Origin of the sequence: Mesorhizobium sp. B2-6-2 (assembly GCF_006440615.1) — a bacterium.
Lineage (GTDB): Bacteria > Pseudomonadota > Alphaproteobacteria > Rhizobiales > Rhizobiaceae > Mesorhizobium.
Map to the genome: position 1 here is coordinate 167,565 of NZ_VFUG01000003.1, position 228,581 is coordinate 396,145.

The 228,581-nt window shown below is 63.0% G+C and carries 208 protein-coding genes, 3 tRNA genes and 3 pseudogenes (2 of these 214 cut by a window edge); 114 read left to right on the plus strand and 100 right to left on the minus strand.

From position 1 onward, the window contains the following. Positions 1-599, plus strand: the 3' portion of a protein-coding gene (cobO, locus tag FJ419_RS08880; protein ID WP_140689795.1) for a cob(I)yrinic acid a,c-diamide adenosyltransferase. It extends 31 nt beyond the left edge of the window; the window shows 599 of its 630 coding nt (coding positions 32-630); the start codon falls outside the window, past its left edge; its stop codon occupies positions 597-599. Here cobO and cbiB read toward each other — a convergent pair. Then, positions 596-1,585 (minus strand): adenosylcobinamide-phosphate synthase CbiB, encoded by a 990-nt coding sequence (cbiB, locus tag FJ419_RS08885; RefSeq protein ID WP_140689797.1) that lies wholly within the window; start codon positions 1,583-1,585, stop codon positions 596-598. The genes cobO and cbiB overlap by 4 nt on opposite strands. Here cbiB and cobD point away from each other — a divergent pair. Both cobD and FJ419_RS08895 read left to right on the plus strand, forming a co-directional pair. After that, entirely contained in the window at positions 1,584-2,639 is a 1,056-nt protein-coding gene (gene cobD, locus FJ419_RS08890) for a threonine-phosphate decarboxylase CobD (RefSeq protein WP_140689799.1), read from the plus strand. The genes cbiB and cobD overlap by 2 nt on opposite strands. Then, a complete protein-coding gene (locus FJ419_RS08895; protein ID WP_140541987.1) occupies positions 2,636-3,145 on the plus strand; it encodes a tyrosine phosphatase family protein in 510 nt (169 codons plus the stop codon). The genes cobD and FJ419_RS08895 overlap by 4 nt, the downstream gene beginning before the upstream one ends. 18 nt (positions 3,146-3,163) lie before the next feature. On the opposite strand, the gene FJ419_RS08900 is transcribed toward FJ419_RS08895, so the two are convergent. Further along, the gene (locus FJ419_RS08900) at positions 3,164-3,961 is read right to left on the minus strand and encodes a creatininase family protein (RefSeq protein ID WP_140689801.1); all 798 of its coding nucleotides are present in this window, start codon (positions 3,959-3,961) and stop codon (positions 3,164-3,166) included. Positions 3,962-4,022: 61 nt separating this feature from the next. Then, positions 4,023-4,406, minus strand: coding sequence for a RidA family protein (locus tag FJ419_RS08905; protein ID WP_140689803.1), 384 nt, complete (start codon positions 4,404-4,406; stop codon positions 4,023-4,025). Between the two features lie 253 nt (positions 4,407-4,659). Here FJ419_RS08905 and FJ419_RS08910 point away from each other — a divergent pair, with 253 nt between their 5' ends. The 9 genes from FJ419_RS08910 (at position 4,660) to FJ419_RS08950 (ending at position 11,793) form a co-directional block, all read left to right on the plus strand. Then, complete coding sequence (locus tag FJ419_RS08910) at positions 4,660-5,664, plus strand: ABC transporter substrate-binding protein (protein ID WP_140689805.1); 1,005 nt, start codon at positions 4,660-4,662, stop codon at positions 5,662-5,664. 15 nt (positions 5,665-5,679) lie between these two features. Further along, positions 5,680-6,501, plus strand: coding sequence for an ABC transporter ATP-binding protein (locus FJ419_RS08915; RefSeq protein WP_140689807.1), 822 nt, complete (start codon positions 5,680-5,682; stop codon positions 6,499-6,501). Continuing rightward, positions 6,488-7,339: an ABC transporter permease gene (locus FJ419_RS08920; RefSeq protein WP_140689809.1), complete on the plus strand. Its 852-nt coding sequence runs from the start codon at positions 6,488-6,490 to the stop codon at positions 7,337-7,339. Before FJ419_RS08915 ends, FJ419_RS08920 begins: the two co-directional genes overlap by 14 nt. 75 nt (positions 7,340-7,414) lie before the next feature. Then, positions 7,415-8,713 carry a cytosine deaminase gene (locus FJ419_RS08925; protein ID WP_140689811.1) on the plus strand — a complete coding sequence of 433 codons (1,299 nt, stop codon included), beginning with the start codon at positions 7,415-7,417 and terminating at the stop codon, positions 8,711-8,713. 2 nt (positions 8,714-8,715) lie between these two features. Beyond that, entirely contained in the window at positions 8,716-10,119 is a 1,404-nt protein-coding gene (locus tag FJ419_RS08930) for an FAD-binding oxidoreductase (protein WP_140689813.1), read from the plus strand. After that, on the plus strand, positions 10,119-10,700 hold the full coding sequence (locus FJ419_RS08935) for an NAD(P)H-dependent oxidoreductase (RefSeq protein ID WP_181170648.1): 582 nt from the start codon (positions 10,119-10,121) through the stop codon (positions 10,698-10,700). The genes FJ419_RS08930 and FJ419_RS08935 overlap by 1 nt, the downstream gene beginning before the upstream one ends. Further along, the gene (locus tag FJ419_RS08940; RefSeq protein WP_140689818.1) at positions 10,700-11,287 is read left to right on the plus strand and encodes an NAD(P)H-dependent oxidoreductase; all 588 of its coding nucleotides are present in this window, start codon (positions 10,700-10,702) and stop codon (positions 11,285-11,287) included. Before FJ419_RS08935 ends, FJ419_RS08940 begins: the two co-directional genes overlap by 1 nt. 72 nt (positions 11,288-11,359) lie before the next feature. Next, a complete protein-coding gene (locus tag FJ419_RS08945) occupies positions 11,360-11,593 on the plus strand; it encodes a hypothetical protein (protein ID WP_140541977.1) in 234 nt (77 codons plus the stop codon). Next, a complete protein-coding gene (locus FJ419_RS08950) occupies positions 11,590-11,793 on the plus strand; it encodes a type II toxin-antitoxin system RelE/ParE family toxin (RefSeq protein ID WP_246679154.1) in 204 nt (67 codons plus the stop codon). The genes FJ419_RS08945 and FJ419_RS08950 overlap by 4 nt, the downstream gene beginning before the upstream one ends. A 142-nt stretch (positions 11,794-11,935) precedes the next feature. On the opposite strand, the gene FJ419_RS08955 is transcribed toward FJ419_RS08950, so the two are convergent. From FJ419_RS08955 to FJ419_RS08975, 5 genes are all read right to left on the minus strand, one after another. Continuing rightward, the gene (locus FJ419_RS08955) at positions 11,936-14,383 is read right to left on the minus strand and encodes an FAD-dependent oxidoreductase (protein WP_140689820.1); all 2,448 of its coding nucleotides are present in this window, start codon (positions 14,381-14,383) and stop codon (positions 11,936-11,938) included. Further along, the gene (locus FJ419_RS08960) at positions 14,380-15,561 is read right to left on the minus strand and encodes a pyridoxal phosphate-dependent aminotransferase (protein ID WP_140689822.1); all 1,182 of its coding nucleotides are present in this window, start codon (positions 15,559-15,561) and stop codon (positions 14,380-14,382) included. Before FJ419_RS08960 ends, FJ419_RS08955 begins: the two co-directional genes overlap by 4 nt. After that, positions 15,561-16,460 (minus strand): homocysteine S-methyltransferase family protein, encoded by a 900-nt coding sequence (locus FJ419_RS08965; RefSeq protein WP_140689824.1) that lies wholly within the window; start codon positions 16,458-16,460, stop codon positions 15,561-15,563. Before FJ419_RS08965 ends, FJ419_RS08960 begins: the two co-directional genes overlap by 1 nt. Beyond that, on the minus strand, positions 16,457-18,910 hold the full coding sequence (locus tag FJ419_RS08970; protein ID WP_140689826.1) for an FAD-dependent oxidoreductase: 2,454 nt from the start codon (positions 18,908-18,910) through the stop codon (positions 16,457-16,459). The genes FJ419_RS08965 and FJ419_RS08970 overlap by 4 nt, the downstream gene beginning before the upstream one ends. Positions 18,911-19,008: 98 nt before the next feature. Then, positions 19,009-19,596, minus strand: coding sequence for an XRE family transcriptional regulator (locus FJ419_RS08975; protein WP_140689828.1), 588 nt, complete (start codon positions 19,594-19,596; stop codon positions 19,009-19,011). Between the two features lie 233 nt (positions 19,597-19,829). On the opposite strand from FJ419_RS08975, the gene FJ419_RS08980 reads away from it, so the two are divergent. Then, positions 19,830-20,534: a nitroreductase gene (locus FJ419_RS08980; protein WP_140689830.1), complete on the plus strand. Its 705-nt coding sequence runs from the start codon at positions 19,830-19,832 to the stop codon at positions 20,532-20,534. Between the two features lie 14 nt (positions 20,535-20,548). On the opposite strand, the gene FJ419_RS08985 is transcribed toward FJ419_RS08980, so the two are convergent. The 5 genes from FJ419_RS08985 to FJ419_RS09005 form a co-directional block, all read right to left on the minus strand. After that, complete coding sequence (locus tag FJ419_RS08985) at positions 20,549-21,931, minus strand: MFS transporter (RefSeq protein WP_246679155.1); 1,383 nt, start codon at positions 21,929-21,931, stop codon at positions 20,549-20,551. Positions 21,932-22,279: 348 nt separating this feature from the next. Further along, entirely contained in the window at positions 22,280-22,867 is a 588-nt protein-coding gene (locus FJ419_RS08990) for a sarcosine oxidase subunit gamma (RefSeq protein ID WP_140691048.1), read from the minus strand. A gap of 7 nt (positions 22,868-22,874) precedes the next feature. Continuing rightward, the gene (locus tag FJ419_RS08995; protein ID WP_140689835.1) at positions 22,875-25,868 is read right to left on the minus strand and encodes a sarcosine oxidase subunit alpha; all 2,994 of its coding nucleotides are present in this window, start codon (positions 25,866-25,868) and stop codon (positions 22,875-22,877) included. Beyond that, entirely contained in the window at positions 25,865-26,143 is a 279-nt protein-coding gene (locus FJ419_RS09000) for a sarcosine oxidase subunit delta (RefSeq protein WP_140689837.1), read from the minus strand. Before FJ419_RS09000 ends, FJ419_RS08995 begins: the two co-directional genes overlap by 4 nt. A gap of 14 nt (positions 26,144-26,157) precedes the next feature. Continuing rightward, a complete protein-coding gene (locus tag FJ419_RS09005; protein ID WP_140689839.1) occupies positions 26,158-27,417 on the minus strand; it encodes a sarcosine oxidase subunit beta family protein in 1,260 nt (419 codons plus the stop codon). 194 nt (positions 27,418-27,611) lie between these two features. On the opposite strand from FJ419_RS09005, the gene FJ419_RS09010 reads away from it, so the two are divergent. The 15 genes from FJ419_RS09010 to FJ419_RS09080 all read left to right on the plus strand — a co-directional run bounded on the left by FJ419_RS09010 (position 27,612) and on the right by FJ419_RS09080 (position 46,083). Further along, on the plus strand, positions 27,612-30,101 hold the full coding sequence (locus tag FJ419_RS09010) for a mechanosensitive ion channel family protein (RefSeq protein WP_140689841.1): 2,490 nt from the start codon (positions 27,612-27,614) through the stop codon (positions 30,099-30,101). Positions 30,102-30,293: 192 nt separating this feature from the next. Then, entirely contained in the window at positions 30,294-30,557 is a 264-nt protein-coding gene (locus FJ419_RS09015; protein ID WP_095764911.1) for a hypothetical protein, read from the plus strand. Between the two features lie 260 nt (positions 30,558-30,817). Then, positions 30,818-32,251, plus strand: coding sequence for a UbiA family prenyltransferase (locus FJ419_RS09020; protein ID WP_140689843.1), 1,434 nt, complete (start codon positions 30,818-30,820; stop codon positions 32,249-32,251). Beyond that, entirely contained in the window at positions 32,251-33,603 is a 1,353-nt protein-coding gene (locus tag FJ419_RS09025) for an FAD-binding oxidoreductase (protein WP_140689845.1), read from the plus strand. The genes FJ419_RS09020 and FJ419_RS09025 overlap by 1 nt, the downstream gene beginning before the upstream one ends. Positions 33,604-33,725: 122 nt before the next feature. Continuing rightward, positions 33,726-34,175 (plus strand): EamA family transporter, encoded by a 450-nt coding sequence (locus tag FJ419_RS09030; protein WP_140627067.1) that lies wholly within the window; start codon positions 33,726-33,728, stop codon positions 34,173-34,175. Next, complete coding sequence (locus FJ419_RS09035) at positions 34,172-35,179, plus strand: NAD(P)-dependent oxidoreductase (RefSeq protein ID WP_140689847.1); 1,008 nt, start codon at positions 34,172-34,174, stop codon at positions 35,177-35,179. The genes FJ419_RS09030 and FJ419_RS09035 overlap by 4 nt, the downstream gene beginning before the upstream one ends. A 23-nt stretch (positions 35,180-35,202) precedes the next feature. Further along, complete coding sequence (locus tag FJ419_RS09040; protein WP_140689849.1) at positions 35,203-36,678, plus strand: aspartate aminotransferase family protein; 1,476 nt, start codon at positions 35,203-35,205, stop codon at positions 36,676-36,678. A 12-nt stretch (positions 36,679-36,690) separates the two neighbouring features. Next, positions 36,691-37,914, plus strand: coding sequence for a hypothetical protein (locus tag FJ419_RS09045; RefSeq protein WP_140689851.1), 1,224 nt, complete (start codon positions 36,691-36,693; stop codon positions 37,912-37,914). Beyond that, on the plus strand, positions 37,911-38,669 hold the full coding sequence (locus FJ419_RS09050; RefSeq protein WP_140689853.1) for an FkbM family methyltransferase: 759 nt from the start codon (positions 37,911-37,913) through the stop codon (positions 38,667-38,669). The genes FJ419_RS09045 and FJ419_RS09050 overlap by 4 nt, the downstream gene beginning before the upstream one ends. A 155-nt stretch (positions 38,670-38,824) precedes the next feature. Beyond that, a complete protein-coding gene (locus FJ419_RS09055; RefSeq protein WP_140689855.1) occupies positions 38,825-41,386 on the plus strand; it encodes an FAD-dependent oxidoreductase in 2,562 nt (853 codons plus the stop codon). A gap of 132 nt (positions 41,387-41,518) precedes the next feature. Beyond that, positions 41,519-42,460: a phosphoribosylaminoimidazolesuccinocarboxamide synthase gene (locus FJ419_RS09060; protein WP_140689857.1), complete on the plus strand. Its 942-nt coding sequence runs from the start codon at positions 41,519-41,521 to the stop codon at positions 42,458-42,460. Between the two features lie 76 nt (positions 42,461-42,536). Further along, on the plus strand, positions 42,537-43,379 hold the full coding sequence (locus FJ419_RS09065) for a DUF1194 domain-containing protein (RefSeq protein WP_140689859.1): 843 nt from the start codon (positions 42,537-42,539) through the stop codon (positions 43,377-43,379). 133 nt (positions 43,380-43,512) lie between these two features. Beyond that, positions 43,513-44,463 (plus strand): ABC transporter substrate-binding protein, encoded by a 951-nt coding sequence (locus FJ419_RS09070; RefSeq protein ID WP_140689864.1) that lies wholly within the window; start codon positions 43,513-43,515, stop codon positions 44,461-44,463. A 58-nt stretch (positions 44,464-44,521) separates the two neighbouring features. Next, positions 44,522-45,295 carry an ABC transporter permease gene (locus tag FJ419_RS09075; RefSeq protein ID WP_140691051.1) on the plus strand — a complete coding sequence of 258 codons (774 nt, stop codon included), beginning with the start codon at positions 44,522-44,524 and terminating at the stop codon, positions 45,293-45,295. After that, the gene (locus FJ419_RS09080; RefSeq protein WP_140689867.1) at positions 45,292-46,083 is read left to right on the plus strand and encodes an ABC transporter ATP-binding protein; all 792 of its coding nucleotides are present in this window, start codon (positions 45,292-45,294) and stop codon (positions 46,081-46,083) included. The genes FJ419_RS09075 and FJ419_RS09080 overlap by 4 nt, the downstream gene beginning before the upstream one ends. A gap of 20 nt (positions 46,084-46,103) precedes the next feature. Here the strand turns inward: FJ419_RS09080 and FJ419_RS09085 are convergent, their stop codons facing one another. The 3 genes from FJ419_RS09085 to FJ419_RS09095 form a co-directional block, all read right to left on the minus strand. Continuing rightward, entirely contained in the window at positions 46,104-47,042 is a 939-nt protein-coding gene (locus FJ419_RS09085) for a GlxA family transcriptional regulator (protein WP_254633786.1), read from the minus strand. A 308-nt stretch (positions 47,043-47,350) separates the two neighbouring features. Next, the gene (locus tag FJ419_RS31420) at positions 47,351-47,485 is read right to left on the minus strand and encodes a hypothetical protein (protein ID WP_081482193.1); all 135 of its coding nucleotides are present in this window, start codon (positions 47,483-47,485) and stop codon (positions 47,351-47,353) included. A 347-nt stretch (positions 47,486-47,832) separates the two neighbouring features. Beyond that, positions 47,833-48,018, minus strand: coding sequence for a hypothetical protein (locus FJ419_RS09095; protein WP_140627083.1), 186 nt, complete (start codon positions 48,016-48,018; stop codon positions 47,833-47,835). A gap of 219 nt (positions 48,019-48,237) precedes the next feature. Here FJ419_RS09095 and FJ419_RS09100 point away from each other — a divergent pair, with 219 nt between their 5' ends. Next, the gene (locus tag FJ419_RS09100) at positions 48,238-49,137 is read left to right on the plus strand and encodes a LysR substrate-binding domain-containing protein (RefSeq protein WP_095764924.1); all 900 of its coding nucleotides are present in this window, start codon (positions 48,238-48,240) and stop codon (positions 49,135-49,137) included. Position 49,138: 1 nt separating this feature from the next. Here the strand turns inward: FJ419_RS09100 and FJ419_RS09105 are convergent, their stop codons facing one another. After that, entirely contained in the window at positions 49,139-50,101 is a 963-nt protein-coding gene (locus tag FJ419_RS09105; RefSeq protein ID WP_140689873.1) for an alpha/beta hydrolase, read from the minus strand. Between the two features lie 309 nt (positions 50,102-50,410). Then, a complete protein-coding gene (locus FJ419_RS09110) occupies positions 50,411-50,596 on the minus strand; it encodes a hypothetical protein (protein WP_140689877.1) in 186 nt (61 codons plus the stop codon). Positions 50,597-50,935: 339 nt separating this feature from the next. On the opposite strand from FJ419_RS09110, the gene FJ419_RS09115 reads away from it, so the two are divergent. Then, a complete protein-coding gene (locus FJ419_RS09115) occupies positions 50,936-51,958 on the plus strand; it encodes an acyltransferase (RefSeq protein WP_246679156.1) in 1,023 nt (340 codons plus the stop codon). 9 nt (positions 51,959-51,967) lie between these two features. Here the strand turns inward: FJ419_RS09115 and FJ419_RS09120 are convergent, their stop codons facing one another. Next, positions 51,968-54,037, minus strand: a complete 2,070-nt coding sequence (locus FJ419_RS09120; RefSeq protein WP_140689885.1) for an ASKHA domain-containing protein — start codon at positions 54,035-54,037, stop codon at positions 51,968-51,970. A gap of 89 nt (positions 54,038-54,126) precedes the next feature. Between FJ419_RS09120 and FJ419_RS09125 the strand changes: the two genes are divergently transcribed. Further along, positions 54,127-54,369 carry a hypothetical protein gene (locus FJ419_RS09125; RefSeq protein ID WP_224626007.1) on the plus strand — a complete coding sequence of 81 codons (243 nt, stop codon included), beginning with the start codon at positions 54,127-54,129 and terminating at the stop codon, positions 54,367-54,369. A gap of 79 nt (positions 54,370-54,448) precedes the next feature. Here FJ419_RS09125 and FJ419_RS09130 read toward each other — a convergent pair whose 3' ends face one another. The 7 genes from FJ419_RS09130 to FJ419_RS09160 all read right to left on the minus strand — a co-directional run bounded on the left by FJ419_RS09130 (position 54,449) and on the right by FJ419_RS09160 (position 59,491). Further along, positions 54,449-55,423, minus strand: coding sequence for a methyltetrahydrofolate cobalamin methyltransferase (locus FJ419_RS09130; protein ID WP_140541950.1), 975 nt, complete (start codon positions 55,421-55,423; stop codon positions 54,449-54,451). 143 nt (positions 55,424-55,566) lie between these two features. After that, a complete protein-coding gene (locus tag FJ419_RS09135) occupies positions 55,567-56,658 on the minus strand; it encodes a methylenetetrahydrofolate reductase (protein ID WP_140541949.1) in 1,092 nt (363 codons plus the stop codon). Continuing rightward, a complete protein-coding gene (locus FJ419_RS09140) occupies positions 56,655-57,245 on the minus strand; it encodes a methylenetetrahydrofolate reductase C-terminal domain-containing protein (protein ID WP_140689892.1) in 591 nt (196 codons plus the stop codon). The genes FJ419_RS09135 and FJ419_RS09140 overlap by 4 nt, the downstream gene beginning before the upstream one ends. Next, positions 57,238-57,540, minus strand: a complete 303-nt coding sequence (locus FJ419_RS09145) for a virulence factor (RefSeq protein ID WP_127863411.1) — start codon at positions 57,538-57,540, stop codon at positions 57,238-57,240. The genes FJ419_RS09140 and FJ419_RS09145 overlap by 8 nt, the downstream gene beginning before the upstream one ends. Positions 57,541-57,716: 176 nt before the next feature. After that, positions 57,717-57,983, minus strand: a complete 267-nt coding sequence (locus FJ419_RS09150; RefSeq protein WP_140541946.1) for a DUF6290 family protein — start codon at positions 57,981-57,983, stop codon at positions 57,717-57,719. A gap of 55 nt (positions 57,984-58,038) precedes the next feature. Further along, a complete protein-coding gene (locus FJ419_RS09155; RefSeq protein ID WP_140689899.1) occupies positions 58,039-58,821 on the minus strand; it encodes a formyl transferase in 783 nt (260 codons plus the stop codon). Between the two features lie 94 nt (positions 58,822-58,915). Then, a complete protein-coding gene (locus FJ419_RS09160) occupies positions 58,916-59,491 on the minus strand; it encodes a DUF4893 domain-containing protein (RefSeq protein WP_140689904.1) in 576 nt (191 codons plus the stop codon). A gap of 126 nt (positions 59,492-59,617) precedes the next feature. Between FJ419_RS09160 and FJ419_RS09165 the strand changes: the two genes are divergently transcribed. Further along, complete coding sequence (locus tag FJ419_RS09165) at positions 59,618-60,529, plus strand: NAD(P)-dependent oxidoreductase (protein WP_140689906.1); 912 nt, start codon at positions 59,618-59,620, stop codon at positions 60,527-60,529. Between the two features lie 3 nt (positions 60,530-60,532). Here FJ419_RS09165 and FJ419_RS09170 read toward each other — a convergent pair whose 3' ends face one another. Next, a complete protein-coding gene (locus FJ419_RS09170; RefSeq protein WP_140689908.1) occupies positions 60,533-61,174 on the minus strand; it encodes a DUF1638 domain-containing protein in 642 nt (213 codons plus the stop codon). A gap of 53 nt (positions 61,175-61,227) precedes the next feature. Between FJ419_RS09170 and FJ419_RS09175 the strand changes: the two genes are divergently transcribed. Beyond that, a complete protein-coding gene (locus FJ419_RS09175; RefSeq protein WP_041003961.1) occupies positions 61,228-61,362 on the plus strand; it encodes an entericidin A/B family lipoprotein in 135 nt (44 codons plus the stop codon). Between the two features lie 85 nt (positions 61,363-61,447). Here the strand turns inward: FJ419_RS09175 and FJ419_RS09180 are convergent, their stop codons facing one another. Then, positions 61,448-62,146, minus strand: coding sequence for a B12-binding domain-containing protein (locus FJ419_RS09180; RefSeq protein ID WP_140495658.1), 699 nt, complete (start codon positions 62,144-62,146; stop codon positions 61,448-61,450). Between the two features lie 270 nt (positions 62,147-62,416). Here FJ419_RS09180 and FJ419_RS09185 point away from each other — a divergent pair, with 270 nt between their 5' ends. The 6 genes from FJ419_RS09185 to FJ419_RS09210 all read left to right on the plus strand — a co-directional run bounded on the left by FJ419_RS09185 (position 62,417) and on the right by FJ419_RS09210 (position 69,012). Next, positions 62,417-63,991, plus strand: a complete 1,575-nt coding sequence (locus FJ419_RS09185) for a trimethylamine methyltransferase family protein (protein WP_140689916.1) — start codon at positions 62,417-62,419, stop codon at positions 63,989-63,991. Between the two features lie 89 nt (positions 63,992-64,080). Further along, positions 64,081-64,770 (plus strand): 4Fe-4S dicluster domain-containing protein, encoded by a 690-nt coding sequence (locus tag FJ419_RS09190; protein WP_140689923.1) that lies wholly within the window; start codon positions 64,081-64,083, stop codon positions 64,768-64,770. 104 nt (positions 64,771-64,874) lie between these two features. Next, a complete protein-coding gene (locus FJ419_RS09195; RefSeq protein WP_140689931.1) occupies positions 64,875-65,606 on the plus strand; it encodes a dienelactone hydrolase family protein in 732 nt (243 codons plus the stop codon). A gap of 226 nt (positions 65,607-65,832) precedes the next feature. After that, positions 65,833-66,393 (plus strand): RNA polymerase sigma factor, encoded by a 561-nt coding sequence (locus FJ419_RS09200; RefSeq protein WP_140689936.1) that lies wholly within the window; start codon positions 65,833-65,835, stop codon positions 66,391-66,393. 2 nt (positions 66,394-66,395) lie between these two features. After that, positions 66,396-68,588 carry a VWA domain-containing protein gene (locus tag FJ419_RS09205; RefSeq protein ID WP_140689938.1) on the plus strand — a complete coding sequence of 731 codons (2,193 nt, stop codon included), beginning with the start codon at positions 66,396-66,398 and terminating at the stop codon, positions 68,586-68,588. 139 nt (positions 68,589-68,727) lie between these two features. Then, positions 68,728-69,012: a hypothetical protein gene (locus tag FJ419_RS09210; protein ID WP_246679157.1), complete on the plus strand. Its 285-nt coding sequence runs from the start codon at positions 68,728-68,730 to the stop codon at positions 69,010-69,012. A gap of 8 nt (positions 69,013-69,020) precedes the next feature. Here FJ419_RS09210 and bmt read toward each other — a convergent pair whose 3' ends face one another. Next, the gene (bmt, locus tag FJ419_RS09215) at positions 69,021-70,043 is read right to left on the minus strand and encodes a betaine--homocysteine S-methyltransferase (protein ID WP_140689944.1); all 1,023 of its coding nucleotides are present in this window, start codon (positions 70,041-70,043) and stop codon (positions 69,021-69,023) included. A 155-nt stretch (positions 70,044-70,198) separates the two neighbouring features. After that, positions 70,199-71,056: a helix-turn-helix transcriptional regulator gene (locus FJ419_RS09220; protein WP_140689947.1), complete on the minus strand. Its 858-nt coding sequence runs from the start codon at positions 71,054-71,056 to the stop codon at positions 70,199-70,201. Between the two features lie 228 nt (positions 71,057-71,284). Here FJ419_RS09220 and FJ419_RS09225 point away from each other — a divergent pair, with 228 nt between their 5' ends. Further along, complete coding sequence (locus tag FJ419_RS09225; RefSeq protein WP_140689950.1) at positions 71,285-72,307, plus strand: fatty acid desaturase; 1,023 nt, start codon at positions 71,285-71,287, stop codon at positions 72,305-72,307. Between the two features lie 76 nt (positions 72,308-72,383). Next, a complete protein-coding gene (locus FJ419_RS09230) occupies positions 72,384-73,220 on the plus strand; it encodes a PhnD/SsuA/transferrin family substrate-binding protein (RefSeq protein WP_140689953.1) in 837 nt (278 codons plus the stop codon). Here FJ419_RS09230 and FJ419_RS09235 read toward each other — a convergent pair. The 4 genes from FJ419_RS09235 to FJ419_RS09250 form a co-directional block, all read right to left on the minus strand. Continuing rightward, positions 73,188-74,528, minus strand: coding sequence for a Xaa-Pro peptidase family protein (locus FJ419_RS09235; protein ID WP_140689956.1), 1,341 nt, complete (start codon positions 74,526-74,528; stop codon positions 73,188-73,190). The genes FJ419_RS09230 and FJ419_RS09235 overlap by 33 nt on opposite strands. Positions 74,529-74,544: 16 nt before the next feature. Continuing rightward, the gene (locus FJ419_RS09240; protein WP_140689961.1) at positions 74,545-76,056 is read right to left on the minus strand and encodes a glycosyltransferase family 39 protein; all 1,512 of its coding nucleotides are present in this window, start codon (positions 76,054-76,056) and stop codon (positions 74,545-74,547) included. A gap of 85 nt (positions 76,057-76,141) precedes the next feature. Continuing rightward, a complete protein-coding gene (locus FJ419_RS09245) occupies positions 76,142-78,724 on the minus strand; it encodes an FAD-dependent oxidoreductase (protein WP_140689969.1) in 2,583 nt (860 codons plus the stop codon). Positions 78,725-78,774: 50 nt separating this feature from the next. Further along, the gene (locus tag FJ419_RS09250) at positions 78,775-80,352 is read right to left on the minus strand and encodes a trimethylamine methyltransferase family protein (protein ID WP_140689978.1); all 1,578 of its coding nucleotides are present in this window, start codon (positions 80,350-80,352) and stop codon (positions 78,775-78,777) included. Between the two features lie 309 nt (positions 80,353-80,661). On the opposite strand from FJ419_RS09250, the gene FJ419_RS09255 reads away from it, so the two are divergent. The 5 genes from FJ419_RS09255 (at position 80,662) to FJ419_RS09275 (ending at position 86,130) form a co-directional block, all read left to right on the plus strand. Continuing rightward, positions 80,662-81,822, plus strand: coding sequence for an MFS transporter (locus FJ419_RS09255; protein WP_140691059.1), 1,161 nt, complete (start codon positions 80,662-80,664; stop codon positions 81,820-81,822). A gap of 73 nt (positions 81,823-81,895) precedes the next feature. Beyond that, positions 81,896-83,959 carry a prolyl oligopeptidase family protein gene (locus tag FJ419_RS09260; protein WP_140689983.1) on the plus strand — a complete coding sequence of 688 codons (2,064 nt, stop codon included), beginning with the start codon at positions 81,896-81,898 and terminating at the stop codon, positions 83,957-83,959. Positions 83,960-84,336: 377 nt separating this feature from the next. Further along, complete coding sequence (locus FJ419_RS09265; protein ID WP_140689985.1) at positions 84,337-84,567, plus strand: RNA-binding protein; 231 nt, start codon at positions 84,337-84,339, stop codon at positions 84,565-84,567. A gap of 9 nt (positions 84,568-84,576) precedes the next feature. Further along, positions 84,577-84,699, plus strand: a complete 123-nt coding sequence (locus tag FJ419_RS09270) for a capsid protein (RefSeq protein ID WP_140689987.1) — start codon at positions 84,577-84,579, stop codon at positions 84,697-84,699. A 51-nt stretch (positions 84,700-84,750) separates the two neighbouring features. Continuing rightward, positions 84,751-86,130 carry an aspartate aminotransferase family protein gene (locus FJ419_RS09275; protein WP_140689989.1) on the plus strand — a complete coding sequence of 460 codons (1,380 nt, stop codon included), beginning with the start codon at positions 84,751-84,753 and terminating at the stop codon, positions 86,128-86,130. Between the two features lie 472 nt (positions 86,131-86,602). Here FJ419_RS09275 and mmsB read toward each other — a convergent pair whose 3' ends face one another. Then, positions 86,603-87,511: a 3-hydroxyisobutyrate dehydrogenase gene (gene mmsB / locus FJ419_RS09285; protein ID WP_348642812.1), complete on the minus strand. Its 909-nt coding sequence runs from the start codon at positions 87,509-87,511 to the stop codon at positions 86,603-86,605. Beyond that, positions 87,508-88,674, minus strand: coding sequence for an isobutyryl-CoA dehydrogenase (locus FJ419_RS09290; RefSeq protein ID WP_140689996.1), 1,167 nt, complete (start codon positions 88,672-88,674; stop codon positions 87,508-87,510). The genes mmsB and FJ419_RS09290 overlap by 4 nt, the downstream gene beginning before the upstream one ends. 139 nt (positions 88,675-88,813) lie before the next feature. Here FJ419_RS09290 and FJ419_RS09295 point away from each other — a divergent pair, with 139 nt between their 5' ends. Continuing rightward, entirely contained in the window at positions 88,814-89,419 is a 606-nt protein-coding gene (locus FJ419_RS09295) for a dimethylsulfonioproprionate lyase family protein (RefSeq protein ID WP_181170649.1), read from the plus strand. Continuing rightward, on the plus strand, positions 89,419-90,894 hold the full coding sequence (locus FJ419_RS09300; protein ID WP_140689998.1) for a cobyric acid synthase: 1,476 nt from the start codon (positions 89,419-89,421) through the stop codon (positions 90,892-90,894). Before FJ419_RS09295 ends, FJ419_RS09300 begins: the two co-directional genes overlap by 1 nt. Before the next feature lie 471 nt (positions 90,895-91,365). Here the strand turns inward: FJ419_RS09300 and FJ419_RS09305 are convergent, their stop codons facing one another. The 4 genes from FJ419_RS09305 to FJ419_RS09320 form a co-directional block, all read right to left on the minus strand. After that, positions 91,366-91,782: a VOC family protein gene (locus tag FJ419_RS09305; protein WP_140689999.1), complete on the minus strand. Its 417-nt coding sequence runs from the start codon at positions 91,780-91,782 to the stop codon at positions 91,366-91,368. A gap of 84 nt (positions 91,783-91,866) precedes the next feature. Then, positions 91,867-92,700, minus strand: a complete 834-nt coding sequence (locus FJ419_RS09310; protein WP_140690001.1) for an AraC family transcriptional regulator — start codon at positions 92,698-92,700, stop codon at positions 91,867-91,869. A gap of 84 nt (positions 92,701-92,784) precedes the next feature. Beyond that, the gene (locus FJ419_RS09315; protein WP_108702979.1) at positions 92,785-92,955 is read right to left on the minus strand and encodes a hypothetical protein; all 171 of its coding nucleotides are present in this window, start codon (positions 92,953-92,955) and stop codon (positions 92,785-92,787) included. A gap of 53 nt (positions 92,956-93,008) precedes the next feature. Beyond that, on the minus strand, positions 93,009-93,794 hold the full coding sequence (locus FJ419_RS09320; protein ID WP_140690003.1) for a TSUP family transporter: 786 nt from the start codon (positions 93,792-93,794) through the stop codon (positions 93,009-93,011). Positions 93,795-94,016: 222 nt separating this feature from the next. On the opposite strand from FJ419_RS09320, the gene FJ419_RS09325 reads away from it, so the two are divergent. Further along, positions 94,017-94,448 (plus strand): TerB family tellurite resistance protein, encoded by a 432-nt coding sequence (locus FJ419_RS09325; protein ID WP_140690006.1) that lies wholly within the window; start codon positions 94,017-94,019, stop codon positions 94,446-94,448. A gap of 87 nt (positions 94,449-94,535) precedes the next feature. Here the strand turns inward: FJ419_RS09325 and FJ419_RS09330 are convergent, their stop codons facing one another. From FJ419_RS09330 to FJ419_RS09350, 5 genes are all read right to left on the minus strand, one after another. Beyond that, complete coding sequence (locus FJ419_RS09330; protein WP_140690008.1) at positions 94,536-96,158, minus strand: dipeptide ABC transporter ATP-binding protein; 1,623 nt, start codon at positions 96,156-96,158, stop codon at positions 94,536-94,538. Then, complete coding sequence (locus FJ419_RS09335; protein WP_140690011.1) at positions 96,155-97,024, minus strand: ABC transporter permease; 870 nt, start codon at positions 97,022-97,024, stop codon at positions 96,155-96,157. The genes FJ419_RS09330 and FJ419_RS09335 overlap by 4 nt, the downstream gene beginning before the upstream one ends. Beyond that, positions 97,021-98,070, minus strand: coding sequence for an ABC transporter permease (locus tag FJ419_RS09340; RefSeq protein WP_246679158.1), 1,050 nt, complete (start codon positions 98,068-98,070; stop codon positions 97,021-97,023). The genes FJ419_RS09335 and FJ419_RS09340 overlap by 4 nt, the downstream gene beginning before the upstream one ends. 28 nt (positions 98,071-98,098) lie before the next feature. Continuing rightward, positions 98,099-99,580, minus strand: a complete 1,482-nt coding sequence (locus FJ419_RS09345) for an ABC transporter substrate-binding protein (protein WP_140690013.1) — start codon at positions 99,578-99,580, stop codon at positions 98,099-98,101. A 117-nt stretch (positions 99,581-99,697) separates the two neighbouring features. Continuing rightward, positions 99,698-100,975 carry an acetylornithine deacetylase/succinyl-diaminopimelate desuccinylase family protein gene (locus FJ419_RS09350; protein ID WP_140690015.1) on the minus strand — a complete coding sequence of 426 codons (1,278 nt, stop codon included), beginning with the start codon at positions 100,973-100,975 and terminating at the stop codon, positions 99,698-99,700. Positions 100,976-101,236: 261 nt separating this feature from the next. Between FJ419_RS09350 and FJ419_RS09355 the strand changes: the two genes are divergently transcribed. Together FJ419_RS09355 and FJ419_RS09360 are read left to right on the plus strand one after the other, a co-directional pair. Beyond that, entirely contained in the window at positions 101,237-101,668 is a 432-nt protein-coding gene (locus FJ419_RS09355) for a L,D-transpeptidase (RefSeq protein ID WP_140690017.1), read from the plus strand. A gap of 201 nt (positions 101,669-101,869) precedes the next feature. Then, positions 101,870-102,712: a hypothetical protein gene (locus FJ419_RS09360; RefSeq protein ID WP_140690020.1), complete on the plus strand. Its 843-nt coding sequence runs from the start codon at positions 101,870-101,872 to the stop codon at positions 102,710-102,712. A 127-nt stretch (positions 102,713-102,839) separates the two neighbouring features. Here the strand turns inward: FJ419_RS09360 and FJ419_RS09365 are convergent, their stop codons facing one another. The 8 genes from FJ419_RS09365 to FJ419_RS09400 all read right to left on the minus strand — a co-directional run bounded on the left by FJ419_RS09365 (position 102,840) and on the right by FJ419_RS09400 (position 110,483). After that, the gene (locus FJ419_RS09365) at positions 102,840-103,826 is read right to left on the minus strand and encodes a lipid A biosynthesis lauroyl acyltransferase (protein WP_140690022.1); all 987 of its coding nucleotides are present in this window, start codon (positions 103,824-103,826) and stop codon (positions 102,840-102,842) included. A 6-nt stretch (positions 103,827-103,832) separates the two neighbouring features. Further along, complete coding sequence (locus tag FJ419_RS09370; protein WP_140690024.1) at positions 103,833-104,861, minus strand: zinc-binding dehydrogenase; 1,029 nt, start codon at positions 104,859-104,861, stop codon at positions 103,833-103,835. A gap of 114 nt (positions 104,862-104,975) precedes the next feature. Further along, positions 104,976-106,247 (minus strand): beta-ketoacyl-ACP synthase, encoded by a 1,272-nt coding sequence (locus FJ419_RS09375; RefSeq protein ID WP_140690033.1) that lies wholly within the window; start codon positions 106,245-106,247, stop codon positions 104,976-104,978. A 78-nt stretch (positions 106,248-106,325) separates the two neighbouring features. After that, positions 106,326-107,513 (minus strand): beta-ketoacyl-ACP synthase, encoded by a 1,188-nt coding sequence (locus tag FJ419_RS09380; RefSeq protein WP_140690040.1) that lies wholly within the window; start codon positions 107,511-107,513, stop codon positions 106,326-106,328. Between the two features lie 55 nt (positions 107,514-107,568). Beyond that, positions 107,569-107,850, minus strand: coding sequence for an acyl carrier protein (locus FJ419_RS09385; RefSeq protein WP_027167184.1), 282 nt, complete (start codon positions 107,848-107,850; stop codon positions 107,569-107,571). Positions 107,851-108,079: 229 nt separating this feature from the next. After that, positions 108,080-109,222, minus strand: a complete 1,143-nt coding sequence (locus FJ419_RS09390) for a slipin family protein (RefSeq protein ID WP_140690045.1) — start codon at positions 109,220-109,222, stop codon at positions 108,080-108,082. A 363-nt stretch (positions 109,223-109,585) separates the two neighbouring features. Beyond that, positions 109,586-109,651: transfer RNA gene (locus FJ419_RS09395), tRNA-Ile, on the minus strand. Positions 109,652-109,934: 283 nt separating this feature from the next. Continuing rightward, positions 109,935-110,483 (minus strand): histidine phosphatase family protein, encoded by a 549-nt coding sequence (locus FJ419_RS09400; RefSeq protein ID WP_140690052.1) that lies wholly within the window; start codon positions 110,481-110,483, stop codon positions 109,935-109,937. 175 nt (positions 110,484-110,658) lie between these two features. On the opposite strand from FJ419_RS09400, the gene FJ419_RS09405 reads away from it, so the two are divergent. The 3 genes from FJ419_RS09405 to FJ419_RS09415 all read left to right on the plus strand — a co-directional run bounded on the left by FJ419_RS09405 (position 110,659) and on the right by FJ419_RS09415 (position 114,447). Continuing rightward, entirely contained in the window at positions 110,659-111,609 is a 951-nt protein-coding gene (locus FJ419_RS09405; protein WP_140690058.1) for an AEC family transporter, read from the plus strand. A gap of 170 nt (positions 111,610-111,779) precedes the next feature. Further along, positions 111,780-113,237 (plus strand): NAD-dependent succinate-semialdehyde dehydrogenase, encoded by a 1,458-nt coding sequence (locus tag FJ419_RS09410; RefSeq protein WP_140690065.1) that lies wholly within the window; start codon positions 111,780-111,782, stop codon positions 113,235-113,237. Between the two features lie 184 nt (positions 113,238-113,421). Further along, positions 113,422-114,447, plus strand: a complete 1,026-nt coding sequence (locus tag FJ419_RS09415) for an aldose epimerase family protein (protein ID WP_140690073.1) — start codon at positions 113,422-113,424, stop codon at positions 114,445-114,447. A gap of 45 nt (positions 114,448-114,492) precedes the next feature. On the opposite strand, the gene FJ419_RS09420 is transcribed toward FJ419_RS09415, so the two are convergent. Next, positions 114,493-115,410, minus strand: coding sequence for a sugar kinase (locus FJ419_RS09420; protein ID WP_140690081.1), 918 nt, complete (start codon positions 115,408-115,410; stop codon positions 114,493-114,495). Between the two features lie 158 nt (positions 115,411-115,568). On the opposite strand from FJ419_RS09420, the gene FJ419_RS09425 reads away from it, so the two are divergent. Together FJ419_RS09425 and FJ419_RS09430 are read left to right on the plus strand one after the other, a co-directional pair. Beyond that, positions 115,569-116,012, plus strand: a complete 444-nt coding sequence (locus tag FJ419_RS09425; protein ID WP_140690096.1) for a FixH family protein — start codon at positions 115,569-115,571, stop codon at positions 116,010-116,012. A gap of 139 nt (positions 116,013-116,151) precedes the next feature. Then, on the plus strand, positions 116,152-117,330 hold the full coding sequence (locus tag FJ419_RS09430) for a cytochrome c peroxidase (RefSeq protein ID WP_246679159.1): 1,179 nt from the start codon (positions 116,152-116,154) through the stop codon (positions 117,328-117,330). On the opposite strand, the gene FJ419_RS09435 is transcribed toward FJ419_RS09430, so the two are convergent. Then, the gene (locus FJ419_RS09435; RefSeq protein WP_140690125.1) at positions 117,327-117,779 is read right to left on the minus strand and encodes an Lrp/AsnC ligand binding domain-containing protein; all 453 of its coding nucleotides are present in this window, start codon (positions 117,777-117,779) and stop codon (positions 117,327-117,329) included. The two genes, FJ419_RS09430 and FJ419_RS09435, sit on opposite strands and share 4 nt — an antisense overlap. 164 nt (positions 117,780-117,943) lie before the next feature. Between FJ419_RS09435 and putA the strand changes: the two genes are divergently transcribed. Then, entirely contained in the window at positions 117,944-121,552 is a 3,609-nt protein-coding gene (gene putA / locus FJ419_RS09440) for a bifunctional proline dehydrogenase/L-glutamate gamma-semialdehyde dehydrogenase PutA (protein ID WP_140690135.1), read from the plus strand. A 654-nt stretch (positions 121,553-122,206) separates the two neighbouring features. Here the strand turns inward: putA and FJ419_RS09445 are convergent. The 3 genes from FJ419_RS09445 to FJ419_RS09455 form a co-directional block, all read right to left on the minus strand. Next, a complete protein-coding gene (locus tag FJ419_RS09445; RefSeq protein ID WP_140690138.1) occupies positions 122,207-122,521 on the minus strand; it encodes an antibiotic biosynthesis monooxygenase in 315 nt (104 codons plus the stop codon). A 43-nt stretch (positions 122,522-122,564) separates the two neighbouring features. Then, positions 122,565-123,527 carry a TonB family protein gene (locus tag FJ419_RS09450; protein ID WP_140690141.1) on the minus strand — a complete coding sequence of 321 codons (963 nt, stop codon included), beginning with the start codon at positions 123,525-123,527 and terminating at the stop codon, positions 122,565-122,567. Positions 123,528-123,717: 190 nt separating this feature from the next. Next, entirely contained in the window at positions 123,718-125,937 is a 2,220-nt protein-coding gene (locus FJ419_RS09455; RefSeq protein ID WP_140690144.1) for a TonB-dependent hemoglobin/transferrin/lactoferrin family receptor, read from the minus strand. Positions 125,938-126,135: 198 nt separating this feature from the next. Between FJ419_RS09455 and hemP the strand changes: the two genes are divergently transcribed. The 5 genes from hemP to FJ419_RS09480 all read left to right on the plus strand — a co-directional run bounded on the left by hemP (position 126,136) and on the right by FJ419_RS09480 (position 130,277). Continuing rightward, positions 126,136-126,342 (plus strand): hemin uptake protein HemP, encoded by a 207-nt coding sequence (hemP, locus tag FJ419_RS09460; protein ID WP_040981784.1) that lies wholly within the window; start codon positions 126,136-126,138, stop codon positions 126,340-126,342. A gap of 68 nt (positions 126,343-126,410) precedes the next feature. After that, positions 126,411-127,472: a hemin-degrading factor gene (locus FJ419_RS09465; protein ID WP_140690147.1), complete on the plus strand. Its 1,062-nt coding sequence runs from the start codon at positions 126,411-126,413 to the stop codon at positions 127,470-127,472. 11 nt (positions 127,473-127,483) lie between these two features. After that, entirely contained in the window at positions 127,484-128,377 is an 894-nt protein-coding gene (locus tag FJ419_RS09470) for a hemin ABC transporter substrate-binding protein (RefSeq protein ID WP_140690151.1), read from the plus strand. 6 nt (positions 128,378-128,383) lie between these two features. After that, positions 128,384-129,481, plus strand: coding sequence for an iron ABC transporter permease (locus tag FJ419_RS09475; protein WP_140690154.1), 1,098 nt, complete (start codon positions 128,384-128,386; stop codon positions 129,479-129,481). A gap of 7 nt (positions 129,482-129,488) precedes the next feature. Continuing rightward, positions 129,489-130,277, plus strand: a complete 789-nt coding sequence (locus FJ419_RS09480; RefSeq protein WP_140690157.1) for a heme ABC transporter ATP-binding protein — start codon at positions 129,489-129,491, stop codon at positions 130,275-130,277. Between the two features lie 296 nt (positions 130,278-130,573). Here the strand turns inward: FJ419_RS09480 and rirA are convergent, their stop codons facing one another. Further along, the gene (rirA, locus tag FJ419_RS09485; RefSeq protein WP_140543679.1) at positions 130,574-131,035 is read right to left on the minus strand and encodes an iron-responsive transcriptional regulator RirA; all 462 of its coding nucleotides are present in this window, start codon (positions 131,033-131,035) and stop codon (positions 130,574-130,576) included. Positions 131,036-131,245: 210 nt separating this feature from the next. Here rirA and FJ419_RS09490 point away from each other — a divergent pair, with 210 nt between their 5' ends. The 3 genes from FJ419_RS09490 (at position 131,246) to FJ419_RS09500 (ending at position 133,709) form a co-directional block, all read left to right on the plus strand. Further along, positions 131,246-132,541 (plus strand): DUF445 domain-containing protein, encoded by a 1,296-nt coding sequence (locus FJ419_RS09490; protein ID WP_140690168.1) that lies wholly within the window; start codon positions 131,246-131,248, stop codon positions 132,539-132,541. Between the two features lie 65 nt (positions 132,542-132,606). Further along, on the plus strand, positions 132,607-133,035 hold the full coding sequence (phaP, locus tag FJ419_RS09495; RefSeq protein ID WP_140690179.1) for a TIGR01841 family phasin: 429 nt from the start codon (positions 132,607-132,609) through the stop codon (positions 133,033-133,035). A gap of 179 nt (positions 133,036-133,214) precedes the next feature. After that, the gene (locus tag FJ419_RS09500) at positions 133,215-133,709 is read left to right on the plus strand and encodes a MaoC family dehydratase (RefSeq protein ID WP_140690188.1); all 495 of its coding nucleotides are present in this window, start codon (positions 133,215-133,217) and stop codon (positions 133,707-133,709) included. A gap of 168 nt (positions 133,710-133,877) precedes the next feature. Here the strand turns inward: FJ419_RS09500 and FJ419_RS09505 are convergent, their stop codons facing one another. Beyond that, positions 133,878-135,302 carry a PLP-dependent aminotransferase family protein gene (locus FJ419_RS09505; RefSeq protein ID WP_140690198.1) on the minus strand — a complete coding sequence of 475 codons (1,425 nt, stop codon included), beginning with the start codon at positions 135,300-135,302 and terminating at the stop codon, positions 133,878-133,880. 101 nt (positions 135,303-135,403) lie between these two features. Between FJ419_RS09505 and FJ419_RS09510 the strand changes: the two genes are divergently transcribed. Further along, entirely contained in the window at positions 135,404-136,267 is an 864-nt protein-coding gene (locus FJ419_RS09510; protein WP_140690211.1) for a DMT family transporter, read from the plus strand. A gap of 408 nt (positions 136,268-136,675) precedes the next feature. Here the strand turns inward: FJ419_RS09510 and FJ419_RS09515 are convergent, their stop codons facing one another. From FJ419_RS09515 to FJ419_RS09530, 4 genes are all read right to left on the minus strand, one after another. Then, positions 136,676-137,716 (minus strand): zinc-dependent alcohol dehydrogenase family protein, encoded by a 1,041-nt coding sequence (locus FJ419_RS09515; protein WP_140690221.1) that lies wholly within the window; start codon positions 137,714-137,716, stop codon positions 136,676-136,678. Between the two features lie 249 nt (positions 137,717-137,965). Beyond that, positions 137,966-138,439 (minus strand): DUF4262 domain-containing protein, encoded by a 474-nt coding sequence (locus FJ419_RS09520; protein ID WP_140690224.1) that lies wholly within the window; start codon positions 138,437-138,439, stop codon positions 137,966-137,968. Then, a complete protein-coding gene (gene maiA / locus FJ419_RS09525; protein WP_140690227.1) occupies positions 138,429-139,079 on the minus strand; it encodes a maleylacetoacetate isomerase in 651 nt (216 codons plus the stop codon). The genes FJ419_RS09520 and maiA overlap by 11 nt, the downstream gene beginning before the upstream one ends. Then, the gene (locus tag FJ419_RS09530) at positions 139,076-139,774 is read right to left on the minus strand and encodes a fumarylacetoacetate hydrolase family protein (RefSeq protein ID WP_140690230.1); all 699 of its coding nucleotides are present in this window, start codon (positions 139,772-139,774) and stop codon (positions 139,076-139,078) included. Before FJ419_RS09530 ends, maiA begins: the two co-directional genes overlap by 4 nt. A 208-nt stretch (positions 139,775-139,982) precedes the next feature. Here FJ419_RS09530 and FJ419_RS09535 point away from each other — a divergent pair, with 208 nt between their 5' ends. Then, positions 139,983-140,666 (plus strand): response regulator transcription factor, encoded by a 684-nt coding sequence (locus tag FJ419_RS09535; protein ID WP_140690233.1) that lies wholly within the window; start codon positions 139,983-139,985, stop codon positions 140,664-140,666. Positions 140,667-140,728: 62 nt separating this feature from the next. Here the strand turns inward: FJ419_RS09535 and FJ419_RS09540 are convergent, their stop codons facing one another. The 3 genes from FJ419_RS09540 to FJ419_RS09550 all read right to left on the minus strand — a co-directional run bounded on the left by FJ419_RS09540 (position 140,729) and on the right by FJ419_RS09550 (position 143,748). Then, complete coding sequence (locus tag FJ419_RS09540) at positions 140,729-141,151, minus strand: hypothetical protein (RefSeq protein WP_140690236.1); 423 nt, start codon at positions 141,149-141,151, stop codon at positions 140,729-140,731. Positions 141,152-141,219: 68 nt separating this feature from the next. After that, positions 141,220-142,557: a hybrid sensor histidine kinase/response regulator gene (locus tag FJ419_RS09545; protein ID WP_140690240.1), complete on the minus strand. Its 1,338-nt coding sequence runs from the start codon at positions 142,555-142,557 to the stop codon at positions 141,220-141,222. Positions 142,558-142,563: 6 nt separating this feature from the next. Further along, positions 142,564-143,748 (minus strand): FIST signal transduction protein, encoded by a 1,185-nt coding sequence (locus FJ419_RS09550; protein WP_246677909.1) that lies wholly within the window; start codon positions 143,746-143,748, stop codon positions 142,564-142,566. A gap of 263 nt (positions 143,749-144,011) precedes the next feature. Between FJ419_RS09550 and FJ419_RS09555 the strand changes: the two genes are divergently transcribed. From FJ419_RS09555 to FJ419_RS09570, 4 genes are all read left to right on the plus strand, one after another. Further along, entirely contained in the window at positions 144,012-144,512 is a 501-nt protein-coding gene (locus tag FJ419_RS09555; protein WP_140543203.1) for a (2Fe-2S)-binding protein, read from the plus strand. A gap of 109 nt (positions 144,513-144,621) precedes the next feature. Continuing rightward, positions 144,622-146,967: a xanthine dehydrogenase family protein molybdopterin-binding subunit gene (locus FJ419_RS09560; RefSeq protein WP_140690246.1), complete on the plus strand. Its 2,346-nt coding sequence runs from the start codon at positions 144,622-144,624 to the stop codon at positions 146,965-146,967. 120 nt (positions 146,968-147,087) lie between these two features. Then, positions 147,088-147,885: a xanthine dehydrogenase family protein subunit M gene (locus FJ419_RS09565; RefSeq protein ID WP_140690250.1), complete on the plus strand. Its 798-nt coding sequence runs from the start codon at positions 147,088-147,090 to the stop codon at positions 147,883-147,885. 205 nt (positions 147,886-148,090) lie between these two features. Further along, on the plus strand, positions 148,091-149,113 hold the full coding sequence (locus tag FJ419_RS09570; protein WP_140627205.1) for an acyltransferase: 1,023 nt from the start codon (positions 148,091-148,093) through the stop codon (positions 149,111-149,113). A 6-nt stretch (positions 149,114-149,119) separates the two neighbouring features. Here the strand turns inward: FJ419_RS09570 and FJ419_RS09575 are convergent, their stop codons facing one another. The 3 genes from FJ419_RS09575 to FJ419_RS09585 all read right to left on the minus strand — a co-directional run bounded on the left by FJ419_RS09575 (position 149,120) and on the right by FJ419_RS09585 (position 150,948). After that, positions 149,120-149,608, minus strand: coding sequence for an SRPBCC family protein (locus FJ419_RS09575; RefSeq protein ID WP_140690253.1), 489 nt, complete (start codon positions 149,606-149,608; stop codon positions 149,120-149,122). Between the two features lie 75 nt (positions 149,609-149,683). Then, positions 149,684-150,181, minus strand: a complete 498-nt coding sequence (locus FJ419_RS09580; RefSeq protein ID WP_140690258.1) for a GNAT family N-acetyltransferase — start codon at positions 150,179-150,181, stop codon at positions 149,684-149,686. An 11-nt stretch (positions 150,182-150,192) separates the two neighbouring features. Further along, positions 150,193-150,948, minus strand: a complete 756-nt coding sequence (locus FJ419_RS09585; RefSeq protein WP_246679160.1) for a copper homeostasis protein CutC — start codon at positions 150,946-150,948, stop codon at positions 150,193-150,195. Positions 150,949-151,137: 189 nt separating this feature from the next. Here FJ419_RS09585 and FJ419_RS31425 point away from each other — a divergent pair. From FJ419_RS31425 to FJ419_RS09600, 3 genes and pseudogenes are all read left to right on the plus strand, one after another. Further along, positions 151,138-151,323, plus strand: a pseudogene (locus FJ419_RS31425) (SRPBCC domain-containing protein); the annotation flags it as partial. A 33-nt stretch (positions 151,324-151,356) separates the two neighbouring features. Continuing rightward, on the plus strand, positions 151,357-151,812 hold the full coding sequence (locus tag FJ419_RS09595) for an SRPBCC domain-containing protein (protein ID WP_140691065.1): 456 nt from the start codon (positions 151,357-151,359) through the stop codon (positions 151,810-151,812). Between the two features lie 86 nt (positions 151,813-151,898). Then, positions 151,899-152,354, plus strand: coding sequence for a carboxymuconolactone decarboxylase family protein (locus FJ419_RS09600; RefSeq protein ID WP_140690264.1), 456 nt, complete (start codon positions 151,899-151,901; stop codon positions 152,352-152,354). 42 nt (positions 152,355-152,396) lie between these two features. Here FJ419_RS09600 and FJ419_RS09605 read toward each other — a convergent pair whose 3' ends face one another. From FJ419_RS09605 to FJ419_RS09630, 5 genes are all read right to left on the minus strand, one after another. Beyond that, the gene (locus FJ419_RS09605; RefSeq protein WP_140690267.1) at positions 152,397-152,828 is read right to left on the minus strand and encodes a cupin domain-containing protein; all 432 of its coding nucleotides are present in this window, start codon (positions 152,826-152,828) and stop codon (positions 152,397-152,399) included. A gap of 72 nt (positions 152,829-152,900) precedes the next feature. Further along, complete coding sequence (locus tag FJ419_RS09610) at positions 152,901-154,517, minus strand: DHA2 family efflux MFS transporter permease subunit (RefSeq protein ID WP_140690270.1); 1,617 nt, start codon at positions 154,515-154,517, stop codon at positions 152,901-152,903. Then, complete coding sequence (locus tag FJ419_RS09615) at positions 154,514-155,749, minus strand: HlyD family secretion protein (protein ID WP_246679161.1); 1,236 nt, start codon at positions 155,747-155,749, stop codon at positions 154,514-154,516. The genes FJ419_RS09610 and FJ419_RS09615 overlap by 4 nt, the downstream gene beginning before the upstream one ends. A 1,040-nt stretch (positions 155,750-156,789) precedes the next feature. Beyond that, the gene (locus FJ419_RS09625; RefSeq protein ID WP_181170651.1) at positions 156,790-157,560 is read right to left on the minus strand and encodes a hypothetical protein; all 771 of its coding nucleotides are present in this window, start codon (positions 157,558-157,560) and stop codon (positions 156,790-156,792) included. Continuing rightward, positions 157,557-157,844, minus strand: a complete 288-nt coding sequence (locus FJ419_RS09630; protein ID WP_181170652.1) for a hypothetical protein — start codon at positions 157,842-157,844, stop codon at positions 157,557-157,559. Before FJ419_RS09630 ends, FJ419_RS09625 begins: the two co-directional genes overlap by 4 nt. Positions 157,845-158,086: 242 nt before the next feature. On the opposite strand from FJ419_RS09630, the gene FJ419_RS09635 reads away from it, so the two are divergent. Then, positions 158,087-158,365: a hypothetical protein gene (locus FJ419_RS09635; protein ID WP_140690277.1), complete on the plus strand. Its 279-nt coding sequence runs from the start codon at positions 158,087-158,089 to the stop codon at positions 158,363-158,365. Positions 158,366-158,573: 208 nt separating this feature from the next. Here the strand turns inward: FJ419_RS09635 and FJ419_RS09640 are convergent, their stop codons facing one another. The 3 genes from FJ419_RS09640 to FJ419_RS09650 all read right to left on the minus strand — a co-directional run bounded on the left by FJ419_RS09640 (position 158,574) and on the right by FJ419_RS09650 (position 161,215). Then, on the minus strand, positions 158,574-159,191 hold the full coding sequence (locus tag FJ419_RS09640) for a class I SAM-dependent methyltransferase (RefSeq protein ID WP_140690281.1): 618 nt from the start codon (positions 159,189-159,191) through the stop codon (positions 158,574-158,576). Positions 159,192-159,307: 116 nt separating this feature from the next. Further along, positions 159,308-160,015, minus strand: a complete 708-nt coding sequence (locus FJ419_RS09645; protein WP_210241654.1) for a sterol desaturase family protein — start codon at positions 160,013-160,015, stop codon at positions 159,308-159,310. 129 nt (positions 160,016-160,144) lie between these two features. Next, positions 160,145-161,215 (minus strand): helix-turn-helix domain-containing protein, encoded by a 1,071-nt coding sequence (locus tag FJ419_RS09650; protein WP_140690285.1) that lies wholly within the window; start codon positions 161,213-161,215, stop codon positions 160,145-160,147. A 586-nt stretch (positions 161,216-161,801) separates the two neighbouring features. Here FJ419_RS09650 and FJ419_RS09655 point away from each other — a divergent pair. Beyond that, a complete protein-coding gene (locus FJ419_RS09655) occupies positions 161,802-163,121 on the plus strand; it encodes a site-specific integrase (RefSeq protein ID WP_181170653.1) in 1,320 nt (439 codons plus the stop codon). 220 nt (positions 163,122-163,341) lie between these two features. Here FJ419_RS09655 and FJ419_RS09660 read toward each other — a convergent pair whose 3' ends face one another. After that, positions 163,342-163,557: a helix-turn-helix transcriptional regulator gene (locus tag FJ419_RS09660; protein WP_246679171.1), complete on the minus strand. Its 216-nt coding sequence runs from the start codon at positions 163,555-163,557 to the stop codon at positions 163,342-163,344. Positions 163,558-163,719: 162 nt separating this feature from the next. On the opposite strand from FJ419_RS09660, the gene FJ419_RS09665 reads away from it, so the two are divergent. Continuing rightward, on the plus strand, positions 163,720-164,385 hold the full coding sequence (locus tag FJ419_RS09665; protein WP_140690295.1) for a hypothetical protein: 666 nt from the start codon (positions 163,720-163,722) through the stop codon (positions 164,383-164,385). A 34-nt stretch (positions 164,386-164,419) separates the two neighbouring features. On the opposite strand, the gene FJ419_RS09670 is transcribed toward FJ419_RS09665, so the two are convergent. From FJ419_RS09670 to FJ419_RS09685, 3 genes and pseudogenes are all read right to left on the minus strand, one after another. Beyond that, positions 164,420-164,632 (minus strand): AlpA family phage regulatory protein, encoded by a 213-nt coding sequence (locus tag FJ419_RS09670; RefSeq protein WP_140690298.1) that lies wholly within the window; start codon positions 164,630-164,632, stop codon positions 164,420-164,422. Between the two features lie 558 nt (positions 164,633-165,190). After that, positions 165,191-165,640 carry a MucR family transcriptional regulator gene (locus FJ419_RS09680; protein ID WP_140690301.1) on the minus strand — a complete coding sequence of 150 codons (450 nt, stop codon included), beginning with the start codon at positions 165,638-165,640 and terminating at the stop codon, positions 165,191-165,193. 400 nt (positions 165,641-166,040) lie between these two features. Continuing rightward, positions 166,041-166,172, minus strand: a pseudogene (locus tag FJ419_RS09685) (IS481 family transposase); the annotation flags it as partial. A 304-nt stretch (positions 166,173-166,476) separates the two neighbouring features. On the opposite strand from FJ419_RS09685, the gene FJ419_RS31430 reads away from it, so the two are divergent. The 10 genes from FJ419_RS31430 (at position 166,477) to FJ419_RS09735 (ending at position 181,833) form a co-directional block, all read left to right on the plus strand. Next, entirely contained in the window at positions 166,477-167,022 is a 546-nt protein-coding gene (locus tag FJ419_RS31430; RefSeq protein ID WP_140690305.1) for a CatB-related O-acetyltransferase, read from the plus strand. A gap of 230 nt (positions 167,023-167,252) precedes the next feature. Beyond that, the gene (locus FJ419_RS09695) at positions 167,253-167,984 is read left to right on the plus strand and encodes a hypothetical protein (protein WP_140690308.1); all 732 of its coding nucleotides are present in this window, start codon (positions 167,253-167,255) and stop codon (positions 167,982-167,984) included. Positions 167,985-167,986: 2 nt separating this feature from the next. Beyond that, positions 167,987-168,871 carry a hypothetical protein gene (locus FJ419_RS09700; protein ID WP_140690311.1) on the plus strand — a complete coding sequence of 295 codons (885 nt, stop codon included), beginning with the start codon at positions 167,987-167,989 and terminating at the stop codon, positions 168,869-168,871. Between the two features lie 2,251 nt (positions 168,872-171,122). After that, a complete protein-coding gene (locus tag FJ419_RS09705; RefSeq protein WP_210241655.1) occupies positions 171,123-172,538 on the plus strand; it encodes a mannose-1-phosphate guanylyltransferase/mannose-6-phosphate isomerase in 1,416 nt (471 codons plus the stop codon). 52 nt (positions 172,539-172,590) lie between these two features. Then, on the plus strand, positions 172,591-173,577 hold the full coding sequence (gmd, locus tag FJ419_RS09710) for a GDP-mannose 4,6-dehydratase (RefSeq protein ID WP_140690314.1): 987 nt from the start codon (positions 172,591-172,593) through the stop codon (positions 173,575-173,577). Positions 173,578-173,603: 26 nt separating this feature from the next. Then, the gene (locus FJ419_RS09715) at positions 173,604-174,551 is read left to right on the plus strand and encodes a GDP-mannose 4,6-dehydratase (protein ID WP_140690318.1); all 948 of its coding nucleotides are present in this window, start codon (positions 173,604-173,606) and stop codon (positions 174,549-174,551) included. 25 nt (positions 174,552-174,576) lie between these two features. Then, complete coding sequence (locus FJ419_RS09720) at positions 174,577-175,362, plus strand: ABC transporter permease (protein WP_140690321.1); 786 nt, start codon at positions 174,577-174,579, stop codon at positions 175,360-175,362. A 2-nt stretch (positions 175,363-175,364) separates the two neighbouring features. Next, complete coding sequence (locus tag FJ419_RS09725; protein WP_140690325.1) at positions 175,365-176,591, plus strand: ABC transporter ATP-binding protein; 1,227 nt, start codon at positions 175,365-175,367, stop codon at positions 176,589-176,591. Then, positions 176,588-178,204, plus strand: a complete 1,617-nt coding sequence (locus FJ419_RS09730; protein WP_140690328.1) for a methyltransferase domain-containing protein — start codon at positions 176,588-176,590, stop codon at positions 178,202-178,204. The genes FJ419_RS09725 and FJ419_RS09730 overlap by 4 nt, the downstream gene beginning before the upstream one ends. Next, positions 178,204-181,833, plus strand: a complete 3,630-nt coding sequence (locus FJ419_RS09735; protein WP_140690331.1) for a glycosyltransferase — start codon at positions 178,204-178,206, stop codon at positions 181,831-181,833. Before FJ419_RS09730 ends, FJ419_RS09735 begins: the two co-directional genes overlap by 1 nt. 28 nt (positions 181,834-181,861) lie before the next feature. Here the strand turns inward: FJ419_RS09735 and FJ419_RS09740 are convergent, their stop codons facing one another. The 5 genes from FJ419_RS09740 to FJ419_RS09760 all read right to left on the minus strand — a co-directional run bounded on the left by FJ419_RS09740 (position 181,862) and on the right by FJ419_RS09760 (position 186,965). Beyond that, complete coding sequence (locus FJ419_RS09740; RefSeq protein ID WP_210241656.1) at positions 181,862-182,668, minus strand: class I SAM-dependent methyltransferase; 807 nt, start codon at positions 182,666-182,668, stop codon at positions 181,862-181,864. 87 nt (positions 182,669-182,755) lie between these two features. Next, entirely contained in the window at positions 182,756-184,525 is a 1,770-nt protein-coding gene (locus FJ419_RS09745; RefSeq protein ID WP_140690334.1) for a hypothetical protein, read from the minus strand. After that, positions 184,512-185,435, minus strand: coding sequence for a hypothetical protein (locus FJ419_RS09750; protein ID WP_246679162.1), 924 nt, complete (start codon positions 185,433-185,435; stop codon positions 184,512-184,514). Before FJ419_RS09750 ends, FJ419_RS09745 begins: the two co-directional genes overlap by 14 nt. Then, on the minus strand, positions 185,396-186,037 hold the full coding sequence (locus FJ419_RS09755; RefSeq protein WP_140690338.1) for a class I SAM-dependent methyltransferase: 642 nt from the start codon (positions 186,035-186,037) through the stop codon (positions 185,396-185,398). Before FJ419_RS09755 ends, FJ419_RS09750 begins: the two co-directional genes overlap by 40 nt. Positions 186,038-186,041: 4 nt before the next feature. Then, a complete protein-coding gene (locus FJ419_RS09760) occupies positions 186,042-186,965 on the minus strand; it encodes a glycosyltransferase family 2 protein (protein WP_246679172.1) in 924 nt (307 codons plus the stop codon). Here FJ419_RS09760 and FJ419_RS09765 point away from each other — a divergent pair. Both FJ419_RS09765 and FJ419_RS09770 read left to right on the plus strand, forming a co-directional pair. Continuing rightward, positions 186,846-188,375, plus strand: a complete 1,530-nt coding sequence (locus FJ419_RS09765) for a glycosyltransferase family 1 protein (protein WP_246679163.1) — start codon at positions 186,846-186,848, stop codon at positions 188,373-188,375. The two genes, FJ419_RS09760 and FJ419_RS09765, sit on opposite strands and share 120 nt — an antisense overlap. After that, entirely contained in the window at positions 188,372-189,496 is a 1,125-nt protein-coding gene (locus FJ419_RS09770; protein WP_140690346.1) for a glycosyltransferase, read from the plus strand. The genes FJ419_RS09765 and FJ419_RS09770 overlap by 4 nt, the downstream gene beginning before the upstream one ends. Before the next feature lie 270 nt (positions 189,497-189,766). Here FJ419_RS09770 and FJ419_RS09775 read toward each other — a convergent pair whose 3' ends face one another. After that, the gene (locus tag FJ419_RS09775) at positions 189,767-190,015 is read right to left on the minus strand and encodes a conjugal transfer protein TraD (RefSeq protein ID WP_140690350.1); all 249 of its coding nucleotides are present in this window, start codon (positions 190,013-190,015) and stop codon (positions 189,767-189,769) included. Position 190,016: 1 nt separating this feature from the next. Continuing rightward, entirely contained in the window at positions 190,017-190,343 is a 327-nt protein-coding gene (locus FJ419_RS09780) for a conjugal transfer protein TraD (protein ID WP_140690353.1), read from the minus strand. Positions 190,344-190,515: 172 nt separating this feature from the next. On the opposite strand from FJ419_RS09780, the gene traA reads away from it, so the two are divergent. Continuing rightward, on the plus strand, positions 190,516-193,563 hold the full coding sequence (gene traA / locus FJ419_RS09785) for a Ti-type conjugative transfer relaxase TraA (protein ID WP_140690357.1): 3,048 nt from the start codon (positions 190,516-190,518) through the stop codon (positions 193,561-193,563). A gap of 234 nt (positions 193,564-193,797) precedes the next feature. Here traA and FJ419_RS09790 read toward each other — a convergent pair whose 3' ends face one another. The 3 genes from FJ419_RS09790 to FJ419_RS09800 are packed head-to-tail and all read right to left on the minus strand — an operon-like array spanning position 193,798 to position 195,267. Further along, a complete protein-coding gene (locus tag FJ419_RS09790) occupies positions 193,798-194,337 on the minus strand; it encodes a hypothetical protein (protein WP_140690361.1) in 540 nt (179 codons plus the stop codon). A gap of 6 nt (positions 194,338-194,343) precedes the next feature. Beyond that, positions 194,344-194,892, minus strand: coding sequence for a hypothetical protein (locus tag FJ419_RS09795; protein ID WP_140690364.1), 549 nt, complete (start codon positions 194,890-194,892; stop codon positions 194,344-194,346). A gap of 54 nt (positions 194,893-194,946) precedes the next feature. Next, the gene (locus FJ419_RS09800; RefSeq protein WP_140690367.1) at positions 194,947-195,267 is read right to left on the minus strand and encodes a hypothetical protein; all 321 of its coding nucleotides are present in this window, start codon (positions 195,265-195,267) and stop codon (positions 194,947-194,949) included. Positions 195,268-195,317: 50 nt separating this feature from the next. On the opposite strand from FJ419_RS09800, the gene FJ419_RS09805 reads away from it, so the two are divergent. Beyond that, a complete protein-coding gene (locus FJ419_RS09805; protein ID WP_140690370.1) occupies positions 195,318-195,674 on the plus strand; it encodes a hypothetical protein in 357 nt (118 codons plus the stop codon). A gap of 321 nt (positions 195,675-195,995) precedes the next feature. On the opposite strand, the gene FJ419_RS09810 is transcribed toward FJ419_RS09805, so the two are convergent. After that, a tRNA-Asn gene (locus FJ419_RS09810) sits at positions 195,996-196,070 on the minus strand. Positions 196,071-196,277: 207 nt separating this feature from the next. On the opposite strand from FJ419_RS09810, the gene FJ419_RS09815 reads away from it, so the two are divergent. The 9 genes from FJ419_RS09815 to FJ419_RS09860 all read left to right on the plus strand — a co-directional run bounded on the left by FJ419_RS09815 (position 196,278) and on the right by FJ419_RS09860 (position 207,701). Further along, positions 196,278-196,538 carry a hypothetical protein gene (locus FJ419_RS09815; protein WP_095765002.1) on the plus strand — a complete coding sequence of 87 codons (261 nt, stop codon included), beginning with the start codon at positions 196,278-196,280 and terminating at the stop codon, positions 196,536-196,538. 164 nt (positions 196,539-196,702) lie between these two features. Beyond that, positions 196,703-196,776: transfer RNA gene (locus FJ419_RS09820), tRNA-Cys, on the plus strand. A gap of 92 nt (positions 196,777-196,868) precedes the next feature. Beyond that, the gene (locus FJ419_RS09825) at positions 196,869-197,543 is read left to right on the plus strand and encodes a protein-L-isoaspartate O-methyltransferase (protein ID WP_140691088.1); all 675 of its coding nucleotides are present in this window, start codon (positions 196,869-196,871) and stop codon (positions 197,541-197,543) included. 185 nt (positions 197,544-197,728) lie between these two features. After that, positions 197,729-199,108: a TolC family outer membrane protein gene (locus FJ419_RS09830; RefSeq protein WP_140543175.1), complete on the plus strand. Its 1,380-nt coding sequence runs from the start codon at positions 197,729-197,731 to the stop codon at positions 199,106-199,108. Positions 199,109-199,386: 278 nt separating this feature from the next. Beyond that, on the plus strand, positions 199,387-200,172 hold the full coding sequence (locus tag FJ419_RS09835; RefSeq protein ID WP_140690372.1) for a PopZ family protein: 786 nt from the start codon (positions 199,387-199,389) through the stop codon (positions 200,170-200,172). Positions 200,173-200,483: 311 nt separating this feature from the next. After that, positions 200,484-203,267, plus strand: a complete 2,784-nt coding sequence (locus FJ419_RS09845) for a valine--tRNA ligase (protein WP_140690378.1) — start codon at positions 200,484-200,486, stop codon at positions 203,265-203,267. A gap of 362 nt (positions 203,268-203,629) precedes the next feature. After that, positions 203,630-204,871 (plus strand): OmpP1/FadL family transporter, encoded by a 1,242-nt coding sequence (locus tag FJ419_RS09850; protein ID WP_140690381.1) that lies wholly within the window; start codon positions 203,630-203,632, stop codon positions 204,869-204,871. 291 nt (positions 204,872-205,162) lie between these two features. Further along, entirely contained in the window at positions 205,163-206,887 is a 1,725-nt protein-coding gene (ilvD, locus tag FJ419_RS09855) for a dihydroxy-acid dehydratase (RefSeq protein ID WP_140691091.1), read from the plus strand. Then, positions 206,874-207,701 carry a tetratricopeptide repeat protein gene (locus FJ419_RS09860; protein WP_140690384.1) on the plus strand — a complete coding sequence of 276 codons (828 nt, stop codon included), beginning with the start codon at positions 206,874-206,876 and terminating at the stop codon, positions 207,699-207,701. The genes ilvD and FJ419_RS09860 overlap by 14 nt, the downstream gene beginning before the upstream one ends. Positions 207,702-207,771: 70 nt before the next feature. Here FJ419_RS09860 and FJ419_RS09865 read toward each other — a convergent pair whose 3' ends face one another. The 4 genes from FJ419_RS09865 to erpA form a co-directional block, all read right to left on the minus strand. Next, a complete protein-coding gene (locus tag FJ419_RS09865; protein WP_140646697.1) occupies positions 207,772-208,065 on the minus strand; it encodes a hypothetical protein in 294 nt (97 codons plus the stop codon). A 71-nt stretch (positions 208,066-208,136) separates the two neighbouring features. After that, a complete protein-coding gene (gene xth / locus FJ419_RS09870) occupies positions 208,137-208,931 on the minus strand; it encodes an exodeoxyribonuclease III (protein ID WP_095765010.1) in 795 nt (264 codons plus the stop codon). Between the two features lie 7 nt (positions 208,932-208,938). Then, positions 208,939-209,331, minus strand: a complete 393-nt coding sequence (locus tag FJ419_RS09875; RefSeq protein WP_140690387.1) for a VOC family protein — start codon at positions 209,329-209,331, stop codon at positions 208,939-208,941. Between the two features lie 4 nt (positions 209,332-209,335). Beyond that, on the minus strand, positions 209,336-209,683 hold the full coding sequence (gene erpA / locus FJ419_RS09880; RefSeq protein ID WP_042644753.1) for an iron-sulfur cluster insertion protein ErpA: 348 nt from the start codon (positions 209,681-209,683) through the stop codon (positions 209,336-209,338). 70 nt (positions 209,684-209,753) lie between these two features. Between erpA and FJ419_RS09885 the strand changes: the two genes are divergently transcribed. The 13 genes from FJ419_RS09885 (at position 209,754) to FJ419_RS09945 (ending at position 226,119) form a co-directional block, all read left to right on the plus strand. Then, the gene (locus FJ419_RS09885) at positions 209,754-210,983 is read left to right on the plus strand and encodes a deoxyguanosinetriphosphate triphosphohydrolase (protein ID WP_140690390.1); all 1,230 of its coding nucleotides are present in this window, start codon (positions 209,754-209,756) and stop codon (positions 210,981-210,983) included. A 61-nt stretch (positions 210,984-211,044) separates the two neighbouring features. Beyond that, complete coding sequence (gene argS, locus FJ419_RS09890) at positions 211,045-212,802, plus strand: arginine--tRNA ligase (protein WP_140690393.1); 1,758 nt, start codon at positions 211,045-211,047, stop codon at positions 212,800-212,802. Positions 212,803-212,905: 103 nt separating this feature from the next. After that, complete coding sequence (locus FJ419_RS09895) at positions 212,906-216,388, plus strand: SPOR domain-containing protein (protein ID WP_140690396.1); 3,483 nt, start codon at positions 212,906-212,908, stop codon at positions 216,386-216,388. A gap of 133 nt (positions 216,389-216,521) precedes the next feature. Further along, on the plus strand, positions 216,522-217,541 hold the full coding sequence (gene nagZ / locus FJ419_RS09900; RefSeq protein WP_140690399.1) for a beta-N-acetylhexosaminidase: 1,020 nt from the start codon (positions 216,522-216,524) through the stop codon (positions 217,539-217,541). A 62-nt stretch (positions 217,542-217,603) separates the two neighbouring features. Then, on the plus strand, positions 217,604-218,404 hold the full coding sequence (locus tag FJ419_RS09905; protein ID WP_140546603.1) for a ScpA family protein: 801 nt from the start codon (positions 217,604-217,606) through the stop codon (positions 218,402-218,404). After that, a complete protein-coding gene (gene scpB, locus FJ419_RS09910) occupies positions 218,401-219,156 on the plus strand; it encodes an SMC-Scp complex subunit ScpB (protein ID WP_140690402.1) in 756 nt (251 codons plus the stop codon). The genes FJ419_RS09905 and scpB overlap by 4 nt, the downstream gene beginning before the upstream one ends. 179 nt (positions 219,157-219,335) lie before the next feature. Continuing rightward, positions 219,336-219,554 (plus strand): twin-arginine translocase TatA/TatE family subunit, encoded by a 219-nt coding sequence (locus FJ419_RS09915; protein WP_027167260.1) that lies wholly within the window; start codon positions 219,336-219,338, stop codon positions 219,552-219,554. 83 nt (positions 219,555-219,637) lie between these two features. Further along, on the plus strand, positions 219,638-220,366 hold the full coding sequence (gene tatB, locus FJ419_RS09920) for a Sec-independent protein translocase protein TatB (protein ID WP_140690405.1): 729 nt from the start codon (positions 219,638-219,640) through the stop codon (positions 220,364-220,366). Continuing rightward, positions 220,363-221,226 carry a twin-arginine translocase subunit TatC gene (tatC, locus tag FJ419_RS09925; protein ID WP_140627258.1) on the plus strand — a complete coding sequence of 288 codons (864 nt, stop codon included), beginning with the start codon at positions 220,363-220,365 and terminating at the stop codon, positions 221,224-221,226. The genes tatB and tatC overlap by 4 nt, the downstream gene beginning before the upstream one ends. A gap of 487 nt (positions 221,227-221,713) precedes the next feature. Then, the gene (gene serS, locus FJ419_RS09930; RefSeq protein WP_140690408.1) at positions 221,714-223,018 is read left to right on the plus strand and encodes a serine--tRNA ligase; all 1,305 of its coding nucleotides are present in this window, start codon (positions 221,714-221,716) and stop codon (positions 223,016-223,018) included. 4 nt (positions 223,019-223,022) lie between these two features. Continuing rightward, entirely contained in the window at positions 223,023-223,781 is a 759-nt protein-coding gene (gene surE, locus FJ419_RS09935) for a 5'/3'-nucleotidase SurE (protein WP_140627262.1), read from the plus strand. Positions 223,782-223,794: 13 nt separating this feature from the next. Next, positions 223,795-224,448: a protein-L-isoaspartate(D-aspartate) O-methyltransferase gene (locus FJ419_RS09940; protein WP_140690412.1), complete on the plus strand. Its 654-nt coding sequence runs from the start codon at positions 223,795-223,797 to the stop codon at positions 224,446-224,448. A gap of 138 nt (positions 224,449-224,586) precedes the next feature. Continuing rightward, on the plus strand, positions 224,587-226,119 hold the full coding sequence (locus tag FJ419_RS09945) for a peptidoglycan DD-metalloendopeptidase family protein (RefSeq protein WP_140690415.1): 1,533 nt from the start codon (positions 224,587-224,589) through the stop codon (positions 226,117-226,119). Positions 226,120-226,229: 110 nt separating this feature from the next. Here the strand turns inward: FJ419_RS09945 and FJ419_RS31135 are convergent, their stop codons facing one another. Together FJ419_RS31135 and FJ419_RS31565 are read right to left on the minus strand one after the other, a co-directional pair. Further along, on the minus strand, positions 226,230-226,718 hold the full coding sequence (locus FJ419_RS31135; protein WP_246679174.1) for a hypothetical protein: 489 nt from the start codon (positions 226,716-226,718) through the stop codon (positions 226,230-226,232). 104 nt (positions 226,719-226,822) lie between these two features. Next, positions 226,823-227,332, minus strand: a pseudogene (locus FJ419_RS31565) (NAD(P)H-binding protein); the annotation flags it as partial. Between FJ419_RS31565 and FJ419_RS09955 the strand changes: the two are divergent. Continuing rightward, positions 227,216-228,052: an AraC family transcriptional regulator gene (locus FJ419_RS09955; protein WP_181170655.1), complete on the plus strand. Its 837-nt coding sequence runs from the start codon at positions 227,216-227,218 to the stop codon at positions 228,050-228,052. The pseudogene FJ419_RS31565 and the gene FJ419_RS09955 sit on opposite strands and share 117 nt — an antisense overlap. A gap of 10 nt (positions 228,053-228,062) precedes the next feature. Here the strand turns inward: FJ419_RS09955 and FJ419_RS09960 are convergent, their stop codons facing one another. Beyond that, positions 228,063-228,581, minus strand: partial view of an ATP-binding protein gene (locus FJ419_RS09960; protein ID WP_140690418.1) — the 3' portion only. It continues 354 nt past the right edge of the window; the window shows 519 of its 873 coding nt (coding positions 355-873); its start codon lies off the right edge, out of view; the stop codon is at positions 228,063-228,065.

Genomic DNA, 228,581 nt, shown 5'->3' on the forward strand with positions numbered 1-228,581 from the left:
ACAAGGACGCCGAGCGCCACCGCGCCAAGATGGCCAAGCGCAAGGCGGTGCAGGATGCGGAGGTGGCCGCCAAGACGATCGAGAAAGGCCTCCTGATCGTCAACACCGGGCCGGGCAAAGGCAAGACCACGGCTGCCTTCGGCCTGGCGCTGAGGATGCTGGGCTATGGCAAGCGCGTCGGCGTCGTGCAGTTCATCAAAGGCAAATGGCATACCGGCGAGAAGGACGCTTTCGCGGCCTTCGGCGACCGTGTCGTCTGGCATGCGATGGGCGAGGGTTTCACCTGGGAGACGCAGGACCTGAAGCGCGACATCGCCGCCGCCGAAGCTGCCTGGGCCAAGGCGTTGGAGCTGATGGCCGATCCGTCGATCAGCCTCGTGGTGCTCGACGAGCTCAATATCGCCCTGCGCTACGACTATCTCGACCTGGAAAAGGTGGTCGCATCGCTGAAGGCGCGCCGGGACGACCTGCATGTGATCGTCACCGGCCGCAACGCCAAGCCGCTCCTTGTCGAGGCGGCCGATCTCGTCACCGAGATGGGGCTGACCAAGCACCATTTCGCCGCGGGCGTGAAGGCGCAGCAGGGAATTGAGTTCTAGCCGCCGATCAAGATGGTCAGGTAGATCACGATCGCCGAGACGACCGCGAACAGGCCGAGCAGCAGCCAGTCGGCTACGCGATAGAGCTTGAGCGCCTGGCGGATGTCGGTGCTTTCGGCCTCGCGGCGGCCGCCTTCGCCCATGAAGGCGTCCTCGACGACCTCGCCGCCATAGCTGCGCGGTCCGGCGAGCGAAAGCCCCAGCGCGCCGGCCATAGCGGCTTCCGGCCAGCCGGCATTGGGCGAGCGGTGCTTCCTCGCGTCGCGGCGCATGACATGCCAGGCGGAGTGCGGATCGGCGCCGGGCACAAGAAAGGCCGCCAGCACGATCAGCAGGCCGGTGAGCCGCGACGCGGGCAGGTTGACCAGATCGTCGAAACGGGCGGCCGCACGGCCAAAGGCTTCGTATTTCGGCGTGCGGTGGCCGATCATCGAATCGGCGGTGTTGGCGGCCTTGTAGGCAGCACCTCCGCCAAGGCCGCCGATGCCGGTCCAGAAGGCGGGCGCGACAATGCCGTCCGAAAAATTCTCGGCCAGGCTTTCGATCGCGGCACGCGCGACACCGGCCTTGTCGAGCTTTTCCGGATCGCGGCCGACAATGCGCGATACGGCGATGCGGCCGAGCGTCAGGCCGCCGGTCTCCAGCGCGTCGGCGACCTCCTCGACATGCTCTGCGAGGCTTTTCTGCGACAGCAGCGAGGAACCGAGGATGGCGGCGATGACGAGGCCCGTAGGGAACATCATCCAGAGCAGGACATGCAGCGCCAGGCCAATCAGGCCGGGCACCAGCAGAATGACGAGCAAGGCCTGGACGCCGCGTCGGCGACGCAATTCGTCGGAATCCGTAGCGTGGTTGAGCCGGCGATCGAGAAAGGATATCAGCCTGCCGATCCAGGTGACCGGGTGGCCGATGGCGCCGAACAGCCAGTCCGGGTAGCCGAGGGCGCGTTCGACGGCGAGTGACAGGAAAGCGATCAGGACGGACATGAAACTTCTAAGCGGAGCGATTGCAGCGGTTGATCATGGCGGCAGCCTTGGCCGGGCAAACGCGCTTTTTCCTCATGCGCCAAAACCTTTCGTGGACCTCTCGACAGGTATCAATCCGCACTCCTATCCGCTTTTCGATCTGCCCGCCACAGCGCTGTCCCGATTGCCGGAGGCAGGACAACTGCGCGAATTGGCCGAAATTGCGGCCAGGGCCTATGGCGCGCCGTCGGCGGCGCATGTGGCGGCGGCGCCCGGCACGCAGATTCTCCTGCCGCGCGTCGCTTCGCTGCTGCGGCCCGGCAAGGCGCTGGTGCTCGGCCCGACCTATGCCGAACATGCCCGGGCCGCCGCCATTGCCGGCCATGCCGTCGCGGAAATCAGTGATTTCGGCGCGCTGGCCGAGGCGGACCTTGCGGTGCTGGTCAATCCCAACAATCCGGATGGGCGGCTGGTCGAAAAGGCCCGTCTGCTCGACCTTGCGGCGCGGCTTCGCGCCAAGGGCGGGCTGCTGGTCGTCGACGAGGCCTTCATGGATGTCGGCCCAATCGAGCAAAGCCTGGCCGGCGATGTCGGGCAGGGCGGCATCGTCGTGCTGCGCTCCTTCGGCAAATTTTTCGGCCTCGCCGGTGTTCGGCTCGGCTTCGCGCTGGCGGATCCGCTGATGGCCGAGCGGCTGGATGCGCAGCTCGGGCCCTGGGCGGTCGCCGGCCCGGCGCTCGAATATGGCATCCGCGCCTTGTCGGATGCAAAGTGGCAGACTGATATGCGGCAACGCCTGGCGCAGGATGCCGGGCGGCTCGACGCGCTGCTTGGCCGATTCGATGTTCCGGTCGCCGGCGGCACCAGCCTGTTCCGCTATCTGTCGTTCCCCGAGGCCGCAGGCCTTTTTTCGGCACTTGGCTCGAGCGGCGTGCTGGTCCGCCATTTTGCCGAGCGGCCTCAAGTGCTGCGTGTCGGTTTGCCGGGCAATGAAGCGGAATGGCAACGCCTCGAAGGCGCCCTTGCCACTTGGGCCGCGCGGCGCAAGGATGCGCCAAAGGAGTTCGGGCAATGATCCACGTCTGTTCGCTGTCGAAGGTCGACGAGGCCGTGGCAAGGACCGGTGCGCAGCGGTTGTTGTCGCTGCTCGCCGCAGGCACCGAAGTGGTCCGCCCGGCCTCGATCCTGGCGGAAAACCACCTGCATCTCGTCATGCACGACATCGCCGTGGCGCAGGAAGGCATGACGATGCCCGGCGAGGAGCATGTGCGGGCCTTGCTCGATTTCGCCTATCGCTGGGATCGGGCGAAGCCTCTGGTGGTGCATTGCTATGCCGGCGTCAGCCGCTCGACGGCATCGGCCTACATCATCGCGGCGGCGCTGGCGCCCAAGCGCGACGAGATGGAACTCGCCCGGACGCTGCGCTTCCTCTCGCCGACGGCCACGCCCAATCCGCGGCTGATCGCCGTCGCCGACATGCTGCTTGAGCGTGACGGCCGCATGATCGCGGCGATTGACGCCATCGGACGCGGCGCCGACGCGTTTGAGGGGATCCCCTTCGAATTGGCGATCGAAGCTTAAGTCAAAGCAGACCCGCCGCTACGACAGCCACTCGGCAAGCTTCGCCTTGCGCACATCCCGGATCAGGTTGATAAAACCGTCGGCCTGCATTTCCGCCGTCAGCCGGCCCTTCTCGGCCGTGGCGATGGAGGCGTCGCCGACCACGCCGTTCGGATTGAGGTCGCTGGCGATCCAGGCGAAGGCATGCGTGCCGGTGTGGCGCAGCAGGGCGAATTCCTTTTCGGCGCGCCCGACATTGGAGACGAAATTCTCCGCCTTGCTCATGTCGACGAGGTCGGGCCGGAAGTGCAGCATCAGCGAGGTTTCGACATCGCCGCCATGGATGCCGTGACGGTTCTCGAGCTCGGTGTACATGCCGGCCGGGCGGCCGAAGCGCTGCCAGCTCGTCTTCACCGACAGCATTTTGGCGCGCACGCGCAATTCGCGCGAAATGATGCCCATGATCTCTTCATTGCCGCCATGCGAATTGACGACGATCAGCTTTCTCACCCCGGCGCGGGCGACCGACAGGCCAAGCTCGGTCCAGGCGTCGACCAAGGTGGTGGCGGGCAAGGTGAGCGTTCCCGGCGCATGCAGATGCTCGTTCGATTTGCCGACCGCCTGCACCGGCAGGATGCGGATGTCGAGATCGTCGGGCAGACGCGCGATCACCGTCTCCAGCATGCCCGCCATGATCGAGGTGTCGGTCGAGACCGGAAGGTGCGGGCCGTGCTGCTCGATCGCCGCCACCGGCAGCACGGCGATGGTCGCTTCGGCGTCGATCGAGGCGTATTCGGTCGTCCGGTAATCGCCCCACCACACGCGTCTTGTCGTCACTTTTCGTCTCCCGATTGGTCTGCTGTCCGGCCTGAGGTCTAGAGACTATCCCCGGAAACAGCTAGCCCGCTGCCAGAACTTCGACCTCGACCTTGAACTCCGGGCGGGCGAAGCCGGAGACGATCATCAGCGTGGAGGCCGGCGCCGGATCGGAAAAGAGCCGGTTGCGGACATCCATATAGGCCTGCAGGTGCTCGCGGCCGATGACGAAGGCGTTGATGCGCACGATGTCGTTCAAGGTCAGCCCGGCCTCGCTGAGGATCGCGGCGATGTTCTTGAAGCAGAGCTCCGTCTGCGCCCCGGCATCATCCGGCACGGCATCGTCGGGGCCGATGCCCAATTGACCCGAGCAGAGCACCAGGCGCTTTCCGGCCGGTATTTCGACGCCGTGGCTGTAGCGGGCGAAAGGCGGCTTGATCGACTTGGGGGCGAGGTATTTGAGCATGGCATTCTCCTGTCGGCCGACAGCCTAGTGGCGGATTCATGAAACATTCAAGATGCCGTGGACGCCGCCAGGAGCGATTATGGACAGGCGTCCAAAAAATAGGCACGATGCCTCGCGTACGGCATGACCCGTCCGGTCTCGGCAACGACTGCCGCACGAGCAGGCGGCCCTGGCGGTGGCATGTGTCTTGCTTCTTGAATCAACGGTGTCGAGCCCAGCGCGTTGCGCGCCGGAGCCAAGAGAGGGTGAGTTTATGATCGGACAAGGAAAGATGCTGGCGGGCGCCGTCGTCCTGCTGGCGGCGGGCACGCTGGGTGCGGCCGCAAACGAAAAGGTGACGTTCGGCACCAATTGGCTGGCCGAGCCGGAACATGGCGGCTACTACCAGGCGATCGCCGACGGCACCTATGCCGCCTGCGGCCTCGATGTGACCATCATGCAGGGTGGCCCGCAGGTCAGCGGCCGACCGATGCTGCTTGCCGGCAAGATCGATTTCTATATGGGCGGCAATCTGCTTTCGGCCTTCGATGCCGTGCAGCAGGGCATTCCGATGCGTGTCGTCGCGTCCGACTTCCAGAAGGATCCGCAGGTCATCATGTCCCAGCCGGGGCAGGGGCTGGACAAGTGGGAAGACCTCAAGAACGCCGACCAGTACATCATGGGCGACGAAGGCGCGCAGACCTTCTTCCAGTGGATGGTCACCGATCTCGGTTTCGATGCCGCCAAGCGCGTGCCCTATACATTCAATCCGGCACCCTTCATCGCCAACAAGAAGTCGATCCAGCAGGGCTATGTGACGTCCGAGCCGTTTGCCGTGCAGAAGCAGGGCGGCTTCACGCCGAACCAGTTCCTGCTAGCCGACTATGGCTGGGATACCTATGCGACCACCATCGAGGTGATGCAGGACACGATCGACAAGCGCCCGGAGGTGGTGCAATGCTTCGTCGATGGCTCGGCCAAGGGCTGGTACAAATACCTCTATGGCGACAACAAGGCCGCCAACGAGATGATCAAGAAGGACAATCCGGACATGACGGATGAGCAGATCGCCTTCTCGATCGAGCAGATGAAGAAGTTCGGCGTGGTCGATTCGGGCGATTCGGAAAAGCTCGGCATCGGCGCGATGACCGAAGCCCGCATCCAGAGTTTTTACGACAAGATGGTCAAGGCCAAGGTCGCGCAGCCGGGCCTCGACATCAAGAAAGCCTATACGCTGGCCTTCATCAACAAGGGTGTCGGGCTGGAGCTGAAGAAGTAAGGCGGCCGGCCTGAGATGATCCAGGAGAAAGTGGCTGAGACGCCGGCGGTATCGGGGGAGGCCCAGATGCTGCTGGCGTTGCGCAATGTCGGCAAGGTCTTTTCCAACGGCGTGACGGCGCTGAGCAAGGTCGACCTGGCGATCCGCGAGGGCGATTTCGTGAGCCTGCTCGGCCCCTCGGGCTGCGGCAAGTCGACGGCGCTGCGGCTGATCGCCGGCCTGTCGACGCCGACGTCCGGCCAGCTCGACTGGCGCGGCTCAATCGACCGCTCGAATATCGGCTTCGTCTTCCAGGAGCCGACGCTGCTGCCTTGGGCCAGCGTCTTCGACAATGTCTGGCTTCCGCTGAGGCTGAAAGGGGTGTCGCGCGCCAAGGCGGAGCCGGCGGTGATGGAGATGCTGTCGCGCGTCCACCTCAGCGGCTTCGAGAACGCCGTGCCGCGCGAGCTTTCCGGCGGCATGAAGATGCGCGTCTCGATCGCGCGGGCCATGGTGACCAAGCCGCGCATCCTTCTGATGGACGAGCCTTTCGCGGCGCTCGACGAGATCACCCGCTTCAAGCTCAACAACGATCTTCTAGAGCTGTGGCAGGACGAGCGCTTCACCGTCGTCTTCGTCACCCACAGCGTGTTCGAAAGCGTGTTCCTGTCCAGCCGCGTCGTCGTCATGGCCGCGCGGCCGGGCCGCGTCCACGGTGAGCTCCCCGTCAACGCGCCCTATCCCCGCGACGAAGCGTTCCGCACCTCGCCGGCCTACGCTGCGCTTTGCCGGCAGGCCTCGGGCGTGCTGGTCGACGCCATCAACTCAACCGCCGGATCGCAAAATGACGGCCATTGAAGACAATGTCCTGACGCTCGATCCGGAAGAGGCGCGCCGCGCCCGCCAGGAGCGGCTGGAGCGCATCGGCAAATGGGTGCTGCCGCTGGCGATCATGGTGCTGGCGATCGTGCTGTGGGACCGCATCTGCGTCTGGAACGAGATCCCGCAATATATCCTGCCGCGGCCGGGCGTGGTGCTGCAGACGCTGCACAACGATGCGGGGCTCTTGTTCTCGTCACTGCTGGTGACGCTCAGGATCACCTTTTTCAGCCTGTTGCTCGCCGTGATCGGCGGCGTCGGACTGGCGGTGCTGTTCGCGCAGTCGAAATGGGTGGAGATGTCATTCTTCCCCTTCGCCATCGTGCTGCAGGTGACGCCGATCGTCGCCATCTTCCCATTGATCAACATTTATGTGGACAACCAGACCGTCAAACTGCTGCTCTGCGCCTGGATCGTCGCCTTCTTTCCGATCCTCTCCAACACCACGCTCGGCCTGAACTCGGTGGACCGAAACTTACGCGACTTGTTCAACCTCAACGGCGCGACGCGCTGGCAGCAATTGCGCTATCTGCGGCTGCCGGCGGCGATGCCTTATTTCCTCGGCGGGCTGAAGATCGCCGGCGGCCTGTCGCTGATCGGCGCGGTGGTGGCGGAATTCGTCGCCGGCGCGCAAGGGCAGTCGTCGGGGCTTGCGTCGCGTATCATCGAGGCCGGTTACCGGCTCAATGCTCCGCGCTTGTTCGCGGCGCTGATCCTGATCTCGCTCACCGGCATATTGATCTTCCTGGTGCTGTCGCTGGTATCGCATCTCATCTTGCGCCGCTGGCACGAGAGCGCGCTGAAACAGGAGCGGTAAGGTGCGCGACGCGATTGAGAATAGTGAGGCGCCCATTTGGGGACCAGTTCTGCATAAGACAGCGGGGGCCAGGCCTTGATACCACCCTCTGGTTCTTATCGCCTGGCTAACATTCGGCTTCATCGATCGCTCACGCCGGGTCTTGCCGCCGCTTTCGACCCGGATGGGTTTGCGCTTGCCGACATATCTGTCGCCGACGGTAAGATCGCGAGCATTGTCGCCCGTGCCAAGTCGAAAGCAGAAGCCGACGCGATCGACCTTGCCGGCCGCATCGTGCTGCCGTGCTTCGTCGATTGCCACACCCATATCGACAAGGGCCATATCTGGCCGCGAAAGCCCAATCCGGACGGCACTTTCATGGGCGCGCTCAATGCCACCGGCGCCGACCGCACCACGCGCTGGAGCGCCGAGGATGTCGCGCGCCGCATGGACTTCTCGCTGCGCTCGGCCTATGCGCATGGCACCAAGGCCGTGCGCACGCATCTCGACAGCGTGCCGCCGCAGGAGGAGATCTCCTGGCCGGTGTTCGAAACGATGCGGGAAAAATGGCGCGGGCGCATCGAGCTGCAGGCGGCCTGCCTGCTTGGCATCGAAGGCGTGCGCGACAAGGCCTGGTTCGAACGGCTGGCGAAACGCGTCGCCGCGGCCAAGGGTGTGCTCGGCGTCGTGACCTATATGGTGCCCGATCTCGAGGAACTGCTCGACCAGGTTTTCGCCCAGGCGATCGAGCATGGGCTCGATCTCGATTTCCATGCCGACGAGACCGACGACGTCGCGGCCATCTCGCTGAAGAAGATCGCAGAGGCGTCGCTGTGGAACGGTTTCGAGGGCAACATCCTGGTCGGCCATTGCTGCTCGCTGGCGCGCCAGCCGGACCTCGAGGTGCTCGACACGCTGGACAAGGTGGCGAAGGCGCGGCTTGCCGTGGTGTCGCTGCCGATGTGCAATCTCTATCTGCAGGACCGCCGCAACAACCAAACCACCCCGCGCTGGCGCGGCGTGACGCTGCTGCACGAGATGAAGGCGCGCGGCATCAAGGTTGCGGTGGCCTCCGACAACACGCGCGATCCGTTCTACGCCTATGGCGATCTCGATATGCTGGAGGTCTACCGGATGGCGACGCGCATCCTGCATCTCGACCACCCGGTCGGCGACTGGCCCAGGGCGGTTGCGGCAACACCGGCCGAGGTGATGCGGCTCGACGGCGCCGGCATGCTGGCCGCCGGCGGCTCAGCCGATTTCATCGTCTTCAAGGGACGCAGCTGGACCGAATTGCTGTCGCGGCCCGAATCGGATCGCATCGTGGTGCGCGACGGCAAGGCGATCGAACGCCAATTGCCCGACTATGCCGAACTCGACGAACTGATGGTTTGATAATGGATATCGCGGCGCTGAAGCACGATCTCGACGGCATCAAGCTCGACGACCATCCGGCCATCGTCCAGCAGAAGAGCCGCGACTTCTACTGGTACAGCCCGGTGCTCAAGGCGCAGCTCGATCACGTCAAGGGCGACCTGATCGTCACGCCGAAGAACGAAGACGAGGTGATCCGCGTGCTTGCCGCATGCCACAGGCACGGCGTGCCGGTGACGCCGCGTGGCAGCGGCACCGGCAATTACGGGCAGGCCATGCCGCTGTCGGGCGGCGTGGTGCTGAACCTCGCCGAGATGAACGAGATCAAGACGATCGCGCCGGGGCGCGTGGTGACCGGGCCGGGCGCGGTGCTGGCCGACATCGACAGGGCGACGAGGGCGCATTCCGGACAGGAGCTGAGGCTCTCGCCCTCGACCTACAACACCGCCTCGATCGGCGGCTTCATCGCTGGCGGCTCCGGCGGCGTCGGCTCGATCAATTTCGGCGGCTTGCGCGATTTCGGCAATGTGCTGCGGCTGCGCGTCGTCACCATGGAGGCCGAGCCCAAGGCGCTCGAGCTCACCGGCGAGGACCTGCACAAGGTGACCCATGCGTACGGCACCAACGGCATCATCACCGAGGTCGAGATGCCCCTGACCGCCGCCTATGACTGGATTGACGTTATCGTCGGCTTCGACAATTTCATAGGCGCCGCCCGCTACGGCAACGCGCTTGCCTGCCAGGACGGCATCCTGACCAAGCTGATCACGCCGATCGCCGCACCCGTGCCGCAGCTCTATTTCAAGCGGCACCAGAAATTCTTGCGCGAGGGGCAAAGCATCTGCGTCGTCATGGTCGCGAAGCATGGGCTCGACGCCTTCCTGGCCTTCACCCGGCGCGCCGGCGGCGAGGTCATCTTCAATGCGGCGACCGCGACGGACGAGGACAAGAAGGGCCTGCCGCCGGCCTATGAGCTTGCCTGGAACCACACGACCCTGCGCGCACTGCGCGTCGACCCGTCGATCACCTATCTGCAGTCGCTCTATCCGTTCCCCAACCAGCTGGCGCTGGTCGAGAAGATGGACGCGATGTTCCCGGGCGAGGTGTTCTCGCATCTCGAATTCGTGCGGCTCGACGGCAACATCACCTGCTTCGGCCTGCCGCTGATCAAGTTCACCACCGAGGCACGGCTCAACGAGATCATCCGCCTGCATGAGGAGAATGGCTGCCCGATCTTCAACCCGCACCGGTACACGCTGGAAGAAGGCGGCATGAAGCAGACCGACGAGATCCAGCTCGCCTTCAAGCGCGAGACCGATCCGCAAGGGCTGCTCAACCCCGGCAAGATGATCGCCTGGGAAAACCCGGATTATGATTATCGCTCCGGCCGCACGTTCCTGTTCAAGGGATTGCAGAAGGCTGGTTGATGAAAATCCTCGTGCTCTTCGCTCATCCGGTGGAGACCAGCTTCAACGCCGGCCTGCACAAGACGATCGTCGAACGGCTCGCCGCGGCGGGGCATGCGGTCGATGATTGCGACCTCTATGCCGAGGATTTTGACCCGCGGATGACGCGCGCCGAGCGGCTTGGCTACCACCACCCGCGCGGGCCGGACGACGCGGTCGCCGGCCATGTCGAAAGGCTGAAGAATGCCGAAGCGCTGGTGCTGTCTTTCCCGGTCTGGAATTACGGCTATCCGGCGATCCTGAAAGGCTTCTTCGACCGGGTCTTCCTGCCCGGCGTATCGTTCAAGCTGGTCGACGGCAAGGTGCAGCCGACATTGCACAACATCCGCAAGATGGCGGCCATCACCACCTATGGCGGCAGCCGTTTTCGCGCCATGCTGATGGGCGATCCGCCGCGGAAGGTCGTCAAGCGCATGCTGCGGGCGACCATTAAGCCAGGCGCTCCCGTCTCCTATCTCGCGCATTATTCGATGAACCTCTCCACCGACGAGACGCGCAAAGTCTTCTTGGCGAAGGTCGCGGCGGCGATGGACGCGTTCTGATGCGCGTGCTGGTGGTCTATTGCCATCCGGTGCCGGAAAGCTATTGCGCGGCGATCCGCGACACGGCGGTGGAGGTGCTGAAAGGGCGAGGCTGGGACGTGCGGCTGCTCGACCTTTATGCCGAGAATTTCGATCCAGTGATGAGTTGCGAGGAGCGGCGCCTCTACAACGGCCGGGCGCCGCAAGACCCGGCGCTGACGCCGCATTTCGAGCATCTGCAATGGGCGCAGGCGATCCTGTTCATCTACCCGACCTGGTGGTACGGGTTGCCGGCGATGCTGAAGGGCTGGTTCGACCGGGTGTGGGCGACCGACATCGCCTTCAAGCTGCCGGCCGGCAAGGGGCGGATCACGTCGCTAATGCGGCATGTAACCAAGGTCGGCGTCATCACCACCTGCGGCGCGCCGACCTGGTGGAGCGTGGTCGTCGGCCAGCCGGGACGCAAGACGATTTTGCGCGGCATGCGGGCGCTGTGCGCCACGCGCTGCAAGACGTTTTTCCTGGCGCACTATCTGATGGATTCGTCGACGCCGAAGAGCAGGGCGGGGTTTCTGGTCAAAGTCCGCAGGACGCTTGAGCGGTTTTAGGGGGACTTCAGCTATCCTGCGGGATTGTGGCGAACGCCTTTTTTATGCGGAAATGAAGTGCATAATAAAGGCATGACCAAGCTTTTCGAGCATGCAGTCCAACGTGTTCGCACCTTGCCTCCTGAATTGCAGGACGAGTACGCACGTGTCCTCTTGCGCCTCGCGGGTGATGTGGGGGACGAACCCGTTCACCAACTGAGCCGAGAGGAAAAAGCCTCGCTCGCAATGTCCCGAGCGCAGGCTGCGCGTGGTGAATTTGCAACCGACGAGGAAGTCCGTGCTGTTTGGGCGAAGCACGGCCTGTGAAGCTTCGCTACACGCCGGCGGCGTTAGCCGAGTTGGACGAGGTTCTCGGCAATATCGCGTTGCAGTCACCCAAAGGGGCGAAGCGGATCCAAGCCAGACTCCACGCAGTCATCAATCTGTTGCTCGAACATCCCCTGGCCGGCGTTGCCACAGACGAAAGGCCGATGCGCCGGATCGTCGTGCGGCCTTATCCCACCTGATCTACTATGAGCCTTCCGCCGCCGAAATTATGATTGTCGGTATTCGACATGGTGCTCGCGATCCGTCAACCATGCCGGACAAGTAATAGCGACTCTTGCTCACGCCTGCGGGCAATCCTGCCCGAAGCCGCGAGAGGAAAGGTTACATCCTCACCCGTTCCGCCTTCGGATCATACATCGGCTTCAGCGAGGCTTCCGCCGTGAAACGCTCGCCGGCGATTTCTATCTCGTAGGATGAACCCAGCACATCCGCCTCGCTCTCGCCCTGGCAAGGCACATAGCCAAGCCCGATCGCGCCGCCGAGATGGTGGCCATAATTGCCGGATGTGATCGGGCCGACAATCCGGCCGTCGCGCAGGATCGCCTCATTGTGGAAGAGCAGCGGCTGCGGGTCTTTCAAGCGGAACTGTACCAGCCGGCGTGATAGGCCGGCTTCCTTCTTCCTGAGCACAGCGTCGCGGCCGATGAAGCCGGCTTTGCTCGTCTTCACCGCAAAGCCAAGGCCCGCCTCCAGAACGTTATCCTCATCGGTGATGTCGTGGCCGAAATGGCGGAAGGCCTTTTCGATGCGGCAGGAATCGAGCGTGTGCAGCCCGCAGAACTTCAGGCCGAGATCGGCGCCGGCTTCGGTGATCGCCTCGAAGACATGGGCCGCCTGTTCGGTGGAGACATAGAGTTCCCAGCCAAGCTCGCCGACATAGGTGACGCGGTGGGCGCGGGCAAGACCCATGCCGATCTCGATCTCCTGGAAAGTGCCGAACGGATTGGCTTCATTGGAGAAGTCGTTCGGGCTGACCTTCTGGATCAGTTTTCGCGCTTCCGGACCCATGATGCAGATGACGGCTTCGGCGGCGGTGACGTCGGTGATGACGACGAACTCGTCGGCGACGTGCTTTCTCAGCCAGGCGAGATCACGCTGCAGCGTGGCGCCAGGCACGACCAGGAAATAGGCCGTCTCCGACAGCCGCGTCACGGTGAGGTCGCTCTCGATGCCGCCGCGCTGGTTGAGCATCTGCGTGTAGACGATCTTGCCCGGCGCGACGTCCATGTCGTTGGCGCAGAGCCGCTGCAGGAAGGCGCAGGCATCGCGGCCTTCGACGCGGATCTTGCCGAAGGAAGTCATGTCGAACAGGCCGACGCCGTTGCGCACCGCGAGATGTTCCTCGCGCTGGTTGTCGAACCAGTTCTGCCGCTTCCAGGAATAGCGGTATTCGCGCTCCTGGCCTTCGCGCGCGAACCAGTTGGCGCGCTCCCAGCCCGCCACCTCGCCGAAGACCGCGCCGCGCGCCTTCAAATGCTCGTGCAAAGGCGAGCGGCGCACGCCGCGCGAGGTCGCCATCTGGCGGTAGGGAAAATGGTCGGCATAGAGCAGGCCGAGCGTTTCGGAGACGCGCTCCTTGAGGTAGCGGCGGTTCTTCTGGAAGGGCTGGGCGCGGCGGATGTCGACTTCCCACAGGTCGAAGGGGGCCTCGCCGTCATTGATCCATTGCGCCAGCGCCATGCCGGCGCCGCCGGAGGAGACGATGCCGATCGAGTTGTAGCCGGTCGCCATCCAGTAGCCGGAAAGCTCCGGCGCCTCGCCGAGATAGTAGCGGTCGTCGGGCGTGAAACTCTCGGGGCCGTTGAAGAAGGTGTGGATGCCGGCGGTGCCCAGCATCGGCATGCGGTTGACGCCCATTTCCAGGATCGGCTCGAAATGATCCATGTCCTCGGGCAATTGGTCGAAGCAGAAATCCTCGCGGATGCCGTCCATGCCCCAGGGCTTCGCCACCGGCTCGAAGGCGCCGAGCATCATCTTGCCGGCGTCCTCCTTGTAGTAGGCGCACTCGTCCGGCACGCGCAGCACCGGCAGGCGGGAGAGGCCGGGGATCGGCTCGGTGACCAGATAGAAATGCTCGCAGGCATGCAGCGGGATGGTGACGCCGTTCTGCCGACCCAACTCGCGCGCCCACATGCCGGCGCAGTTGACGACGATGTCTGTCTCGATGGTGCCTTGCTCCTCGCCCTGCGTCCAGGAGACGCCGGACACGCGACCGTTCATCGTGTGAACCTTGGTGACCTTCACATTCTCGATGATCGTCGCACCCCGCTGGCGCGCGCCCTTGGCCAGCGCCATGGCGATGTTGGCGGGATCGCACTGGCCGTCGAGCGGTAGATGCACGGCGCCGACAACATCCGAGACGTTGAGATGCGGGTACATCTCCTTGACCTCGCGCGGCGAAATCTCGCGCACGTCGACATCGAAGGCGCGGGCCAGCGAAGCCTGCCGGTAGATCTCGTGCTTGCGCTCCTCGGTCAGCGCGACGGTGATCGAACCGACCTGGCGCATGCCGGTGCCGACGTCGGTCTCGGCCTCGAGCTTGACGTAAAGTTCGGCCGAATATTTCGCCAGCCGCGTCATGTTCTGCGAGCCGCGCAACTGGCCGATCAGCCCGGCCGCATGCCAGGTGGTGCCTGAGGTGAGCTGCTTGCGTTCGAGCAGCACGATGTCCGTCCAGCCGAGCTTGGCCAGGTGATAGGCGACCGAGCAGCCCGAGACGCCGCCGCCGATGATGACGGCGCGGGCCTTGCTGGGTGTAGTCTTGGTCATGCGGCCTCGCGGCGATAGTTGGAAGCGAAGCGGCGCACGCGAAGCGCTGCTTCCTTGAGGACGGATTCGGGCTGGCAGAGGCTGATGCGGATATGCCCGGCGGCAGCCTCGCCGAAGCTCGATCCGGGCATGACGCCGACCTTTTCCTTGTCGAGCAGCGCCCAGGCGAATTTCTCGTCGTCGGGTTCGACCGCGGAGACATCGAGCATGATGTACATGCCGCCGTCGGAGCCGCGCACGGTGACTTCATTGGCGCCGCGTATGGCATCGAGGAAGATCGTGCGCCGCGCGGCGTAACGCTCGGCGATATCCTTCACGCCATAGTGATTTTCGAGCGCCTCGGCGCAGGCGATGGAGATGAAGGCCGGCAGGCCGTAGGTCGTGACCAGATTGAGGTCGGTCATCAGCGCGATCATCGCTTTCGGTCCGGTCAGCCAGCCCATGCGCCAGCCGGTCATGCCGTGGCTCTTCGACATGGAGTTGATGACCAGCGTGCGCTCGGCCATGCCGGGCAACGAGCGCGGCGAGATGTGCTCGCCGCCGCCAAGCGTCCAGTAGACCTCATCCGACAGCAGCCAGAGATCGTGTTCCTTGCAGATTTCGGCCAGCTGCTCGAGCCGTTCGCGCGAGTAGACCGCGCCGGTCGGGTTGTTCGGCGTGTTGATCAGTATGGCGCGGGTGTTTGGCTTGAGCGCAGCGCGGATCATCTCCGCGCGAGGTTGAAACCCATCTTCCGCGGGCGTCTCGACCACGGTGAAGCTGGCGCCCGCGGCGCTGAATGTGTTGGGATAGGTGGCGTAATAGGGCGCGACGACGATGGCGTGGTCGCCCGGGTCGAGCACGCCCTGCACGGCGGCGTAAAGCGCTGCCTGGCCGCCAGGCGTGGCGATGACCTCGTCGGGTTCGGTGAGGATGCCGGCGCAAGCGGTCGCTGCGGCGGCCATCGCCTTGCGCAGGCGCGGCAGGCCGGGCAGCGGCGTGTAGTGATGATTGCTGCCGCGCACGGCGCTCACGCAAGCCTCGATCGTTTCAGACGGCGTGTCGAAGTCATGGTCGCCGACCGAGAGCACGATGATGTCTTCGCCGGCCTGCTTGCGGGTCCAGGCGGCGAAGTGGACTTCCCAGCCATCCTTGCCCGAAGGCACGATACCGGTAATGCGCTTTGACGGTTTTGGCATCAGGAGACTCCCGAAATCTGGTGACCGGCCCGCGTGAGCTTGTCGCGCAGGGCGGCGATATGAGCAGGGCCGACTTCGCAACAGCCGCCGACAATGCCGGCGCCGAGATCGACCCAGCCAATGGCCTGGTCCGCATAGGCTTGCGGATCGAGATCATGGCGGGCGTGCAGCACGTCCACCGTCCCGCCATGCTTCAATGCCTCGACCGAAGTGAAGCCGTTGGCATAGGCACCCACCGGTCCACCCAGGGCAACGAGTTCGGGCAAGGCGGCGGCGATGGCTTCGGGCCGGCAGCAGTTGAGCAGCCGAGCCGCAACCGGCAGGTCGTCGAGCGCGTTGACGGCGGCAGCAATGGTTTCGCCGCTGCGCAGGCGCGGCGTGCCATGATCGGCAAGCGTCCAGGACACCCATACGGGCTTGCCGCTTTCCGAGGCCGCGGTGACCGCCGCGCGCGCCTCCTCGGCGGAGGCCATCGTCTCGCACAGGAACAGATCGACGCCGTCGGCCTGCTCGGCGACGATACGGCGATAGATATCGAGCGTGTCCTCAAAGGAGATGGTCAGCGCCGGCGCGTAGCTGCCGAACAGAGGCGACAGGCAACCGGCAATAGCGGCGTCGCCCGCCTCGTCGCGAGCCTGGCGCGCCAGTTCGATGCCGCGCTTCTGCAACGGCTTGAACAGATCTTCGGCGCCCTCGCGGGCCAGGCGCTCCGGCGTTGCCGAATAGGTGTTGATGGTGATGACACGGGCGCCGGCACGGATGAATTCCGCATGCAGGTCTCGCACAAGTTCCGGCTCGTCGATCAGCACCCTGGCCGACCACAGCGGCGTCGGCTCGGACCTGCTGCGCCGGACCAGTTCCTGTCCCATGCCGCCGTCGGTGAGGATGACGGAGGTCATGCCCGTAACCTCTCATTCTTCGGATCCCACAGCGGCTCGTCGTTCTGGACGATGGCCTTGAAGCGGTCGCCGAAAATCTCGACTTCGATCGCGGTGCCCGGTTGCGCGAGATCGGCGCGCAGCATGCCGAGCGCGATCGACTTGCCGACGCGGTGGCCCCAGCCCCCCGACGTCGTCTCACCGACGATCGTGCCGTCATGCCAGAGCGTCGACATATAGGGCGCGTCGCAGTCGCCGGGGTTCTCGACGACCAGGGTGACGAAGCGCTTCTTCACGCCCTGCTGCTTCTCATTGAGCAAAGCCGCCTTGCCGCGGAATTCCGGCTTGTCCCATTTGACGAAGCGCTCCAGCCCGCCCTGCAGGATCGAATAGTCGGTCGACAGATCGCCCTTCCAGGCGCGGTAGCCTTTTTCCAGCCGCAGCGAATCCAGCGCATACATGCCGAAGGGTTTTAGCCCGTGCTTCCGGCCGGCAGTCCAGACGGCGTCGAAGACGGTCGCCGTGTCCGCGATCTTCGTGTGGATCTCCCAGCCGAGCTCGCCTGCGAAGGAGACGCGCACCAGCTTCGCCCAGCGCCCGGCAATGGTTGTTTCCTGATGCGTCAGCCAGGGCAGCGTCAGGTCGGCGTCGCAGACTTCGGCCAGGATTTTTCGCGAAGTCGGGCCGGTCAGAATCTGCGTTGAGAATTCCTCCGTCCGGTCGGTCAGCGTGAAGGCCGCATCGGCGGGCATGCGCGACTTCAGCCATTCGAAGTCGTGCCATTGGGCGACAGCCGCAGTGATCAGTGTCATCTGGTCCTCGCCAAGGCGCACCACCGACATCTCGGTGACGATGCGGCCCTTGTCGTCGGCGAAATAGACGAGGCCGATGCGACCGGGTTTCGGCACAAGGCCGGTGACTTGCAAGGCCAGCCAATCGGCCGCGCCAGGACCTTCGAGGTTGAAGCGCGAGAAGCCGGGCAGGTCGAGGATGCCGGCGGCGTCGCGTACGGCAAGGCATTCCTCGCGCACCGCGCCATGCCACGGCCCTTCGCGGCGGAAGGTGAGGGTAGACTCTTCGGAAGTATCATCGCCGGGTTGTGCGTACCAAGTTGCGCGCTCCCAGCCATTATAGGCGTCGAACTGGCCGCCCAGCGCCTTGATGCGATCATGCAGCGGCGACAGTTTGCGGTTGCGTCCCTCCGGCCAGGCATGGCGCGGGAACTGGATGGCGTATTCGTTGCCGTAGATCTCCATGCCCTTGGCAACGCAATAGTCGGGAGCCGAGGCGAAGCTGGTGAAACGGCGCGGATCGCAGGACCACATGTCCCATTCGGTCTGGCCCTCGGTGACCCATTCGGCCAGCACCTTGCCGGCGCCGCCGCCTTGCGCGATGCCGAAGGTGAAGACGCAGGCCTCGAAGGCGTTCGGCACGCCGGGCATCGGCCCGATCAGCGGATTGCCGTCCGGCGCGTAAGGAATCGGGCCGTTGATCACCTTGGAGAGGCCGGCGGTGCCGAGGATCGGCACGCGGGCGACGGCGTCGGCGAGGTAATGCTCGAGGCGGTCGAGATCGTCGGGGAAAAGCTGGAAGGAGAAATCCTCCGGCATCGGATCGTTGTGGGTCGCCCAATGCGCGCGGCAATTGCGCTCATAGGGGCCGAGATTCATGCCGCTCTTTTCCTGGCGCAAGTAATAAGACGTGTCGACGTCGCGCAGCAGCGGCAGCTTGTGACCTTGCTCCTTCGTCCAGGCGGCAAGCTCGGGGATCTCCTCGAACAATATGTACTGGTGGCTCATCACCATCATCGGCACGTCGCGCCCGAACATCTTGCCGACTTCGGCGGCGCGGTAGCCGGCCGCGTTGATGACGATCTCGCAGCGGATTTCGCCTTGCGGTGTTTCGACCACCCATTCGCCGTTCTCGCGACGCACGCCGGTGACCGGGCAGAAGCGGATGATCTTGGCGCCCATGTCACGCGCGCCTTTGGCCAGCGCCTGGGTCAGCTGAGCCGGGTCGATGTCGCCGTCGCTCGGGTCATAGAGCGCGCCCTTCAACTCATGCGTCTCGATGAAGGGGTAGCGGCGCTTGATCTCGTCCAGTCCGACGACGTCGATATCCATTCCCTGGTAGCGGCCCATGCCCTTGGCGCGCTGGAATTCCTGCATGCGCTCCTTGGTATGGGCGAGCCGGAGCGAGCCGGTTACATGGTAGTTCATCGGATAGTCGACCGCTTCGGCCAGACCCCGGTAAAGCTCGGTCGAATAGCGCTGCATGTTCATCAGCGACCAGGACGAGGAGAAGGTCGGCACGTTGCCGGCGGCATGCCAGGTCGAGCCTGAGGTCAGCTCGTTCTTTTCCAGGAGCACGCAATCGGTCCAGCCCGCCTTGCAGAGGTGATAGAGCGAGGAGGTGCCGACGACGCCGCCTCCGATGATCACCACGCGTGCCGTGGTCGGCAAACCGGCCATTTCTTCCTCCAGAGTCTCAGCGCTTCGCGCTTTGATTTTTGTTTTTGATGCATGTCGTTATCCCAAAACCGCTTGGCACTTTTGGGTGACATGCATTGTCAGTATACCGGTGGCGAAACCACCCAGATGACCACTGCCGGCTCGGCGCCGGGATTGCGCCAGCGGAACGGCTTGCCCTCGAAGCGGAACGAGTCGCCTTCGCCGAGACGATGCCAGACGCCGTCGATCTCGATCTCGAATGTGCCCGACGCGACATAGCCCGCTTCTTCCGTCGGGCGGCGCGCTTCGGTCTTCAGCTCCGCGCCCGGCGCGAACACCGAGCGCAGCATCTCGAAGCTACCGCCGAGATCGGGCGACAGAAGCTCCTCCACCAGGCCGGATTCACTTGTGCCAAGCGAACGGCGGCTGCCGGCGCGCACGACCACGCCGCGTTCCTGCTCGACAGGCACGTCATGGCTGAAGAACAGGCTGATCGGAACATCGAAGAGGCTGGCGAATGCCCGCAAGTCACCCAGCGAGGGAACCGAGAGGCCGCGCTCGACCTGGCTGACCCAGCCGACCGACCGACCGAGCTTGAGGGCGATCTCGGCCAGCGTGAGGCCGCGCGCCTTGCGAAGCGCACGGATGTCGCCGGCCAGCAGCCGGTCGCGATTATCCTGCTCCGATCTGGCTGTAGTCGAGCTCAAGCGTTTCTCGTGAAAAAATCTGTATAAATTTCATGAAGCGGCAAAGTCATGAAAAAATCAAGGGGATTTTCACAAACCGCAAGATTTACTTGCGCGATTTTTGAGGTTGAGGCAAAGCCACGATCACGAACGGCGAGTGGGGACGTCCGGTCGGGGACCAATACAGTTTTAGTGTCTGCGGATGGTCGCCATGGAACCGGTTGCAGTTCCGGCCATGCGCGAAGGGACGGCCCATGCTGGAGAAGAATAGCCGAATCGCCATGGACGCGGCGATCGTCGACGATGCGATCCTGTCGCGCCGGTCGGTGCGCGCGTTTCTGCCCGATATGGTCGATGACGACACGATCCGCGCGATCCTGGCGGTCGCCGCGCGCGCGCCGTCGGGCACCAACATGCAGCCCTGGCGCGTCTATGTGACCAAGGGCGAGGTCAAGCAGCGCATAAGCGACGCCATCCTCAATTCCGGCATCCGTGCCGAAAAGGCCGAGTGGGACGAGTACCGCTACTATCCCGACCAGTTCTTCGAACCATATCTCACCCGCCGCCGCGCCAACGGCTTCGGGCTCTACGGGGTGCTGGGTATCGGACGCCGCGAGGTCGACAGGATGCGCGCCCAGCACGACCGCAATTTCGTCTTCTTCGACGCTCCGGTCGGCATGATCTTCACGATCGACCGGAGGCTGAACCAAGGGTCGTGGATCGACTACGGCATGTTCCTGCAGAACATCATGGTCGCGGCGCGGGGCAGGGGGCTGCATACCTGCCCGCAGGCGGCCTTCGCGCCCTATCATCGCCAGATCAGGCCGGTGCTCGATATTCCCGACGAAGAGATCGTCGTCTGCGGCATGGCGCTGGGCTACGAGGACACGTCCAAGCCTGAAAACGAGTTCCGCACCGACCGCGCGCCGCTCGAGGACTGGGTGACGTTCGCGAAGTAGCTTCGGCGGAGGCGTCAGTCGGTGCTCATATGCGCGCCATGGCCGCTGACATGGGCGCCGTCCTGCGGCGTCAGCCTCAGATAGGCCGACAGCGCGCAAAGCGTGATCAATCCTTCGGTGACGAACAGGATGCGGTAGTCGTCGATGCCGGCCTTGCCGCCGCCGGCAAGCAGCGACAGCAGCGCGGCCGCGAGGCCGACGCTGATCGCCACCGCCAGCTGCCACAGGATGTAATAGAGCGCGCTGAAGCGCGCGAGCTGCTCCGGCGCGATGTCCGAATAGGAGAGATTGCCGGTCGAGGCCCATTGCACCGAGCGGAAGACGCCGAAGGCAAAAATATAAGCAAGCACGATCCAGGCCGGCAGGCTCTCCTGCATCAGGGCGAAGCCCGCGACCAGCAAAGCGACGATCGGCGTATTGGTGACCAGCACGCGCTTGAAGCCGAAACGGTTCAAAAGGCGCGGCATGAAGAAGCGCATGATCAAGGACCCGATCGCGGCGACGAAGGTCAGCGATCCTGCCTGCAAGGCGCTCATGCCGAAGCCGAGCTGGAACATCAGCGGCAAGAGGAAGACCACCGAGCTCAGGCCGATCGTGTCGAGGCCGCCGCCCGTCAGGAAGGAGATGCGGAAGGTGCGGATTCGCAAGAGATTGAGGTCGAGCAGCGGATTGCGCGCGCGCAGGCAGTAGAAGGCGGCAACCGTCAGGATGACGATCGCCAAGGCGAGTTCCAGCGCCATGGTGCTGATGGCTACATCTCTCGCTGCGACCGAATCCATGCCGAAGACCAGCAGCGTCATGCCGCAGCCGACGAGCAGGAAGCCAGGCAAATCGAACGGCGTGCGCACCGGCTTGGTCGTCGTCGGAAACAGGGAGGCGGCCAGCAGCGCCGCGGTCAGCGCGATCGGGATGTTGATGTAGAAGATCCAGCGCCAGGAGACGTAGGTGGTGAGGGCGCCGCCGACGAGCGGCCCGACCAGCGGCCCGGATTGGCCGGCGAGCGAAATATACATGTTGATCTTCAGCGTGCGGTCGCGCGGGAAGCTCGACAGGATCACGACCTGACCAAGCGTGCCCATCAGCGCGCCGCCGCAGCCTTGCAGGGCGCGCGAGCCGACCAGCATCCAGATGTTTTCCGAAAGGCCGCACAAGGCCGAGGCGCCGGCGAAGACGAGCAGCGCGAAGCAATAGACGTTGCGCAGCCCGAAACGGTCGGCCAGCCAGCCGCCGAGCGGCATGGTGACGATGAGGCTCGCGACATAGACGGTGATCAAAAGGCCAAGCTGGCTTGGCGGCCGGTCGAGGCTCTCGCCGATGCCGGGCAGCGCGGTCACCACGACATTCTGGTCGAGGCTGGTCATGAACACGCCGCAAGCGACGGTCGCAGGCAACAGCATCGACGGACCCTCCGCCGGAGCAAAGCGGGTCGTGGCCGTCGCCGAAGTCTCAACAGTCATGGAAGGATATGGTCGAACTGGTTGCCTGAGCGGACGTTTGCCCTGGCAAACGCCGATGATTCCTTATCTATCGTCCCTGCTGGGCCAACGCTCAAGCAGCAGTTGTAGCCGTCCGTAGTGCCAGAATGCCGGCTGGACCAAGGTGCGTCGATATTCAGGTGAGGCCGGCCTGCAAATGCCGGTTTCCTGCGCTTCCGGTGCTCACGTACTATAAGTACGCTCCGCTCCGGTTCTCGGAAATCGTCATTTTCGACTCGGCCTGACCTGAATCTCAACGCACCTTAATGCTCACTGCACTTCGTAACCGACTTCCTCCGAGGCGTGGCACAAGGCCTTCCAGAAGGAGCGCGCGAAGGAGCGGAAGACGTAGATGTCGAACTGGTCTGGGCCGCTGCGCTGGATCTGGGCGAAGATGTCGTGATGGTTGGTCGAACGTCCAGCGCCGAGCGGGAAGGCCGGCAAGGCGAAGTCGATAGCGAAGAACTTCGCCATCACCCATTCAGCCTTCGGACCAGCGATGCGGATCGCGGTGCGGCCATGCGAAAGGTCCGTCAGCGTGCCGATGGCCGGCGTGACGGCGCCGGCGAAGGCCGCGGCCAGGCCTTCGGCCTCATCCACCACGGTGAATTTTCCCGGCGCGAAACCGAAGGCGGCACGCGCACCGTTGCTCACACCCCCGCCGGCGCCGTCGGGCAGAGCGAGACCGGTGACCTTGCGGATAATTTCGATCAGCTGCTTTTCTTCACCCGGCCATGCCGCGAGCTGCAGGATCGAGCCCGGCCGCGTCTCGGACAGGATGACATCGACGCCATGTTCGAAATTGCCGTGTGAACCCGGATGGTACTCTGGCTCGAGCGGCGATTGGCGTTCGGGCAACTCGTGCTCAGCCATGCATGCGGCTCCCGTCCGGATCGTAGAAATGGTTTGAGACGATCTCGATCGGCCCGAACCGATTGCGCAGCGGGTCGGAGACGAAGGCGCGGGTCCCTTGCCTTGCCTTGCCGCCCTTGACCAAGGCCAACGCGATATATTTGCCGAGCGCCGGCGAATAGCAGCAGGCGGTGATGTGGCCTAGCGAGTCGTGCGGATTGTCCTCGTCCAGTTCCTCGACGACATGGCCGCCGCCGTTAAACGGCCGGTTGTCTAGCGCGATCAGCCCGACCAGTTCGAGCCGGTCGGGCGCGATCAGGCCTTCGCGGTCCATCATGGCCGAGCCGACGAACGGCTTCTTCTTCGACAGCATCCAGTCGAGATGGAGGTCGCGCGCCGTGGTGCGGCCGTCGATCTCGGCGCCCGTGACGTGGCCCTTCTCGATACGCATCGTGCCCAGTGCCTCGAGCCCGTAGGTCACAAGGCCAAACGGCTTGCCGGCCTCGATCAGGGCCTCCCAGACGCGGGTGCCGTAGCCGGCGCCGGAATAGACCTCGAACGCCATTTCACCGGAGAAGGACAGGCGGCAGATCATCACCGGCACGCCGGCGATGCGGCCATGAACGATGCCCATGAAGGGCAGGGTGGCGTTGTCGACTGCGGTGCCGGCGACGCAACCGGCGAGGATGGCGCGCGCGTTCGGCCCGCCGATCGCCGCACCCGCCCATTCGTCGGTGACGGAGGTGACGGTGACCTTCAGCTCCGGCCAGATGACGTCGAGGAAATATTCCAGATGCTGCATCACCTTGCCGGCATTGGCGGTGGTGGTGGTCATCAGGAATTCCTGCTCGCCAAGCCGCCAGGTGGTGCCGTCGTCGAAGGCAAGCCCGTCCTCACGCAGCATCAAGCCGTAGCGGGCCTTGCCGACGGCCAAAGTGGAGAACATGTTGGTGTAGACGCGGTCGAGGAACTCGGCCGCGTCCGGTCCCTGCACTGCGATCTTGCCCAGCGTCGAGACATCGACGATGCCGGCGCTTTCGCGCGTCGCCCTGGCCTCGCGGACATAGGCCTGCTCGACCGTCTCGCCGGGAAGGCCGTAGATCATCGGCCGGTACCAGAGGCCGGCCGAATACATGGTCGCGCCGTTGGCGAGGTGCCAGTCATGCATCGGCGTCAGCCGCTGGGGCTTGAGATCGCCGAAACGCTCGGCAGCAAGGGAGCCGATCGAGACCGCCGTGTAAGGCGGGCGAAAGCGCGTCGTGCCGACCTCGGGGATCGGCTTGCCGAGCGCCTCGGCCATGATCGCAAGGCCAGGCACATTGGAGTTCTTGCCCTGGTCGGTCGCCATGCCGAGCGTGGTGTAGCGCTTCAGGTGCTCGACCGATACGAAACCCTCGCGATGCGCCAGCCGCACGTCCTCGGCGGTGACATCGTGCTGGAAGTCGACAAAGCTCTTGCCCTTGGCCTTGATCTCGAAGACCGGCGCTGGATCGGGGTCGCCCGGTGCGGCCTCGACGATCGGCAGGGCTGCGGGCGCCGCCGTTCCGCCGGCAGCCGAAACGCCGGCCGCGCGGCCCTCGGCGATAGCTTCGGCGGTGGAGAAGCTGCCGGTGAAGGCGCCGGCGCCGATCCAGAGCTGCGTTGGCCTGGGCGGCAGGAAGGCCTGCCTGGCCGGGTCCCATTCAGCCTTGGCGCCCGCCTGGCTGGCGAGATGAATGGTCGGCGACCAGCCGCCCGACATCAAAAGGCTGTCGGCATGGATGCTGCGCTCGTCGCCACTCAGCGTACCGCCCGTGGCATCGAAGCGCCGCACCTTGAGACCGGTGAGGGCCTTGCCGCCTTCGGTCGCAACCACGGCATGGCCGTCCAGAAGCTCGGCCTCGGCCTCGCCGGCGAGCCGGCGCATGTCGTTCGAGACGTCGGCGCGGACATCGACGATGGCAACAATGGTCGCGCCGGTCTTCTTTAACGCAACGGCCGAGCGATAGGCGCTGTCGTTGTTGGTGAAGAGCGCGATGCGCTGTCCCGGCAGCACGCCGTATTCATTGACGTAACGTTCCGCCGCATGCGCCAGCATGACGCCGGGACGGTCGTTGCCCGGAAACACCAGCGGCCGCTCGAAGGAACCGGTGGCGAGCACCACCGTGCCGGCGCGGATCGCCCAGTAGCGCTGGCGCGGCTCGCCCTTGGCTGGCGTTTCCTTATGATCGGTCACCCGTTCGAGGGCGGCCAGCGTGTTGCCGTCGTAATAGCCCCACACCGTCGTGCGCGGCAAAAGCCGCACATTGTCGTTGCCGCCGAGCTGCGCGACCGTGCGCTGGGCCCATTCGGCGGCAGGCATGCCGTCGATGGTTTCGCCCGACCAGTTGGCGGAGCCGCCAAAATGGGCTTCGAGATCGGCGAGGATGACGCGGGCGCCCTGGTCGGTGGCGGCTTTCGCCGCCATCAGGCCGGCCGGACCGGAGCCGACGACCAGCACGTCGCAAAAGGCGTTCATGCGCTCGTAGCGAGACGGATCGGGAGCGGTGCCAGCCTTGCCGAGGCCGGCGGCGCGACGGATGAAATGCTCGCAGAACATCCAGAAGCGCGTGCCCTTCAGCGGGCCGATCACCGGCCCCATGAAGGTCTTGTAGTAGAAGCCGGCCGACAGGAGCTTGCCGCCAAGCTGGTTGAGGGCGCCGATGTCCCAGGCGAGCGAGGGGGTACGGTTCTGGCTGACGGCGACGAGCCCGTCGTAGATTTCGACCATGGTCGCCGCGATGTTGGGCTCGCGCACCTCGCCGCGCAGCACCGTCACCAGCGCGTTCGGCTCCTCGACGCCGGCGGCAAGCAGGCCGCGCGGGCGATGGTACTTGAACGAGCGGCCGAACAGCGTCACGCCATTGGCGAGCAGCGCCGAAGCCAGCGTGTCGCCGGCATGACCGGTGTAAGGCGCGCCGTCGAAGGTGAAGCGGATGGTGCGCAGCCGGTCGATCCGGCCGCCGGTGTCTGTGCGGCGGGGGCTCACGAGCGGCCCTCCGCCTTGTGGCCGCCACGGGCGAATGCGGTGCTCAGGATTTCGTGCGAGAGCGTGTTGCGCACGACCCTGAGATGCGCGCGGCAACCGCCGGAATGCTGCCAGATCTCGTTGTGGTCACCGGCCGGATTGAGCCGGTCGTAGACATAGGCGTTCCAGGCGTCGAGGTCCTGCGAGGCGGGCTGCGGCCGCTCGCGGTTGCCGTCGCCCTGGTAGGTGAATTCGATAACGTCGCGCGGGCCGCAATAGGGACAGGTGATCAGCATTTTCAATCCAAACCCTAGTGCAATCTGGGCGTCGCGCCCTGGCCTTTGTCGTCGATGACGAGGCCGCGGTAGAAACGGTCGAGCGTGAAGGGCGCGTTGAACTCGTGCGGCTCGTCCTTGGCAATGGTGTAGGCAAAGCACCAGCCGGAGGCTGGCGTCGCCTTGAAGCCGCCATAGCACCAGCCGCAATTGAGATACATGCCCGGCAGCGGTCCGGCGGCGATGATCGGCGAGCCGTCCATCGTCATGTCGCACAGCCCGCCCCAGGAGCGCAGCATGCGCACGCGCGCCAGGCCGGGAAACAGCGCCACCATCTCGCTCATCACCTCATCGACGATCGGCAGACTGCCGCGCTGGGCGTAGCTGTTGTAGCCGTCGAGGTCGCCGCCATAGACCAGGCCGCCCTTGTCGGACTGCGAGATGTAGAAATGGCCCATGCCGAAGGTGAGAACGGTGTCGACGACAGGCTTCAGCGATTCCGAGACGAAGGCCTGCAGCACGTGGCTTTCGATCGGCATGTGCGAGATGCCGGCAAGCTGCATGACGCGGCCGGTGCTGCCGGCAACCGCAAGCGCGACCTTCTTGGCGCGGATTTCGCCGCGCGTCGTCGAAACGCCGGTGATGCGGTCGCCGTCGCGCAGGAACCCGGTGACCTCGCAATTCTCGATGATGTCGACGCCGCGCCGGTCGGCGCCGCGCGCATAGCCCCAGGCGACCGCGTCGTGCCGGGCCGTGCCGGCGCGCGGCTGCATCAGCCCGCCAAGGACGGGAAAGCGTGCTGACCCTGAGACATCCAGCGCCCGGACAAGCCGCTTGATCCGGTCGACGCTCATCAGCTCGGCGTCGACGCCGAGATGGCGCATGGCGTTGCCGCGCCTGGCATAGTCGTCGAGCTGGGCTGGCGTGTGCGCGAGGTTTAGGCAGCCGCGCTGCGAGAACATGACGTTGTAGTTGAGGTCGTGCGAGAGGTTCTCCCACAGCTTCATCGAATGTTCGTAGAAGCGGGTGTTCTGCGGCAAGAGATAGTTGGAGCGCACCGCCGTGGTGTTGCGGCCGACATTGCCGGAGCCGAGCCAGCCCTTTTCCAGCACCGCGACATTGGTGATGCCGTGTTCCTTGGCGAGATAATAGGCGGTCGAAAGACCGTGGCCACCGCCGCCGATGACGATCACGTCATAGGAAGCCTTGGGGTCCGGCTTACGCCAGGCGGGCTTCCAATCCTTGTTGCCGGTCAGCGCGTTCTTGAGCAGCGAGAAGGCTGAATATTCCGCCATTCTTCCTATCGTCCTTATGATGCGAGGCGGCAGACTATAGAGCAGGCGGGAAGCGCAAAGCCAAGATTGCGCCATCGCTTTTCGACAGGCCGACTATCGCCGGCACGATCGGGACGGCTTGCCGCCCGATATGCCGGCCTTTATCAAGAGCGGAAATTTCGAGAATTTTTCGGCCGCGAGTCGCCAACAAAGCCATGTTCTTCCGCCTGCTGCGCCTGGTTCTGGTCGTGATCGTCGCTGTCTTCGCGCAACCGGCGCTGGACGCGTCGGCGCAGGCGATCGGCCATGGTTCGTCACAACTCATCGCCGACCAGACCAAGGCCATCCAGGACCTGACGGCCAGGACCGACGGCCTGGAAAAGAAACTGAGCGACCCCGACCAGGACGATCCGGGGCTCGTCGACATCCGGTTGCAGCTCGAGGATATTTCGCGCGCGGCGCTGAACAGCGCCCTGGCATTCCGGCAGCGCCTCACCGACATCAACAATCGTGTCGAGGTGCTCGGCGCGCCACCGGCGCAGGGGCAGCCCCCCGAGCCGGTGATCGTCAGCAGCGAGCGCGGTGCGCTCGCCACGGAAAAAGCTCAGATCAACGCGGTCGTCGCCAGCGCGCAAAACCTGTCGATCCGCGTCAACGGCTTGGTCGACAAGATCGCCGTCATGCGCAGCGAGCTTTTCCGCAGCGTCATCACCAAGCACTATGACCTGACCGACGCGTTGAGCCCGCAGGCCTTTTCCGACGCGCATGACCAGTTCACGGGCCTCTATAAGGCGGTGTGGTCCTGGGCGAGCTTCGCGGTCCGGTTCAAGTTCCAGGCGATCCTTGCGGCGACGCTGATGGCTCTGGCGCTGGCGGCGGTGCTGTTGATCGGCGGCAGACGCCTGTTCGGCCGCATCTTCGAGGCCGACCCGACCGTCGAGGATCCGTCCTATCTCAGCCGGCTGTCGGTGGCCTTCTGGTCGACGCTGCTGCCGACCCTCGCGCTCGGCGTCTTCTTCGCCTCGGCCGTGTTCTTCTTCAATTATTACAATGTGCTGCGCGGCGATATCGGCACGTTCCTCAATGCCTTGCTGACGGTGATCGCCATGGTGTTCTGCGTCAACCGGCTGACCAACGCGGCGCTCGAACCGCGCCTACCCAACTGGCGCCTGATCCCGGTCGCGACCGGCCGGGCGCGTTGGCTGGTTGGCCTGACGACCGCCATGGCGCTGGTGCTCGGGTTCAACTACTTCCTGTCGGTCGTCAACGAGAAGATGGGATCGCCGCTTTCGCTGACGATCGCCAGGGGCTTTGTCGCCGCTATCATCGTCGGCGTCATCCTGATCCTGATGGGACTGCTGCGGCCTTTCAGGACGGCTGACGGCTCATGGCGGCCCTGGCCGGCATGGCTTCGCTTCATGGCCATCGCCCTCGGCCTGTTCACCATTGCGGCGGCGCTGCTCGGCTATATCGGCCTGGCGCTTTTCGTCTCGTTCCAGATCGTGGTGACCGGCACGGTCCTGGTGACGGCCTATATCGGCTTCCTGTCGGCACGCGCGATCGGGGAGGAGGGCGGCTTCGCCGACACTTCGGTCGGGCGATGGCTTTCGGAGAACTCAAGCTACGAGGATACCGCCCTCGACCAGCTCGGCCTGGTCGTCAGCATCGCTATCAACCTGATGATCGTGGCGGTGTTCCTGCCGCTGATCCTTTTGATGTGGGGCTTCCAGCCCGGCGATATCGAGGCCTGGGCCTACAAGCTGGCGACCGGCGTCACGATCGGTTCGGTGACCATCTCCTTCCTAGGCATCCTCAGCGGCATCGTCGTCTTCGCTATCGGCTATTTCCTGACGCGCTGGTTCCAGGGCTGGCTGGACGGATCGGTGATGGCGCGCGGCAAGGTCGATGCCGGCGTGCGCAACTCGATCCGGCTCGGCGTCGGCTATGCCGGCGTGGCGGTCGCTGGCCTGGTCGGCATCTCGGCCGCGGGCATCGATCTTTCCAATCTGGCGCTGGTTGCTGGCGCGCTTTCGTTGGGTATCGGCTTCGGCCTGCAGAACGTCGTCTCGAATTTCGTTTCGGGCCTGATCCTGCTTGCAGAGCGGCCGTTCAAGGTCGGCGACTGGATCGTGGCGGGCGACGTCAGCGGCACGGTGCGGAAGATCAGCGTGCGCGCCACCGAGATAGAGACCTTCCAGCGGCAGGCGGTGATCCTGCCCAACTCGAACCTCATCAACAATGCGGTCGGCAACTGGACGCATCGCAACAAGCTCGGGCGCATCGACATCAAGGTCGGCGTCGCCTATGGCAGCGACGTCAAGCGCGTCCACGCCGTCCTGATGGATATTGCGCGCGCCCATCCGATGGTGCTGAAGAATCCCGAGCCATTCGTTCTGTTCGCCAATTTCGGGGCGGCCGCGCTCGAATTCGAGATACGTGTGTTCGTCGCCGACATCATGAACGGCAGCGTCGTTCAGAACGACATCCGCTTCGCCATCTTCGATATCTTCGAGGGGGAGCGGATCGAGATACCCTCGACGCCGCGCGCCGTGGTCGAAACGAAGAAGCACGAGGCCTGGCCGATCGACGACGACAAGATCGAAGCCGAATTCGCGGAGCGCGAGAGGCTGGAGGCGGAAGCCGCGGCCGAGCGGGAACGCCTGGCCAAGATGAAGCGCAGGGGCCGCAAGCCCGACCCGGGCTGAGGTGGTATCGACATTCGGATGAGGCCGGCCTGCAAATGGCCACACGCTACGTTCATCCGGCGGCGAAACCGATTGTGGCATGAATGCGGCATTCAGTTGCGGTTCAGGTAACAACTCATATAAGCTTCGACGCAAAGGGCGAGAATGCCTTGCAAATTTGAACAGAGGCGGTGTGCGAACACCGGAATTGCAATGTGGAAGTCTGTCGTTGCCGCCATCGCTTTGCTGGCCCTGGGCGGTTCGGCTTTCGCCGCCAGCGCGATCAACAGGGACGCTCAGACGCGGACCCTGGTCGTGACCGAAGGCGGCGCCAAGAGCGAGCTGACGCTTGCCGCAGGCGAGACGGTGGAGTTCTGCTCGAGCGGCTGCTTCGTCACCTTGCCCAATGGTGATCTCGAAGCCCTGACCGGCTCGGAAACGGTCGAAATCTCGGGTGGCGCGGCCCGCATCAAGTAACCGCTCCCGCAAGATTGGCGGGGCCAGATTGGCAAAGGCCGGACCGATGTCCGGCCTTTTATCGTTTCCGGTAGCCGACGCTTAACGATGACGGCGAAAAACCGGTAGGACAATGCTCTGCAACCGGACGTTTTAACGTTCGCTGCGTCATGACCCGCTATATCCGACCCGAGGACGCCGGCATACGGCGCGGGTTGAGTTGGCGCGTGATCTTTCCGTGATCGGAGTTTCGGGATCCTGCGCTCTATCGGGGCAGGACCATGGACGCGAGGTCGGACAGGAACGCAATTCCGCTTGCGGTCGATCTCGACGGTACGCTGATTGCAACGGACCTTCTGTGGGAAGGCCTGTTCATCCTGCTCAAGAAGAACCCGCTCTATGTCTTTCTCCTGCCACTCTGGCTGATCGGCGGGCCGGCCCGGCTGAAGCAGGAAATCGCCGGCCGCGTCGACATTGACCCAGCCTCGCTGCCTTACCGCCAGGATCTGCTTGACCGGCTGCGCGCCGAGCACCGGGAGGGTCGCAAGATCGTGCTGGCGACGGGAACGCCGCGCAAATTCGCGGAGGCGATCGCGGCGCATCTCGCCATTTTCGTTAATGTGCTGGCGACCGACGGTCCGCATAACATGACCTCCGGCAGGAAATGCGCGGCACTTGTCGCCGCCTATGGCGATGCAGGCTTCGACTATGCCGGCAACAGCCGGCACGACCTCAAAGTGTTCGACGCAGCGCGCAACGCGCTCGTGGTGGCGCCCGACCGCAGCGCCCGGCGCTGGCAGGCGGCGCATCAAGCCGATGCCATGCCCTCACCGAGGCCGGCGCTGAGGACCTACGTCAAGATGCTGCGCATACATCAGTGGCTGAAGAACGCGCTGATCGCCGTGCCGATGGTGCTGTCGCACGAATATTTCAACCCGAACATGATCTGGCAGTGCCTGCTGGCGTTCGTTTCCTTCAGCGCCGTGGCGTCCGCCATCTATATCCTCAACGATTTCTTCGACCTCGCGCTCGACCGCAAGCATCCGACCAAGCGCAGCCGGCCTTTCGCCAGCGGCGCATTGTCGATCCCATTCGGTCTCGGCGCGATCGCCGCGCTCCTTGCGATCGGCCTCGCCGCCGGCCTCTTCCTTCCGATCGAATTCCTTGGCGTGCTTGCCGGCTATTTGATCGTCACCACCGCCTATTCGCTGTCGTTCAAGCGCATGCTTTTGATCGATGTGCTGACGCTCGCGGGCCTCTACACGATCCGCGTACTTGCGGGCGCAGCCGCCACCGGCGTCGACGTCTCCTTCTGGCTGCTCGCCTTCTCGATCTTCTTCTTCCTTTCGCTGGCGCTGGTGAAGCGCTTCGTCGAGTTGCGCACCACGGCCATCCCGCCCGGCGAGCGCATCGCCGGCCGCGGCTATCGCACCGAGGACCAGGAGATCGTCGCCCAGGCCGGCATGGCGTCGGCTTTTTCCTCGGCGCTGGTTCTGGCGCTCTATATGGACAGCCCGGCGGTGCGCGAGCTCTATCCGCATCCATGGCTGATATGGCCGCTGGCGCCGATCGTGCTTTACCTGACGATGCGTGTCTGGATCCTTGCCCGCCGCGACGAGATGCATGACGACCCGGTCGTCTTCATCATCCGCGACTGGCGCAGCCAGATCGTCGTCGCCATCGGCGCGGTCTTCCTCGTAGCCGGAGGCTGGTGATGAGGCACGAGCGCTTCGGCAGCTTCGGACTGGCGACCCCGCCAGCACGCAAGGCGATCCCGGCGGACGAGGCGATCGCCTTGCTTAAACGCGGCGAGGCGAAGACAGGTTCGCTGCTCGGATACGGCAATGGCCGCTCCTATGGGGACAGTTGCCAGAACGATGCAGGCATGGTGGTCGACATGCGGCCGCTCAACCGCATCCGTTCCTTCAACGTCGAGGCCGGCGTACTCGAGGCCGATGCCGGCACGCTGCTTTGCGACATCATCGCTTATGCCGCGCCCTACGGCTTCTTTCCGGCCGTGGTTCCAGGCACCCAATTCGTGACACTGGGCGGCGCGATCGCCAACGACGTCCACGGCAAGAACCATCATCGGCGCGGCACCTTCGGCTGCCATGTCGAGGCTTTGACGCTGCTTCGGTCCGACGGCCGAACCCATCGCTGTTCGCAGACTGACAACGCCCGTCTGTTCGGGGCGACGATCGGCGGCATGGGGCTGACCGGGCTTATCCTTTCGGCATCGGTCAAGCTGATGCGGGTGCCGTCGCTCGATATCATCGAAAGCGTGACGCGGTTTCGCGATCTCGGCGAATTCTTCGATCTTGCCGAGGCTGCCGACCAGGCCAACGAATATGCCGTCGCCTGGATCGATCAGCTTGCCAGCGGACATGGGCGCGGTCGCGGGCTGTTGTTCACCGGCAACCATGCCGAACACGGCTCGCACGCGGCGGCGCGCGCCGGCAGCCGGTTCTCCGTGCCGGTGCAGCCACCATTCAATGTCCTCAATCGGCCCTTCCTCACCGTCTTCAACGCGGCTTACCGCTGGAAGAAGGGTAAGTCCCAGGCTCCGCACCAGGCAGGCTATCAGGGCTTCTTCTTTCCGCTCGACGGGGTCCGCGACTGGAACCGGCTCTACGGGCCGCGCGGGCTTTTCCAGCACCAGAGCGTGGTGCCGGAGGTCAGTGCGCGTCGCATCGTGCCTGCGCTACTCGAGGCGGCACGGCGGGCGGGCGAAGGGTCGTTCCTCACAGTGCTCAAACGCTTCGGCGATGTCCGCTCGCCGGCGCTGCTGTCGTTCCCGCGGCCCGGCTACACGCTAACGCTCGATTTCCCTAACCGGGGCGAAAGGACGTTGCGGCTGCTCGCCGAACTCGACCGCATCACAGTCGAGGCGGGCGGCGCGGTGAACCCCTACAAGGACGCCCGGATGGGACCTGAGACATTCGCCGCGTCGTTCCCGCAATGGCAGCGGCTGGAGGCGCTTCGCGACCCGGCTTTCCTGTCGAGCTTCTGGATACGGACGGCAAAAAGACTGGATGCAACGAGAGGCGTTTTTGAAGCCGCAGAATAGATAGAGGTCGAATAAATCATGGTAAATGAAAAGTTACGCCGCGGCTTACTCAAACCATCGTCGAGGCTTCACGAAATATTTGTGGGTTTGCAATAGGACCGCCCAAGGGCGGGGTGGCAACAATGAAATACATAATCTTCATTCTCTTTACGGTCATGACCAATGCCGCAGCGCAGCTGATGCTGAAGCAGGGCATGATGTCGATTGGGCCGGTCTCCTTCGAAGGCGTCAATCCGCTCGTCAAGCTCTTGCAGATCGTGTTCAGCCCCTGGGTGTTCCTCGGCCTGTGCACCTTCGTCATCTCGATGGCATCGCATCTCTACGTGCTGTCCAAGGTCGAGCTCAGCTTCGCCTATCCGTTCCTCAGCCTCGCTTATGTCGCCGTGGCGATCTTTGCCTATTTCGTCTTCCGCGAGGACCTCAATGGCTGGCGCATCGCCGGCATCGCCTGCATCTGCGTCGGCACGGTGCTGATCGCGCAGAGTGGCCGGGGAATGGGCGAGCAGGGGCATGAGGATCAGACAGCATCCATCAATCCCGACAAGATCGGCATAAGCGAGATCGTTCGATGAGACATGTGATTTTCGGCGGCGACGGTTTCGTCGGCCGTCACCTTGCCCCCAAGCTCGCCGCCGATGGCGAGGATGTCGTCGTCGCCGATATCGTCAAGAGCGACCTGCCGCATTACCGCTCCATGCGTTTCGTCACCTGCGACGTCACCGATCCGGCCTCGGTCGCGGCGGTCGGGCTCAAGGCCGGCGACATGGTCTACAATCTTTCGGCCAAGATGCTGTCGCCGATCCAGGTGCGCGCCAAGCGGCACGATTTCTTCTTCCCGGTGAATTTCCACGGCACCGAGAATATCATCCAGGCGATGGACAAGGCCGGCGCTTCGAAGCTGGTCCACTACACGACCGACATGATCTACGGCCACACGGTCGTGCTGCCGATGACCGAGGACCATCCGGTCGCGCCGCTCGGCGAGTACGGGCTGTCGAAGCTCAAGACCGAGGAGCTCGCCGCCGAATGGCGCAAGCGCGGCATGTCGATCTCGCTGTTTAGGCCGCGCCTGATCATCGGTCCCGGCCGCCTCGGCATCCTGGAAAAGCTGTTCAAGCTGATCGACTGGAATCTTTCGGTGCCGATGATCGGCTCGGGCAGGAACCCTTACCAGTTCATCTCGGTGTTCGACTGCGCCGAAGCCGCCCGCGCGGCCTGGAAAGCCGGCGTGCCGAACGAGGCCTATAATCTGGGCTCCCTCAATCCGCCGCCGGTCAAAAAACTGCTCGGCGACCTGATCAAGCATGCGGGCTCCAAGTCGATCCTGGTGCCGACGCCCGGCTGGGCGGTCAAGCGCACGCTCGACCTGCTCGACTGGTTGAACATGCCGATCATGGATCCGGAACAGTATCTGATCGCCGACGAGGAATGCGTGCTCGACGTGTCCAAGGCCGAGCGCCAGCTCGGCTGGGTGCCGCAATATCGCGACGAGGACATGCTGATCGCCGCCTACAACGAATATCGCGCCAAGATGGACGGCCACGCCGTCGCCACCAGACAGGTTCCCGCCGAATAGAGCGCGAAGGGGAGATTTTTCAGATGACCGTCATGGCCAAGCCGGAACATACCGGAGCGCGCACGCTGATCGACGCGCCAGCGCTTTCGCCCACAGCAATCGCCAAGCCCGATCTGATCAGCGTCGAGCAGGCCAAGGCGATGGACGTCGCCCGCATCACCGACCTGTTCAAGGCGCATCTCAATCCTGGACAGCTGCATTTCATGAAGCTGCTCGGCTTTCACAAGGTCAAGATCGAGCGCGCCGAGGGCATGTTCTATATCGACCAGAACGGCCGCAAGATCCTCGATTTCTTCGGCGGCTTCGGCTCGCTGGCCTTCGGCCACAACCATCCGCGCATTTTGGAAGCCCGGAAGAAATTCCAGGAGGAGAAGCGCCAGGAGATCGCCATCGCCTTCATGTCGCAATTTGCGGCAGCTCTCGCGCACAACATCGCCAAATGCTCGCCCGGCGATCTCGACATGGTGTTCCTGGGCTCGTCGGGTTCTGAGGCCATGGAAGCGGCGGTGAAGCTCGCCGAGCGCGCCGCGGGCCCGAAGCGGTCGAAAATCGTCTATGCCGAGAATTCCTTCCACGGCAAGACAAAGGGCGTGCTGGCGATCACCGACGGCCAACTCTACCGCGCCGATTTCAAAGTCGCAAACAATGTCGTGCGCGTTCCCTTCGCCGACATCGACGCCGTCGAGCGCCTGTTCAAGAGCGAACCGGAGATCGGCGTCATCGTGCTGGAAACCATCCAGGGCGGCGGCGGCATCATCCAGGCGCCCACGGAATACTGGCAGAAGCTGCGCGCGCTTTGCGACCGCTATGCCGTGCTGTGGGTCGCCGACGAGGTGCAGTGCGGCTATGGCCGCTCGGGCCGTTTCTATGCCTTCGAGCATTATGGCGTGGTGCCGGATGTGACGGCGCTGGCGAAATCGCTCGGCGCCGGCAAGGCGGCGGTCGGCGCGATGATCGCCAGGCGCGACGTCTACATGAAGGCCTATGGCACGCCGAAGACGGCGATGATCCATGCCATGGCCACTTTCGGCGGCATGGGCGAGGCCTGCGTCACCGCGATCGAGGGCATCAACGTGCTCTATGATGAGGGGCTGATCGACAACGCCGCCTCGACGGGCGACTACCTTCTGCAGCGGCTGCAGGCGCTCAAGGAAAAATATCCGAAAATCATCAAGGACGTGCGCGGCAAGGGTCTCATGATCGGGCTCGAGTTCCACGATTTCTCGCAGACCCTGCCGATGGTGCTCAGACCGGTGGTGAGCGTGCTCGACGACAAGCTTAAGGGCTCGCTGTCGGGCTTCGTCGGCTCGCTGCTGCTGCGCGACTACGACGTGCTCGTCGCCTTCACCGAATACAACCGCAACGTCATCCGGCTCGAGCCGCCGCTGATCTGCCAGCCCGAGCATGTCGACCGCTTCGTCGACGCCTTCGACAGCCTGTTGTCGCGCGGCATCGTGGCGATCGTGAAGGATTTCGTGAGAAGCCAAGTCGGTAAATAGAGGCCGCCGAGGATGCTGACCAGGCCGTCCGCTCCGACCAATCCGCTGGAACGCTTGACCGGTGCCGGCCTGGCGTGGGGCGAGGGGACTTACGCGAAATGGGCCGCGTCGATCGGCGCGGTCGCCTTCTCGCTCTACATCCTGCTCACCGCCGCGACCGCCTGGTTCATGCCCGACGCGAACTGGGACATGCTGCCTTATCTGGCGATTGCCGAGGAAGGCACCTATCCCGATCCGCAGGTGCTGCATGATTATGCCTACAGCATGGTCAAGGCCGGCGTGTCGGCGGGTGATTACAAGACGCTGACCGACGATGGCGGCGGCTTCCGCAGCCACATGGCGGAGAACGCCGCCGACTTCCATTCGCTGCTCGGCATGTACCGGATCAAGTTCCTCTATGCCGAGATCCTGTCCAGCCTCAGCCATGTCGTGTCGCCGGTCGAGGCGATGCGGCTGGTGCAGGTGTTTTCCGTGCTTCTGTTCGGCGCCATAACGCTCGCCTGGCTGCGCGCGGAAGGCGCGCTGGCGCTGGCGCCTGTCGTCGGCGCGGTGCTGATCATGGCCGATCTCGGCGATGCCGCGCGCGCCTCGACACCGGACCTTCTATGCTCGGCGCTGTTCCTAGGCGGCACCTTTGCCTATGTGCGCAAGCGCGAGGCGGCGACGGCGGTCCTGCTGTTCCTTGCTTTCATGGCTCGACCCGACAACATCGTCTTCCTCGCCATTTTTGCGGTGCTGCTCGCCACTTTCCGCGAGAGGGCGTGGGGTGCTTTGGCAGGCTTCGCGGCCTCCTTCATCGCCTATTTCGTCATCTCGCACTGGGCGCAGCATCCCGGCTGGTGGCCGCATCTTTGGTTCTCCAGCATCGAGCAGCACTACAATATGGACGGGTTCGACCCGCCGTTTTCGGTGACGGCCTATCTCAAGGCCTTCGCCGCCTCGGTGGTGCGCGCCATCAACGTCAATAGCTGGGTCGGCGTATCGGTCCTGGCACTGGCCGGATGGTACAGCTTGAGCCGCGCCGGCTTCCGACTCGACCGCCGCGCCGGCATCCTGCTTGCGGCGCTTGTGCTCGGCGTGCTGGCGAAGTTCACCGTCTTCCCGATCCACGACACCCGCATCTATTTCCCCAATCTTCTGCCGCCCTTCCTGCTGCTGGCCGCGCCGCTGATGGCATCGGCAAGCCAAGGCAGGCACCGCGCCGCGTCGCAGACCATTCCCGGAGACAAGTCATGAACTCGCTTTCCAGTCTCGCGCGCATTCTTCTGTCGCTCGGCCTTCCGGCCGGCCTGCTCGATCGCGGCCCCTCTCTGCACGGCACGAAATTCCTCGCCAAGGCGGCACTCAAGGCACGGTTCGGCGGCAAGGGCCGGTCGTTCCAAATGGTCAATGTCGGCGCCTGCGACGGCGCGCTGTTCGACGACGTGACGCCCTGGCTGCATCGGATCCCCGGAGCGTGCGCGATGCTGGTCGAGCCGATCCCCTACAATCAGAAGCGGCTTCGCGCCAACTATCCGGATACCAGCCGCTTCGTCATAGAGCCGGTGGCGGTGACCAGGACCAAGGGCACGATCACGGTTCATACATTCGATGCCGCGGCGCTCGAGGCCGGCACGCTGCCGATCGAGTTCATCGGCTGCTCGTCGGTCACCGACACCAATCTGATGTCGGGCAAGAACGCCTGGGGCGAGACCGACGCCAACTTCAACAAGTTCGCGCCGCATCTGAAGGATATCGAAGTGCCGTCGGAAACCTTGCAGACTTTGCTCGACCGCAATGGCATCACCCACATCGACGCTTTCCTGGTCGACTGCGAAGGCGCCGACTGGATGGTGTTCGAACAGCTTGACCTTGGCCGCTATCGTCCGGGAATGATCAAGATCGAGGTCGGCGCGCTGCCGGCCACCGAAATCGGCCAGGTCGTGGTCAAGCTCAAGACCGCCGGCTACCAGGTCGGCTTCCAGGCGGAGGACGTCTGGGCCTTCGCCTGAGCTTAACCGCATCCAGTACCACGCTTGCGCGCGGGGTCGCGCCGTACCTGCGGCGTGTCGCAAACAGGCGGTAGCTCAATCCGCGACCTCTGCATATTGTGCGCCATTCGAAGGGCGCGCAAACGCGCCCGTCCATCATTCCGGAGTCGCGGGCAATGGCAGAGTTTCCGAAAAAGGCGAAGGTCGTCATCGTCGGCCTGGGCGGTATTGTCGGCGCTTCGGTCGCGCATCACCTGATCGAGCGCGGCTGGGACGACATCGTCGGCATCGACAAGTCGGGCATCCCGACCGATATCGGCTCGACGGCGCACGCCTCGGACTTCTGCTACACGACCAGCCACGATTTCCTGTCCTGCTGGACGACGCTCTACTCGATCGATTTCTACGAGAAGATGGGACACTACGCCCGCGTCGGCGGCCTTGAGGTGGCGCGTGTCGGCGACGACGCCCGCATGGACGAGATCAAGCGCAAGATCGCCTCGGCAAAATCCTTCGGCACCCGCGCGCGGCTGATCGAACCGGCGGAGATCAAGGAAAAATTCCCGCTGATCGAGGAGCATCTGGTGCAAGGCGGCCTATGGGACCCCGACGCGGGCCTCGTCATCCCGCGCTCGCAGACGGTGGCCGGCAAGCTGGTCGACCAAGGTGTCGCCGCCGGCAAGCTCCAGGCTTTCGCCAACACCTCGGCCAAGGAGCTGATCGTCGAGAACGGCCGCATCAAAGGTGTGGTGACCGAGCGCGGCACGATCGAGGCCGATTATGTCGTGGTCTGCACCGGCATCTGGGGCCGGCTCACCGCCGCGCTGATCGGGGAGGACCTGCCGGTCATGCCGATTGATCATCCGCTCACCTTCTTCGGTCCCTACAACGAGTTCGCCGGAACCGGCAAGGAGATCGGCTGGCCGCTGGTGCGCGACCAGGGAAACTCGGCCTATATGCGCGACACAGGCGACCCGAAGACCGCCGAGGGCGGGCAGATCGAATGGGGTTATTACGAGGAGACCAATCCGCGTCTGTGCCACCCGCGCGATCTTCTCGAAAAAGACCAGGCGCGGCTTTCGCCGTCGCAGCGCGACCTCGATATGGAGCAGATCATGGCGCCGCTGGAGCGCGCCATGGAGCTGACGCCGATCCTGGGTGAGCTCGGGTATAACGAAGGCCATTCCTTCAACGGCCTGCTGCAGGTGACCACCGATGGCGGCCCGTCCATGGGCGAAAGCCAGAAGGTGAGGGGGCTGTGGTATGCCGTCGCCATCTGGGTTAAGGACGGCCCGGGCATGGGCAAGCTGATCGCCGACTGGATGACCGACGGCCGTACCTCGATCGACCATCACGCGATCGACTATTCGCGCTTCTACCCGCACCAGACCAAGGAACAGTTCATCTGGGATCGCTGCACCGAAACGGCGATGAAGGTCTACAATCCGGCGGTGCATCCGCGCGAGCCCTTCTCCAAGGGCCGCAACATCCGCCGCTCGCCGTTCTATGAGCGCGAGAAGGAGCTCGGCGGCTATTTCATGGAGTTGGGCGGCTGGGAGCGCGCCCATGGCTACGCGGCCAACGAGCATCTGCTGGAAAAATACGGCAACCGCGTGCCGGTGCGCGAGAACGAGTGGGACAACCGCCACTTCTGGCGCGTCTCCAACGCCGAGCACCTGGCGATGAGCGAGGATTGCGGCATCGTCAACCTGTCGCATTTCTCGATGTATGACATCGAAGGGCCCGACCATGTCGCGCTGCTGGAATGGCTGTGCGCGGCCAAGATCGGCGGCGACAACAATATCGGCAAGGGCATCTACACCCACTTCCTCGACGAGGAAGGCATGGTGCGCGCCGACTTCACCGTCATCCGCATGGCCGATCGGTGCCGGCTGATCGACGGCGCCGACGCCGGCCCGCGCGACTTCCGCTACATGCAGCGCACCGCGCAGGACAAAGGCTTTGACGTTACCGTCACCGACGTGACCGAGAAATACGTCACCGTCGGCATCTGGGGGCCGAATGCGCGCACGACCCTGCAGAAAGTAGTCGAGGATCCGAACGGGCTGACGCCGGAGAATTTCGCGTTCGCGGCGATCAAGCCGATCCGCATCGGCGGCAAGGACGTCACCGCCTTCCGCATCTCCTATGTCGGCGAGCAGGGCTGGGAACTGCATATGCGCTACGAGGACGGGCTCGCCGTCTGGGACGCGCTGCGCTCCACCGGCGTCATGCCGTTCGGCGTCGAGACCTATGCCAACACGCGCCGCATGGAAAAGAGCCTCAGGCTGCAAAACGCCGATCTCTTGACCGAATACAATCTGCTCGAGGCCGATCTTGCGCGCCCGAAGGTCAAGGAGAACGACTTCTGCGGCAAGGCCAAGCATCTGGAGTATCGCGCCCGCGAGCATCAGCCGGCGATCCTGTGCACGTTGGTAATGACCGACAACAAGGATGCCAAGGGCGTCGCGCGGTATCCGGTCGGCACCATGCCGGTGCTGGATCCCGCGACGGGCGAGACGCTGGTCGACGAGCTCGGCCGCCGCTCCTTCACCACTTCGGTCGCCTACGGTCCGACCATGGGCAAGAACATCGCGCTTGCCTATCTGCCCTGGGCCTATTGCCAGGAAGGGCGCAAGCTGCAGGTCGAGTATTTTAGCGAGACCTATCCGGTCGAGGTGGCCGGCGTCGGCTACAAGCCGCTCTACGACCCGGAGAACCTCAAGCCGCGGAGCTGACAACCGGCGCAGTAGCGGCAACGGGTCGGAAAGGCCCTGGCCATCCTCGGAAGGCCTTCAGGCTTGGCTTGATGTGCTGGGGGCCAACGGCTTATGTGGCTCATCAGCAGCCCGCGAAAAGCAACACGCACCATGCGCATCCTGTCCGAAGCCTTCATTCCCGAACTGCCCAACCGCTACAACGGCAAGGTGCGCGAGAACTATGATCTGCCGGACGGGCGCCGCATCATCATCGCCACCGATCGTCTAAGCGCGTTCGACACGATCCTGGCCTCGATCCCATTCAAGGGGCAGGTCCTCACCCAGACGGCGCGCTGCTGGTTCGAGGAAACCGCCGACATCTGTCCCAATCACGTGCTGGAGTATCCCGATCCCAATGTCGTGGTCGGCACGCGGCTCGACATGCTGCCGGTCGAGATCGTGGTGCGCGGTTATCTGGCGGGGACCACCAGTACCTCGATCCTGACCAAGTACAGGAAGGGCGAACGCAGCTTCTACGGACATAATTTTCCGGATGGGCTGCGCGACAATGAAAAGCTGCCGCAAGCGATCATCACGCCGACCAGCAAGGCCGCCAGCGGCGGCCATGACGAGCCTCTGTCGGAAGCCGAGATCATCGAACAGCGGCTGCTCACGCAGGCGCAGTGGGACACCGTATCGCGCTATGCGCTGCAACTGTTCGCCCGCGGCCAGCAGCGCGCCGCCGAACGCGGCCTGATCCTGGCCGACACCAAATATGAGTTCGGCACCGCGCCGGACGGCGCCATCGTGCTGGCTGACGAAATCCACACGCCCGACAGCAGCCGCTACTGGATCGCGGCGAGCTACGACGAGGCGTTCGAAAGCGGCGGGCGGCCGCAGAGTTTCGACAAGGATTTCATCCGGTCGTGGGTGTCGGCGCGCTGCGATCCCTACAAAGACCCTATCCCCAGAATACCGGACGAGATCGTCAACCAGGCCTCGGCGGTCTATATCCAGGCCTATGGGGCGATCACGGGCGCGAAATTCGTGCCCGACCTTTCCGGTGACAGCGTATTGGAACGCATCCGTTCGAATCTCGCGCGGTATTTTTGAGCGGTTCCGCGGCGGCGGAATCCGATGCCCGGATTCCCGGCTTTTGCGCGCGGCGATTTTCGCCTAACCTTTCCTCATGTCTGCTTATGCCCGTGCAAGGCATATCCTTTCAGGCAGTGCCGCGCTGGCGCTGGCGCTCTGGCTGACGCCGGCAGCTTCTCCCGCCGAACCCGTGGATGTCGAGCTGGTGCTGGCGGTCGATGTTTCGCTCTCGATATCGCCGGCCGAGCTTGAGATCCAGCGCCACGGCTATGCCGCGGCGCTGACGCATGACAATGTGCTGAAGGCCATCGCCGACGGCGCCTATGGCAAGATCGCCGTCACCTATGTCGAGTGGGCAGGCACGACCTGGCAGCGCGTCATCGTGCCGTGGACGGTGATCGCCAACCGCGACGATGCCGAGAAGGTGGTGGCGCAACTCAATGCCAGCCCGCCGGACAGCGCCCGGCGGACCTCGATCTCCGGCGCGCTGAGCTTCGGCAGCGACCTGTTCGCCGAGAGCGGCTTTCAGGGAACCAAGCGTGTCATCGACATCTCCGGCGACGGGCCCAACAATCAGGGCGCGCCGGTGGACCTCACGCGCGACGAGGTGGTCAAGCAAGGCATCACCATCAATGGGCTGCCGTTGATGACGCGCGGCGGTTTCAGCGGCGCCTTCGACGTTGAAAATCTCGACCGCTATTACAGCGACTGCGTCATCGGCGGACCGGGCGCCTTCATGATCCCGGTCAATGACTGGACGCAGTTTCCCGAAGCGATCCGCCGCAAGCTGGTGCTCGAGCTTGCCGGTCCCGCTTCGCTGCAATGGGCGGCGCAAGAGGCCGCGTATCCGCCGGTCGTGCTCGCCGACGATAAGCCGGCCGCCGACTGCCTGGCGGGCGAGAAGATGTGGCGCAACCGCGGCTGGGGCACGCCGTGAGCAATCGAGAAGCCCCTCAAGGTCCGCCGGCGTGCGCCGGATTGGACCATCGTCCAGTGCGGCTTCTGCTTCATTGACAAGCCTTTTGGCGTCTGTGAGACAATTCGCACTCACCACAAAAAGGGGAACCACAATGAAAAAAACCTCCATCTTCGCGGCGGCGCTGACGGCGGCCGCGGTACTCAGCGCGCCGGCGATGGCCGCGACGTCGCTCACCATCGGCATCAGCGGCTGGACCGGCTTCGCGCCTCTGACCTTGGCCAAGCAGGCCGGGCTTTTCGAAAAGCACGGGCTCAACGTCACGCTCAAGAAGGTGCCGCAGGCGAGCCGTCCGCTGGCCATCGCCAGCGGCGACCTGCAATGCGCGGCGACCACGGTCGAGACCTGGATGGTGTGGAACGCCAGCGGCGTCACCACCAAGCAGATCTTCCAGCTCGACAAATCCTATGGCGCCGACGGCATCGTCGTGCGCAACGACATCAAGACCGTCGCCGATCTCAAGGGCAAGAATGTCGCCTCGTCCGCGCCCGGAACCTCGCCCTATTTCCTGCTCGCCTGGGTGCTCAACAAGAACGGCATGTCGACCAAGGACGTCACCGTCGTCAACCTGGAGCCGGACGCGGCGGCGCAAGCCTTCCTCGCCGGCCAGAACGATGCCGCCGTCACCTACGAGCCCTTCATCTCGGCCGTGCGCGACAAGGCCGACCAGGGCCATATCCTGGCGACCACGCTAGATTATCCGATGGTGCTGGATACGGTCGGCTGCACGCCGGACTTCCTCAAGGCCAATCCCGATGCCGCCAAGGCGCTCGCCGACAGCTATTTCGACGCGCTCGACATGATCAAGAAGGATCCGCAGAAATCCTACGAGATCATGGGAGCCGACGTGAAGCAGTCGGCCAAGGAGTTCGAGGACTCGGCCAAGTACCTGAAATGGGCCGACAAGGCGGAGAACAAGCAGTTCTTCACCAAGGATTTTCAGGACTTTTCCAAGACCGCGGCAGAGCTGCTGCTGCAGATGGGGCTGATCAAGGAAGCGCCGGATGTGTCGACGCTTGCAGACACCAGCGCGATCGCCGACTGATCGCGTATCGATCGGCGGTGTCACGCCGCCGATCCCTCCTCTCAAGGACTTCCTGATGCTGCGCCCCTTGCACCCCGTTGCGCCGGGCACGCGAACCGTGCTCGGCGTCGCCTTCTTTGTCCTGTTCGTTGCGTTCTGGGCGTGGATCACGCTCGGCGGCCACGTGAACCGGATCTTTCTCGCCGATCCGCTGTCGATGCTGAAGGATGGCTGGCGACTGCTTACCGAGGATCGTTTCTGGCTGGATATACTGATCACCATCTGGCGTGTCTTCGGCGGCTTCGTGCTGGCGTCGATCGTCGCGGTGCCGATCGGCATCGCCATGGGTGCCTGGAAGCCGGTCGAAGCCTTCCTCGAACCGTTCGTATCCTTTGCGCGCTACCTGCCGGCGTCGGCCTTCATCCCGCTGCTCATCCTGTGGGCCGGCATCGGCGAGCTCGAAAAGCTCCTGGTGATCTTCGTCGGCTCGGTGTTCCAGATCATTCTGATCATCGCGGTCAAGGTCGGCGCCACGAGGCGGGACCTTGTCGAAGCTGCCTACACGCTGGGAGCGACCGAAAATGGCATCGTCAAGCGCGTCATCATGCCGGCCAACGCGCCAGAGATCGCCGAGACGCTGCGGCTGGTGCTCGGCTGGGCCTGGACCTATGTCATCGTCGCCGAGCTGATCGGCTCCTCGTCGGGCATCGGCTACATGATCATCAACAGCCAGTCGCGGCTGGCGACGGGGCAGATCATCTTCGGGATCATCGTCATCGGGCTGATCGGGCTTCTGTCCGATTTCGCCTTCAAGGCGCTCAACCGCTGGCTCTATCCATGGAGCCTGGCGTGAGCAAGCTTCTGATCGAGGGTGTCTCGCGGACCTTTGCCGGGGTCAGGGGCGGGGAGCCGGTGCGAGCGCTGCAGCCGGTTGAGCTGTCCGTCTCGGCGAATGATTTCATCACCATCCTGGGTCCATCCGGCTGTGGGAAGTCGACGCTGCTGAGGATCGTCGCCGGGCTGGAGGCGCCAAGCACCGGTCGCGTGCTGCTCGACGGCAAGGCGGTCACAAGGCCGGGGCCGGACCGGGGCATGGTGTTCCAGTCTTACACGCTGTTTCCCTGGCTGACGGTTGCCGAGAACATCGGTTTCGGCCTGCGCGAGCAAGGCAGGCCCGAGCGCGAGCGCAACGAGATCGTCGCTTCCTATGTCGATCTCGTTGGGCTGAGGGGTTTCGAGAACCATTGGCCGAAGCAGCTGTCGGGCGGCATGCAGCAGCGCACGGCGATCGCGCGCGCCTTGGCCAACGACCCCGCGATCCTGCTGCTCGACGAGCCGTTCGGCGCGCTGGACAACCAGACGCGCGGACTGATGCAGGAACTGCTGCTCGGTATCTGGGAGCGGCGCAAGAAGACCGTGCTGTTCGTCACCCACGACATAGAGGAGGCGATCTTCATGGCGTCGCGGGTGATCGTGATGAGCGCCAGGCCCGGCCGCATCAAATCGGACGTGCCTGTCGACCTGCCGCATCCGCGTCACTACACGCTGAAGACCAGCCCGGAATTTTCCGCGCTCAAGGCGCAACTCACCGAAGACATCCGCATCGAGGCGATGCGGACCGCGCAGGGGCAGTCCGCCTAGACGACTGCGCCTCTGCCCGCTTAAGCCGCCAGCAGCTGCTTGCGGTCGACGCGCTCCTGCTGCGGCGAGCGGGCGTAGAGCTCGCGGTAGCATTTGGAGAAATGCGAAGCGGAGACGAAGCCGCAAGCCACCGCCACTTCCACCACCGGCATGGAGGACTGGATGAGCAGGTGCCTGGCGCGGTCGAGCCGGATCTCCAGATAGTAGCGGGCAGGCGAGCGGCCCATTTCGGTGCGGAACAGGCGCTCGATCTGTCGGCGGGACAGATCGACATGGTCGGCGATCTCGATCAGCGACAGCGGCTCGGAAAGGTTGGCCTCCATCAGCTCGATGATGGTCAGCACCTTGGAGTTCTGCACGCCCAGGCGGGCGCGCAGCGGCAGGCGCTGGCGGTCGGTCGGGCTGCGCACGCGGTCGGTCAACACCTGCTCGCAGACGCGGTTGACGAGGCTTTCGTCGAAATCGTCGCCGATCAGCTTCAGCATCATGTCGAGCGCGGCGGTGCCGCCGGCGCAGGTATAGACGTTCTGGTCGACCTCGAAGAGGTCGGCAAAGACATTGGCCTTCGGGAATGCCTCGGAAAAGCCGGGCAGGTTTTCCCAATGGATGGCGCAACGCTTGTTGGACAAGAGGCCGGCGGCGGCCAGGATATGCGCGCCGGTGCACAGGCCGCCGACGGCGACGCCGCGATTATACTCTTCGCGCAGCCAGGCGAAAGCCGACTTGTTATGGTAGCGCTCGACATTGATGCCGCTGCAGACGATCGCCATGTTCGGCCGATCCGGCCCGGCCATCTTCTTGCGCTCTTCCTCGAGTGAGGTGTTGACGGCGCATTCAACGCCGTTCGAAGCGCGCACCGGCTTGCCGTCGATGCTGGCCAGCCGCCAACGATAGGCTTCGTAGCCGAGCATCCGGTTGGCCGACCGCAGCGGATCGAGCGCCGTCGCAAAGGCGATCATGGTGAAATCGGGAATGAGGAAGAATACAAACGATCTCTTGATCGGATGCTTTACGGCATTCACGGGGAAACCTCACGCAGCCATGACGCGAACAGGATGTCGCGAACAGCATAGCGACAACAGGAAAAAGCATTCCTGTCAATCGGGTAGGCGGCTAAGTGAAGATTAAATTTGCGACATGGGTCGCAAATGGGCAATTCAGCGAGGCATAAAGCACCGTCGCCCGGGCAATGCGACGTCAATGCACATGAAAACGCCGCCTCGGTTAAACCGGGCGGCGTTGAATTCAGCTTCGGATGCCGATTGCCTCAGGCGACGAAGCCGAGACGGGCGGCATTCATGGCGCCGGTCTGGCCGGGCATGGTCTTGGCGAGACGCTGACGCTCGAGAGCGGTCGTCAGGTTCATTTCGCGGCGGGCGAACAGGCGGGCAAAAAGCTTCATCATCATCTCCATTGGTTGCTCAGACGGGTCGCCTTCGCTTGATGGAGTGGGGCAGCTCGTTTGCTGGCGTGGATATAGGCTCGCTTCGGCAAAAACTAAATCGCAAAAGCGAAGCGCTTGTTATGAAAAGCGACATCATTTGCGACGTTTTTAGGCGGCGTGCTCAAAATTTCCGATTATTTACAGCGGCTTAATTCGTAAATTAACTTGCTATGCGGCTTGTTCATATGCGTCATGCGGCTGCCGCATGGCTGGAAAGCCGTTTGAATGCAAACAAAAAGGCGCTAAACAAACGAAAGGCCTGTCGAGCTGATCCGACAGGCCTTCAGAACTCCATACACACTTGATTACTTCGCTCCGGCCCAGCTTCCGACGCCGAGGCGCATGCCGGTCTTGGCGTCGGCGGCTTCCGGCCAGCCGATATCCTTCTGCAGTTCGATCGGCAGGGCATGGATGGCGCGTTCGGTCTGGTAGCGGGCGCGGGCCGCGCTGAATTCGGTCGCAAGCCGACCGATGGACGACAGGATAGACATTTCTTTCTCCTCTATGCGGGCAGGGAGGCGCCCGTCACTGCGTTAAGTCAGGTCTGTTTCAGCTTCATTTCACGTCGATTGCAGGACTGTGTCAGGGTCGTTTCATGGCTGCTTTTGGCAGCATCCTGTATCGATCGAGTTGACTATGCGCCTGGAGTGATGTTCAATCAAACGAAATGGAATGATGGATTGCATCAGAAAAATTGAAGGCAAGCTGCCATGAACGCCCCGCTCAATCATCCCTTGCCGCTGCTTGACCTCGATGTGCTGCGCACCTTCGTGGCGATTGCCGAGACCGGCAGCTTCACCACCGCTGCCAATGCGGTGTTCCGCACGCCGTCGGCCGTCTCCATGCAGATCAAGAAGCTGGAGGACATCCTGGGCCGTTCCGTCTTCGCGCGCGACGCGCGTTCGGTGACGCTGACCACGGATGGCGAGATGCTGCTCGGCTATGCGCGCCGGCTTTTGTCGATCAACCGCGAGGTGGTGTCGAAGTTCATCATTCCCGACATTGTCGGCGTGGTGCGGCTCGGTTCCCCGGACGACTATGGCGAGCGCGTGCTGCCGCATGTGCTGAAGCGTTTTGCCCAGTCGCATCCCTCGATCGCCGTCGACGTCACCATCGACCAGAGCATCAATCTGCGGCGCCGCATGGACGACCGCGCGCTCGACATCACGCTGCTCACCAATTCCTACAAGACCAGCGCGATCGGCGCGGAGGTGCTTTTGACCGAGCCGATCGTGTGGGCGGGCGCCAAGGGCGGCTGCGCGCATCTGCGTGAACCGTTGCCGGTGTCGCTGTGGGAAGAAGGCTGCGCCTGGCGGGCCGGCGCTCTCGAAGCGCTTGGACGCGAGGGCCGCAACTACCGCATCGCCTATATGAGCGCACACACGGCCGGTCAGCGCGCCGCGATCATGGCCGATCTCGCGGTAGCGCCGCTGCCGAAGTCCTTCCTCGGCGACGATATGGTCTCGCTCGGCGCCAAGGACGGCATGCCCGAGATCGGCACTTACAATCTTGCCATGGTGGTGGCGCCCGATGCGAGCGCGCCGGTGAAGGCCGTGGCCGACCACATCCGGGCGACGTTCGAAGTGTTCCGGGAAACCGGCAAGTTCTGAACTATTCGGCAGCGGGCGCGGAGCGGGCTGCGAAAGCTGCTTTCGTCCTGCGTCGAGCGCGGGCTCGGGCTGGCGCCGGAACGCTGAGGAAATCGACGATGGAATCGCGAGCGCGGCGCGCCTCGGGCATCTCGATCAGCGGCCAGACGTGGAACATGCCTTCCTCGTAGACCAGGTCGACCTCGACGCCGGCAGCGCGTGCGCGTTCGGCGAAGATGAGATTATCCGGTGTCAGCATGTCGCGTGAACCGGTCAGCAGCAGCGTCTTGGGCAGCACGGACAGGTTGCCGTAAAGCGGGCTGATGTGCCAGTCGGTGCGATCGAAACCGGCGCTGTAGAGCCGCACCGCTTCCAGCCCACCCGCAATGCCCAGCCACGGATCCTGCCGCTCGGCCTCGAAGACTTCGGGATTTGCAAGCGAGACATCGAGACCGGGCGAGATCAGCACATGCCGCGACGGTGCCGGCAAGCTTTCCTCGGCCGCCATCATGGTCAGCACGACCGCCATGTTGCCGCCGGCGGAATCGCCCATGAAGACGATGTCCTCGGCGTCGGTCTCTTCGAGCATGCGCCGGTAGACGTTGCCGACCATGCCGAACATGTCATGGAAGTCGTGCTCCGGCGCGATGGGGTAGACCGGCACGGTGATGCCGAAGCCGAGACGCTCGGCCATCTCGGCGATCAGCCCCCAATGGTAGGACGTGATCTGAAAGACGTAGGCGCCGCCGTGCAGGTAGAGGATGCGCCGGCTTTCGCCCGCCTTCGGCGCGATCTCATAGACGGGAAAGCCGTCGATCTCGGTCTCGGTGATGTCCAGCCGTACCCTGAGCACGGCCGGCGGATGATAGTCCTCGGTCTTGCGGGCGTAGGCGATCCAGCGCTGCAGGTTCTCGGGACTGGAAAACGCCTTCTTGCGGCTGTGCCTGAGAACGAACGAAACGAGATGGCTTTTCAAACTGGGCATGCAGATACACGCACTTCGGCAGAGCCGACTAAGAGAATTCCCCCCGCCCTGCGAAGATTGTACCTCAGTTAAAAATGTCAAGGATCACGCTGGCACATCGGCGTGATCGGATGGTGCCGGCTCTTTGTTTGCGCGATTTCGGGCGGAAGGCTACGGCTAACTGCCGAGCCAAACCGCCGCGCACTTTCCTGGAATTGCTCTAGCGCCGCTTCGGCAGCAGCGCCGCGCGCAATTTGTTGTCGACGTTCGCCGAGGCCGCGTCGCGGCCCAGGCGCTTGCCGAGCAGCTTGCATTTATCGGCGAAGGTCATCAGCGCGGCGTGCCAAGAAGCAGCGCATGAAGGGCTGCCTGCGGGTCGCTCGGCGGCGAAGCCGGCCAGCCGATATCCTTCTGGACATGCGCCGGCAGGCTGTTCAGCGCGCGGACCGCCTTGTTCCTGGCATGAGCCTGCCTGATGGTCACACCGAAGCGGCTGAGATTATCGTACATCGACATTTTCATCTCCCTTGAAGACCAGCGGCAGCCGAGGATCTATTTTCATGCATGTCGTTTCCCAAAAGACACTTTTGGGCGACATGCATGGTCGGCCGCCGTTCGATGCGCGTTAAATGCGTCACGCATGTATCGGATCGATTTCGCGAAAACCGCGTCTCGGTTTCCGGATCGCGCGAATCCGGAAACATTTGCGTGCAAACGAATTTAGAGGGCTGCTATGCCGGTTTCTATCCAGATAGCTGCCATCAGCGGTTGACAGCAGCAAGCGACTGCATTGTTATTGTGCAATGCGGCGTGGGGCGTGTGCATCGCAACATGATGCGATCGGATCGAGGCATCGTGACGAGCATCCATAGTGTTCAATATCTGCGCGGCCTCGCCGCCTGCGCGGTGGTATGCTTTCACGTCAGCGAGCAGTTCGGCGGTCCGTTCGACGTCGGGGCGGCCGGCGTCGACATCTTCTTCGTCATCAGCGGCTTCATCATGTGGGTGACGACGGCCGGCAGGCCGGCTGATCCTTGGCGCTTCATGGGGCGCCGGATCACCCGCATCGTGCCTCTCTATTGGATCGTCACGCTGCTGACCGCGGCCGGCATCCTGATCAAGCCGCAGTTCTTCTACGGCCATTTCTTCAGCGTCCCGAATTTCGTTGGTTCGCTGTTCTTCCTGCCGATTCTGCAGGAGAACACGCTGCATCCCATCGTCATACAAGGCTGGACGCTCTGCTATGAAATGATGTTTTATCTCGTTTTCACGCTGGTTCTGTTTCTCGGGGAACGCTGGCGGTTCGGCATCCTCGTGGGCGCCCTTGTCGCCATCGTCGCGCTGCATTTCGTGCTTCCTGCCGGATACGCACGCGCCTTCAGCGATCCGGTCGTGCTCGAATTCGCGGCCGGCGTCGTCGTCGGGCGCTTGTGGCTCCAGGGCGCCAGGCTGCCGCTCGGAGTGGCGCTGGCGATGGCTGCCTCAGGATTTCTTCTGCTAGCGGCCAGCCCATTGTTCGACGCCGGCATGGCTCGCGCCTTGCGCTGGGGGCTGCCGGCGACACTGATCGTGGCGGGCGCGGTTTTTGCCGAGCGGGCGCGGCCGTTCAAGCCGGCTGCCTTGCCCACATTTCTCGGCGATGCGTCCTATTCGATCTATCTGTGGCATGTCGTGGTCGGCGTCCTGGCGACGGGCGTCGTCCTGAGGACCGGCCTGCCGGCAGCGTTGCAGCCGGCGACGATCCTGGTCGCCACGCTTGCGCTCTCGGCGATGCTTTATCTGATCGTCGAAAAACCATTGATCGGGCTGCTGCATCCGCACCGTCCCAAGGGCGCCGTGAAGGCAGCCAATGCCGCGGCCGCAGGGGCCGCGGAATGAGCTGAAGCGTTAGTCCCGACCGCGCCGCGCAGCGCGCTCCTCGCGTGAACGCCGGCGTGGGGTAGCGTCACCGGCGGTGCCGTCCTCGCTCATCGCCTTGCGCGGCGGCAGCTTCACCGCGGCCGCCAGCTTGGGGAAGGGGTCGACCTTGTTCGGCAGGGCCATGGCGTAGACGAAGTGCTCCTGGAATTTCGGCTCAAGCGCCGTCTCGATCTTCTCGATCCTGCTCACCGTCTCCTCGATCTCGCGCCGGTAGCCGCGATTGAGCAGCGCCATGCGCGCGCCGGCGCCGGCGGCGTTGCCGACGGCCTGGACCTTGTCCAAGTCGCAATCCGGGATCAGGCCGAGCACCATGGCGTATTTCGGATCGATGAAGGAGCCGAAGGCACCGGCGAAATGGATGCGGTCGACATGGTCGGTGTGCTGCTTTTCCATCAGAAGCTTGGTGCCGGCATAGAGCGCCGCCTTGGCAAGCTGGATGGCGCGCACGTCGTTCTGGGTGATGGTGATCTTGGGCTCGCCCTCCTTCAGCACGTAGGAGAAGGTGCGGCCGTTGGGCACGATGCGCGGCGAGCGCATGCCGAGCGATCCGTCGACGACGCCGTCCTCCGAGATGATGCCGGCGAGATACATCTCCGCCACCACTTCGATGATGCCGGAGCCGCAGATGCCGGTGACGCCGGTCGCCTGCACGCTATCGGTGAAGCCCGGCTGATCGGACCACAGCTCCGAGCCGATGACCCGATATCTCGGTTCGAGCGTTTCGGGGTCGATGCGTACGCGCTCGATGGCACCAGGCGCCGCGCGCTGGCCGCCGGAGATCTCCGCGCCTTCGAAGGCCGGGCCGGTCGGGGAGGAGGCCGCCACGACGCGCGTGGAGTTGCCGAGCACGATCTCGGCGTTGGTGCCGACGTCGACGATCAGCATCATCTCGTCCTGGCGATGCGGGCCTTCCGACAGGGTGACGGCGGCCGCGTCGGCGCCGACATGGCCGGCAATGCAGGGCAGCATATAGAGGCGCGCGCCCTGGTTGAGCTTCAGGCCGATGTCGGAGGCCTTGATGCGCACCGCGCCGGAGACGGCAAGCGCGAAAGGCGCACCGCCCAACTCGGTCGGATCGATGCCGAGGAACAGATGATGCATGATCGGATTGCCGACGAAGACGGAATCCAGGATGTCGTTGCGCTGGACATTGCCTTCCGCGCAGACCTTGTCGACGAGACCGGAGATCGCCTCGCGCACGGCGACCGTCATGCCTTCGCGGCCGTCCGGGTTCATCATCACATAGGAGACGCGGCTCATCAGATCTTCGCCGAAGCGGATCTGCGGATTGGACGTGCCGGAGGACGCAGCGACGCGGCCCGACAGCAGCGACACCAGATGCATGGCAATGGTGGTCGAGCCGATGTCGCAGGCGAGGCCGTATGCCTCGTTCTTGAGGCCGGGCCACAGCGCGATAACGCGCGCGATGTCGCTGTCGGCATCCTTGTGGATGGCGGCGGTGGCGGTCCAGTTGCCCTTGCGCAGAATACCCTGCACCTGCGGCATGAGATAAAAGTCAAATTCGAGGTTCTTGAAACCCCAGTCCTTCATCAGGGCGATCTTGAGCCGGTCGAGGTCGCCGAGCGGCTTGTGCATATCGGGCTCTTCGATCTCGACATAGCACATGCGGATCGCCGTATCGCGGGCGATCACCCTGGTATCGGCGTCCTTGCGGATGGTCTGGGCGTTGATGACCGTGTCCTGCGGCACATCGATGACGAGGTCGCCGAGGATCTGCGTCGAGCAGGAGAGGCGGCGCCGCTCGGGCAGGCCGCGCACGCGCTCATAGCGCTCTTCCTTGGCGCCCTTGGGCGAGATGTGGTCGTTGGACGAGACGATCTTGTGCTTGGCGAAATTGCCTTCCTGCACTTCGATCTGGCAGCGGCCGCAGGTGGCGCGGCCGCCGCAAACGCTTTCGACATAGACGCCGAGCTGGCGCGCGGCATCGAGCACTGGCGTTCCGATCGGGAACCGGCCGCGCTTGCCGGACGGCATGAACAGCACGAGCGGATCGGTGATGTTGGGGGGAGGATTCATGCTGGCACGTGTCTCGATGGCAATCGCCGATGCCGTTTAACGGATCGTTTTACTATTGGGCGGAGAGTCCGTTGGTCCAGGGGCCAACAATGTCGGATCTGCTGCTCTCCGCCATCTTCACCGCGTTCACCATGGTGCGCGTGATTAAGGGCTCGTGGCTGCGCAATCCGCAATATCTCGCCACCGGGATCCTCGGCGCGATCGTCGGCGCGCTGCTGCTGCACGCGTTCTGGCCCGCCTATGACGATGATTTTATCGTCGGCGGCGTGACAGGCATCTTCGGATCGTGGGCGGGCATGGCATTGTTCGACGCCATATTGGGCGTGGCCTGAACGCAAAGCAGAGCTGTTCGGCCGCATCCACGATGCGATCGGACCAGCCTTGTTTGCGGTGCGGCTCACGATTGCGCGCTTATCCTCTGGCCATGCGGGCTTCACGGCCGCCGCGGCGACGGCCGCCATTGCCGTTGCCTTCGCCCGGCGCATTGACGGCTGTTGGAGCCGCAACCGCTTGACCGCCTTCGGCCGGCTTATAGTCCTTGTAGGTGCGGATCCAGTTGGTGCAGTTCTCGTCGGTGCCGTTCAGCACATTGGCACCGCGAACGGCTTCCATTTCCTGCGGACGGACCGGGTTCATGATTGCCGAGGTCATGCCGGCGCCGATCACCATCGGGATGAAAGCGGCGTTGATGCCGTGGCGATGCGGCAGGCCGAAGGAGATGTTGGAGAGGCCGCAAGTGGTGTTGACCTTGAGCTCTTCGCGCAAACGGCGCAGCAGCGCGAACACCTGGCGGCCGGCATCGCCCAGCGCGCCGATCGGCATCACCAGCGGGTCGACGACGACGTCATGCGCCGGGATGCCGAAATCGGCGCAGCGCTCGACGATCTTCTTGGCGACGGCGAAGCGGACGTCGGGGTCCATCGAGATGCCGGTCTCGTCGTTGGAGATCGCGACGACCGGGACATTGTATTTCTTGATCAGCGGCAAGATCGCCTCGAGCTTTTCTTCCTCGCCGGTGACGGAGTTGACCAGGGGGCGGCCCTTGGCGACCTTCAGCGCGGCCTCGATCGCGGCGGTCACCGAGCTATCGATCGACAGCGGCAGGTCGACCAGGCCTTGCACGATCTCCAGCGTCTGCACCAGAAGCGCCGGCTCGGTGGCGTTGGGATCGACGGCGGTGACGCCGGCATTGACGTCGAGCATGGTGGCGCCGCAGGCGGCCTGTTCCAGCGCATCCTTGATGACGGTCTCGAAGTTGCCGGCCACCATCTCGGCGGCCAGTTTCTTGCGGCCGGTCGGGTTGATGCGCTCGCCGATCACGCAGAAGGGCTGATCGAAGCCGATGACGATTTCTCGGGTCGCCGAGGCGACGATGGTGCGGGTCATGAAATCTCTCCGTCGGGATATAAAGACTTCTTTATATCGTTATCTGATTTGGTTCAAGTGAATGCGTGCCGTCCGCGATCTTAGATTCCAGGTTCATGTGTGTCGTTGCCCCAAAACCGGTTCCCATTTTGGGGCGACATACATCAGTGCGCGGTCTTCACCATATCCACCTGGGTTTCGGTTATCTCGTCATGCAGCAGGTGGTCGAGCCGGTCGGCGACCAGCTGGTCGTCGCGGCGGATCTCCCGCTTCCAAGGCTGGCGGCCTTTCAGCACGCCGGATTCATCGACGATCTCGGCGACATATTCTTCCTGGCGATAGGCCATCACATGGATGCCGGCGACGCCCGGAATTTCCTTCACCTCGTTGATGATGTCGATGCAGAGCTGCTTGCCTTCCTTCTTCTGATCCTGCGCGCCCTCCAGCCGCTTGATAACCGCATCGGGGATGTGGATGCCCGGCACGTTGGAGCGGATCCATTTCGCGGTCTTGGCGGAGGCGAGCGGGCCGACGCCGCAGAGCAGGAAGAGCTTTTCGGTGTGGCCGAGGTCGCGCGCCTTTTGCATGAAGGTTCTGAACATCGGCACGTCGAAGCAATACTGCGTCTGCGCGAACTGCGCGCCGGCGGCGATCTTCTTGCCGAGATGGATCGGGCGGAAGTCGTAAGGCGGCGCAAAGGGGTTGACGGCAGCACCCAGGAAGACCTGCGGCGGCGTCGTCAGCTTGCGGCCGGACAGGAATTTGCCATTGTCGCGCATGATGCGGATGGTTTCGAGCAACGACATGGAATCGAGGTCGAATACCGGCTTGGCACCCGGCTGGTCGCCGGCCTGCACGCCGTCGCCGGTGAGGCACAGCATATTGGCGACGCCCATGGCGGCGCCGCCCAGCACGTCGCCCTGGATAGCGATGCGGTTCTTGTCGCGGCAGGCGATCTGCATGATCGGCGCATAGCCCATGCGGGTGAGCAGCGCGCAGATGCCGACCGACGACATGTGACAGTTGGCGCCCGAGGCGTCGACCGCATTGATGGCGTCGACCCAGCCGTCGAAGATCTTGGCGCGGTTATAGACATCTTCCGGATCGGCGCTGTCGGGCGGATTGAGCTCGGTCGTTACAGCAAACTCGCCGCGGCGCAGCACGCGCTCCAGCCGGCCGCGCGACGTGTGGCCGGGCAGGGGCTCGAGCGGCAGGTGGATGCCGGCCGGGTTCTCGTCGATCTGGCGGACGGTCATGCCGAAGCTCCGGGATTCTTGGCCGCTTCGCGCGCGGCGGCGGCCTGCGCGGTCACGCGGAGCCAGGCCGAGGTTTCGCGCAGCGACTGATCGACCGGCTTCTGCACGGTGAGGATCTTGTCGCCGTGGACCATATTGCGCGAGCCTTCCCAGGCCTTGACCCAGACGCAGGGCATGTCCGGCTCGACCTCGCAATTGCCGTTGGCGCGCACGCCGCCGCAAGGACCGTTGCGCAGTTGCTTGGGGCAGTTCATTGGGCACGACATGCCGGTGGACGAGAGCACGCATTGGCCGCACATGCGGCAGTCGAACATGAAGCCCTTGACCCGCTTCTCGACGAATTTCACCGGGGCTTCGACGCGGCCGTAGCCGATGCCTTTCCACAGAGGGTGCAAGAGCAGGAAGGCGTCGGCGAACCTGCCGTAGAACCACTCGAGCAAGCGCGAGTGCCGGACCGACCAAAGCCGCACGGCAAAAGTGCGCTGGACGCGGCGCTGCGGCGACACGTCGGCAGGCTTGTAATCGGATTTCGGCGCTGCCTTCTTGACCAAGGTGGCCTGGGTGACCGCCGGCTGTTGCTCAGACATTTTCTTTCCCGCCAGCCTTGACCAGAGCGACCAGCCGCTCGCGGTCATATTTCGCGTCGAGTTCCTGATAGGCCTTCTCGACCTCGGCTTCGATGTCGTCGCCGACCGGGATCGGATCGGCCTTCCGCCACTCCGCCAGATAGTCGTCGGTGCCGCCGGCGCCGGTGCGCATGGCGCACATGTCGATTGCCTCGGTGAAGCGCAGCGGCAATTCCCGCTTGGCGTTCTGCCGGCCCTTCTTGACGATGACCTGGGCAGGGATGTCGCGCCAGTAGACGACGATCAGATCGGCCATGAATTCTCAACTCCTCGAAGTCTTGGAGCATTGCCGCATGCGTGGTTGAGCCGCTTGTTATGGGACGACGCGCGCGCCTTCAAAAGCGACGCTGCCGGAGGTCGCAAAAAGAAAGGTCATAAGCGCGGATTGAGAGACGGGGTTTCGTCGTCGCTGGCAAGAGGGCCGAGGAGGTGTCAGACCTGCCATACAGGCCGCGACGCAGCGAGCCTTTGCAAACCGGCGCGCCCTCGCGCCGGCGACTTTGCCCAAGCCTCGAACTTTTCCCAATCGGCAGCCGGGATCGTCACCACAAGCCCATCCAGCACCTGCATTTCGGCTGCTTCAACGGCCTTATGCCGGATGAAATCGCTGAGACTGGTGTGTGCTTGACGGGCAGCAGCTTCAAGAAGCTCACGTTCGTCAGAGGTGACGCGAATATTGATAAGGGCCATGTTGGACATCGGCAGAACTCACTCTCCTGTAGACAATAGCATACAGGGCGACCAATTGACCGGCCTACCAGACGCGCTTGGTCAGGCCGGTCCAGAGATAGAACCAGATCGTCGGGTGATACCATTGCTTCGACGGCAGATTGGGATCGATCGTATCCAGCCTGCCGGCCAGCGCATTGCCGACCGCCTCGACGCAGATATCGCGCGAAAAGGCTGCCTGCCGCAGCGCGTAGCTGGCGATCGTGTCGCCGGTCCTGGGCCTGCCGCGCGCCTGCTTCAGCACGCCGCCGGTGTCGACGCCGGCATCGACCAGATGCACGGTGGTGCCGAAATTCCCTTGATCGCCGCAGGCCAGCGCCCAGTAGCCGCCATTCATGCCGCGATATTTCGGCGCGATGCCGGCATGGTAGTTGAGCACCGGGCAGGGCATTCTTGCCAGCGTTTGCTTCGACAACAGCCTACATCCGGCAAGCAGCACCACGCCCGGATTGATCCTGGCGATCGCCTCGAGGCATTCCGGCCCGTTGGCGGATGGCACATGGATAATCGCCTGACCTTGCCGCGGTTCGGTGTCGAGATTCTCGTCGGCGATCAGTCTCTCGGCATGACCGGCGAAGAACCGCTTGCCGAGTCTCGTCAGCACCATGGTGCCGAGCTGGCCAATGGCCGAGATCCAGCCCTGGCGTCGCGCGCGGCCGATGAGCAGGCGCTTTTTGGATTCAGCGGATTCGAGGATGACGCTGACGGAACCGACGCGGTCGGCAAGCGCATTGACGATGGCCCAGATATGCGGGCCACCTTCGGTGACGACCACGATCGGTCGCGTTTTCTGGTCCGACGCTGCCACGGCACCCACCCGCTTGAAATCGCGCGCATGCTATGCGGAGCAGGTTAATCCTTGGTGTGCCGGCGCCGTTTCAACGAGGCAGCAGAGGACGGGCTCAGCGCTTGAATTCTATGATGTCGAGTTTCGATTCGTAATAGGGCGCCGGGAATTCGATCCGCCACTCGGTGGCGCTGTTGCGGAAGGCGTAGCCGACCTGGTCGCTTTCGGGGCCGCTGCCATAGGGCTTGGCCTTGTCATCATTGACCGAGAACGAGCCGAGATAGATGGAGCGTTTCTCGCCGTCGTCGAAGAAGCGGCCGGCGGTGCGCTGTGAGCCGCTGATCTTGGCGAGGCGCCAACCGGAGCCGTCGTCGGTCACCTTGCACTTGAACCAGCCATAGATGATGAGCGGGCTCAGGCCGCCCGCCTTGATGGTGCGGCACTTCCAGTTGCCGGTGAGATCCTTGTCGGAGAAGGCGACGAGAGGTCTGGCGAGCAGTTCGTCCAACTGCTTGACCTCGGACGGATCGCCGGCTTTTGCCTCCTCGAGAGCCGCCTTGCGCGTTTCGCCATATTTGTCCAATCGCGCCTTGTCGGCAGCCGTGATCAGCTTCTGCACCTCGCCGTCGGCAAGAGACGGCAAAGTGAGGGCGACGAGACCGAGGGCGGCAAGGAACAGGCGAGGCATCATGAACGTGTTTCCTCAAATCAATGGCTGGAACAAAGTTCTTCCTATCGCTGGCGTACAACTTACCGGTTCGCGCTCACCTGTCATCCGTGCTTAACAACAGCAGCTCGGAAAATGGCGGTTTGATTGATGCGAATCTTGCTCACGGGATCGTCCGGCTGGTTGGGCAGCGCGCTCAAGCCGAGGCTTGAAGCGCTCGGCCATGAGGTGGTCGGTCTCGATCCGGTTGCCTCGGCGCGCACGCAAGTCGTCGGCTCGATCGCGGATCGCGAGCTGGTCTTCGGAACTGTCCGCGACAATCGGATCGAGGCCATCATTCACAGCGGCGCGCTGCACAAGCCGAACATCGAGCAATCCGAGAGTACCGATTTCGTCACAACCAACATCCAGGGGACGCTGAACCTGCTCGACGCGGCGGTAGCCTGCGGCGTGCAACGCTTCGTCTTCACCTCGACGACGTCGCTCATGATCTCGCAGGCAATCCGCGCCGGCTTCCAGGGCGGCGCGCGCAAGGCCGCTTGGCTGACGGAAGAGATGTCGCCGGAACCGCGCAACATCTATGGCGTGACGAAACTCTCGGCCGAGCATCTCTGTCGCCTCTATCATATCGAGCATGGATTGCCGGTGGTGGTGTTGCGCACGGCGCGCTTCTTTCCCGAGGCGGACGACATGGCGCATGCCATCGAACGGTCCGATGCCAACACCAAGGCCAACGAGTTGCTGTTCCGGCGACTGACGGTGGAGGATGCGGCGGAAGCCCATGTGGCGGCCCTGGAGAAGGCGCCGAGCCTTGGCTTCGACACCTTCATCATCTCAACGCCGACACCGTTCCGGCCGCAGGATTGCGCCGAGCTGATCGCCGACGCGCCGTCCGTCGTCGCGCGCTATTTCGCGGATTATTCGAGGCTCTATGCGAGGAAGGGCTGGACCATGTTTTCCTCGATCGACCGCGTCTACGATCCCTCGCGGGCGCGAGAGCGGCTCGGCTTCGTCTGCAAGACCAGCTTCGCCGATGTGCTTGCCGCGCTGGAAGAGGCGTGACGACTAGGCGTCTCGGGCAGCGCCCTGTGCCGTCCGCGCCAGCTCGCCTGTCAGGTCGCCATAGCCGGTCGAGCGGCGCTCATAGACGAGGCCGAGCATGACGGCGGCTTTCTCGGCGACCTTGTCGAGTTCCGGATCGTCGGTCTGGGCGAGATAGATCAGCTTCTCGTAATTGCCGAAATAATCCTTGATCAGCTCGGGATGGCGGTCGAGGCCGAGCGGCCTGATGAAGAAGGCCTCGAACTGGCGGCAAAGGAAGTCGGTCATGTAGAACGACATCATGTCGTCATCGGCCACCTTCGCGTAGGCGTCCATGCCCTGGTAGAAGGCAAAGCAGTGCGGCCCGGCCATGCGCTCGACGCCGTGCTTCTCGATGACGCGGTCGAGCAGGCCGCCGGTGCCGCAATCGGCATAGCCGACGAAGATGTGCCGGTAGCCTTCCGCCTTGGCTTTCTCGATCGCCTTGTCCATCGCCGGCGCGATGCGGTCCGGGTAGAAATGGAACTCGGCCGGCAGGCAGGTCAGATCGAGATGGTCGAGCTTTAGCTGTTGCTTGACGGCCAAAACTTCGCGCGCAATCATCCCGCAGGCGATGACGAGCAGCCTGTCTGTTTGATTCGGTTCCGTTTTTTGCGTCTTGACCAAGTCGGGCCGGCTTTCGCTGCGGGGCTTAATATCTGCCGAGGGAGACACCGTCCATGAAACTGCTACGCATCGCGCCGATCGCCATCCTGGCCTGCGCGCTTGCACTCACGGCCTGCGCCAACACCATCCGGGGCGTCGGCAAGGACGTCAAATCGACGGCAAGGGCGGTCAAAGACACCGTCAACTGATCGGCAGCCTCGCCTATCATCTGGGTACAAAAAAGCCGCGCTGCAAGGCGCGGCTTTTCTTGTCGATCCATCCTGATGCCTTGGGTCAGGCGGAAGCGCGAACGTTATGTTTGCGCTTCATGTAGTCCTTGGCGGTCTCGACCGCCACCGCCGCGTCGCGGCAATAGGCATCGGCACCGACGGCCTTGCCGAATTCCTCGTTGAGCGGCGCGCCGCCGACCAGCACGACATAATCGTCGCGGATACCCTTTTCCTTCATCGTGTCGATCACGACCTTCATGTAGGGCATGGTGGTGGTGAGCAGCGCCGACATGCCGATAATGTCGGGCTGGTGCTGCTCGATGGCGTCCAGGTACTTCTCGACGGCGTTGTTGATGCCAAGGTCGATGACATCGAAACCGGCGCCTTCCATCATCATGCCGACGAGGTTCTTGCCGATGTCATGGATGTCGCCCTTGACGGTGCCGATCACCATCTTGCCCTGCTTGGGCGCGCCGGTGGCGGCGAGCAGCGGACGCAGGATGAACATGCCGGCCTTCATCGCGTTGGCCGACAACAGCACTTCCGGGACGAACAGGATGCCGTCGCGAAAATCCTCGCCGACGATGCGCATGCCTTCGACCAGAGCCTCGGTCAGCACCTTGTAAGGCGCCCAGCCGCGCTCGAGTAGGATGCGCGTGCCTTCCTCGATCTCTTCCTTCAGCCCGTCATACAGGTCGTCGTGCATCTGCTGCACGAGCTCGTCGTCGGAAAGCTCGGAAAGGATGATCTCGTCGTCGGACATTTTCTCGGGCTCCTTGCTGCTCGGAATGACTGCGGCAGCCTAAAAATCGATGCGCCAATACCTAACCCGCGAGGGCAAGCTAGCCATAGCTGATTTGCGACTTCCCGCAAAAGGAAAGCGACTGGAAAGTTGGCGCTTTTCTTGTCGATTTTGCGACAGGCGTTGGCGCTGGCGGGCCGTTTCCAATAGGGTGCATGGTTACGATCCGGCGAGAAGCGGCGGTTACGGGCCGCGAGCCAATCCAGATCAGGTTTTACAGGAAGCACGATCATGAGCGAGAACGCGGCAGTCGACCAGGAAGCGTCAAACGCACGGCGCGGGCGCGGTGCCAGCGGCGGCGCTGCGGCCCGGCGCGCGGCGCGCTCGGGCGGCGGTCCGGGCACACAGCTCACCTATATCAAGCGCAAGATCAACGTCTATGAGGTCCTCAACGAGGAAGGCCTGGCGCTGATCGAGAAGAACACCGACACGGTGCTGGAAGAAATCGGCATCATTTTCCGCGACGACGCCGAGGCGCTGGCGCTTTGGAAGGAAGCGGGTGCCGACGTCAAGGGCGAGCGAGTGCATTTTCCGAAAGGTCTTTGCCGCTCGCTGTTGAAGACCGCGCCTTCGATCTACACCCAGCATGCGCGCAATCCGGAGCGCTCGGTGCAGATCGGCGGCAACGCGACCGTGTTCGCGCCGGTCTACGGCCCGCCCTTCGTGCGCGACCTCGACGGCAACCGGCGCTACGCGACGATCGAGGATTTCCAGAATTTCGTGAAGCTCGCCTATATGGCGCCGTCGATCCACCATTCGGGCGGCACGGTGTGCGAGCCGGTCGACGTGCCGGTCAACAAGCGCCACCTCGACATGATCTACTCGCATATCCGGTATTCGGATAAACCGTTCATGGGCTCGGTGACGGCGCCGGAACGGGCCGAGGACACGGTGGCGATGGCCAAGCTCGTGTTCGGCGACGACTTCGTCGAGAACAACACGGTGCTGACCAGCCTGATCAACGCCAACTCGCCGATGGTGTTCGACGAGACCATGCTAGGGGCGCTGAAAGTCTATTCGCGCCACAACCAGGCCTGCATCGTCACGCCCTTCATCCTGGCCGGCGCGATGAGCCCGGTGACCGTCGCCGGCACGCTGACGCAGGTGCTGGCCGAAGTGCTCGCCGGCGCATCGTTCACCCAGCTGATCAGGCCCGGCGCGCCGGTGCTGTTCGGCACTTTCGCCTCGTCGATCTCGATGCAGTCCGGCGCGCCGACTTTCGGCACGCCCGAGCCGTCGCTGGTTTCCTACGGCGCCGCGCAGCTCGCGCGCCGGCTCGGCCTGCCGTTCCGCACCGGCGGCTCGCTCTGCGCCTCGAAGGTCCCGGATGCGCAGGCAGCCTATGAGAGCGCCAACACGCTCAACTCGACGATCCTTGCCGGCACCAATTTCGTCCTGCATTCGGCCGGCTGGCTGGAGGGCGGTCTCGCCTCCTGCTACGAAAAATTCATGATGGATATCGACCAGCTCGGCATGCAGCAGAAGTTTGCCGAAGGCATCGACCTGTCGGAAAACGGCCAGGCAATGGACGCGATCCGCCAGGTCGGTCCGGGCAGCCACTATCTCGGCTGCGACCACACGCAGGCCAATTTCCAGACCGCCTTCTACCGCTCCAATATCGCCGACAACAATTCCTATGAGCAGTGGCTGGCCGAAGGCGAGAAGACCGCCCCGCAGCGCGCCAACGAGCTCGCACGCCGCTGGCTGGAAAGCTACGAGGCGCCGCATCTCGATCCCGCCATCGACGAGGCGCTGAAGGATTTCATCGCCAGGAAGAAGGGCTCGATGGCCGACGCCTTCACGTGAAAGGAGCCCGAGTCAGGCGGGGCTAAAGTCGCCAACATCATCCACAAGGAAGTCTGGCGGAGCGCGTTCTCCGATCCGGACCGGAAGGGATGATTTTTGCGCGCGACCTGGTCGGGCATATCGCGACCGCGCTCGCGGCCGACGGCTTGATCCTCCGTGGCGGCTTCCGTTTCGCTGATGGTGAGGCTGCGCCAGCCGGACCTTCTGGCGCTCCAGCCAAATCTGCGCTGCTCGTCGGGCAGGCGGGCGCGGCGCCATGGCCGCATTTTCAACGCTGGCTGGGACAGCAGGCGAGCGGCATCGCCAATCCGCTCGACACCTGGTCGCGCGCGGTGATCGGCGCGGTCGCGCAAGGCTGCGGCGCCCGCGCGGTTTCGCCCTCCGACCGGCCCTACCTGCCGTTCCAGCAATGGGCGATGCGGGCCGAAGGGCTGAAGCCGTCGCCGCTCGGCATCCTCATGCATCCGACCTATGGACTTTGGCATGCCTATCGCGGCGCATTGCTGTTCGAGGACGAGATTTCTCTTCCCGAAGCTCATGAGATGAATCATCTTTGCGACGCATGCGTCGAAAAACCCTGCCTGAAATCCTGTCCGGTCGGCGCATATTCGGTGGCTGGCTTTGCGCACGAGGCGTGCCTGCTGCATGTGCGTGGCACGGATGGGGCGCCCTGCCGCGCCGGCGGCTGCCTCGACCGCAACGCCTGTCCCTATGGCGCTGAGTATCGCTATCCGGCCGATGTCCAGGCTTTTCACATGGCGGCGTTCGCCGGACTGTAGGCATTCTTCCGAACCGCACGGAAACTTGACCGCGATCGAGAGGTTGCGGCTTGCCCTGGCGGGCGGTGCGGATATCTACCGCCTGGCAACCGGCGGAGCGCGCAATGACGAAGCAGGACATCAAGATCAAGACCCAGGACGGCACGGCGAAGGCACGGCTGTTTCGTCCAGCCGCGCCGGCCAGGGCTGGCGTCATCCTCTATATGGATGTTTTCGGTCCGCGCCCGGCGCTCGACCAGATGGCCGAGCGCCTCGCGGAGCATGGCTATGCCGTGCTGGTGCCCGATCTCTTCTACCGCTATGCGCCCTATGGCCCGTTCGATCCCAAAACCGCCTTTGCCGAGGAAAAGACCAAGGCCCTGCTGTTGATGCTGAGCGGCGGCACGACGCAGGGCATGACCATCCGCGACGGCAGCGCCTTCCTCGATGCTCTGGCCGCCGAGGGGATCGCCGGACCTGTTGGCGTCGTCGGCTACTGCATGGGCGGCGCGCGGGCGCTGAACGCGGCGGCGAGCTATCCGGACCGTATCGCCGCCGCGGCGAGCTTCCATGGCGGCAATCTCGCCAGCGACGCGCCCGACAGCCCGCACCGCAAGGCTGCCTCGATCAAGGCGCGCGTCTATATCGGCGTTGCCGGCGTCGACCGCAGCTTTCCGCCGGAGCAGTCGGCGCGGCTGGCGGAGGCGCTCAGGGCAGCAGATGTTGACCACGTCATCGAAAACTATGTCGGCGTCGGCCATGGCTGGTGCGTCAAGGACCACAGCGTCTATGACGAGGCGGGCGCGGAGAGGCATTGGAAGCGACTGACGACGTTCTTCAAAGAGACGCTGGGATAAGGTGTGCCGATATTCGGGTGAGGCCGGCCTACAAATGGCGGCTTCCTGCGCTTCCGGTGCTCACGTACTTTAAGTACGCTCCGCTCCGGTTCTCGGAAACCACCATTTTCGGCTCGGCCTGACCCGAATCTCGACACACCTCGTCCATAGCGCCTAATTGCCTTCTCAAAAAAATCTTTCCATCGCCCCAAGGATTGGCCATTAGCCTTCGTCCAACAGGCAAATGATGGCGATGATGCTGGACGACGGCGAAGCCTCCGATGCCGAACTGATCGGGCGGGCGAGGGGCGGAGACAGGGGTGCTTTCGGCAGATTGCTCGAAAGGCACTACGGCTTCGTCTATCGCGCCGCCTATCGCTGGTGCGGCCGCAAAGCCGACGCCGAGGACATCGCCCAGGACGTCTGCGTGCGGCTCGGCCGCGCGATCCGCGACTATCAGGGCAGCGGCGCCTTTACGACATGGCTCTATGCCATGACGCTGAACGCTTCGCGCGACATGATGCGCAAGCGCGCCCGCGACACCGCCAAGACCGATGCCTACGGCGCCTATGCGCTGATCGCGGGCGAAGCGTCGGCGGAGGTCGACGATCCGGCCGAGGCGCTGTGGGCGGCGGTGCGGATGCTGCCCGACAAGCAACGCGACGCAGTGCTGCTGGTCTATGGCGAAGGTCTCAACCACGCGGCGGCCGCCGAGGTGATGGTGATCTCGGAGACGACGGTGTCCTGGCACATCCATGAAGCGAAGAAACGGCTGAAGCTGCTGATGCGCTCAGCCGGGGAAGTGTGACCATGGTCGACGACAACGAACTCGAAAGGCTGCGCGACATCGCGGTACCGGCGCCGGATGGCGAGGCGAAGGCGCGCGCCCTGGCCGCCGCGATGCAGGCTTTCGACCTCGACGAAATAATTTCGCCTGTTCGCCAAGGAACGTCCGCAGGCCTTCGTCTCACGGAGCGAGCAAGAATGCTCTGGAGAGACATCATGCAACGGAAACTCATCGCCACGCCGGCCATCACCGCGCTGGTCGCGCTGCCTATCGCCGGCTATGCCGCTTTCGAGATGCTGAAGGACCAGCCGCCCGTCGTGGGCGGCAACGGCACCGTCACCGAGACCTTGGCCGACAAACCGGCGGCGCAGAAGCCTGCGCCGGAACAGCCCGCGGTCAACGAGCCGCTGGCAGCGGCGCCCGCCAAGGAGAAGAAGACCGACGCGGACGCCGAGACCCAGGCCAATTCACAAATGGTGCCGGCAACGCCGCCCAAGCCGGCGGCCGAGGTCGACAGCCTGCTCAAGCAGGAGGCGGCGCCCGAGGCCGAGCGCGCCCTGCAGTCTGCGCCGGCGGAGAGTGGCCAGCTCGCGGCCGGCGGCAAAGACGGGGTCGGGGTAATTGCGGGCTATTCCCCCAAACGGAGCGCCGACGAGCTGGAGCGGGCCGACAAGGCACCGGCAGGAGCAGCTGCCGCGATTCCGGCGCCTTCGCCGGCGGTCGCCGATTCCAAGCTGATGGTGCAGCCTGCGCCCATGCCTGCCGACCGGATGCAGCCGCAGGAGGAAAACCGCGACCGCGTCGAGACCTTCAAGACCAATCCGGTGCATGAAACGGCGCAGGACCCGGTCTCGACCTTCTCGATCGACGTCGACACGGCCTCCTATTCTTTCGTGCGGCGCTCGCTGAAGGAAGGCAGTCTGCCTGATGCGGACACGGTGCGCGTCGAGGAGATGATCAACTATTTCCCCTATGACTGGAAGGGTCCGGATTCGGCCAAGACGCCGTTCAACTCGACCGTCACCGTCATGCCGACGCCGTGGAACGGGCACACCAAGCTCATGCATGTCGCGATCAAGGGTTTCGACGTGAAGCCGGCCGAGCAGCCGAAGGCCAATCTGGTTTTCCTGATCGACGTCTCGGGTTCGATGGACGAGCCGGACAAGCTGCCGCTGCTGAAATCGGCCTTCCGCCTACTGGTGAGCAGGCTGAAGCCCGACGACACCGTCTCGATCGTCACCTATGCCGGCAATGCCGGCACGGTGCTGATGCCGACCAAGGCGGCGGAAAAGCAGAAGATCCTTGCGGCCATCGACAATCTGGCGCCCGGCGGGTCGACGGCCGGCGAGGAAGGCATCCGCGAGGCCTACAGGCTTGCGCAGCAATCCTTCGTCAAGGACGGCGTTAACCGGGTGATGCTTGCCACCGACGGCGACTTCAATGTCGGCCAGACCGATGACGACGACCTCAAGCGACTGATCGAGAGCGAGCGCAAGACGGGCGTGTTCCTCTCCGTGTTCGGCTTCGGTCGTGGCAATCTGAACGATCAGATGATGCAGACCATCGCCCAGAACGGCAACGGCACGGCGGCCTATATCGACACGCTGGCCGAAGCCGAGAAGGTGCTGGTCGAGGATGCCTCCTCGACCCTGTTCACCATCGCCAAGGACGTCAAGATCCAGGTCGAGTTCAACCCGGCCACGGTCTCGGAATACCGTCTCGTCGGTTATGAGACCCGCGCCCTGAAGCGCGAGGATTTCAACAATGACCGCGTCGATGCCGGCGATATCGGCTCGGGCCATTCGGTGACGGCGGTCTATGAGATCACGCCGAAAGGCAGCGGCGGCGAGCAGGTCGATCCGCTGCGCTACGGCCAGGCCAAGGTCGACAATGGCGGCGTCGCCAATGCCGACGAATATGCCTTCGTCAAGATCCGCTACAAGCTGCCGGACGAGAACGTCTCGAAGCTCATCACCACGCCGGTGACCGCCGCCAACGAGGTCTCGTCCTTCGACGCGGCCGGCGCCGACCAGCGTTTCTCGGTCGCCGTCGCGGCTTTCGGGCAGAAGCTGCGCGACGAGGATCAGACTGCGAATTTCAGCTACGACCGCATCGCGGAGATCGCCAATGCCGCGCGCGGCGCCGATCCATTCGGCTATCGGGCGGAGTTCCTGTCGCTGGTGCGGCTGGCCTCGTCGCTGGACGGCAACAAGTAGGCCATTGCGGATTGACTGAAGAGCCGGCGGGACAATCCCGCCGGCTCTTTTTTCGATCGTTAAATTGCGCGGCTTTTCCGGAACCTGGCCGCAACGAGCTTCTGTTAGTCGGTGCTGATAAGGGTTTGAGGGATCAGCAGTGCATATCACGACAATGGGGAACGTGAACTCGACGGCGGCCAATGCCCCGGTGCGCGGACCGTCCGCTGCTTCGGCGGAATCCGCGCGCATCAGGAACGATGTCGACGCGGCGCGCAACACAGCGCTTTCGGCCCTCAACAACGACCGTTTTCGTTCGATGCTCGAGCAGATCAGCGACCCCGGCGCATCGGGCGCCCTGATGACGATGGGCGCCGACAACCAGGGCGGTGCCGGCACCGATCTGAATACCGCGCTGTCGCGCTACGCCGAAAACAGCAAGTAGAAAACGTATCAGGCGCGGCTGCGCCGGCGCTCGCGGCGGGCTTCGCTGGTCTCGGCGGTGTTTGCCGTCGCCGCCTTGTTGCGCATCGGGCCGATGCGCTCGACGATCGTCTCGACGGTCGGGCGGGTCGACTTGGTGTGCGCGTCCAGCGCCTTGCGCATGGCGGCAAGGTGCGCGAACGAGGTGCCGCAGCAGCCGCCGACAATCTTGGCGCCGGCATCGACCGCCAGCCGCACATAATCGGACATCAGCTCCGGCGTGCCGGAATAGTGGATCTCCGCGCCGCGGAACTCCGGAATACCGCAATTGCCCTTGACGATCACGGTCGCGTCCGGCTTCGCCTCGGTCATGTCGAGCAGCGACGCCAGGATATCGGAAGCGCCGACGCCGCAATTGGCGCCGACACCGAGAGGGGCCTGCGACAGGCCATCGGCGACGGCGTGGATATCCTTCGGCAGCAGGCCCATCATGGTGCGGCCGGCCGTGTCGAAGGAACCGGTATAGGTATAGGGGAGGCCGACACGGATGGCGGCCTCAGCCGCGGCGCGGATCTCGTCCGGCGCCGACATGGTCTCGATCCAGGCGACCTCGGCGCCGCCGGCCTTCAAGCCCTCGATCTGTTCGGCGAAGGCCTCGACCGCCTCGTCATAGGTCATGGCGCCGAGCGGCACCAGCAATTCGCCGGTCGGGCCGACGGAGCCGGCGACGATCACCGTGCGGCCGGCCTTGTCGGCGACGGAGCGGGCAATCTCGGCGGCGCGCTTGTTCAGCTCGTGGACGCGATCCTGCGCGTGATGCAGCTTCAGCCTGTGGCGAGTGCCGCCGAAGGAGTTGGTGAGAATGATATCGGCGCCGGCGTCGACGAAGTTCCGATGCAGGCTGGCGATGGTCTCGGGCGCCGTCTCATTGAGCAGCTCAGGCGCTTCGCCGGCCTCCAGGCCCATCGCGAACAGATTGGTCCCGGTGGCGCCATCGGCCAAAAGCACGCCTTTTTCGGCAAGCAGTGCGTCAATCGGGTTGGTCGCGGTCATGGCCCTGGATTTCCTGCCTGGAATGGCTTTCGCGTTCAAATTCAAATAACGATATAAAGAAGTCTTTATGTCCAGTCAACGAATTTGCGGCCGGAAAGGCCATGGGTTTCCCTGGAACGATGAGGGGCGGCCAAGATGATATCGATGCGCGCGAATCAGGCAGAGCCTGATGGGAAGGACATTGCGGCCAGCTTTTGCGCAAAGCTCGCGGCCTCGTGCGCGTTGATGTCGGCGGCCCGGATCAGGTTGTCGAAATGGCTGGTGAGCGTGCGGATCGGCTGAGTGGCGCTCAGCACGATATACATGTCGCCGACATAGATCGCGGCGCGATAGGGGCCGAAGATCGTATAGGGGATCGAATAGCGAATGCGGCCGTCATAGAGGAACAGGCGAAAGGTCGGATAAAGGTCGTCAAGCAGCGCCGCCATGTGCAGCAATTGCCTGCGCCGTTCGGCCTCGGGGAAACGATCCCAGACACCGAGGCCGCGCGCGAAGATCTCCAGCGTGTGGCGTGGCATGCAGACTTCCATGTCGGTCTCCGGCCGACGGTTGTAGTCGATGCGATATTGCGTTTCGCCTGCCTGCGCCTCGCGGCTCTTGTTGGCAATGCCGGCCTCATATTCCACCAGTGCCTCGGTGCGCAGAAGGTCGGGAATGCCGGCCGGCACATAGCGGATCTTCGTGCCGGCCGCCTCGGCATGCCACTTGGCGAGCAACGTGCGGTCGAAGCCGTCGGGCGCCTCCTCGATCTCCAGGCTTTCTCTAATTTCGCCGGTGACCCCTTCGTCCTGGCTCAGGCCCAGCAGCCAGTCGAGCGATACTTTGAACTCGGCGGCGATGTTGAGGAGGGTCTCGGCGCGGGGCAGGCGGGTGGAGGCGCCGGAGAGCAGCTGCGACAGCGCCGAACGGTCGATGCCGACCGCCGTCGCGAAGGCCGACTGGTTCAGGTCGGACCGTGTCAAGAGCAATTTCAGGCGCTCCCGAAAGGTCGTCGACAGATCGCGCTTGTCCATCACGCTGCTCCAGCATTGGAGAGGACAAATTTGCGCCGGCGCCGTTCTGAACGTGGCTCAGGCGGAAATGAATCCCCATGTCTGTTTACAATGTATAACATATGCCGCCAAAAATGCGCATTCGCAACGGGTTGTGCGCATTGTCGCGTTGATGTCACGGCAGGCTCCTGACACAATGTTGTCAGGAATCGAGTTGGTTCCGGCGACTGGGGGGCAGTGGTCGAGAGCATGGCAAGCGTGAATACCGGCACGAAAAAGAGACGTAGCAGCACACCGGCTGTCGATTGGCCGACAGTCTTCCTCACACTCTTCTGCTACGGCGCGTGGCTCGCCACCGGCTTCCTTGTCTGGCCATCCCATCCGCTTCTGGCGCTTGCCGTCCTGCCCTTTATCCTGGCTCTGCAATCCTCGATCATGCACGAAGTGCTGCACGGCCACCCGACCCGCAACGCCAGGATCAATGAAGCCTTCGTCTTCCTGCCCATCGGCATGGTCTGGCCGTTCCGCCGCTTCAAGACCATCCACCTTCGCCACCATGCCGACGAGCGCCTGACCGATCCGCTCGACGATCCGGAGAGCTACTACCAGGCGCTCTGGATGCATGAGGATCTGCCGCCGACAATGAAGCTTCTGCTCAAGATCAACAACACCATGGTCGGCCGCCTCGTCCTCGGTCCGTGGCTGTCCTCGGTCGGTTTCTTCATCGACGATGCCAAGCAGATCCTTGCCGGCGACAAAGCGATCCGCAAGGCCTGGCTGCTGCATGCCGTCGGCCTCGCGGTTGTGACGCCGATCGTCACGTTCGGCTTCGGCATCCCGCTGTGGCTCTATATCCTGGTGCCGGTGTGGCTCGGCCAGTCGCTGATCTCGATCCGCACCTATGCCGAGCACCAGTGGTCGGAGCATCCGGAGGGGCGAACGGTGATCGTCGAGCGCTCGCCGCTCTCTTTCCTGTTCCTGAACAACAATCTGCATTTCGTTCATCACAAGAGCCCGACCATTGCCTGGTACCGGCTGCCGAAGCTCTTTCGCGAGCGCCGCGAGGAATGGCTGCGGATGAACAACGGTTATGCCTATCCGAACTATTTTGCGATGCTGAAAGCCCATGCCTTCAGGGCCAAGGAGCCGATCGTCCATCCGGTGCTGCGGCGCACGCCGGAACCGGGCCGCGCCTTCAAGCCGCGCGTCAGGGCGCGCAATGTCAGCGGACTTGGCACGGCGCCTGTTCCGGCCGAGCCGCCGAAGGAGTAATTTCGACTTTCCGCGACGCTTTTTTTGCGGCGGAACTCAGGCGCCAAAGGCCGCTTGACTTTGAAAGCTATTCGACATGAGCAAGTTCGTTGCGGCCCTGCCGATGTATGATTGGTCCGAAGCGCGTGGCCAGGTCGACGCGCAATGGGCGCGGCTCCGTGACGCTTTCCGGCAAAGGGGCATCGATGCGCCGGAGGCGGTCGTGCGCAGCAATCGCGAACTGCCAGGGGTTCCCGGCGGCATACTCGACGGCGCCGGCAAGCCGATCGCGCCCGACCCGGCGACGCTGCCCCCGGAAGAGTTGGACTTCCTCCCGCTCTGGCTAAGCCCGGCACTGCTCTTCGGGCAAACCTGCTGGGGGCCGATGGAACTCGGCCTTGCGCGGCATGTGCAGGTGGTTGCGCAGCCGAGCTACGATGCGTTCGAGGGCGGGCAGGGAGAGCTCTATTCCAGCGCGCTGGTGATGCCGGCGGATGGCGGACCGGGGACTGCCCCGCCCGCGGACGGCAAGGCCCTCATCCCGATCGATCTTCTGCGCGGCAAGCGCTTCACCTTCAACAATCCGGATTCGATGTCCGGGCTGATCGGCCTGCAGCGCGACCTGGAGGCGATGGGCGAAAGCCTGGACATCTTCGCCTCACGCGACGAAAGCGGCGGCCACCGGTCGTCGATCGTGGCCGTTGCGGAAGGCAGGGCCGAGGTCGCGGCCATCGACTGCGGAAGCTGGGCGCTGGCGCAACGTTTCGAGCCGGCGGCGAAAGGCGTGAAGGTGGTCGGCTGGACGGCTCGGCGCAAGGGCCTGCCCTATATCACCGCCCGAACGACGCCGGAAAAAATCGTTGCCGCGATGCGCGACGCCGTCGCGACTGTCGAAAGCGGATCAGAGCAGCCGCTCGTCCAGCTTGTAGGTTGAAAGCTTCTCGTTGCCGGTTTCGGTGATCAGGATCTGCTCCTCGATCTTGACGCCTTCGTGCCCGCCAAGCCTGCCGATATAGCTTTCGACGCAAAGCACCATGCCGGGTTCGAGCACGCCGTCCGGCGTGTCGTCGGTCCAGTCGCCGGCATGCGGCAGCGTCGGATATTCGTCCGCCAGGCCGACCCCGTGATAGAGCACGCCGTAGCGCGTCGGATAGCAGTCGTCCGGCGGCACCGCCGAGCGCCCGACGAGATCGCGAAAGGAGATGCCCGGCCGCATCAGATCGGTGTTATGAGCGATCTGATCGGCGGCGATGCGAAAGAGGTCGCGCTGCTCGTTCGACGGCTTTCCGTCGCCGCAAAGCCATGTGCGCGAAAGATCGGCGCAGAACCCGTAGGGACCGATCAGGTCCGTGTCGAAGGCGACGAGGTCGCCATCCTCGATGATGCGCGAGGAGCATTCCTGGAACCAGGGATTGGTGCGCGGTCCCGATGACAAAAGCCGCGTTTCGATCCATTCGCCGCCGCGCGCGATGTTGCCGCGATGCAGTTCCGCCCAGAGCTCGTTTTCGGAGATGCCGGGCTTCAGCGCTGTCTCCATCTCGCTAATCGCCGCCTCGCAGGCGACGATGGCGCGGCGCATGGCGAGGATCTCGTCCGGCGATTTGATGAGGCGCGCATTCTCCATCACCGCCTCGCCATTGCCTGTCGCGATGCCGCGGCGGGCGAGTTCCTCAACGCCTTCCGGGTTGATGCGGTCGACGGCAATGCGGCGGTTGCCGCCGCCATGCTCGGCAACGAGCTCGGCGATACCGGCACCCCAGCGCCGGACTTTCTGCTCGGTAAGCTCGCCGCTGTAGAGATATATCCACGACACCGCGGGGCGCACCTCGTCGACGACACCCGAATGATCGGACAGGTGCTCGCAGGAGAAATAGTCGAACAGCACCACCGGCCCTTCCGTGGCGACGAAACAGTGGCGTGTCGAATTGTGCGCGACCCAGAGCTGCATGTTGGTCGAGTCCGTCGCGTAGCGGATGTTGATCGGGTCGTAGAGCAGGGCGCCGGCATAGTCGCGGCGCTTCAGCTCGGCGCGGATGCGGTCCAGCCGGTATCTGCGCATTTCGGCCAAGTCCGGCGCGGCGATGCCCGCCGTCGCCCATTCGGCTTCGGCAGTCGCGCCATAGCCCAGCAGATGCTGGTTGAGGGAGGCCGCCTTTTCGCGCGAGGCCTCGCGCAACGCTTCGACCGAGCCGGGTTCGAAGGGCATGATCTTGCGGTGGCGGCCGAAGCCTAGCTTGTCCATTCGTCCCACCTGAAGCTTACTGCGCGGGCTTCTTGTGCAGTCTGGTAATCGTGACCTTGCGGGGCGGGAAGCCGAGTGCCTGCGGCACTTCAATCGTGCGGTGGATAGTGTCCATCACGTAGCCGGCCTTCGCCAGCTCTTCGAAGACCTCCGAGGACGATTCCCTGTCATCGGTAAGCACGAGCACCGCCGGCTCGCGGATCGACCTGGCGAAGTCCGGCGTCTCGTCATCGAGCGCGATGAGGTCGGCATCGACCAGGCGCAGATTGCCGACCCAGAACCAGCTCGAGACCACGGTCTTGACCGGTCCGTCGGCGTTGATCTGGTCGTAAAGCGAGCGGTAATCCATGCGCACGATGCTGCCGCGGCTGTCGCCGCCGTGCAGATGCATGTACCAGCTCAGCGGCAGTACCAATATGGCAAGGAGAGCGCCGACGAAGACAATGGTGGCTTGCGTCTTTCGGCCTTTCAGGCCCATGGCGTCGAAGCGCATGGCGAGCGCCGCGGGCAAGAGGATGAAGATCGGTAGCATCCAGCGGTCGCGAAACTGGGTGATGCCGGCCGCCAAGACGACTGTGACCATGACCACAAGACCAAGTACGATCGCCCGCCACAACAGCTTTTCCGGCCACCGCACCGGCTGAGGTGGATCCGTCCGTTTTCTTGTCGCCAGGACGTAGGCGACGGCAAAAATCGCGACCGGCAGTCCAGCGAAATTGACGATCGCGTTGACCAGCCTGCGGATGCCGAGAAGCGCCGTCTTCGCAACACTGCCGCCTTCGGCGACGCCCAGGCCCCCTTGGTGCGCGAGCAGGTCTTCCAGATGTGTCAGGCTCCAATAAAGCGTCGGCAGGCAGGCAAGGACCGCCACCGCCACGCTGATTGCGAAACGGCGGTCGAAGATCGCCTCACGCGTTTCGCGAACCGAGAGAGATGCCAGGAACAGGGCGGCAAGGAAGATGACGATGTTGTATTTCGACAGCATCGCGGCCGCCGTCGCCAGGCCGAAAAAAGCATAGGCAACGGCCGATCGCCGCTTCTCCACCTCGACCAGCGCCAGAAGCAGCAGCGAGGTGAAACAGAATATGGCGACCGAGTGGGTGAGGGCGTGCTGCATCTCCCAGAAGATCTGAGGAAACAGCAGCAATCCGAACATGCCGGCCGCCGCGGCACGGTTCGAGTAGCCGAGGCGGCGTATGGCGGTGAAATAGGCGACCAGCCCCGCGGCCAGCAGGCCGTATTTGACGATCTTGAGGGCAAGGACGCTGGTTCCGACCAGCGAGGCTGCAAGCGTCGCCAGCCAGGTGTATAGAGGCGGCTGCGAGCTGCCGTAGCCGGCGGCCAGGAACCGCATTTCCGTCAATTGCTCTGCATCGTCGACACCGACGCCCGTGCCCGCAACATGGGACAGCAGGGCCATCATGACGATCTGGGTCAGGCAGTAGAGGAGGACCGACGCGACCGCCGCGCTGAATGGACCGACCCGTTCATCGCAGAGCCAATCGGTCCATTTCTCTAGTTGCCGCAAGGGGACGGTCTTCTCATGCTGATGCGCCGGTAGTGGGCTCGGACCATGCCATAGCTACCGACGCAATCCAACAATTGGCGGGGCTTCAGGTCCGCATCTTCTCGCCGCTCGGGTCGAAAGGCGGCTCGACATTGATGCGGGCCGGGCGGCGGTGGCCGAGAATCTCGATCTCGAACAGGCCGGCGCTTTCGTCCTCGGCAAGAGCGGCCGGCACATAGCCCTGCGCCATCGACTTCTGCACGTAATGCGCGTAGCCGCCCGAAGTCACCCAACCAACGACGCGCCAGTCGCCATCGACGATGCCGCGCACGGCCGAAGCGCCTTCGGCGGCCTTCGAGCCACGCACTTCCATGCCTGATGTGTCGAAGCGCGGCGCGCCGTAGCCATGCGGCTTCTCGACCGTGCCGTAGTCCTTGCCGACCTTGGCCCAGATCGGCTCGTCGCCCATCACGTCGGCATCGGCAGCGTCGACGATGAAGGAGACCCGGCGCAGCTTCGGCCCTTCGGCATGCTCCTTGGCGGACGCCTCGCGGCCAATGAAGTCGTTCTTCTCCAGCTTGATGAAGCGGTCCATCGAGCCTTCGAACGGTCCGTAGATCGGACGCAATTCTCGGAACCAGGTCGGAAAATTCTTTTCCAGGCGCATGGAGAGCAGCGCACGCATGCCGAAATCGACGATGCCGAATTCCGCGCCGGCTTCCTTGATCTCCTTGTAGACCAGGCGCTGGTAGGCGGGCGCCATCCAGATCTCGTAGCCGAGGTCGCCGGTATAGGTGATGCGGTTGACCATGCAGGGCGCGCCGCCGACGGCCATCTCGCGGAAGTCCATGAAGCGGAAGGCCTTTGTCGAGATGTCGACATCGACGAGCTTCTGCAGCAGGTCGCGCGATTTCGGCCCGGCGATGGAGAGACCGACCAGCGTCTGGTCGAAGCGGTGGATGCGCACCGACCCGTCCTTCGGCAGGTGCTTCTCGAACCAGCGCATGTGATATTTCTGTGCTGCGGACGAGCCCCAGATCATGAAGCGGTCTTCTCCATTCCTTGGGCCGGCCTTGGCGATGGTGAAGTCGCCGATCAGCTTGCCGAATTCGTTGACCATCGGGGTCAGCACGATGCGGCCGACCTTCGGCATGCGGTTAGTCATCAACCGGTTGAGGAAATCCTCGGCGCCCGGGCCTGAGACCTCGTATTTGGCGAAGTTGGCGATCTCGGTCACGCCGACCCTGTCGCGGGTGGCGCGCACTTCGTCGCCGATCGGGCCGAAGTCGTTGGAGCGGTGGAAGGAGACGATGTCCTTCGGCTCCGTGCCCTTCGGCGCGAACCAGAGCGGCGTTTCCAGGCCCCACGAATCGCCCATGACGGCGTTGTTGGCGAGCATGGTGTCGTAAAGTGGCGTCGTCTGCGCCGGACGGGCGGCGGGCAGTTCTTCGTTCGGGAAGCGGATCGAGAAGCGGCGCGAATAATTCTCGCGCACCTTGGCGTTGGTGTAGCGCAAGCCCGCCCATTCGCCGAAGCGAGCGACATCCATGCCCCAGACGTCGAACCCCGGATCGCCATGCACCATCCAGTTGGAGAGTGCCAGGCCGACGCCGCCGCCCTGGCTGAACCCGGCCATAACGGCGCAGGCGCACCAGAAATTCGTCAGGCCCTGCACCGGGCCGACCAGCGGATTGCCGTCGAGCGCGAAGGTGAAGGGGCCGTTGATGATCTGCTTGATGCCGGCCTTCTCGATGCCGGGGAAATGCTTGAAGCCGATCTCCAGCGACGGCGCGATGCGGTCGATGTCGGGCTGCAGGAGCTCATGGCCGAAATCCCACGGCGTGTTGACCGGCGACCACGGCTTGCAGGCCTTCTCGTAGGTGCCAAGCAGGACGCCGTTGCGCTCCTGGCGGGTATAGATCTCGCCCTTGAAGTCGAGCACGCCGATCATCTCGCGGCCGGTCGACTTGTTGAACTCCTCGACCTCCGGCATCGGTTCGGTCAAGAGGTACATGTGCTCCATGGCCAAAACCGGCAGCTCGACGCCGACCATGCGGCCGATCTCGCGCGCCCACAGGCCGCCGCAGTTGACGACGTGCTCGGCATGGACCGTGCCTTGCTCGGTGACGACGTTCCAGGTGCCGTCCGGCTGCTGAGTGAGGTCGACGACGCGATTGCGCAGCACGATCTCGGCGCCGAGCTTTTTCGCCGCCTTGGAATAGGCGATGGTGGTGCCCGAAGGGTCGAGATGGCCTTCGACCGGATCCCACATGGCGCCGACGAAGTTCGTCTCGTCCATCAGCGGGAACATCGCCTTGGCTTCCGAGGGCGTGATCAGCTCGGTATCCATGCCGAGATAGCGGCCCTTGGCGTGAGCCAGCCGCAGGAAGTCCATGCGCTCGGGCGTATCGGCCATCATGACGCCGCCGGTCAGATGCAGCGAGCAGGACTGGCCGGAGAGTTCCTCGATCTCTTTATAGAGCTGGACCGTATAGGCCTGCAGCTTGGCGACGTTCGGGTCGCCGTTCAGCGTATGGAAGCCGCCCGCCGCATGCCAGGACGAGCCGGAGGTCAGCTCCGAGCGCTCGATCAGCATGATGTCGGTCCAGCCGGCCTTGGCGAGGTGGTAGAGCACCGAACAGCCGACGACGCCGCCGCCGATGACAACCGCTTTTACGTGGGATTTCATGCAGATAGATCCGTGTTGTGCAATGTGGAGTCAGAAATGGAGATCAAGGATCAGAAGTCCGTCGGCGCGCCGCCTTCGGCGCGGCGTTTCTCGACGAAGTCGTTGAGTTCCTCGCGGATGGCCGGATCCATATAGGGCTCCTCGTAGGAGGCAAGGCGCTCCTTCCACACCTTGTTGGTCCGCTCCATCGCCGTCGGCGAACCCGCCTCGGCCCACGTTTCGAAATTGCGCCAGTCGGAGACGATCGGCGAATAGAAGGCGGTCTTGTAACGTTGCTGCGTGTGCTGGGTGCCGAAGAAATGACCGCCAGGACCGACCGACTGGATGGCGTCGAAGCCGAGCGCATCCTCGGAGAGGTCGAGTGGGGTGAGGAATTCGGACACCATCTGCAAAAGGTCGATGTCGAGGATGGTCTTTTCGTAGGAGCAGCGCAGGCCGCCTTCCAGCCAGCCGGCGCCGTGCATCATCAGATTGCCGCCGCCCTGGATGGCGCCCCACAGCGAGAACACGCTTTCATAGGCGGCCTGGGCGTCGACCGTATTGGCGGCGCAAGTGTTGGAGGTGCGGTAGGGAATTTGATAGCGGCGGGCAAGCTGGCCGCCGACGAGCTGCGCCTTCATATATTCGGGTGTGCCGAAGGCCGGCGCGCCGGACTTCATGTCGACATTGGAGGTGAAGCCGCCATAGCCGACCGGCGCGCCTTTCTTGACCATCTGCGCGAAGGCAATGCCGGAGAGCGCCTCGGCGTTCTGCTGCACCAGCGCGCCGGCGACGGTGACGGGCGCCATGGCGCCGGATAGCGTGAAGGGCGTGACGATCACGACCTGGCCCATGCTCGACATCTGGATGATGCCTTCCATCATCGGCACGTCGAGCTTGAGCGGCGAATTGGTGTTGATGATGGTGAAGACAGACGGTTCCTGCATCAGCTGCTCGCGGCTGATGCCGCGCGCGATGCGGGTGATCTCGATGCCGTCGACGTTGCGTTCCTTGCCGAGCGAATAGATGTGGAAGACCTTGTCGGTCAGCATGGCGAGGTCGCGAATGCATTCCAGGTGCCGCACCGACGGATGGATGTCGATCGGCTCGACCGGATAGCCGCCGGTGCAGTGCAGGATGTTGTGCATCTGCGCCAGGCGCAGGAAGTTGCGGTAATCGGCCTGGTTGCCGGGCCTGCGGCCGCGGTCGAGGTCGGAGCAGTTCGGCGCCGAAGCCATCATCGACAGGATGACGTTGTTGCCGCCGAAGCGCAGATTATGCGCCGGATTGCGGGCATGCAGCGTGAACTCCGACGGGCAATGCGAGACAAGCTCGAGGATCATGTCGCTGTCGAAGCGCACGCGCTCCGAGCCTTCGCGCACGTCCGCGCCATGCGCCTTCATGATGCGGCGGGCCTCGTCGTGCAGAACGTCGACGCCGATTTCCCTCAACACACGCAGCGAGGCGAGGTGGATTGATTCCAATTCGTCATCGGACACCAACCCGGTCGGCGTCAGCGGGTTCTTCAATTGCCGGAAGGCGGGCTGCTCAAAGGCGGCCGAACCGCCGGCGCGCTTTCCCGCGCGGCCGCCACGGCGGGCGCGATCGGTTGCCAGTGCCGGTTCGGCGGGATGAAGGGCGGCAGTCATGAGAAGCCTCGTGAGGATGCGAATTTGGCCGGCATAATGGACTGGCCGCAATGCAGCCGGTGAGGAGGCGGCGACCACTAGGGCGAGGGAAGCGACATGACGGAAGGGGGGGCCGGCCGCAGGCGATCGGCCGCTCGGCTGCCTGCCGTCATCGTCGGGCTCTGCGTTGCTGGGTGCCGCTACCTTGTGCTGTTCCTTGCAGCGCCAGCGCTCCTGACAGGGACTGGCTGGAACATGCGCTTTCGCCGCCGTTGGCCCTTACGGCTGTCGCCGGTAGCGGCTAAGGCTCCGAAGATTGGAGCAGCAATGATGGCGCTGGCGGGCTCGGAAAGCGACGAGACGGTGCAGTGGGCCGCGATCACCGGCGTGATCGCGACGGTTTCCGTCTTCGCCCTCGCGCAAGGGCTTTCCTATCCGCTGCTCAGCTTCATCCTGCAGCGCCAGGGCGTTTCGCCGGCGATAATCGGACTGTCGGCGGCGATGACGCCGGTCGGCTTCATCCTGTCCTCGCCGCTGATCCCGGGATTGGCGCGCCGGTTCGGGGCAGGGCGCACCGCGCTGACCTGCGCGGCGCTTTCAGCGCTGGTGCTGGCGCTGATCGGCTGGACGCAAAATGTCTATCTGTGGTTCCCGCTGCGCCTCCTGATCGGCGTGGTGACCAACCCGCTCTATGTCTTGAGCGAAATCTGGGTGATCGCTCTGGCGCCGCCGGCGCGCCGCGGTCGCGTCATGGGCATCTATTCAACCATCATCTCGGCGGGCTTCGCGGCCGGGCCGCTCTGCCTGCTCGCGGTCGGCACGGAAGGCTGGCCGCCTTTCCTTGTCGGCATTCTTGCCTTCCTCTTCTGCGGCGGCTGCCTGGCCGTGGTGGTGAAGCGGCTGCCGAAGGTCGACGAGGCCGAGAACAAAGTTTCGGTGCTGGGCTTCATACCAATGGCCTGGCTGCTTATGTCGGCGGTGATCGTCGCGGCCGGGTTCGAGCAGGCGATATTGGCGCTGCTGCCAGTCTATGGGACGCATCACGGCATTCCCGAGGCGCGCATGTCGGCGCTGCTTTCCGTGATGATCGCCGGCAACATCGCCATGCAGGTGCCGCTCGGCCTGCTCGCTGAAAGGTTGACGGCGCGCCTGGTGCGGTTCGGCTGCGTGGCGGTGACCGTCCTTGGATGCGTCGCTTTGCCGGCGCTGATCGAGACGCCGCTGATCTGGGCTTGCGTCTTTATCTGGGGCGCCGTTTCCTACGGCATCTACACGATGTCGATCATCGAGCTCGGCGAACGCTTCACCGGGTCGGCGCTGGTTGCCGGCAATGCCGCCTTCTCGCTGATGTGGGGTTTTGGCGGCATCGTCGTGCCGCCGCTCACCGGCGGCGTCATGGATGTCATCGGCGCCGCCGGCCTGCCGGTCACGCTTGGCGCCATTTGCGCCGCGCTGGCGGCGGCGACGATCACGCGCCGGCGGGTTTTGTAATCGGCCGCGAAATGGCTCTTGAATATCAAGCCAGTGAACGCGATGTAGGCGGGGCCGCCGGATGGAGACCTGCATGACCAGCACGATGACCAAAACCCAGCTCGAATTGACCGCCGACGATCCCTACCTCTGGCTTGAGGATCGCAACGGCAAGGAAGCGCTGGGCTGGGTTCATCGCCAGAATGCGCTGACGGTCGCCGAACTGCAGGGCGATCCCTCCTATAAGGCCGCATTCGAGACCGCGCTCGACCTGATGACCGCCGAGGACAATATGCCCGTCGGGGCAGCACTTGCCGGCTATGTCTATAATTTCTGGCAGGACAAGACCAATGCGCTGGGTCTCTGGCGGCGCACGACGGTCGAGTCCTATAAGACCGACAAGCCCGACTGGGAGACGGTCATCGACTTCGATCAGCTTTCCGCGAAGGAAGGCGTGAAGTGGGTGTTCGGCGGGGCGAGCCGGCTCTATCCCGATTTCAACCGCTGCCTGCTCTACATGTCGCCCGATGGCGGCGATGCCAGCGAGATGCGCGAATTCGATATCGTGACGAGGTCCTTTGTCGATGGCGGTTTTTCCGCGCGTGCTTCCAAGTCGGGCTTTTCCTGGCTGGACGAAGATACGGTGATCGTCTCCGCCGCTTTCGAGGAAGACGACAAGACGCAGTCCGGCTATCCGCGCGTGGTCAAGCTGTGGCGGCGCGGCACTAAGCTTGAGGACGCCACGCCGATCCTCGAAGGCGAGAAGCAACATCTCGCGGTCGGCGGCGGCGTCGAATATGACGGCGACAAGCGGCACGTGCTGCTCGGCAAGACGCTCGACTTCTTCACCTCGCACAGTTTCCTGCGGCTGGCTTCGGGCGAGAACCGGCGCATCCCGCTGCCCGACGACGCCACCGACACGGCGATCTTCAAGGGCCAACTGATCTTCGGCGTGCGCAGCCCCTGGACGGCGCCGGACGGCACGCGCTGCCTGCCCGACGGGCTCTATTCGGTCGATTTCGATCGCTGGATCGAGAGCGGTGCCTTCGGTCCGGTCCAGACCGTGCTCGAGCCGGCGCACCGCGTTTCGATCGCCGGCCTTGCCAGGACGCAGGACCGGCTGTTCATCAACCTGATGGACAATGTGCGCGGCAAGGTCATCGCCTGCGATCGCGCCGCCGACGGCTGGTCGCTGAAGCCGATCGCGCTGCCCGACAACGGCAATGTCGGCATCAGCCATGTCGAGCATTTCGGCTCGAGCGTCTCCTTCTCCTTCACCGATTTCCTGACGCCGAGCTCGATCATCTGGTCGGACGACAATGGCGAGACGCTTCAAACGGTGAAGTCGCAGCCGGCCCGCTTCGACGCCTCGCCTTATATCTCGGAGCAGTTCGAGGCGCGCTCGAAGGACGGCACGATGATCCCGTATTTCGTGGTGCGGCGGCGCGACCAGAAAGGACCGGTGCCGGCGCTGCTCTACGGCTATGGCGGCTTCGAAGTGCCGCTGCTGCCCGGCTATGCCGGCATTCGCGGCAAGCTCTGGCTGGACAGGGGCAACGCCTATGTCCAGGCCAATATCCGCGGCGGCGGCGAGTTTGGTCCGGCCTGGCACCAGGCGGCCCTGAAGGGCAAGCGCCAGAACGCCTTCGACGATTTCGCGGCCGTGGCCGAGGACGTGGTCCGGCGCGGCATCACCACGGCGGCGCAGCTTGGCATCCAGGGCGGCTCCAATGGCGGCCTGCTGACCGGCACGTCGCTGACCCAGCGGCCGGAGCTCTTCGGCGCCGTCATCATCGACGTGCCGCTGCTCGACATGCTGCGCTACACCGACCTGCCCCCCGGCGCCTCGTGGATCGCCGAATATGGCGACCCGTCGAAGCCGGAGGAGGCGGCCTGGCTCGGCACCTATTCGCCCTACCAGCATGTCGCGGCCAATGTCGCCTATCCGCCAGTGCTGTTGATGACGTCCACCGCCGACGACCGCGTCCATCCGGGACATGCGCGCAAGATGGCGGCGCGGCTGCAGGAGGCAGGCCACGGCCGGACGCTGTTCTTCGAGGAGACCGAAGGCGGCCATGGCGGGCGCGGCGACCGCCGGCCGCAGGCAGCACAGACGGCGATGCGCTACCTCTTTCTGCAGCGAGCGCTGGCCGGTTAGTGTCTCAGTTTGAAATTTGACAGCCAGTCGAAAGCGCCTCGCCGAGTTTGCCCATATAGACGGAACCGCCTATATGCTTAGCGGAAAGCATGGGCGAGAGATGGTGCGAATTTGGAAGATTGTCCGGCGCGGTTCGGAGCAGCCTTGGGAACAGTCCATCCCAGAGGACGAGATGCCGACAGCGGAGTTGGCCGTGCTTCTTGATCGGTTGGCAATGAGCCATTGCCCGCCTATACCCAAAATACCTCCGAAAAGAGGCTTCCCACCCTACACCACCTCGCTCACAGTTAAGAACGACCGCTTTGGCAATAAGAGCTATACTGTGTACTCCAGTGGGAGCCCAGTGCACTATATAGCGACGTTAGAAGAGTCCTCAAATGCCGACCGGACCTAAAGGCCAGAAGCGCCCCGCCGACGTGATCGGCAACGCCGTCCGCGTCATGCGTATTGCCACAGGCGAGGAAGCCAACGACCTGCAGGACGATCGAAAGAGCGCCGCCGCCAATGGTCTTGGCTCGAAGGCCGAAAAGAGGCGCGCCGCCAACATGTCACCAACTGAGACTACCGCTTGCCGTCTTAGCTTGAATTTTGGGCCTCAGGCGGCATAAGCTGCTGCCATGATCCGCTTCAGCACATCAGGCGCCTTCGGGGTCGCAGTGACGCCGTCACCGCGCACGCTGCGCGCCGAGCTGTTGCGGCTGTGCGCCCGCATCGGCTATTCGCCGCCCGGCTTCCTCTGACGAATCCGCCCCGGCCGCTGCCGGATTGATTCAAGAGGAAAGATCAAATCCATGACCTATCAGAATTATTCGCTGAAGCAGCTTCAGCAGATCGATGCCGCGCATCACCTGCATCCCTTCACCGACCATAAGGAGCTGCGCGAGACGGGCTCGCGCATCATCACCCATGCCAACGGCCCGTTCATCTACGATGCCGACGGCACCGAAATCCTCGACGGCATGGCGGGCCTGTGGTGCGTCAATGTCGGCTATGGCCGCGACGAGCTGGCCGAGGCTGCCTACGCGCAGATGAAGGAGCTGCCTTACTACAACTCGTTCTTCAAATGCTCGACGCCGACGCCGGTGCTGTTGTCGAAGAAGCTGGCGGAGCTGGCGCCGACGCATGTCAGCCAGGTTTTCTACGGTTCGTCCGGGTCGGAGGCCAACGACACGGCGCTCAGGCTCGTGCGCCACTACTGGGCGCTTGAAGGCAAGCCCGAGAAGAATCGCGTCATCTCGCGCAAGTCGGCCTATCACGGCTCGACGGTCGCCGGCACGTCGCTCGGCGGCATGGAGCCGATGCACAAGCAGCTCGGCGGCGCGGTGCCCAACATCGTCCATGTGATGATGCCCTATGCCTATGAGCTCGCGCTGCCCGGTGAAAGCGACCATGATTTCGGCATCCGCGCGGCGAAGGCGGTCGAGGACGCGATCCTCGAAGCCGACGCCGACAAGGTCGCCGCCTTCATCGGCGAACCGGTGATGGGCGCCGGCGGTGTGAAGATCCCGCCGATGAGCTACTGGCCGGAAGTGGAGCGCATCTGCCGCAAATACGACGTGCTTTTGATGCTGGACGAGGTGATCACCGGCTATGGCCGCACCGGCGAATGGTTCGCGGCGCAGACGTTCGGGATCGAGCCCGACACCATCACCACCGCCAAGGCGCTGACCTCGGGCTACCAGCCGCTGTCGGCGCTGCTGGTCGGCGACCGCATCGCCAAGACGCTGGTCGAGAAAGGCGGCGAGTTCTACCACGGCTACACCTATTCCGGTCATCCGGTGGCTTGCGCGGTGGCGCTCAAGAACCTCGAGATCATCGAGAAGGAAGGCCTGGTCGAGCGCGTCAAGAACGACACCGGTCCCTATTTCGCGCAGGCGCTGCAGGAGCGGATCGCCGGACACAGGTTGGTCGGCGAGGTACGCTCGATCGGCCTGATGGGCGCGATCGAGATCGTCAAGGACAAGGCGACCAAGGAACGCTATTTGCCGTCGGGAAGCGCGGCGGTCGTCGTGCGCGACCACGCGATCGCGCAGGGCATGATGCTGCGGGCCACCGGCGACACGATGATCCTGTCGCCGCCACTGATCTGGACGCGCGACACGATCGACATGGCTTGCGAGCGCATCGCCAGGGCGCTCGATCTCGCGGATGCCGATTTGCGGAAGCGCTGACGAGGCGAAACGCAGCCAGTCGTCATTCTATGGCGGAGCAAGGAGCGAAGCGACGCGCGCAGACCATAGAATCCATTCCGTGACCTCCGCCGAGGGGTGCAGCGGAGCAGAACTCTGCGCCGTTGCAGCGCTTCGAAGTCACGGCATGGATTCCAGGGTCTTCGCGACGGAGCTTCGCTCCTGCTGCGCCCTGGAATGACGAAGTTGGCGACGTTCTAAAACGCAAAAACCGCGTCCCTGCGGGAACGCGGCTTTGCCAGATACACATGGCATTTCGCTACGAGAATACTTGCGAAATTTACGGGCTCCGGTACGCGAGACCTGATCCGGAGCGCCGGGCAGACGCGATGTCCGCCTCGCAGTCCGTTTTAAAGGCACATCGTTACCGGTGCGTTAGCAAGACCTTAAGCAAATCTAAATTTGCCGGCTTCGCACCGGCAAATTGTGGAAATAATCATTGAAAAGCAGTGGTTTATGCCGGATTTCCGCGGAGGAAATTAATAATGCCGGAAAAATCGGCGCCGGCGTGGCCCTGGGCGTTGAACAAGGCATAGAGCTGCGTGGCTTCGGCGCCGAGCGGGGTCGCGGCGCCCGCGTTCTGCGCGGCTTCCTGCGACAATTTCAGGTCCTTCAGCATCAGCGCGGCGGCAAAGCCGGGCTTGTAGTCTCGGTTGGCCGGCGAAGCCGGCACGGGGCCGGGCACCGGGCAATAGGTGGTGAGCGACCAGCATTGGCCCGAGGATGTGGAGGCGACGTCATACAGCGCCTGGTGCGAAAGGCCCAGCTTTTCGGCCAGCACGAAGGCTTCGGCTACGCCAATCATCGAGATGCCGAGAATCATGTTGTTGCAGATCTTGGCGGCCTGGCCTGCGCCGTCGCCGCCGCAATGAACGACGCGCCCGGCCATCGGCTTCAGGATCGGCTCGGCGGCGGCAAACGCCTGATCCGAGCCACCGGCCATGAAGGTGAGGGTGCCGGCCGTGGCGCCGCCGGTGCCGCCGGAGACGGGTGCGTCGATCGACGGGTGACCGTGCTTCGCAGCAATGGCATGCGCCTTGCGAGCCGATTCGACATCGATGGTCGAGGAATCGATGAACAGCGCGCCTTTCCTGGCATTGGGCGCGATGTCCTCATAAACCGACAGCACATGCTTGCCGGCCGGCAGCATGGTGATGACGACGTCGGCGTCCTTCACCGCGGCGACGGCGTTCGCCATTACGGTCACGCCGTGTTCTTTCGCGACGGTCAGGTTGTCGGGCACAAGGTCGAAGCCCAACACCGAATGACCAGCCTTGACAAGGTTAGCGGCCATCGGATTGCCCATATTACCGAGGCCGATGAAGGCGATGGTTGCCATCGTTTTCTCCCGATTTTGCGTCAGCGCCCAATCAACGCCCGCGCGATGATGACGCGCATGATCTCGTTGGTGCCTTCGAGGATCTGGTGGACGCGCAGGTCGCGGACCAGCTTCTCGATGCCGTAATCGTGCAGATAGCCGTAGCCGCCGTGCAATTGCAGCGCCTGGTTGGCGATGTCGAAGCCGATATCGGTGACGAAGCGCTTGGCCATGGCCGACCATTTGCCGGCGTCGGACGTCTTGCGGTCAAGCTTGGAAGCGGCGGCATAGAGGAAGATGCGGGCCGCCTGCAGTTCCGTTTCCATGTCGGCCAGCCTGAACTGCAGCGCCTGGAATTGATTAATCTTGGCGCCGAACGCCTTGCGCTCGGCGGTGTAGGCTAGCGCCTTGTCGAGCGCCGACTGCGCGCCGCCGAGCGAACAGGCTGCGATGTTGAGCCGCCCGCCGTCGAGCCCGGCCATGGCGATGCCGAAGCCGGCGCCTTCCGCGGCAAGCAGGTTGTCGGCCGGCACCCTGCAATCCTCGAAGATGACCTGGCGGGTCGACTGCATGTGCCAGCCCATCTTGTGCTCGTTGGCGCCGAAGGACAGGCCCGACGCATCCTTGAGCACGACGAAGGTCGAAATGCCTTTCGGGCCATCGCTGCCGGTGCGCGCCATCACGACATATAGGTCACTGTCGCCGGCGCCGGAGATGAACTGCTTGGCGCCGTTCAAGACATAGTCGCCGCCGCTCTTTACCGCGCGCGTCTTCAGCGCGGCCGCATCCGAGCCTGAACCGGGCTCGGTCAGGCAATAGCTCGCGAGCCACTCCATAGAGGTCAGTTTCGGCAGGAAGCGGTGGCGCTGCTCGTCGCTGCCGAAGCGGTCGATCATCGAGGCCGCCATGTTGTGGATGGAAATGAAGGATGAGAAGGCCGGATCGGCGTGGGCAAGCGCCTCGAAGATCAGCACGGCATCCAGCCGCCCAAGCGCCGAGCCGCCGACATCGTCGCGCACATAGATGCCGCCGAGGCCGAGCGGCCCGGTCTCGCGGATCACATCGGCGGGGAAGTGCTTTGCCTTGTCCCAGTCGAGCGCATTGGGCGCGACGCGATCCGCCGCGAAGGCTCGGGCCATCTCCTGGATGGCGCGCTGTTCCTCGTTGAGTTCGAATTGGCCAGTGCCCGCATCGACTGCCGCGTCCATGGCGTGCTCCCTGTCGTTTCAGGCCTTCTGGCCTGTCGTTTTTGGCTTTGCGCGCCGATCAATCTAGACCAATGATGCCGCCGCGCAACCCGGGCCGTTGAGAACCGGCTGTGCGTGGAATGGCTAACGGAGCTCGTGCGTGCCGACAATTTTCGATGAGTTGCTGGAGCGATTCCAAGCCTGTCTCGCGGGCGTCGACAGCGATCTGGTGATGGACGAAGTCGCGCGCATCGGCTGGGACATGCCTGTGCGTTCTCTCGAACCGCGCGCGCTCGGCTGCCTTAGCCATCTCGAGCGGATCGCCGAGTTGGCTCCGGCCGACGCCAGGCCATTGACGCGATTTGTTGCCGACCATCGGGACGAGTTGCGCTGGGGGCAGACCTATACCGCCGCCGATTTCGGGCAGAGTTTTGTCGACAATTACGGCTGGCTGGAAGTGTTCGGCACGCGCGGGCATTTCGTCAATGACAAGGTCGCGGCCGGCCTGCTGATCCTCGGGCCCGACATCGTCTATCCCGACCACCACCATATCGCCGAGGAGATCTACATCCCGCTGACCGGCGGCACGGAATGGCGGATGGGCGAGGGGAACTTTCAATTTCGCGACGCCGGCGAGGTCATCCACCACGCTTCCAACGTCAATCATGCCATGCGCACGGGCAAGGAACCGCTGATGGCGCTCTATCTCTGGCGCGGCGGACCGCTGGCGCAGAAATCGACAATCGACTCGCGGGGAAGGGGCTGATGGCGAAAGCGATCATGCTGCAGGGCACCGGCTCGGATGTCGGCAAGACCGTGCTGGTGGCGGGGCTTTGCCGTGCTGCGAAGAATCGCGGGCTGAAGGTTAGGCCATTCAAGCCGCAGAATATGTCGAACAATGCTGCCGTTGCCGATATTCCGGGCGACGACAAAGCCGGCGAAGGCGAGATCGGCCGCGGGCAATGGCTGCAGGCGCTGGCCTGCGGGGTGAGGCCGACCGTCCACATGAACCCGGTGCTGCTCAAGCCGCAGAGCGATATCGGCTCGCAAGTGGTGGTTCAGGGCAAAGTCTATGGCGAGGCGCGGGCGCGCGACTACCAGGCGATGAAAGCCGGACTGATGAACGCCGTGCTCGATTCTTGGGCGCAGGTTGGCGAGGGCGCCGATCTGGTCATCGTCGAGGGCGCGGGCTCGCCCGCCGAGATCAATCTCCGCAGCCGCGACATCGCCAATATGGGCTTTGCCACGCGCGCCAATGTGCCGGTGATCCTGGTCGGCGACATCGACCGCGGCGGCGTGATTGCGTCCGTGGCCGGCACCCATCTGATCCTGCCGGAGGAAGACCGGCGCTTGCTCGCCGGCTATCTCATCAACAAGTTCCGCGGCGATGTCTCGTTGTTCGACGACGGGATAAGCGCAATCGAAAAATTCACCGGCTGGCGTTGCTTCGGCGTCGTGCCGTGGCTGAAGGCGGCCGGGCGGCTGCCGTCCGAGGATTCGGTGGTGCTCGAACGCCTCGCTTCCGGCGAGAAGCGGGCGCTGAAGGTCGCGGTGCCGATGCTGGCGCGCATCGCCAATTTCGACGATCTCGACCCGCTGAAAGCCGAGCCGCAGGTCGAGGTGGTGTTCGTGCCGCCGGGCAAGAAGCTGCCGGAAGATGCCGGGCTGGTGGTCATCCCCGGCTCCAAATCGACGATCGGCGATCTCCTGAAATTCCGCGAGAACGGCTGGGACCGCGATCTCCTCGCCCATCGCAAGCGCGGCGGCCATGTCGTCGGCATCTGCGGCGGCTACCAGATGCTCGGCCGGATGGTGCGCGATCCCGACGGCATCGAAGGCAGCGTGACAGAAGCCGAGGGACTCGGCCTGCTCGAAATCGAAACGGTTATGGAGCCTGAAAAGACCGTTCGCAATTCAAGCGCGCATTCGGTGCAGTTCGGCCTGCCGCTCGAAGGCTACGAAATCCATCTCGGCCGTACCACCGGCCCCGACACGGCGCGGCCATCGACGATCCTCAACGGTGTCGAGGACGGCGCGGTCTCCGCGGACGGAAAGGTGATCGGCACCTATCTGCACGGACTGTTTTCCGCCGACGCTTTTCGCGCCGCCTATCTGGAGAGCCTTGGAGTCAAGGGAGGCGGCATCGACTATCGTGCGGATGTCGAGAAGGCGCTGGACGAGGTCGCGGCCGAGCTGGAGAGACACCTCGACTGCGACGCGATTTTTGGGCTGGCGCGATAGGCCTCTCACCAACACGTGTCATTTGGTCGTCATTCCATGGCGGAGCAAGGAGCGAAGCGACGCGCGCAGACCATGGAATCCATTCCGTGACGTTAAGGCGTTGCAACGGTGCAGAATTCTGCTCCGCCGCGCCCTTCGATCAAGATCACGGAATGGATCCTCGGGTCTACGCGTCCGCTACGCTCCCGCTCCGCCCGTGGATGACGAAGTTCAGGCGCTTTCGCCAACCTCGGAGCTGCCCTGTCGCGTCGTCATTCTATGGCGGAGCAAGGAGCGAAGCGACGCGCGCAGACCATAGAATCCATTCCGTGACGTCAAAACGTTGCGAGGGTGCAGAATTCTGCGCCGCTGCGCTCTTCGATCAAGGTCACGGAAATGGATCCTCGGGTCTGCGCGTCCGCTACGCTCCCGCTCCGCCCGTGGATGACGAAGCTGGCAGGTCGCGGCCAATCTCCAGCGTCGCTGATGGCCTCAAGCCTTCTCTCCCGCCTTCGGCCAATAGGTGCCGAAGGACCAGACATTGCCTTCCGGGTCGAGGCAGATGAACTCGCGGCTGCCATAGTCGCGGTCGACCAGTTCCTGGATGATTTTCGCGCCGGCCTTCTTGGCACGCGCATAGGCGGCGTCGGCGTCATCGACGGCGATGTAGATCGACTTGCCGCCGCCGCCGGGCTCGCCGACCATCTTGCCGTAATCGTCGTCGCGCGCCGTACCCAGCATGATCATCGAGGACCCGAAAGCGAGCTCGGCATGGTGGACGATATCGCCCTCGCCATAGCGGGCGCGCAGTTCGAAGCCGAAGGCCTCGCTGAGCCAGTCGATCATCTTGGCGGCGTTCCTGTAGCGCAGAGCCGGATAGAGACGGGGTGCTTCGTTTGCTGTCGGCATGACAATCTCCCTGGGTCGGTTGATGAACGCCAGTCTGTGCAAAGGCGGTCTCGGCGTCTTGAAGAAATGTTACCTCGGTCAGGCCTACATCGACGCAGCGAGCCCGGTCGGCGTTTCGCCGGCCAACTGACGGAACTCGCGCACCAGATGCGCCTGGTCGGCGTAGCCGCAATCGGCGGCGATGCCGGCCCAGTCATTGTCCTGCCGCTTCGACAGGGACAGCGCGCGGTTGAAGCGCACGATGCGCGACAATGTCTTCGGGCCGATGCCGATCGCGTCGGTGAATCTCGCCGCCAGATGCTTGCGGCTCCAGCCGATCTCGCCGGCGAGAGTCGAAATGCGGGTGCGGCCGCCCGACGCAATGACCGCCCTGTAGGCCCAGGCGATTTCCGGTGAAAGCGCATTCGCCTCGACAAGGCGGCTGGTGATGAACCCCTCGGCAATGTCGAAGCGCGCGTTCCAATCTGATGCCTCGCCGAGCCGGTCGCGCAATGCCATGCCGTCAAAGCCCAGCGCATCGTCCAACCCGACCATGCGATCGCGCAACTCGCTCATTGGCAGGCCGAAGAACTGCCTGGCGCCGAGCGGGGTGAAATTGACCTGGATGCAGCAGGCGCCGCCAAAGGATTCGATCATGACCGGCCCGGCATAGAGGCCGGCGGCGAAGCTGGCGTAGCGGTCATTGTCGCCCGGGCTGTGGCCGAGCCCAATGGCAAAGGCTTCGGCGAAGCTGATCACCAGCGGCACGGTCAGCGAAGCATATTCGACGATGCGGAAATGGCCGGGACAGGTCTCGCGATAGCCGCAGATATCCGTGACGATGCCCGCAAGCGAGGCGGCGGGTTTGCGCCGCACCATCTCGAAATGGAGGGCGGGAGAGCGATTATCCTGGCGATGGCGCTCTGGCTCGTCGGACATGATCCGAACCTAGCAGAACACCCCCTCGAAAATCAAAAGCGCCCGGCAGGGCCGGGCGCTCCGAGTTGCCTGAGAATGCTGTGCTCAGGCGCCGCGCATCAAACAGCCGGCGGCGAGCACGATGTAGGCGATAAGCATGATCCAAACGGACGCAAGCGGAATGAATGCAAGAACGCCAAGCGCGGCAAGAAGGCCGATGACGGCGATAACCAACGAAATAATGAACACGATCTGGGTGGGCGCACTGAGATTCATGTCTGGTCCCTCCAACATGATTCGCAACACCAGAACTCTAACAGCAGGAGGCCTCACACACCAACCAGTTGGCGCAAAGGATTGGCGGGATCGGCCAAGAGCTTGATCGCGAGCGCCACGCACACGGTCACCAGCAGCGGCTTGATCAGCTTCGCGCCAATCCGGATGGCCAAGCTTGCGCCGACACGGGCGCCGATGAACTGCGCCACGCCCATCATCAAGCCGATCTTCCAATCGATGACGCCGACGGCGGCGAAAACGACGAAGCCGCCGATGTTGGAAGCGAAATTGAGCAGCTTGGTGTGCGCCGTCGCCTTGAGCACGCCGTAGCCGGCAAGCGTGACGAAGGCGAGCATGTAGAAGGAGCCGGCGCCGGGACCGAAGAGCCCGTCATAGAAGCCGATCAGCGGCGGGACGCTCAGTCCGAACAGGAAGGGCGACAGCCGCTCGGCGCGGTCGACGTCGCCCATGTTCGGCTTCAGCGCGAAATAGAGCGCGATGGCGATCAGCAGCACCGGCAGCAGGGCGCGCATGAATTCGCCGGGCACGACGGTCGCCAAAAGCGCCCCGACCGCGCCGCCGGCAAGCGCCAGCGCGGCGGACGGCAGCTGGCGGCGCAGGTCGACCTGACCCTTGGCGGCGTAATGGATAGTGGCCGAGCCGGACCCGAACATGCCCTGCAATTTGTTCGTGCCAAGTGCTGCCACCGGCGAAAAGCCGGCGAGCAGCAAAGCTGGGATGGTGATCAGCCCGCCGCCGCCGGCGATCGAATCGACAAAGCCTGCCGCGAAAGCGGCGGCGACGAGAATAAGGACAGTCTGCAGGGTAAGGTCGATCATCGGGGAGGGGCGCCTGGAAGGAAACGGCAGCTTCCATCACGCTCCACCAGTTTGCGCAAGAGCGATTCCACGCCAGAGCGGTTCGCCGTCACCCGCCGAACCGCTCTGTTCTTGTTTTGACGCAAATTCCGGTCGGAAGGCTACGCGAAGTCGCCGAGCCTAAACGCTCACACTTTTCCTGAATTTGCTCTAACAATCAGGCGGAATCGCAAAGGGAGCTTGGTGGCGATGGCGCTGCTCGACCAGATACGTTCGATCTTCGACGGTGACCCGGGTGTGCGCAAGGTGGCGGACGACCCTGTGCTGTCGGCGGAATTGCTGATGCTGTTCCGCATGATCCTGGCTGACGGCTCGGTCTCGGAGAGCGAGATGGTCGTCTTCCGGCATATCTGCAAGGAAGCCTTCGGCATTCCGGGGGCCAGCATCGACAGCGTCATCGAATATCTCAACGATTATGGCTACGAGACCAACGGCTCGCAGGCGATTGCGCTGTTCCGCGACCTCGATGTCGAGCGCCGGAAGCTGCTTGCGCGCCACATGGCCGAGATCGCCAAGGCCGATTCCAGGCTGGCGGAGAGCGAGGTGAAGCTTCTGCGCCGCACGCTCGACCTGCTCGACATCAGCCCCGTCGATTTGGTGAAGCCGGAGGACTGAGCCAATTCCAGGACAAGCGTGAGCGTTTAGGCTCGGCTATTTCGCCATAGCCTGCCGTCAGCAATCGCGTCAAACAAGGAAGCTGGCTCACCCCTGTTCCTGCATGCGCCGCGCGATAGCGCGGTGGAGGTCAGGTGCCGCCGCGACCAGCGCCTGCGCCGCCTCCGAGCGCGGATGGTCGAGCACCTCGGCCGCCCGGCCGCGTTCGACGATCTTGCCTTCATGCATGACCAGCACCTCGTCCGCCATGGCGCGGGCGACCGTCAGGTCATGGGTGATGAAGAGATAGGCGATGCCGAGCTTCTGGTTGAGCTCGGCAAAAAGGTCGAGGATCTGGGCGCGGATCGAGACGTCCAGCGCCGATACCGGCTCGTCGGCCACCACCAGCTTCGGACGGGTGATGATGGCGCGGGCGATCGACAGGCGCTGGCGCTGGCCGCCGGAGAATTCATGCGGGTATTTGTCCATGTCGCGCTGGCCGAGGCCGACTTCCTGCAGCGCATGCGCAACCATCTCGCGGCGCTCGGCCTTTGCCGGCTGCTTTTCCAGAAGATGCAGCGGCTCGGCCACCAGCTTCTCGACCTTCTGGCGCGGGTCGAAGGAACCGTAGGGATCCTGGAACACGACCTGCATGTCGCGTCGGGCCGGCTTCAGCGTCGACTCCGGCTTGCCGGTGATGGGCTCGCCGCGAAAGCGGATCGTGCCCGCCGTCGGCTTGTCCAGCGCGAGGATCATGCGGGCAAGCGTGGACTTGCCGCAGCCCGAGCGGCCGACGAGCGCCACCGATTGCGCGGGCTCGATGGTGAGCGAGACATCGTCGACGGCGCGGATCGGTTGCGCCGGCCGGAACAGCGATTTGCGCCGCCCCGGATAGTCCCGGCCGACGCCCTCGACTTCGAGCAGGGGTTTTGCCGATCCGGCAAGGTGCGGTTTCGGGCGCGCCGGCACATGCATCGAGGCCAATGCCAGCTCGCGCGTATAGGGATGCTGTTGCTCCGACAGCGTGCGCGCGGTTTCGCCGGCTTCCATCACTTCGCCGTTGCGCAGGATGGTCAGGCGATCGGCCATCTCGGTCACCACGGCGAGGTCGTGCGAGATGAGCAGCAACCCCATGCGGTTCTCGCTGACCAAGTCGCGCAAAAGATCGAGGATCTGCGCCTGCAGCACCACATCGAGCGCCGTCGTCGGCTCGTCGGCGATCAGCAGCTTCGGCTTCAGCGCGCAGGCGATGGCGATGACGACGCGCTGGCGCTGGCCGCCCGATAGTTCGTGCGGATAGCGCGACAGCGGGAATTTGGCCTCGGGCAGGCCGACGCGGTCGAGGATTTTTCGCGCGCGCTCCTCGGCCTCGGCGCGGCCCGCCTTGGTGTGCCAGCGAATGCCCTCGGCGACCTGCTCGCCGATCGTCTTGACCGGGTTCAACGCTGTCATCGGCTCCTGGAAGACCATGCCGATATCGTCGCCGCGCAAGGCGCACATCTGGTCCTCGCCCGCGCCGAGGATGTCGATGCCGTCGAAGGCGACGCGGCCCTCCGCGCGAGCCAGATGCGGCAGCAGCCGCATGACAGTCAGCGCCGTCATCGACTTACCGGAGCCGGATTCGCCGACCAGGCCGACGACCTCGCCCGGTGCGATTGTCAGCTCGACGCCTTTCAGGATCGGCGTATCGCCGATCGAAAGCGACAGGTTTTCGATCTCGAGCAGGCTCATCTGCGCCGCCGCGATTTCGGATCGAGGATGTCGGCAATGCCGTCGCCGAGCAGGTTCAGCCCAAGCACGGTGACGACGATCGCGATGCCGGGGAAGATCGCCATCCAGGGCGCGATCACCATGCGCGTCTGGGCGTCGAACAGCATGCGGCCCCAGCTCGGCATCGGCGGCTGGGCGCCGAGGCCGACATAGGAAAGCCCGGCTTCGGCGAGGATGCCCAGCGCGAACTGGATCGTGCCCTGGACCAGCAGCAGCGTCGCGATGTTGGGCAGGATGTGCTCGACGGTGATCTGTGTCATGCCCTTGCCGGCGGCGCGCGCGGCAAGGATGAATTCGCGCGGCCAGATGGCCAGCGCGCCCGCGCGGGCGACACGCGCGAAGACAGGTATGTTGAAGATGCCGATGGCGATGATGGCGTTGACGGCGCCCGGACCGAAGATCGCGGTGATCATGATTGCCGAAAGCAGCGCCGGAAAGGCGAAGACGAGATCGTTGAGGCGCATCAGCGCCTCGTCGACTATCCCGCCGCGCGCCGCGGCGACGGCGCCGAGCGGCATGCCGATGCCCATGCCGATGCCGACCGCGACCAGCGCCACGGCGATCGAGTTGCGGGCGCCGACCATGATCATCGACAGGATGTCGCGGCCGAAATGGTCGGTACCGAACCAGTGCGCCCAGGAGGGCGCCTGCGTCTTGTCGGCGATCACCAGCCTGGCGACGTCGTATGGCGTCCAGGCAAAGGAGAGGAGCGCGACGGCCACAACCAGCAGCGTGATGATCAAGCCGATCAGGAAGGAGCGGTTGCCGAAGGCCTTGGCCAGCACGCCGGCAAGCGTTTCTTCCGGCAGGTCGACGCGCATCGTCATTGCCGACCTCTCGAGCGGTTCCGCGTTTCGCGGAATCGCTGAACCGCTCTCAGTATTTGTTTTGGCGCAATTCCGGACGGAAAACCGCTACGCACTTTTCCTGGAATTGCTCTGAGGCGCGGGTCGACGATGGCGTAGGAGAAATCGACGATGAGGTTGATCAGGATCACGGCGGCGACCAGCAGCATAACGATGCTCTCGACCACGATCAGGTCGCGCTGGGTGATCGCCTGAAAGATCAGCCGGCCGAGACCAGGCAAGTAGAAGACATTCTCGATAATGATGGTGCCGGCAAGCAGGAAGGCGAATTGCAGGCCGAGGATGGTGAGCACCGGGATCATGGCGTTGCGCAACGCGTGGCGCCAGAGCACGGCGCGATACGGCAGGCCCTTGGCGCGCGCGGTGCGGATATAGTCCTCGTTGAGCACCTCGATCAGCGCCGAGCGGGCGACGCGTCCGAGGATCGCCGCCTGCGGCAGCGCGAGCGCGATGGCGGGCAGGAACAGGGATTTCAGCGCCGTCCAGATGCCGGCGCTCCAGCCGGGGAAACCGCCGGCGGGTACCAGCCGCAGCCACACGGCAAACAGATAGATCAGGATCAGCGCGAACCAGAAATTCGGCACAGCGACGCCGAGCTGGGCGGCGCCCATGGCGAGCGTGTCGCCGGCGCGGCCCTGGCGGCTGGCGGAGAACACGCCGACCGGAATGGCGATGATGGTCGAGAGCGCCAGCGCGATCAGCGCCAGCGGCAGGGAGACGACGACGCGTTCGCGCACCAGGTCGATGACGGGCACCGAATAGGTGTAGGAGCGGCCGAAATCGAGGCTGAGCAAGCCTCCCGCCCAGTGGAGATAGCGCAGCACCAGTGGCGCGTTCAGCCCCATCTGGTTGCGCAGCACCTCGACCTGGTCGGCGCTGGCATTGAGGCCCAGCATCAGGCGCGCCGGGTCGCCGGGCAGGATCTCCATGACCGCGAACACCACGATCGAGGCCAGCACCAGGGTGAGGGCGGCGATGATGATGCGTTTCAGGAGATAGGCGGTCATGGGAGGCGATCGGGCGATCGCGCCGGCCTCAATCCGTCCACTTCACCTTGGTCAGATCGTCAGCCTCGATCGGCCAGTTCGTCCACATGCCCTGCACCTTGGCATCCCAGACGCCAATCTTGGGCAGCTCGAACAGGTAGACGGCGGGCACGTCGTGCGCGAGAATCCTCTGCGCCTCGCCCAGCAGCTCCAGCCTCTTGTCCTTGTCGACCGTGGTGCCGAGCTCCTTGATGACATCGTTGAACTTCGGATTGTCATACTGGAAATAGTAGCCGGGCCGCGAATAGATATCGATGTCGTTTGGCTCGACATGGGAAACAATCGTCAGGTCGTAGTCCTTGTTGGTGAAGACCTGGCTCAGCCACTCCGCCCATTCGACCGGGATGATCTGCAGATTGACCCCGATGTCCTTCAGTTGGGACTGAATCACCTGGCCGCCGTCGCGTGCGTAAGGTACGGGCGGCAGCTTGATCGTGGCCGAAAAGCCGTTCTCCAGCCCCGCTTCCTTCAGATACTCCTTGGCCTTGGCGATGTCGTGCGGATAGACGCCGGTGAGATCGACATAGCCCGCATCGCCTGGCGAGAAATGAGAGCCGATCGGCCTTCCAAGACCGTTCGAGGCCGCGGCGATGATGGCGCTGCGATCGATCGCGGAGGCGAGCGCCTGCCGCACCGCAAGCTTGTCGAAAGGCGGCTTCTTGTTGTTGATCGACAGGATCGTCTCGCCCTCGGTCGAGCCGATCACGACGCTGAAGCGCGGATCGGACTGGAGTTGCTCGAGCGCGTCTTGTGCAGGCATGTTGGCGAAAGCCTGGATGTCGCCCGAGAGCAATGCGGGGACAGCCGCGGCCGCGTCGGGCACGATACGGAACGTCGCTTTGTCGAGCGCGGCGGGCGTACCCCAATAGTCCGGGTTCTTGACGAGCGTGATCTCGGAACCCTTGGCCCAGTGATCGAGCTTGAATGGACCGGTGCCGATCGGCTTGTCCTTGTTGCCGTCGGCCGATGCCTTCGCCACGATCACCGCCGCAACCTGGCCCATGTCGTTGAGGAAACTGCCCTGCGGTCCGTCGAGACTGACCTTGACCGTCGCCGGATCGACCGTCGTGACATCGGTGATGTGCGCAAAGAGCTGCTTTTGCGGATTGAGCGAATCCTTGGCACGCGCTCGGTCCAGCGAGAATTTCACGTCGTCGGCGCTGAAGGCCGAGCCATCGTGGAACTTCACGCCGGAATGCAGCTTGAACGTGTAGACCTTGCCGTCGTCAGAGACGGCCCAGCTCTCGGCGAGACCTGGCTGAACCTGGCCGTTGTCGTCAATGCGCGTCAGCCCCTCAAAGACATTGGCATAGGTGACTTCGCCGATGGCCGCGGCCGCGCCGGCGGTCGGATCGAGATGCGGCGGCTCAAGCACGATGCCGAGCGTGAGGTCGGTGCGTGCGGCAAAGGCCGACGTGGCGGCGGCAAGCGACAGCACAGCCGCGGCCAGGATGGTCTTCCACAATTTCATCGCTGAACTCCCATTTGCTCAAAATGCGCTCAAGCTGGCGGATAGAAGCGTGATTTGGCCTGCGAGTAAATTGCGTTTCGTGCTGCCGGGCGGCGCCAGGCGGAATGTTTTTGCGGATCAGCCGGTTGTACCGCGCAAGAGCACATTGAGGCCGATAGCCATCACCTTGGCCGATTCCACCATGTCGGCGATGCCGACCCATTCGTCCGGCCGGTGGGCGAGGTCGAGAATGCCCGGGCCATAAGCGATGCAGTCATAGAGGTGGCCAATGCGCGCGACATGCTTCTGGTCGTAGGTGCCCGGCGAGATCACATAATCCGGTTCGCGGTCGAACACCGCCATGATGCCTTTGGCTACGGCCTGCACCACCGGCGCGTCGCGCTCGGTCATCAGCGGCAGCACCTCCATCAGGTGGCGGATCTCGTAGTCGAATTTTCTGCGCTCGCGTTTCAGCCGTTCGAGAATGCCGGTGACCTCGCCTTTGACGGCGGCGATGTCTTCTTCGAGCAGAAAACGCCGGTCTATGGTGAGCCGGCACCAATCGGGCACGTTGGGCGAGGGAAGCCCCGGCCGGAAATCGTCGGTCTGGCCGCCATGAATGGAATTGATGTTCATGGTCGAGCGCCTGGCGCCTTCCGGCACCACCGGCATGCGCGTCATCTTGCGGTCGAGGGCCGGGAACAGCTCGTCCTCGAAGGCCTGCAGGACGGCGCCCATATGGCGCACCGCATTGTCGCCGAGGAACGGCATCGAGCCATGCGCGATCTCGCCCTTGGTCTCGATCTCGGCCCACCACACGCCGCGATGGCCAAGGCAGATGCGATCCTTGTTCAGCGGCTCGGGGATGATGACGTGGTCGACCTTCGGCTTGGAGAAATAGCCGAGCCTCGCCAGATGGGCGACGCCGCCGAAGCCGCCCGATTCCTCGTCCGCCGTGCCCGATATCTCGATGGCGCCGGGGAAATCAGGATAGACTTCCATGAAGGCTTCGACGGCAATGACGGAGGCAGCCAGACCGCCCTTCATGTCGCAGGCGCCGCGGCCATAGACCTTGCCGTCCTTTACCACGCCGGCGAAGGGATCGACGGTCCAGCCGTCGCCGGCCTCAACCACGTCTATATGCGAGTTGAAATGCACACAGGGACCGGGCGAGCGGCCCTCGAAACGGGCAACGACGTTGACGCGCGGGTAGCGGTCGCTGTCGCCGGGCGCGCCCTCGGCACGAATAAACTCGGTTTCGAAGCCGAGCTTCCTGAGACGCGCGCCGAGAAACTCGGCGCATGGCCGATAGGCTTCGCCCGGCGGGTTTACGGTCGGAAAGCGGATCAGGTCCGCGGTCAGCGCAACGAGGTCGTCGGTCCGGTCCTCGACCGCCTTGAGAAGTCGCTCATTCATCCGGCAGATTGAAGAAGGAACGCGGCGCTTTTGCAAGCGACCAGTCGCCCATTGCCACACAACGACCGAAGCATGGACCAACGCCTCGCCTAAACTTCAGAGGGTGCGTGGCGCGGCGGCAACTATACCGCGAAAATCGTTCAAATTCATTGGATTGGATAGGCGGTTTCGTCAAGGAGTGTGTGGTACTTAACGCATCTGCCGGCAAAAAGATGGAAGAACCGCGCGAATGGCAGGGGGCAATCAAAGGGGTTTGATCGCATGAAAAAGTTCGTTCTCACGGCAACCGCGCTGGCAACTGCGTTGTTCGGCATGTCCATCGCAAGTCGGGCGGCCACGCTAGTCGCCAATATCGACGTCTCCTCGCAGACCATGACCGTCAGCAAATACGGCCAGGTCGTCTATCGCTGGAGCGTGTCGACGGCGCGCAAGGGCTACTTCACGCCGCGCGGCAGCTACCGGCCGCAATGGACCGCCCGGATGTGGTATTCGCGCAAGTATGACAACTCGCCGATGCCGTATTCGGTGTTCTTCCACGGCGGCTACGCCATTCACGGCACCGGGTCGGTAAGAAATCTCGGGCGCCCGGCGTCGCACGGCTGTGTGCGCCTGCATCCGTCCAACGCCGCGACCTTCTATTCGATGGTCAAGGAAGTCGGTTTCGGCAACACACGGATCGTCGTCACCAACTGAGTCTGGTCGGACCTGTGATCGATAAATGCGCAGGGTGGCATTTGCCGCCTGCGTGCGAATTCGCCTTGAAGCGTTGCAGCAATGCCTCACAAGCACCGAAAAACAAGGACTTAGGCGCGTTGATCCGCCGACAAAGCTGGCTTGGCCGATGCTGCAATGATAGGTGTGATGTGTTCATTGCAATGGCCTCGGGGGCTAAGCATGTATCGATTTTTTCTAGGCGCTGCGATCGCGGCGACAGCAACGCCGGCCTTCGCTGCGGACGCGCCGGTTGTTCTGGATCAGGAACTCGCACAGCCGCATATTTCGGGCTATGGCGAACTCTATCTCGGCGGTCTTTATTTTTCGGTTCCTGGCGATCATGAGACCGGTACCGGAGCCGGCGGCGCCGTTCGCGTCAATTTCCCGATCGATGCCCGCTGGAATATCCAGACCGATGCCGTCGTCGATTCGCTTTGGGTGCAGGGCACGAACATCTACAGCTTTGGCGGGGCCGTTCACGCCTACTGGCGCGACCCGGGTTCTTATGCGCTCGGCGGGTTTGCGACGCTCAATGGATATGGCGGCGACGAAGGTCTAAGCGACGCGAACCTCTATAGCTTCACCGTCGGCCCGGAAGCTCAGGCCTATTTCGGCAACGTGACCCTTTACGGTCAGATTTACTACGGTCAGCTGCGGGCAAGCGGCGAATCCGAACATTTCGACAACTGGGGCGGTCGCGGCGTGGTGCGCTTTTTTGCCCAAGACAACCTTCGCTTCGATGGTGAGCTCGGCTACTCGAGATTGTCAGCTGATGGCGGTCATCTCGACACTTTCACAGGCGCGCTGCAGGCGACATACCGGTTTTCTGGCACGCCTTGGTCCGTGTTTGGGCGCTATCAGTGGGACCACCTGACGGTATCCGGGGCTTCGGGCAGCGCGAACATCCACAAGTATGTCGCCGGCCTAAGGGCGAGCTTCGGCTCGGATACCCTGCTTTCCGAAGACCGCAATGGCGCTACCATGGACACGTACCGGCCGAACTTCGCGGTGCCGCTCTTCTGAGTTGCTTTGTGGGCCTGATCGCCAAGTCAATATCGAAGCCGCGAAGATTTGATCTTCGCGGCTTTTCCTTTTTTCCAAGTGGCGAAGCCCTCAAGGCATTTCCGGCCGGAAATGGCTGTTCGTAATCTCAGGAGGCGCCTTTTGCCTGTCCGCGCTTGCGGCGACGGCCGCTGATTTCCCAGCGCTTGTGGAACCACATCCACTGGCCGGGGTCCTCACGCACCCAGCGCTCGACCACATCGGCGAGCAGCTGGGTGGTGGCGCTGACGTCGACGCTGCCGCCTTCGGTGCGCGGCAAGGTCAGCCTGTCCTCGATTTCCAGGCGGAAGCGGTTGCCCGGCAGCCTGACGCAGCGGGCGGGATAGACATCGCAGTCGTAGTGGCGGGCCAGCATGCCGAGCATCGGATTGCTCTGGCATGGGCGGCCGAAGAAAGTCGTCTCCACGCCGCCCGAGAATTTCTGATCGACCAGCACGCCGATATTGCCGCCCTTTTCGAGGATGGCGGCAAGGGCGAAGGACGCGCCGGCGGCGGAGGGCAGCAGGGCGCCCATCGAGGAGCGGCGGGTCGAGTGGATGTAGTCGGCTAGATAGGGGTTGTTCGGCGGGCGAAACAGCGCGGTGATGTTCATGCCGAAGGTGGCCGCGGCCACCGGCAGCAACTCGAAATTGCCGAGATGGCCGGTGAACAGGATATGCGGCTTCGTCTCGCCGGCGATCTCGTGGAAATGTTCGACGCCGCCTACCTCGACCCGGCCGGGCTTCGAAGCGTTCGGATCGAAGTCGAACAGCGCGTCGAGGAAGATGTATTCGGCGGCGAGGCGGGCCATGTTGCCCCACATGTCGCGCGCGATGGCTTCGATCTCGGCGTCGCTCTTTTGCGGATAGGCAAGGCGCAGGTTGTTGACCGCAACGCGGTGGCGCCCGACCATCGGGCCGATGCGGCGGGCGACGCGGTCGGCGAAGTTGAGCGCGCTGTCCGGCGGCAGAAGGCGCAGCAGCGAGAGTAATACGATGGCGAGCTTGGCGACCAGCCAATGCTCCAGCTGGCGCAGCCGCCGGCCGTAGCGGAACATGAAGTCCCGGCGGGCTTTCCTGAACACTTTGCCGACCATCGTGTCTTAGGAAACGCGCAGGATGATCTTGCCGAAGACGTCGCGGCCTTCCATGCGCGTCAGCGCGGCGTCGATGTCGTCGAAGCCGACTTCCGTGTCGATAACCGGCGCAACGAGGCCGGCCGCCATCTTCTGCATGGCGTTGGCCATGTTCTCCATGCGGCAGCCGAAGGAGCCGAGCAGCTTCAGCTGCTGCTGGAACAGCTGCATCAGGTTGACCTGCGTCGACACGCCCGAGGTCGAGCCGCAGGTGACGAGACGGCCGCCGCGCTTCAAGCACAGCATGGAACCGGCGAAGGTGTCGGCACCGACATGCTCGAACACCACGTCGACGCCCTTCTTCCTGGTCAGCTTGCGCACGACGCCTTCGAAACGATCCTCGCGGTAGTTGATGACATGGTCGGCGCCAAGCGCCCTGGCCTTGTCGATCTTGTCGTTCGAGCCGACCGTGGTGATGACACTGCAGCCCATCTTCTTTGCGAGCTGGATGGCAGCGGAGCCGATCCCGGAGCCGCCGGCATGGACGAGGATGGTTTCGCCCGGTTCCAGCCTGGCGTTGTCGAACAGCATGTGCTCGACCGTGCCGAAGGTGACGGGCGCGACCGCCGCGCCGATCTCGGTGACGCCGGGAGGCGCGGGCACCAGAAGACGCGCCGGCAGGTTGATCTTTTCCTGGGCAAAGCCGTCGAGATGGAAGCCATGCACGCCTGAAACATGCTCGCACAGATTGTCGCGGCCTTCGCGGCAGGCGCGGCAGAGCCCGCAGGTGCGCGCGCCGTAGATCGACACCAATTGTCCCGGCAGCAAGTTGGAGACGCCCGGTCCAACCGCCTCGACCTCGCCGGCGGCCTCGGCGCCGACGACCAGCGGCAGCTTGCGCTTGGCAAACGCCATGCCGCGCCAGCCCCAGACGTCGATATGGTTGAGCGCCACCGCCTTGATGCGGAGCGTCACTTCGCCCAGCGAAGGCGGCGGGGGAGGCGCCAGGTCCACCGTTTCAAGGCGGCGGTCCTCGATAAGTTGCAATGCGCGCATGTGGCCTGTCGGGTTCTGATCAAAAGCGCGTTGCGCTTTAGTTCTTTGTTTTATGCATGTCGTCGCAAAACCGATTTTACTTTTGCACGACATGCATTGGCGGAAAAAGTCCGCTTAGACCGGTTCCCGCGCCATGACAAGGCAGGTGTTCTGGCCGCCGAAGCCGAAGGAATTCGACAAAACCGTGCCGACTTCGGCGTTGCGCTTCTTGTTCGGCACGACGTCGAGGACGATCGCCGGATCGGGATTGTCGTAATTGATCGTCGGCGGGATGACGCTTTCGCGCATGGTCATCAGCGAGAAGGCGGCCTCCACCGCGCCGGCGGCCGACAGGGTGTGGCCGATCATCGACTTGTTCGACGAGATCGGCATCGAGCCGATGCGCTCGCCGAAGACGGTGGACAGCGACAGGTGCTCCATCTTGTCGTTTTCAGGCGTCGAGGTGCCGTGCGCATTGACGTAGTCGATCTCGTCTTCGCCAAGGCCCGCATCGGCAAGAGCGGCGCGCACCGCCGCGATCGCCGGCGAGCCATCGGGCTTGGAGCGGGTGCGGTGAAAATCGTCGGCCTTTTCGCCGCAGCCGCGCATGACGCCGAGGATCGTCGCGCCGCGCGCAAGGGCGCCTTCCAGCGATTCCAGCACCAGCGCGCCGGAGCCTTCAGCCAGCACGAAGCCGTCGCGGTCCTTGGAAAAGGGCTTTGAGGCTTTTTCGGGGATATCATTGTGGGTGGAAAGGGCCGAGAGCAGCGAGAAGCGGATCAGCGCTTCGGCGGTGGCCGAGCCGTCGGCGCCGATCGACAGCGCCTTGTCGCACTCGCCGCGCCGGATCGCCTCGACCCCGAGCTGGATGGCGGTGGCGCCCGAGGCGCAGGCGGTCGACAGCGTGATCGGCAGGCCACGCGTGCCGAAACGGTCGGCCAGGCGATCGGCGATCGAGCCGAACTGCGTAGTCTCGAAGACATCCAGTTCCTTCAGCCCGCGCGCCACGCGCAGCAACCTTTCGGCACCGGCGTCCTGCTTGTCGGAATTATAAAGCGAGAAGCGGTCGATCCAGTCGAGCTCGACCGGCGGCGAGGCCAGGAACAGCGGGCCGCCGAAATCGCCGGACTCCAAACCAGCTTCCGAGACGGCCTCCTGAGCCGCCGTCTCGGCCAGTTCGTAGGTGAGGTGGCTGGCGCCCTTCGAGCTCGACGGCAGGAAGTCGACCATGCCGGAAATGCGTGTGTTGAGGTGGTCGACCGGAAAGCGGGTGATCGGATGGATGCCGGATCTGCCCGAGGTCAGCGCCGCCCAATTGTCGGCCTTGCCGACGCCGAGCGAGGTCACGACGCCGATACCGGTAACGGCGACGATCGGCCTGCCCATGTGATCGCGAAGATTGGCCATGCTTTGTCTGCCTCGTTATCGAGCAATTCCAGGAAAAGTGTGTAGCGGTTTTCCGCCCGGGAATTGCGAAAAACCGATCTAAGCGGCTTTAACCAGCCCCAGGCCCTCGAATTGGTGGTAGCCGATCGCGGTTGCAAGGACGGAATTGGGGACGCCTTCGAATGGGCGCTCCACCGTGGCATCGAAGGCAGGATAACCCGCCCCGCGGTCGACGGCCATTGCCGCGAGCGCAACCGCAAAGGGGAATTGAGCCTCCTTCATATGGCCGGTCAGCGTCGAGAAGGCGCGCACGGCCAAAGCCGGGTTGGCATCGAGAACGGCCTTTTCGGCCGCGGTGGCGGCATGGGCGCCGGAGGCGGCGGAAATCGTGAGCAGATCCCCGTCGGGAAGGGCGGCCTGCTTCAGCAGCGCAGCAATCTCTGAATTCAACTCGCCTTGCCGGCGCCTGGCGCGGCCGGAGACGACGGGGCCAAGCTCGGCGTAGATCTTGCGGCCTCGGTTCTTTGCGTGCTCGCGCTGCTCGAGCACCAGGAAGGCGCCGGCGGAGCCCGTGACCACGCCGCCGCCTTCTGAGCCCTGGCGTTGCCAGACCGGCTTCCACGGGCCGCGATGCAGGTAGCCGGCAAGCTCGTAGCCGAGCAGCATGTCGGAATGCTCGGTCTGGAAGGCGCCGCCGACCAGAACATGCGTCGACTGCCCCGAGCGAATGCGCGCCGCCGCCGTCTCGACGGCCGAGACGCCGGCGCCTTCCTCGCCCATGAAGGTGCGCGACGAACCGGTGACCTTGTGGACGATCGAGATGTTGCCGGCGAGCAGGTTGGAGAGCTGGGCCAGGAACAAAGTCGGCCGCAGTTCCGTGGTCAGCTTCTCGTTGAGCAGCACGTCGCGGTCGTTGCGGCTCTCGGAGGCAGCCAGGATCGCGGCATCGACCGCTTCGTCGCGCTCGCCGCCGCCGGCCGCCACCACCATGTCCATGGTGGCGCAAAGCTCGTCATTGCCCTTGATGCCGGCATCGTCGAGCGCCAGGCCGGCGGTGTAGGTGCCGAGACGCTGCCAGGTTTCCATCTGACGCTGGTCGCCGCGCTTGGCGATCTGCAGGTTCCAGTCGATCTCGGGCAGGGGATGGATGGTGTAGGGCGCGAAGCGCCCTGCCTCGAGCACCGGCTCAAGGCCCGGTCGGGTGAGCTTCTGCCAATGCGCATCAGGACCCTCTCCAAGCGAAGAGACAAGGCCGATGCCGGTGATGACGACGTCGTGAGAACTCATGGGCGGCTGTTGTGGGTCAGCTGGCGGGGCGCGTCAAGACCGCGCCCGAGCCGGCTCAGGCGGCCTTGGCCGCGACCAGCGCGTCGATCTTGGCGCACAGGTTCTTCATGACGAAGTAGTCGTCGGTCGAGGCCTTGCCGTCATTGACCTCCTGCGTCCACTTCTCGAGCGGCACCTTGATGCCGAATTCCTTGTCGATGGCAAAGACGATGTCGAGGAAATCGAGGCTGTCGATGCCGAGATCGTCGATCGTGTGGCTCTCGGGCGTGATGGTGTCGATATCGATCTCGCTGGTGTCGGCAATGATCTTGGCGACTTTCTCGAACGTGGTGGACAAGGGCTCTTCCTTCGGTTGCGGGCGGAATCTGTCCGCATCTTGTTTGGGCGCTGTCTAATCGGTTTTTCCCGGCAGGAAAAGGCCTGACGCGCCGGGGCAGATGGGATGTCGGCTTTGGGAACGCAAGAAGGGCCGCCGGCCTGCCCGGCGGCCCCTCCCATTTGACGCTGCGTCAGCTTTGTTTCGCATGCCGTCTTCCCAAAGCCGGAACCACTTTGGGCGACATGCATCAGTCGCGGAGCCTGACCAGGTCGTTGAGCAACCCGCCCGTCCCGTTGTGGACGGTGAGCCGCTCGACCTTGCCGGCGATGGCCTCGAGAGCCTCGAGCTCCTTCAGTCGCAGCATCACCGGGTTCTCGGCCATCACCTTGGCCGTGTTGAGAAGCGAACGGGTGGCGTTCGTCTCCTCGCGGCGGCGGATGACGTTGGCCTCGGCCTGCTTCTCGGCCGAAACCACCTGGTTGAGGATCTCGCGCATGTCACCCGGCAGGATCACATCCTTGAGAGCGATATCGCTGACCTCGACCCCGATCGCGGCCATGTCGTCGCGCACCTTGGCAGCCGCGTCCTCGTCGACCGTGACCTTCTTGTCGAGGATCTGGTCGAGCGTGAGCGCGCCAAGCGTCTTGCGGAAGGCATACTGCAGGGCGCGGTAGAGGGCTTCGGAGAAGTCCTTCACCGTGCTTACCGCCGTCACCGGATCGACGACCCGGTATTCGGCGGCGATGTTGACGCGGATCGTCACGCGATCCTTGGTCAGCATTTCCTGCCCGGCGACATCGAGCGACTGGCGCTTGACGTCGACGACCTTCACCTGGACCATGCGCCCGACATTCCAGAAGGCGTGCACACCCGCGGCAAGCGTGCGGGTGTAGACGCCATCCACGAACAGCAACCCGACCTGGCCGTCCACGACCGGATAGAGGAACACATGTTCCGTCTTCCGGGCCTGGCCGATCCGGCGCATCAAGGCCGGATCGACGGCGAGATCGGCCGCCGTGTCGACGGACGTGACCTTCCACGGGCCGGCATCCGTCCACAGCACGAGCTTGCGATCCGGGTTGAGCACGGCATGCAAGGCGCCGTCGCGCTCGACGACGGCGACATCGGTACGCCCGGTGCGGACGACGGTGAGATGACGCGCGGCCACATCCGGGAGCTTGTCGAACAACGCCTTCTCGTAAGCCGAAACGAATTCCGGGTTCTTCAGGTCGTGCCTGGAGATTTCCAGGTTGGCGCGCCGGTTGGCGAGCCAATGCTCGCCCGGCATCAGGATCGCCTGGATCTCACCCTTGTAGAGGGCGACGGCACGTTCATTTTCCTTCACGAGGACGCGCTGGCGTCCAAGAAGCTTTTCGAGAATGGTCTGCATTGTCTTACTCCTGTCGGGCATGGCCCCATGCGAGGCGTCACGTCATGCGTCGATCGTCCTTTCGTTTCTCGTCGTCGTACTTCATCTCCCGGGCACGAATGATCCGGAGACCGGTGGCATCGGCGCATGGCGGGCCTTCGGGAGCGGATCGCGGGGCGGCGAAGCGGGCGCCGGAAACCGAAGCTTCCTTTGCCGGCCGCGCCGCGCCTTGATCGTCACCGCGGGCCTGGCCGCGAGCCGATGGCGCAGGACATCGCCGCCCGGCGAGGCCGAAGCCTTGCCGTCCGTGAAGTCCCCGCATTCCGGTCCCCGGACCGTTTTCGAATAACACCGTAAAAGGGTGCCTTGGCTTGTCAGGCCAAATGGAGAAGGATTCGAACCTTCGGCCGTCAGATTATGAGTCTGATGCTCTACCCAACTGAGCTATCCGTGTCGTTGGGTGTGGGAATCGAACCCTGCCTCCGGACCAAATCCGGCGCTCTCCATGAGCTACACCCGCAAGTCCCAACACTCCGAAACGGCACCGTACACAGCGCGGCAAAGCCGACTGCGCGGGCGGAGGCGAAAGCTCCAAACCGCTGTGCTCGCTTCGGTTTTCGTGACCGGGAGCGCGCCTATAGACCCTGCGACGGGTTGTCGCAAGCGGCATTGTCGCGGCGGATTCGCGGCTTCTTCCAGGAGTTGTATTTCGGCAACACTAGCCGGCGACGCCTTAGAAGGTGACGCGTCCGAGCACCTTGAGACCATCACCGTCCGGCGCCACCACCACGGCCTCGCCCTCGCGCGGCGCGACGCCGGTGAGCGCCTCGATGTTTTCCACATGCGTGACCAGCACCAGATTGTCGGAGCCGGAATAGCCGCGGATCTCCTTGATGATCGCGGCCATCTGCGCGGCCTTTTCGGCCGGGTCGGTTTTGAGCAGGTCGAGCGGCGCGAAGGGCTGCGGCTCGGATTCGAAAGCGATGCGGGCAGTATCGAGGCAGCGGCAGTAGCGGCTGGAGAGCACGTGATCGATCGGCGCCGAGCGCGCCGCGAACAGCGCGCCGATGCGGCTTGCCTGCTGCTTGCCGCGCTCCGACAGGTTGAGCTGCGTGGCGCAATTGCCGATGTCGAAATTGGCCGGGTCGGCAGCTCCGGTGACGAAGGCATGGCGAAGCAGCACGACATGGCCGCCGTCGCGCAGCAACGCCCAGCCCGCGTCGGTCGCGTGGGCCAGGGTGGGAACGGCAAGCAGGAAGAGCGCCAGGGCAAGTCGCAGCATTCGGAAGTCCTATGACAGCCCGCAAAGGCAAGGTCGTGATTGGCATATAGGGACCGCAAAGCAGGCTGAAAGACAAGCAGCGGGGCAGCGGAGCAAATGGAGCGTGGTTCCGTTCGACGCGATTGCACCGCGATCGGGGCTCGCCTATCACGGGAAAAATGTCTCCGCCCAAGAAATGACTCCGCTCACCGAAACCGTTCTCTTCGTCTTCAGCCTTGTGGCGCTCGGCTATCTGACCGGGCTCACCTTCTATCTGAAGCCGGCGAGCGGGGAGGGCATTTCCGAATTCGCCGTCAGCGTGGCGATGCCGCTGCTGCTCTTCCGGACCATGGTCAAATCGGATTTCCATGGCGTCACGCCCTGGTCGCTGTGGGGCGCCTATTTTGCGGCGGCTGCCATCACATGGGCCGCGGGCCATCTGATGATGACGCGCGTCTTCAAGCGAGATGCACGCGCGGGCATCGTCGGTGGCGTGTCCTCGGCCTATTCCAACGTCGTGCTGCTCGGCGCGCCCTTCGTCCTCGGCATATTCGGCGCCAGCGGCTTCGAGGTGCTGTCGCTGCTGGTCTCGGTCCACCTGCCGATCATGATGATGGCCTCGATCGTGCTGTTCGAGATGTTCGGGCGCGGCAGCGGCGAGATGGTGCATCCGCTGCGCGTCGTCAAAAACTTCCTTAGGCGCCTGTTCCTCAATCCGCTGATCATCGGCATCCTGGTGGGGCTCGGCTGGCGCCTCACCGGCGCGCCGATGCCGGATCTCGTCGAACGGTTGGTCAACACGCTCGCCGACACGGCCGGTCCGGTGGCGCTGTTCGCCATGGGGCTCAGCCTGCGCCGCTTCGGCATCTCCGGCAATATCAGGCCGGCGCTGGCACTGTCGGCGCTGAAATTGTTCCTGATGCCGGCGCTGGTGCTGGCCTTCGTCTGGCTGCTCGGCCTGCCGCCGCTGACGGCCAAGGTCGCGGTGGTGGTTGCGGCACTGCCTTCGGGCATCAACTCCTATCTGATCGCCGTCCAGTTCAATACCGGCCAGGCGCTGGCCTCGAACCAGATGACGCTTGCCACCGCCAGCGCGGTGGCGACCACGTCGTTCTGGCTGACGGTGGTGATCCACGTCTTCGGATAGAGCCGCTGAACGCGGCTCGCTTTTGCTGGCCTAACCCCTATATGCCATCTTGTGATTGCTTGCCCGCCTTTCCCTAGGTAAGAGCAATGCGCCGGCGTGCGGCTCTTGAAGCACGCTCCAACGGATATCCAGAAAAACGGCCGATCAGCGCGCCGAACGGAGGCCAGACCATGCTTCAGAAAACCAGCCATTTCATGCGCCAGGCCAATCTCATCAATGGTGAATGGGTGCAGGCCGACAGCGGCCAGACCATCGACGTCAACAATCCGGCGACCGGCCTCAAGATCGGCACCGTGCCTAAGGCTGGCAAGGCCGAGACCCGCCGGGCCATCGAGGCAGCGGAGGAAGCCTTCAAGGGCTGGCGCAAGACCACCGCGCTCGAGCGCTCGAAGCTCCTGCGCAAGTTGCATGACGCGATGATGGACAATCAGGATGTGCTGGCCGAGCTCTTGACCATCGAGCAGGGCAAGTCGCTTAGCGAATCCAAGGGCGAGATCGGCTCGGCCGCCAGCTACATCCTGTGGTTCGCCGAGGAAGGCCGCCGCGTCTATGGCGACATCGTGCCGTCGCCATGGGGCGACCGCCGTATCCTGGTGACCAAGGAGCCGGTGGGCGTCATTGCAGCCATCACGCCGTGGAATTTCCCGTCCTCGATGCTTGCCCGCAAGATCGGCCCGGCTTTGGCCGCCGGCTGCACCGCGGTGGTCAAGCCCGCCTCGCAGACGCCCTATTCGGGCCTCGCCTGGGGCGCGCTGGCCGAGGAGGTCGGCTTCCCGAAGGGGGTCGTCAACATCCTGACCGGCTCGGCCGGCGAGATCGGCGACGAGATCTGCGCCAACCCGCTGGTCAAGAAGATCACCTTCACCGGCTCGACCGAAGTCGGCAAGATCCTGATCCAGAAGTCGGCCGCGACGGTCAAGAAAGTGTCGATGGAGCTCGGCGGCAACGCACCGTTCCTGGTCTTCGACGACGCCGATGTCGAGCGCGCCGTCGCCGGCGCCATCACGGCCAAGTACCGCAATTCCGGCCAGACCTGCGTGTGCACCAACCGCTTCCTCGTGCAGGCCGGCATCTACGACAAGTTCGTCGAGAAGCTGGCTGCCGCCAGCAACAACCTCAAGGTCGGCTCGGGCCTTGAGGAAGGCGTGCAGCAGGGGCCGCTGATCGACGAGAAGGCGGTCGAGAAGGTCGAGGAATTCATCGCCGACGCGACGTCGAAGGGCGGCAAGGTGGTCGCCGGCGGCAAGCGCCATGCACTCGGCGGCTCGTTCTTCCAGCCGACCGTGATTGCCGGCGCCACGCCGAACATGCGCTTCATGAAGGAAGAGATTTTTGGGCCGATCGCGCCCGTGTTCAAGTTCGAGACCGAGGAAGAGGCGGTCGCCTTGGCCAATGACACCGAATTCGGCCTCGCCGCCTATTTCTACACCGGCGATCTCGGCCGCGCCTTCCGGGTGATGGAAGGCCTGAAATACGGCATGGTCGGCGTCAATGAAGGCCTGATCACCACGCCCGAGGCGCCGTTCGGCGGCGTCAAGGAATCCGGTCTCGGCCGCGAAGGCGGGCATCAGGGCATCGAGGACTATCTCGACACCAAATATGCCTGCTTCGGCGGCCTCGGGCTCTGATATCGATCCCCGGAACAGGGCAGGCGCCCGGAGCAGCCCACCGTTTCAGAAAAACGGTGGACTGCTCTTTGGCTTTGTTTTGGCGCAAAACCGCTGCGCACTTTTCCTGGAATTGCTTTAGCCTGCCCTTGCCGGATGATGCGCAGCCGGCCTAAATCCACGGATCGGAAACGACATTTCGGGCATGGCGATGAAAGACGGCGAGGTCTTCGGCACGACGCAGGCGGGCGAGGCCGTGCGCCGCTTCACCATCCGCGGCGGCGGCATCACGGCCAACATCATCGGGCTCGGCGCCATCATCCAGGACCTCAGGCTGAGCGGCCATGACGCACCGCTGGTGCTGGGCTACGACCGCTTCGAGCCCTACGAGACCGACCGCGCCTTCTTTGGCGCCGTCGTCGGCCGCTTCGCCAACCGCATCGGCGGCGGCCGCTTCACCATCGCCGGCAACCGCTTCCAGACTGAGCAGAATTTTCTCGGCAAGCACACGCTGCATGGCGGCTCGGAAGGCTTTTTCCGCCGGCCATGGACCGTCTCGCTGCATGGCCGCGATTTCGTAACGCTGACGCTGCACGATCCGGACGGCGCGATGGGCTTTCCCGGCGCGCTCGACGTCACCTGCACCTACCGGCTGAAGATCCCAGGCACGCTCAGCATGGAGCTGACCGCGACCTGCGAGGAGCCGACGCTCTGCAACCTCGCGCAGCATTCCTATTTCAATCTCGACGATGGCGGCGCGGGGGACATCCTCGATCACCGGCTGATGCTCAACGCCGGCGCCTACACGCCGGTCGATGACGAGATGATCCCCACAGGTGTGGTGAAGCCGGTTGACGGCACGCCCTACGATTTCCGGCAGGCGCGGCCGCTGCGCATGGAAATGGAAGGCGAGCAGCTTCGCTACGACCTGAATTACTGCCTGGCCTCCAGCCGCGGGCCGCTGCACCAGGCTGCTTGGGTGCAAGGCGCCAATTCCGGCGTCGAGATGGAAGTCTGGACCACCGAACCGGGACTGCAGCTCTATAGCGGTCAGTTCGTCGCGCCGACATCGCCGGGTCTCGACGGCCGCCGCTACAAGGCTTTTTCAGGCCTCTGCCTCGAAGCGCAGACATGGCCGGACGCGCCGAACCGGCCTTATTTCCCGCAGGCGACGCTGTGGCCCGGGCAGATCTATCATCAGGTGACGGAATATCGGTTCCGCTTGCCCTAAAGTTTACCGATTTTGAAGTGATTCCTGCCCAAGCTTCGATAGCGCTTAACTGTTGAAGGCCATCCGCAAGGTCTCAAACGGCGCCAGCGCGCCGCGAACCTGCACCACCGCGGCGGCGACTTTGTGGGCGCGGCGCGCCGCGTCGGCAGGCGCGTGGCCGGCAAGCCGGGCGGCGAGATAGCCGCCGTTGAAGGAATCGCCGGCGCCGGTGGTGTCGACGGGGGCAGCCACATGTACTGCGTCGACAGTTTGTGAAGCGCCGTTCAGCGCAATCAGGGCCGGCTGCTCGCCATTCTTGACCACGACCTCGCCGATCATCTTGCCCAGGCGCTTGGCTGTGACCTCGGGGGTCTCATCGCCGAACAACATCTGCTCGTCCGGAAAAGTCGGAAGCGCGATGTCGGCCACCGCAAGCGCTTCCAGGATCGCGGCTTGAGCTGCCGCGCGGCTCGGCCACAGACGCGGCCGGTAATTCGGGTCGAAGGCGACGAGCGAGCCGGCCTTGCGGGCAGCCGCCACGGCCGAGAGGAGGGTTTTCCGCGCCGCCGCGTCCAGAATTGCCAGGGTGATTCCGGAAAAATAGACAAGCGCCTGGTTTTCAAGGCTTTTTGCCAGTGCTGCCGGATCCGAGGCGAGCTGGCGCGCGGCCGCGTCGCTTCGCCAGTAGGTGAAGGCGCGCTCGGCTCCGGTAAGCGTTATGGCGTAAAGGCCGGGGCGCGCGCCGGCAATGACCGGACTGTTGCCTATGCCGATGCCGTTCTCGGCAAAGAAAACGATCTGGTCGTGCGAGAAGGGATCGTCGCCGAAGGCCGTCACATAGGTCGCGGGCCGATCCGGGCTCAAGGCGTGCAGTGCCCAGAGCGTGTTGAAGGTGTCGCCGGCAAAGCCCATGCGCCAGTTCGGGCCGGCCTGGCCCGACAGTTCCAGCATGCATTCGCCGATCGATGCGATACCATTGGCCATGCGGGCCTATCCCTTCCTAACATCTTGTTGCTGTAGCTTTTTGCGGCCGGCAGCGCCATGCTTGGCTACCGGCGATTTTTGCGCCAGAAGCGATTTCCCACAGGCAGGGCGGGACGCGACAAGCGGCCCGCGACGTTAGCAGCCGAAGAGGAACGGGTTTGGCATCGATATGGCGTTACATTCTTGCGGGTCTCGGTTTGGCCGCGCTGCTGGTCGGCATCGTGGCCGCCATCTATCTGACGCTGCCGCAATCGGCGCCCGGACCGGACCTGTCGCGCTCGAAAAAGACGGCGAACGGCCTGTTCGTCGCGAGCTTCGAGCCGGAGCGCGGCGTCGTCCGGCAGGGCGAGCTGCAGTCCTGGCTGCTGACGCTGAAGACCGCCGCCGGCGCGCCGGTGGAAGGAGCGGCCATCACCGTTTCCGGCGGGATGCCGCAGCACGATCACGGCCTGCCGACCAGTCCGCAGGCGACCGACTATTTGGGCCAGGGGCGCTATCGCATCGACGGCGTGAAGTTCACCATGAGCGGCTGGTGGCAGCTGCACTTCGGTATCTCGGCGGCGGCGGGCTCCGATTCCGTCGTCTTCAACATCGTTTTGTGAGCGAGCGATGAGGCGGCTGATCAGCGTTGTTAGAGCGGTTCAGCGTTTCACCGAATCGCGGAACCGCTCTAAGTATTTGTTTTTGCTCAATTCCGGACGGAAAACCGCTGCGCACTTTTCCTGGAATTGCTCTAGCCTCTTGGCTTTGGCCGCTCTCGCCTTGCTGGGCGGCTGCGGCGAGCCGCAGTTCAGCGATGCCGAGAAGAAAACCATCGCGTCGCTGGCGCTGAACACGCTGCCTTCGCTCAAAGTCGACACCACCAACCAGTATGCGGACGTGCCGGCGGCTGCCGCGCTCGGCTCGACGCTGTTCTTCGATGCCGGCATGAGCCGCGACGGCACGGTGTCCTGCTCGACCTGCCACAAGATCGACCGCCAGTTCCAGGACGACCTGCCGCAGGCTGTCGGCGTCGGCCACACCAACCGCCGCACGATGCCGCTGGCGGGCGTGGCGCGCAATCCCTGGTTCTTCTGGGACGGAAGGCGCGACAGCCTGTGGGCGCAGGCGCTGACGCCGCTTGAAAACCCGCTCGAGCAGGCTGGTAACCGGGCCGCCTTCGCGCATTACATCGTGAAGCGGTTCGGCGAGCGCTATGAGCGCATCTTCGGACCGCTGCCGGACCTTTCCAGCGTGCCGGCCAATGCCACCCCGCTCGGCAGCGACGCCGAGAAGGCGGCGTGGAACGCCATGCCCACCGGCCGGCAAGACGACGTCAACCGCGTCTTCGCCAATATCGGCAAGGCGATCGCCGCCTTCGAGCGATCGATCGAGCCTCAGCAGACGCGCTTCGATCGCTTCGCCATCGATCTGGCGACCGGCGCCAAGCCGGAAGGGGACACGGCATTCTCGCCCGAGGAAGTCCTTGGGCTGAAGCTGTTCATCGGCAAGGCCAATTGCGTGACCTGCCACAACGGCCCGCGCTTCACCGACAACTCCTTCCACAACACCGGCGTGCCGCCGGTCGACGGTCTGCCGCCTGACCGCGGGCGCGTCGATGCCGTGGCGCAGGTCGGGGCCGATCCTTTCAATTGCCTCGGCAAGTTCCGCGACGGCGACGAGAGCGCCTGCCGCGAGCTGCGCTTCATGGTGAAGGACGGGCCGCAAATCACGCGCGCCTACAAGACGCCCTCGCTCAGGGGCGCGGCTGATCGCCCGCCTTACATGCATGCCGGCCAGTTCTCGACGCTCGATGAGGTGGTCGCGCATTATTCAAAGGCGCCGCCCAGCGTGGAAGGCGTCTCGGAAGTGCACCCGCTCGACCTGTCCGAGCGCGAGCGGGCCGCGCTGGTGGCTTTCCTGAGGACGCTGTCTGATTAGCGGTCCTTCACCGTCTCCATCGCCACGAAGGTCGACGTCTGGGCGACGTGGGGCAGGGCGGAGATGCGCTCGCCGAGCACGCGGCGATAGGCGGCGATGTCGGTGGTGCGGACCTTCAGCAGATAATCGAAGCTCGACGCCATCATGTGGCATTGCTCGATCTCCGGCACGCCCTGAACGGCGCGGTTGAAGGCGTCGAGCGCTGCGGAGCGCGTGTCCGACAACTTCACCTGGACGAAGGCGACATGGCCTTCGCCCATGCGCTCGCGGTCGATGACCGCGCGATAGCCTCTTATGTAGCCGCCCTTCTCCAGCCGCTTCACGCGCGCCTGCACCGGCGTCTTCGACAAGCCGACCTTCAAAGCCAGTTCAGACATCGAAAGCCGACCGTCGCGCCCGAGCGCGGACAGGATGTTGCGGTCAATGCGGTCCAATTGGTCTTCGGTCATCAAAATTGCAGTCGAAATGATGGGACTATTCGCTATATGTTAGATCGATCAGTCTGTCATGTCGATTTCTTTGGACCGACTGGAATCCGCAGCTGTGCTAGCTTGCGCCATTCGGTCCGGCGACCGCCAGACCGTTCGCTCACGCTCGCTTTCATGGACCCGCCATGCCGCTCGACGCCATCCGCCAGCAGATCCGCGCCAATTATTTGCCCGACGAAGACGAGGCGGTGAAGCGCCTGTCGGCGACGGCCGGGCTTTCGGCGGAAGAGCGCAAGGCGATCTCGGCGCGCGCGGCCGATCTGGTGCGCGCGGTGCGCGGCTCGACCGATCCCAGGCTGATGGAGGTCTTCCTCTCGGCCTACGGCCTGTCGACCAAGGAAGGCGTGGCGCTGATGTGTCTCGCCGAAGCGCTGCTGCGCGTGCCCGATGCCGAGACGATGGACGATCTCATCGCCGACAAGATCGCGCCGCATGACTGGTCGGCGCATTCGGGCGGCTCGAGCTCGATCTTCGTCAACGCATCGACCTGGGCGCTGATGCTGACCGGCCGCGTGCTGGACGAAGGCGAGGGCGGCATCGAGGGCACGCTGCGCGCCATGGTGCGCAGGCTTGGCGAACCGGTGATCCGCAAGGCGGTCGCTGCGGCAATGCGCGAGATGGGCGAGCAGTTCGTGCTTGGCCGAACCATCGCCGAGGCCGTCAAGCGCGGGCGGCCGATGACGCAGAAGGGCTACCTCTATTCCTTCGACATGCTGGGCGAGGCGGCCCGCACCGAAGCCGACGCGCAGCGCTACCACCGCGCCTATGCGGACGCGATCTCCTCGCTCGATGCCGGGTCGAACGGCCCCGACATCCGTTACAATCACGGCATCTCCGTCAAGCTCTCGGCGCTGCATCCGCGCTACGAGGTGGCGCAGCGCGAGACCATGCTCCCGGTGATGGCCGAACGGCTGCTGTCCTTGGCGCTTGCCGCCCGGCATTCGCGCATGGGCCTCAACATCGACGCCGAGGAGGCGGACCGGCTCGACCTGTCGCTCGACGTCATCGAGCGCGTGCTGGCCGAGCCGGAGCTTGCCGGATGGGACGGTTTCGGCGTCGTCATACAGGCCTATGGCCCGCGCGCGGCATTCGCCATCGATTGGCTCTATGCGCTCGCCAGGAAATACGATCGCAAAATCATGGTGCGGCTGGTGAAGGGCGCCTATTGGGACACCGAGATCAAGCGGGCGCAGACGCTCGGCCTGTCCGGCTATCCCGTGTTCACCCGCAAGGCCAACACCGACGTTTCGTATCTCGCCTGCGCGAAGAAGCTGCTGTCGATGACCGACCGCATCTATCCGCAATTCGCCACGCATAACGCGCACACCGTGGCGGCGATCCTGTCGATGGCGAAGGACCGCGACAGCTTCGAGTTCCAGCGCCTGCACGGCATGGGCGAGGCGCTGCATGAGACGGTGCGGCAGGCCGAAGGCACGCGCTGCCGCATCTATGCGCCTGTCGGCGCGCATTCGGACCTGCTTGCCTATCTGGTGCGGCGCCTGCTGGAGAACGGCGCCAACTCGTCATTCGTGCACCAGTTGACCGACGAGGAAGTCGAGCCCGAGGAGATCGCGCGCGATCCACTCGCGGTTATCGAGACGCAGGGGCCGGCCGCCAATCCGGCGATCGCTCGTCCCGCCGCGATCTTCGGCGCCGGACGCCACAATTCCAAGGGCTTCGACATCACCGATCCGGTGACGCTCGCGGCCGTCGACAAGGCGAGGGCGGCGTTCGCCGGCGCGGATCGCTGGCACGCCAAGCCGGTCACGCGCGCCGCCGGCTACGGTCAGCCGCGCCAGATCGTCAATCCGGCCAAGCCCGACGAGATCGTCGGTACGGTGCATGAGGCGGCGGCCAATCAGGTGGCGACCGCCGTGCGCATCGCCGTCGACGCGCAACCCGCCTGGGCAAAGCGCCCGGTTGCCGAGCGGGCCGCCATCCTCAACCGCGCCGCCGACCTCTACGAGGCCAATGCCGTCGAGTTCTTCGCTCTCGCCACCCGCGAGGCCGGCAAATCGCTGGCCGACGGCATCGCCGAAGTGCGCGAGGCGGTCGACTTCCTGCGCTACTACGCCGCCGAGGCGGCCAATGCCGAAGCGGGCACGCAAGCGCGCGGCGCGATCGTGTGCATCTCGCCGTGGAATTTTCCGCTGGCGATCTTCACGGGCCAGATCGCGGCGGCTTTGGTCACCGGCAATTCGGTGATCGCGAAGCCGGCGGAGCAGACGCCGCTGATCGCCTTCCGCGCCGTGGAAATGCTGCGCGAGGCCGGCGTGCCTGAGGATGTCATTCAGCTTTTGCCGGGCGATGGCGCCTCGGTCGGTGCGCCGCTGACGGCCGACCCGCGCATTGCCGGCGTCTGCTTCACCGGCTCGACCGAGGTCGCCAAGCTGATCGAGAAGCAATTGGCCGAGACCGCGGCGCCCGATGCGATGCTGATCGCCGAAACGGGCGGCTTGAATGCGATGATCGTCGATTCCACCGCGCTGCCGGAACAGGCGGTGCGCGACATCCTCGCCTCGGCCTTCCAGAGCGCCGGCCAGCGCTGCTCGGCATTGCGCGTTCTCTACGTGCAGAAGGACGTCGAAAAGAAGATGCTGGAAATGCTGAAGGGCGCGATGGAAGCGCTCAAGGTCGGCAATCCTTGGGCCATCTCGACTGATGTCGGCCCCGTTATCGACGACGAGGCGCAAGCGTCGATCAGCGACTATTGCAAGAAGAAGGGGCTGGAAGGCCGGCTGATCGCGAAATTGGAAGCGCCGGCAACCGGCCGCTTCGTCGCGCCGCATGTCTTCCGCGTCAAAGGCATAGAGGAAATGGAGCGCGAGGTGTTCGGCCCGGTGCTGCATGTCGCGACCTTCGACGCCGACGAGATCGACCAGGTGATCGCCGCCATCAACCGCAAGGGCTATGGGCTGACCTTCGGCCTGCACACGCGCATCGAAGGCCGCGTCCAGCATTTCGTCGATGGCATCCATGCCGGCAACATCTATGTGAACCGCAACCAGATCGGCGCCGTCGTCGGCTCGCAGCCCTTCGGCGGCGAGGGGCTCTCGGGCACCGGCCCCAAGGCCGGCGGACCGCATTACCTGCGCCGCTTCCGCAAGGGGCCTGAGGCCGGCACCGAGCTTTGCGAGGGCCACAAGGTGACCGCGACCGAGCTTGCCGACAATCTGCCGAGCCCAACGCTCGGCGGCTGGTCGACGCGACCGGATCGCGTGGCGATCCTGAGGAAGCATCTGCGCGGCAAGGGCGCGGCGGCGATTGCTGCCGCTGCCAGCCTCGATTTCGGCCAGGTCGACCTGCCCGGACCGACCGGCGAGGCCAACACGCTGTCGCTGGCGCCGCGCGGCCGGGTGCTGTGCCTCGGCCCGGATGCAGAGACGCTGCTTTTCCAGACGATCCAGGCGCTCGCGGCCGGCAATGCGGTGCTTGCGGTGGCGCCGGGCGCGCCGGCGGCGCTGTCAGCGCTGATCGGCAAGGGTCTGCCGCTCGCGGCGATCGACGGTAGGCCCGATCCGGTCGAAGCGCGCTCGCTGCGGGTCGATGTTGTCGCCTTCTCCGGCACGCCGGAGGCGGCGCGGATCGTGCGCAAGGTGATTGCCGAGCGCTCCGGGCCGATCGTGCCGCTGGTCAGCGAAGTGCTGAACCCGGCGGCCTACGCGCATGAACGCGCGGTCTGCGTCGACACCACGGCGGCGGGTGGCAATGCCAGCCTGCTGGCGGCAGCATAGTTCCCAAGCACGGCGATTTTGGCCAGTCGGCTATGTCTGCGTAGGCAGTTACATGCCTTGGCGATTGGCCGGAACGCTCATCGCGATCGTCATCCACGGGTCTCCGCGACGCCGCTTCGCGGCTGCTTCGCCCGTGGATGACGAGGTTGAGGAGGCTTCAGCCAATCCCCCGCGTTTGCGCTGATTTCACTGACTCGCCGACAAGTTTGAGGATCCCTGTGTCGAGGAACTAGTTCTCCGACACAGGGATTTTGAAAGGTTGCCGTTTGTCTTGGTGCAAGATTTTCCGTTCATTTCCGTGAAACCAGCACAAACCGCCGGGGATTGGTTGAAGCCGCCCCCAACCTCGTCATTCCATGGCGGAGCAAGGAGCGAAGCGACGCGCGCAGACCATAGAATCCATTCCGTGACTTGGAAGCGCCGCCACGGTGCAGAATTTTGCTCCGTTGCACGCCTTGGCGAAGGTAACGGCATGGATTCCAGGGTCTTCGCGACGGAGCTTCGCTCCTGCGCCGCCCTACATGACGATCGCCATGGGCGTTTCGGCCAATCTGCAACGCATGCCACCTGCCAACGCAAACAGAGCCGACCAGTCAAAATCCGTGTGCGGTGCGACCAGCCGGCGCGAAACAATCTTGTTTGGCAAAGGCATGTTCAAGCGCCTTCGACTACCGAAAAGCCTTCGAACTGCGGATGGCCCAGATAGTGCACCTTCGAGCCGCCGGCGTTGCGATGGGCGGCGCGGAAGTTTTCCGATTTCGTCCAGGCGACGAAATCCTCCTGGCTTGCCCAGACCGTGTGCGAGGCGAACAGCGTGTAGCCCTCGGTCTCGCTGACGGGGCCGCGCAGCAGGTGGAATTCCTTGAAACCCTGCATTTCGGAGAGGCTGGAATCGCGGTTCTTCCAGACATTCTCGAAGGCTTCTTCCGAGCCGTTCTGGACCTTGAAGCGGTTCATGGCGATGTACATTGGCTTCCTTTCGACATGGACGAATTCTTAGGATGGGAAGGTTCTAAAAAGGGCCGATCCGCGCCTTGAACACCCAACTCGATTTTCCGGTCTCGGGTGGAATGGGAGGGAACGGTGCCTGCTTGCGCACCAGCGTCAAAGCGAACTGATCGAGCTCGGCGGATCCTGAACTTTCGGCGAGCTGCAGATCGCTGACGCTGCCGTCGGCCGCGACGACGAAAACCACCCTGGCATTGTTGCGAGCCTTGGCCTGGATCGATTTCGAAACGCGACGGTTGGCGCGGGCAAGTTTCTTCTGGATTTCACCGCTGTAGCGGGACTCCAGCGCATTGCCGGCGGCCTGTTTCTTGCCCTTGCTGGCGACGACCGGCGCATCGCGCGTATCGCCATCCGCCGTGCCGCGCGGTTCAACGGTTTCGCCTGGCCCCGCCGATCCGGCTGGTGCGCTCGATGCCGCGCTCGGGACCGGTGTTTGCTCAGGCTCGGCAGGGGGCGCTTGTGTGCTTTGCGGCTCGATCGCGGGCGTCGGCTTGCTGTCCATGGAGACGCTCTGATCATCCTGGCGCGGTGTGGCGGCTGCCAGGATATCCGGGGTAGGAGCCGGTTGCTTGACGGCTTCCGGCGGAGGCTGGCGCACCACTTGCTCGCTTGCCGGCTGCGTCGCCTCGGTCGGCGGAGCGGGTTTCGCGGCCTGGCGTTTCACCGGCTGCGGATCCGGGACCAGGGTAACATCCACCGCGCCGGACGCCTCTTCGTCCAAGGCGCTGCCGATGACGTTGGCGCCGGACTGGTCGGCGCCCTCGGCCCTGATCGCGTCCGCAGGATCGAATGTCCCCGCGGGTGCGATCAGAAACGCCGCCGCGGCGGCGCCATGGAGCAGGCCGGAGGCGACGATCGCCACTGCCCATCTGCGGTCTCCCGCGGATTGCCGCGTCTGCATGAGCGGCGCGTCCGGCTTGATCGCCGGTTCACTGCTTGCATCCGAAGGGTGATTGATGTCCTGCATGGCTCGCGCCGAGACCTGCCGCACGCGACAAGGAATTGTCAAATCAAGATCGGTTGCCGCCCATGGCGGTGGACCGGAGGCAGGCCGGACCTGAGACGAGGGCCGGCGCGGACTGGGCCCACACCGGTGCCAGGCCGAGCGACATCGCCAGCGCCGAGGTCAGCAGGCGAGCCGTCAAGCTTTCCATTCCTCAGCCCCCAAAGCGCATGGTTGCCGCCAGCTTCAGCGTGACGCCGGGTTCGTAGAGGGCGGCGGTCGTGCTTCCGTTGAGCGGGTTGGTGTATTTGACGTCGAACAGATTGTCGGCACGGAAGTCGAGCTTGAGACTGTCCGTCGCCTGGTAGCTGGCGAAGGCATTGACCAGCGTGAAGTCCTTGGCCACCGGATTGCCCTTCGGTTTGCCGTTGTACTGCACTTCGCCGCCGACGGTCAGCTTGTCCTCGAGGAAGCGCAGGCCGAGCTGGGCCGTCACCTGCGAGGAGGGGGTGGTGGCCAGGTCGGCACGCTCGCCTTCATAGGAGATGGTGCGGCCGTCGATGATGGAGGCCGACAGGCCGGCATAGCCCCAGCCGGCGTCGTAGACGCTTTCCAGTTCGAAGCCGTCGATCTTGGCCTTGGCAAAGTTCTGGTACTGGAAGCAGATCGGAATGCCCGGGCCGAACGGGCAGCCGCTGGTTGGATCGAAGGGCGAGAGCGTCACGCCATCGATATAATCGTCGACATTGTTGTTGAAGTAGGCTGCCTTGAGCCGCAGCGCGTCGCCGCCCTCGATGATGTCGTTCCGCTTGTAGTTGACGCCGAACTCGACTGTCTTGCCGGTCTCGGGCTTCAGGTTCGGGTTGGGCAGGAACGGAAAGCTGACGCCGGCCGGATGGTTGCCGCTGATCAGCGTCTCGGTCAGCGCGGGCGAGCGATAGCCTTCGGCGTAGGTGCCGTAGAACTGCAGGCCGGCGAGACCGGCGCTTTCGAAGGGCGAGACGCCGACGGTGATGCGCGGCGAAACCCTGTCGCCGGACGCCTCGTTCGTATCGTCCTTAAGGCTGTAATTGTCGTAGCGCAGACCGCCAATGACCTCGATCCACTCCCAGGTCAGCTTGTCCTGGATATAGGCGCCGGAGACGTTGCGCTTGCCCGACGGCGTGTAGAATGAGTCGCCGCCGGCGCTGCCGCCGGTATCGACGTCGTCGCCGACCCAGTCGCCGCCATAGGTCAGTTCGTGCGCGACGCTCGCCGTCTCGAAGCGCGACGTGTTCCAGATGTCGATGCCGGTCGTGCCGACATCGAAGGTCGACAGCGAGCCGATCGGCAGCACCACGGGCAGGCCGGTGACCGGATCGAAGCGGTTCTGCGCGGTGAGCGTGGTCAGGTCGAGAAGGGTCTTGTTGTAGGAGGCGTTGATGTGGAGGTCGAGCCAGCTCCTGGCATCGTCTGTGATGTTGTAGCGGGCCGTGAAAGTGTTCGACTTCAAATCGACGTCGTTGGCCGGCACGCCGCCGCTAGTCTCGGTCCAGCCGTCCTTCGAGCCGACCCAGCCGAATTTCAATTCGCTGTTTTCGGTCGGGCGTATCGTAGTCTTGAGCAGGCCACTCAGCACGTCGAAACCGGTGCCTGCAACGGTGTCGCCGCCGCCGTTCTTGTAGTCGCCGTAGTCGCGATAGACGATGTTGCCGAGAACATCCCAGTTCTCGTTGATCCGGTAGGCGCCGGTGGCGCTGGTGGTCCAGCCCTTGCCGTTGCTTTCATAGCGCCCGGTCAGCGAGCCGGCCCAAGTCTCCTCCGGCTTGAGGAAATCCGCCGCGTCCTTGGTGTCGAAGAAGACGACGCCGCCGATGGCGCCGGAGCCATAGGTGTTGGCGGTCGGGCCGCGGATGACGTCGACGGATTTGATCAGCTCGGGATCGACATAGAAGGTCGACTGCGTGCCGTGGTCCGAGCGCTGAAAGTCCTGCCTTGCGCCGTCGACGATGACCGCGACGCGGCCGAAATCCTGCAGGCCGCGGATGTTGATGCTCGAAGAGACACGCCGCGCGTCGGCCTGCACGGTGACACCCGGCACGCCGAGCAGCATCTCGTTCGGGGTCGTCGCCATGCGGCGGTCGAGCTGCTCCTGGTCGACATGGCTGGCGGAAGCCAGCGACTGGATCGCGGTTTCGCCGGTGCGGCTGATGACGAGGATCTTGTCGAGCAGGGTCCCTTCGGCCGCGGCCTTCTCGTCAGCCTGCCTTTTCTGATCGGACTGCTGCTGGTTGACCGCCGTCTGCGCGGCCTGCTGCGCTTGCACGGCGGGCGCACTGAGCGCAATCGCCGCCGCTCCGGCCATCAATGCGGCGATTGTCTTTGCAATCGATCGGAAGCCCGGCCCCACGCTATCGCCAGCCAGGCCCGTCCGTCCCCAAGTCGCCAACCCCATGCCCCAACTCCAGATTCAGGCTCGTAGCTGGCTGGCCGGTGGCTCGCTCGCATTTTTGATCACATCCGGCGTCTTAAATGTTGACTCATTTACTCCGGTAATGCACTGACTAGTAAACATGATTATTCGAGTCAAGAATTGAATCGGCATTTTGAGAGGCTGCGGCCAAGGTGGCCGTCAGAGGAAAGGACCGACCCGATGAACACGCACAATCCCAACGATTTCCGCTATCGCGTCCGCCGTCCGGAAGACACGCAGATGCGTTACGAACGTGTGCCGTTGGCGGTGAGGACGCTCTCCAGCAACACGCTGTTCCAGGGCGAGCACGAGATCGGCATCGAGCATCACGGCGCGCTCTACCGCCTGAAGATCACCCGCCAGGGCAAGCTGATCCTCAACAAGTGATCGGAACCGGCGGGGTTAGGCCAGCACATATCAGTCAGCACGGGTGGAAGACATTGCAGGTGGACGAAATGGACCAGCGCGTTAAGCCGTCGCCGGAGGAAATCCGGCGGGCGCGAGAAGAAAATCCGAAAATGCGGGAGCGCGATCTCTCGGCGCAACTGGGCATTTCGGAAGCGGAACTGGTCGCGGCGCACTGCGGCTTCGGCACTGTCCGCGTCGAGCCGCGTGTCAACGATCTGCTGACCGGGCTCGAGGCGGTCGGCGAGGTGATGGCGCTGACCCGAAACGAAAGCGCCGTGCACGAGAAGATCGGCGTCTACGACAAGGTCGTCACCGGCAACCACAACGCCATGGTGCTTGGCGAGAACATCGACCTGCGCATCTTCCCGAAGGCCTGGGCGCACGGCTTTGCCGTCGAAAAGCGCGACGGCGGCGAGATCCGCCGCAGCCTGCAGTTCTTCGACGCGGCGGGCGAGGCGGTGCACAAGGTGCATCTAAAGCCCGCATCCAATCTCTATGCCTACCAGAAATTGGTGGCGAGCCTCGAATCGTCGAACCAGGAACCGACCGTCGCGATCCTCCCAAGCGCCGCGGAAGGAGAGGACGAAGGGCAGGGCTCGGCTGCCTCGATCGGCGATCTGCGCGACCGCTGGAGCCGGCTTACCGACGTGCATCAGTTCTTCGGCATGCTGAAAACGCTGAAGCTCAGCCGCCGCGAGGCCGTGCGCATGGTGGGCCAGGACTATGCCTGGCTGCTCGATAATGACGCGGTCAGCGCCATGTTCCACCACGCTGCGGCAGGCGAGATGCCCATCATGTGCTTCGTCGGCAATCGCGGCTGCATCCAGATCCATTCCGGCCCGATCAAGTCGGTCAAGCCGATGGGTCCGTGGCTCAACGTGCTCGACGAGACTTTCCATCTGCATCTGAGGACCGACCACATCCACGAGGTCTGGGCGGTGCGCAAGCCGACCAAGGACGGCCATGTCACCTCGCTGGAGGCCTATGACGCCGATGGCGGCATGATCATCCAGTTCTTCGGCAAGCGCCATGAAGGCGAAGGCGAGCGGGAAGACTGGCGTTTTCTGGCCGAGAACCTGCCCCGCATTCCCAATCCGACCGCTGTATGAGGTAGCACCCAATGCGCTTTGCTCTCAGTTTCCGCGCGGCGCTTGCGCCGATGCTCGGCGTCCTGCTTGCCGTCGCCATGCAGCCGGCCACGGCGGATGAAGGCACGACTGTCCTTTCGGACAGCTCGCGGATCGCCTCCATAGGCGGCTCGATCACCGAGATCGTCTATGCGCTCGGCGAGGAAGGCTGCCTCGTCGCCCGCGACTCGACCAGCAACTATCCCGAGGCGGCGGCGAAGCTGCCGGATGTCGGCTATATGCGCGCGCTGTCGCCCGAGGGCGTCCTGTCGGTCAATCCGACCGGAATCCTGGCGCTGCAGGGCAGCGGCCCGAAAGAAGCGGTCGACGTGCTGAAGAAGTCGAGCGTGCCGTTCATCGAGGTGCCGGACCGCTACAATCATGAGGGCATCCTCGAAAAGATCCGCGTCGTGGGAAAAGCGCTGGGGGTCGGGGCCAAGGCCGAGAAGCTCGTTGCCGAAACGGACGCGAAGCTGACGGCGGCCGAAAAGCAGACGGCTGCGGTCAAGGATCGCAAGCGCGTGCTGTTCGTGCTGTCGACGCAGGGCGGCAAGATCCTTGCCGCGGGCAGCGACACGGCGGCCGACGGCATCATCAGGCTGGCCGGCGCGGTCAATGCGGTCGAGGGTTTTTCCGGCTACAAGTCGATGACCGACGAGGCGATCGTCAGCGCCAGGCCGGACGTCATCCTGACGATGAAGGGCGGCGGACCGCCGATCTCGGAAGAGGAGCTGTTCGCCAACCCTGCCGTCGCTTCAACACCGGCGGGCGCCGACCGCAAGATGACCAGCATGGGGGGCGGCTACCTGCTCGGCTTCGGGCCGCGCACGGCCGAAGCCATCCATGATCTTGCCGTTTCGCTCTATGGCAACCAGGTCCAGGACTGAGCGGTGATGGCCGAACAATCCATTGCCGGCGCGGACCGGGCGATGGCAGCCGATGGCGACCGCTCGGCCCGGGCAAGGCTTGTCATCCTGCTCTTGTGTGTGACGCTCGCTGTCTGCATGTTCCTGTCGCTGACATCGGGCGCCTCCGACGCCTCCGCGGTCCGCGTCATACGCGGCTGGTTTACAGGCATCATGCCTGCCGACGCGGCGTTGGCCGCGCGCGACCAGTTGATCGTTTATGACATCCGCATGCCGCGCGTGCTGCTCGGCGTGCTGATCGGCGCGGCGCTGGCCGTCTGCGGTGCGGTGATGCAGGGGCTGTTCCGCAATCCGCTTGCCGATCCCGGCCTGATCGGCGTCTCCGCCGGCTCCAGTCTCGGTGCGGTGGCGATCATCGTGGTCGGCACGACCTGGCTTGCGCCCGTCACGCTTGCGCTGGGCACGCTCGCTTTGCCGCTCGCGGCATTCTTCGGCGGGCTCGCGGTGACGTTGCTGCTTTACGCCGTCGCCACGCGCCAGGGGCGGACGTCGGTCGCCACCATGCTGCTTGCCGGAATCGCCATCAGCGCTCTTGCCATGGCGCTGACGGGTGTCCTCATCTTCATGGCCGACGACCGGCAACTGCGCGACCTGACGTTCTGGCAGCTCGGCTCGCTGGCTGGCGCGACATGGCCGAAGATTGGCACCGTGGGGCCGGTGATCGTGCTGGCGCTGTCGGCGATGCCGTTCCTGTCGCGCGGCCTCAACGCGCTGGCGCTGGGAGAAGCGACCGCGGGCCATCTCGGCATTGCGGTGCAGCGGCTGAAATACACGGCAGTCGTCGCGGTGTCGGCAGCGGTCGGCGCTTCGGTCGCGGTCAGCGGTGGCATCGGCTTCATCGGCATTGTCGTGCCGCATGTGCTGCGGCTGGCGATCGGTCCGGACAACCGCTATTTGCTGCCGGCCTCGGCCCTGCTCGGCGCATCGCTGCTTCTCGTCGCCGACGCAGTCGCCCGCACCATCGTCGCGCCGGCCGAACTGCCGATCGGCATCGTCACCGCGGTCGCCGGCGCGCCGTTCTTCCTGTGGATCCTGCTGCGCAAGCGCGGCGTCGTTGATTTATGAGTTCGCCATGATCGAAGCGCGCGACATTTCGGTGGCGATCGGCGGCAAGCGCATCGTCTCGCATGTCGATTTCGCGGCGCGGCCCGGCGAGGTGACGGCCGTCGTCGGACCGAACGGATCCGGCAAGACGACGCTGCTCAAGGCACTGACCGGTGAGCTTGCCTATACCGGCACCGTCACCCTCAACGGCCGCGACCTGTCCGCCATGAAGCCGGTCGAGGCGGCCACGCTGCGCGCGGTGCTGCCGCAGGCCACGGCTCCGTCCTTCCCGTTCACCGTGCGCGAGATCGTTCGCCTCGGCCTGATCGGCGGGCGCTCCGGCGTGCTGCCCGGCGAGGATGCGCGTTTGCCCGAGCGGGCGCTGGCGCGGGTCGATCTCGACGGCTTTGCCGGCCGTTTCTACCAGGAGCTTTCCGGCGGCGAGCAGCAGCGCGTGCAGCTCGCCCGCGTGCTCTGCCAGGTCTGGGCGCCGGTGCTCGAAGGGCGGCCGCGCTACCTCTTCCTCGACGAGCCGGTCTCCAGCCTCGACATCAAGCACCAGCTCATCATCATGAACATCGCGCGCGATTTCGCCCAGCGCGGCGGCGGCGTGGTGGCGATCCTGCACGACCTCAATTTGACGGCCATGTATGCCGACCGAATTTTCGTGCTCTCTCGCGGCCAACTGGCCGCCGCGGGGTCGCCGACGGACGTGCTCAATGACGAGCTGATCGAGAGGGTGTTCGACTGCCGGCTGAAGGTCGGTGCTCTGCCTGCCGCGAACATGCCGTTCGTGTTGCCGCAATCGGCAGCGTAGACTTGGCCGCGAGGACTTTCCCACCTTCGTCATCCACGGGCGGAGCGGGAGCGAAGCGGACGCGTAGACCCGAGGATCCTTTCCGTTACATCAGCCGAAGAATGCAGCGATCCTGAACGAGCGCTGGCGCCGACGTCGCTAGTTCTGCATCGCTGCGGCGCTCGGACGTCACGGAATGGATTCTAGGGTCTGCGCTGCGTCGCTGCGCTCCTTGCTCCGCCCTAGAATGACGAAGCCATGGGCGGCATCGCCCCTCGGGAAGTCGCGGGCGGCGGCGGCCTTCGACAAAGCGTCGATCACGCTGCCGGGGCGCGTTGCTCCAGGAGGTCGATGCCGAGCAGGCTGCGCACATTCGGGCGCGCGGCGACGAGGTCGGCGATGGTGTAGCGGGAAAGCACGGCGAAGAAGGCGTTGAGCGCCTCGCGCAGCGCCGAATTCAGGGCGCAACTGTCGACCAGCGGGCATTCGGCGGCGTCGTTCTCGAAGCATTCGGCCATGGCGAAACTCTCTTCGGTGACGCGCACGACATCGAACAGGTTGATTTGTTCCGCCGCGCGGCCGAGCCGCACCCCGCCGTTGCGGCCGCGCACGGTCTCGACCAGGCCGGCCTCGACCAGCGGCTGCAGGATCTTGAAGAGGAACAGCTCGGACACCGAATAGGCGGCGGCGATCTCGGGGATGCGGCTCAGCCTTTCGGTGTTAGCGGCGCAGTACATCAGAATGCGCATCGCATAATTGGTCTGGCGCGTGAGCCGCATGGTATCCTCGCGAAATATTAGCTTAAAGCCGAATATGGCCCATAGTTTGGAACAATTCCAGACTGGACCGGTACATAGCTGAATAATCGTGTCAACTTTTTGTGCATGCCGGCGCGGATAGTCGCCGGATATCGCTCCTGCGCTTCGAGCGAGCGTTTTGCCGGCGCAGCCACTAGATAGAAGCGGGTGCAAACAGGAAACGGCCTTTCCATGTCACAGTCAGCTTCAACCCTCGCGCCGGTTCGATTCGACGCCGATGCCAAGGCGAAGCTCTCGGCGTTGCGGCGGACCAAGTTCGTCGCCGCCGCGGCGCTCGCGCTGTGCATCCTCGTCTTTGCGCTCGCCAAGTCCTTCGAGGGCGGCCATCCATGGCTCGGCTTCGTCGCGGCCTTCGCCGAGGCGGCGACCATTGGCGGCCTCGCCGACTGGTATGCCGTGGTCGCGCTGTTCCGGCGGCCGCTCGGGCTGCCGATCCCGCACACGGCCATCATTCCGGAGAACCAGCACCGGATCGCCGACAATCTCGGCCGCTTCATCGAGGCCAATTTCCTGGCGCCGGAGCCGGTGCGCGAGAAGCTCGCCGAGGTCGATTTCGCCGCTTTGGTCGCCGACTGGCTGGCCGACGCCGAACGCGCCTCCGATCTGTCGCGATTCGTCGTACGCCTGGTGCCGCAGACATTGACGGCGGTGGAACAATCAGGTCTCCGTGACTTCGTCACCAGCCGCATGCTGGAGCAGATCGAGAAGGTGCCGCTGGCGCCGCTCGCGGCCGATCTTTTGTCGGCGCTGACCGACGATCGCCGCCACCAGAAGCTGTTCGACGAATTCATCCGGGTCGTCGGGCGTTTCCTCAATGACGAGCAGGCGCTGGCGACGATGCGCGAAAAGATCCGCGAGGAACTGCCGTCGCTGTTCAACCTGTTTCGCGCCGATGCCTATCTCTTGAAGAAGATCGTCGCGTCGGCGGGTTCGCTGCTCGATGAGGTGCGGGCCGATCCAGATCATCCCATGCGCATCGAATTCGACCGCTTTGCGCTCGGCTTCATCGAGCGGCTCAGGACCTCGAAGCAATATGCAAGGCGCGCCGAGAAGCTGAAGCGCGATTTCCTCGGACGTCCGGAGGTGCGGGCGCTTGCCGGCGATGCATGGACTAGCCTGCGCCTTTTCATCGAGCAGGACGTCAATGCGCCGAATTCGACGATCCGCGAGCACCTCGCCAACATGTTTGTCGAGGTCGGCAGGCATCTGGCCGACGACGCCCAGATCAGGGCCGATATGAACCAGGGTTTTGTCGTGGCGCTGGCTTCGTTCGTCGAGAGCCAGAAGAGCGGGGTGTCGACATTCATCGCCGATCAGGTCAAGCGCTGGGACCTGGCGCAACTGACGCGGCTGATCGAGCTGAACATCGGCAGGGACCTGCAATATATCCGCTTCAACGGCATGATCGTCGGCGGGCTTGCCGGGCTGGCGCTCCATGCGGCGGAGCGGCTGTTCCTCGTCAATTGACGCCGGCCCAAGGAACACTATTCTCCTGCAAGGGCGCCGCATGGCGGCCGGCAGGGAGGCAGAGCATGGCAAGACAACCGGAATCGGACTCGTTCCTCGACATGTTCAGCAGGTTCGGCCGCGACCTCAAGCTGCCGAATGTCGACGTCCAGGCGATCCTCGACCATCACCGCAAGAACCTCGAAGCCCTGGAAAAATCGGCGAGGGCAAGTGCGGCCGGCGCATCCTCGGTGCTGGCGAGGCAGCATGAGATGGTCCAGAATGCCATGTATGAGATCACGCGGATGGCGCAGAACTATCAGACGCCCGGCAATCCGCAGGACCTGATGAGCAAGCAGGCGGAGTTTGCCCGCAGGTCGTTCGAGACGACGCTGAAGAATGCCAGCGAAGTGGCCGACCTTGTGCGCAAATCCAGCACCGAATCGGTCGAGATCCTGCGCGACCGGATCCGGGATGCGATGGCGGAAATCCGCGCCGGCTACGAAAAGAAATAGGCCACCTGGCGATTTCGGACCCATCACCGACCGACAATCGATGCAACCGGCGCAGGTGTCCGAGCGTTCTCGGCCTGCCCCATAGCATCAACTCTACCGGCGAAAATCGCGGGGCGGCGAATTGACAGAGGCCGCCGCTTCATGGTCGGGAGACAGGCAAGAGTGATGGGAAAGCCGGAATGACGGAAACACGGCCGAGAACGCCGCCGACCTTCGAGCAGTTGCGCATGATGTCCGGGCAGGAGCTTGGCGTGTCCGACTGGACGACGGTCGACCAGCAGCGCATCGACCAGTTCGCGGAGTGCACGGGCGACCACCAATGGATCCATGTCGATCCCGAAAGGGCGAAACGGCAGAGCCCATTCCGCACTACGATCGCGCATGGCTACCTGACCTTGTCGATCATCGGCGCGCTGGCGCTGGAGATGGGCATCGTGCCGGAAAACACCCAGGCCGCCTTCAACTACGGCTTCGACAAGGTGCGCTTCCTGGCGCCGGTAAAAGCCGGCGCGCGCATCAGGCTGCGCACCACGCTGCTTTCCATGGAGGATCGCGGTCCGGGACAGTATCTGATGAAGGCGGCCAACACCGTCGAGATCGAGGGCGAGCAGAAGCCGGCGCTGACGGCCGAAACGCTGGTGATGATGTACGAGCGCCGCAAGCGGGCCGGTTAGGTCCGCCGATATTCAGGTGAGGCCGGTCTGCAAATGGCGGCTTCCTGCGCTCCCGGTGCTCACGTGCTTAAAGCACACTCCGCTCCGGTCTCGGAATCCACCATTTTCGACTCGGCCTGACCTGAATCTCGACAGACCTGGCGGCGTCGGTTCACCAGGCTGATCAAGTCATCTATGCAGCTTGTTGCGGCGCGATGCCGACATCGCTTTCTCAAGCGCTCCGAAGATACGCTGATCCCAGCATTGCGCGACGTTGAAGCGCATGAAGCGGCCGGCGGTGTGCGACAGGCTGAAGGCGTTGCCGGGCGCCAGCACGACATTGTCCGAGAGCGCATGGCGGGCGACATCTGCGGCATCGATGCCGTCGGGCAGGCGGCACCAGAGGAACATGCCGGCAGGCTGGTCGATCCAGGGCATGATGCCCATCGCCGTCAGCCTGCCGGCGGTCTCGGCCATGGCGCGCGACAGGCGCGTGCGCAACTGCTCGACATGCTTGCGGTAGCTGCCGTCCTTCAGCAGGGTCAGCACCAGCTCGGCGGATAGCCGCGCACTGCCGAAAGTCGTGGCGATCTTGAGATCGGTGAGCCCCTCCATCCAGTCGGCTGGTGCCGCGATGAAGCCGCAGCGCACCGAGGCCGACAGCGTCTTGGAGAAGGAGCCGATCTGGACGACGCGCTGCAGCCCGTCGAAGGCCGCAAGCCTCGGAGCAGGGCTGTGTTCGAAGTCGGCGAAGATATCGTCCTCGACGATGGTGAGATCCGCCTGGTCGGCGAGTTTCAGGAGCCGATGCGCGGTGACCGGCGACAGGATCGCGCCTGTCGGGTTGTGGATGCCGGAATTGGTGATGTAGAGGCGCGGCCGGTGCTCGGCGAGCGCCTCGGCGAAGAGTTCGATGTCCGGTCCCGAAGGCGTGTAAGGCACGCCGACCACCTTGGCCTGATGCGCTCGCAGCAGCGCATGGAAGTTGAAATAGCAGGGATCGTCGACCAGGACCGCATCGCCGGGTTCGATCAGGAAGCGGCACAGAAGGTCGATCGCTTGGGTGCCGCAGTCGGTCAGCATGATCTGGTCCGGCGAGACCTCGACGCCATGGTCGGCCATGCGCCTTGCCAGCAATTGGCGCAGCGGCGGCAGACCGAGCGGCGTGCCGTAGTCCGCAAGCGTCACGTCGTCGGCACGGGCAGCAGCGCGCAGCGCCCGGCGCAAGGCGGCCTGCGGCATCCAGGACGCCGGCAGCCAGCCGCAGCCGGGTTTCAGCATCTCCTCGCCGGCTTCGAGCGATTGCCGCGACACCCAGAGCGGGTCGACGGCTCGGTCCAGCCGTGGGCCGATCTCGGCGAGCGACAATGGCGCGAGCTGGCCGGCGGCGTAGAAGCCGGAGCCAGGCCGCGAACGGATCGTGCCTTCGGCTGCAAGGCGCTCATAGGCTTCGACCACGGTCGATTTTGAAACCTGCATGGATCTGGCCATGGCTCGTATCGACGGCAGGCGGGCTCCGGGCGTCAGCGTGCGCGCCGCGATCCGCTGGCGGATTGCCGCCATGACGGTTTCGACGAGGGTGGCGCCACTGGCGTTTGGGTCCGATGCGTCCATCTGTACTTCCCTGCCGACCATTACAGTTTTGTCGAATTGTACCTCATTGTCTCTGGTGATGCCATGGCTTGTCCCGTACGGGAGCACAAACGGAGCGGATGATGGAAAAGAGTTTCGACGGCTGGCTCAGCGGCTTCATTGGGGTGCTGATCTTCAGCGGGTCGCTGCCGGCGACGCGGGTGGCGGTGATGGATTTCGATCCGACCTTCCTGACGGCTGCCCGGGCGGCGATCGCCGGCCTGCTCGGGATTGCGATGCTGCTGCTGTTTCGCGAGAAGCGTCCGGAGCGCAGCGACCTGATCTCGCTCGTCGTCGTTGCGCTGGGTGTCGTGGTCGGCTTCCCGTTGCTGACGGCGCTGGCGCTGAAACATGTCACCTCGGCGCATTCCATCATCTTCGTCGGCCTGCTGCCGCTGGCCACCGCGATCTTTGGCGTGCTGCGCGGCGGCGACCGTCCGCGCCCGGCCTTCTGGCTGTTCTCGTGTCTGGGAAGCGCTTTAGTGGCGGGCTTCGCGCTAGCGCAAGGCGTGACCGCGTCGCCGGTCGGCGACGGCCTGATGCTCGGCGCCATCATCGTCTGCGGGCTGGGTTACGCCGAAGGGGCCAAGCTGTCGCGCAAGCTCGGCGGCTGGCAGGTGATCTGCTGGGCCTTGGCGCTGTCGCTGCCGGTGATGCTGGCGTTGAGCTTCGCGACGCTGCCGCCATCCTTTGCGGCGATCGGTTCGGGCGCCTGGATCGGCCTGGGCTATGTCTCGCTGTTCAGCATGCTGATCGGCTTCGTGTTCTGGTATCGCGGCCTCGCGCAAGGCGGCATCGCCGCCGTCGGGCAGCTGCAGCTGCTGCAGCCCTTCTTCGGCCTGGCGCTGGCGGCGACGCTGCTGCACGAAAAGGTCAGCCCGCTGATGGTTGTCGTGACGCTTGGCGTCGTGGCCTGCGTGTTCGGGGCGAAGAAGTTCGCGCGGTAGGGGTGGCTTCCCGTAATCGCGCTCGGTTTTGCCGGGTGCGCATAGGCGCACTGCACAGGGATTTTGACCGATCGGCTCTGTTTGCGTTGGCAGGTGGCATGCGTTGGAGATTGGCCGAAACGCCCGTCGCGATCGTCATTCCAGGGCAAAGCAGGAGCGAAGCTCCGTTGGAATCCATGCCGTTACCTTCGCCAGGGCGTGCAACGGAGCAGAATTCTGCGCCGTGGCGGCGCTTCCAAGTCACGGAATGGATTCTATGGTCTGCGCGCGTCGCTTCGCTCCTTGCTCCGCCATAGAATGACGACGTTGGGGCGGCTTCAACCAATCCCCGGCGTTTGCGCTGATTTCACGGAAATGAATCTTACACCAAGACAAACGGCAACCTTTCAAAATCCCTGTGTCGGGGAACTAAAACTTCGTCACCACCCCAATGCCGATGCCCTCGAAGCCGCCCATGGCCATCAACGCGGCGGGCGCCTCTTCGAGACTGATCTTCTTGCCCACCAGCAATTCGGGCTTCAGCTTGCCGGTGCGGATCATCTCCATCATCGCGGAATAGCGGTAGGCCTGCATGCCGTGGCTGCCGAGGATTTCGAGCTCGAAGGCGATGACCTTGTCCATCGGCACTTGCGGACGGGCATGCTCGCCCAGCATCAGCCCGACCTGAACGTGGCGGCCGCGCCGGCGCAGATTGGCAATCGAGTTGAAGGATGTGGTCGGGTGGCCGAGCGCATCCATCGACATATGCGCGCCGCCATTGGTGATCTGCTTGACGGCCTTGACGACGTTCTGCGTCGCCGAGGCATTGATCGTCGCCACCGCGCCGATCTTTTTTGCGAATTCCAGCTTCTCGTCGGTGAGGTCGATGGCGATGACATTGGCGCCCATGGCACTGGCGATCATGATCGCCGAGAGGCCGACGCCGCCGCAGCCGTGCACCGCGACCCATTCGCCCGGCGTCACCCGGCCCTGGTCGACGATGGCCCGGAAGGAGGTAACGAAGCGGCAGCCGAGGCTGGCGGCGGTGGCGAATTCCATCTCTTCGGGCAGGCGCACCAGATTGGTGTCGGCGTGCTCGATGCCGACATATTCGGCGAACGAGCCCCAGCCGGTGAAGCCCGGCTGCGTTTGGTGCTCGCAGACCTGATGGTTGCCAGACGTGCATTCGAAGCAGCGGCCGCAGCCGACCGCGAAGGGGACCGTGACACGATCGCCGGCCTTCCAGCGGCCGACCTGCTTGCCGGCGGCGACGACGACGCCAGCCAACTCATGTCCGGGGACGTGCGGCAGCGTGATGCCGTCATCATGGCCCATCCAGCCATGCCAGTCGCTGCGGCAAAGACCCGTAGCCTCGACCTTGATGACCACGCCGTCGGCGGCCGGCTTCGGATCGGGAACGGTCCGGATCGTCGGCGCCTCGCCGAATTTTTCAAAGACGACAGCTTTCATAGGCGACTCCACCCATCTTTTATCCGAGAGCGACGATAGCCGATTCCATGCAAAGCTGACCGGAAATCGATTCTGCCAGCGCCGGGACAGGCGAACCGACCATTTATTTCGGAGCTGGCTTCTAGGCATTGACGTTGAGAGTTGGACACTAGATCAGGATGACCTTTCGTTGAATCGCCATCCCGGTCTAAATCTTTGTAGCAGCATGATCTTCTCCGAAAACCGGTTCCCGCTTTTTGGGATCATCCTCTAGTTAGGTGAGATATCAAGCAGCGGCTGCCGCTCGCGAAACCAGTCATCGGCTTCGGCATCCCACGGCCAAACACCGGACGTTGTCGGAAAAATAAGCTGCACAATCCGGAAATCGGGCCCGTCATAAAACCATATGTCCCAGCCGAAATATTCTGGGTAGTGATCGGGATGGACTGCACCGAACTGACAGTCGAAGCCGCCTCCCAGGAAACCCGATGTCCGCTCCCCGACGCTGAACCTCTCGCCACTGCGCACCCGTCGGCAATATTCGTTGATAATGGTCAGCGAAAGCTCCTGCTTGAGCCCGATGACGACCAATTCAGGGACGCCAAAATTGTGCTCGATCCCGACCGAGTAAGCGAAGGGCGGATGCTCGTCCTCCTCCAGCACATAGAGGATGTGGCAGCCGTACTCTTCGATGTCGGCGAGCGTCTTTGCCTCGTCGGGATCCCTGGCTTCTCTATTCGGCATCGATCTGGTTCTGCGGCGCAGCCTTCTGGAACGCCGGCAGCGCCATGCAGGCGGCGTTGATGCGCGCAATCACGGGGTAGGGCGCCATGTCGACGCCGAAGCGGGCATTGTTGGCGACCTGCGCGGCGAGGCAGATGTCGGCAAGGCCCGGCGCATCGCCGTGGCAGAAGGTGCCGGTCTGCGGCGACGAAGCGAGAATCTTCTCAAGCGGCTGGAAACCTTCGTTCACCCAGTGCCGGAACCAGTTGACGACATCCTCGTCGCCGGCGCCGAACAAACTGCGCAGCGAGGTCAGCACGCGCAGATTGTTCACGGGATGGATGTCGCAGGCGATCATCTGCGCCAGCATCCTGACGCGGGCTCGACCCAGCGCATCCTTCGGCAGCAGCGGCGGCTCGGGCTGGATCTCGTCGAGATATTCGATGATCGCCAGCGACTGGGTCAGAAGCGTGCCATCGTCAAGAATCAGCGCAGGCACCAGCCCTTGCGGGTTGACGGCGCGATAGGCGGGCTCGAGATGCTCGCCATGGCGCAAGTGGTGCGGCACATAAGTGTAGTTCAGGCCCTTCATCTCCAGCGCGATCCGCACCCGGTAGGAGGTGGAGGAGCGGTAGTAGTTGTGAAGGACGAGGTCGCTCATGGCCTCGTCTGCCCGATGGTCACTGCGATCTCGCCGATGCCGTCGACGCCGCCGGTGATCCTGTCGCCGGCCTGGACCGCGCCGACGCCGGCCGGCGTGCCGGTGAAGATCAGGTCCCCGGGTTGCAGCTCGACCGCCTCGCTGCAAATCGCGACGATGTCGGCGATCGGCCAGATCAGCTCGGCAAGATCGCCGTCCTGCTTCACCGCGCCGTTGACGGCAAGCCAGATGCGGCCTTTGTCCGGATGCCCCGATTTCGCGGCCGGAACCAGCGGCCCGCAAGGCGCGGATTGGTCGAACGCCTTCGACCAATCCCAGGGCCGCGCCGCCTTCTTGGCCTGATCCTGCAGGTCGCGGCGGGTCAGGTCAACGCCGACGCCATAGCCCCAGACATGGGCGAGCGCGTCTTCGCGCGGAACGCGGAAGCCGGCTTTGCCGACGGCCACGACAAGCTCGATCTCGTGGTGCAGGTTCGAGGTCAAAGGCGGGTAGGGGATCTCGGCACCGCTGTCGACCACCGCGTCGGCGGGCTTGGTGAAGAAGAAGGGCGGGTCGCGCTCATCATTGCCGAGCTCGCGCGCATGCGCGGCGTAATTGCGGCCGACGCAGAAGATGCGGCGCACGGCAAACCGCTCCGCCGAGCCTGCGACGGCAACCGAGGCAATGGCCGGCGGCGGAAGGACGAATTCGGGCATGGGCGGTCTCCGTGCTGGCATGAATCGTTCGCACCTTCAGCCGATTTCGACGGGCGAGCAAGGCTCTATGGCCGCGAACATGTTGGCCCTGTCGCTTCACGGACAATGCCGTGTACCATTGGGCGATATACTATTTGCCAATAATCTGGCCATGGTCACGAGACTATCCTGTGCCGGCTGAAACCGAACCGATGCCTGATCCTGAGCAATGACCGCAATCAACGATCGCGCCCGCTTCCTGATCATCGACGACCACCCGCTGTTTCGCGAGGCGCTGCACAGCGCCGTGCAGATGGCCTATCCGGACGTCGACACGGTCGAGGCTCGTTCGATCGGGGAAGCGATCGAGCTTCTTGCCGACGCCAAGCCGTTCGACCTCGCGCTGCTCGATTTGAGCATGCCGGACGTGCATGGCTTCGAGGGGCTGTTGCAGCTGAGGACCCGCTATCCGCGGCTGCCGGTGGTGATCGTGTCGGGCTACGAGGAACCGAAGATCATCTCTGAGGCGTTGTCCTACGGCGCCGCCGGCTTCATCCCGAAGTCGGCGCGCAAGAGCGATCTCGCCGCCGCCATCCGTTCGGTGATGGATGGCGCGGTCTATGTGCCGGAAAATTACGAGGGCCAGCCGCCGGACCCCGACAGCACCGATCGCGCCGACATGGTGCAGCGCCTTGCCAGGCTGACGCCGCAGCAGCTGAGGGTCCTGCAGATGCTGCGCCAGGGCATGCTCAACAAGCAGATCGCCTACGAGCTGCAGGTGGGCGAGACCACCGTCAAGGCACATGTCTCCGAGATCCTGCGCAAGCTCAACGTCTACAGCCGCACGCAGGCGGTGATCGAGGTCTCGAAGCTCGACAATGCGGAGCTGTTTCGAGATCAGGCTGGGTTTTGAACGCTGGCTGAAAAGTGAACTGTCGCCGTAATCCCTGCGCAATCCTGATCTCTACCATGACGCTAAAAAGATATAGATGAGATTATTGCTCTCGCTTCCTCTAATTCTTTGATTACAAGCCTGCTTTCTAAAGCCAAGTATGTCGCTAACGCAAAATCATTTCCATTCGATAAGTACCACGCCGATAATATTTTATCAATTGTCTTTGATAGTACTCCAACGCACATTATGTTGCCAAATTTCTGCGTAGAAATATGCTCGGCAGCTATGTGGTTGTTTTGACAAAATTGAATCATAAACGATCTAGGAACGTCGAAATCTGCGTTTGGTTTCTCGCCGCCACTGTATCTGGCAATAGTAAATTGAAGCGCGCCGACACCTGATGTTTTGGCCAAGGTCGGTGGCCCCTTGTTGGGAAGATCGTCAGTTATGTCTTCCCATTCGTCGGGAAGGTCCAAGGTGATGCCATAGAATTGTATCCTCATTTGGTTTCGTTGGTCATTCTGATTGGCATTTCTTTTAGACGGTGGCTTCGGCTGGGTGGGGCCTGTCTTTAAGCCAGCAAATGCGCCAAGAGCGCGCGTAGTTGCGCCGGCTTCAGCGGCTTGCGCATCAGCTCTATGCCGGCGGCGCGGGCGGCTTTGGCGACGGGTTCGGAGCCGTCGGCGGTGACGATCAGCGCCGGCACGGTCCGGCCGAGATAGTCGCGCACTTCGGCTATCGTTGACGTGCCGAGGTCGCCGCCGTCGAGATGCTGGTCGGCGATGATGATGTCGGGCACCCAGGCGGTGTCGCCGAGCAGGTCGAGCGCATCGTCGGTCGAGGTGGCGGCGCGCACCAGGCATTGCCAGCGCTCGAGCAGCGAGGTCATTGCCGAGAGCACGTCCGTGTCGTTCTCGACCAGGAGCACCTTGGTGCCGAACAGGCCGTAGCCGCGCGGCCGCTCCATGTCGGCGGCGGCCATCGCCGGTTCGGCCGCGGCCATGCCGACCGGCACGTCGATATGGAAGATGGTGCCGCGCCCGACCTTGGAGGAAAAGGTCACCGGGTGGCCGAGGGCGGCCGCCATGCGGCGCACGATCGCGAGGCCGAGCCCGAGCCCGCCGGCGAGCCCGGCGTCGGCAAGCGTGGACGTGCCGCGGTGAAATTCCTCGAACACCGCCTCGCGCTGGTCCTCGGGGATGCCGCAGCCGGTGTCGGCGACGTCGATGCGGATGGTGTCGCCGCGATGCCTTGTGCCGACCAGCACGCCGCCGGAGCGGGTGTAGCGCAGCGCGTTGGAGAGGATGTTCTGCAGGATACGCCTGAGCAGCGTGCGGTCGGAACGCACCGCGACATTGACGGGACGGAATTTAAGCGACAGGCCTTTCTTTGCCGCTTCCGGAAGGAAATCCGAGCGCAGCGAGGAGAACAGCGCTTCCAGGCTGACGTCGCCGATTTCCGGTTGCACCACGCCGGCGTCGAGCTTGGAGATGTCGAGCAGCGTGCGCAGCAGGTCTTCCATCGTCTCCAGCGAGCGCTCGACCTGGCGCACCAGCTTCCTGCCTTCATCGCTGGCCTGGACCTCTGCCAGCGCCGAGACCGACAGATGCGCGGCGTTGAGCGGCTGCAGCACATCGTGGCTGGCGGCGGCGAGGAACCTGGTCTTGGAGAGGTTCGCGAGTTCCGCGCTCTCCTTCGCCGCGCTGAGGTCGATGTTCGACTGCTCGAGCCGGCGCAGCGTCGCGTGCAGTTCCTCGGTACGGTTGCGCACCCGGTTTTCCAGCGATATCGCGGTCTGGAACAGCGAGAAGGCATTGCCCTGCTGGTCCATCGAGCGCTCGACGCGGCTGACCAGCGCGGCGTTGATCTTCTTCAGCCTTTCGAGGTCGTCGATGTCGCGAAGCGGCATCGGCGCTCACTCGGCCGCCTGGCGCTCGCCGAAGGCGATGCCGGTAAAGGTCTGGTTGAGGTGCATCGAACGATACTGCTCGCCATAGGTGCCGAAGCCGATCACCTTATTGGTCCGATAGAGCTCGGAGATATCGCGAAAAACCTGGCGGTTGCGGGCGTCGAGCCGGCGCAGCACGCAGTCGAAACCGAGGATCATGTCGATGCCGCCAAGCCGATGCTCGACGTCCTGGAGAGCGGTGCGCGTCGCTTCGACCATATTCTTGGGCTGGGCGATGGAAAGCACCACGCCGTCGTCGATGGCGCAGAAGAAGGACAGCGAGCCGTCGGGATGCATGCGCTGGATCGAGCGGCAGTAATATTCGCCGCCGACCTTCACCACCACGGGGTGCGAGGCAAAGCTCAGCGGCGTCAGCGTCTGCGGCATGATGCCGACGGAGGCGGCATATTCTTCCGCCGCGTTGGTGGCGTTGAACTCGCGCACGACACGATGATCCGGGTCGGACGCCGTCACCACCAGCTTCTCGTCGGTCGGAATGAAATTGTCGGTCTTGAAGACGTGGAAGGGGATCTCGGTCGCGACCAGCACCACGATGGCGCTGTCGGACGCGACCGTGCCGTTGGCGATCAGCCTGGTCGTCTCGAATTTCAGGTCGTCGCCGGCCGAGCCGCCGATCAGCGGAATGTCGTCCAGCCCCCAGTGGATGGCCGAGGTCACCGCTTCCTCCGCATAGGACAGCCCGTCGATGAAGCAGAGCGCGAATATGTTCTTGGCCCGATCCTGGCCGACGCGCCCGCGCAGCAGGCGCCGCAGCGACGCGACCTCGCCGGTGATCCGGTCCATGCCCGACGAGGAGAGGTTCTCGACCATGGTGGAGACGGTCGAAAACGATGCCGACGGCAAAAGCAGGGCAAGGACATGTCCTTCCTCCAGCCCCTGCGGCGTGATCTCGCCGGCGGTCGAGCAGCCGGCATAGGCAAGCGATGGCGCGTGTACCGTCAACGCCTGCGCGAGCGCTGCCGCGTCGACCAAGCTCTGGGAGAAGAACAAAAGCGCGAAGCCGGCGTCGACGATTGCGGCTTCGGCCGCGATGGCCCGGGCAAAAACATTCGGATCGGGCTCATCCGTGGTGAGCGCCGAAAGGCCCGATGCATAGCGTGTGCTAGAACTGGCCAGCCGCCTTCTCCGCAATTTCCTCCAACGCTGTTTTATGCGTGTCTTTTCTTATGCGTGTCAGGCACGCTTCGCGTCGAGGGCATCTTTGCCCTCAATCCCTGATTTGGCAATGGGCCGGGCGGCATGCTCAACAGCTTGTCGGCCATGACCGAAAGTACAAGGGACGCAGCGCTGGCAGCACTGTTTTGCGCGTTGTACGGTACGCAAATAGCGCGCTGCCGAAGCACAGGCACGGCATCGGCAAGGCGAGGACCAAGGTTAATACCCAGGGAGGCTGCATGTCGGACGTGTCGTTGACTGTGAATGGGAAACGGGTCAGCGGTAGTGCCGAAGACCGAACGTTGCTGGTGCATTTCCTGCGAGAACATCTCGGCCTCACCGGAACGCATGTCGGCTGCGATACGTCGCAATGCGGCGCCTGCGTCGTGCATGTCGACGGCCGGGCGGTGAAGTCCTGCACCATGCTCGCCGTTCAGGCTTCGGGCTCGACCATCGTCACCATCGAAGGGTTGGCCGACGGCGCCGAGCTGCATCCGGTGCAGGCCGCGTTCAAGGAGCATCACGGGCTGCAATGCGGCTTCTGCACGCCGGGCATGATCATGGCCGCGACCGACATGATCGCGCGTCACCCGCAAGGCCTCGACGAGGCGACTGTGCGCGCCGAGCTCGACGGCAATATCTGCCGCTGCACGGGCTACCACAACATCGTGAAGGCGATCCTCGCCGCATCGAAGACGATGTCGAAGGGCGCCAAGGGCAAGGCGAAGCAGGCAGCTTAGGTGGTGAATGGTCAATGGTGAATGGTGAATAGAGCCGCCGGCTCTTCTCCTTTTCGCCATTCACCATTTCACAATTCACCATTCACTGAATTCCGGAGGAATTTCCGCAATGGGTATCGAAGGCGTCGGCGCCCGCGTGGCGCGCAAGGAAGACAAGAGGTTCATCACCGGCGGCGGCCGCTATGTCGACGACATGGTGGTTCCCGGCATGAAGCATGCGGTATTCGTGCGCAGCCCGCACGCGCATGCGCAGATCAAGAAAATCGACGTGAAGAAGGCGCAGGCCATGCCGGGCGTCGTCGGCGTCCTGACGGGCAAGGAGCTCAAGGCAGACGGCATCGGCAATCTGATCTGCGGCTGGATGATCCATTCCAAGGACGGAACGCCGATGAAGATGGGCGCGTGGTCGCCACTCGCCGTCGACAAGGCGCGCTATGTCGGCGACGCCGTGGTCGTCGTCGTCGCCGAGACCAAGGGCCAGGCGCGCGACGCGGCCGAAGCGGTCGAGATCACCTATAAGGAACTGAAGGCCGTGGTCGATGCCACGAAGGCGATCCAACCCGGCGCGCCGCAGATCCATGCCGAGGCCGAGAACAATCTGATCTTCGACTGGGAACTCGGCGACGCCAAGGCGACCGACGCGGCGATCAAGTCGGCGGCCCATGTCACGCGCATGAAGATCGTCAACAACCGGCTGGTGCCGAATGCGATGGAGCCGCGCGCGGCGCTCGGGCATTACGACAAGGCGGAAGACCACTATACCTGCTGGACGACGTCGCAAAATCCGCATGTCGCGCGACTGGTGATGAGCGCCTTCTACAACGTCGCGCCGGAAAACAAGCTGCGGGTGATCGCGCCGGATGTCGGCGGCGGCTTCGGCTCCAAGATCTACATCTATCCGGAAGAGATCGTCTGCCTGTGGGCATCGAAGAAGACCGGTGTCCCTGTCAAATGGGTGGCCGACCGCACCGAGAGCTTCCTGTCGGACGCGCATGGCCGCGACCATGTCTCGACGGTCGAGATGGCCTTCGACAAGGACAACCGCATCACCGGCCTCAAGGTCGATACGATAGCCAATCTCGGCGCCTACATGTCGCTGTTCTCGTCCTGCGTGCCGACCTATCTCTACGCGACGCTGCTGTCGGGCCAGTACAACATCCCGGCGATCCACGCCAATGTGCGCGCCGTCTATACCAACACTGCGCCCGTCGATGCCTATCGCGGGGCTGGGCGGCCGGAGGCCACCTATGTGCTCGAGCGCACGATGGAGACCGCGGCGCGCGAGCTTGGCGTGTCGCCGTCGGAACTCCGACGCCGCAATTTCATCACGTCCTTCCCGCACCAGACGCCGGTGATCATGAACTATGACGCTGGCGATTATAGCGCTTCGCTCGATGCGGCGATGAAAGCCGCCGACTATGCCGGCTTCACCAAGCGCCGCGCCGACGCCGCCAAGCAGGGCAAGCTGCGCGGCATTGGCATGAGCTGCTATATCGAGGCCTGCGGCCTGGCGCCGTCATCGGCGGTCGGCTCGCTCGGCGCCGGCGTCGGCCTCTGGGAATCGGCGGAGGTGCGCGTCAATGCCGCCGGCACGATCGAGGTGCTCACCGGCTCGCACAGCCATGGCCAGGGCCATGAGACGACATTCGCGCAACTGGTCACCCAGCGCTTCGGCGTGCCGATCGATTCCGTCTCGATCGTGCATGGCGACACCGACAAGGTGCAGATGGGCATGGGCACCTACGGCTCGCGTTCCGGCGCCGTCGGCATGTCGGCCATCGTCAAGGCGCTCGACAAGGTCGAGGCCAAGGCCAAGAAGATCGCCGCGCATCTGCTGGAGGCGGACGAGGGCGACATCGTCATCGAGAATGGCGAGGTCAAGGTCGCGGGCACCGACAAGAGCCTGCCCTGGTTCCAGGTGGCGCTTGCCTCCTACACCGCCCACAATTTGCCGGCGGGCATGGAGCCCGGGCTGAAGGAGACGGCCTTCTACGATCCGTCCAACTTCACCTTCCCGGCCGGCTGCTACATCTGCGAGGTCGAGATCGATCCGGAAACCGGTATGACGGAGATCATCCAGTTCGTCGCGGCGGACGATTTCGGCAACATCATCAATCCGATGATCGTCGAAGGGCAGGTGCATGGCGGCATCGCCCAGGGCGTCGGCCAGGCGTTGCTGGAAGGCGCGCATTACGACGCCAGCGGCCAGCTCCTGACGGCAAGCTACATGGACTACACCATGCCGCGCGCGGCCGACCTGCCGTCCTTCAAGGTCTCGACCTCGAACACGCCATGCCCGGGCAATCCGCTCGGCGTCAAAGGCTGCGGCGAGGCCGGCGCCATCGGTTCGCCGCCGGCGGTCATCAACGCCATCACAGATGCGCTCGGCGTCGTCGACATCGCCATGCCGGCGTCGCCCGCCACGGTGTGGTCGGCCGTTCGGGCGAAGCATTGAAAAGCGAATAGCGAATAGGGAGTAGCGAATAGGGGAGAGGAGAGCGATGCGGCGGATAGATAGTCCTACTCGCTATTCGCTACTCCCTATTCGCTTTTTCCCCGAAGGGAGAAAAGAGACATGTATTCCGTCAACTACCATCGCGCTTCCTCCGTCGCTGACGCCGCAAGGCTGCTGAAGAACGGCGACGCCAAGCTGCTCTCCGGCGGCATGACGCTGATCCCGGCGATGAAGACGCGGCTCGCGGCACCGTCGGACCTCGTCGATGTCTCGCGGCTGAAGGACCTGCAGGGCATCAGGGTGTCCGGCAAGACCGTGACCATAGGTGCCGCGACGACGCATTACGACGTCTCCACCGACGAGAAGCTGAAGAAGGCCTGCCCGGCGCTTGCACATATGGCATCGCTGATCGGCGACCCGGCGGTGCGCTACAAGGGCACGATCGGCGGCTCGATCGCCAACAACGATCCGGCGGCCGACTATCCGGCGGCATTGCTGGCGCTGGGCGCGACGATCGTCACCAACAAGCGCGAGATCGCGGCGGACAAATTCTTCAAGGGCCTGTTCGAGACAGCGCTGAAGGACAGCGAGATCGTCACGGCGGTGAGCTTTACCGCTCCGGCCAAGGCGGCCTACCAGAAATTCCGCAACCCGGCTTCGCGCTACGCCATCGTCGGCGTGTTCGTGACCAAGGGCAAGGACGGGGTGAGGGCGGCAGTGACAGGCGCCGGCGAGGACGGCGTCTTCCGCTCCAAGGAAATCGAGGCAGCGCTGGCGAAGAATTTCGACGTCGCGGCACTCGGCGGCCTCAAAGTGCCGGCGAAGGGGCTGATGAGCGATATCCATGCCTCCGCCGATTACCGCGCCAATTTGATCGCGGTGATGGCCAAGCGCGCCGTGGCCGCTGCCAACGCCTGAACGGCGACACCATGCATGAAAGAAGGGGCCTCGCGGCCCCTTTTTCTTTCGCTGCGGCAATGGTTTAGACGCAAACGGCTGTTGAATTGCGGCTTCGCACTTGCACAAAGTTATCCCGCACTGCAAAATAAATCCGGCGGGAATACCAGATGGTCGGGGTGCGGGCAATGTTTCGCATGCGGACCTCGAGTCGCGAAGGCACGGTATGACCGACATCTCCGCAGCGTCCGTTGTCCTGCCGAGGGCCGCGACCGACAGGGAAGCCAGGGCAAGACTGGCCTATCTCGACGGTTGGCGAGGCCTGTCGATCGCCATGGTGCTGGTCGGCCATTTCTTTCCCGTCCCAGGGCTCAATCTCGGCGTGCTCGGCGTCGAGTTCTTCTTCGTGCTGAGCGGCCGGCTGATGGGCGAAATCCTGTTCATCGAGCGCTTTCCGCTGAAGAAATTCTTCAAGCGCCGCTTCTCGCGCATCTATCCAGCGCTGCTAATGTTCGTGATTGCCGCCATGATCGGCCTGACCGGAACCTTCATCGCCTTCAAGTGGAAAGCGGCGCTGACGGCGCTGACCTTCACCTACAATTACGCCGGCGTCCTGATCACCCGCGCCGGCGCGCTCGACCACATCTGGTCGCTCTGCGTCGAGGAGCATTCCTATATCCTGCTGGCGCTGATCAGCGTGGTGGTTACCGGTCGGGCGAATGTCGTGCGGCTGCTGGTGGTGCTGGCGCTGCTGGCAATGGCCAACGGCGCCATTTCGTACGGCGTTCTCGGCATGGGCTACGAGACCAGTTACTGGCGGAGCGACGTGCATATCGCCTCGATCCTGCTGTCCGCGGCGATCTGCCTGCTCAAGGCCGATGGGCGCCTGCCGGCTTTCCTGCAAAACCAGCATGTGGCGCTTGCGGCGGCGGTTGGCGGCGTGTTGCTGTTTCTCGATCCGGTGCCGACCACGATCCATTATCTTGTCGGCGTGCCGCTGCTGGCGCTCGCCGTCAACACGCTCGACTTCGCGGGCGGCTATCTGACGGGGCCGTTGTCGTCGCGGCCGATGGTGATGCTCGGCCTGTGGTCCTATTCGCTTTATCTCTGGCAGCAGCCTTTCTACAAATTCGTCGATGAGCACGGTCGCGCGCCGATCCCGATGCTGGCGGCTGTGTTCGCCTGCGCGCTCTGCAGCTATTACATCGTTGAAAAGCCCGCGCGCGGCTGGCTCAACCGCAATTGGTGAGCGCTCTCAGGCTGGCGTGGCCGCCTTCTGCGCGGCGAGATAGCGGCGAAGCCCGGCTTCGCCGCGCGGCGTGGTCCAACGATGGTTCCAGGCGAAGGCTGGCCTCAGAATCGGCGCCAGCAGCTTGAGGATCGGCCTCTCGACCGTGACCTGCCAGATAAGGTCGACATGCGTGCCTCGTCCGGACGGCGACAGCTCTGCCCGCCAGAGCCCGTCGAAGTCGCCGAAGGTCTTGACGACCACCAGCCGGCCGGGCTCGAGCTCGGCCGCCTCGATGATGAAGTTCAGCTCATAGGGCAGGGCGCCGCGCGCTCTCGCCCTGGCGCGCGCACCGACGACGCCCTTGCCCTTCTTGTCGAGCGGCTCGACCTCCTTGTAGGCATCGCCCCACCAGAGCGGCAGAAGCTGCGCGTCCGAGAGCACGTCCCACACTTCCTGCGGCGTGCCTTCCGGGATGTCCCAGCTCTCGTCGAAGCGGAAGACATTGCTTGCCATGACGTCGCCCCCAACCAGCGGAACGGCCATGTTAGCTGCGGCTTGTTTTCCTTGCCAGCGGCTTCGGAGGCATCTTCAGGCGACGATGGGCTTCGCCCAATAGCGCACCGACTTCCTGCCGCCGTGGATCACCGCATCGCCGACCTCGGCGAAGCCGAGCGCTGCGTGGAAGGCGTCGGAGGCCGGATTGGGCGGATCGGCGTTGACCTCGCAGGTGACGATCGCGTGGCCGGCGCGCCGGGCCTGCTCGAACAGATCCTCGTAAAGCCGTCGGGCGTGACCACGGCCGCGCGTCCCGGCCGCGACCACCACACGGTCGACATAGACAAAGCGCAAATAGCGCTCGCGGAACCAGAGGAAGTTCGGGCTGTCGTAGCTTGCGTCCTGGTCGAAGCACATGATGAAGGCTTCGAGCGCGCCGATGCGGCGGGTGTAGAAGGCTTGCCCGAGCAGGAATGAAAGCCTTTCCGGCTCGAGCCAGGACAGCTCTGCCGCATGTTCGTTGTTGAGCGCGAGGATGGCGGGCTCGTCGGCGGGCGAGACGCGCTCGATCGAAAGCACTTGCTTGGTCATCGTCCTTGCCATCAGGCCTTCGCGGCCGCGATCGTCGCCGCCACCTTGGCTTGATCGGTCACTGTGTTGCGGTATTCGCGGTCGAGGTCGGTGCCGCCCATGCCGACATTCGGGTTGCGGTAGCGCATGGCGCTCGGCACGTCCGCAAGTGCTGCAAAATGCATCTCGGTCAGTCCAGTACGCCTGCGTACCTCGCCGATCGTGTCGGGGGCAAGTGCGCCACAGCCGAGTATGATGATGCGCGAGCCGGCCTGGCGAACGAGCTCCGCCAGAAGCTCGACGCCTTCGACCGCCGTGTCGCGCTGGCCACTGGTCAGCACGCGGCCGACCTTGCAGCGGATCAGGGCTTCGAGCGCCTCGGCCGGATCGCGCGTCATGTCGAAAGCGCGGTGGCAGGTGACATTGAGCGGGCCGGCGGCCTCGACCAATGCGCGCATGCGCGCCTCGTCGATGGCGCCGTCGGCGGTCAGGCAGCCGACGACGACGCCGGCGACGCCGAGCTCGCGAAGAGCTTCGACATCGGTGAGCATCGAGCGGTATTCGGTCTCGCTGTAAAGGAAATCGCCGCCGCGCGGTCGCACGATGACATGGAAGGGGATGGTCGCGCTTTCGAGCGCGGCGCGCACCGTGCCCAGGCTCGGCGTGATGCCGCCTTCGATCAGGCTGGCGCAAAGCTCGACTCGGTCGGCGCCGGCGGCCTGCGCGGCGAGCAGCCCGTCAATGCCTTCGACGCAGATTTCGATCAGGGGGAGTCGGGCGTCGGTCACCAATGTCCATCCATGTTTCAACAGATGGCCAGCCCTAGCATCGCGGCGATTGCTGCGAAAGCCGCAACGATCGATCCAGGGGCCGGCGGTGATTATCGAGGCTTGGTGCAGAATGCCGTTGACATTCATAACTGTCAGGTTATAGATAACCCATAGCTGCTGAGTTATTGATGTAATGGGAAGCACGACGTGCCACCTGGAGATGGTGAAGAAGATCGCACTAAAACCGGCCTGCGGACTGTCGTCACCTGGACACTGACGCCGACCGAAACCGGCACCCATCTGCGCGTGGAACAATCGGGCTTCAGACCGCGGGATGCGCAGAGCTATCGACGCGCCAGCCGTCACTGGAAGCGCTGTCTCGCGGCTTTGCAGAAATTGCTGGAACAATTGGACAAGGAGGATGTCATGGACGATATCGCCAAAGACCCGACGAAGAATGAAACCAAATCGATCGTTGTCGAGCGGCTCATTCCACACGGCGCCGACAAGGTTTGGCGTGCGCTGACATTTCCGCATCTCGTTGCCGAATGGCTGATGGAAAACGACTTCGCGCCGGTCGAAGGCCATCGCTTCACCTTCCGCGCAAAGCCCGTGCCCGGCTGGTCAGGTGTGACGAACTGCGTGGTGCTAAGGGTCGAACCGCCAAGGCTGCTCGCCTACAGCTGGGGCGACGGAAGCGAGTCCGAAAGTGGTCTGAAGACGGTGGTGACATGGTCGTTGACGCCAGAAGGCGATGCCACCCGGGTGCGGATGGAGCAATCCGGCTTCAGGCCGCAGGACGAGCCTGGCTACAAAGGCATGGGAAGCGGTTGGCCGCGCATCCTGGAGCGGCTTGAGCAGGTTGCCGCCGGGCAGAGCTGATCCCGACATTTGCGCCGACATGAGGTGCAAGTCCCCTGATGCGTCTGCATCCAGGGCTCGCAAAAAACGTCCGAAGGAGACCAATGATGGAAGCAAGATTGAAGAACCCGGTGATGCTCATTCCGGGCGCGCTGCAGGCGCTGCTGGCGCTCGACAAGTCGACCGAAGCCGGCGGCTTGCCTTATGTGACGCGCAAGCTCGTTCATCTGCGTGCCAGCCAGATCAACGCCTGTGCGGTCTGCGTCGACATGCATGCGCGTGAATTGAAGAAGGCCGGCGAGAAGGACGAGCGAATCTTCGCCGTGTCGGCATGGCGGGAGACGCCTTATTTCAATGACGCAGAGCGCGCGGCACTTGCGCTTGCCGAAGCCGCGACACGCATGGCCGACCGCTCCGACGCGGTGCCAGACGACGTCTGGGACGAAGCGGCGCGCCATTATGACGACAAGGCGCTCGCCGCCCTGGTGATCCAGATCGCGCTGATCAATGCGTTCAACCGCCTGAACGCCACCACGCGGCAACCCGTGGGCGCCTGGGGGTAAGGTGGGAGGAGGGCGCCCGCTCCGAAGCGGGCCTCTCGCCGGCTACTGTTTCAGGATCGTGTTCTTGGCGCCTTGCTCGACCTGATCGATCACCAGCAGCTTCACTGGATCGGTGCCGATATTGGTGGCCTGGTGCCATTGGCCGATCATCTCGACGATGAAGTCGCCGGTCTTGTAGGTGTTGGCGGCGCCGGTCTCGACATTGGCGACCCTGAGCGTGCCTTGCTCGACATAGGCATAGCGCGGGAAGGGGTGCTTGTGCACCGGCAGGGTAGCGCCGGGGGCTATCTGGTATGACGAGACTTGAACCTCGACATTCTTTTGCGGCAGCGTGATCGGCTGGCCCGATGCGGTCGTCGTCTTCGCCGCCAGCGACGTCACCACGACCGGCGTGTTGCCGCTGTCCAAGGCGTTGGCCGCGGTCGCGTAGACGGCGGCTATCGCCAACAGTGCCGGTATTGTGATGTTGCGCATAGTCCCCTCCAAATTGCCGCACCATCGCCCGACCGACATTGACCCACAAGCATTCTTTTGCAAACGGCTCTGTCACACGGCGGGACTGTCCTGCCGTTTGGCTGTCCCGGACTTCGGCGGCCGCAACAGCAGGGCGAGCGGCACAAGCAGCGCCGTCGCTACCGCGCAATAGAAGAAGACATCGACATAGGCGAGCAGCGAAGCCTGGCGGCCGATCTCCTGGCCGATCCAACCCACGGCCTGTTGCCTGGCCTCGGCCAGCGGCGAGCCTTCGGCGACGAAATGGTCCGTCACCTGGCGAAGCGTCTGCTGATAGGTGTCGCTCGACTGCGCCGTGTGGCTGACCAGCACCGACTGATGGAGCTGGGCGTTCTGGGCAATCACCGTGTTGGACAGCGACACGCCGATGCTGCCGCCGAGGTTGCGCGCGACATTGATCAGCGAGGACGCCTGATCGGTCTTCTGCGGCGGCAGGCCGACATAGGCGGCTGTCGAGATCGGGATGAACAGGAACGGCAGGCCGATCATCATGTAGACGCGCGCATAGGCGAAGAAGCCGAAGCTGGCATCGGGCGTCAGCGAGGTCGTGTGCCAGAGCGCGACCGCGACCACCGACATGCCCAGCATGATGAGATAGCGCGGCTGAACGATACCGGCGGCAAAGCCCGAAATCGGCATCAGCATCAGCATGGCGATGCCGCCCGGCATCATCGACAGGCCGGAAAGGGTGGCGGTGTAGTCGAAGGTCGTCTGCTGCAGCTGCGGCAAGAGCTGCGTGGTGCTGAAGAGCACCGCGCCGACCGCCATCATGACCAGGAACGACATGCCGAACTGACGGCTGAAAAGCAGGCGGATGTCGACGATCGGGTCGCGCCTCGTCCACTCCCAAGGAAGAAGCAGCAGGAACGACACAGCCGAGATCACGGCGAAGGTGGTGATGAAGGCCGAGGCGAACCAGTCGTTGCGCTGGCCCTCGTCGAGAAAGACTTCGAGGCAACCGAGCGCCATCGCCACCAGGATGAAGCCGATCCAGTCGACCTTCAGCCCCTTGCTCAGCCGCTCGCGGCGCTCGCGCTCGAGAATGTCGGGCTCGATGACCAGCCATTGCACGAGCGCCAGCGACATGATGCCGAACGGCACATTGATGAAGAAGATCCAGTGCCACGAGAAATTGTCCGTCAGCCAGCCGCCGATGGTCGGGCCGACCGTTGGCGCAACGATGACCGCAATGCCATAGAGGGCAAAAGCCTGGGAGCGCTTCTCCGGCGGAAAAGTGTCGGCGAGGATCGATTGCTCGCTCGGCGCCATGCCGCCGCCGCCGAGCCCCTGCAGGATGCGGAAGGCAATCAGCGTCGGCAGATTGGGGGCCAGCCCGCACAGCAGCGATGCGAGCGTGAACGTGGCCACGCAGATCATGTAATAGCGCTTACGGCCGATGACGCTGGCGAGCCAGCCGCTGACCGGGATGATGACGGAGTTGGCGACGAGATAGGTGGTGATCACCCATGTGCTTTCGTCCATGCCGGCGGCCAGGCTGCCGGCGATATTGCGCAGCGCGACATTGGCGATCGAGGTGTCGAGCACCAGCATGAAGGTGGCGATCGAGACGACGATCGCAATAAGCCAGGGATTACGCCCGCCGGCCGCCGACCGGCTTTGGTCGCCCTGGACTGCTGCGGCATCGCTCATCTGACCTTGACCGTCGGCACGACAGACATGCCGGGACCGAGATAGACGCCCGGCGGCTGGTCGAAGACGATCTTGACCGGCACGCGCTGCACCACCTTGACGAAATTGCCGGTGGCGTTTTCGGCCGGGAGCAGGCTGAACGCCGTGCCGCTGCCGGCCTGGACGCTGTCGACATGGCCATGGAAGGTTTTTTCCGGATAGGCGTCGATGGCGATGTCGACGGGCTGGCCCGGCCGCATTAGGTCGAGCTGCGTCTCCTTGAAGTTCGCTTTCACCCAGACGTCCTTGGGCACGAACATCATCAGCACCTGGCCGGGCTGCGCATAGGTGCCCTTCGCCGCCGTGATGTTGGTGGCATGGCCTGCCACGGGCGCCGTGATCATCGTGCGGGCGAGAGTGGTCCTGGCCTGATCCTCGGTGGCCTCGGCCTGCCGAAGCTTGGCCTCGGCGCTCTTGCCCTGTGCCTGCAGAACCGCAACCTGGCTTTTCGCCGCCTCGGCATTGGCGTTGGCGGCATCGAGCGCTGCCTGGTCCTGGCGCAAGGTCGAAGCGGCCTGCTGTGCCTGTTGTTGCGTCGCCGTGCCCTTGGCGAGCAGCTCGCGGTTGCGCTGGTCCTCGGATTTGGCGAATTCGAACGCGGCCTGCGCCTGGGCCACCTGCTTTCCGGCGACATCGATCTTGGCGTTCTGCGCCTGGGTCTGGGCCTGGACGTTGGCGATCTCGGCCTGCGCCGCCGCCACGCCGGCTTCAGCCTGTTTGAGCGAGGCCTGGTAGTCGCTGTCGTCGATGCGCAGAAGCACGGCGCCGGCCTCGACCGGCTGGTTGTCGGTGACGGCAACGTCGGTGATGCGCCCGGCAATTTCCGCGCCGACCGTCACCGTTCGGGCGTCGATGAAGGCATCGTCGGTCCATTCATAGTGCCGTGCGTTGATCCACCAGATGACTGCGGCCGCGATGACCAACAGGATCAGGATGGCGACGATCGCCGCTATATAGGGATGGCGTCTGATGAGGCCGGGTTTGTTGCCGTCGGACGAACCGTCATTCGCCTGCGCGTCTTGCGCTTGCGTGTCGTCGTCGCGCCCATCTTCGACGCACTTGTCTTCGACGGGCGTGTCTTCGACGCGCTTGTCGTCGCCCGGCGGGCGTTGCTGCCGATCGGACCGGGGCTGAGCCCGCGGTTCCTCCGTGGGAGCGGTTTCGCGCTCTTTTCTGTCAGTTTTTGCGTCCAAGGCAACGGATCCCAGATATCGTCGACCCCTCTCGCAGCAGGGTCAACGGGTGGTTTCCGCAAAGGTTCCTGTCGCCGGATGCCGTAATTCCCCTCAGTCCCGCCGAAGGCATTGGCCCTCCAAATGGATGATGGCATCGTCGCTGCGAGAGTAATAGGATCGTCGCTGCGACCGAAACCTCAGGGAGGGGCTGCTCATGCAGTCTCCGATGGAAAAGGACAAAAGCTCAACTCGGCCATTGCCGGGAGAAGCGGAACGTCGGGCGAGGCTGCAAAAAATGCAGGGGCTGCGAAGCCTGCGATCTTACGGCTCCTGCCTTCGGCTTGATCCAAGCGCCCAGTTTCACGATCTGATCGATTGTACCGCGCTGCTGGAACCGTTGAATGAAGGCGACGACGGGCATCGACGGCGAACCGCCGCGCTCCCAAGCCACATGGTTTGCTAGTCTCGCGCCGGCGCTGTCGGCCCTGGCAAGCAGCGGCGAACGCTTACAAGTCGGACGGCTGCATCCCTCAACAGGAGATTCGGGGCCATTCTGTTCGACCGCGGGGATAAGCTCAATCTAAATCATCGCGCGATCTGCCCGGTCCCAAGCCGCGCAAGGACAAGCAACGCGAAATCCGAAATGCTGCCGCCCGACAAAACCAACGACTGGGATCGGAACAAGGGTCCATGGTGACGGGGACAGCGTTGGGATCGAACACGACGAGGCCTAGCCGGCGACGACAGCGGGCCGGCACCTCGGAGAAGCAGCCCGGCAAGGCTGGCGGGGTAGAACCAGTCAGGCCGGGCCTGACCAGCAAGGCTCGCAACGCCCCGGCTGAGATCGAGCCTATCAGCCCGACCCAAGATTCTTGCCATACAAATGGAGGATGCCTAGCCGGCCAGTGGGAACCAAGACCCGCCTTGCCAATAAGTCCCGACGGCTGTTCCTGGACCTACGGTGACGGAACTGCCCATGCGCGGTAGAGGCAGCGGTGATGTTTGGCGGCTGCAGCCATCTTGCCGACGGTGACTGGAATTCCGTTGCAGGCCGCCAATCAATCCAACGGAATTGGCTGATAGGCTGCCGGGTGCAAGCCGCGTTTGTACCTCGCCAAGATTTCCTCTTCGATTTCGTCGATCGCCAGCGTTAGTGCGCGTTGATTGTTAGCGTCGACGTCAATGATCCACCGGCCGCGCGCCGTCAGCAAGCCGCATACGCGCGCCACGACAGTGGCCGACTGAAGCCTTTTGTCCAATCCGGTTTCGAACAAACGCTCGGCAAAGGTGTGGCTCTTCTGTCTCCGGTCAAGCCGCTCGATGAGAAGTTGCTCGCAGGCGTCGATTCTAACCACCACGTCCGACTCGGGGATGAAATCCAGCGCGTGAGCAAGGCACGTCTCATCTGCTGTTTCACTGAAGCAGGCGAGCATCGAAACCGCCTGAACGAAGGCTTCGTCGAAAATAAGAATTTCCTCGCTGGTGGCAGATTGGCGCCATGCGCGGGCAAGGCGGAGAACGTATTGACTTAGCCTGATGCGCCAGATCAAGTTTGTGGGAGGCAGTGTGTGCACCAGGTTCGCGCGAATTCTGAAGTCGACGGCATTTGCGGATGGGCGACAGGCCATGCCAATCGAGCGTGCAGCCGCGCGAGCGACTCGACCCATCGCAGTGACAATGCCGCCGGGGTCCAGCATGGATCGGTGAGCAGCCCGCCGGTCAGTGAGAACAATCCTTGCAGGGTGTCCGTGAGCCCGCAACTGGTCATAGAGCGCATGCGCGCATGTCGTTTTACCTGACCCAGCCGGACCTGCGAATTCAACAATCATGCGTTAGGAACCTTGCGGCTGGCCTGGCTGCATGTCGTATCGGGGACCATCTTCGGCGACCGCAGCTCCTGAGCCATTTTCGCCGCCTGGAAGGTTGTCATAAGAACGTAGGTCGTTTCACCTTCGGTCGAGTTTATGGCCAAGACCACGCGGCCAATCTCGTCACTCATGGCGCAAGACCAGTCTTTGACAGCAATCGCTCGTTTCCCGGCCATTTGCCCTTGCCTTTCCTTCGCGAGGTTATTTGGCCTCGCGAGGACCAGCAATTTGGACTGAATGCCCATTCCGTTGGGCCTAACGTCGTTGCCTGCAATTAGTGAGCAATCGAGATGCCGGGCTTCAGATTGGTGGAACTACGATGGCTAATGATCAGAGCCAGCGCTCCTGGAGCAGCGTGAGGCTGCACGGTCACCGTAATCCGGGCGTAACCGCCTTGCTTGTTTGCGACGCGTGGGAACGTCTCGAATGACTACGCGTTCTTCCGTCACGGTCGCATTTCATTGGGACCTAACCGGAGGATATTCAAATGAAAATCAAGATACTCTGCATGAGCGCAGTTGCGCTCGCAATGATGGGTAGTGCCGCGATGGCCGGAAATACGTCCGCGCTCGATGACCCGGCCAAGATGTCGCCGTTCTTCACCGACGCTGGCATGAAAACGTTGAGAACCGAGGCGGATTTCAAGACTGCCTGGATGGCCATGAAGCCGGATGAGCGTACAGCGGTTTTGAAAGACTGCGGCGACACGACACTTAACAAGTCGCACGCGGACTTCTGCGCGATGGCCAAGAAGATGGGGGGCTGAAGCCTCTCCTCTATGAGCCCATCACACCGTTATCCCGCCATGGAATAATCCCCATGCGCTCGGGTGACGGGTTGAGGCGGTCGATTCCGCACGGATGCGGCCGCCTGTTCAAAGCCCGCTGCTTTTCCATTGGGGCGGCGGGTTTCTGGCGGGGGTCTATCCTAACTTCCCGTGAACAGAATATCCGGACTGCGCCCCGGCTTACCGATCAGCCATCGTTCGATGCGCGGCCCTCATACATGAACACCATTGGCCTCGGCCCTTTTGCATAGCCTGTCTCGAGTGCTGAGCATCTGAACCCGGCATCTTCGATGAGCTTCCCGATCGGCCGATTGAGATGGCAGCCGCCAGCGCAGCACTTCCAGAGCGGCGTGAGTCTGTCCTGCCAGCGGCGGACGGATTTGTCCGGTGAAAGACCATGCTCGACGAAAAGCAGCTGTCCGCCGGGTTTGAGCGCTCGCCGCATCTCGCAGAGAGCCCGGCCGACGCGTGGGATCGAGCACAAGGTCCACGTGGTCACGACCGTGTCGACCGAGCCGGTCTCCAATGGAATTGCCTCGGCGGAATGCTCCGTGACGGTGACCGGGAATGCGACGCTGCTTGCTGCGCGCCGCGCCATCGCTGCGAGGCGGGCCGAAGGATCGATTCCGATGACCTTGGTCACGCCCTCGGGGTAATGCGGCAGGTTGAGGCCGGAACCTATGCCGACCTCCAGCACGCGGCCCTCCGCAGGCGCCAATACGCGCCGGCGGTAGGGGAGAAGTTCGGGATTGCGCATCGACCCGTGGACCAGGCGAGGCAGGATCATCTCACTATAAATGCCCATGAAAATGCTCCCGCTAACCCTTCGCCGCAGGCGCCGGTAGCTGCGGTGTAACCTGCGGTCGGCGTTTGTCGGCTTTGCCCGCTGCCTGGGCGAAGGCGGTGAGGTAAGTCGGATCCTCAGTGCCCATCAACCTGTCCCACCAGGTGAAATAGAGTCCGAAATTGTAGCGCGGCCTGGCATGATGCAGATCGTGATGGGTCACCGTGGTCAACCACTCGAACAGCGGCCGTCCGTTCGGGCGCAGGAAATATCTCGTATCCGCAATGACCGACAGCATTACGCAACATCATATGGGCGGTGAAAAGGAACGCGGCGAGCAGGCTTGTCGGCATCAAGAGCAGCGCCAGCGGCAGGTAGACCGCGTTGACCAGCGCTTCGCTCGCGTTGAAGGCATAGGATGTCCAGGGCGACGGATTGTGCGAACGGTGGTGGAGCCGGTGGAACCATCGAAACAGCCCCGGCCGGTGCATGATCTTGTGAGACCAGTAGAACCAGGCGTCGTGGGCGACGATAAGCACGAGGAGGTTGAACGCGAAATATAGCAGCCCGCGATCGAGCGGATCGCCGTAGATCGCCAGCCAGCCCAGCCGTTCCGACAGGGCGATGGCAAGTCCGACGAGCGAGAAGATGACTACAGTCCGTAGCGACGCGAGGATCTCGCGCGCCATTTGGCGCCAGTCCGGTCGCTCGTCGCGAATCCTTCGACGGGCAAGCCAGCCGGCGAGCAGGGTGTTGACGATCAGGAATGTGCCGCCCGCCCCGGCGACATAGCGGATAAGGTCACCCTGCAGAATATAGGGGTAGACGTGGCTTGCGTAGCTCATGAGCGAACTCAGCAGGCATGTGTCGGACATCGGATGCTCCCTTCGGTGGAATACCGGAAGGATGGTTGGTCAAAGAGCGTGGATCGGGCTGCGCGCGATCACGGGACGCACAGCGATTTCCAGATTCGATCAGGAGTTTCCGGAATCGACGTGCCGCGCCAGCGCCTGCGCGCGGTAGTCGCTCGGCGTGAGGCCGGTCAGTTCCCGAAACGCTCGGTTGAACGGCGCAAGCGAAGCATAGCCGAGACCGAAGGCGATGGAGGCGACCTGCTCGCGCGCTTGCTCCGGATCGGCCAGCCTGCGCTTGGCCTCCGCGACGCGGTGGTCGTTGAGGAAGGCCGCGAAGTTGCGGTAGCCGAGCCCCTTGTTGATGAGCCTGCGCAGCCGGTGCTCGGGCAGGCTGAGCTGGCGCGCGAGCGACCCTAGCGAAAGGTCGGGTTCAAAGCAGGAACCTTTTGAGATCACGGACTGGAGGCGCTGGAGTTCCAGCCTTTCGACGGGACCGAGCCGATCAGCGCGCGGCTGCGGTGCCGAAGGGGAGGAGACGAAAAGGTTCTGGCGGATCACAGTCGTCCAGACCGCGAAGGCAAGCGACAGTGTCGCCAGCATCGATGATTGAGCGAGGACGGTCCATTCCGGCAGCGGCTGACGAAGCCTGTAGAGTTCCGTCACGGCGATGATTAATCCTACCACGGGCAGCACGAGCGCGACGACGACGCGGAAACGTCGCCGGGAATCGACGAGGTCGTCCCCGAGTTCTCGAACCGCGAGGCTGACAACATGGATCAACAACAACACCACCACGACCTGATGCAGCAGCTCGCCCGCGGTGCGGCCCGGTCCCTCTGACCATTGCCGCATGCCGTAGAATACGAGGAGCAGACCAGGCGGCAGGGCATAGACATGCCGCCACGCGAAGTCGTCCCGAAACAGCGCGAGCGCGAACCACCAGAAGAAGGCCGAAGCGAGCACGGCCGCGATGACAAGCGCCTCGGAAGGCAAGCCCAGCGCATCCGTCACGGGGCCGCTTGAGGCGAGACCGTAGCCGGCGATGGAGACGGCAAAGAGGCTCCCCCCAGTCATCGCGAACCGCTGCGCAGGCCATCGCAGGAACTGGACGGCAACGAGTAGGTTCAGCGCGACCGCACCCCCGCGCAGCAGCAGATCGACAATATCGAACGCCCCCTTCATGTGCATCATGTTAAGGCAATCAGCGTGTGGCGCAACGCCTTGGCGAGCAGTCGCTCACGCAGATCGTTGGGTCGGCGTGGATCATGTCGTCCGTCGTGATGGTACGAATGTGAGACAGATCGGCGGCTGCTCGATCGTTGTGGCAAAACGAAAACTTGGCCGGGCGCCTACCTTCATTCTGCAATCGCCAGCATCTGAAAACAGACAACAATCAGATGTTTCGGCACAGTCGAGGATGCGCTTGACGGACATTGCCTTGAGGTTGAACCTCGAGCGTGCCGGAATGTGGACCGCTGGGAAAGGCTTGGCCTTGGAAACATCGAGAAATAAGGCGTTCCGAGTGGAACTTGGCTCCCCGGGCCGGATTCGAACCAGCGACCAACCGGTTAACAGAGGGTTTCCAATGTGATTTTCTGGATCAGCGTGCGACAGCCTGAATTTCTAAAAATTCTTTGAATAACAACCGATTAATGTTTCATCCCGTAGCGACCTGTCGCAGCCGGTATCGACAAAGCGCGTGGTTTTGTGTAGATCATTCTGTAGATCACTTATGGACCCCGGGCAACCGGTTGTAGCAAGATGGGTCGCTGGACAGATGCCGAAACTCGAACTCACCGACAAATTCTGCCAGGCTGCCAAGGCCGGTTCCGGCCGAAAAGTCGACTATTTCGATACGACCGTTAAAGGTCTTGTGCTGCGAGTCTCGGCGGGTGGGCAAAAGACCTGGTTCGCGGTTTACGGGCCGCCCGACAAGCGGCAATGGTTGAAGCTCGGCACCTATCCCGAGACACCGCTCGGCACCGACAAGGGCGCTCGCCAGAAGGCCAAGGATACTCGTGCAAGCGTGCAAGAGGGCGGCGACCCTGTGGCCGCCAAGAAAGCGCACGCCGCCTCGATGACCGTCTCTGATTTGGTCGAGAGCTATCTCACCCGCCGGGCATCATCGCGGCGGTCGGTCGATGAGATCGCGCGCCGGCTGCGCAAGAATGTGTCCGGCTATGACGCTGACGGAAAGAAGGTCGAGAAGGCATCATCTGGCTGCATCGGCGAGGTGAAGCTCGCGGACCTGCATCGTCGCGACATCACTAAGGCGATCGACGCGGTGAAGGACCGGGGTGCGGCCGTCGAGGCAAACCGTGTGTTCGAGGACATTCGCGCCATGATCCGATGGGGGCGCGGTCGTGGCGATCTGGACAACAACTTGACCGAAGGTATGGCTAGGCCGACCGCAACGGTCGAGCGCGACCGCGTGCTGACGGCCGACGAGATCAAGACGATGTGGGCAGCCTTGCCCGAAGCCGACATGCGGGAAAGCACCCGCCGCATTCTGCGCCTGTGCTTGGTTACCGGACAGCGTGTTGGCGAGATCGCCGGCATGGAGCACGGCGAACTGGACTTGACACGCGGCCTTTGGACGATACCAGCCAGGCGCGCGAAGAACGGCCGCGACCATATTGTCCCGCTGTGCGAAATGGCAATCCGGATCATCGGCGATCAGATCGCAGACGTGAAGGCGCTGTCGGAGCGCAAGGGCAGGGCGGTACCGCCTTTCGTTTTTCCTGGACCGGGCGCCCGTGCAGCCGTTACCGGCGCATCTGTCCCGAAGGCAGTGAAGCGAGAAGAGATCAGCAAGCGCGGCGTAGCAATGATCATGGGCATTGCACCGTGGACGCCGCATGACCTTCGGCGATCTGCTGCGACGGGCATGGAAGAAATCGGCATTTCGCCGTTCATCGTCGGGCATGTGTTGAATCACGTTTCGGCGACCAAGAGTACGGTCACGTCGCGGGTATATGCGCGCTACGACTATATGAGCGAGAAACGGGATGCCTTGGAGCGTTGGGCCGATCGGCTTGCCGGCACCATTGCAGGCAAGAGCAACATCGAACCTCTGCGAGCGAAGGCAGTTGCATGAACCGGTCTGCGGCCGTTCGACCCCGAAACCCTTCTGCCGCTCGTCGAAATCTTCGCGGTTGATCCCTCTGACTGCGGCCGCAATCGAATGATTGTCGGCTAATGACGCGCTTTGCCTTGCCTATCGGGACCTATTTCACCGATCCTGCGTCCTTTCGGAACGCCGTGACAAACGCACGCCGACACCACCGCCATTTTCAAGGATGAACTCGACGCAGCAGTCACGGTCGCCGCAATCTGACGCCTGGATAATTGCCGTTTGTGAATTCTACGCCTTCTGCATGAAGAACAGCGCGGACTTTGTCTTGGGTGTCAGCGGATACGACCGCAGTTCGTTCACTGTCGCTCTCACAGCGCTTTATTGTCGGAATAGAGACACCAGCCCGACGGGCAAGCTCCGCTTGTGAGAGACCGATCAACGCTCGGGCCGCCCGCATCTGTGCCGCAGTTACCAATTCTTCTTGATCCCTTTAGATCATTCACTTATGATCCAAAGGTATCAAAGATACCCTTGGCCTCGTTGGTCTGGGTGCGGCTAGACGCGGTGTTAGCGCACCTCGCCTAGCCTAACCACGTCTAAGCTTCAGGGAGCTCGGATCATGGCTGATTCCGACAATAGCATGAGTTTGTCTTTCGTCACCCGGCGGCGCTTGCTAGCGGGTACGGCCACGGCCGCGGCGGCATGGCCCTTCCAGGTAAAGTCGCGGGCCGCCGAACTGACGGACCGCAGCAGTGCGGCCGATCCTGCTCTTCGTCTGTGTGGTAACTGGCAAAAGATCCACGATGAGACACTGGCGCTGTGCCGCGAACAGCAGCGGTTGGAGACACACCTCGCCAGGACGGTCGGCTTTCCCTGCGCCAAGGTGCGGCTTGCCGATGGTACGGACGTAACGCTCCATTCCATCGAGAGCCTGAACGATGCCTACTCTCCTGAAAATGAAGTCGAATGGGGCAGGGCGCTTGCGGATTTCGCGGCACACCAGGCGCGCTGGGACGCTGCTGATGCTGAGATCGGCTATTCGAGAACAGACGAACTGATCCGGCAATCGGAAACAGCCGAAAGTGCACTTCTGGATGATCTACCGCAGACAGCGGCCACGTCCATCGAAGGCATTTTGGCAAAGCTCAAGGTCATCCTGCGTGACGGTGAGCACTGGGAACATCCAGACGATTTCCCCTGGCCGCATATCCGATCTGTGCTGGGTGACCTCTCGCGCCACAACAAATATCGATCCGGCGACCCCATGACCGCTGCTTCTCGATGAATGCCAGCTTTCCGCGCAGTGTGCGTCGCCCTCGTCACAACTTGTCGGCCTCGTCTCGCGGACGCCACGAAACGGGATTGGCGATCCAGCGAGTGATGTCGGATTCATGCCAGCCTGCACCGTGGATACTGATCTGGATTTGGCGCGGGAAGGTGCCTTCGGCGATCTTGCGGTAGATGGTGGACCGGGACAGACCGGTCCGGGAAAGGACGGTTTTCAGGCGGATGATCCGGTCTGGTTCAGGCATGGTCGCGCTGCCTCCTCCTGGATATTTTTGAGTGTTCTTGATCCAGAGAGGACAGACACTTGCGGGCGCGCAAGAGTGTTTTCGGCCTCGTCGTGCCCCGGCGTAGAGACGCCGGCAAATAGGGCGGGTCTAGAGCCCGATGCCCCGGCCCCGCCCAAGTGATTGAAGGCGAGCTCTAAGTCCGAAACGAAGGCCTGACACTGAAGAATCCGTGCCCTGAGACAGTTCACGCGCCCCGAGTCCAGTTTGCCTGGGGTTCCTGGAAGCTTTTCGAACTTTCTGTCTTGCGGCTCCCGCCGAGATGCGTGCGCTTCTGAAGGAGGTCGGGGTGTCTGGATCCGCTGCGGTGCAACCTTGATCCAAGCATCTACGGGGGTTCGAGTCGGTAGACCGCTATGTTGCGAGACCCACTATCGAAGAAGCACTCTTCTGCTACCGGCGACGCTCAGCATAGAGCATAAACCTCGCCAAAGATCGCTCGGAATTAGGGTGGGTCTCGATCAGCTAACTGCCGCCCACGGCGCGCCCCACGCACTGACAGCCAGCCATCACTAAGCCCTAGGGCTTTCGTTTGGCGGGCACCTTTTGGGTCGGTGTAGGTTGCGGTTTGCGTCCGAGCCCCGCCGCCTTCGCGAGCGTAGATCTTTGGGCCGCGTAGTTCGGCGCAACCATCGGGTAATCCGGCTTCAGTCCCCACTTTTCGCGGTATTCATCTGGAGTGAGCCTGTAATGTACCGCAAGATGCCTTTTCAGTGATTTGAATTTCTTCCCATCTTCAAGGCAGATGATGTAGTCAGGCGTTACCGACCTTTTCGGATTGGTAGCCGGCTCCTGCTTCGGAAGCGCGGTCACGCTCGGCCGGCCAAGGCCTGACAACGACGAATGGATCGACGCGATGAGGTCCGGCAACCCAGCGACGGGCATGGGATTTTGGCTGACATAGGCAGAGACAAGGCCTGCCGTCAGCCCGACAAGATCGGCCGTCACGGCTTCGTTTTGATCACTCAAGTATTCGCTCCTGAAATCTGAAATCGGGTCAAATCCGCTTCGCCATTTGTCGTATATCGCAATTTTGGGCGGTGCCAAATAGCGCTGCGGAAGCTGTAAGATTGGGCTTTGCGGGCGGCCACTCCCAGGGGACATTTGGTCCGGCTGGGGTTTCCTGGAAGCATTTCGAACTTTCTGGGTCGCGTCTCAGCCCAAATCGCGGATGCTTGTGGACAAAGTCGAACACTAGATTCGGCTTTGGAGACGTTTGGTGGCATAGAGCTGTGGCACGTTTGCCTTATTGATAACGGGGCTTTGGCGACTCCAAATGGCCGACGTATAAAATTCTGCGTCCAATGTCGGTCATCGCAACCGGTATTGCCATCCCGGCAGGTCCTTCCGACACGGAACGCTCGACCTAGCGCGCCACGACCTTCGGCGTCACGCCATAGGTCCGCGCCGCAGCGGCCTTGGAAAGGCGTCCTTCAACAACGGCGAGCGCCATCTTCCCTCGACGCAACGGCGTCAATCGGGCATTTTTGTGGATGTTCATTCGGCCCTCCGGGGGTCACTGAAGCTTTGAAGAAACTCAGCTTTCCCGGCCCCAGATTGACAAGCTCCTGAAAGCTCACATTAAGCGGGCGTTATTTTCGCTGCCCACTGAAGCCGCCGTTCCGCTTTCGATGTCAAAATTGGCTTCCCAGACCATGGCTAACTTGGCTTTCTGGCCAAGGCCAACACCAGCTTGAGATCGCAAGGTCGCTCAATGATCGGGGCGTCATGACCGACCTGGGCGTCGCCCTCTACAGGATGTTAAGTCGCTTGGTTTTCTGGCTACACTGAGCTATCGACGCCTGATGGCGATGTTTAGAGAATTGCGAACAAAGTTGGGGTTGCGAAAGCCATATCCGGGCAGGCACGTTACTGTTGGGCGAAAAACTTATGGCGTTGATGTCAGCAACGTCTTCCAAGCGACGGTCGAAGCACCGGTCATTATCGGCAGCTACTGCTCGATCGCCGCGGGCGTTCTTTTCATAGCCGCCGGCGAGCATCCCATGTCGCTGGTCTCGACCTATCCTTTCGCTGGTGCGAACCGAGATCTGACAAAGGGTCCGATCACGATCGGCAACGATGTGTGGATAGGCTCTCGCGCCATCGTACTTTCCGGCGTGACAATTGGCCATGGCGCTGTTGTTGGGGCGGGCTCGGTCGTCACAAAGGACGTGCCGCCCTACGGAATTGTTGCGGGCAACCCCGCGAGGCTGATCAGACATCGCTTTGAGCCAGAAGTCATAGCCGGTCTGCTGGCCATTCGGTGGTGGGACTGGAGCGATGAAAAGATCCACGCCGCCATGCCCGACTTTCACCACTCAGTGTCCGACTTCATCTCGAAATACCGGTAACTCTATTTCGCGAGTAAGGCGGGCAGCCACCGCCTGCGCTGCCGTTGGAGGGAATGGCCGCCGCCATGATCACAATAGGAGAGTACAAATTGCGGGATTGGAGCCGCCTTCGGCCGATCACCCATGCATACAAATCTATTCGCTATAGAGCTATTGACGGACGGTTTCTGTCGCAACGACCACGGAAAGGCGACACTCAGACTATTTGCGCCGCCGCTCGGGACCGCCGTGTGCTGCTGACCATAGCATTCAGCGACGCTCAATGTCTTGATATGCAGTTGCGACTGACGAGGGGACTGGTTCGCCACGATCTGCACATCATCGCCGACAACAGCATCGATGAAGTCGCCGCCGATGAAAACGAGCAAGTATGCGCGAGTCATGGCGCTGTCTATGTCAGGCTGCCCGTCAATCCATGGACAGCAAGAAATGCCAGCCGGTCTCACGGCGCTGCGATGAATTGGATGTGGCACAACATTCTGAAGCCGGCCGCGCCGGCTGCGTTCGGATTCCTTGACCAGGATCTTTTCCCGACGCAGTCATGCGACCCCTTTGAACCCCTTGAAGACGCGGCCTTTTACGGTGATCTGCGTTGGTCAGGCGCGCGGTGGTTTCTCTGGGCCGGCTACTGCTTCTTTCGATTTGATGCGGTCGCCCGTGAGCCTCTCGATTTCGGGCTCGACTGGTTCGCCAACCGCCTAGATACTGGCGGTGCAAATTGGAACGTGCTTTATCGGCACGCGGACCCAAACACCATGCCGCAACGGCCGATCACTTCATTCGCTGCCTTGCCGGGGGTCGAACTCAGACAGGCCTATTGCGAATGGCGGGGAACTTGGCTCCATGAGGTCGGCCTGGACGGAGACTTGTCTTTAAAGACGAAAAAACGCGACGCCGTCTTGCGGCTGCTGGAACCTGCGTTAGTGCGCCACAGCGCCGATGCTGGTGAGCTGAGGATCTAGCAATGCCGCGCTCTTTGATAAACTATTCTACCCGTGAATGGCTGAGGCTGCGGCCGATCATCGACCGTAAGAATCACGCGCGCTACCAACTCCGGGAGTGGATCGCCCTGGCCATGAACGCATCTCCCGTTCCGCTACCGCGCATAAAATGTCAAAAGGCACTGATTACGATCAGCTTTAATGATCCTCAGGTAATCGGCTGGCAGACCAAACTTGTAGCGCGCTATGTGCGCGACGCCATCCACGTCGTTATCGACAATTCAACCACAGCGTCAGCTCGCGACGCGATCCGAGAAATATGTCTCGCCGCCAATATTGCCTTCGTCCAGGTGCCGGCTAATCCATGGGTCGGACATGAAAAGGAAGGCGGCAAATCGCACGGGTATGCCTTGAATTGGGCTTGGCAGAACATTGTCCTTGCCAACCGGCCTTTGATGGTCGGCTTCCTGGATCATGATCTTTTTCCTGTTGAGCGAACGGACCCTTTTCGCTTGTTGGACCGGGCGATCGTTGCCGGATTGGTTCGAGCAGCCCCGGGTCACAGGTGGTACCTTTGGCCTGGTTTTGCCTTCTACAACATGGGTAGGATCGGCACGGATCATCTCAATTTCGGAAGGGATTGGCTCGACGACCTCGATACTGGTGGGCTCAACTGGCATCGGCTCTATCGGCGCGTCGATCAGAAAGACCTGTGTGCGGCACGCCACGAGCGAGTCGCCGTAACGCCCGACGTTCCGATGACTGACGCCCTCTTTGAGAGGGTAGACGGATGGCTGCACGAAAGCCGCTTCACGACCGACATCAACATGGAGCCAGGCCGGCGCCAGTTTCTACTTGGCCTCAAGCGCCACCGGGTACTGGAAGCCTTGAAGGCATTGCCCACATAGCGAGCAGAGGCTCATGCCACGCCTTGAAGGGGATCTTCCAATATGCGGCGCCACCGCGGCACGAGCTCGAAATACTGCTCAAATCGTCGCCTAGGCGGTGACTGCCGCTTGCTGAGGTCACCTCCAAACTTTGATCGCCCAGAAGCGTGAGCGGGGCCTATCTCGACAAGATCGACAATGACTGATCGATGTCGGCCGCTCGATCGGCGACCTCAGCCAGCATCTGGCCAAGGCCGAGTTGTTTGAGCGCTCCAGGACGCTGAAATCCGCTGTTGCCGGACGCGTAAAGCCAACTCGATGTTACACGCTGGGTGAAGTGGTGCAGACCGGCCAGAAGCTTATGATGGTGGTGCCTGACGACACTCGAGATCGAGGCCATGCTGCTCAATTAGTGCGACTTGTTTGCTGCTGTCGCAGTCGCCTTGCCCCAGCGACGTTGGACCACAAGATTCGCGTTTACGGTCGCGCCAGCGTCAGCATTCACCGTTCACCATATAAGTACTGCCAGCTCCTGCCGGCCCCTCTGCCTGCTCGAATCGACTCGGGTCTGACACCACGGTTCGCCACAGGTTGCTTTTCGCGCACAAATATTCGGCTTGCCAGCTTACCAACGGCCCGGTACCGTCCGTTCCGGAGGTGGAGATGTTTTGGGTCATACTGGGCTTTCTTATCGTGGCTGGTTCAATAATCGTTGTGGCGGTGAGCTTGAGCGAGGTCGGAAATGAACCGGGCGCGCATCGGTTCGGTGAATACCTTGCGAAGATGAACGTCGGCGATAAGCCCGATACTTCGGGCTCGGCGTAAATTTTGTACCCTGTGGCGACGTTTGACCGCGATCCAGAGCGCATTATCGCGATGATGGACAATGGGGCTCGGGGACGGTTCGCCCTATACACCGCCGTCGCCCCAGCCGAGGACGAGAGGCGCCTACCTTCACGGTGAACACAATTGGACGGCAAAGTGGCCGAAGTGCCCGCCTGCCGCGCGTTCCCGTCATCCGACTTTCCGACGGTCTTCGACGACACCAAGGACGCCGCACGTGCCCAGACGACCCGGCCGAGCCGCTCGGCGTCCACGGCGCCCCCCAGCTCGCCGGCGGACAAGCCGGGTGATGGCCAACCTAACGCCTCATCCTGTGCACGACACCGGGGTTCTACAATCCATTAAGAAAGAGCTTTATCAGACGATGCACTGGATGCTGGCGATCGCGACGAGATTGTGATCGCGGCCGACCAATAGAGTAATCCGACCTCGACGCTCGACATCGCCCAAGCCTTCCTTCATTCGCCGGCCCCGTTGGGCAGGCCAACCCGCGAGACCAAGTGCTGGATTTGCTCATCACATTCCCGACGCAAACCGACGTTCGCGGGCCGCACGCGAGCGTGCGCGACATCGCGACAAGGAATGCCTATGAAGGCAATGCCATCTTAAAATCTGCGGCTGTCGGGCGCAAAGCCTGCCGGCGTGTTCGGGTGGACGCGCCGGAACGACGATAGCCGGTCGCAATAGGGGTCAAAAAGTTGTCGATCAAGAGATTTGGAGCCTTGCTAGGTAGCGGGAAGACCCTCACACACCAGTCGTCTTCGCTCCATGGCCACCGAGTAGCGCGATGGTCCAGCCGGACATTGACAAGCCACATCGCTGGACCTAATCACTGGCCACTTGCAGGGTCGGGGGGCTCGGCAAATCAAGGAGACCCTCTTGAAGGGAACTGTCCTTGCTGGAGGCAGAGGATCATTCCTTGCTCCAGTAATATTAGCGGCGGCTAAGGGAATTTTGCGAGTCGCTCAGGTGGCTTTAATCCGTGCCGAGTACGCTAGAGTATCGGCGCTTGCCGTTTTACTGTCACTGGTTGTGTAGAAGCCGTGCCAGTTTGCTCAATCTGCTCGGGGTCAACTCTTTTCGGAGAGGGTAGCGGCCGGTGATTTTGGAGTTTGGTATCAGTGGATTGCTCGGTCCCGGCAGAGAGTATCAAGGGCCGCCGGCATTCGGGTTGGAGGGCGGCTGAACGAAGATGGTGCGCTAGATCTCGGCAAGTTGGTAAGATCTTCGTGCCTCTCGGTGGCGTTGCGAGCATTGACAAACACGATGGTAGACGTGTCACCGCGCACAAGGAGAAGTTGTGCATTTTCTTGGGTGCTTTGAGGCGTCGGTGCTGCGCTGCTATGCAGAGGAAAATGCCGAAACTTTTGCAGAAGAACTGCTTGGCTCTTTCAGTCGGCCGAGCGCAAATCTCTTGGGAAATTGAAGTTTGACAAATATTGTACCTGTTATCATCAGTGGAGGTGTCGGTTCTCGGCTTTGGCCGCTTTCACGTGCTTTCCATCCGAAGCCCTTTATCCCTCTTCCGCAGGGGGGAACGCTTATCCGCAAAACTTACGCCCGCGCCGTTGAAATCGAAGAGGTCGAGCATGTTGTGACGGTCACTAACCGCGACCTGCTGTTTCTCACGGCCGATGAATATTTGGAAGTGGAAGCTCCAGGCGTGAAGAATACATTCCTGTTAGAGCCGTTCGGCCGCGATACCGCAGCAGCGGTTGCGCTCGCGGCATTGCATATCGCGCGACAGAACCCTGACACCATTCTCCTCGTGCTTCCAGCAGACCATCTTATATTGGACCAGGTCGGCTTTGGTGCTAGCGTGGCCAAGGCGGCGTCGCTTGCGGCTTCAGGTCGAATCGTCACGTTCGGAGTGAAGCCTGACCGCCCTGAGACAGGCTTTGGCTACGTCGAGGCCGAGGGCGACACGGTCCTTCGCTTCGTCGAAAAACCGAATGCGGCCGCAGCCGTCCAATTCATCGCCAGCGGCCGCTTTTATTGGAACTCGGGAATGTTCTGCTTTACGGCCGGTTCGATGATCGCAGCCATGCAAGATCTTTGTCCGGAGGTTTTGTCCAGCGCTCGGACCGCGCTTGAAAGAGGCAGGACCAGCGAGGCGAAGGATCGACTTGCCGTTGAGGTAGACAGGGATAGCTTCGCGGCTGTTCCTGCTGTTTCCATCGACTATGCGGTGATGGAGAAGGCAAGCAATGTGGGTTTCGTGCCCTGCGGTTTTGATTGGTCCGACATCGGCTCATGGTCTGTGCTGTCGGAGCTTATTCCGGCCGACGACAAGGGCAACCGCGCCACTGGCGAGGCAATCCTGCACGATACGGCGAACTGCTACGTGCACAGCGAAGACCGGCTGGTCGGTCTTGTCGGCGTCTCGGATCTTTTGATCGTGGACACGCCGGACGCATTGCTGGTCGCGCACAAGGATAAGGCGCAGGAGGTGAAGGACCTCTATAACCGTCTCAAGGGGGCGGGGCACGAGACGGCGACACTGCATCGCACGGTGCATCGCCCATGGGGCACCTATACCGTGCTGGAGGAAGGACACCGCTTCAAGATCAAGCGGATTGAAGTGAAGCCAAATGCCCGGCTGAGCCTACAGGCGCATCACCACCGCTCCGAGCACTGGGTGGTGGTGAGCGGCACTGCCAAGGTCGTCAACGGCGAGAGCGAAATCCTGCTCACGATCAACCAGTCCACCTACATCCCGTGCGGCCACAAACATCGCCTGGAAAACCCAGGCATCCTTCCGCTCGTCATGATCGAGGTGCAAAGCGGGGAGTATCTCGGCGAAGACGACATCGTGCGGTTCGATGATGTTTATGGCCGGGCCTGACGGTTCGTCGGCTCGCTGAGCCGGGAGCGGAACAATAGTATCGAGAGCATTGATGACAAAGACAGCATTGATAACCGGCATTACCGGGCAAGACGGCGCCTATCTGGCGGAGCTTTTGCTTGATAAGGGTTACGAGGTCCACGGACTTGCACGACGCTCGAGCACGGCCGACGTCAACACGACGCGGCTGAAATGGCTCGGCATCGAGAAGGACGTCAGAATCGTCGACGGGAACCTGACGGATCTGTCCGGTCTGGCGCGAACCATGCGCGACGTAAGGCCGGACGAAGTCTACAACCTTGCCGCTCAATCCTTCGTCAAGTCGTCCTGGCAGCAGCCGATCCTGACGGGCAACGTCACCGGCATGGGCGTTACCAATGTGCTCGAAGCGCTACGCCTCGAAATTCCCGAAGCGCGTTTCTACCAAGCTTCGTCGTCGGAGATGTACGGTCTTATCCAGGAGCCGATGCAGTCGGAGGCCACGCCCTTCTATCCACGCTCCCCTTATGCGGTCGCCAAGCTCTATGGCCACTGGATCACCGTCAATTATCGTGAAAGCTTCGGCATCCACGCATCGAGCGGCATCCTGTTCAATCACGAATCGCCGCTGCGTGGCATAGAGTTCGTGACCCGCAAGGTGACGGACGCGGTGGCGCGGATCAAGAAAGGAATGGCCAAGGAATTGCGGCTCGGCAATATCGACGCCAAGCGCGACTGGGGCCATTCGAAGGACTATGTCCGCGCCATGTGGATGATGCTGCAGCAGGACAAACCCGACGATTATGTCGTTGCCACCGGCAGGACGACGACCGTGCGCGACATGTGCCGGATCGCGTTTGAACACGTGGGCCTGAAGATGGATGACCACCTTGTGATCGATGCCGACCTGTTCAGGCCAGCGGAAGTCGAAGTGTTGCTCGGCAACCCCGCCAAGGCAAAAACGAAGCTGGGCTGGGAAGCCACAATCTCGTTGGAAGAAATGATCTGCGAGATGGTGGATGCGGATCTGGAACGCCATACCAATCCGCCGAGACGCTGAGTGATCGCAAAGATTTTTTCGCCACCATGGTCGGTACGTTGACGCATCGCATTCTTGTAACCGGAGCCAGCGGGTTTGTCGGGACGGCACTGTTGCGATTGCTGGAGCGGGAGCACGCCGGCTGCAAGGTGTTCGCGTTTGGCCATGGCGAAGGGCAGCGAAACCCGATCGACCTGCGGGACCGGGATGCGGTCGACGGCGCCGTCCGCGAAATCCAGCCTGCCGCGCTGGTCCATTTGGCGGCGGTCGCCGCGCCCTCGGATGCACGTAACGCTCCACGGCATGCCTGGGATGTCAACGTCACGGGAACGATGAATCTGGCCGAATCCGTTATGCGCCATGCCCCGGAGGCCAGGTTCGTTTATGTGGGCAGCTCCGAAGCCTATGGAGCTTCTTTCCAGGGGGCGACTGGTCCTCTCACGGAAAACGCACCGCTCCGGCCGGTTAACGTCTACGGCGCCACCAAGGCGGCCGCAGACCTGATGATCGGCCAGATGTCCTATGACGGCCTCCGCGCCATTCGCCTTCGCCCATTCAATCACACCGGACCTGGCCAGTCGGACACCTATGTAGTCTCCGATTTCGCGCGCCAGGTCGCCGAAATCATGTTGGGCAAGCGCGAGCCTTTCATTCATGTCGGAAATCTCGAAGCCGAGCGCGATTTCCTCGACGTTCGTGATGTCGTGCGCGCCTATTCGATTGTCGCGGCCCAGGACTTTGAGACCGGGCCCGACTGCATCTACAACATCGCGTCGGGACGACCTCGCAGAATCCGGGATATCCTGGGCGCGCTTATCGCACAGTCGGGCACCGGCATCGAAGTGCGCGAAGACCCGGAAAAACTTCGGCCGAACGAGATCCCCGTCGCCTGCGGTGATGCTTCAAAGGCACGCGAAAGGCTAAACTGGACGCCTATGGTGCCGTTTGAGCAAACATTGGCCGACGTTTTGGGGTATTGGCGTAGCCTCCGCTGACGACGGCGCGCAAAAGGTCAAACCTATGTTCCGAAGCCTGTGGCAATATCGCCATTTCATCATTTCCTCGATCAGGGGCGATCTGAAAGGGCGTTTCGTGCGCTCGCGCCTGGGTGGCCTTTGGTTCCTTCTCCATCCGCTGGCGCAGGCGCTCATCTTCTCGATCGTTCTCTCGGAGGTTCTCAAGGCACGACTTCCCGATACGGACAGCCCGGCGGCGTATCCGATCTACCTTCTGTCCGGCATGGCCGCCTGGTCCTTGTTCAATGAGATACTGACGCGCAGCATGACCGTCTTTATCGAACAGGCCCCGGTGATGAAGAAGATCGCATTTCCGCGACTGTGCCTACCGATCATCGTGGGAGGCACGGCGCTGATCAATCACCTGCTGCTGCTGGTTGCCATCTTCGTCATCTTTATTTTCCTGGGACATATGCCGGGTCGCGCATTGATCCTGCTGCCGATCGGGATTGTTCTGATCGCGGCAATCGGATTCGGCCTTGGCGTCATCCTCGGTGTCGTCAATGTGTTCGTCCGCGACGTTGCTCAGGTCATGTTAATCGTGCTGCAGCTCTGGTACTGGCTGACGCCGATTGTCTACCCGGCGAATGTGCTGCCGGAACAATACGCTTTCCTGCTCAACCTGAATCCACTCGCGCCGCTAGCGGCACTATATCAGGACGCATTGCTGTTCGACCGCTGGCCGAGTGCGGAAAGCCTGGTCATGCCCGCGGCGTTGGGAATGGTGAGCATGGCGTTCGCGATTGTCTTTTTCCGGCGCGCGAGCCCCGAACTGATCGACGTGCTGTAGACATGACCGTGCTTTCCGTTAGCCACCTGTCGAAATGCTATGCGAACTACGCAAGCAGCCTCGAAAGGTTTGCCGGTTGGTTTGGCGCACCGGTGAAGCCGATGGAGGAATTCTGGCCGGTAAGGGGAGTCTCCTTTTCCGTGACGGCGGGAGAGGCACTTGGCCTGATCGGCCAGAACGGTGCAGGCAAGAGCACGCTTTTGAAGATGATCACCGGCACCGTCCGGCCGACCAAAGGCACCGCGCAGGTGGCAGGCCGCATCAGCGCCATCCTCGAGCTCGGGCTAGGTTTCAATCCGGAGTTTACTGGGCGCCAGAACGCCTTTCATGCCGGCGGTCTGATGGGACTTTCGCAATCCCGCCTGGCAGAGCTTATGCCCCACATCGAGGACTTCGCCGAGATCGGCGAGTTCTTTGACCAGCCGCTGCGGACCTATTCCAGCGGCATGCAGGCGAGGCTGGCCTTTGCGCTTGCCACCGCCGAACGTCCGGAGGTGCTGATCGTCGATGAGGTGCTCTCGGTCGGCGACAGCTATTTCCAGCACAAGAGTTTCGACCGGATACGCAGCTTCAAGGCCGCGGGCACGTCGATTATCCTCGTCACCCACAGCATGGGCGATGTGAGATCATTGTGCGACAGGGTGATCCTGCTCGACAAGGGCCATGTGCTGAGGGACGGGCCACCAGACGAGGTGGTCGATTATTACAACGCGCTGATAGCGGCCAAGGAAAACGACAAGCTGACCATCGAGCAGCGGCGCGAAAGGGACGAATGGCTCTATAGTCGCAGCGGGAACAAGGCGGCGGCCGTCGAATCCGTGGCGCTGACCGACAGCGAAAGCGGAGCCCCGATAAAGACTGCGATTTCGGGGCGGTCCATGACGGTCCGGGCGAGAATCGTCGCGAAGCAAGATATTCCGGAACTTGTTGTTGGTTTCATGCTCAAGGACCGTACCGGCCATACCGTTTGGGGGACAAATACCTGGCACACAGGTCAGGTGCTTTCCAATATCGCCGCGGGAGACGACATCGAGTGCCGCCTGCGCCTTACCTGCGCCCTGGGCCAAGGCTCATACGGCCTGTCGATCGCGCTGCACACAGGAGACGTCCACATCGACAGCAATTTCGACTGGATAGAAAACGTCGAGGTTTTCGACGTCGTCAATTCCGACCGTCCCTTCTTCGTCGGGACAAGCCGCCTTGAACACGCGTTCGAGATCGTCCGATGAAAAAGAGTTTCGACGATCTGTACAAGGCCTTCGAGGATCGCTTTCGCGGATCGAGGGAGCTTATCAAGGAGCGGCTCAAGATTTACCAGCCCTTATTAGCGCAGGTGCCGCGACCGGCCGAAGGACAGACCCTTGCGGTCGACCTAGGCTGCGGACGCGGCGAGTGGCTTGAGGTATTGGCCGAAGCCGGGCTGGATGCAGTAGGTGTGGATGTCAACGACGGCATGGCGCAGGAAGCCATCGAGCGCGGACTGAAGATCGAACGACAGGATGCGATTGAATACTTGAAGGGTTTGCCGGATGACAGCGCAGCTCTCGTTTCGGCCTTCCATATGGTCGAGCATGTATCGACCGACTATTTGATCAATCTGCTCAACGAGTGTCACAGAGTGATGGCCGATGATGGCCTGCTTATTCTGGAAACACCCAATCCAGAGAATATTTCGGTCGGCACGCACACCTTCTATCTCGACCCGACACACAAAAGCCCTCTGCCGCCGAGCCTTCTTGAATTCCTAGTCGAGCAAGCAGGATTCCCGGAAACCGCGATCTTGCGGCTGAATGGCGAACCTATGATCCAAGCCGGACCAATAGAGCGCAGCATTCATTTGATGTTCGAGGTAGCGCGCGACTACGCGTGTCTGGCAAGAAAGCGTCAGGCGGAAGCTGTTGATGGCCCGAAATCGCTCGCTACATTCGTGCAAACCACCTCGCAGCAGGTGCCGGCGGACATGTTAAAAATAAAAAGTTGGCTCCATTCTACGGATGACGAGATCGCCAAAATATCGAAGGAGGTCAAGGGAACAGTGTCCTCCACTGCGCAACAGCTCCAGCAATTAAACGACAATCTCTCAGCTCAGTTGGAACTGCTGAGGGCTGGAAATAGCGCGCTCACGGAAACGGTGGCTTCTCTCGGCGGCCAACTGGCAGATGTCGTCAAAGACAGAGCTGTCGCTAAACGCGATGCGGAAATCAACCGCCTCCAACAGCATATTGCGGAGACAGACATCGCGACCCAGAGGCAATTTGCTGACAAACAAGCTGCCATTGAAGAGCGGGATGTAGAAATCGCCCGTCTCAATTCTGGCGCTTTGAACAAGGCCGATGACATGGCAAATTTAAGGCATGCTCTATCCATCGAAAAATCCCGAACTCACGAGTGGTGGCTGAAATCGACAGAGCTACAAGGGCGAATTGAGGAGCTTCACAGGAGCAGATCGTGGAAGTTGATGGGTCCATATCGGCGAACTGGAAGGCTTTTAAAGCGCGTCGTTGCAATTTTCGATTTACGAAACGGCATAAAGCGGAAAAGAGACGCAGCCACCATCTTCTCGATTCGCTATGTTTTACTTAGGCCATGGCTTAAAGAATTCATATCTAACCGTCTCAGGCGTTACCCATTTATTTTTAATAAGCTTCGTGACTTTACGATCGCTAAGTTTCCGCCAGATGCTGGATTGCGCAATAATTATCAAGAAAGTTCGAATTTCCGAAGGTCAAACCCTCACTCGATAGAAAGAGAGGGGCACATTGATCCGCCAATTACGACCTCATCAGAGGTGAGCAGGATTTTACTCGATATGAAAAATAGCGCCAGAAAAAGAGAACTTTAATGCGGATTGCTCTTGACCTTCAAGGGGCGCAAACCGAAAGTAGGTTTCGCGGTATCGGTCGGTACACAATCTCCCTTGCTGAAGCTATTTATAGAAACCGAGGGCACCATGAGATATGCTTTGTATTAAATGGAAATATGCCGGATGCCGTTGATGCAATATTTAATTCTCTGAGCAATGTCGCACCACATCACTCGTTCCATATCTGGAATGGCCCTGATCGCCGTGTAGGCGATGGATATGATGTCGGTTGGCGAAAGTCAGCCAGCGAGAAGATATTCGAGGCCTTCACCGAGTCCCTCCACGCAGATGTTGTCCATATAAGTAGTCTGTTCGAGGGATTCAGCGATCACTCTGCCTCGAGCATAGGCCAGCTCCCCAGTTCATCTCTGATAGCCACAACTCTGTATGATTTGATACCCTATATTTATAGAGACATGTATCTCCCCCGAGGCATGGCTTCAGAGAAATTTTATCTAGATAAAATAGAGCACCTCAAAAGGTCAGAGATATGCCTTGCAATATCTCAATATGCCGCAGACGAAGCTATATCGCTTCTCTCCTTAAATAAGGAAAAGGTATTTAATATCTCTGGATCTACGTCAGACGAATTCAGACATATCGTTCCATTTGACAAAGTTTCTGCTGCGAAAAAATTCCATCTTAACAAAGAATTGATAATGTATACCGGAGGCGTCGATTTCCGTAAGAATATCGATCGGCTTTTTGGCGCATTTGCTGGCCTTCCGCCCCATATCCGAGAACAGCATATTTTAGGAATTGTTGGAAAGATAGCGGATTTCTCTGCGATGGAAATCAAGGCAAAGGCTTACTCTCTGGGCCTGACCGATCAGGATTTTCGACTTTTCGGTTATGTAAGTGATCCAGATTTAGTGGAACTCTATAATATTTGTCGCCTTTTTGTCTTTCCATCCTGGCATGAAGGCTTCGGCCTCCCGGCGTTGGAAGCGATGAAATGCGGAGCTCCGACGATTGCAGCGGGGACAACAAGCATTCCGGAAGTGGTGGGCTGGGATAAGGCACTTTTCGACCCAATGGACGAGCGCGCTATTTCCGAGAAGATGTTGACAGCCCTTACCGACGATGAGTTTCGAGCGGAGTTGTCACGGCGAGGATTGGACCGTGCGCGTTTATTTTCCTGGGATCAGTCCGCGGGCAAGGCGATCCGAGCATTCGAGAGCGTTTTGAGCCAATCGAATAGTGCCATTGTTAAGCGCGAAGCGAACGGCGGTTACCGGGCCTTGATCGACTCTCTTGCTTCAGCCGGCGGAGCGACAGATGAAGATCTTCTGTGCACAGCCGAAGCTATAGAGGTCACCTTCAGGAATACAAAGAGGCATGAAACATCTCTTAGTTCGTCAAAGAAGCTGAGGTGGAGGGTCGAAGGACCATTCGACAGCAGCTATAGTTTGGCATTGCTCAATAGGGAAACAGCGCGCGCACTGTCGGAATTAGGCCACGACGTTGCATTGTTCTCTACAGAGGGGCCAGGCGACTTTCTACCAAATTCTGACTATCTGATGCAGAATGCTGACCTCGATAGGATGTGGATTCGATCTGAGGAACTCACGCAGCAAAATGTCGATGTAACCAGTCGCATTCTCTATCCTCCGCGCGTGCAGGACATGACGAGTCCGATCAACATGCTCCATCACTACGCGTGGGAAGAATCCGGCTTCCCTCTGGAATGGGTGCAAGAGTTCAATAGGCATTTACAGGCAATGACCTGCTTATCGCCACATGTGGAGAAGATTCTTATCGATCACGGCGTCACGGTTCCGCTATCGGTTTCAGGGTGCGGAATCGACCATTGGGATCGTCTAATGGCCGACTCGACGTTTCGGTCGCCGCCTGCCTCGTTCAAATTTCTGCACGTGTCGTCTTGTTTTCCCCGAAAAGGCGCGGACTTGTTGTTGGAGGCTTTTGGAAAGACCTTTTCGTCTCGGGACGATGTTATTCTAATCATTAAGACGTTCCCGAATCCCCATAACGAGATCGAGCGTTGGGTCAAAGAGGCTGTCGGCAGTCGCGACGACTTTCCGAGGGTACAGATAATCATGGAGGATTTTGATAATTCGCGCCTAAAAGCGCTTTATGAAAGTTGCAATGTCCTCGTCGCTCCAAGTCGTGCTGAAGGGTTTGGACTCCCACTGGCGGAGGCAATGGTATCGGGGCTCCCGGTCATCACAACAGGCTGGGGCGGACAGCTTGATTTTTGCGAGCCGGAGACAACATGGCTGGTAGATTATCAATTCGAGCTGGCACGAACACATTTCGGCTTAAGCGATTCCGTCTGGGCCGCCGCCGATGTCGGACATTTGGCGGATACGATGCGTGAGGCTTTCGAACTTCCAAAACAGGAATTGAAGCGGCGTGCCGCACTCGGTCGACAAAAGCTCCTTCGCGAATTTCGATGGATAAGGGTCGCTCAGCGACTCGTGGAAGCCGCACAGCGACCCTCAATTGAAATCGACGGCGACCCAACTGTCGGCTGGATGTCAACGTGGAAAACAACCTGCGGAATTGCGGGATATTCAGAGCACCTTCTGGCCGAGTTTTCGAGAGCCCCGGTTATTTTCTGCACAGATGAAACGCCCGCATCTTTTCGAGACGAGCGAGTACAAAGTTGCTGGCTGCAAGGTGGAAATTTACACGGCGTTGCCGACGCTATTCGCAAGAGTACGATAGATGTCTTGGTTATTCAATTCAATTATAGTTTCTTTGATTTCCAGGAACTCGGAGAATTTATTGAGGACCAAATAAGACGAGGACTGGTCGTTGTCTTGACTCTTCACTCGACCCAGGACCCCCCGTCTTTGCCGGACAGGAATCTTAAACGCATTGCTAGGGCTCTTTCATGCTGCCATAGGATTCTGGTTCATTCCGTGGCTGATATGAATCGACTGAAGCGCCTCGGATTGGTCGACAATGTCACCTTGTTTCCGCATGGACTGATTGAGAGCCCAATAGCGCCTCGGCAAGCGCCCCGCCGAGGCTCGAAAGGGCCCTATCTTCTCGCCTCATATGGATTCTTCTTACCCCATAAGGGCCTTCTTTCGCTCATCCGATCCGTTGGTCTACTCCGAAAGGGCGGACTTGATGTCAGGTTGCGGATGGTAAACGCCGAGTACGACAGACCGCAATCGCGTCAGCTTATTGACCAGGCACTCAAACTGATCAGCGACCTGGGCTTGAAGCAAGAGGTGGAACTTCGGACCGAGTTTCTGGACGATCAGGAGAGTCTGACGCTTTTGAGCGAGGCGGATCTGATTGTTTTTCCGTACGAGGATACAGGCGAATCTTCGAGTGCAGCTGTTCGCCATGGAATCGCAGCCAAGCGGCCGGTGGCGGTAACTCCGCTTCCCATATTTGATGACGTTCGTGATGCGGTATTTGAGCTACCGGGGCTGGATCCAGAATCGATTTCGCTCGGAATTGGAAGTCTTCTTACAGAGATTTCCGCAAATTCTGAATTGGCCACACAGAAAGCCGCCAATGCGGAACGCTGGCGCAGAGCACACCAGCAAAAACAGCTCTCTGCGCGCCTTGAGCGAATGCTCAAGGCGCTCCACATCAAGCACCATCACGATAGCTGGTTTAACACTTAGCAGCCTCTGCAGCTGTAAGCTTGCCCCCTCACGATTTCTTTCGGAAGAACAACATGAACGACGTCCATTGGTGAAATCCATCATTCAAAACGACATGCCGGCGGCGGCGGTGAACACCTTCGCCGCCAGTGTATATTTGGTCGATCAGATATTCAGTTGGCGGCAATGTCCAGTCCATGCCGTCAACGAGACTGAGGTCTGGTGACGCGGATATGAGATATTGCTCAATCTCGCTCTTGTTGAAAAACTCGGGATGCGTCTGCTCTGGCAACAGCAAATATTCTGTAGCAACACAAACAATGCCGCCCGCCCGCGTCACCCTGGCCATTTCTTGAACCGCCTTCCTCGACTGGTTATGGCCACCGAAATGCTCTATCGATGAGAGCGACCAGCAGAAATCGAAGGTCCTGTCATTATAAGGAAGGTTTGTGCCATCCGCATTTTGAAAGCGGACACGATTGTCATCGAACGGTTTCGGGCAATATTTCCTTGCGTCGTTGAGGATATCGGCCGGAGCCTCGGCGCCATTCTGCGTGGCCCACGTCTCATTGCCGTAAAGGTCGGTGGCTAGAACTTGCTTGATGCGGTCGGCTAGCCAGAAGATGACTGGCTCTCGACCTGCCCCCACACCGAGAGCGCAATGCCCTGGATGGATCATACCAAGGCGTTCGAGACCGTAGACGCAATGGGTCCACTCCCAGCCTTTCCGATAAATCTCGCCAGATGTGTTTTTAAAGACATGCTTGTCGATCGAATAGGATTCAACTTCACGGTGGAGCCTCATCCACGTTTCGTCGTCGTACCGGCCGACGTTGATCACTTCAGAAAGTGCCAACTGCTACCTCCAGAATAAGCGCGCACGGTTCGCACGGCTAGGCTGCCCCGCCCTATCTGTTCTGTGCTACGGAAAGGGACCTCCATCTTAAGGCGCCAATTGTGAGACGGCCGCCGTTGATTTTAGGCGGACAAAAGCGAAATTTTCTGTTCGCAGAATGTCGACCATTCCAGACGATTGGAGTTGATCCACATAGGGCCGCATCTCATCGACATATTCGGGTGAATGTGGCCATTCATGCGCAGCCCACAGTAAATCCATATACGGGATCGCAGCGACGTCGGCATCGCCATTCTTAAGAAGCTGCAGAATTTTTTTTCCAAAGTCAGGCCCCTCCGTGCCCTGGTCAAACGCACGCATTGTGTCGGGCCAGTTGAGCATGGCGGCAGCAAGGTTTTTATCGCCGCCGATGTTGTAGGTCTGAACGCCCAACTTGCTGGCCATGAAGTTAGCAAAGAAGTCATTGCGAAACGGTAGAAATGCAACCTTCTCTCCTGGTTGGAAGATAGGTCTCAGGCTTTCAACGTAGTCATTGATCCCGGAGATGGCTCGTCTGGAAGCAATGTTGGCCGTGATGGATGCCGGCGTCGGAATGTTGAAGGCGATGCCAATTAATATGATTAAAATGGTGGTTCCCGACTGCACGTTGCGGCTTGCTACATGTAGCGCGAGCAACGCCCATGCCCCGAACATACCGAGCGCCACCCAACGGTAGCTGGCGCGCATGTTGTTAAACCCGGGTAAGTACGACGATAAGAACTCAGTTCCGGTTCGCCACGGCGCGTATTGGAGGGGCATCAGGGCGCCAACGCCATCCGGCCTCAAGACATTCAACTTGAATGACGGCCCGAGCGCCATATAGAAGCCGCAGAGGGCGACAACCAAGAACGCTGCTTTCAGCCTGAAGTTGGATGATTTCGTCACCAAAGAGTAAATCGCGGCAATGACTAGCACCGCTGCGAACGATGAGTTAAATACCGATCCATCGCCGAAGTAGTTAAGCTCTTGCCTATCTGCGCTAAGGCCGAAAAGGTCAGGGACCCAGAGAATTCCATGTGTAGGAATAAGGAAGAATTCAATATTTGATCCAAATGCACGGAAGAAATCTAATTCTTCTGCGTCAAATGCTGCTTTTCCTATGTATAATACATATAGAAAATACGAAATTGCAAACGATCCGATCACTATCGGAAGGCGCCTAAGCGAAAAATCACGTCGCTCCGCAGGGCGCAGCGCAAACGAAAACAACAACAGTACCGCTGTTCCTGTTGCAAACATCATAAAGCTGTAACCATCCATGAAAGCAGCAGACAAAGCAGCAGCAAAGAATAAAATGATTGAAAGCAGATTCCATCGGTAAAACACCAATCGTAACTCCGCGTAGAAATACGCCGGCAAAAGCGCAATTCCGAGCGACGTCATGGAATAATCCGAGTGCTGCCATATGACAGGCTCGGTGAGCCACAGCAGGGCACAAAGAAGCGAAATCCCGCGCCTGCCCCCGATAAGGCGCACGAACCCATATGCGCCGTAAAACGCGATCGAAAACCAAATGGCGAATGCAAAAGAATATGCGTCCGCAGAGGGAATACCGATCTTCAAGAAGAGCGCAGTTGGCAGCGCAGCGGCGAGTCCGAACGAGATCGGAGCAGGATCAGGCAACCCAAAGTTTGTTGCATAGATCGAGAAACCATTGGCAAAGGACTGCGCGAAACCCAGCGTCCAGATCGCCTGGCCTGTCGTGGGCACCATCAAGCCGGGAAGAGCGCCATTTACGAAGAGCGCAAAAAAGAGCGCTATCACAGTTAGCAGGCCAAAACTCACCCTGTAAAATGTGGTTCCGTCAGCCTCGTTCATTGCCCACCCGATAGAAATGCGCGGCGGTCAGCCCACCGGCAAAAAACAAAAAATCGCCCAGAACGGTGATCACCCGCCCTATCACCACCGCCAGGAGGATAACAGGCTCGGCGCTGACTCCGCCAAGGAGAGCCATAAGTATCGCCTCCCTGATGCCAATGCCGGCCGGGGCGCCCGGCGTAACGAGCCCCACGAGCCAGGCAACCACATAAGCGCCAGCTATAGCCGGATAGGGCGGGATGCCGCTGGAACCGCCGGCAAGATCGCTGGCCGCAGCAAAAACCAGGCCCGAGAGCGCGAGAAAGGCGAGGTAGAAGGCGGCGGCGGCGCCGAAACTGGCTCCCCCGATGTGCATGGCCAGCCAGAGCGCGATAGCCGCTGCTCCGACGAAAGAAAACCAGCCGAACCAATTCGGCAACCCGGCAATAGCCAGCGGCAACACAAGCGGCGAGAAGAGAAGCCCGCCAACAACAAGAATGGCCAGTTCATAAACAGTAGACTTGGCCAGTGGACCGTTGCCGATGCCAGCCGCCAGGCCGATCGCCTGTCGGCCAGCAAACTGGAAAATATTGCCTGGGACATATTTAGCGAGCTGCGAGATGGCATAGGTCCGGGTCGCCCAAGACCATGAAATGGAAATGCCAAGGTGGCGCATGAGATGCCGCCAGGCAAGGGCCAGCAGCAGGTTCGACGCTCCGTAGACGCCGGCCAGGGCCGCGATAGCGGCGTAGCTGCCGGCTCCCATTCGGCGCAAGTCGATCTCGTCGACGTAGCCATGGAGCCTGATCCCTACGAAGACAACACCGGCCAGCCCCAGGAAGGCGCCGATGCGATTGAGCCAGACCTTGGCGCCTGGGCCAAGCGCCATCGTCAGGGCCTTTTCTTCGGCTTGCAGTGCAGCATCGTCCATGGGAGCGGCGAAACCACCTCTGCGACGTCGAAAAATCGGGACACAAGCGAGATAAACCCCCGCCGCGACCAGTGCTGCAGATGGCCTGGGGTGTTGCCAAGGGCCGACACATATTTCCCGCGCGCCAGATTGAGCACGCGCCAAAGCGGTTCCCGCGGCACGCTCAGGATAAGGTCGGAGGTTGTGATCCGCTGCAGCGCCTGCAGCGCCTTTTGCGGCTCCTCGAGATGCTCCATCACTTCGCAGCATACGATCAGGTCGGCGCTGTCACGCTCCGGCTCGACGTCGTAAATGCTGCGGACGGCGAAGCGCTCAGGCGCCAGACCGTGTGAGCGGGCGTTCTCCTGTGCCATGCCGATGACCTGGGTGGAGAAATCGCTGCCGCGCGCATCGATGTCCTGACCAAGCCAGCGCATGACCCAGTACCCTTCTCCGCATCCGACCTCATGAATGCTGCCCGGATTGACCTTGGAGACGAGGCCGGACAAAGAACTCTCGAAGCCCTGCACCATCCGGCGGGCGATAGGGTTTCGCGTGCCATATTTGTCATAGGTGTTGCCTATGACGATACCGTCCTCCGCTTGTCCACCGGCTACTTTCATCCGCCTATGCCGTTTCCTTATCGCGCGCGAAAGTCTTGGTGCCTTCGCCTTGGGTCGACCGCTGCGTGTAGCGAATGTCTTCGAGAAGCTTGCGATTGGCGGCTATCACGTCAGCCAGAAAGGCGACCAGAAGGGACTGGAAGCCCATGCCCATGAGCGCCCCCGCCAACACGACAGACTGGACGTGTCCGCTGACACCTTCGGTCAGATAAAAATACAGGAAGCGCAGGCCGAGCAGGAAGCCAAGTCCGAAAAGTAGCGCCGCGACAATGCCGAAGAAGCGCGCCGGCTGGTAGATGACGAAGATGCGCACGATGGTGAAGATCGAGCGCTTTATGTAGGATGGAATGCTCTTGACTAGCCGTGACGGCCGCAAATCGCCGTTGACGCGGATTGGCACCGAAACCACGCGCATGTTTTTGCGGCCGGCTTGGATGATGGTTTCCAGCGTGTAGGTGTAGTTGTTGAACAGCATCAGCCGTTGCGCGGCGTCTCGCGAGATGGCGCGAAATCCGCTCGGTGCATCCTGTACGTCGGTTCCGCTGCTGACCCGAACCACCCAACTGCCGACCTTCTGCAGGAGCTTCTTAATCGGGGAGAAATGCTCGATTTCCGATATTGGCCGGGCGCCGATGACCATATCCGCGCGCCCCTCCAGCACCGGATTGACGAGGGCCGGGACATCGGCTGCATGATACTGGTTGTCAGCATCGGTGTTGACGATGACGTCCGCGCCCCGGGCCAGGCAGGCTTCGATACCCGTCATGAAGGCGTAAGCAAGACCGCGATTGCTAGTGTGCCTCACGACGTGATCCACACCGTTTTCGCGGGCGACCCTTACCGTTTCGTCCGTGCTTCCGTCATCTATCACCAACCATTCGACGCTGTCGAAGCCTGGGATGGCCCGTGGCAGATCGCTCAGCGCTATCGCCAGAGTTTCGGCTTCGTTGTAGCAGGGAATCTGGATAATCAGCTTTGGCAGAAGACCGCTCTCGAATTGGGAAGGTTGGACAATCGTGCCTCTATCATCGTGAGGCTGAGGTGCAAGCGGTTTTCACCAAGAGAGACTATCTTTCCACCTTCGCATTACCCAATTAGCGCGGCGTATGTTAGGGCTAGTCCCACGCTTCGGGCAGGCTGCGCGCCCAACGCCGGCCGCTTTCGCAACGCGAATGTCCGGAGTCAGTCGTCCAGTTCATTTCCGGAGACCCCAGTGAGAATCGCCATCGACGGCAGAAACCTCGCATCGGCCACCGATGGCATCGGCCGGTTCGTCCACAACGCGATCAACGCTCTGGCGGCGCAGGGTGCCGATGTGGCGGTCTACGCTCCGGGTACGATCGGCGCGCATTACGATATTCCGTCTGGTGTTTCCGTGCGGTCTGCCGGCGTCAAGGGATCTCTCGCCAGAACCCTCTGGGGGCAGTCGCTGCTGCCTTGCCTGGCACGGCGCGACCGCGTGGAAGTTCTCTGGGGACCTTCACATCGCCTGCCTTTCGTTCTCGATGGTCGCATCGCACGCGTGGTCACGATCCACGATCTCGTCTGGCTGCATGCCGCGCGCACCATGCGAACCCGCACGTTGATGGGCGAGCGCCTCCTGATGAAGCCGGCGTTGAGGGCCGCCGACATCATCGTCGCGGATTCGACCGCCACGGCAAGCGCGTTGACGGCCGAGTTTCCCTGGTTGAAATCGCCGGTCCGGACGGTCGCCCCCGGCACGGCAGCGCTGCCGGCTTCCGGCGATGTTTCGAGCTTGGAGCCGCTCGGGATTACCAAGCCCTACGCGCTTTTTGTCGGCACGCTCGAGCCGCGGAAGAATCTCGCCAATCTGATAAGGGCCTATGGTCTGCTGCCAGCCGGCGCCCGCGGCGGCTGCGATCTTGTCATCGTCGGCGCCAAGGGATGGAAACAGACGGGCCTGGCTGATCTCGTGCGCGCCGGTAGGCTCGAGGCGAATATCAAGTTTACCGGCTTCGTCGACGACGGCGTGCTCGCCACGCTTTACGCGAATTGCCTGTTCCTGGCGATGCCGTCGCTCTATGAGGGATTCGGCTTTCCGATCGTCGAGGCTCAGTCCTTCGGCAAGCCGGTGCTGACGTCGAACACGTCGTCGATGCCGGAAGTCGCTGGAGACAGTGCCGTCCTTGTCGACCCGAACGACCCGGCGGGAATCGCCGCGGCATTCGGCCGGCTCTGTAAGGACGCCGAGTTCCGCAATCGGATCGCCGCCGGCGCGCGCAGCAATGCCGGGCGCTTCACTTGGGAAAATCACGCCATGGGCATGCTGCAGATCTTCGAAGAGGCCATACGGCAAAGACGAAAGACCGACGCGTGAAAGTCCTGCACTTCTTCAAGACCTACTGGCCGGATACCTTCGGCGGGGTAGAGCGGACGATCCATGCCATCGCCGAGAGCACGGCCCGGCACGGCGTCGAAACGCAGGTGCTCTCGTTGAGCGGCAAGCCGGAAGAAAACACTCGACGCCTTGACGAACATATGGCCGTGAAGGCGAGGCTCGATTTCGAGCTGGCGTCGACCGGATTTTCGCGCGAAGCCTTTCGAAAGTTTCGCGTGCTCGCCGCAGAGGCCGACCTGGTCCACTACCATTTCCCATGGCCGTTCATGGATATCGTCCATTTCCAATCCGGCCATAGCAAGCCGGCCATCGTGACCTATCACTCCGACATCGTCAAACAGCGGCTCATCCTACCCTTCTACCGGCCCTTGATGATGCGCTTCCTGGCGGACGTCGACGCCATCGTGGCGACATCACCAAATTATCTTGAATCGAGTCCTGTTCTCAGGGCGTTCAAGGCCAAATCGAAGGTGATCCCCATTGGCATCGACGAGACCGCCTATCCAACGGCAAGCGAGGCGGATGATGCTTGGTGTCGATCGGCGGTCACGGTGCCCTTCGTATTATTCGTCGGCGTTCTCCGCTACTATAAGGGGCTTGATGTCCTGGTCCATGCAGCCAGTAAGACTCGCTGCAAGATCGTGATCGCTGGGTCTGGTCCCGTCGAGCGCGAAATCAAACAACAGGCCGCGTCGCTACGCTGCGATAACGTGCTGTTTCTTGGCGAAGTGACGGAATCGCGCAAGATGGCGCTGCTGCGCAACTCTCACGGATTCGTGTTTCCGTCGAACCAAAGGTCGGAGGCCTATGGTCTTTCGCTGGTCGAAGCGGCGATGTGCGGCAAGCCGATGATTTCTTGTGAAATCGGAACGGGCACAAGCTTTGTTAATAGAGTGGGCCAGACCGGTCTCGTGATTCCGCCATCGGATCCGGCAGCGCTTGCCCAAGCGCTTAACCGACTGGTTGATTCTCCGGGTGAGGCGGCGAGTTGGGGGCGAGCCGCGCGCGAGCGGTATGTCCGATTGTTCACCGCAGAAAGAATGGGGAGATCGTATGCCGACGTCTATCGGCAACTCAAAGGTCGTCATCGCGGAGCATAAGGCATAACACTGCCGCCCGGCTTCTCCAGAAGATAGCCAGGGACTTTTGGTCGCTGGCGACCAGTAGGTTGTTCTTCGGTGCCGGCCGGGAGCCGCTCCGATGAGGCGCCAGCGAAGCCATGCTTGCGCTTGTAGGCTTGCAGACAGTCTCCGGACCGCTGCTGACTGTCCTTAGATCGATATCGTCGTGACAAATTAGAAAGCAGCCTCGCCTGCCGACTCAACCGAACTCGCTCGCTATCCCTGATCTGCACCCCGCCGGGCACCCCGCTACGTTCGCTGGCCATGCCGCTTTTCACCCCGTCCAGTATTTAACGCCTGCTTTCCCTTCGCGCCCAATAGCTCGCGCGCATGCTCACCTTCCTGGCTCTGCAGTTTGGCGGCGATCCAAAGCATCGCTCCATAGATGACGGCGCGATCATCATTGGTCAGCTCGACGATGCCCGCCTTTAGGACGAGACCGCCAAGTTCGATGAGCTGCCGTGTGCGCTTGCGACGCTCGACCTGCCAGGTGCGCATGTCATTGCGCGCCAGAGCCGCCTGCCGGCGATTGCAGGCTGCCCGGTTGCGCTGAAGCGCTATGCCGGTTGCTTCCAGATGCTTGAGCAGTTCGCCTGGACCTGCTGTCGAAAAACGTCAACCCACGCTTAGCCCACGCCTCCCGCTTTTCGGCGTCTTTCGTTTCGGCAGTGGCGACCAGCGCTCCGGCCAGTTCGTCGGTGCTGAGTTGATCGGCGCCAGTGGCAATCACCAGTTCGCCAAGCTGCTGCACCTTCCGCATTTTGAGCTCTCGCGCCTTGTCTTCCAGCGCCTTCAGTTCGGCGTCGAAGTCCCGTGGTTTGCGCATGGCTGTCTCCGTCGGTTGTCGATCGAATGATGATAGGCGAGCGTGTGTCGGAAGGCTTCAGGGTTGCCGAGACAGCCCGGGACGGGCTGGTCCATCCCGAGAATTTTTCGAGGGAGGGCGCGCTTATACGTCGTGCCGACGTGCGCTTTGACGTGCAAATGATCTGCTCGCGATGGCGATCTTTCATCTTCATGTCAAAGTCATTGGCCGAAAGGCAGGCTCGAGTGCTGTGGCGTCGGCCGCCTACCGCTCTGCCTCGCGGCTGCGAGACGAGCGAATTGATCGAAGCCATGACTTCTCGGCCAAGCGCGGCGTTGTCCATTCCGAGGTCTTGCTGCCGGAGAATGCGCCGGAGGCCTGGATCGATCGCGAACGGCTGTGGAACGATGTCGATGCGTTCGAGCTGCGCAAGGATGCGCAGCTTGCCCGCGAGGTGGAGTTCGCCCTTCCGCGCGAACTAAGCCAGGGGCAAGGCATCGAGCTGGCGCGCGACTTCGTTCAATCTGAGTTTGTCAGCCGAGGCATGGTGGCCGATCTCAATGTGCATTGGGACAAGGCGGAGGACGGAAGTCTCAAACCGCATGCCCATGCCATGCTCACCATGCGCTCAGTCGATGAGAACGGTTTTGGGGCGAAGATGCGCGACTGGAACCAGACGGAATTGGTCGAGCGCTGGCGCGAGCGATGGGCTGAGCTCGCCAATGAGCGCCTGGCCGAACTCGACATCGACGCCCGTATAGATCATCGCAGCCTGGAAGCCCAGGGCATTGCCTTGGAGCCGCAAACGCAGATCGGTGCGCCAGCCCAACGCATTGAGGACAGCGGCCTTGGTGCTGCCGGCATTGACGCCGATCGCGCCGAACTGCATCGCGATATCGCGCGCAACAATGGTACGCGCATCATCGCCGATCCATACGTGGCGCTCGACGCCATCACGCAGCAGCAATCGACCTTTACCCGAAAGGACATTGCGAAGTTCTCCCATCGGCACAGCGACGGGATGGAGCAGTTCAACGCGGTGATGGGCGCGATCAGCGGAGCGCCCGACCTGGTTGAACTCGGCAAGGACGGACGCGGCGAAGATCGCTTCACCACCCGGCAGATGATCGAGACAGAACAGCGCCTGCATGGTGCGGCAGAACGCATGGCCGCGGAGGGACATCATGCCGTGGGCGATCAGCACCGTGAGGCGGCACTGGTGCATGCCAAGCAGCGTGGCCTTGTTTTGTCGGTCGAGCAGACCGATGCGCTGGATCACATCACTGACGGCCGTGGTCTTGGCATCGTGGTTGGTTTTGCGGGAACGGGGAAGAGCGCCATGCTGGGCGTTGCGCGCCAGGCATGGGCGGCAGCGGGCTATGAGGTTCGAGGCGCCGCACTGTCCGGCATCGCGGCCGAGAATCTCGAAGGCGGATCGGGGATTTCGTCGCGCACCATCGCCAGCTTGGAACATGGCTGGGGACAGGGCCGCGATCTGCTCACCGCGCGTGATGTCCTAGTGATCGACGAGGCCGGCATGGTCGGCACGTGCCAGTTGGAGCGCGTGCTTTCCAATGCCGCCAACGCTGGCGCAAAGGTCGTTCTGGTCGGCGATCCGCAGCAGCTGCAGGCGATCGAAGCCGGCGCTGCATTCCGTTCGATTCACGAGCGTCACGGCGGCGTCGAGATCGGCCAGGTGCGCCGACAGCGCCAGGACTGGCAGCGTGAGGCCACGCGCGATCTTGCAACCGGCAGGATCGGCGCTGCGATCGACGCCTATGACGCGCAGGGCATGGTGCACCAAGCTGCGTCGCGCGATGAGGCACGCAGCGATCTTGTCGAGCGCTGGGATCGGGACAGGCATGCAGAGCCTGAAGCGAGCCGGATCATTCTCACCCACACAAACGACGAAGTGCGCGCGCTCAACCAGGCAGCGCGCGAGCGCATGCGCGCGGATGGAGATCTCGGCGACGAAGTTCAGGTGGATGTGGAGCGCGGTGCAAGGACCTTCGCACGCGGCGACCGGGTCATGTTCTTGCGCAACGAGCGGTCGCTCGGCGTCAAGAACGGCACGCTCGGTGTGATCGAAGAGGTCAGCGTCCAGACGATGACGGTTCAAACCGATGACGCCAGGTCTGTGCGCTTCGATCTGAAAGACTATGCCCACATCGACCACGGCTATGCCGCGACCATCCATAAGGCCCAGGGCATGACGGTCGACCGCACCCATGTGCTGGCAACGCCGGGCATGGATGCGCACAGCAGCTACGTGTCCCTGTCGCGACATCGGGATGGGATGGAACTGCATTACGGCAGCGAAGACTTCGCGACCCGCGAACGACTTGTCCGCGCGCTGTCACGCGACCGCACCAAGGATATGGCGTCGGATTACGACCAGATCGACCCGGCGCAACACTATGCCGAGCGACGCGGGATCAGCTTCCGTCAGCGTGTGGTCAAGATCGTGCGCCGGATCGTTCCGGAGAAGCTTCGCGACGGGATTGAAAGGATGCTGGACGGGTTGCGCTCGCCCGGGCAACCAGAGCCCGGCCAGGACCGTGCGTACAGGCCGAAAGGGGGAGAGGTTGGAACGCAAAACGGCGATGCCGGCGCCGAACCAGGAAGGGAAGCGGGCGCCAAGGGAGCGCAACGCGGAGCGGATGCGTTGTTGGACGAGGAAGCGGCGTTGCGCAGAGCTCGCACGAAGGCTCTCGTGCGCCACGCGCGAGCGCTCGACGCTATTATCAGCAACGGAAATGTGGACGGGCAGGGTAGTCCCGGGCAGATGCGCGAATTGAGGGATGCACGCAACGCGTTCGATAAGGTTCGGCCGCATGGCTGGCGCGATGCCGAAGCGGCCTATATCAAGAATCCCGAGCTGGTTCGTGAAGCGGGAGCCGGTAGCGTCAACCGTATCGTGCTCGCTCTCCAGCTTGAAAGCGAAATCCGCACCGGACCGGAAGCCGATCCGACCCGCCGGGCCGACCGTTTCGTGGAACGCTGGCAGAAGCTCCACCGGACAAGCCAGGACCAATACCAGGCTGGCGACATGTCCGGCTACAAGTCAACCCGCTCGGCTATGTCCGACATGGCGAAGAGCCTCGAACGCGATCCCCAGCTTGAATCCCTGCTTGCCAACCGCAAGCGCGAGCTTGGCATCAACATAGATTCCGGCCGGCGCCTTGGTGCGGAACTCGCGTTCAGCCACGGTATTGGCATTGGGCGTGGCATGGGCATCTAAACTTATTACGAAATGGCATGTCGAGCGTGTCGTCGACGAAGGTAGTCCCATCGACAACGACGATGATGACCATGAATGAGATGGAGTCGTCGAACTCTCCCTTGGTAAGGGAGTAGTCTATCGCTGCATACCGCGGATTTTTCGCTGCGATATCAGGCGCTTGCTCGTTCGCCGTTTTCGCCAGTGGTGTGAGCTGGTGCACGTGTAATGCCCGGTCCGCATCCGCTGCCGGCCTCATTCGATGTAAGCCGGTCCGTCCTTTTTCACCGGTCCCCACATGCCTCCGGTGAAACTATCGCTGTCGGCGATCTGCAGGACGTTCGGCGGATCGTCGCGGTATTTCTTGCCAAACCAACCTTCGTATTCGAGTTGGATCGGAAATTCGGCTTGAGCCTTCCAAAAGCTCTTCTTCGGAATCCTATGTGTTAGGCCAAAAGAGCATGTCGTCTGCGCGCCGTTCTGAAGAAGGCGGATCACCATCGAGGACTCAAAACAGGCCAGCCAAAGGCCGCGTGCCTCGGCATCGGCGCCAGCGCCAAGGGCAGCCTCGAGCGCCGCCTGGTCTCGTACTATCAACCTGATGTTCTTGGCTGGGATCGACCCCGAATTCAGTACCACCAGATTATAGGCGATCGCCTCGTTACCTCCGTCATGCGTCTGAACCATCGCCGTTACGATCGGTCGGAACTGGCGCCGCCAAAAGAAGATCGATAGCCCGAACGCCAGGATGGAGACGACTAAGGCTACTACGGATACCGCGAGTTCGGCTGTCATCGTCGCCTAATCGCTCCATCGGATTTTGCTGCCGCGAAGGTGCTGTGTGTCGGCTGCGAACTGGATTTGCGCTATGATGAAGGCCTTTTCGACGCCCGGCGCGACCGCGGCGATCAGGGCATCGAGGGGAGGGACGCAATGCTTAGGGCCAGGAATGGATAGATTGAAGCCAGTGGGATAGCGCAGGTCGTAATCCTGATTGACATGGGCGAGCTGGATCGCCAGCGCTTTCATCATTTGGTCGGCAACCACAAGGCCTTGCTTTTCGCACTCAGCGAACACTTGTCCTGTGTCATGTCGCAATGGTCTTTTGCCAAGCTTGCTCTTCGGCGTGCCCTTCGCCACCAGATATGATTTGAGAATGACCTCCACGGCGTGCGCGAGGAGGAAATAGGCCGGATAGCTAAGACCGGGTTCGTTACGCTCGGCAAGGATCTGGAACGCTTGATGGTAGGATCTTCCCCGCTTCAGCAGCTCGCCGGCGTAATCCCGCAAAGGCTGGGGCATCTCCCATAGGTTGGCCGATACCTGGTTAAGCGCGACGGTCGCCGCCATATATGGGTTCCCTACTCGCTGGCTGAGGCGCGATGCGATCGGCCGCCGCTTACCTTACACCTCATCTTCATCCTGCTGCTGACTGTGAAGGTCATCAATCAGGATGTCATCAATGACTGAAAGAGCCAGACGGGCATCGATCTCGGGAATGCAATCCTTATGAATGATCTGAGTGAAAAGGCGTTGAAGCTTTTGCCGACGGTCGTAAGCGTCCATCTGCCTCCAGTCCAAGTTTACGGCTCCATACGTTTTCATATGACCATAGTCGTGCTGCGGCAGTGGAGCGGTTGTGACCATGATCGTCCCCGCCGTAGGGCGGTCATGGAAGGGCGGCCTGTCTGGCGTCCAGCAGATCACAGCGTCTTTTGCAAGCATAGAAGACTCCCCCATGTCGCGATGGACTCGCCGAGTGTCGCAGGAAAGAATTGGCACCGCAATTCGGAGGCGTACCGCTTCCGGTCTTGATCTACTGGAAAAAGGAGATCACCTTCGACAGGGAGGTTTCAATCGTGCCCGACGAAATGAAAGTGCTTCTCCGGAAAAATGTCGACTTTCGGGACGATCCCGGTCCGCCGCTCGACAGGCGTTATGAGACCGTCACCGTGCACACAAGCCGCGAACCCTTCGTTTTCGTTGGCGAAGGCGACACCGCACGTCACGTTTTCGACTACATCCGCCGAGCCCACGCCAAGAGTGGGTCGTCCAAAAAACTGAGAGACTGCCACGCGGCCGTCAAGGCGGACGGAGGCGCAAGGTCTGATGTTGTCTTTGCTTCGGGCTAACTTCCCCGCATAGGTTTTTGCACCCGGAGGGTTTCATTAACCGCCTAGAGCCATACCGCCGGCAATTCCGACGCCGATCGCCACGCCGGTTACTAGGTTCCCTGCCAAGCGAATCGTCCAGGCCGTCGCGGCGGCTCGCCAATTCGATCTCGGCTGAGTCTCTGCAGGCCGATCAGCTCATCAAAACGTGTTCCATGGTGATTTCTCTCCTTCGGGCGATTCCGGTGTAGATCGGCGCCTAGCGAAGTCGAGTTGTGTAGACATGCTGTAGATCAGCCTATTTTCGGCCGTTCCCGAAAACTCTGAAACCGTTGGAAATGTTGGCTCCCCGGGCCGGATTCGAACCAGCGACCAACCGGTTAACAGCCGGTTGCTCTACCACTGAGCTACCGGGGAACGGAGGCTCTAACGTGAGTGGCGCAGCCTATAGCAAACACCTTTCGGCTTTGCAAAGAAGCATTTCGCAATTTTTCTCCAGTTTTTGATGCGGCTATTTGTGCCATCGTTCGGCGCGCCCACATATGAAGGGCTTCACACCGGCACGGAACAAAGCGGCCGGTTGTCGCCTTGACACGGCTTAAGCAGCAGATGGGATTGGCTTGAATGACCGCAGCGGATGATGACAACGCCCCGGCGCGGAAGATTTCGATCTTCGGCCGCGAGTTCACCATGCCGCGCTCGCGCGGCTGGCGAATCGCGATCGGCATGCTGCTTACGCTTGGCGGGCTTCTGGGCTTTCTGCCGATTCTCGGTTTCTGGATGATTCCGCTCGGTCTGCTGGTTCTATCCTATGAATTCGCGATGATCCGACGCCACCGACGGCGTTTCGTCGTCTGGTGGGAACGCCGGCGGCGGCCCGACTGAGAGCACGGGGCGGCTCCGCAGCGGCGATGCCGGACCCGTGACAACCGATTGGTAATCACCACTTTGGCTGCTCCTTGCGAAAGCGCCGGGAAAGACGCGCGAGCGCTTGACGACCTTTGAGCGCCAACATAATGAGTTCGCTCGGAACGCCGGGAGCATTGCGAGGCCTCGTGGCGGAGTGGTTACGCAGAGGACTGCAAATCCTTGCACCCCGGTTCGATTCCGGGCGAGGCCTCCAGATGCTTGCGGGCTCCAGCGCAATCGCGCCGGAGCGGGGTTCCAGTCGAAGTTTTGGCCGCGCGCCTGGCGCGGGGAGCGGATTGTTGGGACATGAACGCTGATTTCTCCGAACGCCGCGTGAAGATGGTCGACGGCCAGATCCGCACGACAGACGTGACCAGCGCGCCGCTCATCGAAGCGATGCTGACCGTTCCGCGCGAGGCCTTTGTCGGCGCCGGACAGCAGGATCTGGCCTATATCGACGAGGACATCCGCATTTCCGACGGCGCCAATGGCAGCGGCGCACGCTACCTGATGGAGCCGTCGCCGCTCGCCAAGCTTTTGCAGCTGGCCGAGATCGACGCCAGCGATTCGGTGCTCGATGTCGGTTGCGGCACCGGCTATTCCGCCGCGTTGCTGTCCAGGCTGGCGCGTTCCGTCGTCGCGCTGGAGAGCGATGCGGCGCTGGCGGAGGCCGCGAAATCAACACTTTCCAGCCTTGGCTGCCGGAACGTCACGGTCGTCACCGGGCCGCTGCCGCAAGGGCAGGCCGCCAAAGGGCCCTACAATGTCATCTTCATCGGCGGCAGCGTCGAGGAAGTGCCGCAGGCATTGCTCGACCAGCTCGCGGAAGATGGACGCCTGGTTGCGGTCGAAGGGCGGGGCAACTCTGGCGTGGCCCGGCTATTTTTCAAGGCAGGGGGGGGTGTAACCGGAAGGCGTGCCTTTAATGCGGCAATTAAGCCACTACCGGGCTTCGAACGTGCTCACGCATTTGAATTCTGAGCGTTTTTGCCTTGCAGCGAAGGCGCTGTCATGATCGCTTGCGCCTGACAATCGTTGCTGATTTGTTGACCGGGCGTTTCCGGGAGGCCGTCAGCGGGGGAACGATAAACAACGCGGCGCTAGCCGATCCGTAAGGGTGGGTTGGCGTGGCGTGGTTCCCATGCAAAACGAATGAGGGATATAACGTGCCGCCTCTACGCAAGAGTATTTTAGTAGCTATCCTTGTTTCGGCCACCGCGCTTTCGCCGCTGGCCGCCTCCGCCGAAACCATTACAGGCGCGCTCGCCAAAGCCTACCAGTACAATTCGCAGCTCAACGCGGCCCGCGCCGGCGTTCGCGTCACCGATGAGGGCGTGGCCATCGCCAAGTCGGGCTGGCGCCCGACCGTCACCGGTTCGAGCAGCATCGATTACACCAGCACCCACGCACAGGGCTCCACCCAGAACATCACCACGGGCAACTTCGGCATACAAATCAACCAGACGCTGTTCGATGGGTTTCAGACCAGGAACAATGTCGCTGCCGCCGAATCGCAGGTGAAGGCCTCGGTCGAAAGCCTGCGCAACACCGAAGAGAACATCCTGTTCAACGCGGCCAGCGCCTATATGGACGTGATTCGCGACCGCCAGGTCGCGGTGCTGACCGAGCAGAACCTGCAGTTCCTCAGCGAGCAGGCGCGCGCCGCCCGCTCGCGCTTCGAGGTCGGCGAGGGCACCCGCACCGACGTGGCCCAGGCCGATGCCTCGCGCGCGACGGCCGTGGCGCAGCTGAGCGCTGCCCGCGCGACGGCGCTGGCGAGCGCCGCCACCTATCACCAGATCGTCGGCGACGAACCGGGCAAGCTCAGGCCAGCCTCGCCGCTGGGCAAGCTGCTGCCGGGTAGCGTCGATTCGGCCTTGGCCATCGCTTCCGCCGAGCATCCCGCCATTCTTGCCACACAGCATCTAGTCGATGCCGCGGCCTTTTCGGTGAAGTCGGCGGAAGGCGCGCTGCTGCCGCAAGTGACGGCCTCGGCCGGCGTTTCGGACAATTACAGCCACTCCGTTCCCGACATCAGGGGCACCAACGGCACCTCGACCTCGGCCAATATCGGCGCCACGCTGACCATTCCGATCTATTCGGGCGGCCGGACCTCGGCGGTTGTGCGGCAGAACAAGGAATCGCTTTCGGAGGCACGCATCCAGATCGACGTCACCCGCGATCAGGTGCGCCAGGCTCTGGTCACGGCATGGACGCAATACACCGCGGCGCGCGAAACGGTTGCTGCCAACAGGCAAGTGATCGATGCCGCGCAGCTGGCGCTCAACGGCGTCATCGAAGAGCGCAATGTCGGCCAGCGCACGACGCTGGATGTGTTGAACGCGCAGAACGCGGTCATCACCGCCAAGATCAACCAGGCCAGTTCCGAGCGCGACGTGGTGGTGGCGAGCTATGCCATTCTCCAGGCGATGGGCCGGTTGTCGGTGGATCGGCTGGGCCTGGCGGTCACCAAATACAGGCCGGAAGAGCATTACAACGCCGTCAAGGACAAGTGGATCGGACTGCGCACGCCAGACGGGCGCTGATTGCCGACAGCATGCTTCCTGCAAACGCCGCGTGTCCGATGGACGCGCGGCGTTTGTCTTTCCGGGAGGCTCGTTAGGCTGCGCGTCGCCTAATCTGTTGAAATCGAACGTGTCTCCAGATTGGGGATTCTCGGATGACGATCGGTCGGTTACGCTGTCTCCATTGATTCGAATTCCGGCCCGGGCAGGACGGAATTCTTGAACGGGTCAAGTTCTTGAACGGTCGGTTCTGAGCAGGTCAAGTTCTTGGACAGGTCACTAGGGCGGCAGATGTGACGATGGCGACGGCAAGCAGCGCGCAGCGCGAACCTTCCATGGAAGAGATACTGGCTTCCATCCGAAGGATCATCGAAGACAGCGACACCGGGCGCAAGCAACCGGCCGAGGCCGGCGAGCTGCGCCAGGATCTGGAGCCGGCCGCGGCTGGCGCGCCCGCTGTCGAGGTTGATGCCTTTCGTTCCGAATTGCATGCCGACGTCCGCAAGTCGCCGACGCTGGCGGAGGTCCAGGCGCAGCTTGCGGCAACCGATCCGGTGCTGCCGCGCGCCGCCCGCACCGAACCGGTGAAGACTGCGCCGACAGTTGAGCTCGAGAGCACTGCGCCGAGCGCGCAAGCGGCCGCAAGCAAGCCGGCCGCGGCAAATGCGCCGCAGACGGCCGAGACCATTGTCGCCGACTGGCGGCGCGAAATCGCGGCGGTCGGCGGCAGCACGGTCACCGCGAGACCGGCTATCCGGGCTCCGGAGGCCGCGCCGAAGGCCGAGATCGAGAAGGAAGAGCCGACGTTTGAAGCTTCCGTGCCTGTAGGCGCGTCCCGGGCATCCGAACCGGAGGTGCAGCCGGCTCGGCCCGCGATCCTTTCCGAGCATACGGGCCGGCAGGTCGCCGCGGCCTTTGGCGAGCTTTCCGATGCTTTTGCCAGCCGCGGCAAGAAAAGCTTCGATGAGATGGCCGAGGAAATGCTGCGGCCGATGCTGCAGGATTGGCTCGACAACAACCTGCCGACGCTGGTCGAAAGGCTGGTGCGCGAGGAGATCGAGCGCGTGGCGCGCGGGGCGCAGTAAGCTGGCGCAACAGGCAGCCCGGCAAGCGCCGTCCTGGGGCGGCGCTTTTGTCTAAGGCTGCTTTGAGCGGTTCAGCGTTTCTCGGAATCGCCGAACTGCTCAAAATCCTTGTTTCTGCGCAATTCCGGACGGAAAACCGCTACGCACTTTTTCTGGAATTGCTCCAGGGAAGCGCTGCTGCTCGCCCGGCCGGCATTGTCGCTGCTCGCGGCGGGCCTATCTGTGGAAGCTATCGCAGCGCTCGCGGTTGACTCGGCCAAGACCTTCCGATTTACACCGGACGCTTGTTCCCGACAGTTCGGACCTCCTCCATGCTTGATAAGACCTACGACGCCAAAGCCGTCGAGCCGAAGATCGCCAAAGTCTGGGAAGAGGCAGACGCCTTCCGGGCGGGCGCCGGCGCGGAGGAAGGGGCCGAAGCCTTCACCATCGTCATCCCGCCGCCGAACGTCACCGGCTCGCTGCATATGGGCCATGCGCTCAACAACACGCTGCAGGACATTCTCGTGCGCTTCGAGCGCATGCGCGGCAAGAACGTGCTCTGGCAGCCCGGCATGGATCACGCCGGCATCGCCACGCAGATGGTGGTCGAGCGCCAACTCATGGAAAAGCAGATCCACCGCCGCGATCTGACGCGCGAGGAGTTCATCGAGAAAATCTGGGAGTGGAAGGCCGAATCCGGCGGCGCGATCTTCAACCAGCTGAAGCGGCTCGGCGCCTCGGCCGACTGGTCGCGCGAACGCTTCACCATGGACGAAGGCCTGTCCAAGGCGGTGCTGGAGGTCTTCGTCACCCTCTACAAAGAAGGCCTTATCTACAAGGACAAGCGCCTTGTGAACTGGGACCCGAAGCTGCTCACCGCCATTTCCGACCTCGAGGTCGAGCAGCACGAGGTGAACGGCAATCTCTGGCATTTCCGCTATCCGATCGAGGGCGAGGCGTTCGACCCCGAGAACCCGAAGACCTTCATCACGGTCGCCACGACCCGTCCCGAGACGATGCTCGGCGACACGGCCGTGGCCGTGCATCCCGATGACGAGCGCTTCACCGGTCTGGTCGGCCGCAACGTCGTGCTGCCGATCGTCGGCCGCAAGATACCGATCGTCGCCGACGAGTATTCCGATCCGGAAAAAGGCTCCGGCGCGGTCAAGATCACGCCGGCGCATGACTTCAACGACTTCGAGGTCGGCAAGCGCCACAAGCTGCCGGCGATCAACATCCTGACGGTCGAAGCGGCCATCAAGCTGAAGGACAACGAGGACTTCCTTGCCGGTCTCGATGTCACGCCGGAGCGCCAGGCGGTGTGGGACGAGCTGGATGGGCTCGACCGTTTCACGGCCCGCAAGAAGATCGTCGAGCTGATGGAGGCCGGCGGCTTCCTCGACAAGGTCGAGCCGCACAGGCATGCCGTGCCGCATGGCGACCGCGGCGGCGTGCCGATCGAGCCGTTCCTGACCGACCAGTGGTACGTGAACGCCGCCGAGCTCGCCAAGCCGGCGATCGCCTCGGTGCGCGAGGGCCGTACCAACTTCGTGCCGAAGAACTGGGAAAAGACCTATTTCGACTGGATGGAGAACATCCAGCCCTGGTGCATCTCGCGCCAGCTCTGGTGGGGTCACCAGATCCCGGCCTGGTACGGACCGGACGGGCATGTCTTCGTCGAGAAGACCGAGGAAGAGGCGCTCGCTGCCGCCATTGAATATTACCTGGCGCTGGAAGGGCCGTGGAAAGCCTGGGTCGAGGATAAGCTCGAGAACTTCCAGCCGGGCGAGATCCTGACCCGCGACGAGGACGTGCTCGACACCTGGTTCTCGTCGGCGCTGTGGCCGTTCTCGACGCTCGGCTGGCCCGACCAGACGCCGGAGCTCAAGACCTATTACCAGACCGACGTGCTGGTGACCGGCTTCGACATCATCTTCTTCTGGGTCGCCCGCATGATGATGATGGGCCTGCACTTCATGGACGATGAGCCGTTCCACACCGTCTATGTGCACGCGCTGGTGCGCGACAAGAACGGGCAGAAGATGTCGAAGTCGAAAGGCAACGTCATCGACCCGCTCGAGCTGATCGACGAATACGGCGCCGATGCGCTGCGCTTCACGCTGACCGTCATGGCGGCGCAAGGCCGCGACGTGAAGCTCGATCCGGCGCGCATCGCCGGCTACCGCAATTTCGGCACCAAGCTGTGGAACGCGACGCGCTTCGCCGAGATGAACGAGGCCGCGCGCAACGACGAGTTCTGGCTGAACGACGCCAAGCTGCCGGTCAATCGCTGGATCCTGACCGAGCTGACGCGCGCGGCGCGCGCGGTCACCGAAGGCATCACCAGCTATCGTTTCAACGAAGCGGCGGGCGCCGCCTACCGCTTCGTCTGGAACCTGTTCTGCGACTGGTACCTGGAACTGTTGAAGCCGGTGTTCATGGGCACGGACGAGGCCGCCAAGGCCGAGAGCCGGGCCTGCGTCGCCTTCGTGCTGGACGAAATCTACAAGCTCCTGCATCCGATGATGCCGTTCATGACCGAGGAATTGTGGGCGCAGACCGCCGGCGAGGGCAAGGAGCGCTCGTCGCTGCTTTGCCATGCCGCATGGCCGTCGCCCGACTTCGAGGACGAGGAGGCCGCCGCCGACGTCAACTGGCTGGTCGATCTCGTCTCGGGCATCCGCTCGGTGCGTTCGGAAATGAACGTGCCGCCGGCGGCGATCGCGCCGCTGACGGTGATCGGCGCCAACACGGTGACGCAGGAGCGGCTGGAGCGCCACGCCCAGGCGATCAAGCGGCTGGCGCGCGTCGGCGATATCGCGCTCGCCGATGCGCCGCCGAAAGGTTCGGCGCAGATCGTGCTCAACGAGGCGACGGTAAGCCTGCCGCTCGGCAGCCTGATCGATCTCCAGGCCGAGGCCGCGCGGCTGCAGAAGGAACTGGCGAAGGTCACCGAGGAGATCGCGCGGCTGCACAAGAAGCTCTCGAACGAAAAATTCGTCGCCAACGCGCCGGAGGAAGTGGTCGAGGCCGAGCGCGAGAAACTCGCCGAATATCGCGAGGCGCAGGAGAAGCTTTCTGTGGCTTTGACCAGGGTCCGCGACGCCGGCTGAACGGCAAGATTCGCCCTCACTCCAAAGGCGCTTTCCGGTGCGTTAGCTGCCTCGAAAATGCGGCTGCCGCTACGTTAATTTTGACGTAAACGGAAAGTTTGCGCCGCATTGTTGCCATAATGTAACAATGCAGTCCGCCAGCCCCAAAACCGGCCGTTTTTGCCCTGTTTTGGGTAGTTTCCCCGGTTTTTTTCGATCGTTTTACGCCGGCTCGCGTGATTTAGGCGCCGATTGCAGCGTCGATGACCATGGCAAAAATAGGTGCTGTCAAGATGTACACGTACAACTCTTGAAATCGTTGTTGCGTCGTTAACCCGAATTGGCTCTAGCTTGAGCCACTTGTATTTCGGGGAGGGATTTCCATGAATGTTTTGCGAGTCAAAGCGCTGCTGGGGGCAGGCTGCTTTTCGATCGCTTTGATCGGCGCCGCGGTCGTCCCGGCGCATGCCGGCGGTATCGAGCGCGGTGGCTACGATATTGATCTGCTGTTCGATCCGGCTCCATTCGCTACGGAAGCGGAAGCAACCTATGTGATGCCAGATCGCAAACTCAAGAACGCGAAGGATACGGATCCGCTCGACGGCACCGTCTTAGGCTCGACTAGTGCCAAAGACAGTGAGAATTACTGGGTGCCGCGCATCGGCGTTAAGGCCCAAGTCGTGCCTGGGATCGACTGTATGTTCGACTACTCTCAGCCTTGGGGGGCGCATACGGCCCCCGGCCAGTGGGTCGGCGCGCAATCCAACATGGAAACTAAAATCAACAGCGACAACTACGCAACCACTTGTTCCTATAAGATGGATGCTGGCAAAGGCCAGGTTCGCTTCATTGGCGGCGTGTTTTATCAGGAAGTCTATGGCTTCAAGGAAGACCTTGTGTCACCGCTCCTCCCGAATTTCTCCGGCACTGGCCGCGTAGATTTGTCGAGCAGTGGTTGGGGCTGGCGCGCTGGGCTGGCCTATGAAATTCCTGAAATCGCTTTACGCGCCAGCCTCGTTTACAATTCCCAAGTGAAGCTGGACAACATTTCAGGTACCCTTGATTTAACCCATGTCGGCGGTCCGGTTATTCCGATTTATGGCGAAGCTTCGATGCCGGATTCTGTCGAATTGAAGGTCCAGTCCGGTATAGCTCCCGGCTGGCTTGCGTTCGGCTCGGTAAAATGGGTCAACTGGAGCATTCTGCAGAGCATTCCAATCTGCTCGCAGGCCACGAAAGGCCTTGCTGCTTGTACAACGACCTCTCCGAGGCCGATCAGATGGACCTCCCTGGATCTGATGTATCAAGACGGCTGGACGGTCAGCGGCGGTGTTGGCCACAAGTTCAACGATCAGTGGAGTGCCGCCGGTCAGCTCACCTGGGATCGTGGCACCTCGCACGGTTACGGTTCGCAGAGCGACACATGGACGCTCGGCGGCGGCGTTGCCTATACACCGCGCCCGAACGTCGAATTTCGCCTGGCCGGCGCGATCGGCGTGTTGACGAGTGGCCATTCCGGCACCCTGACTGACAAGAATGGCTATGTGGCCGGTAACGATGCCAGCTACGACTTCGGCAACGATCTGGTCACGGCGGTTTCAGGCGGACTTAAGATCAAGTTCTAAGGTTCTGAAAGTTCAACGAAAAAAGGCCGGGCAGTGCTCGGCCTTTTTCGTTGTCAGGCAGGCGATCCACCTGGTCCCTTGACCCGCCGTCGCAAATTCGCGTCAGAACCGGCGCCCGATGCGATTGTGACGTTTTGGCAACAGTTTATGAACAACCCCCGCGCTACAAGACTTGCCGAGGGAACTGCCCATTTCCCGCCATAAACCCGGAGCACCCGAGATATGTCCCGGGATGCGTGCCAGGTTGGCGCGGCGATGGGACCGGCCGCGGGGTGTGCGGCAAGGACGATGATGGACGCCAAGGCAATCTCCAAGGCCAAGCTGCCCAGCCGCTACGTGACCGAAGGTCCGGCGCGCGCGCCGCATCGTTCCTATCTTTATGCCATGGGCCTGTCGGCGGCCGAGATCGCGCAGCCGCTGGTTGGCGTCGCCAGTTGCTGGAACGAGGCGGCTCCTTGCAACATCTCGCTGATGCGCCAGGCGCAGGTGGTCAAGAAGGGCGTTGCGGCCGCGAACGGCACGCCGCGCGAGTTCTGCACCATCACCGTCACCGACGGCATCGCCATGGGCCACCAGGGCATGAAATCGTCATTGGTGTCGCGCGAGGTCATCGCCGATTCGGTCGAGCTCACCATGCGCGGCCATTGCTACGATGCGCTGGTCGGGCTCGCCGGCTGCGACAAGTCGCTGCCCGGCATGATGATGGCGATGGTGCGCCTCAACGTGCCGTCGATCTTCATCTATGGCGGCTCGATCCTGCCCGGCAGCTATCGCGGCCGGCAGATCACCGTGCAGGACGTGTTCGAGGCGGTCGGCCAGCACTCGGTCGGTACGATCAGCGACGCCGAATTGCTCGAGATCGAGCAGGCGGCCTGTCCTTCCGCCGGTTCCTGCGGCGCCCAGTTCACCGCCAACACCATGGCGACCGTTGCTGAAGCCATTGGCCTGGCGCTGCCCTATTCCTGCGGCGCGCCGGCGCCCTATGAAATGCGCGACCGCTTCAATTTCGCCTCGGGCGAAAAGGTCATGGAGCTGATCGCCAGGAACATCCGGCCGCGCGATATCGTCACGCGCAAGGCGCTGGAGAACGCGGCGACCGTGGTTTCGGCCACTGGCGGCTCGACCAACGCGGCGCTGCATTTGCCGGCGATCGCGCATGAGGCCGGCATCAAGTTCGACCTGTTCGACGTGGCGGCGATCTTCGAGAAGACGCCCTATATCGCCGACCTCAAGCCGGGCGGCAAATATGTCGCCAAGGACATGTTCGAGGCCGGCGGCATTCCGCTCCTGATGAAGACGCTGCTCGACCACGGCTATCTGCATGGCGACTGCATGACGGTCACTGGCCGCACTTTGGCCGAAAATATGGAGCACGTTTCCTGGAATGAAAGCCAGGATGTTGTGCGTCCCGCCAATCGGCCAATCACCAAGACAGGCGGCGTTGTGGGCTTGAAGGGCAACCTTGCCCCCGAAGGCGCGATCGTGAAGGTCGCGGGCATGTCGGACCTGAAATTCTCCGGTCCGGCGCGCTGCTTCGATTCGGAAGAAGAGTGCTTCGAGGCGGTCACGCAGCGCAATTATCGGGAAGGCGAGGTTCTCGTCATTCGCTACGAGGGGCCGCGCGGCGGTCCTGGCATGCGCGAGATGCTGTCGACGACGGCGGCGCTCTACGGCCAGGGCATGGGCGGCAAGGTGGCGCTGATCACCGACGGGCGCTTCTCCGGCGCCACGCGCGGCTTCTGCATCGGCCATGTCGGGCCGGAAGCGGCGGTCGGCGGGCCGATCGGGCTGATCCAGGACGGCGACGTGATATCCATCGACGCCGTGAAAGGCACGATCGAGGTGGCCCTGTCGGACGCCGAACTGGCGGACCGGGCAAAGAGTTGGAAGGCGCGCGAGACCGACTATCAGTCCGGCGCGATCTGGAAATATGCGCAGGCCGTAGGGTCGGCCCGCGACGGCGCGGTGACCCATCCGGGCGCGGCCAAAGAAACGCACTGCTATGCGGATATCTGAGGTGTTGAGGTCGTCTGTCTTTTCGGCACTGGTCGCTCTGGCGACCTTGGGCGCCGTTGGGCAGGCCATGGCCTTCGACGACAAGGTGTTCGACGACAAGACCGGCGTGAAGCCGCAGTCGAGCCCCTGGGCGGTGTTCCAGTTCGGCTTCTCCGCCTATAAGAGCGGCCATAAGGATCAGGCGGTCGAGGCCTATAAATACGCCGCCGAGAACGGCCAGATCGGCGCCACCTGGAAGCTTGCGCGCATGTATGCCGAAGGCGACGGCGTGACGCGCGACGATTACGCCGCCTTCAAGTTCTTCTCGGAAATCGTCGATCAGGATGTCGAGCCCGGCTCGCCGGAAGAGAGCTATGTGTCGGACGCGCTGGTGGCGCTCGGCGACTATCTTCGCAAGGGCATTCCCGGCACTCCGGTCGAGGAAAACGACGTCGCGGCGCAGGAATATTACATGCGCGCCGCCGCCAACTATCGCAATCCGAACGCCCAGTTCGAAATCGGCCAGATGTTCCTCAAGGGCGAGGGTGGCGTGAAGGCCAGCGTCAAGCAGGCAGGCCGTTGGTTGCAGCTCGCGGCCGAGAAGGGCCATGCCGGCGCGCAGGCGACGCTCGGCAATCTACTGTTCCAGAGCGGCAAGGTCGTGCGCGGCCTGGCGATGATGACCGCCGCGCTGGCGCGGGCTCCGGCGGCCGACCAGCCCTGGATTCGCAACATGCAGGAAGAGGCTTTCGCCGCGGCCGGCGAGGCCGATCGCCGGACCGCGATCTCGCTCGCCGACGATATCCTGACCAAGGGCAACAACGGCGACCAGTAAGCGCAGGTTTTCTCTCGCAGATCTCAAAAAGATGCCGGTGTCCGGCAGCGTCGCCGACCGTGGCGCAGAATCAATTCTCGGTCGGCTCCGTCGGCGTCTGGCCGGGCGTCGGGGTCGAGAGCGATGTCGGGTGCGGCTTTGGCGCTTCGCCCGGACATTCGTCCTTGATCCTGGTCCAGGACGTGTTGTTGAGAACCATGTCGCAACGGGCGAGATAGCTCTCGCCGGCCAGCATCAGGCACGCCGTCTCGCCGACGTTGAAGGATTTGCCGTTGGCAAGACAGGTTGGCGCCGCCAGCAACGGCGTCGGCGCGGCAAGCGCCAAGGCAAGGCCAGCTGGCCAGAAAAGAAATCGGATCGCCATTCAACCCCCGCAGCAAGCCGCATCAAAGATGGGATTTGTGGCGATACTGGGTCCGGGAGCCTGGCAACGTCTCAGGCGGGCTGCAGGCTGAGGTCGATGGCGACCGGCACGTGGTCGGAAGGCTTTTCCCAGGCGCGGACGTGCTTTTCCACCGAGGCCGACGAGAAGCGGTTGGCGGCTTCGGGCGAGAGCAGCAGGTGGTCGATGCGAATGCCGTTGTTCTTCTGCCAGGCGCCGGCCTGATAATCCCAGAAGGTGTAGACGCCGGCCGAGTCGGTCACGGCGCGCACAGCTTCGGTGAAGCCGAGATTCTTCAGCCGGCGGAAGGCCTGCCTCGTCTGCGGCTGGAACAGCGCGTCGCCCAGCCAGTTTTCGGGAAACCGGGCATCGGCGGGTTCGGGAATGACGTTGTAGTCGCCAGCCAGAACCAGCGCTTCCTCGAGCCGCAGCCGCTCCTGCGCCCAGCGCTCCAGCCTCGCCATCCAGGCGAGTTTGTAGGAAAACTTCCGTTCATCGTCGACCGGATTGCCGTTGGGCAGATAAAGCGAAGCGACGCGCAAGGCGCCCTGGTCGGTGGAAAAAACGCCTTCGATGAAGCGGGCATGGTCATCCGCATCATCGCCCGGCAGGCCGCGATTGACCTCGTCGAAGGGAAGCTTCGACAGGAGAGCGACGCCGTTAAAACTCTTCTGGCCGTTGGTCTCGACATTGTAGCCCAGCGCCTCGATCTCGGCGCGCGGGAACTGGTCGTCGACAGTCTTGATCTCCTGCAGGCACACGATGTCCGGCGCGCTTTCGGTCAGCCAGTGGGTGAGGTTGCCGATGCGGGCGCGAACGCCGTTGATGTTCCAGGTGACGATCTTCATGAGGACCTCAATGCTCTTCGGGCGGCAGGCGTTCGACCAGGCCGATCGTATTGCCTGCGGGGTCCTTTAGAAAGGCCATCCATTCGCTTTCCCCCGCCGGGCCGAACTGCCCCTCGATGTCGCGGTGGACGAGCGTCGGCGGCGCGGTGAAGGGAATGCCCGCGGCCTTCGCCCTGGCGTGGAAGGCTTCGAGGCCGGCGATGTCGAGATAGACGGTGCCGGCCGGAACGCCGTCGGTGAAGAGGAGGCGCACGTCACCGGCCATAATGAAGGCAATACCGGGCGGGTCGTAGCGAGCGTGCACGTTCAGACCAAGCACGTCGCGCCAGAAAGCAAGCGTCGCATCGAGATCGCGGCCAGCCGAGAGCGCGACCTGACGGACCGCGCCGATGGCAGGCATCGGGCTATATGGAGAAGCTCGTGCCGCAGCCGCAGGAAGCGACCGCGTTCGGGTTCCTGATCTGGAAGGACTGGCCCATCAGATCGTCGACGAAGTCGATCACCGAGCCGCCCATATAGACCAGCGACAGGTCGTCGATCAGGATGGTCGCGCCGTCCTTCTCGATGGCGACATCGTCATCGTTGCGGTCGCCTACCAAGTCGAACTTGTAGGAAAAGCCGGAGCAGCCGCCGCCCTCGACGGAAACGCGCAGCGCCGTCTTGCCCGGTTCGCCGGAGACAATCCTGGCGATCCGCTTGGCCGCGGCATCGGTCATCTCGACCTTCATGGCAGTCTTGGCATCCGCGCCCATCGGCGTCACCTTGCTTTCGGTTTCACATGATAGGTATGAAGCGGGCAAGCCTGAGTCAACTGGTGGATCAATGGACGAGCGGCAGGGCAAGGATGCTCTCGGCGACATCGGGTTCGGCGACCGGCCGCGCGCGACCTATGCGAGCGATCCGGCGCGCTCGCGCGGCCGCCTGTTCGACGAGCCGGAAAGCCCGACCCGCACACCGTTCCAGCGCGACCGCGACCGCATCATCCATTCCACCGCCTTTCGCCGGCTGAAGCACAAGACGCAGGTCTTCGTCGCGCATGAGGGAGATCACTACCGCACACGGCTGACGCATTCGATCGAAGTGGCGCAGATCGCCCGCGCGCTGGCACGGGCATTGCGCGGCGACGAGGATCTCGCCGAAGCCGTGGCGCTGGTGCATGATTTCGGCCATACGCCCTTCGGCCATACGGGCGAGGATGCGCTCAACGAGAAGATGGCCGCCTGGGGCGGTTTCGATCACAATGCCCAGTCGTTGCGTGTCGTGACGCGGCTCGAGCGCCGCTATGCCGAATTCGACGGGCTGAACCTCACCTGGGAAACGCTGGAAGGGCTGGTCAAGCATAACGGCCCGCTGACCGATGCGAGCGGAAAGGGGCTCAAAGGCCCGGTGCCGCAGGCGATCCGCGACTATTCGGAGCTGCAGGATCTCGAGCTCGACCGTTTCGCCGGCATCGAGGCGCAGTGTGCGGCGATCGCCGACGACATCGCCTACAACGCCCATGACATCGACGACGGCTTGCGCGCCGGCCTGCTGACGCTGGATATGCTTGGAGAGGTCGGTCTGCCGGGCTCGATCCTGAACGGCGTGCGTGCCAAATATCCTCAGCTCGACGATGTGCGCACCGGCCACGAGCTGATGCGCCGGCAGATCACGCTGATGGTCGAAGATGTCATCGCATCGACCGCCGCCAATATCGAACGCCTGAAGCCGGACAGCGCCGACGCGGTGCGCGCGGCCGGCGGGACCCTGGTGACTTTCTCGGCCAGCATGGCGGCGGCCGAAAAGGAATTGAAGGCCTTTCTCTACAAGCATCTCTACCGGCATGCGGAGGTTATGCGCGTGCGGGCCGATGCCGAACAGATCGTGCGCGAGCTGTTCGACGTCTATTTCGCCGATCCGCGCGCCATGCCCGACGGCTGGCGCGAAGGGCTCGACCGGGCCGAGGACCGCATTAAGGCGCGCAGCGTCGCCGACTTCCTGGCCGGCATGACCGACACCTATGCCTTGAAGGAACATCGGCGTCTGTTTGACCATACGCCCGATTTGAGCTAGGGCGAGCCTCGATTTTGCCGGCCATCGAGCCGGTCGTCTCTTGAAGCCCAGAGCACTTCCGATGAATATCTTCGCCGATTTCAACGCGCGGATCATAAAGGCCGTCGAAGCCCTTGATCTGAAAGACAAGGACGGGGCCGCGCCCGACCTGTCGCGTGTCGCGGTCGAGCCGCCGCGCGATGCCAGCCATGGCGACCTCGCCACCAATGCGGCGATGGTGCTGGCAAAGCCCACTGGACAGAACCCGCGCGCGCTTGCCGAGAAACTGGCCGAAGCGCTGCGGGGCGATGCTGATGTTGCCTCGGCCGAGATCGCCGGGCCGGGCTTCGTCAATCTCAGGCTGAAGGACGGCTTCTGGCACACGCATCTGGCGGCGTTGCTCGGCGAGGGGCGCAATTATGGCCGCTCGACCGTCGGCGGCGGCCGCAAGGCCAATGTCGAATATGTCTCGGCCAACCCGACCGGCCCCATGCATGTCGGCCACTGCCGCGGCGCCGTGGTCGGCGATGCCTTGGCCAATCTGATGGCCTTCGCCGGCTACGACGTGACCAAGGAATACGTCATCAACGACGCCGGCTCGCAGATCGACGTGCTCGGCCGCTCGGCGTTGCTGCGCTATCGCGAGGCGCTCGGCGACGATATCGGCGAGATCCCGCCTGGTCTTTATCCGGGCGACTATCTGGTCCCCGTCGGCGAGGCGCTGGCCAAGGAATTCGGCCGCGGCCTGCTGCAGATGCCGGAAGAGGAGGCGCTGGCGATCGTCAAGGACCGCACCGTCGACGCGATGATGGCAATGATCCGCGAGGATCTGGCGCTGCTCAACGTGCATCACGACGTGTTCTTCTCCGAGCGCACGCTGCATGCCGACAACGCCAAGAAGATCCGGGCGGCGATCGCCGACCTGACGCTGAAGGGCCACATCTACAAGGGCAAGCTGCCGCCGCCCAAGGGCGAGAAGCCGGACGACTGGGAAGATCGCGAGCAGACGCTGTTCCGCTCGACCGCGGTCGGCGACGACATGGACCGGGCCCTGGTCAAGTCGGACGGCTCCTTCACCTATTTCGCCGCCGACGTTGCCTATCTCAAGGACAAGGTCGACCGCGGCTTCGTCGACCTGATCTATGTGCTCGGCGCCGACCATGGCGGCTACGTCAAGCGGCTCGAAGCGCTGGCGCGCGCGGTTGCCGGCGATGCCGTCAATCTCACCGTGCTGCTTTGCCAACTCGTAAAACTGTTCCGCGATGGCGAGCCGGTCCGCATGTCGAAACGGTCCGGCGATTTCATCACGCTGCGCGAGGTCGTGGAAGAGGTCGGCCGCGACCCGATCCGCTTCATGATGCTTTACCGCAAGAACGACGCGCCGCTCGATTTCGACTTCGCCAAGGTCACCGAGCAGTCGAAGGACAATCCGGTGTTCTATGTGCAGTACGCGTCGGCGCGCTGCCATTCCGTTTTCAGGCAGGCGAGCGAGCAGCTCGGCGAGGCGAACTTCGATCGCAACCGGCTCGCGGCCTCGGTGGCTGCGCTGGCCGACGAGGGCGAGATCGCGCTGATCCGGAAGTTGGCCGAATATCCGCGGCTGATCGAATCCGCGGCGCTTTCGCTGGAGCCGCACCGGCTCGCATTCTACCTTTACGATCTGGCTTCCGGCTTCCATGCACAGTGGAATCGCGGCAACGACAACCAGGACTTACGTTTTGTTAAGGTTAACGACCGAGAATCAACTTATGCCAGACTAGGGCTGGTGCAGGCTGTTTCGGATGTTTTGACCTCCGGCCTGACGCTGATCGGGGCAGACGCGCCCATCGAAATGCGTTAGGTTTAACTAAAAAACCTGTCACCTTTTGCCCACATTGCGCTGGTAAGGGCCAACCCTGCGCGACGTCCATGGCGTCCGACTGTGTGCGAGTTCGGGAACAATAATGGCAGACAGAACCCCGCTGAAAGTAGCCGACCACAACGACATCGCCGACGATGATCCGTTCGCTGAACTGACCCGGATCATGGGTTTCGATCCGCGCCAGCCGGTGAGGCAGCCGGCCCCCGCGGCCGAAAAGGCCAATCAGGCCGTGGCGGCTGACGATTTCGACATCGACCTCGAGAAGGAGTTGATGGGCGAGTTCGACTCCGTCGAGGAAAGCGCGCCGGTCGCTCAGCAGGCTGCACCGCATCAGATCAGCAAAGAGCCGGCCTTCGAGGCTGCCGCCGCCGCCGCGAATGACGACGAGCTTACCGCTTCCTTCGAGCAGGATTTCGTGTTCGACGACGCGGCGGATTATGCCGACTTCGCCGTGGCCCGTGCGCCGGAGCCGGATATTGCGCTGCAGCCGCAGGTGGCGCCCGAACCGGAAATCGCACCAGAGGCGCATTTTGCATCTGAGCCGCATTTCGCGCCTGAGCCACAAGAAGCTTCCGAGCCGGAAGTCGCTTTCGACGACGATTTCGACAAGGCTGTCGCCAGTTCGCTCGATGCCTCGCCGGTCGAAGATGATCTTGCGATCGACCGGGAAATGGCGGCTTCGCTGGACCAGGATTTCCAGCTCGACCATCACGAGCCTGCCAACCTCGACGATCAAGAGCTCGCCAACCTCGACGATCAAGAGCCGGCCTACGCGCGTCAGGACGCCGTCGAGGCCATGCAGGCCGCGAGCGAAGGGGCGTTCGACGCCGATTTCGACAACGCGGTCCAGATGTCGCTCGAAGACGAGCTGTCGTTTGAGAGCCACGAGCCGGAGCAGCATGCGCAGGCCGCCGAGCCGGTCGAAGCTCACGCAGCCGCCCCGCTGATTTCCGAGGATGATTTTGCCGGTCATTTCGATCAGGCGATGACCGATGTCGATATCAATCTCGGCCAGGATATGGATCTCGGCCAAGGTCAGGATCTTCAAGAGCCTGAGCTGTCGCTCGACGACGAGCCTGCGCCGACGGTCGAGGCGCCGGCCGAGACGGCTGCCGCCGAGCCGGAGCTCGCCGCGCCCGAACCTGCCGCCGCGCTGACCCTCGATGACGATTTCGAGCTGAGCTTTCGCGATGCGCTGAACGAGGAGCCGCAAGCTCCGGCCCTCGAGCCCGTTGCCGCGTTGCAGCCGACCGTCGCCGAGGCGGCTCCCGTCGTCGCCGCTCCGGTTCCGCCGAGCGCCGCCGTTGAGCCCGAGAAGCCGGCCGCCAGCGAGCGGAGCCTGGAAGACGAGCTCAATGCGCTGCTTGGCGCCATGACCGCGCGGCCGATGCCGGCTATCAGGGAGCCTGCTCCCGCGCCACGGCTGGTTGCGCAACCTGCGAGCTACGAAAGCGAGAAGGCCGAGGCCGACGATCTCGACTGGGATCTCGACGAGCAGCAGCCGTCGCAGAGCGGCGAGGGCGGCCAGCCGGTTGAAAGCGACTTCGACGACCTGCACGCCAGCGAGCTCGATCACCAGGATTTTGCAACCTCGGCCAAGGCAGAGCCCGCGGTCGATTTTGACGACGACGCTTTCGGCGCCGCTTTTGCCCGCAGTATCGAGGCCGAGCAGGAGGCCGCCCGGGCGAAGGCAAATTCGTCCGATTGGCTGCATTCGACGAACACCGAGCCGGCAAGGTCGTGGAGCCGTTCGACCCCCACCTCTGCTCCGCCGGTACAGGCTTCGTTTGCGCAGCCGGCAGCGCCGGTGCAGATGGCCGCGCCTTCAGCGCCAGCGCAGGTGGCGGCGCCGGCCTACCGCAGCGAACCGGCTGCGGATTATTCAGCCTACGCCAAGCCGGCGCAGACGCCCGTGCCGCAAGCCCGCGAGCATGATGACATGCCCGACGTCGAGACGGTCGACGTGCCGGAGCGCGTGGTCGCGCTCGCGGACGACCTCGACATTCCGGAGCTCAGCTTCGAAGAGGACCAGCCGGCCGCACCCGCATATGACGATCTCGATGCGGAATTCGCCAGCCTGCTCACCGACATGAACGCGACGGAGATCGCGTCGATGCCGACACAGAGCCGCGGTTATGAGGACGAATCCTACAATGCCGGCTTCAACGGCTATGATCGTCGCGACTTGCGTGCCGAGGCTCCGGCGGCTCCAGTGGCCCCGGCTGCGCTTGCCGTCGCGAACGGTTACGATGCCGATGATTTGCCCGGCAGCCGGCCGGTTTCGCAGGCGGACGATTTCGCCGCCGATGAGCTCGACTATGATCCCGAGCTCGAAGAGGCGATGGCGATCCCCGGGCTCGCCGAGCGCGAGGCGGCGCAGCCGCGCCGGCGCGGCGTGATGATCGCGGCGCTCGTCGGCGCAGCGGTGGTTTTCGGCGGCCTTGGCGCGCTGGCCTTCTCCTTCGGCGGCAAAGGCGGCGGCGCGGCCCCGGTGATCGTCAAGGCCGACAATTCGCCGATCAAGGTGAAGCCCGAGAATCCCGGCGGCACGGTGGTGCCGAACCAGGACAACAAGGTTTACGACGCGGTCGCCAAGGGCGGCGGCGCGGCCAAGCCGGCCAAGCCGGCCGAGCCGGTGCAGCAGAAGCTGGTGAACACCACCGAGCAGCCCGTGGATCTGGCATCGAAGGAACCGCCGCAGAGCCGCGTGGTCGAGCTTTCGCCCAACGACAATGGCGCCGCGGCCGGCACTGACGCCGCCAGCGATCCAGGCACAGCGTTGCCCGGTGTCGCGCAAGCGGCTGTGCCCGCAAGCGCGCAACCTGCCGCGCCGGCAAGCGCGCAGCCGGCGGCACCGGCGCCGAAGTCGGAAGACCGCATCGCCCAGGTGCTGCAGCAGGATGCCGAGAACACCGCCAACAACGATGTCGTCGCCGTCGCGCCGCGCAAGGTGAAGACGATGATGGTGAAACCCGACGGCTCGCTGGTGCCGCGCGAGGACCCGGCTCCAGCCGCTGCGCCGAAGGTCGCCGCGGCCGAACCGAGCGATCCGGCGCCGCAACATGTCGCGCCGGCCTCCGACGGCCAGCAGACGGGAACCGTGGGTTCCGACGCAGGCCAGGCCGGTACGGACCAGGCCGATGCGCCGGCCGTCAAGCCGGTGAAACCCGCGAAGAAGACCGAAGCCAAGGCGCAGTCGGCCAACACGCCGGCAGTGGTGCCGGTGGCGCCGGCGCGTCCGTCCGACCAGCCGGTCGATATCGTCGGCGAGGTCAAGCCGGACCAGGTCGCTTCGATCGATCCGGCGGTGGCCGCCGGCGGCGGCTCGTGGTCGATGCAGATCGCCTCGCAGCCGACGGTCGAAAGCGCGCAGTCGACTTATCAGGACCTGCAGCGCCGCTATGGCGGCGTGTTGTCCGGTCGCACGGCCAACATCGTCAAGGCCGAGGTCGCGGGCAAGGGCACCTTCTACCGCGTCCGCGTTGCGGCCCAGTCGCGCAACGATGCGATCAGCCTTTGCACCAGCTACAAGGCGGCCGGCGGCAACTGCTTCGTATCGCGCTGATTAGATCAAGCCTATCAAAGCCGGCGCCGCCGCGAGGCCGCGCCGGCTTTTCGTTGTGGACGGTTGCGGGCTTTAGCTGGTCCGAGGGCAGGGGTGATTCCCTTTGCTCGCTCAAAGCCTTAAGCTTCCGGGCATGAGCGAATCAAAATCCATGATCCTCGGCTGCGCCGGGAAATCCCTCACCGAGGACGAAATCCATTTCTATCGGGACGAACGTCCCTGGGGCTTCATCCTGTTTGCGCGCAACATCGGCGAGGCCGGGCAGATCCGCGACCTCGTCGCCTTGATGCGCGACTGCGTCGGTCGCCCGGACGCTCCGGTCTTCATCGACCAGGAAGGCGGCAGGGTGCAGCGCCTGCGTCCGCCGCTGGCGCCGAACTACCCGGCCGGCGGCGCGCTTGGCGCGTTGTGGCGCGACGATCGCGAGGCCGGCCGCCGCGCCGCCTGGCTGATGGCACGGCTGCATGCCTTCGATCTCTCGCGCCTCGGCATCACCGCCGACTGCCTGCCGGTGCTCGATGTGCCCGTCGAAGGCGCCAGCGACGTCATCGGCGCGCGCGCCTATGGCAAGGAGCCCAATGCCGCGATCGAGCTTGGCCGGGCCTCGGCCGAGGGGCTGATGTCGGGCGGCGTGCTGCCGGTGATGAAGCATATTCCCGGCCACGGCCGCGCCTTTGCCGACACGCATTTCGCGCTGCCGACCGTCGATGCGCCGCTCGATGAACTCAGACGGCATGATTTTGCCCCGTTCAAGGCGTTGAACGAGCTGCCGATGGCGATGACGGCGCATGTCGTCTACAGCGCGGTCGACCCCGACAATCCGGCGACCACGTCCGCCAAGGTCGTCGATCAGGTGATCCGCGGCGAGATCGGCTTCGACGGGCTGCTGATGAGCGACGACACCTCGATGAAGGCACTTTCTGGGGATTTCCCGACAAAGGCGGCCTCGATCCTTGCGGCCGGCTGCGATCTCGTCCTTCACTGCAACGGCGTTTTCGAGGAGATGTCGGGGATCGCGTCGCGCACGACGGCGCTGTCAGGCAAGTCTTTGCAGCGCGCCGAGCGGGCGCTGACCTATATAAAGGATCGCGACGCCGCCGATGAAACGGCCATACGCGCAGAATTCGCCACCTATTTCGAAGCGGTGGCCTGAACCGAAGGGACGAAAGGCAAGTGGCGGAGACATTGGAAGGCAAGGCCGCGAAGGCCGCACCGATGGACCGCCTGTGGGCCGAGAACGACGATTCACGCCTGACCGGCGACCCGTCGCTGGTCGTCGACGTGGCCGGTTTCGAAGGCCCGCTCGATCTTCTTTTGCATCTTGCCCGCAACCAGAAGGTCGATCTGGCGCGCATTTCTATCCTGGCGCTTGCGGAGCAATATCTGGCCTTCGTCGAAAAAGTGCGGGCGCTGAGGCTAGAGCTTGCCGCCGACTATCTGGTGATGGCGGCGTGGCTCGCTTTCCTGAAGTCGAAGCTCTTGATCCCGAAACAGCCGGGCGAAGAGGGCGAAAGCGGCGAGGAACTGGCGGCGGTGCTGCAATTCCGGCTGAAGCGCCTTGAAGCCATGCGCGACGCCTCGGCGCGGCTGGTGAACCGCAACCGCCTTGGCCGTGACGTCTTTGCGCGCGGCATGCCGGAAATGGTCATCGTCGAGAAGCGCAACAGCTTTTCGGCTTCGCTCTATGATCTGCTCACCGCCTATGCGCAGCAGCGCCAGCGGCAGGCGATCAACAATGTGACGATCGCCCGGCGCGCCGTGTGGTCGCTCAAGGATGCACGCGAGGTGCTGGCGCGGCTGATCGGCTCGGTCGGCGACTGGACGACGCTCGACAGCTTCCTGATCGAATATCTGGCGGCGCCGGAAGAGAAGCGCACGGCGATGGCCAGTTCCTTCGCGGCGACGCTCGAAATGGTGCGCGAGGGCAAATTGGAAGTGCGGCAGGACCAGGTGTTCGCGCCGATCTATCTGCGCGGCCGCGCAGAAGGGGTAAGGGCAGTCGAGGTGGTATCATGAGCGAACGCGCCAACGCTTCGGTCATCCCGTTCAAGGTCGAGGACGAACCGGAAGACGAGATGGCTGAGCAGGGTTCCATCGAAAACCCGGCCGAGCGGCTGCAATTGTCGGAAGCCGTGCGCATGGCCGAGGCGATCATTTTCGCCAGTGCCGAGCCGGTCAGCGAAAGGCAACTTGTCGCGCGCCTGCCGGAAGGCGTCAACATTGCCGCCGCAATGGCGGATCTGCAGGAAATCTATGCCAAGCGCGGCGTCAACCTGGTACGGGTCGGCGACGCCTGGGCCTTCCGCACCGCCGGCGACCTGGCTTTCCTGATGAGCCGGGACTCCGTGCAGCAAAGGAAGCTCTCGCGCGCGGCGCTCGAAGTGCTAGCGATCATCGCCTATCACCAGCCGGTGACGCGCGCCGAGATCGAGGACATCAGGGGTGTCGAAACGTCCAAGGGCACGCTCGACACGCTGTTGGAAACGGAGTGGGTCAGGATGCGCGGCCGCCGCCGCACGCCCGGACGGCCGGTGACCTACGGCACCACGGACGCTTTCCTCGATCATTTCGCGCTGGAGGAGATCCGCGATCTGCCCGGCATGGAAGAGCTGAAGGGCGCTGGCCTGCTCTCGACGCGCATGCCGGCGAATTTCTCGATGCCTGTGCCGCCGGCCGATCCGGACGCGCTCGCCGAAGACGAGGATGCGCTGACCGATATCGACCTCGAGGAGCTCGGGTTGCTGACGCCGCGCGTCACCGACGAGTGATCATCAAATCGCCGCGAATGGTCTATTAGCAGAGGCTGCGCGGATTCGTAGCAAGCCGCTCACGCCGAAAGTGCGTGACATCCGCTAGCCATTTTATCAACTTCGTAGCGGTTGTGTTTGAATCCCCGAGCGAAAACGCATAGATCATCGCCGAGGGAAACCATTCGAGAGAGATTGTTATGGGTTCATTTTCGATTTGGCACTGGATGATCGTGCTGGTCATCGTGCTTCTGGTGTTCGGCCGCGGCAAGATCCCGGAACTGATGGGCGACATGGCCAAGGGCATCAAGAGCTTCAAGAAGGGCATGGCCGACGACGACGCCGACGACAAGCGTACCGTCGAACATCGCGCTGACGAGACTGTTTCGCCGGCCAAGGAAAAGGTCAGCAAGAGCTGATCCTGGTTGTTGCTTTGAGCATGCCGTTGTCCCAAAACCGCTTCGCATTTTTGGGCACCAGGCACCCGTCGGAATAGATTGTCATGTTCGAAGTCGGTTGGAGCGAGCTGCTGGTGATCGCGGTCGTCATGATCGTGGTCGTCGGGCCTAAGGATTTGCCCAACATGCTGCGCACCTTCGGCCGCACCGCGGCGAAATTGCGCGCCATGGCCGGCGACTTCCAGAAGCAGTTCAACGAAGCGCTGAAGGAAGCCGAGCTCGACGATGTGAAGAGCTCGATCGATAGTCTTCGCGGCCTCAATCCGATGAACGAGGTGCGCAAGCAGCTCAATCCGTTCGAGCAGGCCGCGGCCGATGTGCGCGCCGGGGTCGATACGATGATGAAGCCCAAGCCGGCCGCCGATCCGGCGGCGCCGGCAGCGGAAACGCCGCAGGCCGCCGAGCCGCTCAAGAACGGTGCGACGGACCTGCCCGGCGTCGGTGGACCCGAGGCTGCCTCTGCCGCTCCAACCTTCCCGGCCATGACCGACGCCTCCGTCACCGCACCGGGTTCGGACACCGCCGTGCCGGCCAAGCCGGCGAAAAAGGCGGCGACCGCCAAGGCAAGGACCGCCGGCGCAGCGGCGAAAACGGCAGCGGCATCAAAGGCGCAGGCAGCAAATGCGCCGGCCAAATCCTCGCCGGCTGCGGCTAAAGCCGCCGCGCCCGCCAGGAAGGTCGCGCCCAAGACTGAGACAAAGCCTGCCGCGGCGAAGAAGCTGGCCGCGAAGAGGGCAACCGACGGCAAGAAGATGACGGGCGGCACCAAGTGAGCGTTTCGGACAAGGAAAAGGAAGAAATCGAGAAATCGTCCGCGCCGCTGATCGAGCATCTGATCGAGCTGCGCCGCCGCCTGATCTGGTCGCTGGGCGGCTTCTTCGTCGCCTTTCTCGTCTGCTTCTTCTTCGCCAAGCGCCTGTTCAACCTTCTGGTCGTCCCCTTCAAATGGGCGACGCAGTGGGCAGGGCTCGACCCGCATAAGGTCGAGCTGATCTATACCGCGCCGCAGGAGTTCTTCTTCACCCAGGTGAAGCTCGCCATGTTCGGCGGCATGGTGATCGCCTTCCCTCTGATCGCCACGCAGATCTACAAGTTCATCGCACCCGGCCTCTACAAGAACGAGCGCAGCGCCTTCCTGCCGTTCCTGATCGCATCGCCCATCCTGTTCGTGATGGGCGCCTCGCTGGTCTATTTCTTCTTCACCCCGATGGTCATGTGGTTCTTCCTGGCCATGCAGCAGACCGGCACCAACGACCAGGTGCAGATCTCGCTGCTGCCGAAGGTGTCGGAATATCTCAGCCTGATCATGACGCTGATCTTCTCCTTCGGCCTGGTGTTCCAGCTGCCGGTGGTGACCAGCCTTTTGACGCGCGTCGGCATATTGTCGTCGCAGGCGCTGGCCGAGAAGCGCAAATGGGCGATCGTCCTTTCCTTCGTCGTTGCCGCCGTGTTGACGCCGCCCGATCCGATGAGCCAGTGCGGCCTCGCCATCCCGACCATCATTCTCTATGAGGTCGCCATCTGGTCCTCGCGCATGATCGAGCGCAGCCAAGCGCGCGACCGCCTGGCGCGCGAGCAGGCGGAGGCGGGGAGCTCTGCCGCCAGCAACACGCCGGATGCGCCGTCGGCGTAAGTCGCCCGACACAGGGATTTTGAAGGCTGCCGTTTGTCTTGGTGCAGGATTCTCCGTTCATGTCCGTGAAATCAGCCCAAACGCCGGGATTGGTTGAAGCCGCCCCAACGTCGTCATTCTATGGCGAAGCAAGGAGCGAAGCGACGCGGCGCAGACCATAGAATCCATGCCGTGACTTGGAAGCGCCGCCGCGGTGCAGAATTTTGGTCCGTTGCACGCCTTGGCGAAGGTAACGGCATGGACTCTAGGGTCTTCGCGACGGAGCTTCGCTCCTGCTCCGCCCTAGAATGACGATCGCGATGGGCGTTTCGGCCAATCTCAAAGCCATGCCGCCTGCCAACGCAAACATAGCCGACCGGTCAAAATCCCTGTGCTGGGGAAACTGGACGCACCCCAGGTCGGGAATCGCGGCGATGCGCCTAACCGCCGTCTTGCATCGATGGCGGATGCGGTTTACCCCCTCGATCCTTACTTTTGAGGATCGACCATGCTTGATATCAAATGGATTCGCGACAACCCCAAGGCCCTTGTCGAAGCGCTGGTGAAGCGCTCGTGGCCGGCGGGCGAGGCGCAGTCCATGGTCGACGACCTAGTCGCGAAGGACGAAGCGCGGCGTTCGCATCTCAGCGAGCTGCAGGTCAAGCAGGAGCGCCGCAATGCCGCTTCGAAGGAGATCGGCAACGCCATGCGTTCAGGCGATTCAGCGCTCGCCGAGAAGCTCAAGGGCGAGGTCAGCGAGATCAAGGCGTTCATCCAGAATGGCGAGGCGCGCGAGCGCGAGCTCGACAAGGCGCTGGACGACGCGCTGGCGGTTCTGCCCAATGTGCCGCTTGACGACGTGCCGGTCGGTAAGGACGAGCACGATAATGTCGTCAAGCGCATCGTCGGCGAGGTGCCGACGCGTCCGAATTGGGTGAAGGAGCATTTCGAGATCGGCGAAGCGCTCGGCATGATGGATTTCGAGCGGGCGGCGAAATTGTCCGGCTCGCGCTTCACGGTGCTGAAGAGCCAGCTGGCGCGCATGGAGCGGGCGCTCGGCCAGTTCATGATCGACCTGCACACCACCGAGCACGGTTATGAGGAGATCATCCCGCCGCTGATGGTGCGCGACGAGGTATTGTTCGGCACCAATCAGCTGCCGAAATTCGAGCTCGACCTGTTCTTCACGCCGCATGGCGACAGTCGGCTTGGCCTCATTCCGACGGCGGAAGTGCCGCTCACCAATCTCGTGCGAGAAGAGATCACCGCGCATGAAAAGCTGCCGCTGCGCTACACGGCGCTGACGCCATGCTTCCGCTCGGAAGCCGGCTCGGCCGGCCGCGACACACGCGGCATGCTGCGCCAGCACCAGTTCTACAAGGTGGAGCTGGTCTCGATCACCGACCAGGAAAGCTCGCTCGCCGAGCATGAGCGCATGACTGAATGCGCCGAGGAAGTGCTGAAGCGGCTCGGTCTGCCGTTCCGCACGGTCACGCTCTGCACCGGCGACATGGGCTTTGGCGCGCGCAAGACCTACGACATCGAGGTCTGGCTGCCGGGGCAGAACGCCTATCGCGAAATCTCGTCCTGCTCGGTCTGCGGCGACTTCCAGGCCAGGCGCATGGATGCCCGTTACAAGGACAAGGACGGCAAGGGCAATCGCTTCGTCCATACGTTGAACGGCTCGGGTACCGCGGTCGGCCGCGCTCTTATAGCCGTCATCGAAAACTACCAGAATGAGGATGGCAGCGTAACCATTCCTGAAGTGCTGCGGCCTTACATGGGTGGTCTCGCCAAGATCGAAGCGAAGTGACTTGATGCGCATTCTCCTGACCAATGACGACGGCATCCATGCCGAGGGGCTGGCGTCGCTCGAACGCATCGCCCGCACGCTGTCGGACGATGTCTGGGTGGTCGCGCCGGAGCAGGACCAGTCCGGCTATGCGCATTCGCTGTCGATCTCGGAGCCGCTCAGGCTGCGCAAGATCGGTGAGAAGCACTACGCCGTGCGCGGCACGCCGACGGACTGCGTCATCATGGGCACGAAAAAAATCCTGCCCGGACCGCCGGATTTGATCCTGTCCGGCGTCAATTCCGGCGCCAACATCGCCGACGACGTCACCTATTCGGGCACCGTGGCGGGCGCCATGGAAGGCGCGCTGCTCGGCGTCCGCTCGATCGCGGTGAGCCAGGCCTATTCCTATGTCGGCGAGGATCGCGTCGTGCCTTACGAGACGACCGAGGCGCTGGCGCCGGCGTTGCTCAAGCGACTGGTGGAGACGCCGCTGCCGGAAGGCGTGCTGCTCAACGTCAATTTCCCGAACTGCGCGCCCGACGAGGTGGAGGGCACCGTCGTCACCGCGCAGGGCAAGCTGGTGCACAGCCTTTGGGTCGACGAGCGGCGCGACGGGCGCGGCCTGCCTTACTACTGGCTGCGCTTTGGCCGCGAGCCGGTCGAAGGCAAAAAGGGCACGGATCTCCATGCGCTGCGCAACCGGCTGGTGTCGGTGACGCCGCTGCAGCTCGACCTCACCGCCCATGAACTCCGCGACCAACTGACCAAGGCGCTGTCATAAAATAGGTTTTGGCATGAATACGGGCCTCGACGACCGCGAAGGTTTTGCCGCTTTCCTGCTCAGGCTGCGGGGCAGGGGCGCGGCGCCGAAGGCGCTGGTCGCCGCCTTCGAGGCGACGCCGCGGCGCGGTTTCCTGCCGGCGCAGTTCCATGCGGTCGCCTGGTCGGACGGCATGCTGCCGATCGAATGCGGCGAGGCGATCGAGGGCGCCGATCTGCAGGCGGCGGTGATCGCAGCACTTCACATCGAGCCGGGCAACCGCGTGCTCGAGATCGGCACCGGCTCTGGATACACCGCAGCGGTCATGTCGAGGCTTGCGGCGCGCATCATCACCGTCGACCGCTACAAGACGCTGGCCGAGCAGGCAAAGCAGCGCTTCGAGGCGCTCGCCATCAGCAACGTCATCGCCCGCCAGGCCGACGGCTCCAACGGCTTGCCCAATGAAGGGCCGTTCGACCGTATCGTCGCCTGGGCCGCCTTTGACAGCCTGCCGCGCTTCCTGCTCGACCAACTGTCGAGCGGCGGCATCGTCATCGCGCCGATCGGCCCGGAAGAGGGCGAGCAGGTGCTGGCCAAGCTCACCAAGGTCGGCAGCCGCTTCGAGCGCGAGGACATCGGCATGGTCAGGCTGCAGCCGATCCTGCGCAGCGTCGCGATGGTGATTTAGCGGGCCTCACAGCCCTCGCCAAAATTCCCGCCAATGTTTTAAGAAAATTTTCGTCGGATTCTAATGGGTTAACCGCCCAGTAACATTAACGCGCTTTAATCGTGACCAGTTTGTACCGGGTCTGTGCGGGTTAGTGCGATGCAATTCAATCACTTGAAGGCAAACAGACGTAATCTGGCGCGCGGTTGCGCTGTCCTGATGATTGCCGGCGCGGCGGCCGGGTGCAGTTCCCAGTCGATGCGCTTCAACGGTGTCGACGACGTCTTCACGTCATCCACCAACAATCAGCGCGCCATCATCAACAAGCAGAATGTCGACCAGCCCTATCCGGGCGACACGGTCGCTCCGGCGCCGGTCGACGGCACCCACACCCAGTCGGTGAGCCGCTCGAGCCTCGAGCCGGTCACGGCGCAGCAGCTGCCGCCGCCCTCGCAGCCTGCCGCCGCGCCGGCCAGGCCGCAGCGCACAGCGTCAGCCCCCGCCCTTGCTCCGGCTCCCGCGCTTGCTCCCGCGCCGCATGTCGACAGAACGACCACCAACACCGTCGCGCCGGCCAAGCCGTTCAAGGCGGCCGAGCCCGACGCCGTGCGCAATGCCAGTGCTGCCCCGCATGCGACCGAAATCGTGGTGCGCGACGGCGAGACGCTTTCGGGCCTGGCGCAGCACTATCATGTGCCTGCCGATGCCATCGCCAAGGTCAACGGGATCGATCCGAAGAAGGGCATCCGCAGCGGCCAGAAGATCGTCATTCCCGCCTATGCCTATTCCAGCAAGGCGGAGCCGAAGGTCGCCGAGGGCAAGCCGGTGAATACACCGAAGCAGCCTGCCGGCGCGCCGGAGAAGGTCGCGGTGCTGCCGCAGCAGCCGAAAATCAAGGACGGCAAGTCGGCCGCTCAGGTCGACACATCGGCCGCGGCCAGCGGCTCGAAGAACCCCAAGCCAGCGTCGCAGATGGCCGAGGCCAAGCCGGCCGGCGCCGGCGGCTCCTACACGGTGCAGCAGGGCGATTCGCTGTCCTCGATCGCCAGGAAGACCGGTGTCGGCGTCGTGGCGCTGAAGAAGGCCAACGGCATGCAGGACGGCCTGCTCAAGATCGGCCAGACGCTCAAGGTTCCGGCCGGCGGCACGGTCGCCGTTGCCGCGGCAAAGCCCGCGGCCACAAAGCCGGCGGTCGATCCGGTGACGACGGCAACGACGCCGCCGGCGGCCAAGACCACCGAGACGCTCGCCTCCTATACGCCGCCGAAGAAGGATGCCAAGGTCATCCAGCAGGCCGAGGACGACGATGCAGTGGCGCCCGACGCGACCGGGATCGGCAAGATGCGCTGGCCGGTGCGCGGCCGCGTGATCTCCGGCTTCGGCTCCGGCAAGGACGGCGTCGACATCGCGGTGCCGGAAGGAACGCCGATCAAGGCGGCCGAGAACGGCGTCGTCATCTATGCCGGCGACGGCCTCAAGGAGTTCGGCAACACCGTGTTGGTGCGGCACGAGAACGGCCTGGTCACCGTTTATGGCCATGCAAGCTCGATCGAGGTGCAGCGCGGCCAGAAGGTCAAGCGCGGCCAGGAGATCGCGCTGTCCGGCATGAGCGGCACCACCGACTCGCCCAAGCTGCACTTCGAAGTGCGCAAGAACTCGGCCCCGGTCGATCCGAGCGGCTACCTCGAATAGAACAAGAACCGTTTGCGGGCCGCCTGACCTCCAGTCCGGCCCGCCGTCTTCAGCCCGCTCCGCAAGGAGCGGGCTTTTTCAGATTCGTTCAAGATGCCTTCCCGCAAGGTTCAGAGATGATCACGGAGCGTGTCGGCGATCATCTCTTCAAGGCTGCTGGCCTTCACGCCAAGAAGTGTCTCCGCGTCGGAGCTATCGACCAGCAAGGGGCTCTCGAACAGGTACCGCATCTCGACGAGCTCATGCATGCCAAGGGCTTCCATCTCGGGGACGGAATAGGAGCGTGGCTCCGGAATCTCTTGTCCGAGCATTGCCGCGGTTTTCCGGATGAGTTCGCGGGGCGAGGCGTATTGCGAAGGAACATGAAACGCCCGTCCCCATTCACCCGTGTAGCGGGAGACCGCGACAAGCGTGCTCGCGACGTCCTTGGTGAAGGCCCAGGCATGAGTTGCGTCGAGGTCTCCAATGAAGGCGGTGGGCTTGCCTTGGATGATGGAGGGCAGCGCGACCAGCGAGAAGTAGCTGATCGCGCCATGTCCGAGATAGTCGCTGGACCGCACTTCGATCGCCGGCACACTGGCGCGGACCGCCGCTGCCACATGATGGTCCTGGCGGTTCCCTTCTTCGAAGTCGGGTCTAGAGACATGTCGGAGCGAAGCGGACGGTCGGCATTTTCCCCATAACCATAGAGGTTGCCAAGCACGATGAGCTTCGCGCCGACAGCTTCCGCCGCGCGCACGGTGCCGTCGATTATGGGGAAAAAGTCGGTGGGCCACCGATGATATGTGGCCATGGCGCACATGAAAATGGCATCGGCGCCTCGGCAGACACGTGACAGCTCCGCAGCGTCCGTGGCGTCAGCCCGTATCGTCCGCACATTCGGCAACGCGTTCGAACCGACGCTTCGGCTTGTGAGCACGACATCGTGTCCTTCTTCGCCAAGACGGCGAGCCGTCTCGCGGCCAACCGGGCCCGCGCCGACAACAACATAGAAACTCATGGCAACCTCTCTTCCAAGCTTGATGGAGAGGCGTGAGTACGAGTTCACGGCGTTGAAAATCGCGCGGGAATTGCCAAATCTTGGACAGGTTTTGCCATGAATCGAGAGACCATGCCTTCGCAATTCGAGCCGGCCCGATCCTCGTCCGACGTAGCAATGGTCTCCCGGCATGTTGAAGCAGGCGTCCATCGCCTGTCCCGGGCGCCACACCATCGCATCATGGTGCATGCCAGCGCGGCAACGCGCTCCTACTGCAACCAGGTCGGGCGATATTTCGTCAGGCGCGCCGGCGATATCGACCTGGTGCCGGCTGGCGAGGAGGGCGGCTTCGATGCCGAAACCCCGTTCGAGACGATTGAGATCATCTTGCAGCCGGCCTTGATGGAAAGGGTCGCCGCGGAACTTGGCGGCAGGGCGCGAGCGTCGCGGCTCGACACGCGCCATTTGCTTCGTGACCAGCGCATCGAACATCTCGCCCGAGCGCTGCAGAGCGACCTCAATGCCGGCGCGCCGAGCGGCCCTTTGTTTGCCGACAGCATCGGTGCCGCTCTTGCGGTGAGGCTGCTCGGTCTTGATGGCCCAGACATTGTTCAAACGAACCGGTTGTCGGATGCGCAGCTCAAGCGAGTTCTGGAACACATAGAGACCGCTCTCCACGAGCCGCTTTCGATTGACCGGCTGAGCCGGGTTGCCGGCGCGAGCAGCTCGCACTTGCGGACATGGTTCAAGGTGGCGACGGGCGTCACCCTGCATCGCTACGTGCTGCGACGCCGCGTGGAAAGGGCGCGCGTTCTGCTCAAGCAAGGCGATCTGAGCACGAGCGAGGTTGCAGCATTGACGGGCTTCGCGCATCAGTCACATCTAGCGCATTGGATGCGCCGCGAAATCGGCCAGACGCCGCGCGACTTGCGACGGGCGCAGTCGCCCAGGTGACGTTAACGTTTCAATCCTTGAGCGGCTTGCCGAGCCTCCCGGCGAGGTCCTGCGTGAACTGCCAGGCGACGCGGCCGGAACGGCTGCCGCGCGTGGTTGCCCATTCCAGCGCCTCGGCGCGCAGCTGCTCGGGGTCGATCGCCAGATCGTGGTAGCGGACATAGCCGTCGATCATGTCGAGATATTCGTCCTGCGAGCATTTGTGGAAGCCGAGCCACAGGCCGAAACGGTCGGAAAGCGAGACCTTTTCCTCGACCGCTTCCGAAGGGTTGATGGCGGTGGAGCGCTCATTGTCGATCATATCGCGCGGCAGCAGATGCCGCCGGTTGGACGTGGCGTAGAAGATGACGTTGCCGGGCCGGCCCTCGACGCCGCCCTCGAGCGCCGCCTTCAGCGATTTGTACGACGTGTCGTCATGGTCGAAGGAAAGGTCGTCGCAAAACAGGATAAAGCGCCAGGGGGCCGCCTTCAGGAGACCCATCAACTTGGGCAGCGTGTCGATGTCCTCGCGGTGGATTTCGATCAGCTT

Excerpts from the sequence above, each read along its gene's own strand:
- cobD (WP_140689799.1), top strand. The coding sequence starts at position 1,584 with ATGAAACTTCTAAGCGGAGCGATTGCAGCGGTTGATCATGGCGGCAGC.
- cbiB (WP_140689797.1), bottom strand. The coding sequence starts at position 1,585 with ATGTCCGTCCTGATCGCTTTCCTGTCACTCGCCGTCGAACGCGCCCTC.
- FJ419_RS08895 (WP_140541987.1), top strand. The coding sequence starts at position 2,636 with ATGATCCACGTCTGTTCGCTGTCGAAGGTCGACGAGGCCGTGGCAAGG.
- FJ419_RS08905 (WP_140689803.1), bottom strand. The coding sequence starts at position 4,406 with ATGCTCAAATACCTCGCCCCCAAGTCGATCAAGCCGCCTTTCGCCCGC.
- FJ419_RS08910 (WP_140689805.1), top strand. The coding sequence starts at position 4,660 with ATGATCGGACAAGGAAAGATGCTGGCGGGCGCCGTCGTCCTGCTGGCG.
- FJ419_RS08915 (WP_140689807.1), top strand. The coding sequence starts at position 5,680 with ATGATCCAGGAGAAAGTGGCTGAGACGCCGGCGGTATCGGGGGAGGCC.
- FJ419_RS08920 (WP_140689809.1), top strand. The coding sequence starts at position 6,488 with ATGACGGCCATTGAAGACAATGTCCTGACGCTCGATCCGGAAGAGGCG.
- FJ419_RS08930 (WP_140689813.1), top strand. The coding sequence starts at position 8,716 with ATGGATATCGCGGCGCTGAAGCACGATCTCGACGGCATCAAGCTCGAC.
- FJ419_RS08935 (WP_181170648.1), top strand. The coding sequence starts at position 10,119 with ATGAAAATCCTCGTGCTCTTCGCTCATCCGGTGGAGACCAGCTTCAAC.
- FJ419_RS08940 (WP_140689818.1), top strand. The coding sequence starts at position 10,700 with ATGCGCGTGCTGGTGGTCTATTGCCATCCGGTGCCGGAAAGCTATTGC.
- FJ419_RS08945 (WP_140541977.1), top strand. The coding sequence starts at position 11,360 with ATGACCAAGCTTTTCGAGCATGCAGTCCAACGTGTTCGCACCTTGCCT.
- FJ419_RS08955 (WP_140689820.1), bottom strand. The coding sequence starts at position 14,383 with ATGACCAAGACTACACCCAGCAAGGCCCGCGCCGTCATCATCGGCGGC.
- FJ419_RS08960 (WP_140689822.1), bottom strand. The coding sequence starts at position 15,561 with ATGCCAAAACCGTCAAAGCGCATTACCGGTATCGTGCCTTCGGGCAAG.
- FJ419_RS08965 (WP_140689824.1), bottom strand. The coding sequence starts at position 16,460 with ATGACCTCCGTCATCCTCACCGACGGCGGCATGGGACAGGAACTGGTC.
- FJ419_RS08970 (WP_140689826.1), bottom strand. The coding sequence starts at position 18,910 with ATGGCCGGTTTGCCGACCACGGCACGCGTGGTGATCATCGGAGGCGGC.
- FJ419_RS08980 (WP_140689830.1), top strand. The coding sequence starts at position 19,830 with ATGCTGGAGAAGAATAGCCGAATCGCCATGGACGCGGCGATCGTCGAC.
- FJ419_RS08985 (WP_246679155.1), bottom strand. The coding sequence starts at position 21,931 with ATGCTGTTGCCTGCGACCGTCGCTTGCGGCGTGTTCATGACCAGCCTC.
- FJ419_RS09000 (WP_140689837.1), bottom strand. The coding sequence starts at position 26,143 with ATGCTGATCACCTGTCCCTATTGCGGCCCGCGCGACGTTATCGAATTC.
- FJ419_RS09005 (WP_140689839.1), bottom strand. The coding sequence starts at position 27,417 with ATGGCGGAATATTCAGCCTTCTCGCTGCTCAAGAACGCGCTGACCGGC.
- FJ419_RS09010 (WP_140689841.1), top strand. The coding sequence starts at position 27,612 with ATGTTCTTCCGCCTGCTGCGCCTGGTTCTGGTCGTGATCGTCGCTGTC.
- FJ419_RS09015 (WP_095764911.1), top strand. The coding sequence starts at position 30,294 with ATGTGGAAGTCTGTCGTTGCCGCCATCGCTTTGCTGGCCCTGGGCGGT.
- FJ419_RS09020 (WP_140689843.1), top strand. The coding sequence starts at position 30,818 with ATGGACGCGAGGTCGGACAGGAACGCAATTCCGCTTGCGGTCGATCTC.
- FJ419_RS09025 (WP_140689845.1), top strand. The coding sequence starts at position 32,251 with ATGAGGCACGAGCGCTTCGGCAGCTTCGGACTGGCGACCCCGCCAGCA.
- FJ419_RS09030 (WP_140627067.1), top strand. The coding sequence starts at position 33,726 with ATGAAATACATAATCTTCATTCTCTTTACGGTCATGACCAATGCCGCA.
- FJ419_RS09035 (WP_140689847.1), top strand. The coding sequence starts at position 34,172 with ATGAGACATGTGATTTTCGGCGGCGACGGTTTCGTCGGCCGTCACCTT.
- FJ419_RS09040 (WP_140689849.1), top strand. The coding sequence starts at position 35,203 with ATGACCGTCATGGCCAAGCCGGAACATACCGGAGCGCGCACGCTGATC.
- FJ419_RS09045 (WP_140689851.1), top strand. The coding sequence starts at position 36,691 with ATGCTGACCAGGCCGTCCGCTCCGACCAATCCGCTGGAACGCTTGACC.
- FJ419_RS09050 (WP_140689853.1), top strand. The coding sequence starts at position 37,911 with ATGAACTCGCTTTCCAGTCTCGCGCGCATTCTTCTGTCGCTCGGCCTT.
- FJ419_RS09055 (WP_140689855.1), top strand. The coding sequence starts at position 38,825 with ATGGCAGAGTTTCCGAAAAAGGCGAAGGTCGTCATCGTCGGCCTGGGC.
- FJ419_RS09060 (WP_140689857.1), top strand. The coding sequence starts at position 41,519 with ATGCGCATCCTGTCCGAAGCCTTCATTCCCGAACTGCCCAACCGCTAC.
- FJ419_RS09065 (WP_140689859.1), top strand. The coding sequence starts at position 42,537 with ATGTCTGCTTATGCCCGTGCAAGGCATATCCTTTCAGGCAGTGCCGCG.
- FJ419_RS09070 (WP_140689864.1), top strand. The coding sequence starts at position 43,513 with ATGAAAAAAACCTCCATCTTCGCGGCGGCGCTGACGGCGGCCGCGGTA.
- FJ419_RS09085 (WP_254633786.1), bottom strand. The coding sequence starts at position 47,042 with ATGATCGCCTTTGCGACGGCGCTCGATCCGCTGCGGTCGGCCAACCGG.
- FJ419_RS31420 (WP_081482193.1), bottom strand. The coding sequence starts at position 47,485 with ATGAAGCTTTTTGCCCGCCTGTTCGCCCGCCGCGAAATGAACCTGACG.
- FJ419_RS09095 (WP_140627083.1), bottom strand. The coding sequence starts at position 48,018 with ATGTCTATCCTGTCGTCCATCGGTCGGCTTGCGACCGAATTCAGCGCG.
- FJ419_RS09100 (WP_095764924.1), top strand. The coding sequence starts at position 48,238 with ATGAACGCCCCGCTCAATCATCCCTTGCCGCTGCTTGACCTCGATGTG.
- FJ419_RS09105 (WP_140689873.1), bottom strand. The coding sequence starts at position 50,101 with ATGCCCAGTTTGAAAAGCCATCTCGTTTCGTTCGTTCTCAGGCACAGC.
- FJ419_RS09110 (WP_140689877.1), bottom strand. The coding sequence starts at position 50,596 with ATGTCGATGTACGATAATCTCAGCCGCTTCGGTGTGACCATCAGGCAG.
- FJ419_RS09120 (WP_140689885.1), bottom strand. The coding sequence starts at position 54,037 with ATGAATCCTCCCCCCAACATCACCGATCCGCTCGTGCTGTTCATGCCG.
- FJ419_RS09125 (WP_224626007.1), top strand. The coding sequence starts at position 54,127 with ATGTCGGATCTGCTGCTCTCCGCCATCTTCACCGCGTTCACCATGGTG.
- FJ419_RS09130 (WP_140541950.1), bottom strand. The coding sequence starts at position 55,423 with ATGACCCGCACCATCGTCGCCTCGGCGACCCGAGAAATCGTCATCGGC.
- FJ419_RS09135 (WP_140541949.1), bottom strand. The coding sequence starts at position 56,658 with ATGACCGTCCGCCAGATCGACGAGAACCCGGCCGGCATCCACCTGCCG.
- FJ419_RS09140 (WP_140689892.1), bottom strand. The coding sequence starts at position 57,245 with ATGTCTGAGCAACAGCCGGCGGTCACCCAGGCCACCTTGGTCAAGAAG.
- FJ419_RS09145 (WP_127863411.1), bottom strand. The coding sequence starts at position 57,540 with ATGGCCGATCTGATCGTCGTCTACTGGCGCGACATCCCTGCCCAGGTC.
- FJ419_RS09150 (WP_140541946.1), bottom strand. The coding sequence starts at position 57,983 with ATGTCCAACATGGCCCTTATCAATATTCGCGTCACCTCTGACGAACGT.
- FJ419_RS09160 (WP_140689904.1), bottom strand. The coding sequence starts at position 59,491 with ATGATGCCTCGCCTGTTCCTTGCCGCCCTCGGTCTCGTCGCCCTCACT.
- FJ419_RS09165 (WP_140689906.1), top strand. The coding sequence starts at position 59,618 with ATGCGAATCTTGCTCACGGGATCGTCCGGCTGGTTGGGCAGCGCGCTC.
- FJ419_RS09175 (WP_041003961.1), top strand. The coding sequence starts at position 61,228 with ATGAAACTGCTACGCATCGCGCCGATCGCCATCCTGGCCTGCGCGCTT.
- FJ419_RS09180 (WP_140495658.1), bottom strand. The coding sequence starts at position 62,146 with ATGTCCGACGACGAGATCATCCTTTCCGAGCTTTCCGACGACGAGCTC.
- FJ419_RS09185 (WP_140689916.1), top strand. The coding sequence starts at position 62,417 with ATGAGCGAGAACGCGGCAGTCGACCAGGAAGCGTCAAACGCACGGCGC.
- FJ419_RS09190 (WP_140689923.1), top strand. The coding sequence starts at position 64,081 with ATGATTTTTGCGCGCGACCTGGTCGGGCATATCGCGACCGCGCTCGCG.
- FJ419_RS09195 (WP_140689931.1), top strand. The coding sequence starts at position 64,875 with ATGACGAAGCAGGACATCAAGATCAAGACCCAGGACGGCACGGCGAAG.
- FJ419_RS09200 (WP_140689936.1), top strand. The coding sequence starts at position 65,833 with ATGGCGATGATGCTGGACGACGGCGAAGCCTCCGATGCCGAACTGATC.
- FJ419_RS09205 (WP_140689938.1), top strand. The coding sequence starts at position 66,396 with ATGGTCGACGACAACGAACTCGAAAGGCTGCGCGACATCGCGGTACCG.
- bmt (WP_140689944.1), bottom strand. The coding sequence starts at position 70,043 with ATGACCGCGACCAACCCGATTGACGCACTGCTTGCCGAAAAAGGCGTG.
- FJ419_RS09220 (WP_140689947.1), bottom strand. The coding sequence starts at position 71,056 with ATGGACAAGCGCGATCTGTCGACGACCTTTCGGGAGCGCCTGAAATTG.
- FJ419_RS09225 (WP_140689950.1), top strand. The coding sequence starts at position 71,285 with ATGGCAAGCGTGAATACCGGCACGAAAAAGAGACGTAGCAGCACACCG.
- FJ419_RS09230 (WP_140689953.1), top strand. The coding sequence starts at position 72,384 with ATGAGCAAGTTCGTTGCGGCCCTGCCGATGTATGATTGGTCCGAAGCG.
- FJ419_RS09235 (WP_140689956.1), bottom strand. The coding sequence starts at position 74,528 with ATGGACAAGCTAGGCTTCGGCCGCCACCGCAAGATCATGCCCTTCGAA.
- FJ419_RS09245 (WP_140689969.1), bottom strand. The coding sequence starts at position 78,724 with ATGAAATCCCACGTAAAAGCGGTTGTCATCGGCGGCGGCGTCGTCGGC.
- FJ419_RS09250 (WP_140689978.1), bottom strand. The coding sequence starts at position 80,352 with ATGACTGCCGCCCTTCATCCCGCCGAACCGGCACTGGCAACCGATCGC.
- FJ419_RS09255 (WP_140691059.1), top strand. The coding sequence starts at position 80,662 with ATGGCGCTGGCGGGCTCGGAAAGCGACGAGACGGTGCAGTGGGCCGCG.
- FJ419_RS09260 (WP_140689983.1), top strand. The coding sequence starts at position 81,896 with ATGACCAGCACGATGACCAAAACCCAGCTCGAATTGACCGCCGACGAT.
- FJ419_RS09265 (WP_140689985.1), top strand. The coding sequence starts at position 84,337 with ATGCCGACCGGACCTAAAGGCCAGAAGCGCCCCGCCGACGTGATCGGC.
- FJ419_RS09270 (WP_140689987.1), top strand. The coding sequence starts at position 84,577 with ATGATCCGCTTCAGCACATCAGGCGCCTTCGGGGTCGCAGTGACGCCG.
- FJ419_RS09275 (WP_140689989.1), top strand. The coding sequence starts at position 84,751 with ATGACCTATCAGAATTATTCGCTGAAGCAGCTTCAGCAGATCGATGCC.
- FJ419_RS09290 (WP_140689996.1), bottom strand. The coding sequence starts at position 88,674 with ATGGACGCGGCAGTCGATGCGGGCACTGGCCAATTCGAACTCAACGAG.
- FJ419_RS09300 (WP_140689998.1), top strand. The coding sequence starts at position 89,419 with ATGGCGAAAGCGATCATGCTGCAGGGCACCGGCTCGGATGTCGGCAAG.
- FJ419_RS09305 (WP_140689999.1), bottom strand. The coding sequence starts at position 91,782 with ATGCCGACAGCAAACGAAGCACCCCGTCTCTATCCGGCTCTGCGCTAC.
- FJ419_RS09310 (WP_140690001.1), bottom strand. The coding sequence starts at position 92,700 with ATGTCCGACGAGCCAGAGCGCCATCGCCAGGATAATCGCTCTCCCGCC.
- FJ419_RS09315 (WP_108702979.1), bottom strand. The coding sequence starts at position 92,955 with ATGAATCTCAGTGCGCCCACCCAGATCGTGTTCATTATTTCGTTGGTT.
- FJ419_RS09320 (WP_140690003.1), bottom strand. The coding sequence starts at position 93,794 with ATGATCGACCTTACCCTGCAGACTGTCCTTATTCTCGTCGCCGCCGCT.
- FJ419_RS09330 (WP_140690008.1), bottom strand. The coding sequence starts at position 96,158 with ATGAGCCTGCTCGAGATCGAAAACCTGTCGCTTTCGATCGGCGATACG.
- FJ419_RS09335 (WP_140690011.1), bottom strand. The coding sequence starts at position 97,024 with ATGACGATGCGCGTCGACCTGCCGGAAGAAACGCTTGCCGGCGTGCTG.
- FJ419_RS09340 (WP_246679158.1), bottom strand. The coding sequence starts at position 98,070 with ATGACCGCCTATCTCCTGAAACGCATCATCATCGCCGCCCTCACCCTG.
- FJ419_RS09345 (WP_140690013.1), bottom strand. The coding sequence starts at position 99,580 with ATGAAATTGTGGAAGACCATCCTGGCCGCGGCTGTGCTGTCGCTTGCC.
- FJ419_RS09350 (WP_140690015.1), bottom strand. The coding sequence starts at position 100,975 with ATGAATGAGCGACTTCTCAAGGCGGTCGAGGACCGGACCGACGACCTC.
- FJ419_RS09355 (WP_140690017.1), top strand. The coding sequence starts at position 101,237 with ATGAAAAAGTTCGTTCTCACGGCAACCGCGCTGGCAACTGCGTTGTTC.
- FJ419_RS09360 (WP_140690020.1), top strand. The coding sequence starts at position 101,870 with ATGTATCGATTTTTTCTAGGCGCTGCGATCGCGGCGACAGCAACGCCG.
- FJ419_RS09365 (WP_140690022.1), bottom strand. The coding sequence starts at position 103,826 with ATGGTCGGCAAAGTGTTCAGGAAAGCCCGCCGGGACTTCATGTTCCGC.
- FJ419_RS09370 (WP_140690024.1), bottom strand. The coding sequence starts at position 104,861 with ATGCGCGCATTGCAACTTATCGAGGACCGCCGCCTTGAAACGGTGGAC.
- FJ419_RS09375 (WP_140690033.1), bottom strand. The coding sequence starts at position 106,247 with ATGGCCAATCTTCGCGATCACATGGGCAGGCCGATCGTCGCCGTTACC.
- FJ419_RS09380 (WP_140690040.1), bottom strand. The coding sequence starts at position 107,513 with ATGAGTTCTCACGACGTCGTCATCACCGGCATCGGCCTTGTCTCTTCG.
- FJ419_RS09390 (WP_140690045.1), bottom strand. The coding sequence starts at position 109,222 with ATGCAGACCATTCTCGAAAAGCTTCTTGGACGCCAGCGCGTCCTCGTG.
- FJ419_RS09400 (WP_140690052.1), bottom strand. The coding sequence starts at position 110,483 with ATGCTGCGACTTGCCCTGGCGCTCTTCCTGCTTGCCGTTCCCACCCTG.
- FJ419_RS09405 (WP_140690058.1), top strand. The coding sequence starts at position 110,659 with ATGACTCCGCTCACCGAAACCGTTCTCTTCGTCTTCAGCCTTGTGGCG.
- FJ419_RS09410 (WP_140690065.1), top strand. The coding sequence starts at position 111,780 with ATGCTTCAGAAAACCAGCCATTTCATGCGCCAGGCCAATCTCATCAAT.
- FJ419_RS09415 (WP_140690073.1), top strand. The coding sequence starts at position 113,422 with ATGGCGATGAAAGACGGCGAGGTCTTCGGCACGACGCAGGCGGGCGAG.
- FJ419_RS09420 (WP_140690081.1), bottom strand. The coding sequence starts at position 115,410 with ATGGCCAATGGTATCGCATCGATCGGCGAATGCATGCTGGAACTGTCG.
- FJ419_RS09435 (WP_140690125.1), bottom strand. The coding sequence starts at position 117,779 with ATGACCGAAGACCAATTGGACCGCATTGACCGCAACATCCTGTCCGCG.
- putA (WP_140690135.1), top strand. The coding sequence starts at position 117,944 with ATGCCGCTCGACGCCATCCGCCAGCAGATCCGCGCCAATTATTTGCCC.
- FJ419_RS09445 (WP_140690138.1), bottom strand. The coding sequence starts at position 122,521 with ATGTACATCGCCATGAACCGCTTCAAGGTCCAGAACGGCTCGGAAGAA.
- FJ419_RS09450 (WP_140690141.1), bottom strand. The coding sequence starts at position 123,527 with ATGCAGGACATCAATCACCCTTCGGATGCAAGCAGTGAACCGGCGATC.
- FJ419_RS09455 (WP_140690144.1), bottom strand. The coding sequence starts at position 125,937 with ATGGGGTTGGCGACTTGGGGACGGACGGGCCTGGCTGGCGATAGCGTG.
- hemP (WP_040981784.1), top strand. The coding sequence starts at position 126,136 with ATGAACACGCACAATCCCAACGATTTCCGCTATCGCGTCCGCCGTCCG.
- FJ419_RS09465 (WP_140690147.1), top strand. The coding sequence starts at position 126,411 with ATGGACCAGCGCGTTAAGCCGTCGCCGGAGGAAATCCGGCGGGCGCGA.
- FJ419_RS09470 (WP_140690151.1), top strand. The coding sequence starts at position 127,484 with ATGCGCTTTGCTCTCAGTTTCCGCGCGGCGCTTGCGCCGATGCTCGGC.
- FJ419_RS09475 (WP_140690154.1), top strand. The coding sequence starts at position 128,384 with ATGGCCGAACAATCCATTGCCGGCGCGGACCGGGCGATGGCAGCCGAT.
- FJ419_RS09480 (WP_140690157.1), top strand. The coding sequence starts at position 129,489 with ATGATCGAAGCGCGCGACATTTCGGTGGCGATCGGCGGCAAGCGCATC.
- rirA (WP_140543679.1), bottom strand. The coding sequence starts at position 131,035 with ATGCGGCTCACGCGCCAGACCAATTATGCGATGCGCATTCTGATGTAC.
- FJ419_RS09490 (WP_140690168.1), top strand. The coding sequence starts at position 131,246 with ATGTCACAGTCAGCTTCAACCCTCGCGCCGGTTCGATTCGACGCCGAT.
- phaP (WP_140690179.1), top strand. The coding sequence starts at position 132,607 with ATGGCAAGACAACCGGAATCGGACTCGTTCCTCGACATGTTCAGCAGG.
- FJ419_RS09500 (WP_140690188.1), top strand. The coding sequence starts at position 133,215 with ATGACGGAAACACGGCCGAGAACGCCGCCGACCTTCGAGCAGTTGCGC.
- FJ419_RS09505 (WP_140690198.1), bottom strand. The coding sequence starts at position 135,302 with ATGGACGCATCGGACCCAAACGCCAGTGGCGCCACCCTCGTCGAAACC.
- FJ419_RS09510 (WP_140690211.1), top strand. The coding sequence starts at position 135,404 with ATGGAAAAGAGTTTCGACGGCTGGCTCAGCGGCTTCATTGGGGTGCTG.
- FJ419_RS09515 (WP_140690221.1), bottom strand. The coding sequence starts at position 137,716 with ATGAAAGCTGTCGTCTTTGAAAAATTCGGCGAGGCGCCGACGATCCGG.
- FJ419_RS09520 (WP_140690224.1), bottom strand. The coding sequence starts at position 138,439 with ATGCCGAATAGAGAAGCCAGGGATCCCGACGAGGCAAAGACGCTCGCC.
- maiA (WP_140690227.1), bottom strand. The coding sequence starts at position 139,079 with ATGAGCGACCTCGTCCTTCACAACTACTACCGCTCCTCCACCTCCTAC.
- FJ419_RS09530 (WP_140690230.1), bottom strand. The coding sequence starts at position 139,774 with ATGCCCGAATTCGTCCTTCCGCCGCCGGCCATTGCCTCGGTTGCCGTC.
- FJ419_RS09535 (WP_140690233.1), top strand. The coding sequence starts at position 139,983 with ATGACCGCAATCAACGATCGCGCCCGCTTCCTGATCATCGACGACCAC.
- FJ419_RS09540 (WP_140690236.1), bottom strand. The coding sequence starts at position 141,151 with ATGAGGATACAATTCTATGGCATCACCTTGGACCTTCCCGACGAATGG.
- FJ419_RS09545 (WP_140690240.1), bottom strand. The coding sequence starts at position 142,557 with ATGCCGCTTCGCGACATCGACGACCTCGAAAGGCTGAAGAAGATCAAC.
- FJ419_RS09555 (WP_140543203.1), top strand. The coding sequence starts at position 144,012 with ATGTCGGACGTGTCGTTGACTGTGAATGGGAAACGGGTCAGCGGTAGT.
- FJ419_RS09560 (WP_140690246.1), top strand. The coding sequence starts at position 144,622 with ATGGGTATCGAAGGCGTCGGCGCCCGCGTGGCGCGCAAGGAAGACAAG.
- FJ419_RS09565 (WP_140690250.1), top strand. The coding sequence starts at position 147,088 with ATGTATTCCGTCAACTACCATCGCGCTTCCTCCGTCGCTGACGCCGCA.
- FJ419_RS09570 (WP_140627205.1), top strand. The coding sequence starts at position 148,091 with ATGACCGACATCTCCGCAGCGTCCGTTGTCCTGCCGAGGGCCGCGACC.
- FJ419_RS09575 (WP_140690253.1), bottom strand. The coding sequence starts at position 149,608 with ATGGCAAGCAATGTCTTCCGCTTCGACGAGAGCTGGGACATCCCGGAA.
- FJ419_RS09580 (WP_140690258.1), bottom strand. The coding sequence starts at position 150,181 with ATGACCAAGCAAGTGCTTTCGATCGAGCGCGTCTCGCCCGCCGACGAG.
- FJ419_RS09595 (WP_140691065.1), top strand. The coding sequence starts at position 151,357 with ATGGACGATATCGCCAAAGACCCGACGAAGAATGAAACCAAATCGATC.
- FJ419_RS09600 (WP_140690264.1), top strand. The coding sequence starts at position 151,899 with ATGGAAGCAAGATTGAAGAACCCGGTGATGCTCATTCCGGGCGCGCTG.
- FJ419_RS09605 (WP_140690267.1), bottom strand. The coding sequence starts at position 152,828 with ATGCGCAACATCACAATACCGGCACTGTTGGCGATAGCCGCCGTCTAC.
- FJ419_RS09610 (WP_140690270.1), bottom strand. The coding sequence starts at position 154,517 with ATGAGCGATGCCGCAGCAGTCCAGGGCGACCAAAGCCGGTCGGCGGCC.
- FJ419_RS09625 (WP_181170651.1), bottom strand. The coding sequence starts at position 157,560 with ATGATTGTTGAATTCGCAGGTCCGGCTGGGTCAGGTAAAACGACATGC.
- FJ419_RS09630 (WP_181170652.1), bottom strand. The coding sequence starts at position 157,844 with ATGGGCATTCAGTCCAAATTGCTGGTCCTCGCGAGGCCAAATAACCTC.
- FJ419_RS09635 (WP_140690277.1), top strand. The coding sequence starts at position 158,087 with ATGAAAATCAAGATACTCTGCATGAGCGCAGTTGCGCTCGCAATGATG.
- FJ419_RS09640 (WP_140690281.1), bottom strand. The coding sequence starts at position 159,191 with ATGGGCATTTATAGTGAGATGATCCTGCCTCGCCTGGTCCACGGGTCG.
- FJ419_RS09645 (WP_210241654.1), bottom strand. The coding sequence starts at position 160,015 with ATGAGCTACGCAAGCCACGTCTACCCCTATATTCTGCAGGGTGACCTT.
- FJ419_RS09650 (WP_140690285.1), bottom strand. The coding sequence starts at position 161,215 with ATGATGCACATGAAGGGGGCGTTCGATATTGTCGATCTGCTGCTGCGC.
- FJ419_RS09655 (WP_181170653.1), top strand. The coding sequence starts at position 161,802 with ATGCCGAAACTCGAACTCACCGACAAATTCTGCCAGGCTGCCAAGGCC.
- FJ419_RS09660 (WP_246679171.1), bottom strand. The coding sequence starts at position 163,557 with ATGCGGGCGGCCCGAGCGTTGATCGGTCTCTCACAAGCGGAGCTTGCC.
- FJ419_RS09665 (WP_140690295.1), top strand. The coding sequence starts at position 163,720 with ATGGCTGATTCCGACAATAGCATGAGTTTGTCTTTCGTCACCCGGCGG.
- FJ419_RS09670 (WP_140690298.1), bottom strand. The coding sequence starts at position 164,632 with ATGCCTGAACCAGACCGGATCATCCGCCTGAAAACCGTCCTTTCCCGG.
- FJ419_RS31430 (WP_140690305.1), top strand. The coding sequence starts at position 166,477 with ATGGCGATGTTTAGAGAATTGCGAACAAAGTTGGGGTTGCGAAAGCCA.
- FJ419_RS09700 (WP_140690311.1), top strand. The coding sequence starts at position 167,987 with ATGCCGCGCTCTTTGATAAACTATTCTACCCGTGAATGGCTGAGGCTG.
- gmd (WP_140690314.1), top strand. The coding sequence starts at position 172,591 with ATGACAAAGACAGCATTGATAACCGGCATTACCGGGCAAGACGGCGCC.
- FJ419_RS09715 (WP_140690318.1), top strand. The coding sequence starts at position 173,604 with ATGGTCGGTACGTTGACGCATCGCATTCTTGTAACCGGAGCCAGCGGG.
- FJ419_RS09720 (WP_140690321.1), top strand. The coding sequence starts at position 174,577 with ATGTTCCGAAGCCTGTGGCAATATCGCCATTTCATCATTTCCTCGATC.
- FJ419_RS09725 (WP_140690325.1), top strand. The coding sequence starts at position 175,365 with ATGACCGTGCTTTCCGTTAGCCACCTGTCGAAATGCTATGCGAACTAC.
- FJ419_RS09730 (WP_140690328.1), top strand. The coding sequence starts at position 176,588 with ATGAAAAAGAGTTTCGACGATCTGTACAAGGCCTTCGAGGATCGCTTT.
- FJ419_RS09735 (WP_140690331.1), top strand. The coding sequence starts at position 178,204 with ATGCGGATTGCTCTTGACCTTCAAGGGGCGCAAACCGAAAGTAGGTTT.
- FJ419_RS09745 (WP_140690334.1), bottom strand. The coding sequence starts at position 184,525 with ATGAACGAGGCTGACGGAACCACATTTTACAGGGTGAGTTTTGGCCTG.
- FJ419_RS09750 (WP_246679162.1), bottom strand. The coding sequence starts at position 185,435 with ATGGACGATGCTGCACTGCAAGCCGAAGAAAAGGCCCTGACGATGGCG.
- FJ419_RS09755 (WP_140690338.1), bottom strand. The coding sequence starts at position 186,037 with ATGAAAGTAGCCGGTGGACAAGCGGAGGACGGTATCGTCATAGGCAAC.
- FJ419_RS09775 (WP_140690350.1), bottom strand. The coding sequence starts at position 190,015 with ATGCGCACCTGGCAGGTCGAGCGTCGCAAGCGCACACGGCAGCTCATC.
- FJ419_RS09780 (WP_140690353.1), bottom strand. The coding sequence starts at position 190,343 with ATGCGCAAACCACGGGACTTCGACGCCGAACTGAAGGCGCTGGAAGAC.
- traA (WP_140690357.1), top strand. The coding sequence starts at position 190,516 with ATGGCGATCTTTCATCTTCATGTCAAAGTCATTGGCCGAAAGGCAGGC.
- FJ419_RS09790 (WP_140690361.1), bottom strand. The coding sequence starts at position 194,337 with ATGACAGCCGAACTCGCGGTATCCGTAGTAGCCTTAGTCGTCTCCATC.
- FJ419_RS09795 (WP_140690364.1), bottom strand. The coding sequence starts at position 194,892 with ATGGCGGCGACCGTCGCGCTTAACCAGGTATCGGCCAACCTATGGGAG.
- FJ419_RS09800 (WP_140690367.1), bottom strand. The coding sequence starts at position 195,267 with ATGCTTGCAAAAGACGCTGTGATCTGCTGGACGCCAGACAGGCCGCCC.
- FJ419_RS09815 (WP_095765002.1), top strand. The coding sequence starts at position 196,278 with ATGACCGCAGCGGATGATGACAACGCCCCGGCGCGGAAGATTTCGATC.
- FJ419_RS09825 (WP_140691088.1), top strand. The coding sequence starts at position 196,869 with ATGAACGCTGATTTCTCCGAACGCCGCGTGAAGATGGTCGACGGCCAG.
- FJ419_RS09835 (WP_140690372.1), top strand. The coding sequence starts at position 199,387 with ATGGCGACGGCAAGCAGCGCGCAGCGCGAACCTTCCATGGAAGAGATA.
- FJ419_RS09845 (WP_140690378.1), top strand. The coding sequence starts at position 200,484 with ATGCTTGATAAGACCTACGACGCCAAAGCCGTCGAGCCGAAGATCGCC.
- FJ419_RS09850 (WP_140690381.1), top strand. The coding sequence starts at position 203,630 with ATGAATGTTTTGCGAGTCAAAGCGCTGCTGGGGGCAGGCTGCTTTTCG.
- ilvD (WP_140691091.1), top strand. The coding sequence starts at position 205,163 with ATGGACGCCAAGGCAATCTCCAAGGCCAAGCTGCCCAGCCGCTACGTG.
- FJ419_RS09860 (WP_140690384.1), top strand. The coding sequence starts at position 206,874 with ATGCGGATATCTGAGGTGTTGAGGTCGTCTGTCTTTTCGGCACTGGTC.
- FJ419_RS09865 (WP_140646697.1), bottom strand. The coding sequence starts at position 208,065 with ATGGCGATCCGATTTCTTTTCTGGCCAGCTGGCCTTGCCTTGGCGCTT.
- xth (WP_095765010.1), bottom strand. The coding sequence starts at position 208,931 with ATGAAGATCGTCACCTGGAACATCAACGGCGTTCGCGCCCGCATCGGC.
- FJ419_RS09875 (WP_140690387.1), bottom strand. The coding sequence starts at position 209,331 with ATGCCTGCCATCGGCGCGGTCCGTCAGGTCGCGCTCTCGGCTGGCCGC.
- erpA (WP_042644753.1), bottom strand. The coding sequence starts at position 209,683 with ATGGGCGCGGATGCCAAGACTGCCATGAAGGTCGAGATGACCGATGCC.
- FJ419_RS09885 (WP_140690390.1), top strand. The coding sequence starts at position 209,754 with ATGGACGAGCGGCAGGGCAAGGATGCTCTCGGCGACATCGGGTTCGGC.
- argS (WP_140690393.1), top strand. The coding sequence starts at position 211,045 with ATGAATATCTTCGCCGATTTCAACGCGCGGATCATAAAGGCCGTCGAA.
- FJ419_RS09895 (WP_140690396.1), top strand. The coding sequence starts at position 212,906 with ATGGCAGACAGAACCCCGCTGAAAGTAGCCGACCACAACGACATCGCC.
- nagZ (WP_140690399.1), top strand. The coding sequence starts at position 216,522 with ATGAGCGAATCAAAATCCATGATCCTCGGCTGCGCCGGGAAATCCCTC.
- FJ419_RS09905 (WP_140546603.1), top strand. The coding sequence starts at position 217,604 with ATGGACCGCCTGTGGGCCGAGAACGACGATTCACGCCTGACCGGCGAC.
- scpB (WP_140690402.1), top strand. The coding sequence starts at position 218,401 with ATGAGCGAACGCGCCAACGCTTCGGTCATCCCGTTCAAGGTCGAGGAC.
- FJ419_RS09915 (WP_027167260.1), top strand. The coding sequence starts at position 219,336 with ATGGGTTCATTTTCGATTTGGCACTGGATGATCGTGCTGGTCATCGTG.
- tatB (WP_140690405.1), top strand. The coding sequence starts at position 219,638 with ATGTTCGAAGTCGGTTGGAGCGAGCTGCTGGTGATCGCGGTCGTCATG.
- serS (WP_140690408.1), top strand. The coding sequence starts at position 221,714 with ATGCTTGATATCAAATGGATTCGCGACAACCCCAAGGCCCTTGTCGAA.
- surE (WP_140627262.1), top strand. The coding sequence starts at position 223,023 with ATGCGCATTCTCCTGACCAATGACGACGGCATCCATGCCGAGGGGCTG.
- FJ419_RS09940 (WP_140690412.1), top strand. The coding sequence starts at position 223,795 with ATGAATACGGGCCTCGACGACCGCGAAGGTTTTGCCGCTTTCCTGCTC.
- FJ419_RS09945 (WP_140690415.1), top strand. The coding sequence starts at position 224,587 with ATGCAATTCAATCACTTGAAGGCAAACAGACGTAATCTGGCGCGCGGT.
- FJ419_RS09955 (WP_181170655.1), top strand. The coding sequence starts at position 227,216 with ATGAATCGAGAGACCATGCCTTCGCAATTCGAGCCGGCCCGATCCTCG.